The sequence below is a fragment of the Maribacter aquivivus genome (assembly GCF_900142175.1).
GTDB lineage: Bacteria > Bacteroidota > Bacteroidia > Flavobacteriales > Flavobacteriaceae > Maribacter > Maribacter aquivivus.
Genome location: NZ_FQZX01000002.1, coordinates 57,672 through 228,986, shown reverse-complemented (window position 1 = coordinate 228,986; position 171,315 = coordinate 57,672). Strand labels below are relative to the sequence as shown.

165 protein-coding genes are annotated in these 171,315 nt (G+C 33.7%); 89 read left to right on the top strand and 76 right to left on the bottom strand.

All coding sequences use genetic code 11. The features are described from left to right. Nucleotides 1-522: 522 nt before the first annotated feature. Nucleotides 523-1,152, top strand: a complete 630-nt coding sequence (locus tag BUC31_RS11345) for a GntR family transcriptional regulator (protein ID WP_073244275.1) — start codon at nucleotides 523-525, stop codon at nucleotides 1,150-1,152. 5 nt (nucleotides 1,153-1,157) lie between these two features. Here BUC31_RS11345 and BUC31_RS11340 read toward each other — a convergent pair whose 3' ends face one another. Further along, complete coding sequence (locus BUC31_RS11340) at nucleotides 1,158-1,757, bottom strand: hypothetical protein (protein ID WP_073244271.1); 600 nt, start codon at nucleotides 1,755-1,757, stop codon at nucleotides 1,158-1,160. Between the two features lie 2 nt (nucleotides 1,758-1,759). Beyond that, nucleotides 1,760-2,248, bottom strand: coding sequence for an RNA polymerase sigma factor (locus tag BUC31_RS11335; protein WP_073244269.1), 489 nt, complete (start codon nucleotides 2,246-2,248; stop codon nucleotides 1,760-1,762). Nucleotides 2,249-2,392: 144 nt separating this feature from the next. Between BUC31_RS11335 and BUC31_RS20315 the strand changes: the two genes are divergently transcribed. After that, entirely contained in the window at nucleotides 2,393-2,539 is a 147-nt protein-coding gene (locus BUC31_RS20315; RefSeq protein ID WP_170861954.1) for a hypothetical protein, read from the top strand. 1 nt (nucleotide 2,540) lies between these two features. Here the strand turns inward: BUC31_RS20315 and BUC31_RS11330 are convergent, their stop codons facing one another. The 3 genes from BUC31_RS11330 to BUC31_RS11320 are packed head-to-tail and all read right to left on the bottom strand — an operon-like array spanning nucleotide 2,541 to nucleotide 5,264. Continuing rightward, nucleotides 2,541-3,632, bottom strand: a complete 1,092-nt coding sequence (locus tag BUC31_RS11330) for an amidohydrolase family protein (protein WP_073244267.1) — start codon at nucleotides 3,630-3,632, stop codon at nucleotides 2,541-2,543. Between the two features lies 1 nt (nucleotide 3,633). Continuing rightward, nucleotides 3,634-4,260, bottom strand: a complete 627-nt coding sequence (locus tag BUC31_RS11325) for a nucleotidyltransferase family protein (protein ID WP_073244265.1) — start codon at nucleotides 4,258-4,260, stop codon at nucleotides 3,634-3,636. Continuing rightward, nucleotides 4,257-5,264, bottom strand: a complete 1,008-nt coding sequence (locus BUC31_RS11320; RefSeq protein WP_073244263.1) for an XdhC family protein — start codon at nucleotides 5,262-5,264, stop codon at nucleotides 4,257-4,259. Before BUC31_RS11320 ends, BUC31_RS11325 begins: the two co-directional genes overlap by 4 nt. 209 nt (nucleotides 5,265-5,473) lie before the next feature. On the opposite strand from BUC31_RS11320, the gene BUC31_RS11315 reads away from it, so the two are divergent. Further along, nucleotides 5,474-6,565, top strand: coding sequence for a vWA domain-containing protein (locus BUC31_RS11315; protein ID WP_073245903.1), 1,092 nt, complete (start codon nucleotides 5,474-5,476; stop codon nucleotides 6,563-6,565). A gap of 205 nt (nucleotides 6,566-6,770) precedes the next feature. Further along, nucleotides 6,771-7,601, top strand: coding sequence for an OmpA/MotB family protein (locus BUC31_RS11310; protein WP_073244261.1), 831 nt, complete (start codon nucleotides 6,771-6,773; stop codon nucleotides 7,599-7,601). A 72-nt stretch (nucleotides 7,602-7,673) separates the two neighbouring features. Here BUC31_RS11310 and BUC31_RS11305 read toward each other — a convergent pair whose 3' ends face one another. Genes BUC31_RS11305 through BUC31_RS11290 form a run of 4 tightly spaced genes read right to left on the bottom strand, consistent with a single transcriptional unit; the run spans nucleotide 7,674 to nucleotide 11,722 of the window. Next, a complete protein-coding gene (locus BUC31_RS11305; RefSeq protein WP_073244259.1) occupies nucleotides 7,674-9,137 on the bottom strand; it encodes a M14 family metallopeptidase in 1,464 nt (487 codons plus the stop codon). Nucleotides 9,138-9,162: 25 nt separating this feature from the next. Continuing rightward, the gene (locus BUC31_RS11300; protein WP_073244257.1) at nucleotides 9,163-9,828 is read right to left on the bottom strand and encodes an N-acetylmuramoyl-L-alanine amidase; all 666 of its coding nucleotides are present in this window, start codon (nucleotides 9,826-9,828) and stop codon (nucleotides 9,163-9,165) included. After that, a complete protein-coding gene (locus tag BUC31_RS11295; RefSeq protein WP_073244255.1) occupies nucleotides 9,825-10,247 on the bottom strand; it encodes a 3D domain-containing protein in 423 nt (140 codons plus the stop codon). The genes BUC31_RS11300 and BUC31_RS11295 overlap by 4 nt, the downstream gene beginning before the upstream one ends. A gap of 5 nt (nucleotides 10,248-10,252) precedes the next feature. Then, nucleotides 10,253-11,722 carry an FG-GAP-like repeat-containing protein gene (locus BUC31_RS11290; RefSeq protein ID WP_073244253.1) on the bottom strand — a complete coding sequence of 490 codons (1,470 nt, stop codon included), beginning with the start codon at nucleotides 11,720-11,722 and terminating at the stop codon, nucleotides 10,253-10,255. A gap of 149 nt (nucleotides 11,723-11,871) precedes the next feature. Here BUC31_RS11290 and BUC31_RS11285 point away from each other — a divergent pair, with 149 nt between their 5' ends. Continuing rightward, nucleotides 11,872-12,276: a DUF2452 domain-containing protein gene (locus BUC31_RS11285; RefSeq protein WP_073244251.1), complete on the top strand. Its 405-nt coding sequence runs from the start codon at nucleotides 11,872-11,874 to the stop codon at nucleotides 12,274-12,276. 73 nt (nucleotides 12,277-12,349) lie between these two features. Then, entirely contained in the window at nucleotides 12,350-13,684 is a 1,335-nt protein-coding gene (locus BUC31_RS11280) for a serine hydrolase domain-containing protein (protein WP_073244249.1), read from the top strand. A gap of 454 nt (nucleotides 13,685-14,138) precedes the next feature. On the opposite strand, the gene BUC31_RS11265 is transcribed toward BUC31_RS11280, so the two are convergent. Further along, a complete protein-coding gene (locus BUC31_RS11265) occupies nucleotides 14,139-14,981 on the bottom strand; it encodes a 1,4-dihydroxy-2-naphthoyl-CoA synthase (protein ID WP_073244243.1) in 843 nt (280 codons plus the stop codon). Between the two features lie 184 nt (nucleotides 14,982-15,165). On the opposite strand from BUC31_RS11265, the gene BUC31_RS11260 reads away from it, so the two are divergent. The 15 genes from BUC31_RS11260 (at nucleotide 15,166) to BUC31_RS11190 (ending at nucleotide 28,850) form a co-directional block, all read left to right on the top strand. After that, complete coding sequence (locus BUC31_RS11260; protein WP_073244241.1) at nucleotides 15,166-15,894, top strand: phosphatase PAP2 family protein; 729 nt, start codon at nucleotides 15,166-15,168, stop codon at nucleotides 15,892-15,894. Nucleotides 15,895-15,975: 81 nt separating this feature from the next. After that, nucleotides 15,976-16,965: a 2-hydroxyacid dehydrogenase gene (locus BUC31_RS11255; RefSeq protein WP_073244239.1), complete on the top strand. Its 990-nt coding sequence runs from the start codon at nucleotides 15,976-15,978 to the stop codon at nucleotides 16,963-16,965. Nucleotides 16,966-17,045: 80 nt separating this feature from the next. After that, nucleotides 17,046-17,618 carry a DUF2911 domain-containing protein gene (locus BUC31_RS11250; protein ID WP_073244237.1) on the top strand — a complete coding sequence of 191 codons (573 nt, stop codon included), beginning with the start codon at nucleotides 17,046-17,048 and terminating at the stop codon, nucleotides 17,616-17,618. 18 nt (nucleotides 17,619-17,636) lie between these two features. Beyond that, nucleotides 17,637-18,500 (top strand): AraC family transcriptional regulator, encoded by an 864-nt coding sequence (locus BUC31_RS11245; protein ID WP_073244235.1) that lies wholly within the window; start codon nucleotides 17,637-17,639, stop codon nucleotides 18,498-18,500. A gap of 106 nt (nucleotides 18,501-18,606) precedes the next feature. Next, a complete protein-coding gene (locus BUC31_RS20550) occupies nucleotides 18,607-20,061 on the top strand; it encodes a nuclear transport factor 2 family protein (RefSeq protein ID WP_244534042.1) in 1,455 nt (484 codons plus the stop codon). A 37-nt stretch (nucleotides 20,062-20,098) separates the two neighbouring features. Continuing rightward, entirely contained in the window at nucleotides 20,099-20,917 is an 819-nt protein-coding gene (locus BUC31_RS11235) for a hypothetical protein (protein ID WP_073244233.1), read from the top strand. Nucleotides 20,918-21,291: 374 nt separating this feature from the next. Further along, complete coding sequence (locus tag BUC31_RS11230; RefSeq protein WP_073244231.1) at nucleotides 21,292-21,918, top strand: O-methyltransferase; 627 nt, start codon at nucleotides 21,292-21,294, stop codon at nucleotides 21,916-21,918. 7 nt (nucleotides 21,919-21,925) lie between these two features. Further along, complete coding sequence (locus BUC31_RS11225; protein WP_073244229.1) at nucleotides 21,926-22,123, top strand: hypothetical protein; 198 nt, start codon at nucleotides 21,926-21,928, stop codon at nucleotides 22,121-22,123. A gap of 1 nt (nucleotide 22,124) precedes the next feature. Further along, complete coding sequence (locus BUC31_RS11220; protein WP_073244227.1) at nucleotides 22,125-22,751, top strand: ferric reductase-like transmembrane domain-containing protein; 627 nt, start codon at nucleotides 22,125-22,127, stop codon at nucleotides 22,749-22,751. Nucleotides 22,752-22,768: 17 nt separating this feature from the next. Next, entirely contained in the window at nucleotides 22,769-23,626 is an 858-nt protein-coding gene (locus BUC31_RS11215) for an SDR family oxidoreductase (RefSeq protein WP_073244225.1), read from the top strand. Nucleotides 23,627-23,738: 112 nt separating this feature from the next. After that, a complete protein-coding gene (locus BUC31_RS11210; RefSeq protein WP_073244222.1) occupies nucleotides 23,739-24,464 on the top strand; it encodes a siderophore-interacting protein in 726 nt (241 codons plus the stop codon). Between the two features lie 32 nt (nucleotides 24,465-24,496). Continuing rightward, nucleotides 24,497-25,429, top strand: coding sequence for a carbon-nitrogen hydrolase family protein (locus BUC31_RS11205; protein ID WP_073244220.1), 933 nt, complete (start codon nucleotides 24,497-24,499; stop codon nucleotides 25,427-25,429). Between the two features lie 21 nt (nucleotides 25,430-25,450). Beyond that, nucleotides 25,451-26,401, top strand: a complete 951-nt coding sequence (locus BUC31_RS11200; protein ID WP_073244218.1) for an NAD(P)-dependent alcohol dehydrogenase — start codon at nucleotides 25,451-25,453, stop codon at nucleotides 26,399-26,401. A 161-nt stretch (nucleotides 26,402-26,562) separates the two neighbouring features. Next, nucleotides 26,563-27,609, top strand: a complete 1,047-nt coding sequence (locus tag BUC31_RS11195; RefSeq protein WP_073244216.1) for a hypothetical protein — start codon at nucleotides 26,563-26,565, stop codon at nucleotides 27,607-27,609. Nucleotides 27,610-27,743: 134 nt separating this feature from the next. Continuing rightward, nucleotides 27,744-28,850, top strand: a complete 1,107-nt coding sequence (locus tag BUC31_RS11190) for a polysaccharide lyase family 7 protein (protein WP_073244214.1) — start codon at nucleotides 27,744-27,746, stop codon at nucleotides 28,848-28,850. A 42-nt stretch (nucleotides 28,851-28,892) separates the two neighbouring features. On the opposite strand, the gene BUC31_RS11185 is transcribed toward BUC31_RS11190, so the two are convergent. Then, complete coding sequence (locus tag BUC31_RS11185) at nucleotides 28,893-29,915, bottom strand: hypothetical protein (protein WP_139251958.1); 1,023 nt, start codon at nucleotides 29,913-29,915, stop codon at nucleotides 28,893-28,895. 210 nt (nucleotides 29,916-30,125) lie between these two features. Here BUC31_RS11185 and thiM point away from each other — a divergent pair, with 210 nt between their 5' ends. The 8 genes from thiM (at nucleotide 30,126) to BUC31_RS11145 (ending at nucleotide 38,585) form a co-directional block, all read left to right on the top strand. Beyond that, the gene (gene thiM / locus BUC31_RS11180) at nucleotides 30,126-30,917 is read left to right on the top strand and encodes a hydroxyethylthiazole kinase (RefSeq protein WP_073244210.1); all 792 of its coding nucleotides are present in this window, start codon (nucleotides 30,126-30,128) and stop codon (nucleotides 30,915-30,917) included. Further along, nucleotides 30,910-31,551 carry a thiamine phosphate synthase gene (gene thiE / locus BUC31_RS11175; protein WP_073244208.1) on the top strand — a complete coding sequence of 214 codons (642 nt, stop codon included), beginning with the start codon at nucleotides 30,910-30,912 and terminating at the stop codon, nucleotides 31,549-31,551. The genes thiM and thiE overlap by 8 nt, the downstream gene beginning before the upstream one ends. Then, nucleotides 31,530-32,183, top strand: a complete 654-nt coding sequence (gene tenA / locus BUC31_RS11170; protein WP_073244206.1) for a thiaminase II — start codon at nucleotides 31,530-31,532, stop codon at nucleotides 32,181-32,183. Before thiE ends, tenA begins: the two co-directional genes overlap by 22 nt. Further along, on the top strand, nucleotides 32,171-32,983 hold the full coding sequence (gene thiD, locus BUC31_RS11165) for a bifunctional hydroxymethylpyrimidine kinase/phosphomethylpyrimidine kinase (protein WP_073244204.1): 813 nt from the start codon (nucleotides 32,171-32,173) through the stop codon (nucleotides 32,981-32,983). Before tenA ends, thiD begins: the two co-directional genes overlap by 13 nt. 129 nt (nucleotides 32,984-33,112) lie before the next feature. Further along, complete coding sequence (locus tag BUC31_RS11160) at nucleotides 33,113-34,462, top strand: coiled-coil domain-containing protein (protein WP_073244202.1); 1,350 nt, start codon at nucleotides 33,113-33,115, stop codon at nucleotides 34,460-34,462. A 154-nt stretch (nucleotides 34,463-34,616) separates the two neighbouring features. Continuing rightward, nucleotides 34,617-35,360: a CPBP family intramembrane glutamic endopeptidase gene (locus BUC31_RS11155; protein WP_073244201.1), complete on the top strand. Its 744-nt coding sequence runs from the start codon at nucleotides 34,617-34,619 to the stop codon at nucleotides 35,358-35,360. Nucleotides 35,361-35,519: 159 nt separating this feature from the next. Beyond that, nucleotides 35,520-37,418: a leucine-rich repeat domain-containing protein gene (locus BUC31_RS11150; protein ID WP_073244199.1), complete on the top strand. Its 1,899-nt coding sequence runs from the start codon at nucleotides 35,520-35,522 to the stop codon at nucleotides 37,416-37,418. A 186-nt stretch (nucleotides 37,419-37,604) separates the two neighbouring features. Further along, complete coding sequence (locus BUC31_RS11145) at nucleotides 37,605-38,585, top strand: PLP-dependent cysteine synthase family protein (RefSeq protein ID WP_073244197.1); 981 nt, start codon at nucleotides 37,605-37,607, stop codon at nucleotides 38,583-38,585. Between the two features lie 17 nt (nucleotides 38,586-38,602). Here the strand turns inward: BUC31_RS11145 and BUC31_RS11140 are convergent, their stop codons facing one another. After that, the gene (locus BUC31_RS11140; RefSeq protein ID WP_073244195.1) at nucleotides 38,603-40,447 is read right to left on the bottom strand and encodes a PLP-dependent aminotransferase family protein; all 1,845 of its coding nucleotides are present in this window, start codon (nucleotides 40,445-40,447) and stop codon (nucleotides 38,603-38,605) included. A 353-nt stretch (nucleotides 40,448-40,800) separates the two neighbouring features. On the opposite strand from BUC31_RS11140, the gene BUC31_RS11135 reads away from it, so the two are divergent. From BUC31_RS11135 to BUC31_RS11120, 4 genes are all read left to right on the top strand, one after another. Continuing rightward, on the top strand, nucleotides 40,801-42,516 hold the full coding sequence (locus BUC31_RS11135) for a hypothetical protein (RefSeq protein WP_073244193.1): 1,716 nt from the start codon (nucleotides 40,801-40,803) through the stop codon (nucleotides 42,514-42,516). Between the two features lie 50 nt (nucleotides 42,517-42,566). Beyond that, a complete protein-coding gene (locus BUC31_RS11130) occupies nucleotides 42,567-43,163 on the top strand; it encodes an SHOCT domain-containing protein (RefSeq protein ID WP_139251957.1) in 597 nt (198 codons plus the stop codon). A gap of 241 nt (nucleotides 43,164-43,404) precedes the next feature. Then, nucleotides 43,405-44,592: a TlpA family protein disulfide reductase gene (locus tag BUC31_RS11125; RefSeq protein WP_073244189.1), complete on the top strand. Its 1,188-nt coding sequence runs from the start codon at nucleotides 43,405-43,407 to the stop codon at nucleotides 44,590-44,592. A 178-nt stretch (nucleotides 44,593-44,770) separates the two neighbouring features. After that, nucleotides 44,771-46,201: an ATP-binding protein gene (locus BUC31_RS11120; protein WP_073244187.1), complete on the top strand. Its 1,431-nt coding sequence runs from the start codon at nucleotides 44,771-44,773 to the stop codon at nucleotides 46,199-46,201. 235 nt (nucleotides 46,202-46,436) lie between these two features. On the opposite strand, the gene BUC31_RS11115 is transcribed toward BUC31_RS11120, so the two are convergent. The 6 genes from BUC31_RS11115 to BUC31_RS11090 form a co-directional block, all read right to left on the bottom strand. Continuing rightward, on the bottom strand, nucleotides 46,437-47,318 hold the full coding sequence (locus BUC31_RS11115) for an NAD(P)-dependent oxidoreductase (RefSeq protein ID WP_073244185.1): 882 nt from the start codon (nucleotides 47,316-47,318) through the stop codon (nucleotides 46,437-46,439). 78 nt (nucleotides 47,319-47,396) lie between these two features. Continuing rightward, a complete protein-coding gene (locus BUC31_RS11110; protein ID WP_073244183.1) occupies nucleotides 47,397-48,635 on the bottom strand; it encodes a glycosyltransferase in 1,239 nt (412 codons plus the stop codon). A gap of 266 nt (nucleotides 48,636-48,901) precedes the next feature. Further along, on the bottom strand, nucleotides 48,902-51,115 hold the full coding sequence (locus BUC31_RS11105; RefSeq protein ID WP_139251956.1) for a hypothetical protein: 2,214 nt from the start codon (nucleotides 51,113-51,115) through the stop codon (nucleotides 48,902-48,904). Nucleotides 51,116-51,279: 164 nt separating this feature from the next. Continuing rightward, the gene (locus tag BUC31_RS11100; RefSeq protein WP_073244179.1) at nucleotides 51,280-52,791 is read right to left on the bottom strand and encodes a DEAD/DEAH box helicase; all 1,512 of its coding nucleotides are present in this window, start codon (nucleotides 52,789-52,791) and stop codon (nucleotides 51,280-51,282) included. Between the two features lie 99 nt (nucleotides 52,792-52,890). After that, nucleotides 52,891-53,820, bottom strand: a complete 930-nt coding sequence (locus BUC31_RS11095) for a 2-hydroxyacid dehydrogenase (protein WP_073244177.1) — start codon at nucleotides 53,818-53,820, stop codon at nucleotides 52,891-52,893. 3 nt (nucleotides 53,821-53,823) lie between these two features. Beyond that, nucleotides 53,824-54,333, bottom strand: a complete 510-nt coding sequence (locus tag BUC31_RS11090) for a DUF6155 family protein (RefSeq protein ID WP_073244175.1) — start codon at nucleotides 54,331-54,333, stop codon at nucleotides 53,824-53,826. Between the two features lie 172 nt (nucleotides 54,334-54,505). On the opposite strand from BUC31_RS11090, the gene BUC31_RS11085 reads away from it, so the two are divergent. Both BUC31_RS11085 and BUC31_RS11080 read left to right on the top strand, forming a co-directional pair. Further along, the gene (locus BUC31_RS11085; RefSeq protein ID WP_027066973.1) at nucleotides 54,506-55,369 is read left to right on the top strand and encodes a sigma-70 family RNA polymerase sigma factor; all 864 of its coding nucleotides are present in this window, start codon (nucleotides 54,506-54,508) and stop codon (nucleotides 55,367-55,369) included. Between the two features lie 751 nt (nucleotides 55,370-56,120). Beyond that, the gene (locus BUC31_RS11080; protein WP_139251955.1) at nucleotides 56,121-57,413 is read left to right on the top strand and encodes a PI-PLC domain-containing protein; all 1,293 of its coding nucleotides are present in this window, start codon (nucleotides 56,121-56,123) and stop codon (nucleotides 57,411-57,413) included. On the opposite strand, the gene BUC31_RS11075 is transcribed toward BUC31_RS11080, so the two are convergent. The 6 genes from BUC31_RS11075 to BUC31_RS11050 all read right to left on the bottom strand — a co-directional run bounded on the left by BUC31_RS11075 (nucleotide 57,403) and on the right by BUC31_RS11050 (nucleotide 67,012). Then, complete coding sequence (locus BUC31_RS11075) at nucleotides 57,403-58,710, bottom strand: YaiO family outer membrane beta-barrel protein (RefSeq protein ID WP_073244171.1); 1,308 nt, start codon at nucleotides 58,708-58,710, stop codon at nucleotides 57,403-57,405. The genes BUC31_RS11080 and BUC31_RS11075 overlap by 11 nt on opposite strands. Then, nucleotides 58,710-61,091, bottom strand: coding sequence for a sulfatase-like hydrolase/transferase (locus tag BUC31_RS11070; RefSeq protein WP_073244169.1), 2,382 nt, complete (start codon nucleotides 61,089-61,091; stop codon nucleotides 58,710-58,712). The genes BUC31_RS11075 and BUC31_RS11070 overlap by 1 nt, the downstream gene beginning before the upstream one ends. Before the next feature lie 6 nt (nucleotides 61,092-61,097). Next, nucleotides 61,098-62,528, bottom strand: a complete 1,431-nt coding sequence (locus BUC31_RS11065) for a glycosyltransferase family 2 protein (RefSeq protein ID WP_073244167.1) — start codon at nucleotides 62,526-62,528, stop codon at nucleotides 61,098-61,100. After that, on the bottom strand, nucleotides 62,521-64,629 hold the full coding sequence (locus BUC31_RS11060; protein ID WP_170861953.1) for a HEAT repeat domain-containing protein: 2,109 nt from the start codon (nucleotides 64,627-64,629) through the stop codon (nucleotides 62,521-62,523). The genes BUC31_RS11065 and BUC31_RS11060 overlap by 8 nt, the downstream gene beginning before the upstream one ends. Before the next feature lie 255 nt (nucleotides 64,630-64,884). Further along, entirely contained in the window at nucleotides 64,885-65,250 is a 366-nt protein-coding gene (locus BUC31_RS11055) for a response regulator transcription factor (RefSeq protein WP_073244163.1), read from the bottom strand. 1 nt (nucleotide 65,251) lies between these two features. After that, nucleotides 65,252-67,012, bottom strand: a complete 1,761-nt coding sequence (locus tag BUC31_RS11050; RefSeq protein WP_073244161.1) for an ATP-binding protein — start codon at nucleotides 67,010-67,012, stop codon at nucleotides 65,252-65,254. A 141-nt stretch (nucleotides 67,013-67,153) separates the two neighbouring features. Between BUC31_RS11050 and BUC31_RS11045 the strand changes: the two genes are divergently transcribed. After that, nucleotides 67,154-68,443, top strand: coding sequence for a dipeptidase (locus BUC31_RS11045; protein WP_073244159.1), 1,290 nt, complete (start codon nucleotides 67,154-67,156; stop codon nucleotides 68,441-68,443). Here BUC31_RS11045 and BUC31_RS11040 read toward each other — a convergent pair. Then, nucleotides 68,440-68,844: an acyl-CoA thioesterase gene (locus tag BUC31_RS11040; protein WP_073244157.1), complete on the bottom strand. Its 405-nt coding sequence runs from the start codon at nucleotides 68,842-68,844 to the stop codon at nucleotides 68,440-68,442. The two genes, BUC31_RS11045 and BUC31_RS11040, sit on opposite strands and share 4 nt — an antisense overlap. 273 nt (nucleotides 68,845-69,117) lie before the next feature. Between BUC31_RS11040 and BUC31_RS11035 the strand changes: the two genes are divergently transcribed. Next, a complete protein-coding gene (locus BUC31_RS11035) occupies nucleotides 69,118-69,528 on the top strand; it encodes a glyoxalase (RefSeq protein WP_396627750.1) in 411 nt (136 codons plus the stop codon). Here the strand turns inward: BUC31_RS11035 and BUC31_RS11030 are convergent. Continuing rightward, nucleotides 69,517-70,197 carry a DUF2461 domain-containing protein gene (locus BUC31_RS11030; protein ID WP_073244153.1) on the bottom strand — a complete coding sequence of 227 codons (681 nt, stop codon included), beginning with the start codon at nucleotides 70,195-70,197 and terminating at the stop codon, nucleotides 69,517-69,519. The two genes, BUC31_RS11035 and BUC31_RS11030, sit on opposite strands and share 12 nt — an antisense overlap. A gap of 94 nt (nucleotides 70,198-70,291) precedes the next feature. On the opposite strand from BUC31_RS11030, the gene epsC reads away from it, so the two are divergent. Both epsC and cysM read left to right on the top strand, forming a co-directional pair. Next, on the top strand, nucleotides 70,292-71,083 hold the full coding sequence (gene epsC, locus BUC31_RS11025; protein ID WP_073244151.1) for a serine O-acetyltransferase EpsC: 792 nt from the start codon (nucleotides 70,292-70,294) through the stop codon (nucleotides 71,081-71,083). Then, nucleotides 71,076-71,963, top strand: coding sequence for a cysteine synthase CysM (gene cysM / locus BUC31_RS11020; RefSeq protein WP_073244149.1), 888 nt, complete (start codon nucleotides 71,076-71,078; stop codon nucleotides 71,961-71,963). Before epsC ends, cysM begins: the two co-directional genes overlap by 8 nt. Nucleotides 71,964-72,036: 73 nt before the next feature. On the opposite strand, the gene BUC31_RS11015 is transcribed toward cysM, so the two are convergent. From BUC31_RS11015 to truA, 3 genes are all read right to left on the bottom strand, one after another. Next, entirely contained in the window at nucleotides 72,037-72,573 is a 537-nt protein-coding gene (locus BUC31_RS11015) for a hypothetical protein (protein ID WP_139251954.1), read from the bottom strand. A gap of 193 nt (nucleotides 72,574-72,766) precedes the next feature. Beyond that, nucleotides 72,767-73,861, bottom strand: a complete 1,095-nt coding sequence (gene corA / locus BUC31_RS11010; protein ID WP_073244144.1) for a magnesium/cobalt transporter CorA — start codon at nucleotides 73,859-73,861, stop codon at nucleotides 72,767-72,769. Nucleotides 73,862-73,895: 34 nt separating this feature from the next. Continuing rightward, nucleotides 73,896-74,681, bottom strand: a complete 786-nt coding sequence (truA, locus tag BUC31_RS11005) for a tRNA pseudouridine(38-40) synthase TruA (RefSeq protein ID WP_073244142.1) — start codon at nucleotides 74,679-74,681, stop codon at nucleotides 73,896-73,898. Nucleotides 74,682-74,979: 298 nt separating this feature from the next. Here truA and BUC31_RS11000 point away from each other — a divergent pair, with 298 nt between their 5' ends. From BUC31_RS11000 to BUC31_RS10990, 3 genes are all read left to right on the top strand, one after another. Then, the gene (locus BUC31_RS11000) at nucleotides 74,980-75,465 is read left to right on the top strand and encodes a hypothetical protein (protein WP_073244140.1); all 486 of its coding nucleotides are present in this window, start codon (nucleotides 74,980-74,982) and stop codon (nucleotides 75,463-75,465) included. Nucleotides 75,466-75,694: 229 nt separating this feature from the next. Continuing rightward, the gene (locus tag BUC31_RS10995; protein ID WP_073244138.1) at nucleotides 75,695-76,393 is read left to right on the top strand and encodes a response regulator transcription factor; all 699 of its coding nucleotides are present in this window, start codon (nucleotides 75,695-75,697) and stop codon (nucleotides 76,391-76,393) included. Beyond that, nucleotides 76,390-77,886 carry a sensor histidine kinase gene (locus BUC31_RS10990; protein ID WP_073244136.1) on the top strand — a complete coding sequence of 499 codons (1,497 nt, stop codon included), beginning with the start codon at nucleotides 76,390-76,392 and terminating at the stop codon, nucleotides 77,884-77,886. Before BUC31_RS10995 ends, BUC31_RS10990 begins: the two co-directional genes overlap by 4 nt. A 99-nt stretch (nucleotides 77,887-77,985) precedes the next feature. On the opposite strand, the gene BUC31_RS10985 is transcribed toward BUC31_RS10990, so the two are convergent. The 3 genes from BUC31_RS10985 to BUC31_RS10975 form a co-directional block, all read right to left on the bottom strand. Beyond that, complete coding sequence (locus tag BUC31_RS10985; protein WP_073244134.1) at nucleotides 77,986-79,173, bottom strand: Calx-beta domain-containing protein; 1,188 nt, start codon at nucleotides 79,171-79,173, stop codon at nucleotides 77,986-77,988. Between the two features lie 199 nt (nucleotides 79,174-79,372). Then, nucleotides 79,373-80,842: a MoxR family ATPase gene (locus BUC31_RS10980; RefSeq protein ID WP_073244132.1), complete on the bottom strand. Its 1,470-nt coding sequence runs from the start codon at nucleotides 80,840-80,842 to the stop codon at nucleotides 79,373-79,375. Nucleotides 80,843-80,857: 15 nt separating this feature from the next. Then, entirely contained in the window at nucleotides 80,858-82,009 is a 1,152-nt protein-coding gene (locus tag BUC31_RS10975) for a vWA domain-containing protein (protein WP_073244130.1), read from the bottom strand. 287 nt (nucleotides 82,010-82,296) lie between these two features. Between BUC31_RS10975 and BUC31_RS10970 the strand changes: the two genes are divergently transcribed. The 3 genes from BUC31_RS10970 (at nucleotide 82,297) to BUC31_RS10960 (ending at nucleotide 85,050) form a co-directional block, all read left to right on the top strand. Then, the gene (locus BUC31_RS10970) at nucleotides 82,297-83,106 is read left to right on the top strand and encodes a DUF1853 family protein (protein WP_139251953.1); all 810 of its coding nucleotides are present in this window, start codon (nucleotides 82,297-82,299) and stop codon (nucleotides 83,104-83,106) included. 185 nt (nucleotides 83,107-83,291) lie between these two features. Then, the gene (locus tag BUC31_RS10965; protein WP_073244126.1) at nucleotides 83,292-84,299 is read left to right on the top strand and encodes a cell division protein ZipA C-terminal FtsZ-binding domain-containing protein; all 1,008 of its coding nucleotides are present in this window, start codon (nucleotides 83,292-83,294) and stop codon (nucleotides 84,297-84,299) included. A 151-nt stretch (nucleotides 84,300-84,450) separates the two neighbouring features. Further along, nucleotides 84,451-85,050: a hypothetical protein gene (locus tag BUC31_RS10960; RefSeq protein ID WP_211573863.1), complete on the top strand. Its 600-nt coding sequence runs from the start codon at nucleotides 84,451-84,453 to the stop codon at nucleotides 85,048-85,050. 270 nt (nucleotides 85,051-85,320) lie between these two features. On the opposite strand, the gene BUC31_RS10955 is transcribed toward BUC31_RS10960, so the two are convergent. Beyond that, nucleotides 85,321-86,916 carry a BspA family leucine-rich repeat surface protein gene (locus BUC31_RS10955; protein WP_073244124.1) on the bottom strand — a complete coding sequence of 532 codons (1,596 nt, stop codon included), beginning with the start codon at nucleotides 86,914-86,916 and terminating at the stop codon, nucleotides 85,321-85,323. 420 nt (nucleotides 86,917-87,336) lie between these two features. Here BUC31_RS10955 and BUC31_RS10950 point away from each other — a divergent pair, with 420 nt between their 5' ends. The 3 genes from BUC31_RS10950 to BUC31_RS10940 all read left to right on the top strand — a co-directional run bounded on the left by BUC31_RS10950 (nucleotide 87,337) and on the right by BUC31_RS10940 (nucleotide 90,400). Beyond that, nucleotides 87,337-88,236 carry an SMP-30/gluconolactonase/LRE family protein gene (locus BUC31_RS10950; protein WP_211573862.1) on the top strand — a complete coding sequence of 300 codons (900 nt, stop codon included), beginning with the start codon at nucleotides 87,337-87,339 and terminating at the stop codon, nucleotides 88,234-88,236. Between the two features lie 72 nt (nucleotides 88,237-88,308). After that, entirely contained in the window at nucleotides 88,309-89,613 is a 1,305-nt protein-coding gene (locus BUC31_RS19900) for a sugar phosphate isomerase/epimerase family protein (RefSeq protein ID WP_084135015.1), read from the top strand. 25 nt (nucleotides 89,614-89,638) lie between these two features. Next, a complete protein-coding gene (locus tag BUC31_RS10940; RefSeq protein WP_073244122.1) occupies nucleotides 89,639-90,400 on the top strand; it encodes a ThuA domain-containing protein in 762 nt (253 codons plus the stop codon). An 89-nt stretch (nucleotides 90,401-90,489) separates the two neighbouring features. Here BUC31_RS10940 and BUC31_RS10935 read toward each other — a convergent pair whose 3' ends face one another. Together BUC31_RS10935 and BUC31_RS10930 are read right to left on the bottom strand one after the other, a co-directional pair. Then, on the bottom strand, nucleotides 90,490-91,335 hold the full coding sequence (locus tag BUC31_RS10935) for a DUF4249 family protein (RefSeq protein ID WP_073244120.1): 846 nt from the start codon (nucleotides 91,333-91,335) through the stop codon (nucleotides 90,490-90,492). A gap of 3 nt (nucleotides 91,336-91,338) precedes the next feature. Beyond that, nucleotides 91,339-93,747, bottom strand: a complete 2,409-nt coding sequence (locus tag BUC31_RS10930; RefSeq protein ID WP_073244118.1) for a TonB-dependent receptor — start codon at nucleotides 93,745-93,747, stop codon at nucleotides 91,339-91,341. 225 nt (nucleotides 93,748-93,972) lie between these two features. On the opposite strand from BUC31_RS10930, the gene BUC31_RS10925 reads away from it, so the two are divergent. The 4 genes from BUC31_RS10925 (at nucleotide 93,973) to BUC31_RS10910 (ending at nucleotide 98,015) form a co-directional block, all read left to right on the top strand. Next, nucleotides 93,973-94,515, top strand: a complete 543-nt coding sequence (locus tag BUC31_RS10925; RefSeq protein WP_073244116.1) for an RNA polymerase sigma factor — start codon at nucleotides 93,973-93,975, stop codon at nucleotides 94,513-94,515. After that, nucleotides 94,515-95,054 carry a hypothetical protein gene (locus BUC31_RS10920; RefSeq protein WP_073244113.1) on the top strand — a complete coding sequence of 180 codons (540 nt, stop codon included), beginning with the start codon at nucleotides 94,515-94,517 and terminating at the stop codon, nucleotides 95,052-95,054. The genes BUC31_RS10925 and BUC31_RS10920 overlap by 1 nt, the downstream gene beginning before the upstream one ends. After that, entirely contained in the window at nucleotides 95,038-96,126 is a 1,089-nt protein-coding gene (locus BUC31_RS10915; RefSeq protein ID WP_073244111.1) for a hypothetical protein, read from the top strand. Before BUC31_RS10920 ends, BUC31_RS10915 begins: the two co-directional genes overlap by 17 nt. A gap of 80 nt (nucleotides 96,127-96,206) precedes the next feature. Next, nucleotides 96,207-98,015 (top strand): glycoside hydrolase family 2 protein, encoded by a 1,809-nt coding sequence (locus tag BUC31_RS10910; RefSeq protein ID WP_073244109.1) that lies wholly within the window; start codon nucleotides 96,207-96,209, stop codon nucleotides 98,013-98,015. 77 nt (nucleotides 98,016-98,092) lie between these two features. Here BUC31_RS10910 and BUC31_RS10905 read toward each other — a convergent pair whose 3' ends face one another. Continuing rightward, complete coding sequence (locus tag BUC31_RS10905; protein WP_073244107.1) at nucleotides 98,093-98,605, bottom strand: VOC family protein; 513 nt, start codon at nucleotides 98,603-98,605, stop codon at nucleotides 98,093-98,095. 115 nt (nucleotides 98,606-98,720) lie between these two features. Here BUC31_RS10905 and BUC31_RS10900 point away from each other — a divergent pair, with 115 nt between their 5' ends. From BUC31_RS10900 to BUC31_RS10880, 5 genes are all read left to right on the top strand, one after another. Further along, nucleotides 98,721-99,035, top strand: coding sequence for a winged helix-turn-helix transcriptional regulator (locus BUC31_RS10900; RefSeq protein WP_073244105.1), 315 nt, complete (start codon nucleotides 98,721-98,723; stop codon nucleotides 99,033-99,035). Nucleotides 99,036-99,168: 133 nt separating this feature from the next. Continuing rightward, entirely contained in the window at nucleotides 99,169-99,837 is a 669-nt protein-coding gene (locus BUC31_RS10895; RefSeq protein ID WP_139251952.1) for a hypothetical protein, read from the top strand. Next, nucleotides 99,837-100,028: a hypothetical protein gene (locus BUC31_RS10890; RefSeq protein ID WP_073244103.1), complete on the top strand. Its 192-nt coding sequence runs from the start codon at nucleotides 99,837-99,839 to the stop codon at nucleotides 100,026-100,028. Before BUC31_RS10895 ends, BUC31_RS10890 begins: the two co-directional genes overlap by 1 nt. Nucleotides 100,029-100,069: 41 nt before the next feature. Next, the gene (locus BUC31_RS10885) at nucleotides 100,070-100,480 is read left to right on the top strand and encodes a GNAT family N-acetyltransferase (RefSeq protein WP_073244101.1); all 411 of its coding nucleotides are present in this window, start codon (nucleotides 100,070-100,072) and stop codon (nucleotides 100,478-100,480) included. A 239-nt stretch (nucleotides 100,481-100,719) separates the two neighbouring features. Further along, nucleotides 100,720-101,331 (top strand): DJ-1/PfpI family protein, encoded by a 612-nt coding sequence (locus BUC31_RS10880; RefSeq protein WP_073245890.1) that lies wholly within the window; start codon nucleotides 100,720-100,722, stop codon nucleotides 101,329-101,331. 46 nt (nucleotides 101,332-101,377) lie between these two features. Here the strand turns inward: BUC31_RS10880 and hisIE are convergent, their stop codons facing one another. The 21 genes from hisIE to BUC31_RS10775 form a co-directional block, all read right to left on the bottom strand. Next, entirely contained in the window at nucleotides 101,378-101,986 is a 609-nt protein-coding gene (hisIE, locus tag BUC31_RS10875) for a bifunctional phosphoribosyl-AMP cyclohydrolase/phosphoribosyl-ATP diphosphatase HisIE (protein WP_073244099.1), read from the bottom strand. 164 nt (nucleotides 101,987-102,150) lie between these two features. Further along, nucleotides 102,151-102,906: an imidazole glycerol phosphate synthase subunit HisF gene (gene hisF / locus BUC31_RS10870; RefSeq protein ID WP_073244097.1), complete on the bottom strand. Its 756-nt coding sequence runs from the start codon at nucleotides 102,904-102,906 to the stop codon at nucleotides 102,151-102,153. Nucleotides 102,907-103,012: 106 nt separating this feature from the next. After that, complete coding sequence (locus BUC31_RS10865; protein WP_073244095.1) at nucleotides 103,013-103,528, bottom strand: DinB family protein; 516 nt, start codon at nucleotides 103,526-103,528, stop codon at nucleotides 103,013-103,015. After that, on the bottom strand, nucleotides 103,521-104,249 hold the full coding sequence (gene hisA, locus BUC31_RS10860) for a 1-(5-phosphoribosyl)-5-[(5-phosphoribosylamino)methylideneamino]imidazole-4-carboxamide isomerase (protein WP_073244093.1): 729 nt from the start codon (nucleotides 104,247-104,249) through the stop codon (nucleotides 103,521-103,523). Before hisA ends, BUC31_RS10865 begins: the two co-directional genes overlap by 8 nt. A gap of 3 nt (nucleotides 104,250-104,252) precedes the next feature. Continuing rightward, entirely contained in the window at nucleotides 104,253-104,675 is a 423-nt protein-coding gene (locus BUC31_RS10855; protein ID WP_073244091.1) for a GNAT family N-acetyltransferase, read from the bottom strand. Next, nucleotides 104,675-105,256 carry an imidazole glycerol phosphate synthase subunit HisH gene (gene hisH, locus BUC31_RS10850; protein ID WP_073244089.1) on the bottom strand — a complete coding sequence of 194 codons (582 nt, stop codon included), beginning with the start codon at nucleotides 105,254-105,256 and terminating at the stop codon, nucleotides 104,675-104,677. The genes BUC31_RS10855 and hisH overlap by 1 nt, the downstream gene beginning before the upstream one ends. 84 nt (nucleotides 105,257-105,340) lie before the next feature. Further along, complete coding sequence (gene hisB / locus BUC31_RS10845; protein ID WP_073244087.1) at nucleotides 105,341-106,477, bottom strand: bifunctional histidinol-phosphatase/imidazoleglycerol-phosphate dehydratase HisB; 1,137 nt, start codon at nucleotides 106,475-106,477, stop codon at nucleotides 105,341-105,343. Between the two features lie 25 nt (nucleotides 106,478-106,502). Then, on the bottom strand, nucleotides 106,503-107,468 hold the full coding sequence (locus BUC31_RS10840) for a DUF2167 domain-containing protein (protein WP_073244085.1): 966 nt from the start codon (nucleotides 107,466-107,468) through the stop codon (nucleotides 106,503-106,505). Between the two features lie 17 nt (nucleotides 107,469-107,485). Next, the gene (hisC, locus tag BUC31_RS10835; RefSeq protein ID WP_073244083.1) at nucleotides 107,486-108,526 is read right to left on the bottom strand and encodes a histidinol-phosphate transaminase; all 1,041 of its coding nucleotides are present in this window, start codon (nucleotides 108,524-108,526) and stop codon (nucleotides 107,486-107,488) included. 43 nt (nucleotides 108,527-108,569) lie between these two features. Further along, nucleotides 108,570-109,853, bottom strand: coding sequence for a histidinol dehydrogenase (hisD, locus tag BUC31_RS10830; protein ID WP_073244081.1), 1,284 nt, complete (start codon nucleotides 109,851-109,853; stop codon nucleotides 108,570-108,572). A gap of 96 nt (nucleotides 109,854-109,949) precedes the next feature. Continuing rightward, on the bottom strand, nucleotides 109,950-110,807 hold the full coding sequence (gene hisG / locus BUC31_RS10825) for an ATP phosphoribosyltransferase (protein WP_073244079.1): 858 nt from the start codon (nucleotides 110,805-110,807) through the stop codon (nucleotides 109,950-109,952). A gap of 234 nt (nucleotides 110,808-111,041) precedes the next feature. Beyond that, nucleotides 111,042-111,854 (bottom strand): prohibitin family protein, encoded by an 813-nt coding sequence (locus tag BUC31_RS10820; RefSeq protein WP_073244077.1) that lies wholly within the window; start codon nucleotides 111,852-111,854, stop codon nucleotides 111,042-111,044. 10 nt (nucleotides 111,855-111,864) lie between these two features. After that, nucleotides 111,865-113,892 (bottom strand): hypothetical protein, encoded by a 2,028-nt coding sequence (locus tag BUC31_RS10815; protein WP_073244075.1) that lies wholly within the window; start codon nucleotides 113,890-113,892, stop codon nucleotides 111,865-111,867. Between the two features lie 68 nt (nucleotides 113,893-113,960). Beyond that, entirely contained in the window at nucleotides 113,961-114,710 is a 750-nt protein-coding gene (gene fabG, locus BUC31_RS10810) for a 3-oxoacyl-[acyl-carrier-protein] reductase (protein WP_073244073.1), read from the bottom strand. A 106-nt stretch (nucleotides 114,711-114,816) separates the two neighbouring features. After that, nucleotides 114,817-115,689 (bottom strand): succinate--CoA ligase subunit alpha, encoded by an 873-nt coding sequence (sucD, locus tag BUC31_RS10805; RefSeq protein WP_073244071.1) that lies wholly within the window; start codon nucleotides 115,687-115,689, stop codon nucleotides 114,817-114,819. A 71-nt stretch (nucleotides 115,690-115,760) separates the two neighbouring features. Beyond that, nucleotides 115,761-116,696, bottom strand: a complete 936-nt coding sequence (locus BUC31_RS10800) for a UDP-3-O-(3-hydroxymyristoyl)glucosamine N-acyltransferase (protein ID WP_073244069.1) — start codon at nucleotides 116,694-116,696, stop codon at nucleotides 115,761-115,763. A gap of 28 nt (nucleotides 116,697-116,724) precedes the next feature. After that, complete coding sequence (efp, locus tag BUC31_RS10795; protein WP_073244067.1) at nucleotides 116,725-117,291, bottom strand: elongation factor P; 567 nt, start codon at nucleotides 117,289-117,291, stop codon at nucleotides 116,725-116,727. Between the two features lie 45 nt (nucleotides 117,292-117,336). Continuing rightward, nucleotides 117,337-118,122, bottom strand: coding sequence for an acyl-ACP--UDP-N-acetylglucosamine O-acyltransferase (gene lpxA, locus BUC31_RS10790; protein ID WP_073244065.1), 786 nt, complete (start codon nucleotides 118,120-118,122; stop codon nucleotides 117,337-117,339). A gap of 1 nt (nucleotide 118,123) precedes the next feature. After that, nucleotides 118,124-119,524 carry a bifunctional UDP-3-O-[3-hydroxymyristoyl] N-acetylglucosamine deacetylase/3-hydroxyacyl-ACP dehydratase gene (locus BUC31_RS10785; protein WP_073244063.1) on the bottom strand — a complete coding sequence of 467 codons (1,401 nt, stop codon included), beginning with the start codon at nucleotides 119,522-119,524 and terminating at the stop codon, nucleotides 118,124-118,126. 2 nt (nucleotides 119,525-119,526) lie between these two features. Continuing rightward, a complete protein-coding gene (gene lpxD, locus BUC31_RS10780; RefSeq protein WP_073244056.1) occupies nucleotides 119,527-120,543 on the bottom strand; it encodes a UDP-3-O-(3-hydroxymyristoyl)glucosamine N-acyltransferase in 1,017 nt (338 codons plus the stop codon). 23 nt (nucleotides 120,544-120,566) lie between these two features. Further along, nucleotides 120,567-121,796: an HD domain-containing protein gene (locus BUC31_RS10775; protein ID WP_073244055.1), complete on the bottom strand. Its 1,230-nt coding sequence runs from the start codon at nucleotides 121,794-121,796 to the stop codon at nucleotides 120,567-120,569. 87 nt (nucleotides 121,797-121,883) lie between these two features. Here BUC31_RS10775 and porX point away from each other — a divergent pair, with 87 nt between their 5' ends. The 6 genes from porX to BUC31_RS10750 all read left to right on the top strand — a co-directional run bounded on the left by porX (nucleotide 121,884) and on the right by BUC31_RS10750 (nucleotide 126,733). Further along, nucleotides 121,884-123,428, top strand: coding sequence for a T9SS response regulator signal transducer PorX (gene porX, locus BUC31_RS10770; protein WP_073244053.1), 1,545 nt, complete (start codon nucleotides 121,884-121,886; stop codon nucleotides 123,426-123,428). Between the two features lie 10 nt (nucleotides 123,429-123,438). Next, on the top strand, nucleotides 123,439-123,849 hold the full coding sequence (gene tsaE / locus BUC31_RS10765; protein WP_073244051.1) for a tRNA (adenosine(37)-N6)-threonylcarbamoyltransferase complex ATPase subunit type 1 TsaE: 411 nt from the start codon (nucleotides 123,439-123,441) through the stop codon (nucleotides 123,847-123,849). Between the two features lie 228 nt (nucleotides 123,850-124,077). Continuing rightward, nucleotides 124,078-124,209, top strand: coding sequence for a hypothetical protein (locus BUC31_RS20610; RefSeq protein WP_262987450.1), 132 nt, complete (start codon nucleotides 124,078-124,080; stop codon nucleotides 124,207-124,209). A 104-nt stretch (nucleotides 124,210-124,313) separates the two neighbouring features. Continuing rightward, nucleotides 124,314-124,976 carry a hypothetical protein gene (locus BUC31_RS10760; protein ID WP_084135058.1) on the top strand — a complete coding sequence of 221 codons (663 nt, stop codon included), beginning with the start codon at nucleotides 124,314-124,316 and terminating at the stop codon, nucleotides 124,974-124,976. 97 nt (nucleotides 124,977-125,073) lie between these two features. Continuing rightward, the gene (locus BUC31_RS10755; RefSeq protein WP_073244047.1) at nucleotides 125,074-126,273 is read left to right on the top strand and encodes an alanine dehydrogenase; all 1,200 of its coding nucleotides are present in this window, start codon (nucleotides 125,074-125,076) and stop codon (nucleotides 126,271-126,273) included. Between the two features lie 70 nt (nucleotides 126,274-126,343). After that, on the top strand, nucleotides 126,344-126,733 hold the full coding sequence (locus BUC31_RS10750) for a DUF4258 domain-containing protein (RefSeq protein ID WP_317614954.1): 390 nt from the start codon (nucleotides 126,344-126,346) through the stop codon (nucleotides 126,731-126,733). Nucleotides 126,734-126,739: 6 nt separating this feature from the next. Here the strand turns inward: BUC31_RS10750 and BUC31_RS10745 are convergent, their stop codons facing one another. Further along, nucleotides 126,740-127,906 (bottom strand): proline dehydrogenase family protein, encoded by a 1,167-nt coding sequence (locus tag BUC31_RS10745; protein ID WP_073244044.1) that lies wholly within the window; start codon nucleotides 127,904-127,906, stop codon nucleotides 126,740-126,742. 111 nt (nucleotides 127,907-128,017) lie between these two features. Between BUC31_RS10745 and aroB the strand changes: the two genes are divergently transcribed. Together aroB and BUC31_RS10735 are read left to right on the top strand one after the other, a co-directional pair. Continuing rightward, nucleotides 128,018-129,079 carry a 3-dehydroquinate synthase gene (aroB, locus tag BUC31_RS10740; RefSeq protein WP_073244042.1) on the top strand — a complete coding sequence of 354 codons (1,062 nt, stop codon included), beginning with the start codon at nucleotides 128,018-128,020 and terminating at the stop codon, nucleotides 129,077-129,079. Between the two features lie 108 nt (nucleotides 129,080-129,187). After that, entirely contained in the window at nucleotides 129,188-129,517 is a 330-nt protein-coding gene (locus BUC31_RS10735) for a hypothetical protein (RefSeq protein WP_073244040.1), read from the top strand. Here the strand turns inward: BUC31_RS10735 and BUC31_RS10730 are convergent. The 3 genes from BUC31_RS10730 to BUC31_RS10720 all read right to left on the bottom strand — a co-directional run bounded on the left by BUC31_RS10730 (nucleotide 129,514) and on the right by BUC31_RS10720 (nucleotide 131,829). After that, on the bottom strand, nucleotides 129,514-130,035 hold the full coding sequence (locus tag BUC31_RS10730; RefSeq protein ID WP_073244038.1) for a DinB family protein: 522 nt from the start codon (nucleotides 130,033-130,035) through the stop codon (nucleotides 129,514-129,516). The two genes, BUC31_RS10735 and BUC31_RS10730, sit on opposite strands and share 4 nt — an antisense overlap. Nucleotides 130,036-130,120: 85 nt before the next feature. Then, nucleotides 130,121-130,600, bottom strand: a complete 480-nt coding sequence (locus tag BUC31_RS10725) for an Lrp/AsnC family transcriptional regulator (RefSeq protein ID WP_027066901.1) — start codon at nucleotides 130,598-130,600, stop codon at nucleotides 130,121-130,123. Nucleotides 130,601-130,719: 119 nt separating this feature from the next. Further along, nucleotides 130,720-131,829, bottom strand: a complete 1,110-nt coding sequence (locus tag BUC31_RS10720) for a M14 family metallopeptidase (RefSeq protein ID WP_073244036.1) — start codon at nucleotides 131,827-131,829, stop codon at nucleotides 130,720-130,722. 250 nt (nucleotides 131,830-132,079) lie between these two features. Here BUC31_RS10720 and BUC31_RS10715 point away from each other — a divergent pair, with 250 nt between their 5' ends. Beyond that, nucleotides 132,080-132,445, top strand: coding sequence for a helix-turn-helix transcriptional regulator (locus BUC31_RS10715; RefSeq protein WP_073244034.1), 366 nt, complete (start codon nucleotides 132,080-132,082; stop codon nucleotides 132,443-132,445). Between the two features lie 72 nt (nucleotides 132,446-132,517). After that, the gene (locus BUC31_RS10710; RefSeq protein WP_073244032.1) at nucleotides 132,518-132,895 is read left to right on the top strand and encodes a hypothetical protein; all 378 of its coding nucleotides are present in this window, start codon (nucleotides 132,518-132,520) and stop codon (nucleotides 132,893-132,895) included. Nucleotides 132,896-133,130: 235 nt separating this feature from the next. On the opposite strand, the gene BUC31_RS10705 is transcribed toward BUC31_RS10710, so the two are convergent. The 5 genes from BUC31_RS10705 to BUC31_RS10685 form a co-directional block, all read right to left on the bottom strand. Then, nucleotides 133,131-134,087 (bottom strand): sterol desaturase family protein, encoded by a 957-nt coding sequence (locus BUC31_RS10705; protein WP_073244030.1) that lies wholly within the window; start codon nucleotides 134,085-134,087, stop codon nucleotides 133,131-133,133. Between the two features lie 108 nt (nucleotides 134,088-134,195). Beyond that, nucleotides 134,196-134,624, bottom strand: coding sequence for a large-conductance mechanosensitive channel protein MscL (mscL, locus tag BUC31_RS10700; RefSeq protein ID WP_073244028.1), 429 nt, complete (start codon nucleotides 134,622-134,624; stop codon nucleotides 134,196-134,198). An 8-nt stretch (nucleotides 134,625-134,632) separates the two neighbouring features. After that, nucleotides 134,633-137,269, bottom strand: a complete 2,637-nt coding sequence (locus tag BUC31_RS10695) for a DNA gyrase/topoisomerase IV subunit A (protein ID WP_244534061.1) — start codon at nucleotides 137,267-137,269, stop codon at nucleotides 134,633-134,635. 79 nt (nucleotides 137,270-137,348) lie between these two features. Further along, nucleotides 137,349-138,902, bottom strand: coding sequence for a hypothetical protein (locus BUC31_RS10690; RefSeq protein WP_073244024.1), 1,554 nt, complete (start codon nucleotides 138,900-138,902; stop codon nucleotides 137,349-137,351). A 62-nt stretch (nucleotides 138,903-138,964) separates the two neighbouring features. Next, nucleotides 138,965-140,830, bottom strand: a complete 1,866-nt coding sequence (locus BUC31_RS10685; RefSeq protein ID WP_073244022.1) for a DNA topoisomerase IV subunit B — start codon at nucleotides 140,828-140,830, stop codon at nucleotides 138,965-138,967. A 238-nt stretch (nucleotides 140,831-141,068) separates the two neighbouring features. Between BUC31_RS10685 and BUC31_RS10680 the strand changes: the two genes are divergently transcribed. Then, entirely contained in the window at nucleotides 141,069-141,974 is a 906-nt protein-coding gene (locus BUC31_RS10680) for a DnaJ C-terminal domain-containing protein (RefSeq protein WP_073244020.1), read from the top strand. 1 nt (nucleotide 141,975) lies between these two features. After that, the gene (locus BUC31_RS10675) at nucleotides 141,976-142,269 is read left to right on the top strand and encodes a chaperone modulator CbpM (RefSeq protein ID WP_073244018.1); all 294 of its coding nucleotides are present in this window, start codon (nucleotides 141,976-141,978) and stop codon (nucleotides 142,267-142,269) included. On the opposite strand, the gene ychF is transcribed toward BUC31_RS10675, so the two are convergent. Further along, nucleotides 142,266-143,360, bottom strand: a complete 1,095-nt coding sequence (ychF, locus tag BUC31_RS10670) for a redox-regulated ATPase YchF (RefSeq protein ID WP_073244016.1) — start codon at nucleotides 143,358-143,360, stop codon at nucleotides 142,266-142,268. The two genes, BUC31_RS10675 and ychF, sit on opposite strands and share 4 nt — an antisense overlap. 202 nt (nucleotides 143,361-143,562) lie before the next feature. On the opposite strand from ychF, the gene BUC31_RS10665 reads away from it, so the two are divergent. The 4 genes from BUC31_RS10665 to BUC31_RS10650 all read left to right on the top strand — a co-directional run bounded on the left by BUC31_RS10665 (nucleotide 143,563) and on the right by BUC31_RS10650 (nucleotide 149,174). Continuing rightward, nucleotides 143,563-144,141 carry an RNA polymerase sigma factor gene (locus tag BUC31_RS10665; RefSeq protein WP_073244014.1) on the top strand — a complete coding sequence of 193 codons (579 nt, stop codon included), beginning with the start codon at nucleotides 143,563-143,565 and terminating at the stop codon, nucleotides 144,139-144,141. A 57-nt stretch (nucleotides 144,142-144,198) separates the two neighbouring features. Further along, nucleotides 144,199-145,212 carry a FecR family protein gene (locus BUC31_RS10660; RefSeq protein WP_073244013.1) on the top strand — a complete coding sequence of 338 codons (1,014 nt, stop codon included), beginning with the start codon at nucleotides 144,199-144,201 and terminating at the stop codon, nucleotides 145,210-145,212. A gap of 429 nt (nucleotides 145,213-145,641) precedes the next feature. After that, the gene (locus tag BUC31_RS10655; RefSeq protein ID WP_211573872.1) at nucleotides 145,642-148,344 is read left to right on the top strand and encodes a TonB-dependent receptor; all 2,703 of its coding nucleotides are present in this window, start codon (nucleotides 145,642-145,644) and stop codon (nucleotides 148,342-148,344) included. A gap of 59 nt (nucleotides 148,345-148,403) precedes the next feature. Next, on the top strand, nucleotides 148,404-149,174 hold the full coding sequence (locus BUC31_RS10650; RefSeq protein ID WP_073244011.1) for a class I SAM-dependent DNA methyltransferase: 771 nt from the start codon (nucleotides 148,404-148,406) through the stop codon (nucleotides 149,172-149,174). On the opposite strand, the gene BUC31_RS10645 is transcribed toward BUC31_RS10650, so the two are convergent. Continuing rightward, a complete protein-coding gene (locus BUC31_RS10645) occupies nucleotides 149,158-149,508 on the bottom strand; it encodes a 4Fe-4S dicluster domain-containing protein (protein ID WP_073244009.1) in 351 nt (116 codons plus the stop codon). The two genes, BUC31_RS10650 and BUC31_RS10645, sit on opposite strands and share 17 nt — an antisense overlap. Nucleotides 149,509-149,597: 89 nt before the next feature. Between BUC31_RS10645 and BUC31_RS10640 the strand changes: the two genes are divergently transcribed. The 10 genes from BUC31_RS10640 to BUC31_RS10600 all read left to right on the top strand — a co-directional run bounded on the left by BUC31_RS10640 (nucleotide 149,598) and on the right by BUC31_RS10600 (nucleotide 157,922). After that, nucleotides 149,598-150,668 (top strand): acyl-CoA reductase, encoded by a 1,071-nt coding sequence (locus tag BUC31_RS10640; RefSeq protein ID WP_073244007.1) that lies wholly within the window; start codon nucleotides 149,598-149,600, stop codon nucleotides 150,666-150,668. Between the two features lie 64 nt (nucleotides 150,669-150,732). After that, the gene (gene serC / locus BUC31_RS10635; protein ID WP_073244005.1) at nucleotides 150,733-151,797 is read left to right on the top strand and encodes a 3-phosphoserine/phosphohydroxythreonine transaminase; all 1,065 of its coding nucleotides are present in this window, start codon (nucleotides 150,733-150,735) and stop codon (nucleotides 151,795-151,797) included. Between the two features lie 182 nt (nucleotides 151,798-151,979). Beyond that, on the top strand, nucleotides 151,980-152,930 hold the full coding sequence (locus BUC31_RS10630; RefSeq protein WP_073244004.1) for a D-2-hydroxyacid dehydrogenase: 951 nt from the start codon (nucleotides 151,980-151,982) through the stop codon (nucleotides 152,928-152,930). Between the two features lie 69 nt (nucleotides 152,931-152,999). Then, the gene (locus tag BUC31_RS10625; RefSeq protein ID WP_073244002.1) at nucleotides 153,000-153,632 is read left to right on the top strand and encodes a DUF937 domain-containing protein; all 633 of its coding nucleotides are present in this window, start codon (nucleotides 153,000-153,002) and stop codon (nucleotides 153,630-153,632) included. Nucleotides 153,633-153,699: 67 nt separating this feature from the next. Beyond that, a complete protein-coding gene (locus BUC31_RS10620; protein ID WP_073244001.1) occupies nucleotides 153,700-154,164 on the top strand; it encodes a DUF6146 family protein in 465 nt (154 codons plus the stop codon). A 30-nt stretch (nucleotides 154,165-154,194) separates the two neighbouring features. Next, on the top strand, nucleotides 154,195-154,509 hold the full coding sequence (locus tag BUC31_RS10615) for a DUF6787 family protein (protein WP_073243999.1): 315 nt from the start codon (nucleotides 154,195-154,197) through the stop codon (nucleotides 154,507-154,509). 58 nt (nucleotides 154,510-154,567) lie between these two features. Continuing rightward, nucleotides 154,568-154,873: a DUF2645 family protein gene (locus BUC31_RS20685; RefSeq protein WP_139251950.1), complete on the top strand. Its 306-nt coding sequence runs from the start codon at nucleotides 154,568-154,570 to the stop codon at nucleotides 154,871-154,873. A 65-nt stretch (nucleotides 154,874-154,938) separates the two neighbouring features. Then, nucleotides 154,939-156,762, top strand: coding sequence for a TonB-dependent receptor (locus tag BUC31_RS10605; RefSeq protein ID WP_244534041.1), 1,824 nt, complete (start codon nucleotides 154,939-154,941; stop codon nucleotides 156,760-156,762). 97 nt (nucleotides 156,763-156,859) lie between these two features. Then, nucleotides 156,860-157,333: a hypothetical protein gene (locus BUC31_RS20545; RefSeq protein WP_244534040.1), complete on the top strand. Its 474-nt coding sequence runs from the start codon at nucleotides 156,860-156,862 to the stop codon at nucleotides 157,331-157,333. 34 nt (nucleotides 157,334-157,367) lie between these two features. Further along, nucleotides 157,368-157,922 (top strand): type 1 periplasmic binding fold superfamily protein, encoded by a 555-nt coding sequence (locus tag BUC31_RS10600; protein WP_073245887.1) that lies wholly within the window; start codon nucleotides 157,368-157,370, stop codon nucleotides 157,920-157,922. Nucleotides 157,923-157,983: 61 nt separating this feature from the next. Here BUC31_RS10600 and BUC31_RS10595 read toward each other — a convergent pair whose 3' ends face one another. From BUC31_RS10595 to folE, 4 genes are all read right to left on the bottom strand, one after another. Further along, complete coding sequence (locus tag BUC31_RS10595; protein ID WP_073243995.1) at nucleotides 157,984-158,457, bottom strand: monoheme cytochrome C; 474 nt, start codon at nucleotides 158,455-158,457, stop codon at nucleotides 157,984-157,986. Continuing rightward, nucleotides 158,458-159,678, bottom strand: coding sequence for a sulfite oxidase (locus BUC31_RS10590; protein ID WP_073243993.1), 1,221 nt, complete (start codon nucleotides 159,676-159,678; stop codon nucleotides 158,458-158,460). A gap of 53 nt (nucleotides 159,679-159,731) precedes the next feature. After that, nucleotides 159,732-160,031, bottom strand: coding sequence for a hypothetical protein (locus tag BUC31_RS10585; protein WP_073243992.1), 300 nt, complete (start codon nucleotides 160,029-160,031; stop codon nucleotides 159,732-159,734). An 81-nt stretch (nucleotides 160,032-160,112) separates the two neighbouring features. Then, nucleotides 160,113-160,712, bottom strand: a complete 600-nt coding sequence (folE, locus tag BUC31_RS10580) for a GTP cyclohydrolase I FolE (RefSeq protein WP_073243990.1) — start codon at nucleotides 160,710-160,712, stop codon at nucleotides 160,113-160,115. 216 nt (nucleotides 160,713-160,928) lie between these two features. On the opposite strand from folE, the gene BUC31_RS10575 reads away from it, so the two are divergent. Genes BUC31_RS10575 through BUC31_RS10565 form a run of 3 tightly spaced genes read left to right on the top strand, consistent with a single transcriptional unit; the run spans nucleotide 160,929 to nucleotide 162,938 of the window. Continuing rightward, nucleotides 160,929-161,609 (top strand): ABC transporter ATP-binding protein, encoded by a 681-nt coding sequence (locus tag BUC31_RS10575; protein ID WP_073243988.1) that lies wholly within the window; start codon nucleotides 160,929-160,931, stop codon nucleotides 161,607-161,609. A 10-nt stretch (nucleotides 161,610-161,619) separates the two neighbouring features. Continuing rightward, on the top strand, nucleotides 161,620-162,177 hold the full coding sequence (locus BUC31_RS10570; protein ID WP_073243986.1) for a CPBP family intramembrane glutamic endopeptidase: 558 nt from the start codon (nucleotides 161,620-161,622) through the stop codon (nucleotides 162,175-162,177). Further along, nucleotides 162,174-162,938 (top strand): TIGR02757 family protein, encoded by a 765-nt coding sequence (locus tag BUC31_RS10565; protein WP_073243984.1) that lies wholly within the window; start codon nucleotides 162,174-162,176, stop codon nucleotides 162,936-162,938. The genes BUC31_RS10570 and BUC31_RS10565 overlap by 4 nt, the downstream gene beginning before the upstream one ends. On the opposite strand, the gene BUC31_RS10560 is transcribed toward BUC31_RS10565, so the two are convergent. From BUC31_RS10560 to BUC31_RS10550, 3 genes are all read right to left on the bottom strand, one after another. Beyond that, the gene (locus tag BUC31_RS10560) at nucleotides 162,935-164,680 is read right to left on the bottom strand and encodes a cytochrome-c peroxidase (RefSeq protein ID WP_170861952.1); all 1,746 of its coding nucleotides are present in this window, start codon (nucleotides 164,678-164,680) and stop codon (nucleotides 162,935-162,937) included. The genes BUC31_RS10565 and BUC31_RS10560 overlap by 4 nt on opposite strands. A 163-nt stretch (nucleotides 164,681-164,843) precedes the next feature. Then, nucleotides 164,844-166,466 (bottom strand): PhoX family protein, encoded by a 1,623-nt coding sequence (locus tag BUC31_RS10555; protein ID WP_073243980.1) that lies wholly within the window; start codon nucleotides 166,464-166,466, stop codon nucleotides 164,844-164,846. A gap of 190 nt (nucleotides 166,467-166,656) precedes the next feature. After that, the gene (locus BUC31_RS10550; RefSeq protein ID WP_073243978.1) at nucleotides 166,657-167,793 is read right to left on the bottom strand and encodes a Gfo/Idh/MocA family protein; all 1,137 of its coding nucleotides are present in this window, start codon (nucleotides 167,791-167,793) and stop codon (nucleotides 166,657-166,659) included. A gap of 221 nt (nucleotides 167,794-168,014) precedes the next feature. Here BUC31_RS10550 and BUC31_RS10545 point away from each other — a divergent pair, with 221 nt between their 5' ends. Next, nucleotides 168,015-169,499 carry a S10 family peptidase gene (locus BUC31_RS10545; protein ID WP_073243976.1) on the top strand — a complete coding sequence of 495 codons (1,485 nt, stop codon included), beginning with the start codon at nucleotides 168,015-168,017 and terminating at the stop codon, nucleotides 169,497-169,499. Nucleotides 169,500-169,513: 14 nt separating this feature from the next. Here the strand turns inward: BUC31_RS10545 and BUC31_RS10540 are convergent, their stop codons facing one another. After that, the gene (locus BUC31_RS10540; RefSeq protein ID WP_211573861.1) at nucleotides 169,514-169,969 is read right to left on the bottom strand and encodes a YfiM family lipoprotein; all 456 of its coding nucleotides are present in this window, start codon (nucleotides 169,967-169,969) and stop codon (nucleotides 169,514-169,516) included. A 112-nt stretch (nucleotides 169,970-170,081) separates the two neighbouring features. Between BUC31_RS10540 and BUC31_RS10535 the strand changes: the two genes are divergently transcribed. Together BUC31_RS10535 and BUC31_RS10530 are read left to right on the top strand one after the other, a co-directional pair. Next, a complete protein-coding gene (locus tag BUC31_RS10535; RefSeq protein WP_073243972.1) occupies nucleotides 170,082-170,540 on the top strand; it encodes a hypothetical protein in 459 nt (152 codons plus the stop codon). Nucleotides 170,541-170,552: 12 nt separating this feature from the next. Then, nucleotides 170,553-171,242: an SGNH/GDSL hydrolase family protein gene (locus BUC31_RS10530; protein WP_073243971.1), complete on the top strand. Its 690-nt coding sequence runs from the start codon at nucleotides 170,553-170,555 to the stop codon at nucleotides 171,240-171,242. Nucleotides 171,243-171,315 lie beyond the last annotated feature (73 nt).

Here is a 171,315-nt window from a genome sequence, read left to right as displayed (position 1 = left end):
TGCAATGGGCATCATCAAGAAATCACACCCATTAAAATAGTTACAACAAACATTCATCAATCACTCGGCTAATCACCGAACCTAAAAACAAACATCATGAGAACTTTTATTAGAAACACACCGACAGAAACAAGAAGAAATTCATTTTTTTCAAGTTTTAAGAACAGTAAGAGAGTGCAATGGGCTTCATCAAGAAATCACACTCATTAAAACAGTTACAACAAACATTCATCAATTAATAATTCATCAATCACTCGGCTCATCACCGAATCTAAAAACGAACATCATGAAAAATTTTCAAAAAGTTTTACCAATCACTTCAGTCAAGCTTAATTTATTGAATGCTATAAAAGACAAGCAGAGAAAAATTTTATCTATTGAAAGACATTTAGCATTTTAATAGTAAAGGAAGATATGAATTCATCACTCATATCTTTTTTAAGCTCATACCTTTTAAATAATGCAAACACTAAATTATCTGTAATACAGTTATAATCGTATACGATATATTATATTTGATGTATGCTGGTTAAAATAAATTTAAGAGATCAAGTGCGCGATTACCTGTTGTCAGAAATGATTACTGGTAATCTGAAAACTGGTAAAACCATAAACTTAGCCGCACTTGCACGTCATTTAAATGTTAGCGTAACTCCAATACGAGAGGCATTAACACAGTTGCAACAGGCACACATTATTAAGGCTATACCAAATAGAGGATTCATAATAGCAGAACTGGATGTTGAAGAGGCGGAAGACTTGTATGAACTAGTAGCGAACTTAGAAGTGATGGCTATTGAAAACACGGAGTTTAGTCAAGAAGATATCGTTAATTTGAAAAATCAACAAGAAGTATTTGAAAATGCATCTAACGCTATTGATAGAATTCAAGCTGATTTAGAATTTCATAGGTTATTGACCAAGGGTTATAAAAATGAATTGGCACTTAAAATTTTACATGATTTAAAGACACGTATCTTTTTTTATGAACGTGCCTTTACCAATGATGATTCTTTCTACAACAAATCTGATAATCAGCATGATTCTATTATTTCTGCAATTGCAGATGACAATGTACCTACAGCTTCCCTCCTATTAAAAATGAATTGGATGCTTATTTTAAATTACGTTCAAAAGAAACTTACTGAATGAAGAATTTACTCTAATTCTTGTATTAATTCTTGGGCAGATTGAGTTACTTTAAGGTATCCTTTATATGCCCATCTACAGAAAAAAACCAATACTATTAATGTTACAGTAAATACTACGTATTGCTCCGTTTTTAAGCTAGTTAAGAATACGTTTTTATTCGAAATAATTTTTGAAGTTACCGGTACTATAAATAATAGTCCAATAAATCCAACGGCTATACCAATTTGTTGTAACCTTAAAAGTCTATTCTTTGTCTTCAAGTAAAACTTTAAATTTTCTTTATAAGACCCGTTTAAAATATCTATATTTTTTATTCTTTTTAGAGTTGTTAGCACCATTGCAGGTAATACAATTAGAAATGAGAGGGTCAGCAATCCGCAAATCTGAAAGTACCATGTATCTAACTTGTCAAAGTTTAGCAGTACAAAGAATGCTACAGCAAAACAGACTACGGCACCTAAGGTTTCGTATTTGGTAATGGTTGAGAATTTATGCTGATATTTCTGCTTTGTCATATCTAATATTATTTGGTTCGTTAATTTTTTTTGATGATTTAGTTCATCGCTCATTTGTGTCCATGCAGACTGTAGTTCTTCTAATTCCATGATTAATGCTTTGTCATGTTAGTTTTTAATTTCTTCTTTATTCGAGATATTTTGGTACCTACATTGCTATCGTTCAACCCGGTAATTTGTGCTATCTCTTTGTAACTTTTACCCTCCAGTAAAAGAAAAATGAGTCCTTTTTCTAAGGTGTTTAGATGCTTTAAATGCTGATAAAGCAATCGTAATCGCTCTTCGTAGGCATCATTATTAGTATCTGATTGCTTAATAAAAACATCTGCAATTGGGATAGAATCTGGTCTTCTCTTTTTTTTCTTAATAAATGTGATTGCTGTATTCATGGCTACACGATACATCCAAGTTGTTATTTTTGAATCGTTACGAAACGAGTCAAAATACTTCCAAAGTTGGTAGACTATTTCTTGAAGCAAGTCTTCTTGATCTTCTTTATTGTCAGTGTAAATTGAAGTCACCTTATATAAAAGCCCCTGATGCTCTCGTATTAAATTAGTAAAGACTGCTTCTTTTTGCATGTATAAAAACCTATTTACTCATTAGTATACCTTTTATGTAGTTTGTCACATTTCAATGTAAATTATTTTTTAAATTAGAGTAAAATAATTCTAAGTCATGCAACATCAGTTAAGTATGTGCGTTTTATTAAAAAATATTCTGATATGCAGTATTTAAATCCGCAAATAGAGGCTTTGACAAAAAGAAAAAATACCCCAGCACTAGCTAAACAGCAAGTATCATGTGGTATTTTTCAAGATGTTAAAGATATTCCCGTTAAAGAAGAAGCTGAAGTGCTTAAAAAAGTATAATCTACTTTTCAAATAAGGATGTATCTAAACCTGGAATAAGGTTTAGCGCATTTTTATAGTATAATTTTCTCAACACATCGTCAGGTAGGTTCAACCCATACATTGACCAAAAGGCATGATATTTCTTGTAATACGGAAAATATTCATCGTTGCTTTCCAAAACCCTAAAATACGTAGGAAATTCTTCTGGTTTCCAACTATCTTTTCCAAATAATACTCTGTCTTGATACTTAATAAAAAAGGCTCTAGCATTTTGTGGTTGTCTACCAAGTTCTGCAATAACAGCAGATATACCCACATTCATATTTGGCATTTCATCTAATAGCTCTCCTAATTTTTCAAGGTTGTTGGCATGCCAACCCATATGAGCATTTATAAATATGGTATTCGGATGTTTTTTAAACACATTATGTTGCTCTTGAATAATTTGCTCAAAAGGAGCTGGATCTGTAGCAGTACGTTTTCTTCTTGGATGTGTTTTTAATTCTAGCCAACGTTCGTTATCTGAATCCATATCATCCCAGAAGGACTTTGGGTCAGCAGCATGAATTAATACCGGAACTCCCATTTCTGCACATTTAGCCCAAATAGGATCTAAGCGAGAATCGTCTATTGCCAAACGATTACCGTCAGCATCCTTATTCCGCAATCCTAAGCTTTTAAAAATCTTTAATCCTTTAGCACCATTCTTTATATCTTGCTTTAATTGGGCTGCAGCCTGTTTTCCCCATTCCATGTCTTTTGCTCCCTCAAAATCTACATTGGCAAAAACTACAAACCTGTTAGGGTAACTTTTATTAATATTATCAATTTTCTCTTTAAGGCTTTCTCCAGACCTTCCGCTCAAGTTCACCATTATGGCTTCGTTCATAGCATCCATATGAGAAATTAATCCGTTTAAGGCTTCAACTGACATATCTCGTTGATGGCTATGTACATCTATAAAGGGGAATTTTGCTTTGGTGATTTCACCACCGGGCACCACCAAAGTAGATGTGGGGTTATATTCTTCAAAACCCATTTCTTGGGCTAGTATTGGAATGGAAAGGAATGTAGTCAGAAGGACAAGAACTGTAAGTTTTAATTTAATCATGTTACGAATTAAGCGTGTTATTGGTTCGATTTAATAGATTCTGATATTCTAGGTTTGTGTCTACATCAGCAATTTGATCTGCCGCGTCTAATGGAATAATAGCATTGCTTTTATTGTTTAGAATTTCTTTAGCACCAAAATCTCCTTTCAATACAGACAACTCTTTAAACAGCAATTTAGGAAACAGTGCAGGTACACCTACCTTTTTATTATAATTTGTTGCTATGATTTTTGAAGGATGTTTTATAATCTCTTCAATTAATAAATTTAAGTATTCAAAACTCAATAAAGGCTGGTCTGCAAGGCAAATTAAGATTCCGTCTAAGGTTGGTCTTTGTTTAAGTAACACTTTAACTCCGTGTGCTATACTATCACCCAATCCGTTTTTCCAATTTGAATTAACGATGATATCTATATTTTTTTCTTTTAAACTACACTGAGTAGTAATAAATTCAACGTTTGAGCCTAAAACAACATGCAATGATTTTGCATTAGTATTTTGAACAGTTTTAATGGTTTCTAATAAGAAATTAGAACTTTTCCAAGGCATTAATTGCTTGATGCCTTCCATTCTTCTTGAAGCGCCAGCTGCCATAATAAGCACTGCTATATCTACATCTTTTTTCAATGAATAGGTTTCAATTTATCTTTCAACATTACAGGATGAGTTTTTCTAATAACGGTTAAAATTTCTGCAAGAATTGATATTGCTATTTCTTGCGGAGTTTCTGCTCCAATATTCAATCCTGCCGGTCCGTGAACACCTTCTATAAAATCTAAATCAATATCCATATCATACTCCAATAATTCAGACAGCAATTTCTCTCTGCGTTTTATTGGTCCTAATACTCCCAAATACGTAGGGCTACTGTTCTTAAGCATCATTAAATACTTTAAATCTTTAACGTAGCTATGTGTCATTAAAAGAATGGCTGTATTCTTATCTATTGTTTCAATAGGAAAATCTTCGGGTTCACAGTCAATCAAAGTATCAATACCCGGAAAATCTGAAATCGTTTTGTTCTCTTTAGGAGTAACGGCTACGTTAACTTCCCAGCCCATACTCAATCCAAAATGCGCTAATTGAACAGCATCATGCTCACCACCTATTAATAAAAGTCGTTGACAAGGTTGCATTGATTGTGTGAAATACAATGCTTTTGATTGTTCTTTGGTGTTTTTATTAAAAGTATAGGACTTAGAGTTAAGCTTTATGTAACTGCCATATCCATCTAAAACACCATACTCTTTTTGATATGATGTATGAAGTTCAAAAGATTGACGATTTTCAATGACTAAGTTAAAATCATTTATGAGCTCTTCGCTTAGTGAAAAAGATTCTAATAATATGTAAAGCAAACCTTCGCAACCTAATCTAAATCTACCATCATAGGTCATTAATTTTGCAGTTTGATTCTCAAATACAGATTGAGCCTGAAACAAAACTTCTTTTTCAACACAGCCACCACTAACCGCACCTATCATTATATTGTCTTCACGAATAAGCATACGAACACCAGGCTTTCGATACGAAGATCCATCTAAATGAACTACCGTTGCCAAAACACATTTTATGTTTGTAGATGAGGCAATAATATACTCTTTAATAATTTTCTTGAATTCGTGGGTCATTAATTACAGCTTTACTACTTCTAAGTTAGTAAAATTAAGGCTAATATTATGAAAGTGTATTTGACACAAACCTAAAGAGATATAGGTCTTTTGGGAACTTTTGACATGGAGTAGCTTCCGCTTTAACAATCTTTAACATTTATTTTTTCAATCGTCATAATTTAAATAAACTTTGTCCGTTCTGCTAGTTGAACCTATAATTAATGAATATGAAAAATTTTTTTAAGAGCTTCAGTGTGTTATTTATCTTAACACTACTTGTTTCTTGTGGTAATGCAGATGATGATGTAAGCTTGAACCTGAATACAGACGACGGATTAGGAAAAGGAACTGAAGTAGATGATTGTTTAGGACTCGAAGAAGGAGAACTAGTTTTATCTATACAAGAACAATATACAACCCTACCTGGTAAAGTATCTGTATTTTTTAGAGTATCTGATACAGGCGGTAACCCTGTACCTGGTTTAACAGCAAATCAATTTACTATCTACGAGCAAGGTAGAAACGATGATTGTTTTAATACCATTTCTACATCAGAGTCTTCAGCACGTATATCACCAAACTCACAAATTTTCTCAAATAACACCTTACTTGTATTGGATTTAAGTAATAGTGTATTGAGTAGTAGCTTAGAAGAATTAAAGCTTGCTTCTACGAGTTTTATAGAAGCAGTTATGCCGGCAACAGCCTCAGAATCCGTAAAAATGGCTATTTATTGGTTTGATGGTGAAGATGAGTTGCACTTATTAAATGAATTGACATCATCACGAGTTGAGCTTACAGCCGCAGTTGACGGAATTACAGATGATATCAGTAATGACCCTTCTACAGATTTGTACGGAGCAGTTATAAAGTCAACAGATATTGCATCTGATTTAGTTAAGGTATCTACTGCAGATGGCAAAATTGGTGCTGCATCAGTAGTTATATTTACAGATGGTACGGATCAAGCTTCTCGTTTTACAGAAGAAGCAGCGTTGAAAAAAGTAAATGAAGCAAATGCTAATATTTCATTCTTTAGTATTGGTTTGGGAGCAGAAATTGATACTGAAGTTTTAACCGCTGTAGGTAAAACCGCTAGTGTATTTGCTACCAATAAAGATGAATTAGAAAGAACTTTTAGAGACATCTCTGAAAAGGTTTCAGAGAGAGCTAATAGCTTTTATTTATTTGAATACTGTAGCCCAAAAAGAGATGGTAGTGGTGAAAACAACTTAGCTATCGAAATCAACACAGGTTCTAGACAAGGTGCAGTACAAACAAAGTTTAGTGCAAACGGATTTACAGGTGGTTGCGAATAGGTAATTATCTATCAAAATATAGAAAGAAGCATGAAAATGCTTCTTTTTTTTTGCTCTAAACTGAAATCAACAACCTGTTGATAATCATTTTGTTGAGCTATATATCATCAATCATATAAACATAGCTTCTGTATTTAAACATCCGTTTATCGATTTGTGCCGTATATAAGACCGATTAGACTAATATTAATTAAAAGAGAACAAAATGAAAAGATTATCCTTAGTTACTATAGTATCGGTAGCACTTTTAACTTCATGTGTATCTAAAAAGAAATTTGTTGCATTAGAAGATAACCTATCTCAAACACAGAGTACATTACAAAAGACTCAAATTGAGAAAGAAGAGCTACAAGCTCAAATGACTAAAATTGAAGCTCGTGTAGAAGAGTACAATTCAAAAATCAACTCATTGAAAGATATGAACGATAGCCAGTTCACTAGCGTTGATGATGTTGCTGTTATGAGTAACAATACCAAAGCTAAGATGAGAAATACATTGAAAAATGTTGATCCAGCAAAACTAGCAGCTGCACAAACATTACAAGATTCTATGAACTTGGCTGTCTCTTACAAATTGAAGCAATCAATTTCTGAAGAAGGTGAAGATATTGATGTTAGTATTGATAAAACTGTAGTGATGATCAATATCTCAGATGAGTTATTATTCAACACTGCAAGTTATAATGTAAGTAGCAAAGCAAACAAGATTTTACAAAAATTGGCAGACGTAATCAAGTCTGAACCAAGTATGGAAGTTATGGTTGAAGGTCATACTGACTCTAGAACAATTAACACGCCGATGGTTACTGATAACTGGGATTTAAGTGTAAAACGTGCGACTTCAATTGTACGTAAATTACAGAAAGAATATGATGTTGATCCTTCTCAATTAATCGCTTCTGGAAGAAGTAGCTACTTGCCTTTAGTAGAAAATGATTCTAAAGAACATATGGCAATGAACAGAAGAACAAAGATTATCATCTTACCTAACTTAGATAAATTCTTTGCACTTTTAGATGCAGAAGATTCTTTGTAAGATTTTCAGTTCTATATAAAATAAAAAGGGAAGCAAATGCTTCCCTTTTTTTATAGGCTTAATTTAAATCTTTTACCTAAAGATCATTCCGTTTGGAACTTGTATTTCAGATTCTTTTAGGTTTACCAAAAATCCGTTAATTACTGCGTATTCAATAACTCCTTGTTTTTCTAAGAAGAAGGTCGGGTTGATACCTGGCATTAAATTCAATTCTGGAACCATATATTTTGCCCCAATTAAATGAACAGGATATGGCGAATTAATATTTTTAGCAGGGAAACTTGATAAACGCAAATAACCATAACCTTGTTTCAATACATCATTAAAATTCAAGTTTTCAACATCACTAAAATTATTTAAAGTCTTTGGGTACACCTTTGCTTGTTTAATGGTATAACCAGTAGCATCAAATGTTTCATAACCATAATACGTAGAAAGATCACCTTGATCTAAAATTCTACTACTATACCAAAAAGAGTTGTGATCAGGGTAATCTACTTCAATCTGATTCATACCTATATCTATAGTATACGTTTTACCCATTAGTTCATAGTTGGCACCAACGATTTTTAAATCGAACAGCTTTCTATCGTTCTCCGGAATTTTCTCGTACTCTTCAATTCCTATAGTCTCATAAGATTTTTGAGCGATGGTATAAACCGCAGATAAGATAGAAGTATAATTCAGTTTTCTGATTTCTTGTTTCTCTACATCTTCTGCATATCCACCAGATTCAATTAAAATAGTGCTTGTTCCCCATTTTTGAATATTATCACCAAAAGCTCTTGGTTCAAAATCATCATTATATCTGCCAACTTGTCCTGGTGCATATTTCTGTAAAATATCATTCATAAAAACGATGATTTTCATCGCATTACCACGAGTTTCATTGATATCCTTTTCATAATTATAAGCCGGAGCCAAATATGAAATAGTAGCAGGTTTCTCTGTACGTTCAGCATTATAATATGTGCTTTGATCATGAAGATTGAATCCGAAATCGGCATCAAGACTATCACGTACTCTTTTTAAAGTTTGAGATTCTGGAGACTGTAAACGCAACGCATCCCTATTAATATCTACTCCTAATAAATTTCTACGTTGATAAAGCTCAGCCCCATCAGGATTCAGCATTGGTAAAAAGTGAACTGTTAGGTTAGCAAGAATAGCTTCTTTCTCTTTTTTGAAATCTTCACTATCAAAGAAATTTAGAATATCAAAAATAGCTTGTGTAGCAGTTGGTTCATCGCCATGCATTTGAGACCATAGAAAAACATCGGTTTCGCCGGTACCAATACTTATTAGGCTTAAATCTTTACCGCCAATAGATCTGCCTACGGTTGTTACCTTAAACTTTTTATTTGTAGAAAGCTTATCAATAAGGGGTTGTATGTCGATTCTTTTTATGCGTCGTTTGCCAATAGAACTTTCTTTGTAGTTCTCGTAAGTATCGTATAATTGAGTAGTAATATTCTCTGATTGCCCAATAACCGATAGCGAGCATAAGCTTACTATAGATAAAAATATGTTTTTCATGTACTGTTATTCTTTAGTTGTTTTTCTATTGTTTAATGGGTAGTTCTTTAAAATCTAAATTCTTTACTGCTTTTCTAACATTAGCCATAAATTCAGGTCCTGGGTCTGTTTTTACAGTTCTATAACCCTCATCTATTTCTAACCACAATGGGTGATTTTCAAAAAGAGTGTATTCGTAATGTCCAATTAAATAGTCAATATCATATTTATCTTTCAAATACTTCACCAACCAAATATTAGATTTTAATTGTGCTTTGGTTAAAGGAAGTTCTTCGGTACCACCAACATTCTCAACTCCAATAGCGCAATGGTTTAGCCCTATAACATGGCGCGCCATGGTCGTTTCTGGCAATAGCTGATATATGGTACCATCTCTATCGACCATAAATTGAGAAGATACATTTAAACCACTTACATTTTTAATATCTGGTCTCCAATTGGGTAATGTAACCGGGTCGAAGGCTTTAAATGATTTTTCGAATGTGGGAATGACCGTCCAATGTAAAACAATCATTTTAGGCTCAATTTTAGGGGAATCTTGCTCTAATCCGTATCTATTTTGAAGATATTCTAGAGTCAATATTTTTCGTTCTTCATTAAAAGTTATTGGATGGTCCACAATACTTTTTGTAGAAGTACATGATAATATTAGTAGACCCAAAACAAAATAAACTATACTCTTTTTCTTCATTCAATAAATTCTAAACTATCTTTTTCAACAGCGTATGAAATAGTGATTTTACGTCTCCCCCATTCTTTTGCTTTATTTACATCTTCGCCCATGTAAATATCTATTCTATTTCGCCAACGAGAATGCATTTTGTCTTTCACCAAATAAACACCTTCAAAGGTATCTATCTTAACCATGGTGTTATAGCTTAATCCTTTCTTTAATAAATCTCTAGAAACGGCAATCCATTTTTGACCTTGTTTTATAGAATCTCCCCACGCTGTAATTGCTGGGTGCTCATAAGAAGTTTGGTACGGAAGGGAATTGTATGCAGTTGCCGTAACGGTCATTGGTACCCAATCATACTTATCATTCAAAGGTTTATCTGTACAATTAACGGTTATAACAAGAGATAAAACAATGAATAATTTGTTCTTCATACCTACTAATGTAGTTTATTTTCTAAAATTAAAAGGTCGGTATAACTTTCCTTCCAGACTTTTTCAAAATATTCTGGTACAGGAGTAAAAGAGTAATTCAGCGCACTTAATACCAAATCATCGTCACCATCATTGTCTATATCGTCAACATCCATCAAAAACCATCGCCCCAAATTTATATCTGCAAAATGCTCTGAACTAAAAGAATAGTTTGTACTGTCTTCATTTTTTAAATACACAAAATTATAATCTGGGTGCTTCTCATAATCTGGAAAAGTTGATAACAATGCAAAGTCTACATCCCCGTCTTGATCAAAATCATTGGCAATAACTCTGGTAGCACCATTTAAAGGGAAGAAAAATGTTTCTGTAAATTTATTGTTACCATCATTTAAATGAATACGCATACCGTGGTAAGGTTTATGAAATATAGATTTATCTGCATTATCACCGTTAACTGTAATTATATCATCGTACCCATCTCCATTATAGTCAACCAGTTCAAACCAACTAGAACCATAAACGGGGCTAAATCGAATTACTTTTTCAACCTCAAAATTCAAATTATCTTTTTGGTATAATATATACATAGCTTCATCGCCTTGTGCTGCCATTACCACTAAATCTTGTTTTCCATCGCGATCCATATCCTTTGCAATTACCCGTATCGTTCCGGGTACATTTAATAAGGTTTTATTTTTATAGAAGCCATAAGAATCTTTTTCAAGTAAAGTCAGTTTACCCTTTAGGTTACCGAATTCACTAATAATAATTTCTTCGTTTCCATTTTTATTTAAATCAATATATAAGGTGTGTACAGGTCTATGCAATGAATCTTGTAGAACAGCGGTTGCACTACCGTTTTTAAGAACAGTTTTTCCTCTAGGTATTTCATTTGGGTCCATAATACCCATATTTGTCACAAAAATACTGTCACCAATAATTCGAGCATCCGTAATCGCTAAATCAAAATTGCCGATATCGCTATTGGTATTTGTTTTAAGGTCATAAGCACTTAATACTCCTCTCCTATTACCAGTAAGTATTTGATGATGTTGTGTGTCTATACTTAAGAAAGTATATAAGTTGCCCTTAACACTGTCTAATGCAACAGGTTTGGTGTTAAATTGAGATAGCTCAGCATTATCAATATTAATAGCATTGTTTACAACGCTATCCGGTGCCATACTAATAATATAATCGACCAACAATTCCCAATCTTCCTCATTTATGATGGGTCTATTCGGGTAAATTCCGGTTTTAATGATAGCAATTTGTTCATCGAAAGAGTACTTATAATACGGGTGATTTTCGGGAGTAATAATTCCCAATCTTGCTCCCATATCTGGCAGTACATTATCTCTCCATATATCTTTAGGCAAATCATTGATATTGGGAGCCACATGGCAGCTGGCGCAATAATTTTCATAAAGCACCACTTCTTTTGAACGTTTTTCTGTGTTACACGATACCATGATGCATAACAATATGAAGTAGAAGGCAGGTTTAAAAGCCATTAAAATTAGATTGTTTTGTTGAATTCGGAATTAAAGAATGGAAGATACCTATACCCCTATAATCTTGCAAGTGATAAATGAGGGCTTTTCTTTAAATTTGTACTGCTATGAAAAAAGATAAAAAACCAGATAATGTAGTTTTCAATGAAGATACCCAAGAGTATCACGGAAAACTATCCCCTTTTGCAACCGGAGTATCAGCACCAAAAATTACTCCGCCAGATGTAACTTCTTGGAAGAACACACATATTGTAAGTGCTAATAATCAGTTTAAGGCAGAATATGAAGCACTACAAGCTTCGTATAAGAAACTGATGGATAATTTTGAATACAACAATCTTGTATATAGTGCTAAGTTTAGTTTTGAACCCATTGTTGGTAAAGAATACCATTTATATAAGGCTAAAGATGAAAGCACATTTTTATCATTGATTTTACCTCAAGAATGTAATTTTAACCATGTTGGTAGTTTTAGGCTTACTTCCGATAAAACATGGGATAAGATAAAATAATTCGGGTAAAACAGGCAGTGTTTGTCAAAGTAGAATTCCAACACATTATAATTTCATATAGAATATATTAAGAATGAAGAAAACAAAGCTGCTTTTAGGTATTGTCTTAGTAGGTATTATTGCCGCGGCATATTTCAACTACCCCAAACTAAATCTAATATCTGGTTATGCTTCTAAAAACATGGCTTCTACAGTATTTATCGCTGATAGAGACCCTGTAGATATTACATTGAACGATAATGAGATGCCATTAATAAACTTGGCAGATTGTGAAGTATCGCAAGAAGGTACATCTGCTACAGCTAACGTTTACGGACTAATGCCAAGAACAGCAGTTTATAAAGAAGGACTTGGTGCTGTACTTACAAACAAAGAGTTTTCTAAACACAATTTCGACATTGTCCCCAATAGATTTCAAGTGCAAGATTCACTGCCTTTCCCATATGGAAACAACGGTGTTATTGATACGGTATTAGAAAATGTAGCTTATGATAAATTAGAAGTAGCATTTGAAAATGCTTTTCAGGATCCAGAACAAAAAACAAGATCTCTTTTAGTGGTTCATAAAAATCAAATTATTGGTGAACGTTATATACGCGGATTTTCGAAGGATACAAAAATTCTTGGGTGGTCAATGACCAAAAGTATCTTGGGTACGATTTATGGTATTTTGGAGTACCAAGATGAAATCGACATGGAATTTAAGCCATTTGCTAAGGAAATGAGCATGAAGAACCACAAGCCCGATATTACCCTAAATCACCTATTACGTATGCAAAGCGGATTGGAATGGGATGAGAACTATTTTAAAATATCTGATGTTACAAAGATGCTTTTCTTAGATTCTGATATGACTTTGGCACAACGATATAAAAAAGTAGTAGCCGAACCAACAGAAGTGTGGAACTATTCTTCTGGCACCACAAACTTACTTTCTGGTATTCTAAGAGAGCAGTTTGCTACACATCAAGAGTATTTAGATTTCCCCTATAGAGAATTGATCGATAAAATAGGAATGAACTCTATGCTCTTAGAGACCGATTTATCTGGCAACTTTATTTTGTCTTCTTACGGATGGGCAACTACCAGAGATTGGGCTAAATTTGGATTGCTATACTTGAATAAGGGAGATTGGAACGGTAAACGCATCTTTTCAGAATCATGGTCAGATTATGTAGCCAAACCTACAATCAATTCTAACGGAACCTACGGCGCCCATTTTTGGTTAAATGCCGAAGGTAAATATGAAGACATTCCCACAGACCTATATTCCGTAAACGGATTTCAAGGACAACGCATCTTTATTATACCATCAAAAGATCTTGTTGTTGTCAGAACTGGATTAAAAGAACAGACCGACGAACAATTCAACACACTATTAAAAGAAATAATAGCTTCTATTCGATAAAAAGGGCAAAACTTTAACCTTTTAAATGCAATACCACGTTTTTTGAGCAGTTCACAACAAAAATCTCTTGTATGGCAACAATAGTTTCAAAGAACTCTAAATGATATATACATTTACAGTGTTATTAAAAACGAATTAAAATTTTTTCATTTTCATATAGTGTTCTCGTAAAAGAGTCTGATCTTCACTGATCGGACTCTTTTTAGTTTAGGGTGTTTCCAGTTTCCAGTTTCCAGTTTCCAGTTTCCAGTTTCCAGTTTCCAGTTTCCAGTTTCCAGTTTCCAAAGACTAAAAAAGTTCATTTTTTCTAAAGAAAAAATGAACTTTTTTAAGGTCACCATCAACGGACAACCATCAACGGACAACCATCAACGGACAACCATCAACGGACAACCATCAACGGACAACCATCAACGGACAACCATCAACGGACAACCATCAACGAACAACGAACCTACGGTAGCCAATTATCTTTACCGAAGTTTGGTTTACGCTTTTCTAGAAATGCGTTTCTACCTTCTTTAGCTTCTTCGGTCATGTAGGCTAATCTTGTTGCTTCACCTGCAAATACTTGTTGTCCCACCATTCCGTCATCGGTAAGGTTCATAGAGAACTTTAGCATTTTTATTGATATAGGCGATTTTTCTAAAACCTCTTGTGCCCATTGAAAAGCAGTGTCTTCTAACTCATCATGAGGTACCACGGCATTTACCATACCCATATCTAAAGCATCTTGTGCAGAGTAGTTTCTACCTAAAAAGAATATCTCACGAGCTTTTTTCTGTCCCACCATTTTTGCTAAATAAGCAGATCCATACCCACCATCAAAGCTGGTTACATCAGCATCGGTTTGTTTAAAAATAGCATGTTCTTTACTAGCTAAGGTCATATCGCAAACTACGTGCAAACTATGTCCGCCACCAACGGCCCATCCCGGTACAACGCAAATAACCACTTTTGGCATAAAGCGAATCATCCGCTGAACTTCTAATATATTCAAACGATGCTGACCATCTTGACCAACATACCCTTTCTCTCCCCTAGCCTTTTGATCACCTCCAGAACAAAAAGACCAAATTCCGTCTTTAGTAGATGGTCCTTCCGCAGAAAGCAAAACCACTCCTATAGAAGTATCTTCTTGAGCATCATAAAAAGCTTTAATAAGTTCACTTGTCGTATGTGGTCTAAATGCATTTCGCACATTAGGTCGGTTAAAAGCTATACGGGCTACACCGTCACATTTTTTATAGGTAATATCATCAAATTCTATGGCAGTTTTCCAATTGGGTGATTTCATAATTTCTAACAATTCTATTATCGTATAAAGATAAGGGTTCGCACTATACTCGTCCAAATTAGATTACTACATGTAATTATTAAAAAAGGTTAGGTTAACTCAATCGAGTCAGTTATCAATTTATTTGAAACATTGAAATTGACCGATATCGGCTAAGTTTACGCCTAATTAAACAGAGCGTTTCATGAAACAGTCCCTTTTTACATTTATAAAATCGCTACGTGAATTTTTAGCGAATAAACTTAATCAGTACAATACAACACTGCCTTATGTAATTACCGTACTAATAGCTTTGATCTTGGTTGTAGGTGGTATTAATTTATTTGTAGAATTGACTGAGACATTAAAAACCGAAACACTAGCTACTTATGATACAGCTATTACTGATTATATAATTTCTTATCGTTCGCCCCAATTAACTTCTTATTTTAAATTTATGACCAATGTTGGCGATACATATGGCTATTTAATTGTGCTTACTGTTTTTCTTTTAGTGTCCCTTATTGTTTTTAAACGTTGGAAATATATAGTGCAGGCAACCTTAATTTTGGCATTGGCAACCATTTCTAACATGATGCTTAAAAGATTTATTGATCGTGCAAGACCAGGCATTGAACATTTGGTTTCTGTAGAAACCTTGAGTTACCCAAGCGGACATGCAATGAGTGCAATGGCATTTTATGGATTTTTAATTTTTCTAGTCACCAAGTTCAATATTCAAAAGATGATAAAATATGTATTGATTATTGTTTTGATAACCGTCATTTTAAGCATAGGTATAAGTAGAATATATTTAGGAGTACATTTTCCATCAGATATTGCAGGCGGATTCATTGCCGGATTCATTTGGGTAGTTTTCTGTGTGTTGGTTTTTGATTTGATAGAGTTGTTTAGAAAAGACCCACAAACTTAAATTACAAACCTGATAATTGTCATAAAATTTTAAGTTCCATTAAGTATTTTTATTGCGTAATAACTTACCAATAAAATTTTTATGAAAATAGCTGTTTTTAGTACGAAGTCTTATGACCAAGAATACTTTGAAAAGTACAATGATGCTCACCAAAATAATTTCTCTTTCTATGAAACTGCATTAAATTCAGACACTGCTAAACTTACTGCAGGTAGTGATGTAGTTTGTGTTTTTGTAAATGATGTTGTCAACAAGGCAACGATTGAGGTAATAGCGGCTAACGGAGTAAAATTAATAGCATTACGCTGCGCAGGTTATAATAATGTAGATTTAGAGGCAGCTAAAAGTAAAGGCATAAAAGTAGCTAGAGTACCGGCATATTCACCAGAGGCAGTGGCAGAACATGCATTAGCACTGATACTAACCTTAAATAGAAAAACACACAAAGCTTACAACAGAGTTAGAGAAGGTAATTTTTCATTAAAGAATCTAATCGGATTTAATCTGCATAAAAAAACAGTTGGTGTTATAGGAACAGGGCAAATAGGTGCTACATTTTGCAAAATAATTAAAGGTTTCGGCTGCAACATAATCGCTTATGACATTGCCGAGAATCAAGAGTTATTAGAATTGGGAGTAACATATGGTTCATTAGAAGAAGTATTTAAACAGTCAGACATCTTATCTCTTCATTGTCCGCTAAACAAACACACCAAACATATAGTCAATAAAACTTCTATAGCCGTTATGAAAGAAGGCGTTATGATTATTAATACAAGCCGTGGAGCGTTAATTAATACTGCAGATGCAATTGAAGGTCTAATAACGAAGAAAATAGGTTACTTAGGTATTGATGTGTATGAACAAGAAGAAAATCTATTCTTTGAAGATTTATCTGAGCACATCATTCAAGATGAGCAAATATTGAGATTGTTGAGTTTCCCGAATGTATTGATTACTTCTCACCAAGCTTATTTTACTAAAGAGGCAATGGATCAAATTACGATAACAACCTTAGAGAATATAAAGGCTTTTAAGGATAATACCGAGTTAATAAATGAGGTGAAGTAAATAGATATGCTAGGCTTAATCTTAAAATAGGCTGATAATCCTTAACTTTCCGAATGTATTGATTCATAAAGAATAGTAGTATGAGGAAATTTATTAAAGTATTTGCAGTTTTTAGTTTGTTAACCACCTTTGGTTTTGCACAAGAATTTAGAGGTTTAGATAAAAGTCCGCTAGACAGAGTGTATTTACCTGATCATTTTGCCCATGACATAAAATTTGCTCCTGAAAGAAACCTTCCTGAATTTCCTGTTTTAAAAATTGATTACAGTAGACCACAGAAAAACGGGCGACAAGTTTTTGGTGGTATGGTCAAATACAATGAAATATGGCGTCTAGGTGCAAATGAGGCTACAGAAATTAAGGTGTATAAGGACGTAAAAATAGATGGTAAACTTCTCAAAAAAGGCACGTATTCTATGTATGCCATACCTACTGAAGAGCACTGGACCATAATATTTAATACTGCTTTAGATCATTGGGGTCATTATAGTTACGATAAAAACAATGATGTTTTAAGAGTTGATGCTCATGTATTAAAAAACCAGCAGCCAGTTGAAGAATTTTCTATTCAATTTGATGATTTACAAGAAGGAGTTGGTGTTATGTATATAGCTTGGGATATGGATAGAGTAGAATTGCCTATTAGTTATTGAAGGTTTACAAAATTTAATTTGAAAGAAATTCCCAACATATCGTTTCAAGGTCCGGATAACACAAAAGATTTTGAGTGCTTAGTATTAACAGAGCTATTCGCAAGAATTCCTGAGATGGCAGACCATGACCCTACCCTATCTCATAGAATTCATTTTTTCGCATTATTAATCGTTACTAAAGGAATTGGAAAACATACCATAGATTTAAAAGAATATACCTTAAAGAATGGTTCAGTTCTTAAAATTGCAAAAGGGCAAATACATGCGTTTCAGAAAAATGCAGATTATGAAGGTTTCTTATTAATTTTTACAGAAGATTTCGTCTTAAATCATTTTTCAAAATCTTCCATAGCTATTATTTCCCATCTATATAATTACCATATTACCTCTCCTATTTCTAATAACGAATCTCTTAACGAAAACTTTTTAAAGGAACTAAGTTTAGAGCTCAGAAACACTAATACCTTTGCTCAAATAAATATTGTCGCAGCTTTAATAGATTTGTATTTATTACGATTAGAGCGTAATTCTCGCACCAATACAGAACGGAACAACTCAAAACACTATCCCGTATTCATTAGGTTTAAAAATTTAGTAGAAGAGCATTATATAAAAACTAGAAATGTAAAAGATTATGCAGAAATGCTTTCAATTACAACAAAGCACCTTAATGAGGTAGTGAAAGAATTCACGTTGAATACTGCCAAAACCTTTATTGATAATTATGTAGTATTAGAAATTAAGAGAGCTATTGTCAGTACACATAAAAGCTTTAAAGAAATTGCTTTTGATGCCGGTTTTGACGAACTCACTAATTTTACCAAGTTCTTTAAAAAGAACATGAATTTATCTCCTAAAGAGTTCAGAAACAAGCAATTCTAGAAATCTCACATTTACCATTCTTAGCATCATATTGATAATCAATACAGATTAATGTACCATTAGTTTTGTAGTGTTAAATAACACTAATTAAGAACAAATGAACATTATGAAATCTAAATTAATAGCATTAAGTCTTTTTACAATGGCAATAGCTAGTTGTAACACAGAAGACAAAAAAATAGAAACAGTTTTAGAAGTAACTAGTTTTAATCTAAAAACCACGGCAAGTGAATTAGAATTCAATACCCTTGATGCTGAAATAGAAGCAACTTTTACAAGTAAACAACCTGGTTATATTAGACGTCAAAGTGGTGTGGACGAACAAGGTAAGTACATTGTATTGGTATATTGGAAATCACTCGCAGATGCCAAAGCGTCTATGGATAAGTTTATGAATGACAAATCTGTGGCTGGTTATGCTAGTATGATTGAAGGGTCTACCATGAAAATGTCGCGTTTCACCATCAAAGATAAATTTAAGGCAACCAATAGCACGTTTACAGAGGTAATGACTTTCAACACAAAAGAGGGTACTGATATAAAAGCTTTCAATAAAGTAAATAAAAGTGTTGGTCCAAAGTTTACCGAAAAACAAAAAGGCTTTTTACAACGCATTACGGGATCCAATGATTCTGGTGAACAAGTAGCAGTCGTTTATTGGGATACAAAAGCAAATTCAGATGCTGTAATCAATGATTTTATGAATGCTCCCGTAGCCAAAGAGTTTATGGGAATGATGGATCAGTCTACTATAGATATGATGAGATTCCAATCTTTATCTTCTTTGAAAAACGTAACATTATCAAATAAGGATAAAGTGGTTGCTTTGTTAAACAGCTTTAATACAGGTGATCAAACTCCAATTTCTTACATAAATCCAAACAAATACATTCAACACAACTTAGGTGTTGCAGATGGTTTACAAGGTTTTGGAGAGTTAATGCAACATGCTCCAGAAGGAGGATTTAAAGCAAACGTTGTTCGTGCATTTCAAGATGGTGATTATGTTTTTGCTCAAACAGAATATGATTTCTTCGGACCAAAAGCTGCATTTGACATATTTCGTTTTGAAGACGGATTAATTGTTGAGCATTGGGATAATCTTTTAGAGGTTCAAAAACCAAACCCAAGTGGTCATACTCAGTTTGATGGTGCAACAGCGCTTACAGATTTAGACAAGACTGAAGCTAATAAAGCAGTAGTTAGAGGATTTATTGAAGATGTATTGTTAGATCATCAAATGGATAAAGTGGCTAATTACATCAATCCTAAAGAATATGTACAACATAATCCTTCGGTTGCAGACGGTTTAGAAGGTTTTGGAGCTGCAATGAAGTATTTCGCAGAAAACGGATTAGTAATGGAGTACGATAATCTTCATATGGTCTTAGGGCAAGGGAACTTTGTATTAAGTGTTAGTGAAGGAAAATTTGGAAAAGGAGACCATACGGCATATTATGATTTGTTCAGACTAGAAAACGGATTAATAGTTGAGCACTGGGATGTGATAGCTACTATTCCTGCAAAATCTGATTGGAAGAATACAAACGGTAAATTTTAATTAACACTTACTTTATAAAGTAATAATAAAATAAACGATGAAAAATTATAAATATAATACGCTGTTTTTTGCTTTAATAATAGCAGCTATTTCGTTAGTATCATGCAGTAATGATGACGACAATCTTGATATTACGGCAAATTCAGTAATTGAAACAGGAACCGGTGTTGCTATAAAAAACACATTTCAAGGAGGAGTCGGACCAGCTTTTACTGATGGTGCTGAAGTTCCAATTGAAGTATTTTTTCCGGATGCAGATCCAACGGCATTATCCGCAACTGCCACAATTGAAGATGCTGTAGAATTTCCATCCTATTTGCTAGGACTGTATGACGTTGATATTGATGAAAATAGTATTAATTTTCAAATGACTGCACAAACAGGAGATGCCACATATGGTGGTTTTTTTAGAACAATTGAAGCAGGATCTTTTGACCGATACTATTTAACTTTTGACGAACCTCACAACGTAAAAAGTTTTACTTCTAGCGATGCTGCTGTAAATCTTAGAATTGATTCTGATAATGTTTTAGTGGTTCAAATTGGTGAAGGATTCGTATTTCAGCCAGGAGCTTCTTTTTCAATTACTGTTAGTGAAAAAGAGCCCATAACTCCTCAAGTTTTAAATGGAGAGACGGTTCATGTTAGAAACACGTTTCAGGGAACAGAAATAACGGATGGTATTGAAGAAAAGATAGAAGACCTTTTTGGCGCTCCAGCAGGATCATTAGAAGCTTCTACTACCATTGTAGAAGGTGTAGAATTCCCATCTTATTTATTAGGGTTGTATGATATTGATATTGACGGTAATAGTATTGAATATACCTTAGTAGCACAAGCAGATGATGCTAACTAAGGTCCTCTTTTTAGAACTATTGAAGCAGGGTCTTTTGATCGTTATTATTTAACTTTTGATGTAGATCATAATGTAAAAAGCTTTACCTCAAGTGATGCCGCAGTAAATCTTAGAATTGATTCTGATAACGTTTTAGTTGTAGAAATTGGAGAAGGATTTGTGTTTCAACCAGGAGCATCGTTCACAATCAATCTAGAGTAATTAATATTTTGTAATAAAGATTAATTATGTATACCAAAAGACTCTTGAATCAAAAATTGTTTCGAGAGTTTTTTGAATTATACTGATTGGGAGCTATCCAGTTCCATTGATAATTAAATATCAAAAAATAATGTAGTTCTAAAAATAGAATTTAATTGATTTAATAAAAAAATATGATTGTCCTACATCAAGAAAACATAAAAGCAACTTTAATCGAACTTTATAATGATGCTAAAAACGATAAAACTAGAATTATAAAAGGTTTGGTCAAGAGTATAATTAGACCAATGCAGCCGGAAGATTTTAAACATGCCTATCTCTCTATAACAGAAGAACAAGGATTGTTTTTAGTAGAATTAATAAAGAAAAATAAGTTTAAGAATATTGTAGAATTTGGAACCTCATTTGGTATCTCTACTTTGTTTTTAGCGCAAGGTGCCTTAGAAACGAAAGGTAGAATTATTACAACCGAGTTAATTGCTTCAAAGGCTGAAAAGGCTATGGAGAATTTTAAGAAAGCGGAAGTATCCAATATCATCGATGTAAGAATTGGTGATGCCATGCAAACTTTGCAAAACCATAAAGCGCCAATAGATTTATTGTTTTTAGATGGTTGGAAAGATTTGTATCAACCCCTATTTAATATGCTAGAGTCAAACTTTCATACCAATACCATAATTTATGTTGATAATGCCAACATGACTGAATCTCGTGCATTTTTAAAGGAAGTTGGTAGAAATGATAAGTATACGCTAGAAAGTATATTTGATGGTAAAGTAGTATTAATAAGAATTAAATAATAAGTTTATGAGTCAAGTAGCAAATTGCCCAACTTGTGGTAGCAAATCGAAAATAAAAGAGGTTGACGGTCAAACGCTTTATACAGCTGTACAAGATGAAGAAGCCTTTAAAAAAATAGGTCAATTAAAGAAAGCTATGGAAAAGTTCAAAGCAAAATCTGAAGCTTTGGAAAAAGAATTGAATGAATTAAAAGCTTCATTATAATATGGCATTTTTAAAGAAAAATTATGGTTGGATGATTGTTGCTATTTTGGCAATTCTTCCATTATTCATTTTAAGCAATATGTTTAAAATTGATATGACTAATGGCTTCCATTTATCATTGGTAGATAACGGAGGTAAAGAAGGTTTGTCTACACTAGAAATGTTATACCATATTACAGGTGAATTTGCTATTCGATGGATGACTGCTGTACTTACCTGTACTCCATTTTTCATACTATTCGGTGTCACCAATCTATTTGTTAGGCAAGCAATGGGTATTGCTACTGCAGTATGGAGTTTATTACACTTTATAATATTTATTTGGGCAGAAGGCTTTTTAGAAACGTTTACCCAAGTAAATTACGTAGCAGGTTTTATAGCTGTTTTAATTTTAATTCCGTTGTTATTAACTTCTAATAGAAAATGGATGAAAAAGCTAAAAGCCACATGGAAAAAGCTTCAAAGTTGGGCATATGCCGCCATTGTACTTAGTCTTTTACATGTTGCCATATTAGAAAAAACCTGGATCATATATGCCGTAATTGTGGGGTTAGGTTTTATCATTAGAATACCCGTTATAAAAGATAAATTCATCAATAGAAGAAAAAACAAAGCTACTGTAGCTTAAGATAAATATAAAATCAAATGAAAATAGCAGTAACATCAGCCAGTGGAAAATTAGGTGCATCTATTGTAAAACACTTAATTAACTTAATAGGAAAAGAGAATGTAATAGGGATTGCCAGAACTGTAGAAAAGGCAACCTATTTAGGGGTAGAAATTAGAAAAGGAGATTATAATAGTCGTGAAGATTTTAATTCAGCTTTACAAGGCGTAGACGCCGTTCTTTTGGTTTCCGGAATGGACGAACCTCAAAAAAGAATCCAACAACATAGAAATGTCATAGAAGCTGCAAAACAAAATGGCGTTAAAAAATTAGTATATACGAGCATTGTTGGTGATGAAGATAAAAACGCTTTTAGCCCTATAGTACAAAGCAACAGACAAACAGAAAAAGACGTCCAAGCATCTGGACTGCAATGGGTTATTGGTAGAAACGGAATCTATATTGAGCCAGATTTGGAGTATTTGGATACTTATATTAAAGAAGGCAGAATAGAGAACTGTGCCGGACAAGGAAAATGTACCTACACTAGCAGAGAAGAGTTGGGATACGCCTACGCAAAATTATTAATTGAAGATAAGCACAATGGTCAAGTATACAACTTGGTTGGTGAACCTGTAACGCAAAGCGAGTTGGCAGAAAATATCAATAAGGTATATGGCACTAATCTTATCTACAATTCGGTAACGGTTGACAATTATGCTGCCGATAGAAAAGCTGCTTTAGGAGATTTCATGGGTACCGTTATTGCGGGTATATATGAAGGGATAAAAGCTGGAGCTAACGATGTGCCGTCCGACTATGAAAAAGCTACGGGCAGGGCTCCTAAATCTCTTTTTGAGATGATTTCTGAGTTTAAGAACAACAGTGAAGCTTAACCATTTTCAAGAATTAGATCATTTAATTTTGAGAGCAATTGACAAAATTATAGACGAAGCACCGAGAATATAATTTCTAGGTGCTTTGTTCATTAATTAAAAACGAAACAATATGGGGTTGATGGAAACCATTATTAAAAAGGTTCTTGAAAAAGGAATTATCCTTACAAAAACAAAAATATCAGATTCAGTCTATAAAATACGCATTCAGAGTGATGGCATTGCTGATTATGATTTTGTGCCTGGGCATTTTTTAAGGTTAGGCGTAGGAATCGATCAAGATGAGATTTCTTTAAAAGACAAAGTAAGAAGTTATAGCGTTTGGGATATTAATAAAGAAAATAGTACCATAGATATTGCCATTGCAACTCATAGTAACGGTATAGGGGCTAAATGGGTAGAAACTTGCAAACCCAATGACACGGTATATTTTAAGTGGAAAAAAGGGAAATTTCTTGTTGATGACTCCGCAGATAGTTATTTAATGATCGGCGATCTATCGGCACTTTCACATCTATATATTATTAATCGAAATCTATCGGATAATAAACAAATAGAGAGCATTATCTACAGTGAGAATATGGATGATTTTTTTCCAGATGTAAATGGTGCTAATCCGTTTGATTTTAATGTGATGAGTGAAAATCCATCCGTAGAGATCATCCAAAAATTGAATAGTATAATTCCCGAAATGAAAGGCGAGACAATCGTATACATTGCCGGTGATAGTAGGGTTTGTGTTACATTAACCAATTATTTCAGAAAAGAGTTGAATTGGAGTGCAAAACAAATTAAAACAAAACCATTCTGGAATCCCGATAAAAAGGGGTTGGAATAATTGTTAACTTACGGTGAATATTTGCCGTATACATGAAAGTAAAAGTCTGCCTAATTCAAGATAGTCCGGTTTTTTTTGACAAAGAAAAAACTATTCAAAAAATAGAAATCCTAGTAAAAACCCACGCAAGGCAAGGTTGTAAATTAATTGTATTCCCGGAATCCTTTATTCCTGGGTATCCAAGAGGGTTCTCTTTTGGTGCTGTGGTTGGTAGCAGAACAGAAGAAGGTAGAAAAATCTATACCGAATATCATAAAAATAGTATTGATTTAGAAGGTGAAGAACTCCAAAGATTAGTAAAACTTGCTAAGACGGAGAAAGTATATTTAGTTATTGGTATCACAGAAAAGCAATCTAATAATGGTAGTTTATTTTGTTCAATGCTTTACATCTCCCCTTCTGACGGCTTTTTGGGTGTTCACCGAAAAATAAAACCTACAGGAAGCGAACGCATAATCTGGAGCGAAGACGATGGTAAGTCCCTAGTTAGTTTCGATACTGAAATTGGTAAACTAGGCGGACTCATTTGCTGGGAAAATTATATGCCTTTGGCTAGAATGTCAATGTATCAAAAAGGTGTGGAAATCTATATTGCACCTACTGCGGACTCAAGAGAAGAATGGACATCTACCATGAAACATATTGCTTTAGAAGGCAGATGTTTTGTTTTAGGTTGTAATCAGTATTATACCAAATCTATGTATCCAGAGAAATATCAGCATTTAGTAGAAAATGAACCGGAAAATCTTTGTCGTGGCGGCAGTATTATTGTTTCTCCATTGGGTAAAGTTATTGCAGGACCATTATTTGATGAAGCTGGTGCATTGATAGCAGAAATAGATTTAGATGAAATAGTACATGCAAAGTTAGATTTTGATGTCAATGGTCATTATTCTCGTAACGATATTTTTGAGTTTAAAGCCAACAATCAGCCGGATATGCAGATTGAAAAGAAAACTTTATAATCACATTGATAACTACATAAAATGAAAGCTTTTACTAAAAGAACCTATGGAGGACCAGAAGTACTTCAACTAGAAGAAGTTGAGATGCCTACTGTAAAAGATCATAGTATTTTGGTGAAGGTTATGGCGAACTCCGCTAATCCTGCTGATTGGCATATTCTTCGTGGGAAACCTTTTTTTGCTCGCTTATCTTTCGGATTGTTCAAACCTAAGGAACCTATATTGGGGTCAGATTTTGCAGGTATAATCAAGGAGATAGGTAACGGTGTAAAAGACTTTAAAGTTGGGGATCACGTGTTTGGAGAAATGTTGGGCGGTGGTGCTTTTGCGGAATATGCTTGTGTACCAACAGAGGTATGTGCCAAAATACCTGAACATATAGATTTCCCTATTATGGCTAGTATTCCCGTTGCCGGACTAACAGCGTACCAAGCACTAATTACACATGGAAAAATAAAGGCTGGGGAATCGGTTTTAATCAATGGAGCTTCTGGTGGTGTAGGTCATTTTGCAGTGCAATTGGCAAAAGCATATGGAGCAAAAGTTACAGCAGTTTGTTCTTTAAGAAATACAGACTTTGTAAGATCGCTGGGAGCAGATAAAATCATTGCATACGATAAAACCAATATCCATCAGTACAAAGATAATTACGACCTGGTAATTGACACCCACGGTAACCTCACGCATTCAGATTACAAAAGAATGGGTAAAAGAGGTGTAATGGTCGGTTTTACTACTATGAAACATATGTTTTCTGTTTTAATGAGCAATGCAATTAGCAAATTTCCGTTGACTCAATTTACCGCACAAGCCAATTCAGACGACCTAAATATCTTGGCATCCTTAGTACAAGAAGGTAAAATTAAAATTCATTTAGAAAACACATATCCGTATACTAAAATTCCTGAAGCTATCACTTTTATTGAGCAAATGCGCACAAGAGGAAAAGTAGCTATGGTTTGGGAAATATAATAGAATTAAACTAAACCAAAAACGACTTCAACGCGCATAATGTACGACTTCCAAAAAAAGTAAATTAATTAGTTGTGTTCCATTTAAGTCAATTTCATTTTACAATAACTTATTTTATATATCGTTTAATGTGAGCTTACATTAAACCTAATACTATAATAATGAGTAAAATACTATTGTCCTGTTTATTTTTAATTGCCTTTAATATTCAAGCCCAAAAGTTACCCGAAGATGCTTTAGACAGTAATACCGTTTTCATTTTTCATCCTCAAGCCTCTATTGATAATAGCGAGGAAACCTTAGAACGGTTTAAAGAAAATATAATTGAGAAAGGATTTAATCTGGTTGGAAACTATTTACATACTAATAGTCAAATATCCTTAAAGGAAATTGAATTTGATATCCGAAATAAAGATGTAAAATATATTTTTCTGTTAACATATCATCATTTCAAAGGACCGGATTACGACTTATTCTATTTTGAAAATGATTCAAATAAAAACCCAGACATTTTAAATCCTAAAAAAGAGATTTTAAATTTAAAACCAGGATTCATTAATTCTTCATCGGATTATAGAGGTACGATTATAAAAAAATTAGAGAAAGAAGTAGTAAAATTAAAGTCTAATTATGAAGGTATAGATTCCAAAACTTATGATACTGAACTGGTGAATAAACTAAGTTTAACTCAAGAAGAGTCAAGCTATCTTCTTGAATTAAATAATATAAATACAATTATTGACGGAATCTCATTTAAAGAAGAGAATCATAGAATACCAGACGATTTAGAAACTAGTAAACTTGCCGTTGTAGGTGCAATCAAAGAGGAATACCATGCTCCTAAAATTTTGAATTTATATCTAAAATCCGCTATTAAAAAATATCCTTTTGAGTATACATATTTTAAGAACTACGATAGTTATAAAGCTGCTGGTGGAGATGAGAAATATGATTACAAACTCCAAATGACAAAAGGCAGTGCTTCTTTTATGAGTTCATCTAAATCTAAATTTACAGGAACAGAAACTTATAGAAAAAATATGGGTAATGACAATGTTAGCCCCTCGTTTAGTTCTGGAGGGTCTAATTATGAAAAGGATTTATTTACAATTGTTCTTAGAAAAAATAATACTAATGTTAGATTTATAGTTTCAGAAAAAGATTTTGTGGGTAGAGCTATTAAAAATTTCATTAGTCAATTGAAGTAATCTATTTCTTCACAGTTGTTTACATGGAGTGAATTCTAATAATATATCAACTTTAATAAATTATATTATAAATATTTAATATTCGCTAATTTATTTAAACTATTCATAACTTATACCCTTATATAATAAGAAAAATGAATAAAAATACAATCACATTAGTAGCTTCTCTTTTAGTGTTAGGTCTATCATTTAATAGCTGTAAGGACACTAATAAAAAAGTAGATTCAGCAACTGAGAACGGTTCTAGCGAAGAACAAATGGATAAAACAGTTTATGCCAGCGATGTCATTCCTTTTTTCGATGATTGGAAATTAATTCTGGGGGATGGATCTAATGCAGGGATTGCCAATAATTTCGAAAACAAAGATTTCTTCTATACTACAAATGACGGCAAAGATGATTGGGTAGTTTTTAAAGCTCCCAATGGTGGCGATACTCATGGCACTTCTAATAATACCAGAACAGAACTAGCGCAGATTAAAAAGTTTTATCCAGAAACGGCAGATGATAAATTAACCGCTACATTAAAAGTTATGAATGTTTCTTCTACTGGTGATGCAAGAGTAGCTGCAACACATGCTGTTGTAGTTGGTCAAATTCATAGTGCAGATGCCTTTGAGAACGAGCCACTTAAAATATTTTACAAAAAATTTCCGGGTCACACTAAAGGTTCTGTTTTTTGGCATTATGAAATTAATACCGCTGGTGATGATAATGCTGGTAGATGGGACTATTCTAATGCTGTTTGGGGAAATGACTTTTCTGTGGTTGGTGAAACAGCTGACACCTACCCAGCAGAGCCTGAAGATGGTATTGCTTTAGGTGAAGAATTTAGCTATGAAGTTGTTGTAAAAGACGGAATCATGAGCTTGAAGTTTATGAGTGACGGACATGAAACTAAAACATTTACTAAGAATCTGTTAGAATCAGAATACACTACAAAAGCTGATATTCCTGAGCAAACGAAGAAATTATTCTTTCCAATTGGTCAAGATGGTGTTGAGCGCAAAGAGGCATATACTGGTGAAGGTCTATTTTTTAAACTTGGTACTTACAACCAAACTAATGGTAAATCTCCTGACGTAAATATGAATTGGTGCTCTGGTGCGGAAACCCATGGCGGCGATATTCAAAAACAATATGAAGATGGCAACTATGCAGAAGTTTGGTTTAAAACTGCGAGTATATCGGTTAGTGATGCAGCCGTATCTAACGAAGGCTATTTCACGAAAAATGATTAATTCAGTCACAAAAACAGAAGCATTTTTTTACATGTTAACTATTTAAGGAGCTATAATTTCAAATTGTAGCTTCTCAATAGTACTTCTAAATTCTGTTCGGTTATTAGTTATAGTAAGTCCGCCAATTAGATAATATTCGTTGTTATAGGTAACTAATTGAGCATCTCTACAACTTTCGTAAAAAGGGGTGTTCATAGTACCAAAGGTATCCGTAATTGTATTATAGTAATGAAAATTCAACGTTGAAGGGTCTCTTGTAATATTTCCATTAGCATCACCTGTGGGGACTCCTCCTAATCCAAAAATGATATAATCACCAAATTGGCAAGCAACACCTTCGTCTAAATAGTTTTCGGTTTCTAATACATTTATGGTTTCAAAAACCGTGTAATCTTCATTGAATTTAGATATTTCCATATCCTCCCAATCATTCAAATGAGCTACATATCGCGTGTCGTTTATTATAAATGCATTTTCGGATATGGGATACCAGCCGGCATTATTATCAAAAGTTGAGTGTTCCATTAATTCATTAGTTAAAAGATCATACTTGTAGATGATTTCCGCTCGGTTTATTTGGTCTAAGACATAAACAGCATTTTCAGCTTCTACGTAATACCCTTGTATAGAATATATTAAATCTGATAAAGGAAATGATTTAATGACCTCCCAATCATTTAATTCAAAATCAAATACAAAAAGTCCTTTCCTAATTAATCGATACCATTTTCCATCACGTATAAAATTTAAACCGATATCAAAAGTTGTCTTTGGAGTATCTGTATCTGTGGTTAATAGACTCCAAGTTTTTGATCCAATATCAAAAGCATAGGTCTCATCTTCAGCTGTAGCATAAATTTTATCATCATATACAAAGCTCGTATTAAATTGAGATACAGGCATATCTGCAACAAACTCTGCATTTACAAAATCTAAGGTTTCTACAGGTGCAATCTCTTCAGGGATTGCTTCAACTGGAGGAGTTACAGTGGCATCATCACTAGATGAACACGCCATTGAGATTATCGCTAAAATGAAACAAACACTCTTTCCTATATTTTTCATACTAAATGCTATTCTAACTAGTCCGAATTTACGTGAACCATTCTGAAGAAGCTAACGGAATATCAATGGCTTTATTTTACTTGAATTTATTACACAACGTTAATAACTTATCACAATGGTAACATGATATTGTTTTCTGTTTTTTTGAAATTATCGAACTTAGTTGATTCAGTTTAAAATAAATCAACCAACATAAATTTAATTATTACAATGAGCAGTTTTGCCACCGTTTTAAACCAAATTAGAACCAAGAGCCCACTAGTACATAATATTACCAATTACGTGGTAATGAACAACACAGCAAATGCATTGTTAGCCGTTGGCGCATCACCCGTAATGGCGCATGCTATTGAAGAAGTTGAGGATATTGTAACCATTTCTTCCTCCCTTGTTATTAATATGGGAACGTTAAGCGAGAAATGGGTAGAAAGTATGCTCTTGGCTGCAGAGCAAGCAAAGAAAACCAATACACCATTTGTATTTGATCCAGTTGGCGTAGGTGCATCTACTTACAGAACAGAAGTTGCCCAAATGATTATGAAAGCTGCCACACCAAATGTAATTCGTGGTAATGCTTCTGAGATTATGGCATTGGCAAAATTGACCAATTCTACAAAAGGTGTAGATAGTACAATGGATACTCAAGATGCTATTGAAGGCGCTACACTTTTGGCTAAGAAATACAATAACACCGTTATTATTAGTGGTGAAACCGATTTCATCATAACCGGAGATACCGTTAGTAAAATAGAAAATGGCAACCCTATGATGGCGAAAATTACCGGTATGGGCTGTACGGCAACTGCTATGGTAGGTGCATGTTTAGGTGTGGAAGAAAATGCGCATTTGGCAGCTACAGCGGCAATGGCAATTATGGGCGTTGCGGGAGATATGGCGAATGAAAAAAGTGCTGGACCAGGGAGTTTCCAGATGAATTTTTATGATAGTTTATATCATATTACTCCCGATATGTTAGCATCAAAAGTAAAAACAAATGTCTAAAGTAGACTATGCTTTAATGTATGTGACGGATGATAGCATTAGAGATGACAACCACTTTTTTGCTATTCTCGAAGGGGCTTTAAAAGGCGGAGCAACCATCATTCAATTACGGGAGAAAACTTCTGATACCTTAGCGTTTTACAAACGTGCATTACGGTGTAAAGAATTATGTAGCAACTATGAAATTCCATTGCTAATTAATGACCGACTGGATATTGCTTTGGCTATAGATGCAGACGGAGTTCATATTGGTCAGTCCGATATGCCTTATGAAGTTGCACGTAGGTTATTAGGTAATAGTAAGATTATTGGATTATCGGTAAGTAATAAAGAACACGCCGAGCAGCCTAATGCTCAGGCAGCAGATTATATTGGCATCTCCCCTATTTTTTCTACGAATATAAAGACAACGGATTTAGCAAAACCCTTAGGTATTTTAGGATTAAAAGAAATACGACAGATATATAAAAAACCTATTGTCTGCATAGGAGGAATTCACAAAGACAATACACAAGAAATTATAGCTAATGGAGCGGACGGAATAGCAGTAGTTTCTGCCATTTCTAAGGCAGATAATCCTGAAGAAACATCAAGAGAACTTAAAAATATATTATGCAAGACTGGTACCAACTAGCAAGAGGAAAAACGGATCATATTCTGGAAGCCATCAAAGAACAACCCTTTATTACAGAGTTGATGAACGGTACGCTCCCATCCGATGTTTTTCAGTTTTATATCAATCAAGATGCGATGTACCTTGCGGAATATAAAAAAGTATTGGCAACTGTGGGTGTCAAATGCGAGCATGTAGATGATACCCAATTTTTTCTAGATTCCGCTACAGGGATTATCAATGTTGAGAACGCGCTGCATCAAATTTTTCTAAAAGATAATCAGTTAGCACACGAGCCCTCTCCTACTTGCGAACTGTATACAAGTTACTTGAGTCGTATCGTAACAAATCATTCTTTAGAAGAAGCATTGGCAGTTGTACTACCTTGTTTTACCATTTACAAAGAAATTGGAGATTACATACAGGCAAACCAGACCAATAAAGACGATAACACGTATCAAAGTTGGATAGATACTTATGGTGGCGAGGCGTTTGCTGCTTCGGTCAGCCAAGCTATTGCGATTACCAACACATATGCTGCAAATGCATCTGTTGATGTATTGCAAAAGATGGAAGTAGCGTTCGTAAAAGCATCAAAATTAGAGTGGATGTTTTGGGATAGCGCCTATAATAAAGAAGCATGGAAGATATAAAAACACCTTACAACAGTGTCTTGTCTATTGCCGGTAGCGATTCTGGTGGTTGTGCAGGTATACAAGCAGATATTAAAAGTATTAGTGCCTGTGGTGCCTACGCGGCCACGGTAATTACAGCAACTACGGCACAGAATACTTTAGGAGTCACAGATATACACGCCATACCTATTTCTCATATAGAAAAGCAATTAGATGCCGTGCTAAGTGATATTCAATTCGGAGCGGTTAAAATTGGAATGCTGCATTCTTGCGAAGTGATAAAAGTAGTACAAGAGAAACTGGCGGAATATAAATTAAAGAACATTGTTTTAGACCCAGTAATGGTCACTACATCCGGACATAAATTAATTACCGATGATGCCATTGCTTGTCTAAAGAATTTATTTCCAAAAGTAAGTTTGATCACTCCTAATATTCCTGAAGCAGAATTGTTAATTGGTCAGAAAATTACAAGTGATAACATGAAAGTCATGGTAAAGAAGATCGGAGAACAGTTTCAAAGTTCTGTATTGTTAAAAGGCGGACATATAAATGACCATACAATTATAATGACCGATGTTTTTTATGATGATAATACAGGAGAAGTAAGCATTATAACAAACCCAAGAGTACATACAGACAATACTCACGGTACGGGTTGTAGCCTTTCTTCAAGCATTGCCGCTTATTTAAGTTTAGGAGAACCTATGCTTAGTGCTATTACAAAAGGTTGCAACTATGTCAATAAGGCAATTGCGGCTGGCAAACATAAAACCTTAGGTCAAGGCAACGGACCTATTAATCATTTTGGGTTGTAGGAGTTATTAACTATTCAGTTAACAACTTAATACGAGGCTAGTTGAAAATACTTGCGTGTGTTTTAAGAATAATCGAACTTCGTTTTATCCCCGAAAATAATGTTGTACTAAACTTAAAAGAACAAAAATATGTTTGAAGGGAAAATTTCGAAAAAAATTGAATATTTAGAGGAAGAAAGAAAAAAACTTTGGGATAGACTTTCCGAACTGGAAAAACAAGTTTCTGAAAAACCATCAGATATTGAAAAAGAAGCTAAGCAAGCCTCTAAAAAAGCTGCTGAATATAGAAATAAAGCCGAAATTAGACTAGGTGAAGCAAACGATATACATTCAAGGTTAGTTAATATAGAAACTGAAATTGATACTAAATTAGGTGACATAATTTCAAATCATACAAAATCAATTGAAGTCAACAAGAAATTACTTGAAAACGGTACAAATTTAGCTAATCTCGTAACTAGAATAAGTGAAGTTTTGGAAGAACATCCTGAAATTGAAGAAGAAATTGACAAATTAGATGAATTAATATTAAAAATTGAGGAGAATTCTAGTAAAGCAAATACAACATATAAAGGAATTTTAACCAAAAAAAATGAGATAGATGAATTTCATAGAGAGATACTAGGTTATGAGGATGAAGACGAAGATGGCGAAATAATTAATGTTGAAGGTTTAAAAAAAGAACTTGAGACATCATACAATCAACTTACAGAAGTATCTGAAAATTTAGAAGTAAATCTTGAAGATTTAAAACTGAAAAGCGAAGGACAATACAACGATTTTATAAAGACAAATCAAGGTGATATAGACATCCTAAAATCAAATTCAAAAAAAGAGTATGATAAAATTAACAAACAAATCGAATCATTACTACCAAATGCTTTAACTGCAGGTTTAAGTTCTGCATTTGTTACTAAAAAAGGTGAAGAAGAAGAATTATATAAAGAATATAAAAAGAGTTTTAATAATGGAATTTTATTTATTTCCCTTTCAGCTTTATTACCAATTACAATAAGTATTGTTTATCTTTTATCAGGAGCAACTTTAACCGATACAATAGAAAGAGCTCCTAAAATAATGTTAGCATTTCTTCCGCTTTATATTCCTTTAGTTTGGGTTACTATTTCTGCTAATAAAAAGGTCAATTTATCAAAAAGATTGATAGAGGAGTATTCACATAAACAAGTGCTAAGTATGACAATAGAGGGACTCTCAAAACAAATAGAAAATATTGAAGATGCAGCCATGTCAGAAGAATTAAGAATAAAACTTCTAAATAGCTTCTTAAATGTAACAAGTGAAAACCCTGGAAAATTGATTTTAAATTATCAAAAATCTGATAACCCAATCTTAAACTATTTTGACCGAGATAAGAAAAAGGATAAAACCATTGTTGATACTATAAAAGATAGCACTAAGGATATTATTAAAACAGCAACTGATGAAATTGCAGATGGAATAGTTAATAAAGGTGTGTAAGTTTTTACAATTAGAATTATTTCCAACAACCACAAATAGCTAAAGTATATTTCATAATTTTTAAGACAAAACTTTTTTAAATAGTTAGTGCATACATTATTCTTTTTAATCAATAGAATTTAAATTTTATTTAGTAAAATAGTTTTGAGTAAACATGCAAAACGAATTAAAACCCTTCTGGAATAAGCACTTCAATTTCGATAGGAAATTCGGTCTGTTATTAATTCTTCTACTTTGTATACCACGTATAGTTTTGGTCTTGCATGGCAATCAAATTGGCAATATGCAATTTGTTGGTATAATGATGCTATTTATGGCAGTTGCACCATTTATATTTCTAAGTAAGCATGGTAGATATCAAATAGGTATCAAAAAACCTGCAAACTATAGCTGGCTAATTATAGCAATTTGTATTGGTTTAACTTTTAGTATGTTTCTTTACTTCTTAGGTGAATCACTTTATGGTAAATCCTATGAGAATTGGTATCAATATATTAGTAAATCTTATAATATATCTACAGATATAAACGAACAAACAAAACTAATAACCTTTGGTATTTCGGCATTTATAGGTATGACATTTAGCCCCATAGGTGAAGAACTATTTTTTAGAGGTATAGTTCATTCAAGTTTTGCTAATTCCTTAGGTAATAAAAAAGCATCTATAATTGATAGTTCAGCTTTCGCTATTGTTCATATTTCCCATTTTGGTATAGTATTCCATAATCAGCACTGGGAGTTTTTACTTGTACCATCTGCAATATGGGTTTTGTGTATGTTTTTGGTGAGTATTATGTTTTATATCTGCAGAGAACGTTGCGGTTCAATTTTAGGAGCAATACTATGCCATTCGGCATTTAATTTAGGAATGACTTATTGTATTTTTTATCTTCTTTAGTTAAGATACTATTTGCCAGTCTGAGCTTGCCTTAACATTGGGTAAGCAGTCGAGGACCCATGCGAGTTATAGTACCATTATATATCACAAAAATTAATAGGAAGGAGCAACAAATAAATTAAAATTCAGTTTATTATATAACTGAATAACCAAAATTACATGAAATCAAAAATTTTTAAAATAGCTGCATTATTCATTTTAATAACCTCTTGTAGCAAAGACTCACCAACTGAGGATAAAACCCCAGCACCTATAGTTAAAAGTCAAGATAAAGAAATTGTAAGTTTTAAATTTTTAAAAGAAGATAATTTAAATCTTATTGAAGATATAACTATTTCAATCGATCAAAATACTTTAAGTCTAAGTGGAGGTTTTCCATTTGCCACCGAATTAAACGGTCTAATTCCAACAATTGAAATTTCTCCAAACGCAACTATAGTTCCTGCTAGTAAAGCAGCAATAGACTTAGAATCTTCTGTAGAATTTACGGTTACTGCAGAAGATGGTACTAGTCAAGAATATCGACTTTCAATATCAGAAAATGAAAATGAAGAAGGCAATGTAGTGAATTTTAGTTTGTTGGCTACGGATAATAATGACGGTACCATTTTTGGACAAATTCATGAAGATATTGTTGGTACAATCAATGAAGAAGATAATACTATTACAATTGCCATTCCGGTCGGAACAGAAATCGACGAACTAGTACCAACTATAACAACTTCAGAATTTGCAACCATTTCACCCCAGAATAAAGTTGCTCATAATTTTAGTCAACCTATTACTTATACAGTTACTTCACAAGCTGGAAATATTAAAACATATGAAGTTTCTTTAACAACAGGTTTAAAACCTGATCGTCAACTTTTAATGGAAATTGATGCACTTAATCCTGATAATACATTAGGTTGGGATTTTAGTGTTATGAGCTTAAATGAATTACCTTTTGTTGAAACCTTCGGCAATCAATCAGTTAGGAGATTAGAATTTCAAGGTAGAAATATCACCAACTTTCCAGAAGGTATGAGCGGTTTTACAAGACTAAGTAATTTACATTTGTCATCTAATTCATTGGACGCTATACCTAATGAAATATATGAAATCTCAAGCCTTGATTATTTGGATTTAAGTAATAATAATATTACTATAGTTGACCCTGAAATCGCAAATTTGGAAAATTTAACCTATATTAATCTAGGTCAAAATGAAATTTCAACCTTACCAGATGAATTTACCACATTAACATCCTTAGATTATTTCCATTTAGAAAATAATATGCTTACTCAATTACCAGCTAATATAGGTGATATGAACAATATGGGTAACTTTTTCGTTCAAAACAATCAACTTACCTATTTACCTGAAAGCGTATCGCAATTGACAAAAATTTGGAGAATGGATGTTAGTGGTAACAACTTGTCTGAATTTCCAAATACAATACTTTACCTTACTAATTTACAATTTTTAAATCTAAGTGATAATAATATTGATAGTATACCTACAGAAATTGGTAATCTTACTCAACTAATACAATTATCTTTAAACACGAACAACATACAATTATTACCTATTGAACTAGGTAGCCTTACTCAATTGGAACTCTTAGTTATGAGTAATAATCAAATAACTGTTTTTCCTGAAGAACTTAATTTCCCTCTTTTGCAACAGTTACATTTCGCTGATAACCCAATTGCAATATTTCCTATTACAATCACTAATATGTTGAATTTGAATTATCTACGTATGTCAAATACAGAAATAACGATGATACCTGAAACAATCGATAATCTTACTAATCTTGAGAATTTGTTTCTAGAAGGTACTCCGTTGGAGAGAATCCCTAGCCAAATAGGCAATCTTGAGAATTTGTATAATTTAGATATTGGGAGAAATTCTATTTTAACTTCTTTACCAACTGAATTAGGAAATTTGATTAATCTTAACAGACTGGTTATAAGTAATACTGCAAATCTTAGGGTTATACCGGCAGAAGTTTGTGCCTTAGAGACTATGCACAATGTTATTCTAATAAAGGACTCAAGCGATACTTGTGAATAATTTATCGAAGTATCAATGGTAATGATAATTTTGACATTATGATAAATTAAAATACGCCAACTTTAATCTTATGGTAGTGTCTCATTAACATCCGAACGATATACTATATATAATTTTTGATGCATCTGCAACAATATTGCGAATACCAATCTAGTTTTATACTTTTGAGGGACTTTAAAAGCAGCTATGGAATACGCAGAAAATATACTTGGTACAATTGGTAATACTCCTCTTGTAAAAATGAACAAACTTACAGCAGAGTTACCTTGTTTAGTATTAGCTAAATACGAGACTTTTAACCCTGGTAATTCGGTTAAAGATCGTATGGCGTTAAAGATGATCGAGGATGCAGAAGCTGATGGAAGACTACAACCTGGCGGAACCATTATTGAAGGAACTTCAGGTAATACCGGTATGGGTCTGGCATTAGCAGCAATTATAAAAGGCTATAAATGTATTTTTGTTCTGGCAGATAAACAGTCAAAAGAAAAGTGCGATATTTTAAGAGCTGTAGGTGCTGAAGTTGTAGTTTGCCCAACAGCGGTAGAACCAGAAGACCCAAGATCTTATTACTCGGTATCTAAACGATTGGCGAAAGAAATTCCAAATAGCTGGTATGTAAATCAGTATGATAACCCAAGTAATGCAAAAGCACATTACGAAAGCACGGCACCAGAAATCTGGAAACAAACCGATGGTAAAATCACACATTTTGTTGTTGGTGTTGGTACTGGAGGTACAATTTCTGGGGTAGGCAAGTATTTAAAAGAACAAAATCCGGATATTAAAATTTGGGGAATTGATACCTATGGTAGTGTATTCAAAAAATACCACGAAACAGGCATTTTTGATGAAAAGGAAATCTACCCTTATGTAACCGAGGGTATCGGTGAAGATATTTTACCAAAAAATGTTGACTTCAGCATTATTGATGGTTTCACCAAAGTAACCGATAAAGACGGTGCTGTTTATACACAACGTTTAGCGAAAGAAGAAGGCATGTTTTTGGGTAATTCTGCAGGATCAGCCATAAAAGGAGTGTTGCAATTAAAAGAACATTTTACAAAAGACGATGTGGTCGTAGTATTGTTTCATGACCATGGTAGCCGATATATTGGTAAAATGTTCAATGATGATTGGATGCGTGAAAAAGGCTATATAGAATAGCCTTTTTCAAACAGTTTTTACATACTTTCTACAAACTTCAGAAATACTTTTTTGTGTAGCTCCACATCCATATTCGGAGAAAGAGATACACGGGCTATATAGTCTTTATCATCTTCTTTGGTGGTGCCTTGGGTAGAAGTTGCCGGTATTGTCCAGTAACAGCCATTTAACTGTCCGTAGCTAACACAGTATTTACTCTCATTAGGTATTTCGGTTATCATTAGGTTGATTAGCCTATGGTTCATTTCTCGTTTATACGTTTCTCTTTCTTCAGGGCTATCACCTTTGGTTGGCAAGTCTAATGAAAAAACAGATGGCGTAAATCCTTCTTTTGCCAATTCTTCAGATACAAAATTGATTTTAGCGGCAGGTAACGTCTGTTTTATAAAGTTTACAAAATCAAGCGTATTCACATATGCATCGTGAATTCTCTGTATCATTGATGGCATTTGCTTTGCTAAAATTTCATATTGTAAGTCAGTAGCTTCATTATCGCAAAGACTTAAATGCAAGGCAATTTTATCCATTAAAGGTTCCGCTATTTTATTAGCGATACAATATCCTGCAGTGCATTTACCGCCACTTGGAAATTTTGAGCCACTAGCAAATGAAATTGTTCTAACGTTTGATAATATATCTGCATCACCTAGAAAGTGAACATTTGGGCAGAACGTTTGATCTAATATAAAAACAGGATCTATAGCCTCACTCCCACTTGCAGTTTTTCGTTTAGCACTTAAAACAGCTCTTAATTTATGAACATCTGGTACTTCAACTCTTGGGTTTGTTGGTATTTCGGCAATGATAAAAGGTATGGCATCTTCTTTTGCTAGTTTAGCCAAAACGATATCAATACTTTGCACCATATCATTATCACCATCTACAGGTAAATCGACAATTTCAATAGCATTATTACAAGCAGCAACACGTCTTGCTTGGTCATTAGTACCACCGTAACAATTTGGGGGAACAACAATTTTAATTGCTTTCCCTTTATGGTTTTCAATAGCATGATGAACCAATCCCATCATAATGGCATATTGAATAGATAATCCGCTAGAAGCAACCAATGGCGTTGTATTTGCACCAGAAACATCTCTTATGGCATCTACTACCTTTGTCTTATTCTCGGCTACATTTGTTTTATGAATTTGAGTAGAAGGTTGATTAACTAAAGATTGTAGTGCATTAAGACAATTATCCGGAGTCATTGCAACAGTCTCTCTTCGTCTAACATGCTGAATATCTGAAATATAGGTGTTATTCTGTTCTTCGTTAACCAGTAAAACACTACCTAAATTGCCATATATATCTATATAAAAATCAACATTAGTAGTAAGGTCAGAAGCAGAAATTTCTTCTTGATGCGATACCAAAATAGTACTACCGTTGAACGCCACTATATCTGCAATATCATCAACTTTCTTTAATTCAAAAGTATAGCCGTAAATCTCACGTAATACATCGGCATCAAAAGAACTGGGTAATTCACTTGTGTAGGCAATAAGCGTATTTGTATTCTTTAATAAATTTGTTCTAAGGATGGATAAAATAGGAGTCGTTTTAGATAGAAAACTAATCACCTGGTCTGGTGCTATGTCGTTTAATTTCGCGATTGCCCATTCTAAAATACAAGACAATGGGTGACCAAGCCGGATATAATCATAAGCAGTTGGTAAATTACTTAGCGCAGTTGCATCAGAATTATTCTGCTTAGCTAAATTTTCAAACTGCTCTAAAAATTGAACTTTAGCCAATTCTTCATCGTAAATATCTAATCGATGCGTAGTTAGGTTCAACCAATCTTCTGGCATATTTTCTAATACATCTTTAATATAACTCTTCATGCTACTAACCTCCATAGTTCTTGTCTTTAGACCTTTCGAAATTACATAATAATTAAAACTATTTGAAGTATTTAGTGGATGTATTGATATGGTGTTTATGTACTTAATCATGAAATAACTTCATGTCAAATAATATGGTGAAGTATAAAAGTGTATTACAAATGGCAATTCTTTAAACTACGCTAAAATTGCTTGTGTATCCTATTACCTCTTTCGTTAATAACTTCCTACAAAAAAAGTAGTAAAAACTTGTAGTGATTATGAGAATCAACGAAATTCGTTTTAGAACTAAAAGTTTGCTTGTAGTTTTCCCTAGGCTATTTGTAACTCTATTAGTTCTAAAATAACCACCAAACAAGCGACATTTTATGGCTTTTAAATATGGAAAAGAAACTTTGGACATTAAAAATCCGTTCAAAGTTGAAGGAAAATTGGACCTTATTTACGGTACGTTAACATTTCTGCTAGGCATCATTTTAATTTTTCAAATTCGAACAAGTGCAAGCTCAGGGTTTAAAGTACTGGCTTGGGTAGAACTTGTATTATCAGTTTTATTTTTGACCGTTGGTTTAAGAGCTATAATTCTAGGCAGTATTAAACTATTTAGGTTTTTGGTAGGTAGAGAAATACCTTTAAATCTCTTTACTAAAGTTAAGGATCAGAAAATTACTGCGAAAATCAAGAAAAAAATAAAAGAAGTATTGATGAAAAGAGTCAATCCTACTTTTGAGGAAAAAGATGGATTTCTCTCTCGCTTATTAATTAGTATATATGAGCGTTTTATATTTCTGCCAAAAGGTTTTAGAATTCTTTTAGAAAGCGTTTCATCTCTATTCTTTAGTTTCGTAATTTTTCTAATTGTATATCTACTCTCTGTTTTTTCTATTTCATTAGGCTTAATAAGTGTAACAGAAAAAGATGAAATCATTACCATTTATGGAGTTATATTTCTTGTAAAACAAATTATAGTTTGGTTTTTTTATCGCCCCAACAAAAAGCGCATTTCTAGTTCAGACGCAAGTGTTTATAGTTATGGTAAAATAATTGTTAATGTGATACTTGCTATACTAGCACCTATTAGTCTTGAAATGTATGTTAGAAACGGTGGTATACTACCTAATTTAGATATAAATACATTTTTACCAATTGCCCTACTCTTTTTACTTTCAGGAGCCTTAGTGGCAATTACAGTTTTTTTATGTATTAAAAGACTTGATGTTTTAAATCCGGAAACCTCGGTAAGCGAGTATAAAGAGCATATTCAAGTTGCTGTTCATCCAAAAGATATTTTCCGTTGTTTTGAAATAGAAATGGCAAACAAGAGATATAAAGAAATGCCGAACAGAAAGTATGTAGATGAAAAACCATTTCTGTTTTTAGAAGGTAGTGAAAACAAAGGTGCATTCAAAGGTGATACTGTTCAAGAAACACAGCCAATATATGTGCCTGGCCAAGTATCGGGTATATCTAAAACGGTACGTTTCTATTTAGCAATAATAGGTAGGGCACTGGTGTTTTTAAGTTTTTTGTATTTATTCTTTATGGTCAAAGAGTTTTATTTAGATACATCGTTTAGTACTGTTTTCAACACTTTTTATTATCCAATTTTGGTGTCTTTCTTTGGATATTATTTGATAAGAATTGCCCATATTTTTTATTCTGAAATTCTATTCTCATCTACTCTAGTCCATTTTTTTTCAGATGGCACCTATACCGAATCTAAAGTATCTTCAGGTATGTCAGTATATGACAGTAATCGTAGTGAAAATACGGTTGTTAATACTAGCGCCACACCATGGATATTGACAAGTAAAATAATTACATCTACACTCGCAGATTCATCTACTAAAAACTTAGAGGGTGAACGACATATTTTAGAAATGTATAAGAATGATGAATTTCTGGATGATTTAGTCTCCGGATTTACTAATTACTTAAAAGACAGAAAACATATTGTCGGTTTTAGTACACAAGGAGATATTGAAAAATCTATGGACTTTCATAAATTGAATGAAATGACCAGAGGTACTATGAATACCGACAATAAAATAGCAGAGCAAAGCAGAGACAAATTAGAAGAATAATTCTTATTGTAATTCCACTAAAAGATTCTATTATTATTTAATCGTTTAAAATGATCATATCAAAAAAACACTGGTTTTCATATGTAATGAATGTAATATTAATTCTAATTATTGCAATACCCTGTATAGCCTATTTCATAAGTTCTCGTAATTCACCTAATACAAACCCCTATATTGATTATGGTGTTTTAATATTCGGGATATTTATATTGTACAAAAACCTGAGAGCTATTATTTTAAACCTAAGAGTTGAATGGTTATTCGACGATGAAGAATTGATAGTTAAATCTGGATTATTACCATGGCATAGGGTTAATTTTAGTATTGATATTTCTAAAATTTATGAAATGTATTACAAAAACAATTTCATGGGTACCATTTTAGGGTATGGAACATTACATGTTAGACAGACCGATGGTGTTACTTCCCAAACTTTCGGATTTTCAATGACAAATCATAAAAAAATCACGGTTGCTATAAATGAAGCAATGACTAATTATAAGAATGAAAATAAAGTAAGAGTTAGTGGTAACGTAAGCACAACTGAAAACATATCAAGCGAGCTAATGAGATTAGCCCATATGCATAGTGAGGGAATCATTACGAATGAAGAGTTTGCTGCGCTAAAAAGGAAGTTAATACATTAAATATACGTTTTAAATTATATTACTAAACAATTTTAATTATTGCTTTTATTAGACGAAAATTGGTAGCCACCCCTGGTTAAATACCTTTAAAATAGGATGTGTTTATCACCTAATTCGTGGTTCGCTATTTTACAATTCCTCTTAATACAATTGCATGCTATTTTTGAAAAAACGAACTTAGTTATGGTTGACTAAAAAAATAAAACTCAAATGATTTATCGTTGAAATTAATTTGATATAAATGAGCACTACCCCTTTAAAAATAATCACCAGTATTATCTTATTGGTTCTAAGCTTAACCGCTTGTAATTCACCTGCAGCTATATCGGGTACGTTAGCAGGATTAGAAAAAGAAAACACTAAAATATACTTAATTCAACCTGAAACCTTACAACAAGTAGCGGCATCTTATTTAGGTAAAGTAATAGACTCTGCCATTGTAAATGCTGATGGTAGTTTTGAGTTCCAAAACCTACCAACTACTAAAGAACCGGTTTTATTAGAATTAGCTGTGCAGCCTACCAATAAAGCAGGCAATTATCTAAATTCAGATAACCCTAACAAGGCTAACTATATGCCTATTGTTTGGCAATCTGGAGAATCATTTCTAATAACAGCGCGGTTTAATGAATTTCAAAAAACTTTTACGATAGAAAATCCTTCAGATTTGAATAGCGCTTTGTTAGCGGTAAGAGATATTAAAGCAAAAGCATACCAAACCTATCTTGCCGATAAGCATTGGAATGTTGAAGACGGCGATGAATTAATGGCAAAAGAACATGCCACTTTACAATACAAGTCAGCTTTAATGGAGTTTGCAGATAGCACTCCCTATCTACTGCCGGCATTGGTAGCGTTAAGATGGGTAAGTCCAGAAAACGATTATGAACGCGTGCCTGAATTTTTAGTGAATCAATGTGCGAAGTGGAAAGAAAAAGAAGCCGATCACCCGTGGGTAAAACAACTTTGCAAAAAAAGTGAGCCGACTAATTTACCTGTATTAATCGGCGATAAATTTCCAGACATTCAATTTCCTTTGTTGTCAAAAGATACCGTATATATCAAAGATGTATTAGGTAAAAAACTTACTATTATTGATTTATGGGCATCTTGGTGTGCCCCTTGCAGATTAGAGAACCGTAAGGTTCTAGTGCCGCTTTATAATGAATATCATGACCAAGGTTTACAAATTGTTGCATATGCCTTAGAAAGTGATGAAGCAGCCTGGAAAGCAGCTGCAACGCGAGATGGAGCAGATGGTTGGTTACAATCTTCAGATTTACAAGGTGACGATGCCCCTTTTTTAAAGAAAATACGTGTTCGTACCATTCCTGCAAACTTTATTTTGGATAGTAACGGAGTGGTCATTGCCAAAAATTTGCATGGCCAAGATTTAATGAATTTGGTGAAAGGTAGCTTTGAAAAGTAATTTAGAACTACATTATAATTACCCTTTTCGTTAATAACTTGGTCACAACTCTTTATGTAAGTACTTGCGTACAACTATTGAAATATAGAACTTAGCTTTTTCTCCCCGAAACATAATAATTAAAACTGTTATAAGGAATTGAAACTCCTTTTAGCCCTACGTTAGGCTCAATTAAAAGATGACAATAGACACTTTCGAAATATCTACAACACAGGCTACAAAGATTCTTCAAGTGCATGAAGGTCATTTTACGGATTTAAAAGCAAAGGCTATTAAACCTAGTAAACTAAGTCAAACAATATCTGCCATGGCTAATGCGGACGGAGGAGACATATATGTAGGGATTGGTGAAGTTGAGAAACCGGATAAATCAAAAGAAAGAAATTGGAATGGTTTTATAGACCCTGAAGACGCAAATGCGCACGTTCAACTTATTCAAGAGCTATTTCCTTTTGAGCAGTATATTTCAATTTCGTTTTTTAAAACATCAGACCTCAAAGGATTTGTTTTACATATTCAAATTAACAAGACCAAAGAAATTCTATATGCTTCTGATAAGCATCCTTATGTCCGAAGAGGAGCGCAAAACCTTCCAATAAAAGACCATGAGTCTCTTAAAAAACTTGAATTTGATAAAGGAATCGCTTCGTTCGAGACACAGGTGCTTAATATTCCAAAAGAGATAATCACGGAATCAGATGTAATTAAAAACTTCATTCAAGAAGTGATACCAACTACTACTCCAGAGGCTTGGTTAAAAAAACAATTGCTAATTCAATCTAACAAACCAACTGTAGCGGGGGTACTTCTTTTTGCAGAAGAACCACAAGCAGCTTTACCGAAGCAAAGTGGAATTAAGATTTACCGCTATAAAACAAGAGATAAAGAAGGTACTCGTCAGACTCTAGCTTTTAATCCGATTACAATTGAAGGTGATATCTACAATCAAATTTCTGAAGCTGTTTCCAAATCCGTTGAAATAGTTGAGGGAATCAAAATTCTTGGTGAGAAGGGCTTGGAAAAAATTAAATATCCAGTAGAAGCAATACATGAAATCTTAACCAATGCCGTTCTTCACAGGGATTACAGTAAAAAATCAGATACACAGGTAATAATTTTTGATAATCGAGTTGAAATTCATAGCCCAGGTAGATTACCTGGTCATATTACTCCCCAGAACATTTTGGATGAACAACTTGCTCGAAATGGAGCACTTGTTAGAATTATTAATAAGTTTCCAAATCCTCCAAATAAGGATGTCGGAGAAGGTTTAAATACTGCATTTAATGCAATGCGCAAACTTCGGCTGAAAGAACCTGAAGTATTAGAAACAGCCAATGGAGTCAAAGTTGTAATATATCACGAGCCACTGGCTTCACCTGAAGAAATGGTTTTACGTTATCTAGAAAGTCATAAAGAAATATCAAATTCAATTGCTCGAGATGTCTGCGGGGTTGATTCTGAAAATGTGATGAAGCAAATATTCGTAAAACTCGCTGAAGTAGGCTTATTAGAACGTACACCTGATAAAAAGGGACGTTCTTCGACTTGGAGAAAATCTGGTAAAAAATATGACAAAGAACCGGAACAATTAACTATTGAGTTTTAAAAAAAGACCACAAAACCTACAAGCAATAACAAAACAACACCAACCTACCCCCTATTCTCCTCCTCTATCCATTTATCTATAAACTTAGTACCAGTTAGGACTGTGGATTAAGGTTTAAACAAAAAAAGCTAACCTTCGTGAACAGACATAAACTAAAAGTTTCTTTGTCTGCACATAAAGCTTAGCTTTAATATTGTGTGCAAGATATCACACAATTAAAATATCAGTAAATCTATTATTTCTTCAACTTCACGAAATAATCAAAGATTTCAGGGACATTTGCACTTGCCATACCGTCATCAAAAGCAGCCTGTAGGCTAGCAGAAGTAGCAGAAGCAACCTTAGATTCTGTACCTAGGTCATCCATCATTTGTACAAAATAACCAAGATCCTTATTAGCATTAGCAATAGAAAAACCTAAATCACTTACATTATCAACTGCGTAGTTTTTACAAAACTTCATAAACGGCGAATTCGATGGTCCAGAAGACATAATATCGAAAAGTTGTTGTCCGTCTACACCAGCAAGTTTAGCCGCTGCAAAAGCTTGTGACATAGCTACAACAGTAGTCATCCCCATAAAGTTATTGATTAACTTCGTAGTGTGCCCTGCACCTAGAGGTCCTAAATGAAATACATGTTCCCCTTGTTGATCCAATATAGGTTTTACCTTCTCAAAGGTATCTTTATCGCCAGCAGCCATTATGTTTAGCAATCCGTCTTTTGCGTGAGCCGGTGTACGACCAAGCGGAGCATCGATCATACCAGCGCCCTTTGCAGCAAGGTCTTTACCAATTTTTTGTGTAGATGCAGGAATCGATGTTCCAAAGTCGATTAAAACGGAACCTTCCTTAATTCCAGCAAGAATACCATTTTCACCGTAAACGATTTTTTCAACAACAGCAGAAGTCGTTAAACAGAACATGATAATGTCGCTATTTTCTGCTAATTCTTTTGGAGAGGCAGCTTCTTTAGCATTACCGCGAGCGATAACAGTTGCTACTGCATCTTTGTTAAGGTCCATTACATTTAGTTGGAATCCTCTTTTTTGTAGGTTCTCAACCATGTTGGCGCCCATTAGGCCGAGTCCTATAAATCCGATAGTAGGGTTTTTCATATTTGTTTCATTATTTAGTGCAAAGATATAAATCTGCTAGTTAACATATTTTACTAGTTTAAAAAAGAAACTAAGCAACTATCCCCTATTCTTCTCCTCAATCCACTTACTCATGAATTTGGTAGCAGTCATAGTTTGATGTTGCAATAAAGCTCCCGTAAAGTTCTGTGTTCTGTGAGTTTTCATCCCTTTTTGAAGTTGGTATATTTTTTCTATAAGAATACTTTCTAAGCTGCTTTTAGCATATAAAGTATTAATCAAAGTTTTGCCTTGCTTTTGAGCATTTTGCCATTCAGGTTCCGTTGAGTACAAACGTACAGCGGCATTAGCAAATTTAGAAGGGTCATCTTCTATATAACCGTTCCATTCTAAAATACCGTGCATACCTTCCGCACCAATGGTTGTGGTAACACTAGGCGTACCATTTTGCATGGCAGAAAGTAGTTTCCCTTTTATTCCTGCACCAAAACGTAGCGGAGCTAAACACACTTTAGCGGAACTCATAACTTCATCAACATCTATTGCCCTGCCATGTACTAGAAATCCCGTTGCAGGGTTATTCATTTCTAAAATTTGCTGTGGCAAATACGCACCATAAATATGTAATTTGGCTTCTGGTAATTGAGTGTGAATTTGTGACCAAATAGTAGTTTTTAAATATTTAACCGCGTCTATGTTAGGCGCATGTTTTCCGCCACCTATGAATATAAAATCTTTTCTATCCTCAAAAGTTTTCAAAGTAGTTTCATTGGTAATTTCATCGACCATAAAAGGAAGTAACAACAATAGACTTTTATCTATTTTGATAACATCGGTCAATAATTCTAATTCGTAACTAGAGATAATTAAAGACAAGTCGCACCGATAAATACTGGCAATTTCTCGTTTGGTTTTATCATCTGCTAACCAAGCATCTGTAGTAAACGGAATTTCTTTTTTAAAACATAGTTCTCGCACATGACGAAGACTATGTAAATCTTCGGTATCTAAAATTCGTAACACATTTGGGCAGTTTTCAGCCACTCGCCATCCAAATTGTTCTTCGCTCAAAAACCGATCAAACAACACCACATCGGGATTCAATTCGGTAATAAAAACATCAAAAGAACTATCGTTCATTTTAATATCCTGCGAGTGGTATCCTAAAAGTTCAACATCTGCCGAAAAATCTGATTTAGAAGCTGCAGAAGCAACAGTTATCGAATATCCCTGCTTTTGAAATACGTCTAATAACTGCATCATACGAACACCTGCAGCCGTAGAAGCAGGTTCTGGCCAAACTAGAGCGATTACGAGGAGTTGTTTTGTGTTGGTCAAGGTTGATTAGTTATTGGTGTTCTGTATTGAGTTATAAATATTATGGACAAAGTACGGGAAATGGCAGTGAGTTGGCAAGTTTTCAGTTAGCAGTTCTCAGTATCAGTAGGCAGTTTCAGTGATCAGTTTCAGTAGGCAGTCTTAGTTTTCAGCTACACTGTCAGTCTGAGCGCAGTCGAAGACCCTTGCTAGTTAAAAGAATCATTTGGTGTTCCAAACAAACAGATAGCCGAGCTTTGCTCGCAATTGGAGCCAACAGCCAACAACTAATCATCCCCCGAAACCCCAATTTCATCAAGCACCACTACCCCATAATTCGTTTTATCAAAAATGAATTTTATGGAACTTATGGCATCTATATTAAACTCTGAGTTTATAGTGGTGAAGGTTTCTATAGGAAAATGGTAGGTCTGTAATTGTACTTCCCAATCTGCACCAATCATTTGTTTATCTAAAAATGCGAATTTGGTAAACCTAGTTTTTAATGGTTTCGTTATGCCTTTAATCTCACTTATTTTCAAAGTACTTATTTGTCCCGCGGCATCGGTAAGTTGAATACTGAAATCTAATTGTGGCACTTCCCGTTCTTCCTTATCTTTTTTAGCTTCCTTTTGGGCTTCTGTTAAATTGATATCTAGCCATTCATGATTTCCTGATCCTAGGGTGAATTGTAAACTTGAATTAGGGGAAAACGGAATGGAATCATCCGCAGAAAGCATCATTTCATATATTGCCTTATCCGAAGAACTAATCGTATTTTCATAATCCCATCCTAAGATAACAGCATTATTCTCTTGACTGCCTTTATCACGAGTTGGCAAGTATTGCTCTTTCCATAAAGCTAAGTTGCTAGTACTAATACGAGTATTATTTTTTGCTGTAGTAATATCTAAATCCTCCTCAAAATCGGCAATAGTATGAAAATTAGAGGACTCAAAAGAAGTTAAATAATGTTCTATAGGCAACCATTGTTTGGCTACAGAAACGTTCTTGAAAATAGATCGATTTTCATGGTTATCTTTCAAAGTAGCTTCGGCAAATGCACTAATAAAAACCTTGGCAGCTTCTTGCTGTTGTTCTTCTTTCAATAACGGATTTATGTTTAACAACCACTTTGCCGGTGCGCCAAAATCTGAATTACCCCAAGTAGAATTAAACTGACCGTGATTTGCATGGTGAATATACACGCCCGATTTAAATTGATTAATAGTATCTGTATACTGCAAACGGCGGTACGGTCTCATGCCCCAAAAACTAACTTCATCTGAATCGTAAGAACCTTGTATACTAAGGAAATTAATGTTGTTGAGTATGATCTTGCGATCATACCTATAATCTGTTGGCGCTAGTGCAATGACACTTTTAATATTAAAATTAAAATCGAATTTCTGTTTCGCCTGATCAGGAAAATGGGGTAACGGATTATAAGCAGCAGCGATAGAAACCGCCTCTCCACCACGAGAATGCCCAACGAGCATAATATTATCCATATCTACTTTATGTGCAAGCTCGTGATCATCTTCAGCATTCCAGTTTCTCCACTGCTCTAAATGTTTTAGAAGCAGCCAAGCACGAGCAGGCATTTCTTTACCCATAAAATCGCCGGACCAATGACCGTTTAAAAAATTCTCATCGACTGAAACAGTTATGATTCCCCTACTTGCCAAAAGCTCGCCCAGATAGCCATAACCATCATCAGAGTAATCAATCATGCTATGGTTGCCGTGAACAATAAGCGTTAATGGAAATGGACCATCGCCCTCGGGCATATATACCCTACCGTTTAAAGGAAAGTTCTCGGCACCAAAACCCCAGTAACGTTCACGCCATTTTTTCTTTTTGTCTTTCCAATCGGGAATTAGCCAGGTACCATCTACGGAATTGGTTGTATAGGTGACTCCTGTAGAGAACTCCGCTCGTTGCTCATCGGTTCCACTACCATAAGTAAATGCTTTAACAGTATAAGTACCAACAGCAGCAGGGTTTTCTAATGGTAATGATGAAGGTAAAAAGTTTTCATTTTCAGAGAAAGCCAAAGGTACTTCCTTATCATAAGGATCAGTGCCGTTATCAGCCAAAATGAATAGGATATAACCGCTAGCGATTAGCGTGATAATTAAAAATACGTTTGATGAGAAGGTCCTTTTTAATTGAAATCTATAAATAGCAATACATAATAATATACCCACTGTAGCAATACCGCTATAGAGTATTGTTGGCCAACCGAAACCGAAATATTTTAAAATGATAAAAACTACGATACCGCTTAGAATAGCAGTAATAGATTTCAGAGGAATACTTCTGATTCCTTTCCCTAAAAAATTAATTACTATATAAACTACTAAGTTGATGACCACCCCTATAAGAATAGCTATAAGCATCATTACAATGGGGTGCCAACCAGTTAAAAAGTGATAGCCGGCAATTGCATAAAAGACAAGGGTAAGAAGTAATATGAGGGAGAATAAGCGGTTTTTCATTAAAAGGATAAATTCTGGTGGTTCTAGCACTTGAATTTAAATAACTTAAGTGGATATAAATAACGTACGAAGTCTTTTTGACTATCCGCTAATAATGACCAACTTAGAATATAGAATTGATAATGAGACCTGGCATAATTCTGAATATCTAACTTCTAAGAAATTTACATTTTCGCCGCAAACATTTTAGAAATTTTAGAACGCAATTTTCGCTCATAATCTTCTTCTAGCCATTCTTTGTAATTCTTTGTATTGTTCATAATACAATACGAATATTGGCGTACACGATATTTGATTTCCTCTTTTAATTTTTTGGCTAGAATACGAGCATCAAAAACATCTTCAGAATTCTCTACACATATTTTGGCATGTTGCTGAATACTTCTTTCAAGAACCAATTTAGATTTTTCGCCGTTAGCAAAACTCTTTTTGTATTCTGCTTTTATATCGAAGTCAATGTCTGTAGACTTAGCAAATTCAGCACGAAGATCTGCCGGCATTTCGTAAACGAATTCCCGTTCAATCTCTTCGTCGTTCTTAATGTTCTCTAGATAGAAATCAGGAAAATGAAAGATTTCTTGCCAATCGATACCTGCATTCCATAATCCAAAACGGGCAACATTGTTCCCCATATCAATAACGTTGAATTCTTCTTTATGAGGTAGGTATCTAGATCCACGACCGATCATTTGAAAATAGAGCGTTAAAGAACGTGTAGCACGGTTCAATATAATAGTCTCTACACTAGGTTCATCAAAACCCGTAGTCAAAATACTTACCGATGTCAAAATAGCATCGGGCGTTTCTTTAAACCATTTTAGTATCTCTTTTCGCTCCGTAGCATTATTCTTATTATCTAAATGGCGAATGTTATAACCTGCCTTTTTAAAAGTCTCACAAACATACCTGGACGTATTAATACCATTATTGAAAATTAAGGTCTTTGTGCCTTTACCTATTTCATTATAGGCAGAAACAAGCTTGTTAAGCATGCTGTGGTTACCATATAATTCATCAGAAGATTTTACCGTATAATCACCGCTAATACCAAGTTTTAGGGTCTGTAGGCTAACATCATAATTATACATGTTTGCCTTTGCCAAGAACTTTTTCTGAATCAACGATTCTATAGACTCGCCCACGATCAACTTTTTATAGTTGTCTTTCATGGGTAGTTTAATATTAGAACTTAACGGAGTAGCGGTAACCCCAAGAATAACGGAGTTTTCAAAGAATTTAAAGAGCTTACGAAACGAGTTGTAATGCGCTTCATCAATAATAACGAGTCCGATATTATTAATCTCGATTTTCTCTTCTTGTAAACGATTGTTCAGCGTTTCTACCATGGCCACAAAACACATAAACTCATCTTGATCTTGCCACTCTTTTACTTCGCTATTTATGATTTTATTCTTAACACCGAAGCCGTTCAACATTCTAGACGTCTGCTGACTTAACTCTATACGATGTGTAAGTACAATTACCTTTTTATTAGTTCTTGCAATGTAGCGCTTGGCAATTTCAGAAAATACTACAGTTTTACCACCACCGGTAGGCAATTGGTATAACAAATTAGAATTATCGCCATTCTCATCTAAATATTTAAAAATGGAATGTAGATCCTCCTCTTGATAATCGTACAGGGTCTTCTCAGTAGTATCGTTATGTAGCTTCAAAAGGTTTGTAGGCGTTTATTTATGTTAATAATGCAAAAACCTTATAAAATTATGAGATTTTTATGGGTCTAGGAAATAAAAAACTTGAAAAAAACAATATTAGTAGCCCCTGTCAGAATCTACCAAATTTTGCAGTTTTTCTCCAGAGTTTAACCTTTTGTAATTTTCAACAATCTGCGGAATTACAGAATTGGTATCTGAAACACTGGCATAATGCGGAGTCATATGCACTTTTCTATGATTCCAAAAAGGGTGTGTTTTAGGTAATGGTTCTGTATGATATACATCTAAACAAGCCCCAGATAAATGGTCTGCATCTAATAACTCAATTAAATCTTTGTCCACTAAATGGCCGCCACGGGCAACATTAATAACATATGCATTTTTAGGAAGTCGAGACAATAGCTCTTTGTTTAGAATACCTTCGGTTGCGGGAGTTAATGGTAATAAACATACTAAAACATTGGTAGTTTTTAAGAACTCTTGTTGTTCATCAGCACCAGAAAAGGTCTTAACACCATTAATATTTTTCTTACTCCTACTCCACCCTTGTACCTTGAATCCGAATCTGGTAAGATCAGTAGCTGTAAGTGCTCCCAATTCACCAAGACCTAGGATCCCTACGGTAACATCTTTTATTCTTAAGTACTCCTTTGGTTCCCATACATTGGCAACCTGGTCTAATTTATAAACGTTTAAATTCTTTAGATGAGCGAGAATAACACTTAGTACATGCTCAGACATATCACCTGCTAAAAAAGGATCTACAATGCGTGTAATAGGAATGTTCTTAGGACGTGTTTCATCTTCAAAAATATAATCTACCCCAGCACCGGCAGAAGCAATACATTTTAAATTAGGGTAATTGGCAAGTGTACCTTTAGGATGCTTCCAGATGACCGCCATGGTTATTTCGTCTTTTGGGTGATCTTCTAAATAACTATACACCTTTAAAGAGCTATCTGCCTTTTGTAAGGCATTTTTCCAAAGTTCTATTTTATTATCCTGTCTAATAACTACTATCGCCATATGCTAATCTATAATGTCCAATGCCTTTGAGAATTCTTCTTCAAAAAGCCATTTCTGATTTTGTGTTTCGGTATATATTTTTAAAATTCGCTCTCTAAATTCAGGAAAGACACCCTGCACGGTAGTAAATTGAATAACCTCGTTAAATGAATTTAGCATGCTTCTATAAAAGGAATCGGGAACATTCTTCTCCATCGAAAAGGTTTGTGCAATTTCTAGATTATAGCACATAACATCAGCAATTAAATGTGGGTCAACCCCCAACTTAATAAAATGCTTTAAGAATTTTTGAGCAACAGAACGTCTTGCTTTAGGTCTTCTTCGCTTTAGCGGAAAATATTCGTTAGATATTTTAGCTTTTGCATCTTGCACCAATTTATCTTCTTTAGGGTTAAATGCAAAATCATAATAGGTTTTTACGGTCGGAAATTTCTCGTATAGCTCTACTATTTGTTCTTCCAAAGCCTTTTTTGGAAGCTTGGATAGGTATGTTTTTAAGGCCCGTTTACTCATAAAAATTCAGTGTCTATATTCAAAAATACGCTTTACAGAAAGAAAGTCCTAAAAGCTTAAATCTTTGTTAAAGCTAATAAATGCTGTAGAAGTATAGTGTAATTGATTAGGATATACGGATAAAAAGCGGTATGTTGTAAACTTGTACAACTTCTAAATTCCATACACACATATGAGGCAACTAAAGATTATCAAGCAGGTAACGAATCGTGAGTCGAAATCACTGGATAAATATTTGCAAGATATCAGTAAAATTGATTTGATTACAGCGAATGAAGAGGTAGAACTAGCGCAGAAGATTCGCGAAGGTAGTCAAGCAGCTTTGGAAAAATTAACCACTGCAAACTTAAGATTCGTAGTTTCAGTAGCAAAACAATATCAAAATCAAGGTCTTAAATTACCAGATTTAATTAATGAAGGAAATTTAGGCTTAGTTAAAGCAGCAAAAAGATTTGATGAAACTAGAGGATTTAAGTTTATATCCTATGCCGTATGGTGGATCAGACAATCTATATTACAAGCTTTAGCTGAACAATCTAGAGTAGTTCGTTTACCGTTGAACAAAATTGGTTCAATAAATAAAATAAAAAAGACATTTTCTTATTTAGAGCAGGCACACGAACGTCCGCCTTCTCCAGAAGAAATTGCAAAAGAATTAGAAATGACAGTTTCTGAAGTGAAGCAATCACTTAAGAATTCAGGTAGACACGTATCTATGGATGCACCTTTACGTGAAGGCGAAGATTCTAACCTATATGACGTTTTACGTTCAGGTGAATCTCCAAGACCAGATAATGTTTTATTACAACAGTCTTTGAATACTGAAATCAATAGAGCTTTAGATACATTATCGCCAAGAGAGGCAGATGTTGTTAAACTTTATTATGGTATCGGTGATCAACAATCAATGACTTTAGCAGAAATTGGACAGACATTCGATTTAACAAGAGAACGTGTAAGACAAATTCGCGAAAAGGCAATTCGTAAATTACGTCATGCCTCTAGAAGTAAATTGTTAAAGACATATTTAGGATAGACCTTAGTATTATTTTAAAAAAAGAAAGCGCCCGTTTATACGGGCGCTTTCTTTTTTCTTAATGTTTTGAAACACTATGAATAGGTTAATTTGTTGATATTAAAATTTACAAGGATACTATTAAGATCCTGAATAAAGTTTTGATAAGATGAAAAATCTTGATTTTGGTGTGCCATGGGATTATTTTTTTTGGTTTTGGTTTATTTGACTTTTACATATAGTCCAACTCAGCTAATTCGTTGATACTAAGAATCTCATTTAAATCTTGAAGAAACACAAGGTATTCTTCACCGTAGGTGTCGTAAAGCATATTGTAGGTTTAAAAGTTAATCTTAATTTGGACATTCATATCTTGAAGTAAATATATACTGATGATAAGGGTGTGACAACAAAATGTGGTGAACCAATTTAAATATGTTGTAAAACCCTTGAAAAGGTGTTGTAAAGCATATTAACTCGCTCAATACCATATTTTACAGGGTTTTACAAAGGTGTATTTCATCCTGTTTATTGGTATTTTAACGATAAGCCTATGAAAACGTGCTCTTTATAATTTCATCAATACCTTTTAGAAATTGAAATGAGCGTAAGAATCTTCATATCTAGTATAAGAAATAAGGATGTTCTTAGTCATAACAAGTTAATACCGAGAAAAAGAAGGTTTTAGTGCTACAATACCATTTAAGTAGTAACGTTTTATAATAGAGGTATAGAAATATATATCTTTAATAAAGGCTTTAATTAAATTATAATGAAGAGATTCCCCCTTATGCTATTTAACTTCAAAGTTATATATCTATTACTTTTCCTTTTTACATTGACTTCGACAAAAGCCGAGAATGTAAATACGATAGATTTCCCTATTAAAGATTTGAGCTCAATAGAACTAGTACTAAACAGTCATAGTTTTAATACACATGAGCGAAGTACATTTACGTACGACTCACAAACCGAATCAATAGAACGCGGATTAACTATTGTGCATCTACAAGCCGATAATAAAATTGAGTTCAAGACTTTTGACACTTATGGTAGTAAAGAAGATGTAAAAGAATTATTAGAAGTACTAACTCAGATGAAAGCGTCTAATGCAATTTTTGCAATATTGGCACATGATTCTGCAGCAGCACAATTATCAGAATTTGAAAAACAGTTATCTGATTTAGGTTTTCTACAATTAAGCGCATTAAAAGGAAGACAAGCATATACTATGCATAATATAAATGGTGTTATCGTTGAACAGGTAAATGATAATTCCGTCACAGAAACCTTAAGTATTACATCAAGCATTGGCAGTACAGCAATTTACTTTCCAAAAGAGGTGTATGAATTTGAATCAAATATAGATAGGTACATTGCCCATGCAGGTGGAGAGATTAACGGCGTAAAATCTACCAACTCTAAACACGCATTAGACGAAAATTATAAAAAGGGTTTCCGGAATTTTGAATTGGACATTATAGAAACATCTGACGGAAAATTGGTAGCCGCACATGATTGGAATATGTGGGCACGTTTTACAGATTTTACGGGAAGCTTACCTCCTACTCACGCCCAATTTATGGAACAGAAAATTTATGGTGATTATACTACCTTAGATATGGATGGAATAAATGCTTGGTTTAAGAATCACCCTGATGCAACCCTAATTACAGATAAGGTTAATGATCCAATTGCCTTCGCTGATGCATTTATAGATAAAGACCGTCTTATTATGGAACTCTTTAGTGTTATGGCAGTAGAAAAGGCTTCTGAGCACGGTATACATACAATGATTTCTCAAGAGCCATTAATGGCGATTAAAGGAGACAAAGTAAATTTTCTTAGAGTAAATAATGTTAGTCACGTAGCGGTATCAAGAAGAATAATCGCAAGCCAGAAAAAATTGATGATACAATTAAGAGACGCAGGTATTAAAGTATATGTCTTCAACGTAAACTTCGATACAGGTAAAGATGAGCAATATGTTTATGATAATGAGTTGGGATTGGTTTATGGAATGTATGCCGATAAGTGGATACCTGCTATGAAGTCTAGAAATTAAACTCATAGGTTAAACCTGCAGAGATAGAATAAAAATAACTGCCAGGATCAAAAGATTGTTCTTGACGCAAAACACCCACATTAGTTCTGTAAGCACTTAAATTATTCTTACTAGTGAATTGATATTCAAAACTTAATCGTTGCGATTCTATATACAGTAGTGTTTCTGCCAACAATTGATCGCCCGAAGTAAATTGTCTCAACTCCGGTGAAAAGCCATAACCTGCATTTAAGCCCATATAATTTTCAGCATCCTTTAAATATTTACGTACTAACAAGTTACCCGAGACCCTAGTGAGATTATTAGACTCAGGTGTTATATATGAGCGTAACGAGAAATAATAGTTGCCCTTATAATAGCCTATTGAGTTGGTAATGGATTTTATATCTCTAGTTGTAAAGTTTATAAATCTACCACCGCCAGAGAATTCTAAACCACTTTTATGGTTGTAGTAAATATCGCCACCAACCTTATGATTAGGATACAGATCTGATTCTGAATAACCGTAATTGACGTAAGCGTAGAAGCCTTTTGCAATTTTTGGGTACAGATCTAGGTCTAATTGAATACCGTTTTTACCTACTCTATTACTATTATTAATTCTTGGAATAATAGACCCAAAGGGAGTCTGTCTTTTATAAGCAATACTTGATGTGGTAATGGGATCAAAACGCTGGTCAAAAACAGTTACGGAACTATTTACCATTACAGAGTTCTTTAACTTCTCTTCTGTAACCGGTGTTTTTCTTTCCAATTCTTCATTCTTATCTTCAATATTCTTCGCTACTGTTGGTTTTTGTTTTTTTCCTGTTACTAGTTTCGTTTTCACAGCACTATCTACATTATACCAACCATCATCTGCATACTGCAAACCACTAACACCTTCAGTAGCTATAGCTTTAAGCCTTATTAGTTCTTTATCATTTTCTATCTGCACTAAACCTTTATTGGACAGTCCCAATGCTGTAGCATAGTTTTTTGCATACAGTTCGTTTTTAACCGCAGAAATCCAAACCTCTCTATTATTCTTAGTAGTTGATAATATAGCATTGAATTCAGCACGTGCTAAATCATAATCACCACGCCAGCTTAACGTACTCGCCCATAATATTGAAGTATCAATATCTGTAGCAGGCTTATTAATCATTAAATACAGCATATTATGTGCTGTATTGGTTTTGCCTTCATATGCCAATGCATATGCAGTATCGAAATTACCCGTAACATCTTGACCACTGACGCGAAATACGCTGGTTAATAGAATCAAAAGAATGATATGTAAATATATTTTTCTCATTATTTGATGGATGCAATAGTATTAGCAGGTTCTTCTTGTTTTGGTTTGTGAACTTCAATACCGGCATTTCTTGCAATTGTTCGTGCCCTAGAAATTTTATCTGCAATTTCATTGGCACTAGAACTATTTGCTTCAACCTTATCAATTAGCGCTAAACCTTCTTTTAATTTATCTGACCAATAGTAAACATCGAAAAGCGCAGCATAAGAATCTATATAATTGGGATTAATAGAAATACATTCTTGTAATATCTCCGCAGCCTTTTCATGGTTACCTTGCCATGAATTAACTCTTCCCATTAATATTTTAGTATCTATATGACTAGGAGCACCAGAAAGGTTATAACGGCATAGTAACAAGGCTTTGTCCCATTTTTTATTCCATGCTAAATCCCTCGCCTTAAAATATCCCTTGTCAGAATCTTTACCATCGTAAACACTGTTCAGCCATACCGTTTCACTATCCGTAAATTGTTCTTTTTGAATCGTGAATATTGCCAAGCTATCAGGAATTATCTTGTTCTCTGTAGTAACGTAATGATTGACAGATTTAAATCGTTCTAAAGTAGATTCAATAGCGCCACCGCCAAAAGCAGAACTGATATTCATATCTTCATCAAGCTCCATGATATCGCCATCGGTGTAGAGTTTTTCTCCACTGATATATTCTTTCAATTCATTCTTATTACGCATCAACGGAATATTCTTTGTGGACCTAAATGCAGTTTCCATATCAAGTGCACCACCCATCCACGCCACCTTTTTAGGCATTTTCAATTCGTAAGAATTGGATAGCAAAGCCAATATAGACGGAGTAACATCAAAATGTGAAGAAACAGAACTCATTTTACGAGTCGTTTTCAACATTGGGCTGTACATAATCATAGGCACGTGAAAACGGCTAATATTATTACGCTGTGGAATTGGTATAAGCCTGTGGTCGCCAGTAATTATAAAAATAGTATTCTCGTAATTTGGCTGCGTCTTGTATGATTGCATAAACCATTTTATAGCATCATCGGTATACAATAGTGTAGCAAAAACGTTATCATTTTTTTCAATGATTTTCTCTACTCTTGAGTCAAAATCACCATTTGCTAATATATTTTTTACTTTACCTTCAAATAAATCTTGATTAGGTGGAATAAAAGGCTCATGCGTACTAATAGTCATGTACACCTCTAAGCGTGGTTGATTTTCACTTCTTTCAAAACTTAGGCTTTTCTTGAACAATTCCATATCAGGATATCCCCAAGAAGAACCAGCGGCATCTTCAGCTTGTTTTTGATATTTACTTCCGAATCCTGATTTATCTAATACAAAATCAACATTCTCACTAGTTAGAAATCGATCTACCTTATCAAAAGAACTATTGGTGCCTTGATAAAATGACGTATGATACCCATTATTTTTAAGAACGCTGAACATGGTAAGTTTGTTTGGATATTCTTCAAGTTCCATGAATCCGCTTTTGCCAAAAGGCAATGAGCCTAATAATGATGGCAACACTCCAAAAGTTCTACCGGTATTACTCAGGAAATTTTCCCAGTATAATGATTTTGTGGTTAGAGAATCTAGATACGGAGTGAAACCGCCGTACTCGGCACCTTCCCCAACAAAATCCCTACCTAAACCTTCAACCATTATAAAGACGATATTGGGTTTCTCTTCTTTTAGCTGAAAATACTCACCCAACACATTTTCTACATTTGCGCTTTGCACCAAAGGATATTCTTCATTTGAGGTATACGAATTGTCTTCGGTACTTGTGTTGTATACATTAACAGCCAGGTATTGTACTTTATTCTGATTAATAGGTTTACCGTCTGTAAATAAAGAAGCCATAAAAAGACTGAACAAAACAATAGTAAACGGGTACATTTTGCTAATACGATGATAGACTTTAGAAGTGACTCTGTACAGTATTAAAAATAGACTTATTAATATAGATATACCTATTAACAGATAAATTGAAATCATGAATCCGCCAGAATTAGCTATCGTTATTTTCATATCTGAATAGCTATATCCTAAAATATCTGAGCCTAAAGGCACTAAAGTAGTACAGTAATATGCAGTTAGTAGTGCTTCGAATATGAGTACAAAACTCAATAAAACAAAGACAAGGTTAAAGCCGTATTTGGAGCGCAAGTTTTCCCAAAAATTGAAAGGAAATACCATCACAATACCCATTAATGCAGTAAAACCTATTTGATGAACAATAGCCTTTAAAAAGCTTACCGAAAAAATAGTATCGATAACCCCTTTGTAATACAGCATGCCGTATTGAAAAAGCGTCAACACGAACAAACATCCGAAAAAGGATATCATAAGCCGGGTATACTGCTTTAAGGAATATCTATCTATTTGACTTGTGTTCATTGCTTTTTATGATGCTTTTGCAAAACCTTTTCTAACTTGGGATCCCCAACCAGATTTTATTTTGAATAATTTTTTATAGTTACCCCTAACTGCAGCGTACACTACTATTGGGTGAAAAATGAAAGGCTCTAGAATTGCCAGACCCATTAATATTAAAATGTCTTTTGTTTTTCGGTATTGATTATATGAATACACATCCCAAAGAATGGCATAGAATGAAATCATAATAGAAAACAGAAATATCGCCAACGTAATCATGAAAAAGAATTCCCAATTAAGAATTCCTAAGTAGGCAAAAAGTAAAATGGTAAAAAAGCCAAAAAACTCTAATAACGGAGAAAGCCACTCATAGAAAAACCAATATGGATAACTTAATAAACCAAGTCTACCATATTTAGAATTGAACAACATGTCTTTATGCTTGAACAATGTTTCTAAGTTACCACGAGCCCAACGGTCTCTTTGGTTTACAAGAATATTAAGATCTTCAGGAACCTCGGTCCAGCACAATGGATCAGGAATATATTCTATCGTATACGGTTCTTTTCTATCATGCATATACCGACGCATCTTAAAGACAATTTCCATGTCTTCACCAACAGTGTCGGTATCATACCCACCCACCGCTAATGCAATTTCACGTTCAAAAAAACCAAAAGCACCAGAAATAATAAGAAGGCTATCAATTCTACCCCACGCCATTCTACCTAAAATGAAGGAACGGGTATACTCTAAAAGTTGAAATCTAGCCAACCAATTTGTAGGCAGTCTAATTTCTTCAAGCTGACCACCTTGTATAATACAAGAGTTGGCTACACGAATTACGCCGCCCACCGCAATCACTCTTTTCTTAGATCTTTGAAAAAATGATTTGACAACGTGTAATAAAGCATCTGGTTGTAAAAGACAGTCTACATCAATACAACCAACATATTTACTGGTAGATAAAGAAACACCGGCATTTAAAGCATCAGACTTACCACCGTTCATTTTATCTACAACGGTAAGCTTTTCAAAAGCCCTATTTTTTGATTTATAGATACCGCGAACTGGTTTAGATTTCCAGTCGGGATCCATTTCAACATCAATTTTCTCTAAGTCGTAAGAATCTATTAATTTTTGTAAAGTATCATCTTTACTACCATCGTTTACCACCATTACATCATAATTGACATATTGAAGTGATAATAACGAACGAATGTTTTCTACAATGGTTAACCCCTCATTATAAGCAGGAGCTATAATAGTGATTGTTGGCGCCAAAGGTGAAGCCATTATTTTGGTGATATCTGTAAAGCTGTTTTTATTTCTATAATGAAGAGAGTTCTTTGTAGAGAAATACGCCATTAATGAAAACAGTACAAACAGAATTAAGGTAAAAACAAAGAATACAAAATTGATGTATTCCAATACCACACCAAATAGTTCACTATCCATCCTTTTTTCTGTATAAGGAGTTAGACATGGAACATAACTGATCAAATAAGGTAGAACCATTTTCGTTTGAAACTGTTCCCTTATATTTTATAGAATTATTTGATTCTAACTCAAAAGCAACATCTAAAATAGAATCTTCGTCTGAAGTGCTACTAGGTTTATCATCAAGTTCTAATAACTGCGACTTTATAAATTCTAAAGCCTCGGTGGCCTTTTTTACAAGTTTTTTTGATTCAGATTGAATAACGCTTTCCAATAAATCAATTTCTTTCTCGTCACCTACCTTTTTTATTTCACCAATAAGCATAAGTTTAGTCTCATAATCGGCTAGATTATAAATGTCGGTAAATACACTTTCTGAAAGGTCATTATCATCTGAAAACAACTCATTAGGTCGTGGTGATTGATAAGAGAATTTCTGAATTAATTCATTCGCTCTTTCAATAACCACTTTAGAACTATTTTTTTCTATAATTTGATATAGTAATATGAGTTCGCGACAGTCACCCAGTTCAGAAATATTTTCTAACATTACCATTGCATCAAGCTCTTCTTGAGGCATAAAGTTTGCCGCGAATGAAACATTATCGTTTTCAAAAGAAATAAGAGGTTCAGCCGAATCGGTTACACTAACAACGACTTTTTTATTCCGCTCTTCGTTTTCTGAATTTAAAGTAGTCCAATCAAAATCATGAGTTAAATTCGTAGAAGCATTATCTAGAGGGTTAACAGCACTTTCTTCTTGTACTTCTCCCATTAATTCATTGTCTAATTCAAACAATGGTTTAAAATCGTCATCATCATAAGAAGTGGTTACTTCTTCAATAACATCTTCTTCTACCACAAATGGCAGAAAACTAAAAGTAAATTCTTCTTCTACATCTTGTTCTTGCTCATTGTCTACAACTACCCCAGTTTTTTCTAGTCTTTCCTCTAATGCTTCTTCCTCTTTAATATGAGGTAAAAAACTTAAATCGATATCTTCTAAAGAGCTGACCTTCTCTGTACCATTTTGTTGCAATTCTGCTTCAAATTCAGTGTGCTCTTCATTAACAAACTCTTCATTCATTACCTCTTCAGTTTCTTTAGATATTATTTCTTCTTCAAAGGAAGATGATATTTCGCTTGTTTCGTCAGTAAGTATAGGTTCAGAATCTATCTCAGTAGAAACATCTGCAATACCATTATGTAGTACTATATCTTCATGATTGTCAATTATTGCATGCTCTTCTTCTTGCATTGCATCATCCCATTTAACATCATAAAAATCTGGCTTAGAAATATTCTTTGTAGGTAAAACTCTTTCAGGATCAATTTTGTTGAGTGTACCTATTACTTTGCTTTTGATATTAAAATTACGTTCTGTTAATTGCAGATTTTCTAAGAAGGAGACTTCTGCCTTTGTACCCAATTCACCAATGGCATCTAAAATTGCTATTTTGATATCATGACTAGTCTTGGAATACACCAATTTTAAAGTGATTAAAGCATTCACAAAATAAAAATCTTTAATGCATTCAATAGCTTCTGCCTGTATATCCCGGTTCTTATGCTTTAAAAGCGTTATAATAGATTCTTCAGCACCGTTCTGACTATAATATTTGATCAAGCGTAAGGAGAACAACACCACGTGAGTATTGGTAGAAGTCAACCATAGTGCGAATTGAGGCGGATTATAATTAGGTTTATGTCTAAGTACATCTAACAACTTCAATTGTTGCCATTCAGCAATCTTAAACTTGGTATTATCTAGAAAATATTTAATACCCTCTTCTCGAAGATTTACTACCGCAATTTCTGCCTGTTTACGAATGGTACTTTGCCTATGGTTAATGAATTTTATAATTAAGCCATACGACTCATCAACCTCCATCGTGGTCAATTCTACTATTCCGCTAGAAACTACTTGCCATTTTCTGCTGCCTAATTTTTCATAAGCGTCATGATGTAGTCCCAAATCAGTATAAAGTTCTATTAAAACAGCTTGAGACTGCCCAGATAAATCTTTTCGTAAATCAAGCAAAACCTCTGTAAGAACATCTCTATCGAAATTATTCTTAATCAATTCTCTAATCTGAACTTTTAGATTTAAGTAATTCATTTTTTCCTCCTTAGTATTTGAATCTTCATAGAATAGAAATTCATTGATCATGGGGGAAAACTCGACCTTCTTATTTTTTGTTCGACTATTGGTAGATGTAATTCTATTTCTGATTATAAATACACCAATAAAATATATTACAGACAATACAAAAAACAGTATAGTCAGCCACCAGAGATATTCTAAATTGAATTCTGGTGCAGTTATTATCGATATTTTGATTTGATTAGGGGGAATCAACAAATTTTATCTTATTTACTTATTTATTTCTCGTGCTATTCTAACTAATAATTCTGTTGGACTTACTGGTTTCGTAATAAAATCATTTGCACCTAATTCAAAAGCGGTGAGAACGTTCTGTTCATTACCGGCCGATGATATAATAATTATAGGTGTATTTGATTTAAGTTCATTTCGCACATAATCTATAAGCTCAATACCAGAAAAATATGGCATCATAATATCGCTCACGATTATGTCGGGCATTGTATTTTCTAAATACTCTTTTACTTCTTTTCCGTTAACGGAATGATGTACTGTATAGCCTCCTTTTTTTAGCCTAAAGTTTAATAAAGAGGCTAAAAGTTGGTCGTCATCTGCTAATAGTACACTTTTTCCCATCTTACTTTTTATTCATTTTTTCTAGTTCATTGCTCAAATTCTCTTCTAATAATGGATAATCGGTCAAGAAAATTTTATACAACTCTTTTACTTTTTCAGGTTGATTTGTTTTACAACTATTCTCTAGCTCAACAATTAACTTTCGCATGCCGTCAGCTTTTATCATTGCAAAACCAGCTTTTAATTTATGTGCAGATAAAGCAATTTCCTTTAAATTCTCAGTCTTTAGATGAATTTTCACATTACCAATGAACTCAATTGCGTTCAACTTGAACAACTTTACTAATTCATTTAGCATATCAATTTCTCCGAAACAATCTTTCATCAGACTATCTAGATTTACAACCGTGGTTTCTTTTAATTCTATCATTGGTTTTTGAAGTATTGAGGCAAAATCTGCAGTATTTGTATTTAGTTTTTTATTCTTTACAATGGTGGCCATTAAATCATCTAGGGTATAGGGTTTCAATAGAAAATCATTAATTCCTATTTCTTTACATTCTTTACTGTCTTGCTCGGTAAAATCTGCACTAAAGGCAATAATTGGAACTGAATTTACTTTTTTGTTTTTATGTTTTCGTATCTCTTTAGACACTTCAAATCCGTTTTGATTTGGCATTTTTAAATCCATCAAAATAAGATCAATTTTTCTAGAAGACAGTAAGTACAAGCCTTTGTCTAAATCAACATCTACATGAACTTTACAGCCCCATTTTGTCAATTGCTCAACAATTAAATGTTGGTTCATTTCATTATCTTCAAATATCAATATCTCAGTACCTGCTAATAATCCGCTATTCTTCTTTTTTGTATCCTTCTTTAAAGATTTACGTGAAGCCGTAGTGGCGTTACCAATAGCATAAGGCATTCTAAACCGAACAGTTGTTCCGCTATCTATAGTGCTATCAATTTCTATTTCGCCGTTCAGCTTATCTATAATTTCTTTAGTTATGGTCAATCCAAGTCCTGTACCACCATATTTTTTAGAAGTATCATTTTCTGCTTGTGTATAACTGTTGAATATGGTCTTAATTTTTTCACTAGAGATGCCAATACCAGTATCGGCAACAGAAAATTCTATAAGACATTCATTATTAATTTGTTCTTTAGTAAAAACCTCTAATTTTATAAATCCTTGATGTACAAACTTTACTGAATTACCTAAAAGGTTAAGTAGTATTTGAGATAGCTTAGATGGATCCCCCTTAATAATTTTAGGTACGTTCTCGTCGATATCTATTAATAGCTCTATTTTGCGATCTAAAATCAATGTTTCACATAAGAACATAACATCTTTAAGTAAACTATGTAGATTAAAATCTACCGTTTCAAAATTGTTGTTACCAGAAGATAATTTAGAATATTCTAAAACTTCATTGATCAGTTTCAAAAGTGTATTTGATGCAAATTGTATGGCATCTACTTTTTTATGTTGACCACGAGTTAGCTTTTCTTCTTTTAAAAGATTTGCATACCCAATTATACTATTCAACGGAGTTCTAATTTCGTGACTAACATGAGTTATAAACTGCTTTTCTGAAATCTCTTGATTTTCTATTGCAGGAACCTCTGTTTTTTCAGAAACACTTTGATCCGATTTAGGTGTATAAATATGTCTTTCTAAACTAGATCGAAAAATATTAAAAGAGCTTTTTAACTCTTTAGCTTCATTAGCATTTAATTCTTCAAAAGAGAATTCGCTAACTGTTCTTTCTAGTTGAGATAATTGACCAAGTAAATCCTTAGTTTTTGAAATTGACATAAATAGGTATTCTTTAGTTTATGGGGGTTTTGTTAATATTTATCTAAAAATGCATCAATACAGTTGCGAGAACAATAAAATGTTCTCTAAGAGTGGTTATTTGTTGTGAATACACTTAAATTGTAGGTCTAAACTTACTACATGAAGCAGTTCATCTATTTATTATGTACTATAACCGTAATCTCTTGCGGAGAAAAAAAAGAGAAAATTGAAGAAACTACCTTAGAAAAAGCACATCGAATTCATGATGCTGTTATTACTATTGATACACATAATGACATCAATGTCAAAAACTTTGTAGACAGTGTAAATTACAGTCAGAGGTTAGATAACCAAGTTAATTTACCTAAGATGAAAGAAGGTGGTTTAGACGTCACTTGGCTCATCGTTTATACAGGACAAGATACGTTGACAGATGAAGGTTATGCCAAGGCAAAGGAGAACGCCATGTCAAAATTTGAAGCTATCCATAAATTGTGCGAAGATATTGCTCCTGAAGAAATAGAATTAGCGTTAACATCTGCGGATGTACAACGAATTGTTGGGGCTGGAAAAAAAGCTGCAATGATCGGTGTTGAAAACGCCTACCCGATCGGAACAGATTTAACGCAGTTTAAAACCTACCATGATTTAGGTGCCCGTTATATTTCATTGGCTCATAATGGCCATAGTCAATTTTCAGATTCTAATACCGGTGAAGCCGATGATTTTTGGTTGCATAACGGATTAAGCGATTTGGGCAAGGAAGCTGTAGTAGAAATGAATAAGTTAGGTATCATGATAGATGTTTCTCACCCTTCAAAAGAAGCTATGAAACAAATGATAGCATTATCAAAAGCACCAATAATAGCATCTCATTCATCTGCAAGAGCATTATGTGACCATAGTCGAAACTTAGATGATGAGCAGTTAATGATGATGAAAGAAAATGGCGGCGTAGTACAAACCGTTGCGTTTAGCTCATACTTAAATACTGAAAAACATGATGCTAGAGCTGCCTACATGAAATCTATTTATGAAAAAGTAGCTGATTCTTTAGATATAGCTTGGTATGAGCGATCTCAGTTCTCAAGCCTATCTGACGCTGATAAAGAAGCCTTTATGGAAAACTATCCAAAGGTTTTAAAAATAGGAAAAGAATTAGTTGCTAACAAGTCTTACGCTCCTGAAGCAGTAAATGTTTCAGATTTCGTAGACCATATAGATTATATAGTAAAGCTAATAGGCATTGACTACGTTGGTATCAGCTCTGACTTTGATGGTGGCGGTGGTATTGAGGGGTGGAACGATGCTTCTGAAACCTTCAATGTAACCCTAGAACTTGTAGAACGTGGCTATACTGAAGAAGATATTGCTAAATTATGGGGCGGTAACCTTATGAGAGTACTTGACCAAGTACAAGAAATTGCTAAAGAAATGGGTGAGAGTTAATGATCCTCACCCATTGCCGCTAGGCGATCTTTTACAAATTCTATTTTAGTTTTACCGTGTGCTGCAGGTTTTCCGTTTTCACCAAGGTTTACCATAATGATGTTATCTACAGTAACAATTGTTTCATGGTTCATTTTATTACGAACCTCGCAGTTAAGGGTTAATGAAGTTTTACCAAACTTAACCACTTCAATACCAATTTCAATAACATCGCCTTTAACGGCAGCGCTCATGAAATTAATTTCTGACATATATTTGGTAACCACTTTACCATTTTCTAACTGAATTATGGCGTAAAGTGCTGCTTCTTCATCTATCCAAGCTAATAATCGACCTCCAAACAACGTTCCGTTAGAATTCAAATCACCAGGTTTTACTAATTTTCTAGTATGAAATCTCATAGTTTCTTTTTTTGAAAATTTACTTTGCAAAGTTATGTCTAAAAATTCTCATCAACACAATTTTGCAGTTATAAGCAGAGCGATTTACCAATTGTAACAATTGCGTATTTAATACTTTACATATTAACAATTGTCTCTAGAGAGAATTATGAAAACCCTAATTTCTATCCATATATTTTGTCTTGAAAGACTTTGTTCATAACAGGTTAAAAACTTATTTAAACGGTTAAGCAGACATTTTATCTAATACGTACCTTTAAGTAAAATCAAAATTTGATGGACAGGACACAGAAACTACAATCAATAAGACCAACAATTGCCTCTGCCAAAATAATGCCCAACATGAGCGAAGACGAACGATTTCAGAATGAAACGTTACGCCCAATTCTTAAACTTCAAAATGATTTACTTCTCGCTTCTTTTCAGAATTATATCAAAAAAATGAAGAATAGTTTTTATGAGTTAAAGATTGAAAAACGTATAGATTACATCGCGAAATCAATTCAAAAAGATATTAAATTCAGAAACTCCCTTAAGGGAATGATCATAGGTCAATTTACAGTTGAAGAATATGATATTTATATCAAAAACTCTTCAGCACTAAATAAGAGAATGATGAATATGGTCGTAAAAAGAATTCAAGATCAAATTCAGTACTTTGATAAATACGAATTAGTCAAGTAAAGATTCGCCATTTAGATTAGTGGTTAGAATAGAACTCATTAAATCGAAATAAGGGCGTATTGCTATAAAACTTTCGTTAACCTTATCGGCAAAATCATCCGATAAGACTTCCTTATCCGTAAAGTTCTTCACGAAAATAAATTGCTTTTTGCGAATAAATTCAATGTTAGGGTCTTCCTTATCAAAACCTTTAGGGGCAGTTTTTAATTCATCGCCAACTATTGGTCCCCAAATAGACTTAAATTTTTTATTATCAATAATAGCTGTCAATTCGGTAGTGTCTAACTCCCACTCTTTTCTAATACGCAATAAATCTTCTTTTTCTGGGTTCCAGAATCCTACCGCAATAAAGCTATTACCAGGTTCTACCTGTAGGTAATACCCACCTCTACGATGTTTACCCGCCCTAGAGAAAGAGGCTGATAAATTACTTTTATAAGGAGTTTTATTTTTAGAAAAGCGAACATCTCTATAAATTCTAAATACTTTTAATTTTTCAATTTCATCATGTGTCTTTAGCTTTTCAAGTACAAGATTGAAAAAGCTTTTTACTTTAGTTTCCTCCGCTTTAAATTCCGCTTTATGTTCTGTAAACCAATCTCGATTATTATTTTTCTTTAGCTTATTTAAGAATTGAAAAGTGCTTTTTGTAATCTTCGTTTCTAACATTCGACTTAGCTGTTGTGATTTTAAGCTAAAGTTAACCATTAGATGAGAAGTACTTTTACTTATTTGGTTAATTTTGGTGAACTAATGAAAACCCATGGACCATCGATCTATAATCGAAAAGATTAATACCCACAAAAAACAACCGAATTTAAGATTTCGCTTAAAAAAGAATACGGAGAAATTCACCGACCTTCTTTTTTATATGTTGTTTGATATTGAAACACCAGTAGCAGAAAGTTTAGATAAACTTGAAAAACAATTTGATGAACTTGTAGATTTAGCATGTTGGGAAAGCGATAAACCATGTAAAAAGGTTTGGGAAAATTATGTAGAGAAACTTCCTTTAGTTCTTGAGAGCCTAAATCTTGATGCTGAAGCGACGGTTAACTGTGATCCAGCCTCATTATCTATAGAAGAAGTCTATATGGCCTACCCTGGTTTTTATGCCATTTCAGTATATAGATTAGCTCACGAGTTATACAAAACAGGTTTTCCTTTAGTACCAAGATTAATGACAGAATATGCACATAGGCAAACGGGTGTCGATATTAACCCTGGAGCACAAATAGGAAAGTCTTTTCATATTGACCATGGTACCGGAGTTGTAATAGGTGAAACCGCTATTATTAAGAATGATGTAAAAATATACCAAGGCGTTACCTTAGGCGGACTCTTTGTTGCTAAAAAATTACAGCAAACCAAGCGTCACCCAACCATAGATAATAACGTTACCATTTACGCAAATGCCACTATTTTAGGAGGCGAAACTATTATTGGCGCAAATAGTATAATTGGCGGAAACGCTTGGATTACATCATCTGTACCACCACATTCAACAGTTTTTCACACACCTGAAATTAAAATTAAAACATTACCGCATGTCTAATACTTTATTATCACTTATTGGCAATACACCGCTGGTAAAATCAAGGGTACTAAATACCAACCCAAATGTTTCTGTTTATTTTAAAATGGAAGGTCACAACCCAGGTGGTAGTGTAAAAGATCGTGCAGCATATAACATGATTAAAATGGGCTATGATAATGGCGATTTTACCGTTAATGACAAACTAATAGAAGCCACCAGTGGAAATACTGGTATTGCTTTAGCTATGATTGCTGGTGTTTACGGTCTTGATATTGAATTGGTAATGCCAGAGAATGCTACAAAAGAACGCGTACAGACCATGAGAGCGTATGGAGCCAAAGTAACTTTAACCCCTTCAAATGTAGGTATTGAAGGTGCACGAGATTATGCAGAAAGTAAGGTTACTAACGAAGGTTATATAATGATGAACCAATTTGGAAACGAAAATAACTGGAAAGCTCATTATAAAACTACAGGTCCTGAAATATGGAAAGATACCGATGGTGAAATTACCCACTTCGTTTCTTCAATGGGTACAACAGGTACTATAATGGGGACTTCTACCTATTTAAAAGAACAAAATAAAGACATACAAATAGTTGGCGTACAACCAAGCGACAATGCAAGTATACCAGGTATTAGAAAATGGCCTCAAGAATATTTGCCAAAAATATTTGATCCAAAGAAAGTAGACCGTATTATGGAAGTCAATGAATTGGAAGCTAAGACAATGGCTAGAAGACTGGCTAAAGAAGAAGGAATATTCTCAGGTATGAGCAGTGGCGGTGCGGCTACAGTAGCTTTACGTTTGGCTCAAGAAATAGATCATGGTGTTATTGTTTCAATAGTTTGTGACAGAGGTGATCGCTACTTATCATCAGATTTATTTGAACTATAATATTTTATAAAATAGTATATAAAAAAAAAGAGCCGTGTAAACGGCTCTTTTTTGTTCTAACATGATAGCAATATTATTTCTCTAACATTGCAGTATCAATAGGCTTACTATACTCTTGCACTAAGAACTCTAAATTTTCACCATGTTCATTGGTGAATATATAAGTGGTCTTGTTTTCAGCTGCCTCTTTCTTTTTTAAGCTTAAGTTTTCAACTATTTTCAAGTTTTCACCTTCGTTCATAGCAACAACCAATTCATCATTCTTAGAAACTAAAACAAAATCTTCTGGAGTTTTGGACTCATAACTAAAGACTATTTTTTCGTCAAAGGCATCGTCATCGTCATTATCTATTTGTACTGTTTTGATAATGGTAGAAACACTATCCACTACTCTATCTTGATTTACTTTCCCTTGATCTTTTTCCGCATTTTCTACAGTATTTAATCTCCTCGTAGTTATAACTACCGTATTCTTTACTAATTTTTTTCCGTCATCAATTGTGTACGATTTAGAAATTTTGGTATCTAATATTTCTTGATTGTTTTCTTGTGCCAACAAAGTACCAGTCGTTAAAAATAGTCCGGCAATTGACATATAAATAGTTTTCATTTTCATATATATTATTTTAAGTTAATAATAGACTTAAACACAGTATTGTATAATGTATCTAAATCACTTATATCTAATGTTTTAGATATAAGCAAGATATATGAAATGTACTATTAGCAATGACCCGTTACATTTAATCTTTAATGGAAATGCATTGTAGCGCTATATAAAGTAGAAAGTTTCTGAATAACTATTAAAGCCATTTTTTCTTTTTAAAATAAAACATCATTCCTATAAAAAGAATAATCATTACAGCCCAAACCACGTAGTATCCATATTTATAATGAAGCTCTGGCATATGGTCAAAATTCATACCGTAGACACCGGCAATAAACGTTAACGGAATAAAAATAGATGCCATTATGGTCAGAACCTTCATGACCTCGTTCATCTTATTACTCATATTACTCATGTACATCTCCATTAAGCTCATAGACATTTCACGATAAATCTGTAAACTTTCATTTATTTCAATGGTATGGTCCAATACATCGCGCAAGAATAACTTAGTGTCTTTGGTAATTAATTGATTTTCTGTGTCAATTAATCTACTGATCAATTCTTTGACAGGGAACACCCAACGCCTAATCTTTAAAACCTCTTTTTTTAACTGCTGTATATTTTTAGCAACTATCGGCTCAGGATTTTGATATACCTCTTCTTCTAAATTTTCAATTCTATTATTAAGGTTTTCTATGGCTAAGAAGTAATTATCAACGATAGCATCAAGTAAGGCGAAAAATAAGTAATCTGCTCCCCTAGTTCTTATACGACCAAGTTTACCGGTGATACGATCTCGTAAACCGTCAAAAACATCAGCTTTAACTTCTTGAAAAACCAGAACGGTATTTTCATGTAAGACAAGTGCTATATGTTCACCAATGATTTCATCTTCATTAGAAATGTATAGCATTCTAAAGATTCCAAAAATATAATCGTCGTATTCATCTATTTTAGGGCGCTGTTCAGTATTAACAATATCTTCAAGCACCAGTGGATTCAAGTTAAAATGCTTGCCTATTCTTTCAATAAATGGTTCATCTGTAATACCAACTACATTGATCCATGAAATTTTGTCGGCTCGCTCTTCTTTAAAAAACTGATCTAAGCTTTCAAATTCATTAGTTTCAAAGCCATCAGCATTATAGGTAGTACTATAGATTAAACTGTCACTTAGCTCCTTATCACCCATGTAACTTATGGTTCCTGGTGCTTTACCTAGCTTATTATGCTGGCGAGACTTTTTCTTTTTACGTTTAGGGAAGTTGAGCTTCTTATTTACAGCCATGAATAATTTTTTATAAATATATTAAAACTATAAACTACTTATTAAAGTCAAGTTTGTTTAAAATTAAGCCAGAACCAGGTGCTATGGAATTTAGTTTATGATCAGAACCAGTAACTAAAGAAGCCTTAATTTCTTCAATGCTAAGTTCGTGTTTACCAAGTTGCACTAGCGCCCCCATTATCATTCTAATTTGATATCTCATAAATCCCTTTCCTTTAATTTTTAAGATATAACTATGCTCTGGAAAAAAATTAGCTGTTAAAATATCATTAGCTACAATAGTACATCCTTCAATTTCACGAACGGCAATTGTAGTGGGTTTTAAAGATGCTGTATAAACACTGAAATCATGGGTGCCTACAAACAGAGAAGCAGCCTGTTTCATTAACTCCAAATCTAGCTCATCTATATAATTGGTTATAAAAGGTGCGCTAAACGGGTGATTCTTGCATCCGAAGGAAAAAAAGTAATTATATTCCTTCGTTTTACTATCCTTTATAATATTAAAATCTTGACCAATAGGTTCAATTGAAAGTAACCGAATATCTGAAGGTAGATTTTTATTAAAATCTTTTAAGAAAAGATCTAAGTCTAATAATGGTTCTTCAACAAAAAGTTCAAATGCACCATCTAATGAAGAAACCTTAGCGTCGGTTCTACCGGCACCCAATATTTTAAAGGGACTATCAGTGTATAGAAAGGTAAATGTTTTATTGAGCATACCTACAATAGTACGTAGCTTAGGTTGCACTTGCCAACCATTAAATCTAAAGCCCAAATACTGCAGACGTACCAAATAACAAAAACGCTGTTTCTTCATTATGTAAATGTAATTACATTATAATCATTACTAAACAACTCGTTTAAATTCTCTTCATTTACTTTTAATTACATTCTTTATTTTACGTGGTAAATACATTATACATTCCTACACTATTATTATAGGTAAATTATTGTTAATGTTCATAAAAAATAGTAATATTAAAGTATGGTTTACTTAAAATCAGGGTCTTGAACAACAAAGTTAACCGTTCATCGAATTGTTTTAAGTAATACAACAGCTTCCCCGTAATTGCATCGAAACTAAGGTTCTCCCGAACCAATGAAAACTAAATTTTATGAATTCTATTAAAGGATTATTTACTTGGAAACGAACATTAATTGTTTCTATTGTTGTACTGTTTTTATTGAATATCTTTAGTTTTTACGGGCTATACACCAATAAGTTTTATTTTTTCAAAGTCGAAAACTACATCTTTCCTATTTTATCAGTTATTCACTTAGTATTTTTATATGTACTGTGGTTTAAAATTAGTGAGAAGGAATTGAGTGACCCACCAATGCGAACCTTAGAATATGTTCTTTATGCTATATCATTAGTATATATTTATAAAATGGTAGAGACAATAATAGTATTGTCTAGCTATTCTGATTTTGAAAATCATCTTATACCGGGTACATTTTTACCTCTGGGATATTTAATGATAGCTTTATATGCTGTGTTATTATTAGTAACATTTTTAGCCGTTTTGTATAGAAAAGAAATGGTAGGTACTTACATATTTGACGACATGAACCAACATGTGGATCATTGGAATAATTAGGAATCCATAAAATATATAGACCTCGATAAGCAATTATCGAGGTTTTTTTTGTCTTATATTTTTTGACTACGCTATGATTACATGCCCATAAATGGAAATAATTATTTGAGGTTCATGTAATTATCAAAATATTATGCGACCTACTACGAAGCAAAATCACCTTGTAAGAACTGTTTTTCTTTAAATGTGATTCTTCTGTGATACTTTTTTTCTTTATTCGTAACTGATTATGAAACGTATACTTATTATTGAGGATGATCCTGAAATCATTAAGCTATTAGAACTACATCTCTCTGATGTTAGTTATGAAACCACTATGGCGATGGATGGCAACGAAGGGCTAAACTTAGCCATTGAGAACGATTACTCGTTAATTCTATTAGACCTTACCCTACCTGGCTTAGATGGAGTTGAAATTTGCAGAAGGCTACGTGCTACTAAAAATACGCCCGTAATTATGCTAACTGCAAAATCTGAAGAGATAGATCGTGTCTTAGGTTTAGAGATAGGTGCAGATGATTATATGACGAAGCCCTTTAGTATTAGAGAGCTTTTGGCAAGAATTAAAGCGGTGCTTCGAAGATCAAATAAAGTGGAAACGAAACAGCCAGACACCTCAATAATTTTGGCAGAAGGACTTTCTATTGATATTGATAAACGAAAAGTTGTATTAGGTGACTACAAAATAGAATTATCACCCAAAGAGTTTGAATTATTGGTGCTAATGGCCTCTAACCCTGGTAGAAACTATACCAGAACCGAATTACTAAATATTATATGGGGATATAATTTTGAAGGTTACGAACACACTGTAAATTCTCATATAAACAGGTTACGAGCCAAAATAGAATCTGATATGGCAAACCCCAATTACATTTTGACAACTTGGGGCGTTGGTTATAAATTTAATGAAGAGATAATGGCATGATAGATAACGGTAAAACCCTTACTCCAAAATTGGTTAAGAAATTATGGATAGCTTTCATATTTCTGATAGTATTAATGGGAGCCTCATATATTTTCATTACAGGTTACCTAACCCTGAATTATAACCAAGCTATTACACAGCGCATAAATGCGAATGTGGCAAACCATGTAATTCAAGAAAAATTTCAAAATGCCGCTCCGTTTTTAGAAGATGGTACCGTTAACAAAGCACTTTTCGGAGATCTTATGCACGATATGATGGCAGTAAATCGTGGTATCGAAGTTTATCTTCTAGACAAATCTGGTGACATTCTATATTCTGTAGTGCTCGAACACAATGATAATGAGCCGATGAAATCGGTTTCTCTAGATCCTATCAATAAGTTTATAGAAACCAAGGGTGAAGAATTCATTTTAGGTGATGACCCACTAAATCGTGAAGAACAAAACATATTTTCTGCTGCACCATTTTCTGTAGATGGTCATGAAGGCTATATTTATATTATAGTAGCAGGTAAAGAATTAGCACTAATAAGCGATAGCCTTTTCGGGACATATTTTACCAAACTAAGTATCGGTGCTATAGTACTGACCATGCTATTTTCTGCATTGATCGGAATTCTAAGTATTTGGTTCTTGACTAAAAATCTTAGATTAATTACCCAGACAGTACGCAAATTTCAAGAAGGTGATTTAGATATTAGAATAGAGAATCCTGAACAATCAGATATTGAGGTGGTTGCCTTGTCTTTTAATGAAATGGCAGATACCATTGTAGATAACATGGATAAAATGAAATCTGTAGATAATCTACGTAGAGAATTAATTGCAAATGTTTCTCACGATTTACGTACGCCATTAGCTGTTTTAAAAGGGTATATTGAAACACTACAGATTAAGAAAGACTCGCTTACAGAACTTCAAAAAGAAGAATATTTACAGATTACCCATAATAACATAGATAAGCTCTCAAGTCTAATTAACCAGCTATTTGAATATTCTAAATTAGAGGCAGAACAAGTAACCCCTATTAAAGAGCCATTTTCAATTACAGAACTATCTCATGATCTAATAGCTAAATTCAAGCTATTGGCTGAACAGAAACAAATACAGTTACAATTAGAGAACCCTGAAGAAAACTATATGGTTTATGCAGATATAGGTTTAGTAGAAAGAGCATTACAGAATTTAATTGAAAATGCTATCAAATACACTGAGCCTAATGGTAAGGTTACTTTAAGTCTTGTAAAAATGGGCAAACAGATTGAAATAAATATAACCGATACTGGCAACGGTATACCTGTAAATGATCAACCCTTTATTTTTGATCGCTACAAGCAAGTTGATGAACATACCAAGAAACAAGGACTTGGATTAGGTTTGGCTATCGTCAAAAAAATAATGGATTTACATGATACAACCATAGTAGTTTTAAGTAAACCCTATGAAGGAAGTTCTTTTATATTTAAACTGCCTGCTTATCAATTACAATAATTTTAATTTTGCTGTGAAAAAGAGAAAGCCCCATCCAAATTGGATAGGGCTTTTTTTATAAAGTAGATAGTTAAAATAAAACTATCTAAAATAACATTCTTAGTTAGAAGTGCTGGTTTGTGTAATTGTATACACACCATCTAATACTTCTAATTCAAAAACTGGTATTCTATCATTTGAAGGTGCATTGTTTGCTATAAAAGTATAAGGTCCATCATATGTACCACCATTTTCATCAAGGAAACTGAACGTTACCGTTTCTGAAGCTGTACCATCAAAGTCATAAGCAATCAATTCTATAGTATAAGTACCGTTTGCTAATGGAGAAAAATCTAATTTATTTATAAATAGCTCTTCAGAACCATTAGTACCGGTAAGCGTAGATTCTTCCACTTCACCTGCAGAATTGTAAACCCTTAAATCAAATAAATCATCTTGAGTTGTCCAAGTACTAGTAATTTGTAAACCTTCACTAATTTCAGTAGTTGAAATTGCAATAGACCCTACAGAGCCAATAATAATGTCATCATTTTCAACACTGTCAATAGAAACCGTAATTACATTATCACCTTCAGATGTTAATTGGTTGTCATCGGCATCAACAGAAACAAACTTAGATGTTTCACCTGCTTTTATGATAACTTCACCACCAGAATAAACGCTATATCTTCCGTTGTTACTTTCTCCGCTAAAGTAAACTACAATGTCTTCATTTAAAGCTTTACTAAGAACAATCTCTAATTGGTAGAACGAGTTTTCTTCTATAGTTATAGTTGAAGAATTAAAACCTATTATTGCTTCACCATCTGTAATATCTATTTGTAATATACTACCGTCTGCACTAGGTGTAATAGTATTAGATAATTCTGCTAAACTGATTACAATATTTTCTATACCGCTTTCAAACACACCATCAGATATAATAGTAAGTTCTGTTGTACCGGTAAGTTCACCAGCAGCAACAGTTATTGAACTTGAACTCACAGTATAATCAGATTCTAAAACTGCAGAACCTGCAAAGTTTAATTGAATAACAGCATCTTCTTCTTGTGCCGTTTCTATTGCAGCAGAAATAATAATAACTTGTGCTTCTGATTCTGTAGTCATCGATGCACTTGATGCAAGAGAAACTTGAGATAAATCAATTGCCGTTGGCACTTCTACTATTTTCTCTACTTCTACTTCTGTTTCCACAATTCTTTCTACTTCTACTTCTTCGGTTTTGGTACACGAAAATAGCAAAGCAGCAACTGATAAATACATCAGGGGTTTTCTAATATTCTTCATAATAATTAATGATTTTATATAATGTTTGAGTTAAAGGTATGTTAATACATTTATAAGCGAAAACGATAATAAAAAGTTCTTGTTAGTATTATCTTACAAAATATGTTTAACTACCTGAAAATCAAAATATAACAAATCGTTAATTTTTTCACATTTAGAGCAATAAAAAAGCCCTTTCAAGAATGAAAGGGCTTTTTTACTAAATATCTTTTAAGAAACTGCTATAGAGGTCTTTAAACTCAAACCCATCAGTGAAACGTTGTTTGTTCAATTTTTTGTGAGAAACCAATCCCCAAAGTAAGAGTTCTTTTAAGAAATAAACATCTTTAGCGTCATAATCTGGTTGATGATCTTTTAATAATTGATTCAAAGCTGGTATGCTATCTAAGGCACGTTTATACTCTTCATCAGTAAAATCGTCCATTAACTCAATTCCATCTCCTTGAAAGAACCAATGTAATAATTCGTCATAAACGGTTTCTTCATCTTTACGCTCCAGCTTATTTATTTTAGGAAAATATTCTGGGAATAAAGACTTTACAGCATCATCTATCAATATAGCAGCAACGCCGTCAGCTCCCTCCTGCTCTCCTTCATACACCAATTCTATTTTACCGGTAATTGCAGGAATAATACCCAAGAAATCACTCAAGCGCACCATCGTATGATCTCCGCCGTTTAACAATGATCTTAGCTCCGCTGTACTTAACAAGTTTTCAAACGCAGTAATACTGGTTCGGGCACTTACACCGCTTTTAGCATCTACATATTCACTTTCACGTGCTTCAAAAATAATTTGTTCAAGTAAGTCTTTCGCTAAGTCCGGTACATATACGGCATCTGTTTGTCGTGAATCTAGCTTAGCTTCTTGCTCGGTAATTTTTCTAGCTATTTCAATATCATCTGGGTAATGCGTCAATATTTGCGACCCAATTCTATCTTTCAGCGGAGTAACGATACTACCTCTATTAGTGTAATCTTCAGGGTTTGCAGTAAATACGAACTGAATATCTAACGGTAATCTCAGTTTGAAGCCGCGAATCTGTATATCTCCTTCTTCCAATATATTAAATAAGGATACTTGTATACGTGCCTGTAAATCTGGTAGTTCGTTGATAACAAAAATACAACGGTTGGCACGAGGTATCATTCCGAAATGTATTACCCTGTCATCTGCATATGATAATTTTAAATTCGCCGCTTTAATTGGATCGACATCACCAATTAAATCTGCAACAGTTACATCAGGAGTAGCTAATTTCTCAGCAAAACGTTCGTCTTTATGCATCCAAGTAACGGGAGTATCATCGCCTTTTTCTTTGATTAATTCCATCGCATATCTAGACATCGGTTTCATAGGGTCATCATTAATTTCAGAACCTTCTACAACAGGGATATACTCATCTAACAGATTCACCATTAAATGCGCCAAACGTGTTTTCGCCTGACCACGTAATCCTAATAAATTAATATTATGCCGAGATAGAATAGCACGTTCCAACTCTGGAATAACGGTGTCTTCATATCCCCAAACTCCAGGAAAAGCATCTTCGCCCTTTTTTATTTTTTCAATGAGATTATCTCGTAACTCGTCTTTTACACTCTTTGTTTTATATCCGGCAGCTTTTAACTCCCCTAGTGTATGTATTTTTTTATAATCTAATTTCATAAAATTTTCTTAGTCTTATTTCAATCTTTTTTTTCTATTAGCCTCGTAATCTTCAAAAATCATTTCTCCTAATCCTTTTAATCCGGTAAAGAATGCTTTTCCTTTATTCGCTTCAGTAAAATGACGAATAAACTGCATCAAATAAGGATCTTGCGCAATCATAAAAGTCGTTATAGGTATATGAAGTTTTCGTGCCTGTCTCGCCATATTATAGCATTTCTCCACAATAAAATCATCCAAACCAACACTGTTCTTGTAATATGTACCGTCTGGCATGCGAAGACAACTTGGCTTACCATCGGTAATCATAAAAATCTGCTTATTGGTATTCCGTTTTCTACGAAGCATATCCATCGCCAATTGCAATCCGGCAACGGTATTGGTGTGATATGGACCAACTTTTAAATACGGAAGGTCTTTAATAGGTATTGGCCAGGCATCATTACCAAAAACCAAAATATCTAAAGTATCCTTAGGATATCTGGTCGTAATTAATTCCGCCAGCGCCATCGCTACTTTTTTAGCCGGAGTAATACGATCCTCACCATACAAAATCATACTATGGCTAATGTCTATCATTAGAATAGTACTCATTTGCGCTTTGTGCTGCGTATCTTCAACAACAAGGTCATCTTCACTCAACTGAAAACTACCCATACCATGATTAATCTGAGCATTTTTAATACTCTCTGTCATAGATATGTTTTCTAGACCATCACCATAACGGTACTCTCGCAAGTCTCCCGTATGCTCATCTCCTTGTCCAGATTTACCGGTTTTATGATTACCAGCACCACTCCTTTTTAGTTTACCAAAAATTTGATCTAAAGCACGCTGACGAATAATACGTTCCATTTTTGCGGTAATAGAAATGTCTCCACCACCAGAACCTTCTTCCCCATCTTGGGCGTCGCCACCGCCATCTTTAAACTCTTCGCGTATGTAGCCCTTCGCCTTTAATTCTTCAATAAAGTCTTCAATAGTGTAATCTTCAGTAGTAAGTTCATACTCCTTGTCCAATTCGCGTAACCAATCAATAGCTTCGTCAAAATCTCCAGAAGTGTGTGTAATAAGCTCTTGGAAAATATCAAATAGCCTATCAAAAATCGATTGTTCGGGTGCTTCGTAAGTTTCAAAGCGGAATCCTTTTCTTTCATTCATAGCCATAGTATAAAATTAACACTTTTACGGTGGATGCCGTAGTATTTAAGAAATGTTAACGTTGTTGTTTAATGTTCGCTTTTCGCTAGACGCTAAGCGCATGACACAATTCGCTATATCCTATGCGTTTAGCGAATGGCGCATCGCGTTCTCAAGTTCGTCTTTGCGAGGAGCATTTTAGCGACGAAGCAATCTGTTTGCTTCTTGTTTCAAAGGTGCAGATTGCTTCGCTGTGCTCGCAATAACGTTTAATTAAAGTAACTTCGAGCAAAAGCAAAACTATCAACCAAGAATTGACATTGATTAAGCAGTATCAAAGTTTTTTAAATACTCCACCAATATGGACTAATGAACAGTTTGGAATAGAACAGTTTAATTTTCCAGTGGTAGATTTAGAAAGCTTCTCTCCCGCTCCAATACCTTATAATTTAAGATTAGGGCACCAGATGGAATTAATCTGTAAACAGTTGTTAGCGCATTCCTCACAGTTTGAGATTTTGGTGTATAATTTACCTATACGAGAGGGGAAACAAACCCTTGGTGAAATTGATTTTATACTGAAAGATGCTACTACCAAACAGGTTATACATGTAGAATTAACGTATAAATTCTATATCATAAACCCAGATATAACAGAGCCTATACACCAATTAATAGGACCCAATAAAAGTGATGCATTCTTTATGAAGATGGAGAAAATAAAAAACAAGCAATTTGCATTATTACATTCAGAAGCTGGTACAGCTGCATTATCCAGTTTAAATATTGATGCTTCTAACCTGCAACATAAAACTTGTTTTAAGGCGCAACTCTTTAAGCCTTATAAAACAGACAAATTATATTTAGAACCGTTAAACAAAAATTGTATTGTTGGCTATTGGTTACGGTTAAAAGAATTTACTACGGATGCTTTTACCACCTGCCAATTCTATATTCCAAATAAAAAGGAATGGGCATTAACCCCAGATTTAACCTTAGGTTGGATTTCATATACCGATATACTATTAGGTATTAAACTACAACTAACTAAACAAAGATCTCCATTAGTTTGGATGAAGAAAAATGATATGGAGTTCGAAAAGTTTTTTGTGGTTTGGTGGTAATGTTGAAAGGATGGTTTTAGATTATTTACAAATTATATTACTTTTAAAATGGAAATATGTGTGATTGTTTACATATTCGTACGTTGCCATTCATTTTAAGAAACCGCAGTACAATGAGAAACTATAGTATAGCGATATTGATAATTTTGACTTTAATAAGTTGTAAATCAAAAACAAATAAGAATATGAATTCTGATTATACTATATCAACCGCAAGTGAAAGTGACGAAAGAGCAAAAAAAGCATTGCCGGTTGAAGGGTCAGAGGATAAAAGTGATATTTTAAAACTAAACATTAATATTCCAGAGATTCTTAAAGAACCTGATTCGATTAGATTTTTTGGCAATGCAAAATATGATTGGATACTTACTATTGAAGCAAATTCCTCTGAAATGTTTCATAGAGACTCAGTTGAAAAATATATTAGTAATGATTGGCGCAAAAAGGTAATGTATCCTACGGTTTACTGTCTGCCTGAAAAAAGTAATAATTGGACTTATTTATTCGCTGGAGACAATGAAGCAAATACTTTTAAAAAGTTTGCATTAGCGTGGAAACTATATGACCCTATCGATGAACCCCCAACAGTCTATAACGAAAAGTCTCTTTCAAAATTTGATAAATTGGTGAAAAAGAGAATGAAAAAACTTAAAGCAAGCAAGTTAGATTATAACTTTCCAATTCAAGAGGCTTCTGCTATCTCCAATGGATTATCGAGTTTTGTGACACAAAATAATCAGTGGGCTATTATTGTACTTAAAGCTGATAAGGAATTTGAAGGTAAAGAAATTTGGGATGTTATGATGTCTGTTGGTTTAAGATGGGGTGATATGGATTTATTTCACTGGAATAATGACAACCGTGAAGTTGGAGATGACCAATTATTAAGTGTTTGGACAAGTACTCAGCCAGGATACTTTTTCCCTGAAGAAATTGCTGAAGGTAATGTTCAAACAGAGGATTTAATTTTTGGATTTTCAATACCGCGTTCTGTTGCACCAAAAGAGGTTTTCAATGTAATGTGCGAAGTGACAGATTATGCACAGAAAAGGCTTGGCGGACAAATTTTAGATGGTAATGGAAACAAACTTGATAAAAGTGCAGAATTAGAAAGAATTGATTTGATTCTGAAAAACTTAAATAAAGAATCGATTAAGAGTGGAATTGGGGATGCATTATACCTTTTCCAATAAAAAACGAAATGGCAACAATGTGTATATTGCATAAGGGTTTCAGAGTTTTTTTTGCAATTTCACCCACATCAATTTTGGGACGTAACTTGATAGATTTGAAGCCCGAAATCCCTTACGACACCATACACTTAACTTTGTAGCCAATTAAACCATGAAGACCCTAGTTCTATTTATAGTAGCCTCAGTAATATTTTCTTGTAAAACAAGTATCTCAAAAGAAAAGGTAAACAAAATAAAAGAGGAAGTTTACGGAATTGATAAAGAGCATGCCCATAAAAAGGCAATCGAACTAATTCCAGAAGATTTTTTTTGGAATAGTATAGATGAATTTGCTTCATTTGGCTCAGATGAAGGTGATTTAGCTTTAGCTGAATTCAGAGAATGGAAAAAGTTAAATCCAAATATCCCGACTTATGAATGTTTAAAGTGGACTATTGAAAGTTTGGGAGAACTAAGCATAGTAGATTTCAACGATGAAATTCTTGACAGAAAATTAATAAAGTCTCAAATATCTGATGAAAATTTTGATGACCATTACTACATATTTACAGTTGATATTTGTGCAATTGCAACTGGATTTGGACAATTAGTAGACGATGGTGAAATTGATAAGAAAAATAAACCTTTAATTCAACGTGCAATTGAACGTCAAAAAATATGGGCTGAGTTAAAACCTAATTGGGATTCGGAATTCAAAACTGAATATATCAGACGATTAAATGTTCTAAAAAGAGTATTAAAAGAAGCGTAAAAATAATAACTGGACACAACACAACCTATAAACAATGTAGGCTTCGGGTTTAAACGCTAAGGTCTACGTATATTTATAAGGTTGATAAATCTTATGGATTTAGCTTTGGACAAGAAAAATTAAACTAAACAATAAGCTTTAGCTTCGTGCGCTGACGGAAACGAAAAGTTTCCTTACTTACCGCACTACGCTTAGCCGAACTTTTAGATACAAGTATATTTTGCTCGAATTAGTAATAGTTTAATAAAAGAATTTAAAATATTTCTATATTTAAAATGGACTTTCATCTGGTCTGATATCGTATCGAAAAGTCAAGGGCATAGCTGTTCCAAATAGGGACTTTTCAATTAATGTTGTATTTTGAATATTCCAAGATTTTATATTTTCTTGATTGAAATTAGAAGCTTCTGAAAACATTCTCGCAATGTTACCAACATTAACCATATCCCAATCACTAAGGTCTTGATTAAATGCCTTAGCTTCAGAAAACATGAATTGCATATTTGTAACATTAGACACATCCCAATTACTAATATCTTGATTGAATTCATTTGTTTGAGAGAACATACCAGACATATTCTGAACACTGGCAACATTCCAAGTACTTAAATCTTGATTAAAAGATACCGCTTGACGAAACATCTCAAACATATTCTCAACATTAGATACATTCCAACCACTAATATCAAAATTAAATGGAGTGCCTTTAAACATTTCTGGCATGTAGCGAACACTAGAAACATCCCAATTACCTAAATCTTGGTTAAAGGAATTAGCTTTAAAAAAAGTGCCGTTCATTCCAATTACTTGAGAAACATTCCAACCACCAATATCTTGATTAAACTCATCAGTTTGAGCAAACATTACATTCATATTTTCAACATTGGAAACATCCCAATTACCGATATTTTGATTGAAAATTTCAGCACCCAAAAACATACTAGCCATGTTAGTCACATTAGATACGTTCCACCCCCCAATATCTTGATTAAATGTCGTATTAAATGAAAACATGCTATGCATATTATTTACATTAGACACATCCCAATTCGTAATATCATATTCAAAGGCGTTTGCACTACTGAACATTCCAGACATGTCTTTAACTTTAGTAATGTTCCAAGCACTAATATTTTGATTGAAAACATATGCTTGATTAAACAAATACGACATGTCTTGAACCTTAGAAACATCCCAGCCACTTATATCCTGATTAAAAATATAAGCTCGTGAAAATGTTTGATTCATGTTTACAACATTAGACACATCCCAATTACTAAGGTCTTGATTAAAAGCTTTCGCCTCTCCGAACATTTCAGACATATCTACCACTTTAGAAACATTCCAATTACTTATATCTTGATTGAAAGCCTCATTTTTAGAAAACATTTCAGACATGTCGGTAACATTAGAAACATCCCAATCGGCTATACTACCATTCAGTGTTTTGTCACCATAAAAAAGTCGATTCATGTCGGTTACATTACTCGTGTTAATCAAATCTAGTTCAACACCGCATTCTATTAATTCGATTAGCTTAAGTCTATCTATAGGACTCAAATTTTCTTTATAACCCGCATACAATGTTATATTATTAGTTATTGGCGCAGCAAAATCAAATACATTGGTTAAATCTTGATTAGTGTACCAAATATCAAAATCAAGGCATGCTTTAGTTGGGTCAGTTGGCTTAAGTATATAATTGCCTTCTTTTACATTTAATTGATCAATTGTATTACCGCCATTTGTGTCAAAAATTACCGTGTAAGTTGCAATGGGTTTTATTTGTGGTACATCTTCTTCTGATTTATTGCATGATAATATTAAAATAATCGATAGAAGTATTAATGCTATTTTATTTGACATATAATTCTGGTTTAATTACTATAAAAACGAATTTATAACAATTAAATTATACATAATTTGAGCTACACAAAACCTAAAATTTTAGACGTTGTAATAAAAGAAAAATAATAAAGGGTAAACCATAAAAATGCCAGTGACTAGCAAGGTGTAAAAAACAAAGTGCGTATGTACAAAATTTAAAAGGTCTGTTTTTATTTTTAAAGTCCGTCAAATTTAAAATTTGGCGTATAACAAAGCAAAATATTCATATTTAACTAAGTAATAAATCGAAACGAAAAGTTTCCTGCCCTACCCCACTTGCCATAACTAAAACCATATTCGCTACAAATTTGACAGCATCTGCTTCAAAATTGCCATAATCATAAATTAATGGATGATAAATTTACATCATACCAATAATTCAACCTTAAAACTATAGGTATGGTAACTAAACTAATCGCATTCATAATCGCCTTTACATTCGCTTTAATATGTAATGCGCAATCTGAGATAGAATTTCCTATTGAAGTGGGCATGAAACCTGAAAGTATTACAAAAGGGTTCCAAGACAATTATTATGTAACTCTTATGAACGCAAAAGAATCAGGTGATGGCGAATTGGTAGAGATATCCAAAAACGGTGTCAAGGTTTTTGCCAAGGGTTTTGATGAACCTAAAGGAATTGTTTACCTAAATGGGTATCTATATTTCTCTGATGTTACGAGAATTTGGCGCGTTGATAAAGAAGGGAAAGCCAGCATTTTTGTTGATAAAGCCGATTTCCACGAAACAGTACTCTACTTAAACGATGTTTCATTAGATAAGAACGGGAACGGAATGTATATAGCCGATATGGGCGCTACACAATACATGCGTGACACTAACAATAACTTATGGCCACTAGATAGCGAAGAAGCCAAGAAAGTTCCTGAGTTAGGGCGTATTTACCATGTAGATTTAGATGGACATATTTCTATAAAACAAGATACTTCACCCCTAATGTTAAACCCTAATGGCGTAGGTGTTGACAATGATGGTAATATTATGGTAGCATCTTTTTTTAATGGTAATTTCTTGGTTACTAAAAATGGTGTTCTTAGTCCGCTAAAAGGTCTTTTTAGAGGAGCTGACGCCGTAGAACAAGATAGTAAGGGCAATTATTATGTTAGTAGTTGGGTCACTGGAAAAGTTTGGAAAATTGACCCCAAAACAGAAGCGTCTACTGTACTTATTGAAGGGTTAGAATCTGCCGCAGATTTTTATTTGGAAGAAGAAAAGGACAGATTATTGGTGCCAGATATGATGGCAGGAAAAATATATTCGGTACCACTTAAAAATTAGTTAACAAGATCCTAGTTCAAATAGGTCTTCATGGCTATAGAACTTATATTTTACTAAAATAAATATCAAAGAATGGCTCACAATTTAAGCATACTAAGGTTTACCAATAAAATGATATTACTGCTCATTTTAATAGGAACAAGTACTGTTTTCGCACAAACGAATATTCCAAAACAAGCAGATAGGTTACAGCAGTATTTAGGGTTCTGGGTCAGTTCTATTGATCATACAACAGATAGTATCGGCAAAACACCCCTTATAAAAATGAACAATTATCCTAAAATAGATAATACCGCAATGTCAGTTGATGTATTTCATAAAGATGGCAAAACATACAATCATACCTTAACAGAACTTATTGGTTACGACGCAAAGACCGATTCAATTTTTGCATTGGGTAAAAGTGCACAAGGTGATATGTTCTTGGGTAAAGGAGGGTTTACCAGCGATACGGATTGGATAATGAGAGATCGCGACTTTACAGGTAAAGAAACTATGACGGTTACTTTTGATTTTAAAAATCAAACCGATGTTCATTTAAAGGGAGTAAACCCACAGAACAAAATTCTTTGGCAAACCCGCTATATTAAGAAAAATCCAAAGGATAAAAATATTGGTATTCAACTGGTGTCGGTACATAAACAAATGCAGCAAAACCCTAAAGAGACCTTGAAGTATCTTGATAGAATGGGTTATAGTTATATTGAAACCTTTGTCTATAAAGACCACTCTTTTTATGGATTGTCCCCATTAGATTTCAAAAAATTGGTAGAAGATAACAACCTGAAATTCACAGGATCAATGACCTTTTACGACCTCCCTTCTGATGATGGTCAAGCTTGGAAAGAAGCGATGCAATGGTGGCGAGAATGTATAGAAGACCATAAACAAGCAGGTGTAGAATACCTGACCATATCTAACAATCAAATTAAAGAAATCACTACCCTTTCTGAACTAAAAAGGTATGCTGAGTATTACAATGCCATTGGAAAACTTTGTAAGGAAAGAGGGATTAGATTTGCATACCACAATCACTCAGATGAGTTTAAGACTATAGAGAACAAGGTAGTTTATGACTACTTCTTAGAAAACACCGATCCGGAATACGTTAGTTTTCAAGCCGATTTGTATTGGATGCATTTTTCAAAAGTTGACCCAGTTGATTACTTCAAAAAGTATGAAAACCGTTTTATAAGCTGGCATGTAAAAGATTACAAAGAACTAGGGCAGAGTGGTAAAATGGACTTTGAACTATACTTTAAATACGCAAAAACCGCCGGTCTTAAATATACTGTAGCAGAAGTTGAAGCCTTTAATTACCCAGTATGGTATAGCATCAATTCTGCATGGAACTATTTATACTTTAATATACTATAACAATTCACCAGCAACACTTGACATTATGAAAATCAGAATTTTACTATTATCATGTTTTCTCATTTTAACTTTCAACACTATGGCTTTTGCCCAAGATCAATTTAAGGTGTTGTTATTCACCGTGCAGGATACTTGGCATTATGAGTGCATACCCAGTGCGGTAGATGCTTTCCATAAAATGGCAGCAGAACAACAGTTTAAATTCGATTGGACCCAAAACCCAGAAGACCTTGCCAAAAAATTACCATCTTACGATGTGGTTGTATTTTTAAATGCTAATACAGACAATTTAAACAATGAACAGCTTGATGTTTTAAAAGCGCACATACACAATGGTAAAGGCTTTGTGGGAGTCCATTCCACTTCTGATAGTGAGATTAGAAATATTTGGTTTGATAATCTTATAGGCGGAGTTTTTAAAGATCATCCTCAGTTTCAGGCAGCTATATTAACCAATCATGATTCAAATTTCCCTTCAAACTTGCACCTACCGGAAAAATGGTTATGGAGTGAGGAGTGGTACAATTTTAAATTATTAAAATCAGATGAAATCACAGTACTGCTTTCCGTAGACGAAAGCACTTATGATTACCAAAAAGGGTATGATGAAATTCCCCTTGAAGGTATGGGCAAAAATCACCCTATAGCTTGGTATCAAATATACGACGGGGGACGCTCATTCTATACAACACTTGGTCATAAACCAGAAGCTTTTCAAAATAAAAAGTATTTAGACCATCTATTCGGCGGAATCTATTGGGCGGCTAAAGGCAAAATGAAACAATAGTGGTATTAATAAATTGAAAGACTGCTTTAGAAATAAAAAAGCCAAGTCCTATTAGGGCTTGGCTTTTCTGCTACTACATTTAAAAATTTCTACTCTACTGTATAGATTACAGTATTTTTCTGAGTAACCCTAAAATAGCCATGTGCATAATTATCTGGGTTTGTGGTATTAATACAATTACCTTTTATTGCTACGGGCGTAGATTCAAAAATACCGACACCACCAAGTTGGTCAATTACAATATCAATATAATTGTAATAGGGTCTAGAAATACTGTGCATATTAATAGTTACCACATCACCTGGGGCTAATGGTTTTATTTCTCCTTCTTCATCATCATCTTCATTTATCTCGAACCACCAATCTACCTCGTTACCGTTTATAAATTCATCATCACCTGATTCTAGTATTGGTAAAAGATCTTGTGGTCTTTCATACTTAAAAAAGTAATTATCACCTTCCGCTTCAAAATCATTAAAAACAATATGCAATTCAATGGTTTCATCATCAAAACCATCTTCCGTATCTTGAAATACATCTATAATATCTGCCACCGGATTCATAGTGTCATTTGCAGTATATGTTTGTCCGTCATAAATAATTTCTAAGGTATAACTAGCGTTCAATTGCGGATTAAATGTATCAGTAGTATAAGTACCATCAGCTTGGTCTGTAAACAGATAAACTTCTCCATTAACATCATTGGTTACAGAAACCTGTGCCCCAACTACATCTGTACTTTGGGTATCAAAAAATGGTGTAGAAGTACGTAACGTTATGGTTTGCTCATTACCGGTAGTACCTTTTTCCCAATCTAGAGAAGCTTCTACCACCAAGCGTATGGTATCTGTCTGTACATCAACATCAATCACATCTGTACATGAAACTAGAGTACATAAAAACAAAAGTGCTATAAATTTTATTGAATTTTGCATGTCTTAAAATTTGAAGTTATAGGTTAATGAAGGCACAATACCGAAAATTGCAGTTCTAGTAGCTTCATTAGCTCCTGTTTCTATATTCTGACCAAATGAAATGGAAGCCGCATTTTTACGGTTATACGCATTGTAAATACCTAATACCCATTCTCCTTTTAGTTTCGCATTTGGTTTTTTATTCGGTTTATAATTGACTGATAGATCTAAACGATGATAAGCAGGTAAACGATCAGAGTTTCTATTGGCATAGCTTGCCACTGAAATACCTTCATACTCATATTGCCCATTAGGGTATGTAACCGGTCTACCTGTTTGAAAAACAAGGTTGGTTCCAAAACTCCATTTGTCATTTAATTGATAAGATCCAGAGATAGAAATATCATGAGTTCTATCATACGGAGTATTATACCAATTACCATCGTTAATACCTAGTCCGCCAGCAGTACCACCAGGAGTTCTTTGTTCAGATTTGGAAAGAGTGTAAGCAATCCATCCTGTAAATTTCCCTTCATTTTTACGGAATAATAGCTCTAATCCGTATGCTCTAGATTCCCCAGTTAAAATTTCGGTTTCAATTGTATTTTGTCCAATAAGGTCTGAACCATCTATATAATCAATTCTATTATCGGTATTCTTATAATACACTTCAGCTTCCATAGAATACGCCTTGTTTTTAAAGTTTCGAAAATACCCAAGTGCATATTGATTAGATAATTGCGGGTCTATATACTGTCCGCTTGGTGCCCATACATCTAAAGGTGTTGCAGAAGAAGTATTCGATAATAAATGAATGTACTGCGCCACTCTAGAGAAACCGGCTTTTAAAGAAGAGTTATCATCAATCGTATAGGCTAAAGAAGCTCTAGGTTCTATATTTCCGAAAGATTTAATGGCATCACCATTTTCGTAAACAGTCTCCCCTACTGCCATTCCACGCTCATAAATGCCTAAGTCTGAATTATAGACTACTGGTTGGTTATTTTCATATTCCGTCATTGGTTGACCACCCATTCTAGTAAACGCACTATAACGCAACCCGTATTGAGCCGTAAGTTTATCTGTCAATTTATGTTCAGCATTTACATAGACTCCGCTTTCGACAGCTTTTTTTTGATTTAGCAGTAACGGATTAACCGCCGAGGTTTCAGAAGTTGGTTTTATCTCACCTGGATCAAACTCATAATATATTCCGCTTGCACCAAAATCTAATTTAAATTTATCGCTGAAATAGTATTTTAGATCATATTTAAGGTTGTAATTGGTAATAGATGAAACCCAGTCGAACTCAGCAAAAGTAAGACCTAACTTATAATCGTACTTACTATAGATAACAGAAAGGTTTGAAAAAAGCTTGTCGTTAAAAATATGATTCCAACGAAGATTTCCGGTAGAGTTACCGTAAGAATTACTGAAAGTATCCCCTAGTTCAAAAGAATCTCTTCCAAAATAACCAGATAGAAAAAGTCTGTTATTCGAATTGATCTTATAATTGGTCTTTAGGTTTAAGTCGTAAAAACCAACACTATTATCTTCCCCAGCCGCTTTTAATAATAGATTGGCATATGAGCTTCTACCAGCAATTAAAAAGGATCCTTTTTCCTTAAATAACGGACCTTCAAGAGCTAAACGACTAGAAATTATACCTATACCTCCAGTAGCAGCAAACCGTTTACTATTACCGTCTTTCTGACGCACATCTAACACAGATGAAACACGACCCCCATAACGCGCAGGAATTCCGCCTTTATATAATTTCACATCTTTGATAGCATCAGCATTAAATACAGAGAAAAACCCGAACATGTGCGATGTATTGTAAATAATAGCCTCATCTAACAAAACCAGATTTTGATCGCCCGCTCCCCCACGTACATGAAATCCGCCGGTGCCTTCTCCGTTATTGGTGACACCTGGCAACATCTGTAACGACTTTAAAATATCTACTTCGCCAAGAACAACAGGCATCTGTTTTACGGTTTCAATATTCATTTTAAGAACACTCATTTCTGGTTTTCTTAACACCGCAATTTCAGACTCTTCTGCAACCACTTCAACTTCATCTAATTTGGTAGACACCTCAGAAATTTCGAAATCGAATTGTTGGTTTTTGTTAAGGTTCACCTCCTGCTTAATATCAGAATACCCCATATAGGTAATTAGCAAACTATATTCTCCTTTAGGTGCACTAATGGAATAAAATCCATATTCATTGGTAACAACACCTATAGATGTTCCTTCTAAAAATACAGATGCCCCAAAAAGCGTTTCTCCATTATCTATATCTGTAATTTTACCGCTAATGGTATAACTTTCTTGGGCAATTAAGAAAGTAGTAGTTAGAAATAAAGTTAGAGTGGTAATTAAGTTTAACCACCTTAATCGTACTTTCTCTTTTCTTCTTCTTGTCATATTATTTATTTGAATGATTGATGAATGCCACTAATTGACAACTTAATTTTTAAAAGGTTGCATGTATCTAAATATTTAGCAAAAAAGTAACATTGATATTCATTAATCACTGTACCTTCATAACGCTAATTTTTCTAAAAATTGTTGGTGATATGCAACCATCAACATTTTCAACTGTCTTTATATAGAAACCTAATTTAGAGTACAATCAACCTCTTTAATTAATTGGAAACCGAAATACGTTTTACACATAAGTCTCTTGTTGAAAACAGCAAGTCTGGCGACAGAAACTCGCAGTACCAACTGTACGAGCTTTATGTTGATGCTATGTACAATATTGGTATGCGGTTTTTAGGTTGTAAGGAAGATGCAGAAGATGTTGTACAAGATAGTTTCATTGATGCTTTTAAAAACCTTCATAAATTTAAATATGAAAGCACATTTGGGGCATGGTTAAAGCGAATTGTAATTAATAAATGTATCAATCACTTAAAAGTTAAACGGTTACCACTAAGTACCATAAATGATCATGAGTTTCACTTAACCGAAGAGGTAGCATATGAAAGGGTTGCTGCAGTAGATATTTTAAAGGTAAAAACAGGAATAGAAAAACTTCCCCAAGGTTACAGACAAATTATCAACTTATACCTACTTGAAGGGTTTGACCATAACGAAATAAGCGAAGTATTGGGCATAACAACATCAACTTCAAAATCTCAATACCACAGAGCAAAAAAGAAATTAGTAGAAATTATAAACACATTATAATGGATCAGTTTGAAAAAAATATAAGAGAAAATAAATCGGTCTTTGATGACCAAAAGGCAGACCGTGCCAAAATGTGGGCGCATATAGAAGCGGAATTAAACAGTAACCAACCAAAAGTTATTCCGCTTTGGAAATCTCCTATGTTTCGTATTGCTGCTAGCATAGTTTTAGTAATTGGTATTTTAGGTCTTATTGGTGTTTCTGCGTATAGTGGCGTAACTGCAGAAACAAATTATGTTTCCCAAGAATTGCAGGATATAGATATGCATTACCAAGGTTTGGTGTCATATCAAGTTCAATTGGTAAAAAGCAACCAGCAATTGTCAGAATCTGATAAAGAAGAATTTCTATCCTTTATGGTAGAACTAGATAAAGAATACCAACAGTTGAAAATTGAAATGCAGAACAACTTAGATAATGAGCTCGTACTTGAAGCGATAATAGGCAATTATAAAAAACGAATAGAACTTATAGAAAACCTATTACAACAGCTTAATGAATCTAAAATTAAAGACGAAGATTATGGATATACTTTGTAAAAAACTGTTCCTTTTCGCCCTTGCAATTTTTGTCGGCTTTACCGTTTTGGCGCAAGAAAAGGTGTCTAAAGAGACCACTAAAACCTACCCTTTCGATAATACAGGGGAATTACATTTAGAAAATAAATATGGTAATATTAATGTATATGGATGGGCAAAAGAAGAGGTTTCCATAACGGTTAGTATTACTGTTACCGACAAGAAAAAAGAAAATGCTAAAGACTTATTGGGGCGTATAAAACCAATAATAAGACAAAGTGAAAAATTCATTTCTGTGAATTATGAAATTGGCGAAAAGAGTACCGGATTCTTTTCTAATTTATTTGAAAAAGCCAATCCGTTTGATTTTGATCGTAGTAATGTTCAAATAGATTACAAAATCTATATCCCTAAAAAGGTAGAGTTGGAAATCGTCAATAAATTTGGTGACGTATTTATAGAAGATTGGGTAGGTATATTAAAAGCAGATGTACAACATGGCGATATGTGGATAAATGATAATTTGAACAAAGCAGATATTAGCATGAAATATGGCAAGTTAAGAGCTAAGAACATCAACTATGCCAACGTAGACTTAAATAATGGTGGCTTAGATATAGACCATGCTAATACTATGAGGTTAAATAGTAGTGGTAGTACAATAGATATACAACAAGTTGAATCTTTAGAATATTACGCTAATAAAGATGAAGCGGATATTAAAGATATAAGTACACTATATGGTAATCTTAAATTCAGTCAATTACGTATACGACACTTAAATAAAGACATTGATTTAAATTTGAAGATTTCAGATTTTTGGATAGACCATGTTGTTTCTCCAAATTCAAAGATTACCATTGAACAGGAATCTTCTGAAGTGAGTATAAATATTTTAAACTTTCCACATAGTTTCTCTGCTATATTAGAAGAAGGTTTGGTTCGTTTGCCAAAATCATTTCAGAATGTAGATTCAAAAATACAAGATAAAGGTAAGAAGCTACGAGAAATAAAAGCTACCTATGGTAAAGGCGGAAAAGGGCATATTATCATTTCAGGTAAAAAGGGAGTAGTTCTATTGAAAGAAATTTAAGAATAAGATTGACTTATAATTGCATCCATTTTTAAATAAAACGGTAAATTGAAAGCTTAAATTAAAACTAGGTTTACCACATGAAAGGAATAAGTAATTTAACGTTCATTCTCTTTATTTTTTTAAGCATAACAAGCACAGCACAAGATGCTAATTATGCAAATCTTCTTCAGAATATAGATTCCAGAGAAAAGACTTCATTAAATGGAAAATGGGATATGATTGTAGATCCCCTTGAAAATGGGTTTTACAACCATAGGTTACAGGAATATGATAAAGGATATTTTAGGAATGCAAAAATGCAATCTCCTTCTGACCTTATTGAGTATGATTTTGATACCAGTTTACAGTTAGATGTACCAGGTGATTGGAATACACAAATGGACAAGCTTTATTATTATGAAGGCACAGTTTGGTATAAAAAGGACTTTGACTATACGCCTACTTCCAACGAATTAACTTATCTATATTTTGAAGCGGTAAATTACGAGGCTATTGTTTATTTGAATGGAGAAAAAATTGGCAAACATGTTGGTGGCTATACTCCTTTTCAGTTTGATGTTACGGATAAACTTGTTGACGGAAATAACTTTGTTGTTGTAAAAGTTGATAATAAACGTAAAAAAGAAAATGTACCTACAGTAAACCAAGATTGGTGGAACTATGGTGGCATCACTAGATCTGTCCACTTAATAAGCGTACCTAAAACTCATATATCTGATTATTATGTTCAATTAGAAAAAGGAGAAACCGGTAAAATTAAAGGGTGGGTAGCTGTAGAAAATGCAACTAACGGAGACGAAGTAAGCATTAAGATACCTGAGCTTAAGAAAACTATAAAAACAAAATTAAATGATGGAAAAGCATCATTTCTAATCAATGCTAAACCTAGCTTATGGTCTCCAACTTCTCCAAAACTTTATGAGGTAGTTATAAAAACCAAAACAGATGAAGTTGTAGATAATATAGGCTTTAGAACGGTAACAACAGATGGCTCTAAAATACTTGTAAATGGAAAAGAAACTTTCCTAAAAGGTATTAGTATACATGAAGAAGCAGCATTTAAGACAGGTCGTGTAATTTCTGTTGAAGAGTGTAAAGTACTTTTAAATTGGGCAAAAGAACTAGGTTGTAATTTCTTGAGGTTAGCGCACTACCCACATAGCGAAGCTATGGTGAAAGAAGCTGAAAAGATGGGCTTTTTAATCTGGTCTGAAATACCGGTATATTGGACTATTCAATTCGAAAATGAAGACACATATGCAAATGCGGAAAATCAATTAACCGAAATGATTTCTCGCGATAAAAATAGAGCATCTGTAGTGTTATGGTCAATGGCGAATGAAACACCAGAGAGCGAACCACGTTTGTCTTTCATAAGTAATTTGGCAGAAAAGGCACGTAGCTTAGATAATTCTAGATTAATAACTGCAGCTTTGGACACCCAAGGTAAAGGAGATGATGGTAATTTAATAGAGGACCCATTAGGTAAAGTTGTTGATGTTATTGGTATTAATAATTATTGTGGATGGTATTATGGCGATGTAGATTCATGCAGCAGTATTAAATGGGCAAGTGCATATAATAAACCAATGATTATGAGTGAAATCGGTGGCGGAGCTTTATATGGTAAACATGGCGATAAGAATGAAAGATGGACAGAAGAATACCAAGACGCTCTTTTTAAATCTAACATTGAAATGATGGAAAATATAGAATTTATGGCAGGTCTTTCTCCTTGGATTTTGATGGACTTTCGTTCATCTAGACGACCATTACGTAGAATTCAAGATGATTTCAACAGAAAAGGACTTATTTCAGAGCAAGGGATGAAAAAGAAAGCTTTTTATACTTTACAGGAATATTACCTTGATATGGATAAGAAATAATATAGATCTTTAAAACTATACTATTAAAGCGATTGATTACAAATTAATAATCAATCGCTTTTTAATTTTTACACAAACTATTCTGTATAAGCACCAGAAGAATACGTTAATTCATAACTGTGAGTATAGACTTCAAAAACGATTCCGAAGGGATCTTCTACATAACACATTTTATAGGGTTTCTCGTTTGGGTAGTAAGAACGAATTGGCATACGTTGCTTACCACCATGTGATACAATTTTAGCAACCAATTCTTCAATATTAGGATCCTGGATACAAAAGTGAAATAATCCCGTATTAAACGGATTAAATTCTGGAGCTTCTTTTATGCCATGCGGAAAACAGAACAACTCTACACCAATACCATCGGAAGTAGACATGTGGGCAATTTCAAATTCTTCCCAGTCATCACCAAAAACATCGATACACATTTGCCCTATGGCAGTTTCTTTTTCCTTCTTAATTTTAGATGGTTTCATTATCACATACCATCCCATTACTTCAGCGTAGAATTCTACTGCTTTTTCTAGATTAGGAACTGTAATACCTATATGTGAAAATGATTTTGGATATTTATTATTCTTGTTCATAGTTCTAATTTTACTGTAAAATAAACATATATTTGCCTTATTAGCAATAACTTACCTAAAAGTACCATAGTTACCAAAAAGGGTTAATTGCTAATTATCAGTTATTTAATTCTATATGAGTTTAAAAAAATATTGCCCTTTAGACTATACAATGAATTTAATTGGCACCAAATGGAAACCAATAGTTCTCTTTCACCTTCTAGAAGGACCACTACGCTCAGGAATTCTTCAAAAGAAAGTGCCAGGTATTTCAAATAAAATGTTCACCCAAACCGTAAGAGAATTAGAAAAAGACGGATTGGTGATTAGAGAAGTGTTTCCCGTTGTACCACCAAAGGTAGAATATGCTTTAAGCGAACGTGGAAAATCTCTTAAAAGCATTCTGCTAAGTTTAGATTCTTGGGGTGCAAATGATGCTTCAAATTGCTAATTCATAAGTAATTAGAATAGTCCAACACAACAAATAACGAAATTTTGGGTTTTATTTAAAAAATATAGGTTTTTGGTGCAACTATTTGTTAGTTAGGTTGTCTATTAGGTAATCAATCAAAAATCGAACAGTAATGAAACCACTAAAATTAACTCTTCTCCTATTATCACTTGTATCCTGTTTGGATAGCTTCGGACAAGAAGAAACTAATGAATACCTAGAATTTAACGACCGTAATAATGTTGTACATGGTGTTTACGTAGGTATAAACATGGGTGTGGGAGAAATAGATGGCGAAAACGCATATATGGGCGGACTAAAAATAGCATACGTAGCCAATCAGCAATTTGAAGTCGGATTTGCCAGTAATTTTCTTTACTCCGAACAAGATATATACAATAATAGCTTATCTAGGTATGAAGATTTAATTGCCGTTTATGGTGGCTTGCATTTAGAGCCTATTTTATTTAGTAAAAATCGCGTCAATTTAAGTTTCCCTCTTTTATTAGGTGCTGGAGCCGTAGGTTATGTAGACAATAAATTTAGGCATGATGATGATTTTGAAGAAGAACTTACTGAAGATGATTTTGATGCCGTATTCGTTGCAGAACCTGGCGTTAACGCACTATTTAACATATCAAGATATCTACAAATAGAAGCTGGTGTAAAATATCGCTTCTCAAGTAAAATAGACCTACCTCCTACGCGTATTACACGTATTAACGGTTTTACCGCTGGCATAGGAATTAAAGTAGGCATATTTAATATGGGCAGAAACCGTTATAAGAAAAACGTACAATAATGAGAAAAAAGAAATCCAATAAAGTTTATTCTCAAGAAGTTATAGACACGCAACATGTCTTTACAGAGGATAATAAAGTTTTTATAAAGAAGAAAACTTCTGTTAGGTCCAACCCAAAAGAAGAATGGTCACCTATAAAATTTACATGGGTATCTGTTGCAAACGTTCAAGATTCTTTAGTACTTGAATAAACTATAAAAGCTACCTACATTTGGGGTCAACTATACTATTTATGACCACAAAAATAATTGAGATAACAGCCGATGAAACATTACCCATTAGACATCAGGTAATGTGGCCAACTAAACCTTTAGATTACGTAAAGTTAAATAATGACAATGAAGGTCTACATTTCGGACTCTTTATAGATAAAAAATTAATTTCGGTAATCTCTTTATTTATTAATGACGGAGAGGCTCAATTTAGAAAATTTGCTACATTGGAAAATTACCAAGGCAAAGGATATGGCAGTATACTTCTAAATGAAATTATGCAAATTGCCGATAAGCAATCTTTAAAAAGAATTTGGTGTAATGCCAGAAGAAACAAATCTGAATTTTATAGGAAGTTTGGTTTGGTAGCTACTAACACTATTTTTATAAAAGGTGATGTAGATTATGAAATCATGGAACGGATATTTTAATAGCTTATTTCTGAAAATTCCTTCCGGTTTATTATGGTATTGATAATAATACTAGTTATAAACAATACCAGCAAGTAATCTCATAGATTCATTTAATAATTATCTTATTCTAGAATGAAATTTTCTTTTAGGTAATTATTTAATTAACAGTTATGCAGATGTTTACTAAGCTTATAAAATCTATATTAGTTGTATTAATTCTCAGTTCAAGTGTAACTGCCCAAGAAAATTCCAGCCAAATGAGTTCAACTGAAAAAGAAGAAATTGCATTCTTGCTTTTCGACAATTATGAAACCCTTGATGTATTTGGACCTGCTGAAATATTTGGACGATTAACCGACTTATATACTTTAAAATTCTATTCATTAGAAGGTGGTATTGTGACCAATAGACATCAAGTCCCAATCATGACAGAAAAACTAGCAGATATCAATAAGAAGCCATTTGCCTTTTTGATTCCTGGTGGTTTAGGAACAAGAGTAGAAGTAAATAACGATAAGCTAATAACTTCTATTAAAGATATAAGCCTAACTAGCACATTTGTAATGACCGTATGTACAGGAAGTGCGCTCTTAGCAAAAACAGGACTTTTAGACAAAAGGCAGGCTACTTCAAACAAACGTGCGTTTGCATGGGTCATTACCAACGGACCAGAGGTACAATGGGATAAAGAAGCTCGTTGGAAGGTAGACGAAAATTATTATACTTCTTCAGGTGTAAGTGCAGGTATGGATATGGCTTTAGGATTTTTAGCCGACCGACACGGTTTAGATTTTGCTAGAAATGTAGCTTGGGAAATAGAATACAACTGGATAGAAGACAAGGACAATGATACGTTTACTGCAGAATGATAAACTGCATGAAAAGCAGTTAACGTATCATTTGAACTTATAACATCTACTTCTTTCTTTTCATTAATTCAGTTTCAATATCTTTAAGCGTAAAGCCTTTTGCCTGTAACAGCATTAAATAGTGAAACAGTAAATCGCCACTTTCATAAAGAAATAGCTCATCATTATCATCCATTGCTTCAATAACAGTTTCAACGGCTTCCTCCCCTACTTTTTGGGCAATTTTATTGATTCCTTTTTTAAATAATGAAGCTACATAAGATTTGCTATCATCAGCAGTAGTTCTTCTTTCTTTAATAGTATCTTCTAACTCAGAAAAGAACCCGAATTGTGAATTGTTTTCTTCTTTCCAACATGTATCTGTACCAGTATGGCATGTAGGACCTACAGGGTTAACAGTTATTAAAAGAGAATCATCGTCACAGTCATTTTTAATGGAAACTAAATTCAAAAAATTTCCACTTTCTTCACCTTTAGTCCATAAACGCTGCTTAGAACGACTAAAAAATGTAACCTTACCACTATCAGTAGTATTCTTTAAAGCTTCGGCATTCATATAGCCAAGCATCAATACATTCTTCGTACGTGCGTCTTGTATAATTGCAGGCACTAGTCCGTCACTCATTTTCTCCCAATTGGGTGTATTAAATTCCATATTCTCTTTATTCAATTTCAATTCTATTGATCATTTTCTTAAAAGGCAATATACTTATCGTGGTCCCAAACCTTCAACTGCGCTTAGGATAATACCTAGTTTAATAATTCTAATTTGGTCACTAAGCCTAGTCGAAGTCAAATTTCGTTTGTCAAAACTGTAAACTATATTCGAACAGGAATACCATTTTCTTTTAACTCAGTTTTCAATTCTTGAATACCAATTTCTTTAAAGTGAAAAACACTTGCCGCCAAAGCTGCATCTGCTTTACCCTCAACAAAGGTATCAGTAAAATGCTGTTTGTTACCAGCACCACCCGAGGCAATTATCGGAATATTTAACTCCGTAGACAATTTCGCCAATGCTTGATTTGCGAATCCGTCTTTAGTACCATCATTATCCATTGAGGTAAATAGAATTTCTCCTGCTCCGCGTTCTTCCACTTCTTTTGCCCACTCGAACAATTTACGTTCGGTAGGTACTTTTCCTCCAACCAAATGAACAATCCACTCTCCATCAATCTGTTTAGCGTCTATTGCAACAACAATACACTGCGATCCAAATTTGGCAACCAAATCATTAATCAACTGTGGGTTCTTCACAGCAGATGAATTAATGGAAACCTTATCTGCTCCGTTATGCAGCAAAACATCAACATCTTCAACAGATGAGATTCCGCCACCAACCGTAAAAGGAATATTTACTTTTTCCGCAACCCGGTATACTAAATCTGCTAATGTTTTTCTTTTCTGTTCTGTAGCTGATATATCTAAGAACACTAATTCATCGGCACCTTCGCGACTATAAATCTCAGCCAGCTCAACAGGATCCCCTGCATCACGTAAGTCAACAAAATTGACACCTTTTACAGTTCTACCATCTTTGATATCTAAACAAGGTATTATTCTCTTAGCAAGCATATTTTTTCTAGTATTAAGTACTACCTAAATAGTACTAAGTATTCAATAAATATCGCACATAATATCAAGCTGCACTTTTTACTTAATACTTTGTACTTGATAAATTTTACTCATTTTTAATATTCAGATCGACTCCATCATAAAACCCCAAGTCTTTTTCCTTTATGAGTTTTACATAAAAAGCAATCTGACCAGTATGATAAGAATAGTGTTCTACAGCATGCATAATTGCTCCAACTCCCGAAAAGGACATTCCTTGTACTGATCTTACTTTTATCAACTTATCTACTGTTGAATCAAAAATAACACGTTTAACGGAGTCTACCGTATCTTCTAATTTATGTAATAACTCCGCTTTCGTTAGTCCTGAGCCAACAGAAAACTCGGCATCTCTATTTCTATTATCATCGATTTCGCCTATGGAAGAAATCACATATTGTGTCATATTACCACACAGGTGTAAAATGAGATTCGCCATACTGTTCAAAGAAGGATTAGGCTTCTGCCAAATTTCTTCTTCCGATATTTCAGCAAAACTTTTTTTGATCATACGCGTACTTTCATCCATGCGATACATCGCATTTTCAACAATTTCTTCCACTAAGCGTTCTTCCTTATCCATTGCTTAAAATATAAGATTCTAGTTGTTTAAGACTAATTCTATTTTCATAAATAGCTTTGCCTATGATTGTACCTTCACAACCCATTTCGTCTAATTTAGGCAGCTCATCAAAAGTAGAAATACCTCCGGAAGCAATTAGCTTTAAATCATTGGTCTGCTCTAAAATACGTTTGTATAATTCAAACGACGGACCTTCTAACATACCGTCTTTACTGATATCTGTACAAATTACATATTGAATTCCTTTTTGTTGATACGATTGTATAAACGGAATTAATTCTTCCTTTGACTCTTCTAACCAACCAGAAACTGCTACTTTTTCATCCATAGCATCTGCGCCAAGAATAATTTTATCCGCACCATGCTTTTCAATCCATCCAATAAAAGTATCTGAATCTTTTACAGCGATACTACCACCTGTAATTTGTTTTGCTCCACTTTCAAAAGCAATACGTAAATCATCATCAGTTTTTAATCCGCCTCCAAAATCAATATTCAAATTCGTTTGTGAAGCAATTTGCTCCAGTACTTTATGATTTACAATATGCTTTGATTTTGCACCATCTAAATCCACCAAATGTAGATGCTTAATACCGTGTGCCTCAAATTCTTTGGCTACTTCTAAAGGGTTTTCATTATATATCTTCTTAGTATCGTAATCACCTTTTGAAAGACGAACACATTTACCATCAATGATATCTATAGCAGGAATAATTCTCATTCTTTAATCTAAAATTTGTTTATCAACAGACATCCACAATGGTGAATCTCCTATTTTATTAAATCCGAAACGCTCATATAACAAATGGGCATCCTTAGTTTTTAATGCTAATGTTTTTAGCTTTTTAATGGTAGCATCTTCTAATATCTCTTTCACCAAAATCTTACCATAACCTTGACCTTGAAATTTATCTAGAATAATCACATCCATGAAATATCCAAAGTAAATATAATCGGTAACTACCCTAGCAAAGCCAATTTGTTCATTTTTAAGTGTATATATTCCAAAACAGTAAGAGTTTTCAATCGTTATTTTTACTTCTTCTAATGTTCTATTATCACCCCAATATGAATTAGCAATAAACTGTTGAATTGCATCTACGTTCAAAAGGTTTTTATCAGTTGAAATAAAATAATTTTGCTCCATTACATTTTTAAAAAATTCTCTAGAATTCGCTGCCCAACATCACTACTCTTTTCAGGGTGAAATTGAGTACCATAGAAATTATCTTTTTGTAAAGCTGCACTATAATCAACTCCATAAGAACATTCTGCGATAGTTTCATCACACAATGGTGCATAAAAACTATGCACTAAATAAATATGCTCTTTTTCTTCAATACTATTAAATAATTCAGATTTAAGATTGGTAATCTGATTCCATCCGATCTGTGGAACCTTTACTGTGCTATCAAACTTTACAACATCAACATCAAAAATTCCTAGTCCAGTAGTATTACCTTCCTCAGACGAATGACACATTAACTGCATACCCAGGCAAATACCTAAAACAGGTTGCGTTAATGTCGGAATTAGTTTGTCTAAACCGCTATCACGAAGTTTGTGCATTGCGCTACTCGCCTCACCAACTCCTGGGAATATAACTTTATCAGCATGTTGTATTTCAGTTACAACATTACTTAAAATAGCCTCGTAGCCCAGGCGTTTTATGGCAAATTTGATGCTTTGTATATTTCCTGCTCCGTAATTTATAATTACAATTTTCATTAAAACTAGTATTAAGTAGTTAGTATGAAGTACAAAGTAAATATCATAAAGACTTAATACTTTGTACTCAATACTTTGTACTATTTAAAGAACTCCTTTCGTACTTGGCAACACCATTTTTTCAACGTCTCTTTTAACAGACATTTTTATGCTCTTTGCAAAAGCCTTAAAAATAGCTTCAATCTTATGATGTTCATTGGTGCCTTCTGCTTTTATGTTCAAATTTGCTTTGGCGCCATCAGTGAATGATTTAAAGAAATGATAAAACATTTCAGTTGGCATATCCCCTACCATTTCACGATTAAAGTCTGCATCCCATACTAGCCAATTTCTGCCTCCGAAATCAATGGCAGATTGCGCTAAACAATCATCCATTGGTAAACAGAAACCGTATCGTTCAATACCTAGTTTATTTCCTAAAGCCATATGAAATACCTCACCAAGAGCAATACCTGTATCCTCTATTGTATGGTGTTCATCAACTTCCAAATCACCATTAACCTTTATCATTAAATCCATTTGCCCATGACGCGCCAATTGGTCTAACATATGGTCAAAGAAAGCCAACCCAGTTTTAATATCACTCTTACCGGTACCATCTAAATTTAATTTGATGGCAATATCGGTTTCATTGGTTTTTCTATGAATTTCAGCAGTTCTGTCATTCAATTTTAAGAACTCATAAATCTTCTCCCAATCATTACTTTCAATCGCGATGTGACTATCTAATTCATCCCGTTTTACAGTAATCTCACCTGTACCCAAATTAGTCTCATCATTAATGAAAATACCTTTAGAACCTAAGTTCTTAGCCAATTCCATATCTGTTAATCGATCACCTATTACATAAGAATTTTCTAAATCATATTCATCAGAAAAATACTCGGTTAATAAGCCGGTACCAGGTTTTCTAGTTGCTGCATTCTCATGCGGAAAAGTTCGATCTAAGAACACTTTGTCAAAAACAACACCTTCATTAACAAAAGACTTTAATATGAAATTATGTACAGGCCAAAAGGTATCTTCTGGAAATACATCAGTACCCAACCCATCTTGATTAGTAATCATAACCAACTCATAATCTAGCTCTTTGGCAATTTTACCAAGGAAAGTGAAAGACTTAGGATAGAAAATCATTTTCTCAAAAGCATCTATCTGCTCATCTACCGTTTCTTTAATTATAGTTCCGTCACGGTCTATAAATAGTACTCTTTTTTTCATACTTTTTTACATATAATATTGTTCTCTAAGAAATATCAGAGTCGTCTTTACGTACTTCAATGGCAGTCTGTTCTTTAGACCCAAAAAAGAATTTCTTTGCTCCTGCAAATAATGCTACTCCGCCTATTGCTATGAACTTCCAAAATTTAAGTATTAAGGCAAAGAATCCAGCTTTAGCCAAAATTTTACCTGCTATTAAACCACCAATTCCATAAGCTGCTACATCATCAAAATCAGGGTTAAATTCAGAATACTTATACCCTGTATTAAATGATACACTACCTAAAATTGGATCTAAGTTATTCTCAACATCTTCTAAAGTATCTATGTCACCAATAACATTTAAATTCATATAGCCCTTACGACCTAAAACTCTAATATTATAATTTAAAGTACTGGTTTCTTCCTCTTCAAAAAGCAGCTCTTTAGCCCAGTATAATTTTTTATTTTCTGAATCATAATAAGGTTTTGTTGCCCAGCCTATTAAATCTACAGTTGGGTATCCCATACTAGTTCTTTGTGGATTTGCTTCTTTGACATCATCTTGCATTTCACTTAGCAAGTCATCATAATCCATGTCTTGTGCATCATCATCTTCAATATATCCATCTTCTGAATACGATATTTCAATGGCGTAAGTTGTCTCTACCGGAGATTCATCTTCTTTCAATAAAAGACCCATAACGGACTCATCTCTTGGGTTTCCCCAAATATCTGAAAGCACTCGTTGTGCTTGTTCACTATCTAAAAATTTATAGCCTTCTGGTACCATAATTTTCGCAACATCACCATTAAGCATAGACCTATCATAAATATAGGTAAAGGTGTTTTCTAGACTATCTGAATACAGTTTAAAACTTATAAGATCTTCCGTTTCTTCATCACTTAAATTGAGACTGTCAGCTATAAATTCTAGTCTTTCAATATCTTGAGCATGAGCTACACAAACTGTTATTAATAAGGCAATAAAATAAATGAACTTGCTTTTCATTGGTTTTGGTTTAAAGGTTATATCATTTTTAACGCCTCAGCAAGTGTTTTATTCTCTACAGCACTACCTACAGTAAAACGTAGGGTATTCTCACATAACGGTTGTGTGGTACGATTTCTAACAACAACCCCTTTAGCTAATAATTGATTATATCTAAGCGTAGCATCATCTACCTTTGCCAAAATAAAGTTTGCATTGGTAGGGTAAATTTTTTCAACAAATGAAACTGTTGTTAAAGCCTCCTCTAATTTTGCCCTTTCAGCTAAAATCTCATTAACCTCATTCTTAACTGAATTTATATCTAACACACGAGTAGTTGCTTTCTCTTGTGTTAATTGATTTACGTTATACGGCGGTTTAATTTTGTTTACTACAGCAATAATTTCTGCAGATGCAATGCAAATACCCAATCTAATACCTGCCATACCATACGCCTTTGATAATGTTTGAGTTATAATTAGATTCGGATAATCATTAAGCTTTGATGTCCAGCTTTCTTCGGATGAAAAATCTATATATGCTTCATCGATAACTACAAGTCCGTTAAAAGAATTTAAAAGTTCCTCAATACTATTTGTTGAAAAACTATTTCCTGTGGGATTGTTAGGAGAACAAATGAATAACAGTTTAGTATGTTCATCAATAGCCTTTTTAATTTCAGAAACATTAGGCTGAAAATCATCAGTTAATAAGACTTCTCTATTTTCTACTAGATTGATACCTGAAAGCACCTTGTACATTCCGTATGTTGGTGGCAGAGTAATGACATTATCTTGTTTAGGTTCACAGAAAGCTCTAAACAACAAATCTAAAACTTCATCGCTACCATTACCTAAAAGAATATTTTCTTCCTTTATTCCTTTTTGTTCTGCCAATATTGCTTTTAAGCCTCTTTGTTGAGGATCAGGATACCGATTGACTCCGTTTTCAAACGGATTCTCATTCGCATCTAAGAAAACCATGGTAGAACCATCGGAAACATATTCGTCACGTGCCGAAGAATAAGGACTCAAGCCCTTTACATTTTCTCGTATTATGTTATCTAAATTGAAACTCATTAGTTCAATATGGTGTTGGTCATTGAGCGTAGCCAAAATGACATTATTTTAAACTATTTAATCTTAAAGTAACTGCATTTTTATGAGCTTCTAACCCTTCTGCTTCTGCCATCAGTTCAATAGCACTACCAATTGTTTGAATACCCTCTTTTGTAATTTTCTGAAAAGTCATACTCTTCATAAAACTATCAAGGTTTACACCACTATACTGCTTAGCATATCCATTTGTTGGTAAGGTATGATTTGTGCCAGAGGCATAATCACCAGCACTCTCAGGAGTATAATTACCAATAAAAACAGAACCTGCATTCTGTGTATTGTCTATATAAAAATCTTCATTTTCTACACAAACGATGTAATGCTCTGGTCCGTATTCATTTATCAAATCAATAGCATCTTGATCATTATCAACGTAAATCAATTTACTATTTGCAATTGCATGCCTTGCGATTTCTTTACGTGGTAAATCTTCTAATTGTAGAGCTACTTCCTTCTCCACCGAATCAATCATTTCTTTAGACGTAGAAACCAAAATTACTTGACTATCAACACCATGTTCTGCCTGACTTAATAAATCTGATGCTACGAAAGCAGCATTTGCAGAATCATCAGCAACAACCAATAATTCTGACGGTCCTGCTGGCATATCAATTGCAACGCCATGTTTTGTTGCAATTTGTTTTGCTACGGTTACATATTGATTTCCTGGTCCAAAAACTTTATACACTTGCGGTATGGTTTCTGTACCAAAAGTCATCCCAGCGATTGCCTGAATTCCCCCTACTTTTACAATTTTTGTTACTCCGCATAAATCCGCCGTATACAAAATAGCAGGATTTAGTTTCCCTTCTTTATCAGGTGGAGAACAAAGTACAATTTCATTACAACCGGCAATAGCTGCAGGTACTGCTAACATTAAAATAGTAGAAAACAAAGGAGCCGTTCCCCCAGGAATATACAATCCCACTTTTTGGATTGGTCTTTTTTCTTGCCAGCAAGATACACCAGTAGTCGTTTCCACTTCAACACGACCCGTTTTCTGAGCGATATGAAATACTTCTATATTTGATTTCGCTAATTGAATAGCAGCTTTCAAATCTTCTGAAACCAATTCTTTGGCTTCCTTAATTTCATCTTCTGAAACTAAAAGATTATCCAAGTTAACCTTGTCAAATTGATTGGTATACTTTTTTAAGATAGTATCGCCACCAAGCTTAACTTCCTCAAAAATAGTATTGACCAATCCTTCAATATCGGCAACAGTTTGGGTGGGGCGCATAAGAACGTCTTTCCAATCTTGCCTTTTAGGATTATATATTTTGTTCATTTCTTTAACTAGCTATTAGCCTTAAGCTGTTTGCTCTAGGCAAAAAATAATCATTTACAATAGCTAATAGCGAAAGGCTAATAGCTAAAAGCTTAATTACAATACCATTTTCTCAATTGGGCAAACAAGAATGCCTTCTGCTCCGGCTTTCTTCAATTCATCAATTACTTCCCAGAATTTATCTTTATTGATTACAGTGTGTACCGAGCTCCAACCTTCATCTGCCAATGGCAATACTGTAGGACTTCTCATACCTGGTAAAAGTTTTAGAATTCCGTCTAATTTATCGTTTGGTGCATTAAGCAACACATACTTAGAACCTCTAGCTCTTAAAACAGACTGAATTCTAAACTGTAGCTTTTCAAGAAGTTCTTTTCTCTCTTCATTTATCTTTGGTGATACTGCCAAAACAGCTTCACTTTTCAACATTACTTCAACCTCTTTCAAGTTGTTTTTGAACAATGTACTCCCACTAGAAACGATATCACAAATAGCATCGGCGAGCCCAATATTAGGTGCAATTTCCACAGAACCACTAATAATATGTAAATCGGCTTTTACACCTTTTTCTTTCAAATAGTTTAATACTGTATTTGGGTAGGATGTTGCAATACGTTTGCCTTCAAAATCCTTTACCGAATTATACTTAACAGACTTTGGCACCGCTAAGGATACTTTACATTTTGAAAAGCCTAATTTCTCGGCAACTGAAATATCTTCTCCTTTTTCAATCAATACGTTTTCACCAATGATAGCAATATCTACCACTCCGTCTCTTAAATATTGAGGGATGTCTCCATTTCTTAAATAGAAAACTTCCATTGGAAAATTTCTTGAAGAAGCCTTTAACTGATCCTTACCATTATCTATGGAAATACCGCAGTCTTTTAAAATTTGAAGGGATTCCTCATTAAGTCTTCCCGATTTCTGAATAGCAATTCTAATTTTAGTCATTTTCTTAATTTAATGCTTGGCAACCAAAAGAGATTTAAATACAAAACCCGTTTGATTGCTCAAACGGGTTTTAAAATATGTTGTTCTACTACAATACATTCCTACCTCGCCTAAGCGTGAATATGGAAATGATGATGTGTAGTTCTGTTTTTCATGATACTGTAAAAGTAAAAGGTATTTTTCATTTCACAAAACAAAAGTTTAAAATGAAACAAAAATAATTAACAACGTGTTTTAGTTATTCCCTAAAATTAAAGGAAGACCATCGCTACCACCAACGATAACCACTTTTGAATTTGGTGATTCCGCTAATTTTAATGTAGCATCTATACCCTTATCTTTCAAAATTTGGTCATTCAATGAAGCACTCAAAATACGGTTAGCATCTGCTTTACCTTGCGCTTCAATAGTTACTTTTTCTGCCTCTTTCTTAGCAGTAACCAGTCTAAACTCATATTCTAAAGACTCTTGTTCCTGCTTTAATTTTCTTTCAATTGCATCTTTAATAGTTGGCGGTAACGTTACATCCCTAACCAATATTTCATTTAATTGAATGTACTGACCAGATACTATTTTTTGAGTCTCATCAAAAATTTCTTGTTGAATAGCATCTCTTTTGCTAGAATACAATTGTTCTGGTGTATAACGCCCAACTACTGAACGTGCAGCAGATCGTATGGTTGGCAATAATACACGTTGTATATATTCTGTACCCTTCTCTTGATGTAATTTCCCTAAATCATTACGAATAGGTTCAAACCAAGCAGAAGCTTCCAATTTAATATCCAAACCATTACTTGATAATACATTCATACTTTCAAGAACTTCTTGTTGTCTTACTTCATACACTGTCACCCTATTCCATGGTGCTACAAGATGAAATCCTTCGCCCATTGGAGGCTGATCAGTCACTACACCCCCGCCAAAAGTTTTGTACAAAACACCTGCTTGACCAGAGTCTATTGTAACTGTTGATTTTGAAATTGCAATAATTACTACAATAAAAATAAATATTGCGGGTAACGCAATCTTAGGTAACTTATCCATTAATGTCTATTTAAATTAATCCGTTATATTTTCTGATAAACCATTCTGCTGCAAAGGCAAAAACTATAATTGCCAAAAGCATTCTGAAATCAATCAAAGATACGATATTTTCAGTGCTTTTCTCGGTAGGCACATAAGCATCACTTTCTTTCAAATCCTGCAGTAACTGTTCTATTTGAGAAGGATAAAACTGTTTTCCACCAGAGTTTATAGCTAATTTTTCCATTTTCACATTATCACTTGATACAAACTGATTTTCCATATCAAATTCCGAAATAATAAAACTTCCCGATTCTGATTTAGATTCATTTTCTACCGAAACAATAAATTCATAAGAACCAGCCAATAAATTAGATAAGTCTGCTTCGAAATATCCATTCTTTAAAACCATTGGATTCGTTTGAACCTTGTTATATTCTGTGTTCGTTACTTTAATTTTCACTTTTGCGTTTGGGTCGAATAAAAACGCTTCATCGAAATACGTCGCCGTTATCACCGTATTGCTACTACCCTCGTATACCTTTTCATATTCAACATTTAGTCTAGATTTGTTCTTTGAGCTAGTTAGATACCGAATTAGATTACCAATAAACTCATCGAAATTGACAAATTCATTTGTATTTCTGAACGTCTGCACTCTCCATTTCCATAGGTTCTCTCCCATTAACAAAGCGCTTTTCTGAGTATTTTTCTCCATTACCGACAACAAAGGTTGCTGAATATTCAATCCTTTTATTTGAGTGCCCAATAAAGCTTCAAATGGGGAAGTAATAAGAATAGGACCAGCATCACTTATTAAAGGTGGAAAATCAGTTACATCAAATTTTGAAATATCATACTTTGTAAAAGCATTATTTAATAAACCGAACACTTCTTGCTGCGGATAACCATTCTCAATTTCAAAAGGGACATCGGCGTTATTCAAAAATGAGTAATCTGTTTGAGTACCGGTTATGATAAAGCTATTTGCATTTTTACTTTTGGCGTATTCAAAAGAATTCTTGAATCTAGCTGTAGGCTGATAAAATATAAACAAGTCAATATCCTCTAAAATAGTATTTGCTACATTAGAATTTAAAATTGAAACTTCTCGTTGCTCATTACTTTCAATAGCTTTTTTAAGAGCCCCCAAATCTGGGTGCAGAATATCTGAAATTAAAGCAATCTTAGTTTTCTCATCGATTACTTCGATACTTGTAGTTCTGCGGTTATTTTTTATATTTCGTTCTTCTGGCAACTGAGAAACTTCAACGACCAAATTTTTAATTCCCACTGAATTCGCCTCAACCTCAATAGAAATGGGTTTGTAATTATTCTGAGAATTTAATTTTACAATCTCCTTATGAATAACTTTTGAATTCATTTTAATAGATACAGTCGCCGACACAGCACTACTCCCTTGATATGAAACAAAGGTTTCAAACGGAAATCTATTCTTTAAAAAAGCGTATTTATTAGTTTGAATTGAACCGACCGAAATGTCTTTGTACTTAGTAGTGTCACCTAAAACTACCGTGTAGATACTATTATTTTCATCAGATTTAAAATAGCTATAATCTTGCCCAATAGTTTGATTTCCATCAGATAATAGAATAGTAACCGTCTGTTCACGTGCATATACATCTTCCAATGCCGATAGCGACTTATAGATATTCGTGTTTTTTTCTTGAAAAGAAAGACTATCAAAAATATGTAGGTCAGTCCCAAACCTATAATCGGCAACTTTAAATCTATCTGCTATATCTTCTGATGACTTAATTTCAGATAGTATTTCATTTAGTTCCGCTGCACTTTCTTCTATAGATGTAGAATTATCAGCCAATATTACCAAATTAGGCTTCTCTAAGGTGTATAATTTTTGTGAGAACTGCGGATTGATTAGTAAAAGCAACAACCCGAATATACCTGTAAAACGCAAAAAGGCTAAAAGCAAATTAATTTTACTTTTAGCCTTCTGCTTATATATGTATTGAAAAACAACGATACCCAATGCTACAATTGCAGCAAGAATAATATACAATACCGTTATGCTTTCCATGTATTAACTAAAGTTGTTCTTAAAAAGGAATCAAAAAAATAGCGTTCCTCCAGAGTTTGTTTTTTGATTTAGGTTAGCATACCACCATCAACATTCAATACTTGACCAGTAACGTAACCAGACAAATCTGATGCAAAGAAAAGACAAGCATTTGCTATATCTTCAGTAGAACCACCACGTTTTAGAGGAATACCATCTCTCCAACCTTGAACAGTTTTCTCATCTAATTTATCAGTCATTTCAGTTTCGATGAAACCTGGTGCGATAGCGTTACATCTTATGTTTCTAGAACCTAATTCAAGAGCCACAGATTTTGTAAAGCCGATCATACCAGCTTTGGAAGCCGCGTAATTTGTTTGACCAGCGTTACCTTTTACCCCAACAACACTACTCATATTGATGATAGAGCCACTACGTTGCTTCAATAAAGTTCTTTGAACTGCTTTCGTCATATTGAAAACAGATTTTAAATTGATATCGATAACGGCATCAAAATCAGCTTCTGACATACGCATAAGAAGGTTATCTTTTGTGATACCTGCATTATTGATTAAAACATCAATTCTTCCACTAAAATCTTCTAAAACCTTAGCTACTAATTCTTCCGCTTCTTTAAAACTAGCTGCATTACTTTTATAAGCCTTGGCATTAACACCTTTTGCTTTCAATTCTTTCTCTAATTCTAAAGCTGGAGCTTCACTAGAGCTATAAGTAAACGCAACATTTGCACCGTTATCGGCAAAAACCTTGGCAATACCCATACCAATTCCTCTACTTGCTCCTGTAATGATGACGTTTTTATCTTGTAATAATTTCATAAGTCCGTTATTTAAAACCGAAGTTTACCAAATATACCTTTTGTTTAATTTATAGGCTAAAAAAAATCCCGCTATAAACGGGATTTTATATGAAAAATATGAGTTCTTAACCCATTACTTCTTTTACTTTCAAACCAATTTCAGCAGGAGAATCTACAACGTGAATTCCACATTCTCTCATGATGCGTTTTTTAGCCTGTGCAGTATCATCACTACCGCCAACAATTGCGCCAGCATGCCCCATTGTTCTACCTGCAGGAGCAGTTTCACCAGCGATAAAACCAACAACTGGCTTTTTACTTCCACTAGCTTTATACCACTGAGCAGCATCTGCTTCTAATTGACCACCAATTTCACCGATCATAACCACACATTTTGTTGCTGGGTCATTGATCAAAAGCTCAACCGCTTCTTTAGTAGTTGTTCCAATAATTGGATCACCACCAATACCAATTGCAGTTGTAATACCTAAACCTTGACGTACTACTTGATCAGCCGCCTCATAGGTTAATGTACCTGACTTAGATACGATTCCAACATTACCTTCTTTGAAAACGAAACCTGGCATAATACCAACTTTAGCTTCACCCGGAGTAATAACACCAGGACAGTTAGGGCCGATTAAACGGCAATCTCTATTTTTAATGTAGTTGGCAACCTTAACCATATCGGCAACAGGAATACCTTCTGTAATTGTAATAATAACTTTAATACCTGCTTCTGCAGCTTCCATAATGGCATCTGCAGCAAAAGCTGGTGGAACAAATATGATAGTAGTATCTGCACCTACTTTCTCAACAGCTTCAGAAACCGTGTTGAAAACAGGTTTTCCTAAATGCTCTTGTCCTCCTTTACCGGGAGTAACACCACCTACGATATTAGTACCGTACTCAATCATCTGTCCGGCATGGAAAGTACCTTCACTACCAGTGAAACCTTGTACGATTATTTTTGAATCCTTATTTACTAATACGCTCATACTACTGTAGTTTTATTTTTTGATTAGAACAAAAATATAAGTTGTTAATGACTTTTCTAGCATTTACACCCTTATTTCTTATCCATTTTTTTAATTATTTCTGGAATCTTCTTGATATATGCCAATTGTTTCAACTTTTCACGTGATTCTTCGATAGGAGTCCCGAAATAACTCTTACCACCTTTCACTGATTTTGTAACTCCGGTTTGACCCATTATTACTGCTTTTGCACCAATTGTTATTCCGCTATTGGTTCCAACTTGTCCCCAAATGGTAACTTCATCTTCTATAATAACACAACCAGCAATACCAGTTTGAGAAGCAATTAAACACTTTTTACCAATTACTGTATCATGACCAACATGAACTTGATTATCTAGTTTGGTACCAAAACCAATGGTAGTATCACCAGTTACACCTTTATCAATTGTACAAAGTGCTCCAATATCTACATTATCTTTCAAAACAACTCTACCGCCAGATATTAGTTTATCAAAACCTTCAGGTCGTTTTTTATAATAAAATGCATCAGCACCTAAAACACTACCAGCATGTATGGTAACATTATTACCTACAATACAATTATCATAAATAGTAACGTTTGTGTGAATAAGGCAATTATCGCCTATCTCAACATTATTACCTATAAATGTATTGGGTTGAATAACGGTATCTTTTCCGATTTTCGCGGTAGCAGCAATTGTCTGACTACTTGGTACAAAGGGTTGAAAAAATGTTGTTAATTTATTAAAATCTCTAAAAGGATCATCTGAAATTAACAATGCTTTGCCTTCAGGGCAGTCTACCTTTTTATTAATTAAGATAACACTAGCATTAGACTGCAAAGCTTTATCATAATATTTAGGATGATCTACAAAAACAATATCTCCGTTTACTACTACATGAATTTCATTCATACCTAGAACCGGAAAATCATCATGCCCAACATATTCGCTAGATATAATTTCTGCAATCTGTTTTAATGAAAAAGTAGTGGGAAACTTCAAATGACAGTTTTAAATCTTTAGTATTATATTATTCCTTAACACGTTCCATATAAGAACCGTTAGAAGTATCAATTTTTACCTTATCACCTTCATTAATGAATAAAGGAACATTTACCTCTGCACCTGTCTCAACCGTTGCAGGCTTTGTAGCATTAGTAGCTGTATTCCCTTTAACACCAGGTTCAGTATATGTTATCTCTAAAACTACACTTGCAGGCATTTCTACAGATAAAGGCAAACTATCTTCCGTATTGAACATGATTTTCACTATTTCACCCTCTTTTAATAAACCAGGAGCGTCTAAAGAACTCTCTTGCAAGGTAATTTGGTTATAATCATCAGTATTCATGAAGTGATATGTTTCACCTTCAGGATACAAATATTGATACGAACGAGTTTCAACACGTACATCTTCAATTTTATGACCTGCAGAGAAAGTATTATCTAATACTTTACCAGAAGTAACACTTCTTAATTTTGTACGTACAAAGGCAGGACCTTTACCCGGTTTTACGTGTAAAAATTCAATAATCTTATAGATATCATTATTATATCTTATGCATAATCCTTTTCGTATATCTGATGTAGACGCCATTCGTAGTATTTATTAATGTTGTTAACTTTAAGTTTAATGTGCTATTTAATTATTGCTGAAATATCCTTTCATGATTCCACGTTGAGAATCACGAATAAATTGCAAAATCTCGTCGCGTTCTGGAGTTGCTTCCATTTCTGCTTCAATTATTTGCACAGCTTGCGTGTTGTTATAGTTCTTTTGATATAGAATTCTGTAAATATTCTGAATTTCTCTAATTTTATCAGATACAAATCCTCTTCTCCTTAATCCTACAGAATTGATCCCCACATAGGATAAAGGCTCTCTTGCTGCTTTTACATAAGGCGGAACATCTTTTCTCACCAAAGAACCTCCTGTTACAAAAGCATGTTGACCAACAGATACAAATTGATGTACAGCAACCAAACCAGCCAATATTACATTGTCGCCAATAGTAACATGACCCGCTAAAGTAGAGTTGTTTGAAAAAATACAATTATCGCCCACTAAGCAATCATGGGCAACATGGCAATATGCCATTATCAGACAATTTTTACCGATAACAGTTTTCATACGGTCAGAGGTGCCTTTGTGTATGGTGGCACATTCTCTAATAGTGGTATTATCACCGATTACAACGGTAGTCTCTTCACCATCGTATTTTAAATCTTGCGGAGAAGCAGATATTACTGCACCAGGAAAAATATTACAATTCTTACCAATACGAGCGCCTTCCATGATGGTCACATTAGATCCGATCCAAGTACCATCGCCAATAATAACGTTATTATGAATAGTTGTAAACGGTTCAACTACCACATTTTTTGCAATTTTAGCTCCCGGATGTATATAGGCTAAAGGTTGATTCATTCTATGTTCTTTTAACTATTTGCGCCATTAATTCAGCTTCACTTACTAATTTGTCATTTGCGTATGCATAAGCTTGCATGTGACAAATACCTCTTCTAATTGGTGTAATTAAACTACAGTGAAATATTAATGTATCGCCTGGCAATACTTGCCTTTTAAACTTCACCTTATCTATTTTCATAAATAAAGTCAAATAATTTTCTGGATCTGGTACAGTACTTAAAACTAAAATACCACCTGTTTGTGCCATCGCTTCTACTTGAAGTACACCTGGCATTACAGGAGCTCCTGGAAAGTGACCAACGAAGAAAGGCTCGTTCATAGTCACATTTTTCATACCCACAACATGCGTTTCTGATAGCTCGATAATACGATCTATTAATAAGAAAGGAGGTCTGTGAGGTAACATATCCATTATCTTATGGATATCCATTAAAGGAGGTAAACTTAAGTCGTACTTAGGTACTTTATTTCGTTTTTCTAATTTGATGATTTGTGAAAGTTTCTTCGCAAATTGATTGTTTACATAATGACCAGGCTTGTTAGCTATTATCTTACCTCGTATACGTGTACCGATTAGTGCCAAATCACCAATAACATCTAATAATTTATGTCTTGCCGCCTCGTTAGGTTGATGCAGTGTCAGATTATCTAAAATACCATTAGCTTTTACAGAAAGTTTCTTTTTATCAAAAGCCTTCTCTAATTTCGTCATCGTGGCCTGAGAAATTTCCTTATCCACATAAACAATAGCATTGTTTAGATCACCACCTTTAATTAGTCCATTTTCCAAAAGCATTTCTAACTCATGTAAAAAGCTAAAAGTACGTGCATTTGAAATTTCAGATTTAAAATCAGAAAGTTTTTCTAATGTAGCATTTTGGGTCCCTAGAACTTTAGTACCAAAATCTACCATCGTCATCAATTGATATTCATCTGATGGTATAATTGTTATTTCACTACCCGTCTCTTCATCCTTAAAAGAAATAACATCTTTAACAATGTATTCTTCGCGCTCAGCTTGTTGCTCAACAATACCGGCATTCTCTAAAATTTCTACAAAGAATTTAGAAGAACCATCCATAATTGGTGGCTCTGCAGCATTTAATTCAATTAGTACATTATCTATTTCAAGACCCACCAAAGCCGCCAAAACGTGCTCTGAGGTTTGAATTTTTACACCATTCTTTTCTAAATTGGTGCCTCTTTGTGTGTTTATAACTAGGTTAGCATCAGCTGGTATAATTGGTTCTCCTTCTAGATCTACCCTTTTAAATGCATAACCGTGGTTTTCATCTGCAGGTAAAAATTTAATGGTAACATTGCTTCCAGTATGTAAACCAACTCCCGTTAGGCTTACTTCTTTACTAATTGTTCTTTGTTTACTGTTTGTTGTACTCATCGTCAATCTTTCTTTTCTAAGGTGTCGATTCTACTTATTATTCTCGGTAAATTCTTAAAATGAACATATGATTTGTTGTAATCACCATAATTTAATGCAGGTGATCCTTGTAGCACTTCATTATTCTTTACATTTCTTCCTATACCCGATTGTGCTTGTATTTTTACACTGTCACCAATAATGATATGACCCACAATACCTACTTGCCCACCTATCATACAATGCTTGCCTATTTTTGTAGAACCCGCAATACCAGTTTGTGCAGCAATAACAGTATGCTCGCCAATTTCAACGTTATGTGCAATCTGTATTTGATTATCTAGCTTCACTCCTTTTCTTAAAATCGTAGAACCTAAAGTAGCCCTATCAATTGTAGTACCAGCACCTATATCAACATTATCTTCTAAAATAACATTTCCGGTCTGTGGAACTTTCACAAACTCACCATCTTCTTTTGGTGCGAATCCAAATCCGTCAGCACCTAGAACCGCTCCACTATTAACAACACAATTATTACCAATAATAGTTTCCGAGTATATTTTGGCTCCTGCAAATAATGTAACGTTATTACCAATTTTCACATTATCACCTATGTAAACGTTAGGGTATACTTTTACGTTGTCTCCTAAAGTTACATTATTTCCTAAATAAGCAAAAGCACCAATGTAAACATCGGCACCATAGGTTGCAGTATCCGATTTAAAAATCGGCTCTTCAATACCTACCTTATTGTTTTTGACTTGATTATAGTATTCTAATAACTTTGAAAACGATTTATAGGCATCTTCAACCTTTATTAAAGTGGTATATAGTTCTTGTTCTGGAACAAAACTCCTATTGACTATCGTTACCGATGCCTTTGTCTTGTAAATGAATGAAGTATATTTCGGATTAGCTAAAAAAGTAAGGGAGCCTTCTTCGCCTTCCTCGATTTTAGCAAGTTTATGTACGGCTATTTCTGGATTTCCATGCACTTCTCCTTCTAAGATACCTGCAATCTGACCTGCTGTAAATTTCATGAGCGTAAAAGTAAGAAAAATTGTTAAACCCCTTCTTTAGGATAACACATATAATATTTGGTTACCGTTTTTGAAAGCGCATTTAAATTAAGGTGATCAGATAATTTGGCAACGTCGGTTATCTTTCCATTTTTTCTTAAAATGTTGATAGTCTGATGTTGCCTGTCGTAGGCTTTATTTTTTAGCTCACCTCTGAAGACAAAATAAGACGTTTCTTCATCGGTAAGATTATAGTGTGTTTTCACCTTATTAAATTGAGATAAAAACTTACTCTCTGTCACTGGTTCTTTCTTAACCTTAATATGTAGTAGCTTTCTATCAATAATCATTTCACAAAGTGATGACAACACAAAATCATCTGAAAACTGCCATTCTTTTAGGGCTGCGAGAATATCAACATCATCTAGCTTTGCGAATTTTGCTAATATGTCGCTATTAAAATTATTAATATTTATATGGTTAGATAAGAAATACTTTAATGCATCACTACAATTTAAGGACTCCCCTTTTTCTATAAGAGAGCGTGCTCTTTTCAATATACTAATTAGCACACGCTCAGCTACTACAGCTGTTTTATGCAAATAAACTTGCCAATACATAAATCGGCGAGCCATTAAAAACTTTTCAACAGAGTAGATACCCTTTTCTTCAATAACCAAATTACCATCGACTACATTTAGCATGGTAATTAGTCTTTCGGCATTTGTATTACCCTCGGCAACGCCTGTATAAAAACTATCTCTTTTTAAATAGTCTAATCTATCCATGTCTAACTGACTTGACACCAACTGATTTAAGAATTTTTTTGAATGATTTCCCGTAAATATGGATATTGCTTCAGTTAAACTTCCGTTAAATCGCTGATTGAGTTCTTCCATAAATTGAAGCGAAATAAACTCATGGCTTACACCTTCAACAATACTATGTTCCATAGCATGGGAAAATGGACCATGCCCAATATCGTGCAAAAGAATAGCGATCAGCAGTCCGTCTTCTTCACCTTGCGTTATCTCAACCCCTTTAAAACGTAGCACTTGAATAGATTTCTGCATTAAATACATACAGCCTAATGCATGATGAAATCTAGTATGATGTGCTCCAGGATATACTAAATACGATAACCCCATTTGAGAAATTCTACGAAGCCTTTGAAAGTAAGGATCTGCAATAAGGTCAAAAACGAGCGTACTAGGTATTCTTATAAAACCGTAAATTGGGTCATTAAAGATTTTCAGTTTGTTTGATGTCTTCAATATTGTATTGTCTTTTCTAAAATTAACATTTCAAAGTTATACAAAAGCAATAGGATAGAAATTGATTATCAGTAAAATAATATTACAATGAATAAGATAAAAATACTGTGGGTAGATGATGAAATTGATTTGCTCAAACCCCATATCATTTTTTTAGAATCTAAAAACTATAGTGTTATCACGTGCCAAAGCGGACAAGAAGCATTAGAAGAATTAGCCGAGACCAGAGTAGATATTGTCTTTTTAGATGAGAATATGCCCGGTATATCTGGTTTAGAGACACTTTCAGAAATAAAAATAATTGATAATTCTTTACCAGTTGTAATGATAACAAAGAGTGAAGAAGAATCTATAATGGAAGATGCTATCGGTTCTAAAATTGCCGATTATCTTATAAAACCAGTAAATCCAAATCAGATTCTTCTTTCTTTAAAAAAGAATTTAGACCACTCAAGATTGGTTTCTGAGAAGACCACTAGTAACTATCAGCAAGAATTTAGAAAGATTGCAATGGACTTATCTATGGTAAATTCATATCAAGAATGGGCAGATTTATATAAAAAATTAATTTATTGGGAATTGCAGTTAGAAGAAATTGAAGACAGTGGAATGTTTGAAATTCTAGAATCTCAAAAAACGGAAGCAAATCAACAATTCGGAAAGTTTGTAGAACGTAATTATGAAGATTGGTTTACAGATACCGACGCCCCTGTAATGTCTCATACACTATTTAAGGAATGGATAGCACCAGAAATCAAAGATTCAAAAACATTATTAATCGTTGTAGATAACTTACGTTATGATCAGTGGTACGCCTTTGAAGATACTGTAAACTCATTCTATAAAAAGAAAAAGGAAGATTCCTTTTACAGCATATTACCAACTGCTACCCAATATGCACGTAACGCAATATTCTCTGGTCTAACTCCGCTAGATATGGAGAAGAAATTTCCAGAATGGTGGAAAAACGATACAGATGAAGGCGGTAAAAATTTATTTGAAGACAAGTTTTTAGGTGCACAGCTAAAAAGACTAGGCTTAGATTTAAAATGGGAATACCATAAAATTAGTAGCTTAAAACAAGGAAAACATCTAAGTCAGAATTTCAAATCTCAAAAAGATAATGACTTAACGGTAATCGTTTACAATTTCGTTGATATGCTTTCACATTCCAAAACTGAAATGGAAGTAATTAAAGAATTAGCTTCAAATGATAAATCCTATAGGTCTTTAACCACAAGCTGGTTTAAAAACTCACCTATGCTAGAGATTATTCAGCAAGCACAGTCATTGGGTATGAAATTAATAATAACCACTGATCATGGTACTATAAACGTAAAATCACCTTCTAAAGTTGTTGGCGATAGAGATACAAGTTCTAATCTTCGTTATAAAACAGGTAGAAGTCTAACATATGAAAAGAACGATGTATTAGCCGCCAAAGATCCAAAATCTATTTACTTGCCTAGTATAAATATGAGCAGTTCTTATATTTTTGCAAAAAATGACTTTTTCTTTGCTTACCCAAATAATTACAACCATTATGTCAGCTACTATAGAAATACCTACCAACATGGCGGCGTTTCGTTAGAAGAAATGATAATACCTTTTGTAGTTTTGGAACCTAAATAGATTTAGAAATATGGAATTCATTTATACTGAGAGTGAATTAGATGATATAGCTAAGAAGATTATAAAATCATCAAGCAGTAAGACTTTAGCATTTTATGCCCCTATGGGGGCAGGAAAAACGACATTAATCAAAGCACTTATAAAAGAGTTAGGTAGTAGTGATAATGTTAGTAGCCCTACGTTTGGTCTTGTTAATGAATATGCATTAGCATCTGGTGAATTACTTGGTTATCATTTTGATTTTTATCGTTTAGATAATGAGGAAGAAGCTATGGATATTGGGCTAGATGATTATTTAGCTTCCGGTGGATGGATATTTATGGAATGGCCAGAAAAAATACCAAGTTTATTACCTAACGACGTTCAGAATATAAAAATTGAAATTTTGGATGAAGAAACAAGAAAGCTAACACTCGCATAGTTTGTACTAATGACATTGAGGTGATAGTTTTTAATAGAAATTAAAATCACGCATCGTCAAGAGTGGTTTTATATTGCATTTATTCGATGAATAACCAACAATTCGACAAAACGCTTTATTAATCCGTTAAAAGACACAATTTTGACGATAAAGGGAATTTTATTTGTATATTTTTTCTTACGTTTGTAGGAGAACTAAATATTTAGTATAACCAAAAATCCCTTGAAAATGAAAAACAAAAAAACTTTCTTAGCTTCAATCGCTTTAGGCGTATTCCTTTTAGCAATGACTGCACCGATTATTGATATTGATAATCAAGATTTACAAATTGAAAAGAAAAAGATTACTAAGAGAATCTAATTTAAAATATTCAGTAAAAATTAAAGAGCAATTTTATTGCTCTTTTTTTTATATATAATATTTAACGTACTACATCGTTAGCATATAGTAATACTATAATGCAAATGATAAAGAAAACCAAAAAAAAGAAAGCTAAAAAGAAGATTTTCCTAGAGTCTCTTCTAGTTTTCTTTATAGCAATTTCTCCTTTTTTATATAAGGGCTATGAATATTTACCTTATAATTCTAATGGTGACTTAACTTTTTTTGGTTTCACATTAGGAAGTAATGGCTTTTCTGATGCCAAAACTTACGTATGGTTTTTAACAACCAAAATAGTACCTCTTTACTTAATGATTTTTTGGTTTTTAACCTCAAGAGATTGGTGGTATCACATTATCATTATACCAATTGCTATGTATGCTTTTCAACTATTCGAAGTACTCTATGATTCAGATGATGTAGTCGATACTGATAATATATGGTGGCTGATACCAATTTGCATGATAACCATTCCGTTTGTTTATTTTATTCGTGTTAAATTATATGACAAACATGTACATGGCATAGACTTAGAAGCTATTGATGCAGAACTTGAAGAATTAAAAGCCAAAGGTTTTGATAGTAAAGATAATTTTGATATAAAGAAAAAAAGTGAAGAAAATCAGCAAGATGATATTTCAACCATATCAGAAGATATAAATGAAAAATTATCAACAGGAAACTTAGAGAATATTTTCAAGAATGTTCAAAATCGTATTCAAGGTTGGTTACAGTTAAAATCTTAACTACTCAATGTCTTTAAAAAAGTTCAGAAAATTCATTTCTTTAAAAATTGTACATTTGAGTTTCGAGTCATTGATTTGAACAACTCATTATTAAGATATGAACCAACCCACTTCCCCTTTTAGTAAGCACCAATTAATTCCGCAAGAGGAAACCCTAGAGGTTTTGCGTCAAAAAGGAGAATTGTACATTGGTATTCCGAAAGAGAATCAATACCAAGAAAAAAGAATATGCCTTACTCCTGATGCCGTTAATGCAATTACTGCAAACGGACATCGTGTTTTAATAGAATCTGGCGCTGGCGAAGGCGCTCATTACTCTGACGCCGATTATGTTACTGCTGGTGGAGAAATCACTCGGGACACTAAGAAAGTTTTCGCTTGTCCGCTAATTCTAAAAGTAGAGCCCCCTACCCTAACAGAAATAGAATATATAAATCCGCAGACAACAATTATATCTGCACTTCAGATTAAAACACAGTATAAAGAATACTTTGAAGAACTAGCAAGAAAGCGAATTACCGCTATTGCATTTGAATATATTAGAGATGAGGAAGGCAAATACCCTGCAGTTCGTTCACTTAGTGAAATTGCTGGTATTTCATCTGTATTAATTGCTGCAGAATTAATGGCTGCCAACAATAATGGTAACGGCTTAATGTTTGGTAATATCAGCGGTGTACCACCTGTAGAAGTGGTGATTATAGGCGCAGGAACTGTTGGTGAGTTTGCAGCAAGATCAGCTATAGGTATTGGTGCAAACGTTAAGGTTTTTGATAATTCTATTACCAAGCTTAGAAACATACAGACCAACTTAAAACAAACGGTATATACGTCTACTATTCAACCAAAAAACTTATTAAAAGCCTTAAAACGTTGTGATGTTGCTATAGGAGCAACAAGAGGTAAAGATCGATCTCCCGTTGTGGTAACTAGCACTATGGTAGAGCACATGAAAAAAGGAGCTGTTATCATTGATGTAAGTATTGATACTGGAGGATGTTTTGAAACTAGCGAAATAACGAGCCACAATAAACCCACTAGAAAGAAATTTGATGTCATTCACTATGGCGTACCAAACATTCCATCAAGATACCCAAAAACAGCATCGGTTAGCATAAGCAACATCTTTACTCCTTATTTATTAAAAATTGGAGAAGATGGCGGTTTAGAAAATTCACTTCGTTTTGACAAAGGTTTACGTAACGGACTTTACATGTACCATGGTATATTGACCAATAAGTCTGTAGGCGAATGGTTCGATTTACAATACAGTGATATAAATTTCCTTATTTTTTAGAATACTAATGGCTTTCCTTTTCCTATCCACTTTAAAAGGCATAATTTTGCGCTCTTAAAAGTATGGAAGCATGAATATGGATTTTATTAAAAGGTTAGGTTTTTTCTTGGTTGGCTTATCTATTGGTATTGTGTTTCTGACCTTTTTTCTTAAAAAGAAATCTCAAGAAACCGGAGTATATTTCTGCTACCTACCTGACTGTAGAACATTGAAAGATATTAGATCTAAATCTATGTACTACAGCAATGAAGCAACACAAAAACTAAAAGAGTTTGAATTAGATTCTATAGGTGTTAAATACATTTTAACTGAAGGAGATGTAGATTTTAGTAAAAGTGATACAAAATCCGTTCCCTGCAAAACCTACATTGTAGAGTCTGAGTACAAGGAACGAGATTATATATTTACGGTAAAAAACTGTAAAGAAAAAGCTTCAATCGAAAAAGTAGAGCGACAATAAGTTTTATTATATTTTTCTGCGTTTTCTTTCTGCTTTCAACAATGAAAGCTCTCTACTTGTTTGTCCGGCTACCGATGTATTTTCATCAGCCCTTCTAATTAAGTAAGGCATCACATCACGTACTGGTCCAAATGGCAAGTATTTAGCAACATTATATCCATTTGCTGCCAAATTATAAGATATGTGATCACTCATACCATACAATTGTCCGAACCAAATATGGGTATTATTTTTTTCGACACCTCTTTCCGCCATTAACTCCATTAAACGGTAACAACTATCTTCATTATGAGTTCCAGAGAATATAGATAACGAATCTAGATTATCTATCATATACTCAATAGTAGCATTGAAGTTGTCATCGGTATCAGCTTTAGTCTTACAAATTGGCGAAATATACCCATTTTCTTTGGCGCGATCATTTTCTTTCTCCATATACGCACCACGCACCACTTTCATACCAACTAAGAATCCATCTCTCTTAGCTCGTTCTTGTAAGGATTTTAAATAAGGTAGGCGATCCCATCTGTAAGTCTGTAACGTATTAAATACAATCCTTTTCTTTTTGTTGTACTTACGCATCATGTCTTCAGCAAGGTTATCAGCAGCATCTTGCATCCAACTTTCTTCACCATCTATAAGTAATGAAACTTCTAGGTCATGTGCTTTTTTACAAACTTTATCAAACCTATTGACAACGCGTTGCCATTCTGCTTCTTCATCTTTAGTAAGTTCTTTTTTCTCGCTTATTTTTTGATATAGGGCAAACCGACCAAAACCTGTTGGCTTAAAAACAGCAAAAGGTATAGCATCCTTCTCTTTTACAAAGTCTAAAATGGTTAAGATAACTTCAGTAGCAGAATCAAAGGGGTCCTCTTCTTCTTTGCCTTCTACAGAATAATCTAAAACGGAACAGACTCCCTTTTCCCACATACGATCTACTACGGGCAAACAATCACGTTCATTTACACCACCACAGAAGTGATCAAAAACAGTAGCCCTAATTAATCCCTCAACAGGTAAATGAGCTTTAAACGCAAAATTGGTAATGACTGAACCCATTTTTACCAGAGGTTCATTTGAAATCATCTTAAAAAGAAAATAAGCTCTTTCTAATTCTGAATCTGATTTTAAGGCAAATGCCGTTGCAGTATTTTCAAAAATTTGGTCCATATTATATAATTTCTATAACGATCAAATATAATCACAGAATTTATAATCCTAAGACTAAAAATAACCTTTATTTTGCGGTACAATAGTCATTAAAACTAAGTCATATTTTCAATGGATTCTATAATTTCAGATTCTTACGCAGTACATTTCAACAAAAATGCATTTCAAGCATTGAACAATCACCTGTCAGAAAAAAAATATTCTACCATTTTTATTTTAGTAGATGAAAACACACACGAGCTTTGCCTGCCCAATTTTATGGCAGAAATTCATGGTGATTATCAGTTTGAAATTATTGAAATTGAATCAGGAGAAATAAATAAAAATATTGAAACATGTGTTGGTGTTTGGGAAGCTTTATCTGAATTAGGTGCTGATCGCAAAAGTATTTTGATAAATTTAGGTGGCGGCGTATTAACTGATATGGGCGGCTTTATAGCGTCTACATTTAAAAGAGGCATAGACTTTATTAATGTGCCTACTACCCTATTATCTATGGTAGACGCATCTGTTGGTGGCAAAACCGGTGTTGACTTAGGTTCTTTAAAAAATCAAATTGGGGTTATTAATCAGCCAGTAATGGTACTGGTAGTACCTGATTTTCTTGACACACTAGAAAATAGACAGGTTATAAGCGGATTTGCAGAAATGCTAAAACACGGTCTTATTCAAGACACGACCTATTGGGAAGCATTGAAAGGAGCTAAGGGTTTAGAGGATATGAAGAAGCACATTCTTACATCTATCCAAATTAAAAACAAGGTGGTGCTTCAAGACCCTACAGAACAAAACATACGTAAGATTTTAAATTACGGACACACCCTTGGTCATGCTATAGAATCTTATTTCTTAGAGAGCGATTCAAAAGTAACGTTATTACATGGAGAGGCAATTGCCATAGGTATGATTCTAGAAGGCTATCTCTCTAATAAACTGCTAGCATTATCAGATGAATCTTTAAACGATATAAAATCTACTTTTTTAAATAGATATGATAAAGTAGAGTTTTCAAATGAGGATATCGAAAACATTCTTAAACTAATGAAGTACGACAAGAAGAACTCTCACGGCAAAGTGAATTTTGTGTTGTTGAAATCTATTGGCATTCCTGTATATGACATTGAAATTCCTGTAGAATTATTTACAGAAGCATTCGCTTACTACAAAATTTAAAAAGTTCACATACTCAAAATGGCACTTTCACAACTCTAAAAATTGACTTGTGACAATTATTGCTAGTTTAGTTATAGATAATCCCAACCTTCTATAAATAAACAAGTTATGACAAGACGCCTTATTGATTACCGTAAATTAGACCACCAATTAGCAGCACTTTTAATAGAAACTTATCCTTATGGATATGGTGATGAAGACATCATCAGTTTTAAAAATATTAAAGGAGATTATGTTGAAGCAGTAGAATTAAAAACCACAGATACATTATACCTAGTTAAGATAAGTAAAAGCCTTTCTAATTTCATTGCTAATTTTGAAGAAAACATAGAAAAGGAATTAGAAACCAAAACACCGGAAGAGGTTATGCAATCTGAAGAAATGACGAAAGCACTTTACCTAAACTTCGAATTAGAATCTGAAGAAGAACTAGATTAATTAAAATAGCGTTCTTGTAAAATATTTTCATGATGCTTCTGGTGGCCACTTATAACTAAACCCAATGCAGCTACAGACCAAGGAATACCACTAGCGGTACCCATTCTTTTTTGATTCGCATTTAGCATAGTATCGAACAAACTAATTGAAGAATCACGAACATGAAGATATTCTTTTAATATATCCTCTTTAGTACGTTGGTTGGCATTACTTTCTGTAACGAATGTATTATGGTCAAATCCTGGCAATGAGGTTTTATCGTTTCTAGATATTCTAAAAGCACGATATTGAAATACACGTTCTGTATCAATTAAATGTACCAGAACTTCAGCTACAGTCCATTTACCTTCGCCATAACGATATAAAAACTGTTCATCGGTCAAACCTTGAACTAAATCTTCAAAACTTTTTCTGCCATTTAATAACGCAGATTTTAAATCTTCTTGTTCATCAAGAGTTTTCAAATAGGTACCGTAGAAAAATTGCAATTCGTCTTCTTGTAAATCTTTAACCGTCATTCTGAAAATTTAAAAATTGAAAATCAAAAAAGCCCAATCATAAAAAATAACCGGGCTTTTTTTAAGTTAGTTGAATAACCTAATATTATAATTCATTAAAAATAGTATGCATCAAACGTTTTTTATCATTAAAACTTTCTTCTAATGAAATCATCGTTTCTGTTCTACTAATGCCGTCGATATCATCTATTTTAAAGATAATATTTTTGGCATGCGTAGTATCCTTTGCTCTAATTTTACAGAAAATATTGAATTTACCTGTTGTAATATGTGCAATTGTAACGTTTGGTATTTGGTTTAAACGCTCAAGAACAAACTTAGTTTGGTGTGTCTTTTCAAGAAAAATACCTACATATGCTATAAAGGCATAACCAAGTTTCACATAATCTAGAGTAAGTGATGAACCTTTTATGATTCCCGCTTCTTCCATTTTCTTAACTCTTACATGTACCGTACCGGCAGATATAAGAAGTTTTTTTGCAATATCAGTAAAAGGAGTTCTAGTGTTGTCAATCAACATATCTAGAATTTGGTGGTCTATTTCGTCTAATTTGACTTTGCCCATAGTTGTAAAATTTTTGCCAAAAATAAAAAATAATCACATTAAATTCATTGAAACTTCATTTTTTTTAATGAAAACGTAAACAATATTACATTTTCAAAGAAATAAAACAATAAATATCACTAAAGTAGCTTCAATAAATCCTTTTCTTTGATCCATAAAATATCATTTTCATCATTGCAGTTCAATGTCTTATGTCCAAAAATCTCTGAGGGTTGCTTTTCAAAATGATATAATTCTGGTCTAAACGCAACTTTGCCATTATTTAACACCTCTTTATACTGTATTGGTATAAGCTCGCTTTTGGTAAGCTGATTATCAATATAATTATCATTTACAATTAAGATATCTACAAACTGTTTCCCATTCTCAGGAATAGACAAATATTGTTCTATCGTATAATTTGAAACAAGATTCTTTGATATTACCTGTATACCTTTTAATAAAGCCTCAAAAATAAACATCCTAGTTTTATCTCTATCGTAATCATCCGCATAATGACCTGCTTCGAACAATATTGTAGGGGTTTCTCTCATTTGAAAAGCATCGCCAACACAATTCTTATTAAAACCATCATCATACCTACCTACCTGACCAGGAATAACTTTTTGCAATTTATCATTCATTGCCGCTATAAGCTGCATACTTAATTTTCTAGATGGCGAAATATTTCTATCTTCATCATAAGCAGGTGCCAAAAAAGAAACGGTTGCAGGTTTACTCGTTTCACCTACATTAAATATAGTACGCTGATCATGTAGATTTAAACAGTAGTTAGGTTTAAATTTTTCATAAACTGTTTTTAGTACACGACTCTCTGGTTGAGATAAATCTTGTGCATCTCTATTAAGGTCAATTTTGTTAGCATTTATCCTGGTATAATCTCGAGCTCCATCAGGACTTAGTATTGGAATAATTTTTAAAGTACAAGATTTAGAAATTTCTAAAACTTCGGCAATATCTTGTTTTAAGTAACTCATTAAATCAACGACCGCTCTAGTAGTTGTAGATTCGTTACCATGCATTTGAGACCACATTAAAATTTTATTTGGACCACTACCAAACGTAATACCTTTTATAGATTCATTTCTTACGGATTTTCCAACTACATCAATTTTAAAAGTAGCCGGTAGTGTTTTTAAAAACTCATTTACATGGTCATTGTTAATATACCTGCCAGAAATAGTAGGTACCATTATTTTATTATAATCCAAATCTTTCATTCTACTCATGCTTTAATACCACACAAAAATACTACAGCCTGTGTTTACAATTGTAAACAAAACATGTTTCGATATGCTCATTATGATTTTAGTATAATTTACAATTTTAACTTTTAATTTAATAATATTATTAATTTGCTGTTATTCAGTAGTTTGAGTTAATTAATATAAATGTAAACTTCATATTATTTCTAATATTTATAAGTATAAAAATAACCTTTTTACATTCGAAATTAAAGAATACATTAACTTTGTAAACATGCTAGACACCACTTCTTTCCTATCAAGATTAAAGACAATTTTAGCGCACAAAGAGCTATCATCTGCTGCGTTTGCAGACTTAATTGATGTACAACGATCTAGCATTTCTCATTTACTAAACGGAAGAAATAAACCTAGTTTAGAATTTATTATTAAAGTTGACCAAGCTTTTGTAGAAGTTGATTTACAATGGTTACTGTATGGAGCCGGAACTTTTCCTAAAACTAAAATCAACCCTACTCCAGAATCTAAAGACAACAAAGAAGCTCTAGCAAAAGCTACCAACAAGAAGAACGAGAAAAGCTTAGAACGAATAATAATGTTCTATACTGACGGTACTTTTAAAACGTACTCTGAGTTTTAAAATCTACTTATATTCACAAACTATTATTGCCTTTTTCTAAACACTTCGCTCCTATTTTCTTTATTTTGCAGTATGAAGAAAAATTTGATTTTAACAGCTGCTCTAGGCTTAATTCTTTGCTCATGTTACCAACCTGAACGTGATTGTAAAAAGTATAAAACTGGGTCTTTTAAGTTTACTTATGAAGTTGGCGATACTATAAAAGAGGGGAAATTTACAAGGACCGAAGATTATAGTGTAGACTATTATGAAAATAACATAGACAGTGCCACGGTACGCTGGTTTAATGATTGCGAATTTGTTTTACAAGACATTCATAGCAAAACAGCGATTCAATATAAAATTATTAGCACAACTGACTCTTCATACACCTTTCAATACAAAAGCGCCGTAAGGGATCCAAATAAAAAACTAATTGTAAAAACAGGAACAGCTATAAAAATTAAATAATCACTTATTAAATCTCCTTTAATCCAAATGGCTATATCACTATACTAGCCATAACCTATTTTGAAATTGTTTTAGGTATTAACAATATTCTTTTCATCTCTATACAGCCAGCGTAATATTTGAGTCTTTTAAAGAAAAAAAAAGCTCCAATTAAGCAAATGCTTAATTGGAGCTTTTTTCGCAATCGCCTTTACCCTAGAATGTCACATAAATCTAATTAAGCTCTTTTAAGACCTTAATTAGGTCTATCAAAGGAAACACCAGGATTTGCTTGTTTTTGTTCTTCAGACAATCGCTGCTGTTGTTTTACTGTCATGGTACTGCCATCATGACTCCATCCTGGAGGACCAAATATGTACATCAATTTATGACTTAGTTTTTTTGATTTTTTAGTATCCGCCCAAATATCCTTAAACTCATGCGTAAGAATTACAATAGGGTTATTAGAGTTTGGAGCATGAATAACACCAAATTTCACATCAATATTTTCATCATACTCTTTCCAAGTACCAAAAATCTTATCAAAGAAATTTAGAAATCCGCCATGGTTCTTATCTAAATACTCCACATTCTGAGCGTGATGCACTTGATGCATTGTATGCGTATTAAATATTTTCTCAATGAATCCCATTTTTGGAACATATTGCGAGTGTAATTGAAACTGCCAGAAAGACTCTATTGCTAAACATACAACTACCATTTCTACAGGAAAACCAATAATAGGCATCCAAACATAGAAAAAAGGCTTATACAATAAGGTGAACCAGCCATTACGGATAGCAGTACCGAGATTAAAATTATCTGAAGAGTGATGCACTATATGTGCAGCCCACAAAATACGAATTTCATGATTTGCCCTGTGAAACCAATAATAAGTAAAATCATCCGCTAATTGACAAAGCAACCAAACATACCAAGCATAGCCGAACGACTTATAGCCCATAATATTTGTTCTTACACCATCAACCAAAGGGTTAAATAACTCGTAAGCGTATTCAAAAAGAACAACTAATAAAATTACTTTCAATAAAGGACCAATTATGGCAGATCCAATTCCCATAACACTACTGGCCGCAAAATCTTTCCAATCATAAAGATCATCATCTCCATGAGTTTTGCTGTAGGTCAATTCTAATAAAATAAAGGCAATAAAGGCTGGTGCGCCATACACCAGGGGGTTAGTGAAATCCATTAATTAAAATTTTTTGTAAAGGTAGTTATAAAAGCAATTATTCTTTGAATTTGTCTAATCTTAACTTTCTATCTCACGATAAGATAACTTAATAATTAAACAGTTTAATTACTTTTCATTTTTAAGTATGGCGTTTTGCTCTTTCAATAGCTGCTCCATACTAGATAACAAAGCTATGTTTTTAGGAGTTTCAACTTCTTTGTTTGATGGGTCTTCAGATTTTTCTTTAAACCTATTTATGAATTTCACCATTACAAAAATGGTAAAAGCTATTATTCCAAAATCTAAGAGCGACTCAATAAGCTCACCGTATCCTATTGCAACTTCTTCAACTGAATCTACCGCCTCTCTAAGGATCCATTTCTTATTTGATAAGTTAACATCGTCTGTCAATAAAGAAAGTGGAGGCATAATAACAGCAGAAACAATTGTACTTACAACCTTATTAAATGCTGTACCAATAATGATACCGACAGCCAAATCTATCATATTGCCTTTTATGGCAAAATTCTTAAACTCTTCGAAAATTTTTTTCATAATGCCGACTAATCAAATAATGTTGGCTCATCAGCAGATGCACCATCTTCACCTTTAGAACTCTCAGTTTCATCACCAGACGCTACAGATTCTTCATCTACAACTTCAATATTTTCAATTTCTTCTGGAACCTCTGGTTCATATGGCAATGGATCAAGAAGATTAATATTTTTAACCTTTTCCGTAATAAATTGATTACCTAAAGCTTTAATACCTTTAATCGATATAAAATCTTCAATATCAACAGATTCATTCTCTTTAGCTTCTTTACCTCTAGGCTTAGGAAACTCAATTTCAACCATTGGTTTCCAGTCTGTAGAAACAAGCTCTAAATATGATTTTGGATGCTCTGAAATAAATAATTCCTCTTTGTTTTCGCTTTCAATCAAAAACCTTTTAATATAAAAACGTTCTTTTTCACCTTCCCAATAAATAGCTGAGATAGGTTTCTCTGGTATCCATTTCTCTAATACAATCATATCGTCATCGAAATGAGAAGTTAGTACGGGTAAAAACGTTTTTGCTATACCTTTCTGATTAATAACCAATAGTAAATCATCACCCTTAAACTCCCCTAATAATTCTCCTCTCCCATCTACGTTCAATCTACGTACAACATCATCAAACCAAATCTTTCTAGGCTTCAGTGTAGACACACCTTTTTCTTTTAACTCTATGCGCTTAACAGAGTATTTCGTTACAATATTACCTTTTGAAGCTCTTCCTTTAATCAAGACATCAGAAAAGTCAATATCCCACTTTAATTTTTTCACACTACCTACCTGGCGTAGCAAAACTGTTATTACTTCAGCCTCTCCATTAGGGTTGGCAGAAAAATACAACACTTGAGAACCAGCTTTACCGGTAGTTAAATCATACTCTCTATCCCTAGTTATACTGGTAACATTAAAACGTTTAATGTATGTAGCACCACCTTTACCATCTTTATACACAAGATTATAGGTAGTACGCTTATCTTTTTTCTTAAAAACCGCTACATGGATAATACCTTTACCTACAAAAATTTTGGAATCCACTTTTGACACCATCATCTTACCAGAACTGGTTATCATAATGATATCATCTATATCACTACAATCGGTAACATATTCATCTTTCTTTAAAGAAGTACCCACAAAACCTTCTTCCCTATTTACATAGAGCTTAGTATTTCTGATAGCCACTTTAGTGGCCTCTATATCATCAAAAACGCGTATTTCGGTTAAACGACCTCTGTCTTTGCCGTAGGTTTCTTTAAGATTCTTGAAGTAGTTTATTGCAAATTCAATCAAATTAGCCAAATGATGCTTCACCTCTGCAATACGCTCTTGCAAGCTCTCTAGGTGCTGCTGAGCCTTATCTAAATCGAATTTTGAAATTCTCTTTATACGTATTTCGGTAAGTCTGGTAATATCTTCTTCAGTAACCGCTCGCTTTAGGTGTTTTGTAAAAGGTGCTAAACCTTTATCAATTGCAGCTATTACGCCTTCCCAGGTCTCCTCTTCCTCAATATCACGATAGATACGATTTTCAATAAAAATCCTCTCCAAAGAAGCAAAATGCCATTGCTCTTCAAGTTCTTTAAGTTGAATTTCGAGCTCTTGCTTCAATAATTCTACCGTAGAATCTGTAGACCTTCTGAGCATTTCTGTGACCCCAATAAACAAAGGCTTATTATCTTCAATAATACAGCCTAGTGGAGAAATAGAAGACTCGCACGCTGTAAAGGCATACAAGGCATCGATGGTTCTATCTGGGGAAATACCAGAGGGAAGATGTACTAAAATCTCAACATCTGCAGCAGTATTGTCCTCAATTTTCTTGATTTTAATCTTGCCTTTTTCATTAGCCTTTAAGATAGATTCTATTAAACTTCCAGTATTAGTACCGTAAGGTATTTCATTGATTACTAGTGTGTTCTTATCTAACTGAGATATCTTTGCTCGAACCCTAATTTTACCACCTCTGAGTCCGTCATTATAGTTTGTAACATCTATAATACCTGCCGTGGGAAAATCGGGATAGATTTTAAATCGCTGTCCCTTTAAATGCTTAATAGAAGCATCAATAAGCTCAATAAAGTTATGAGCCAATACTCTAGTGGATAAGCCCACAGCAATACCTTCTGCCCCTTGAGCTAATAGTAATGGAAATTTAACAGGTAGATTTACAGGCTCTTTTTTTCTACCATCATAAGACATTTGCCACTCGGTAATTTTAGGGCTAAATATAACTTCTAATGCGAATTTAGAAAGTCTAGCCTCTATATACCTAGAAGCAGCAGCTCTATCACCGGTAAGAATGTTACCCCAGTTACCTTGAGTATCTATTAATAGATCTTTCTGACCAATTTGAACCATGGCATCTGCAATACTTGCATCACCATGTGGATGATACTGCATAGTATGCCCAACTACATTAGCTACTTTGTTGTACCGACCATCATCAAGCTCTTTTAGAGAATGCATGATACGTCGTTGTACAGGTTTAAATCCGTCTTCAATAGCAGGTACTGCTCGTTCTAAGATTACGTAAGATGCGTAATCCAAGAACCAATCTTTATACATGCCAGACACTCTAGTCAGTGCCTCAGAAGAATCTGTATTATCGGTATTCTCTTTTTTTTCAAAACCTTCATCATCCATTTCGCTCATGAAACCAATTCTAATTTTAAGTATAACAACCTTTAATGATACAATTCAATTACCTTTTTGGTATTAATAGTTATAAATTTATTTTAAAGTTTAAGAAACTGGTGTTGAATGAGTCATTAAATCGATCGTTTATTTCCAAAACATATTCACCAGGCCCTAATGTTGACGTCAAAGAAAGTCCTTCACCTTCAGTATTATTTGTCTCCTTTGCTATTTCAAGACAATCAGGCAAAGACCTAAGAGTAACTTCTAAATTAATATTATAAGGGACATTGTAAAAAAGAATATCTACATTACTAGTTTCTGTTATTGTAAATTTAAAAAAATCAACATCATCTTCTGGATATATCGCCGAGTTAACTTCTGTATTGATTTCAATATCTTTAGCACTAGAGCATGAGTTGTTAATTTCATAAATATCACTTGTATCTAGTGAGACATTAAATGAATATAAATCAACATTAAATGAGTCATTAAAGCGGTCATTAATTTCTAAAACATAATCCCCAGCTTCTGCAGTATAGTACAACGTAAGACCTTCTCCAACATCGTTATTAACATCATTTAATAATTCTGTACAATCAGAAAATGACCTTAAAGTAACATCCAAATTAATATTTTCAGGAATATTAAATAACTCTATTTTTAAAACACCTTCTTCAGTTGTGGTAAATTTAAAATTATCAACATCATCCTCTGGATAGATGGCGGCTTTTATCTCTGTATCTAATGAAATTTCTTTTGCTGATGTACACGAGTTATTAATCTCATAAATGTCACTTGTTTCTAGAGTAACCATAAATGACAGCAAATCAGCATTAAACTCATCATTAAATCTATCATTTATTTCTAATACATAATCACCAGCGTCTGCTGTATAATACAGCGAAAGACCTTCGCCAATATTGTTATTAACTTCCTTAATCAACTCTATACAATCAGATGACGACCTTAATGTAGTTTCTAAATTAATGTTTTCAGGAATATTATATAAGTCAATTTTTATTACTCCAGACTCAACTGTCGTGAATTTAAAATAATCTACATCATCTTCAGGATAAATTGCCATATTTATCTCAGTATCAATCAAAACATCCACCGCATTATCACAAGAATTATTAATTTCATATATATCGTCTGTATTCAGACTAACTAAAAAAGAATAATCATTACTATTAGCCTCTCCAAAAAAGTCAGAAAATTTTAATACATAATCTCCAGCCTCAATTAAATATAAAGCACTATAACCTTCTCCAGTATTATTTGCGGTTTCACTAAATATCTCTTCACATTCACTATTTAATAAATCCGATGTTATCCTTAAATTTTCAGGAGTTGCACTGATATTAATTTCCAAAACACCTTCTTGTTCTACGGAAAATTTAAAATAATCAATTTCATCTTCTACCGCTATCTGGTTTAAAACTTCTACTCCTAAACTAATTGAATCTGCGCACTGAAAACAATTTGCAGAACAATCAATCTCATCTTCAACCTCTTCCTCAATAGTTTCTTCCGTGACTTCAGGATCAACTGTTACCAATGGTTCATCATCACCACCACAACCTACTATTAATAGTAATAAAAACATTCTAATTCCAATTTTCCCTAATTTGTTAAACATTATCATAGTTATGGTTATTTCAGTAAATTCATCTTAAATTACAGCAATCGTATTAATCTAGTTTATAATACTTTATCTTTTATTAAATCAACCTCTACTTTAAGATTTTCAATTATAAATTTTTGTCTATCGGGAGTGTTTTTTCCCATATAAAAACTCAACAGTTCTTCAATAGACATTGCCTTATCAAGCATTATAGGCTCCAGCCTAATATCCTCGCCAATGAAGTGTCTAAACTCATCTGGCGAAATCTCCCCTAGACCTTTAAATCGAGTTATTTCTGGTTTTCCAGTTAATTTATTTAACGCATGTTGGCGCTCTTCATCACTATAACAATAAATCGTTTCCTTTTTATTACGAACCCTAAACAAAGGAGTCTGTAGAATATAAAGGTGATTTTCTTTTATCAATTCTGGAAAGAACTGCAAAAAGAATGTAATCAATAATAAGCGAATATGCATACCATCAACATCGGCATCAGTCGCTATTATTATGTTATTGTAGCGTAAATCTTCAATAGACTCTTCTATATTCAGTGCAGCCTGCAATAGGTTGAATTCCTCATTCTCATAAACAATCTTTTTAGACATGCCATAAGAATTCAATGGCTTTCCTTTAAGACTGAATACCGCCTGTGTATTTACATCTCTTGATTTGGTAATAGAGCCAGATGCTGAATCACCCTCGGTAATAAATAGCGAACTTTCTAATCTTCGATCATGCTTGATATCACCTAAATGAACTCTACAATCTCTAAGTTTTTTATTATGAAGACTAGCTTTCTTAGCTCGATCGCGTGCCAACTTTCGAATACCCGAAAGCTCTTTACGCTCTTTCTCGGCCATCATAATTTTACGTTGAAGCTTATCTGCCGTATCTGTATTCTTATGAAGATAGTTATCTAAATATTTACCAATAAAATCATTGATATAGGTACGTACCGTCGGAAAATTACCCCCCATATCGGTAGACCCTAATTTGGTTTTGGTCTGACTTTCAAAAACCGGCTCCATCACTTTTATAGCAATTGCCGAAATAATAGATTTTCTAATATCAGAAGCGTCGTAAGTCTTACCATAAAAGTCACGTATGGTTTTCACAATCGCTTCTCTAAATGCAGCTTGATGCGTACCGCCATGTGTTGTGTGCTGACCGTTTACAAAAGAATGATATTCTTCACTATATTGAGTTTTACTATGCGTAATAGCTACTTCAATATCTTCTCCTTTTAAATGAATAACAGGATAAAGCATATCATCCATATTATTGTTATCCTCAAGTAAATCTTTTAATCCGTTTTCAGAATAAAATTTCTCGCCATTAAAAATTATGGTTAGACCTGGGTTTAGGTACACATAGTTTTTAAGCATGCGTTCTACATACTCATTTCTATATTTATAATTTTTAAAAATTAATTCATCTGGTACAAAAGTAACTTTGGTACCTTTTCTTTTACCCGTTTCTTCAGGCCCAACTTCATTCTCTAAATTACCAGAACTAAACTGAGCTGTTTTTAATTGGTTGTCTCTAGAAGATTGAACTTCAAAAAAACTGGACAATGCATTTACAGCTTTGGTACCAACACCATTTAATCCTACGGATTTTTTAAAAGCACGACTATCATACTTACCACCGGTGTTCATTTTAGAAACTACATCCACAACTTTACCTAATGGAATGCCACGACCGTAATCCCTAACCTTGACCACTTTATCTTTAATAGATATTTCAATGGTTTTACCGGCACCCATTACAAATTCATCAATACAGTTATCTATTACCTCTTTCAGGAGAATATAGATACCATCATCTGCAGACGAACCATCTCCCAATTTACCAATATACATCCCAGGTCGTAATCGGATATGTTCTTTCCAATCGAGCGAGCGTATATTATCTTCAGTATATTGAGTAGCGTCTTGGGACATTTAAAAAAGTTTAAGAAAGTTGCGTTAAAGATAGCACCACTCGGCAAAAGATAAAACCCCTATCTGTTAAAGTAATTAACAATAAATAGGACTTTTTTGTTGATAGCTATAGTAAGTAACATAATTTTTCAAGAAAAGAGCATAGTAAGAAATTAGCAAAAAGTTTATTTAAAGAATGATATACGTCATAGGAATAATTTATTCCTTTTTATACCTTTAATGTAGATTTTGAATACTTATGGAATTTATCGATTATTACAAAATTCTTGAAATAGACAAGAAGGCTACACAAGCTCAAATTAAAAAGGCATATCGAAAATTAGCGCGAAAACTTCATCCAGATTTAAATCCGAATGATAAAACTGCGCAAGAGAAATTTCAGCGTGTAAACGAGGCTAACGAAGTTTTAAGCGACCCTGAAAAAAGAAAGAAATACGACCAATACGGTAAAGATTGGCAACATGCCGATGCTTTTGAAGAAGCTAAGAAAAATCAACGTAGTTCATCCACCGGTAATAGAAGAAGTTATTCTAGCGCTGGCGGATCAAATGAAGATTTCTCTGATTTCTTTGAATCCATGTTTGGTGGAGCTGGCGGAGGTTTTAGTGGTGGCGGACGACAAAGGTCAACACAGTATAAGGGTCAAGATTTAAATGCAACACTAAAGTTGAATTTGCTTGACGTTCTTGAAGACCAAAAACAAACGCTTGACCTAGGTGCTAAAAAAATTAGAATTACCATACCTGCAGGCGTTGAAGATGGACAAACCATAAAAATTTCCGGCTATGGTGGCGAAGGTGCTAATGGCGGACCAAAAGGAGACCTCTACTTAACTTTTGAAATTAATAACAATACTAATTTTCAAAGAGTAAAGAACGATTTATACAAAAATGAATCTATCTCTTTATATGATGCCATTTTAGGTAGTTCAATTGAAGTAGAAACCTTAACAGGAAAAGTGAAGTTAAAGGTAAAACCCGAAACCCAAAATGACACTAAGGTGAAGCTGAAGGGAAAAGGTATGCCCGTTTATAAGAAAAAAGGTGTTCATGGAGATTTGTATATCACTTATAAGGTAACCATGCCTACCAAACTTTCAGAAAAAGAAAAAGAATTATTTAAACAACTTTCAGAATTACGATAATATGAATTCAGAAAATTACATACAAATAGAGGTGTATTGCGAACGAACACAAACTCCTATAGAATTTATAGATGATCTTTTAGAGTTCGAAATGATTGAGGTACAGCAAATTGAAAATAAAACATATGTTGAACCGCAATACCTTGTTGAGATAGAACGCATATATAGGCTACGAGAAGACCTTGGTATAAATATGGAAGGTATAGACACCTTAAACCATATGATAAAAAAAGTCAACCGATTAGAGCAAGAATTAAAACTACTTCGAGATCGGTTGACTATATATGAACATTAAACGTTAAAACGGAAATGCATTACATCTCCATCCTTAACGATGTACTCTTTACCTTCTACCCTCATTTTACCGGCTTCTTTTACTTTTGATTCGCTACCAAAAGCCACGTAGTCATCATAAGCAATAACTTCTGCCCTAATGAAACCTTTTTCAAAATCGGTATGTATAACACCAGCAGCTTGTGGTGCAGTTGCACCAACCGGAATTGTCCAAGCACGAACTTCTTTAACACCTGCAGTAAAATAAGTCTCTAAATCTAATAATTTGTAAGCTCCGCGAATAAGTTTAGCAGAACCAGGCTCTTCTAAGCCCAAATCTTCTAAAAACATTTGGCGCTCCTCGTAAGTCTCTAACTCCGTAATATCAGCTTCTGTACCGACCGCCAAGAAAATAACTTCCGCGTTTTCTGCAGCTACCATTTCTTTTACTTTTTCAACATAGGCATTACCAGATACAGCAGCATCTTCATCAACATTACAAACATACATAACTGGTTTATCTGTAATAAACTGAAGCGGCTTAACAAACTCTAATCTAGATTCATCATCAATTTTAATAGCTCTAACAGAGGTGCCTGATTCTAACCCGGTTTTTACAGCCAATAGAACAGCTTCTTCTTTTTGCGCATCTTTATTACCTGTTCTAGCTGCCCTTTTTACTTTTTCTAACTTCTTATCTACAGTCTCCAAATCTTTCAATTGAAGCTCCATATCTATCGTTTCTTTATCTCTAATAGGATCTACGCTACCATCAACATGTACTATGTTATCATTATCAAAACAACGCAATACATGTAATATCGCATCAGTTTCACGAATATTACCTAAAAACTGATTTCCTAATCCTTCACCTTTACTAGCTCCTTTTACCAAACCAGCAATATCAACGATCTCTACAGTAGCAGGCAATACCCTTTCTGGAACTACTAACTCTTCCAATTTTTCTAATCGTGCATCTGGCACGTTTACAACACCTATGTTAGGTTCAATTGTACAAAAAGGAAAATTTGCACTTTGCGCCTTAGCGTTAGACAAACAATTAAAAAGTGTTGATTTACCTACGTTTGGCAATCCTACAATACCTGCTTTCATAATTAAGAATATTTCAAGGGTGCAAAGATAGTTTTTAGTTACAGATTTTTCATTCAAATTTTCATCAATAACTATAATGTAAATTTCATACAATTTATTTAAATTAAAATCAAGTATTTTAGCCAGACAACAGTTAAAATATTATTTTTTAACACATTTTAAGAAATAATTCTTACTTTGGCCGTAGAACATGTAAGAATTTATGGAACTTCATTCAGATGAAACTATATGGTATTTTTTTAAAAAGGGCGAATCTCACGGTTTCAGCTTGCTTTTTAAAAAGTATTATCCGCAATTACATGTATATGGTTTAAAATTGAGTAATAATCAAGAAATTACAGAAGATTGTCTTCAAAACTTTTTTATTCAATTATTTGAAAGCAGAGAAAAACTAGGACACATAAATAGCTTAAAAGCCTATCTATTTGTTTGTTTTAAAAGAAGGCTAATAAAACAGTTACAAAAGAATCAGAATAATATTCCTATTTCAGAAGCACAGCTATTTAAAACCAATTTTACTTTTTCGTCTGAAGAAATATCGATCAAACAGGAAATTCAATTTCTTTGCACCACTACCCTAACAAGCCTTATCAATCAACTATCTCCAAGACAAAAAGAAGTTATCTACTTAAAATATTACAGCGGAATGAATAGTTCAGATATCGCCGAAGTAATGGATATGAATTATCAAAGTGTTTTGAATACACTACAAAAAGCCTTAACAAAATTAAGGATAGCATCTGAAAATCAGCAGATTAAATCTATTTTGAAAAAAAATTAAAAAAAGTAGGGTATATTTTTAAGAACTAAACCTCTTACTAATGGAACACCTTACTATATGAACAACAATAATAAATTCGACTTAGATTACTTCCTATCGGATGCATCATTTAAAAACTGGGCAAAAGGCTTAAATAAAAATGATATCGCTTATTGGAATAATTGGATACAGTACAATCCTGCACATATAGAAACGGTAGAGAATGCGAAGTCTATTATTATTGGCATCAACTTCGATCAACAACACCCAAGTAATGAAAAGGTTAACGAAGCCTTTGCATATGTTCTAACAAAAATAAAGTTAGAACCTACACCAAAAAAGATTCTTAAGAAAACACACACAGTAAACAGTTCACTGCTAACAGCTGCGGCTGCCGTGTTACTAGTTCTTATAAGTTGGACAAGTTATTCCTTTCTAAATAATGAAACTACAACCATACACAAAACTAATTTTGGCGAAATAATCGACTTAAAATTACCAGATGGCACATCAGTTGTGCTTAACGGAAATTCTGAAATATGGTATGAAAAAGACAATCCACGTCTTATTAATCTAAAAGGAGAAGCATACTTTAAAGTTAAATCAATACCAAGTACCAATGCAAAGTTTTGGGTAATTACAGAAGACCTGAAAGTTGAAGTATTGGGCACACAGTTTCATGTAAATACTAGAAAACAGAAAACAAATGTGGTGCTTGACGAAGGTTCTATACATTTAGAATTAAAGAATGGAGAAGTCACCAAAATGATACCTGGTGAAATGGTTTCCTTTTCAAATGAAAGCAAAAAACTGACTCATAAGAAAGTAGATGTTAAAACACCATATGCACTATGGCGTGGTGGCACCTATGCTTTTAATGAAATTTCTCTAAAAGAAGTAATGTTCAATTTAGAAGCAACTTATGGTCTTGAAGTTGAATATGAGAATGAAAAAATAAAGAATTTACCTCTTTCTGGTGGTATTCCAAATCAGAATTTACAAATATGTATAGCCGCAATAGAAAAGGCTACAGGTACAAGAATCATTAAAAAAGGAAAGATATTACGCGTGCAAGAAAACCCTATTTATTAACTAAACTATTTATTTATGAGAACGAACAAACTAATGAAATTGCTGCTTGCAGTAATGCTTTTTTCAAGCATCACCAGTCCAACGGCAGCTAATGAACTCAAAGAAAACGTTACCCTAAGCGATTTTCTTAATGAGATCAGTGAAAAACACGAAGTATTTTTTACTTACAACCCTACACTGGTATCAAGCACCAGTTTAAATCCTGAGGAATACAAATTCCCTGTATTAGACAAAATCATTAATAAATTAGAACGCAAAACAAGTTTTGATTTTGAATATCTTGGCAACAAGTATTATGTGGTTTATCATAAAAAGCCAGAAAGAGCTAAAATTCTTAAGATAAATTCTGTAAACAATGGAATTACTGCTTTGACTTTGAATGAAAAAATTCAAAACAGTATTACAGGTAAAGTAACAGATGATTCTGGAATGCCATTGGCAGGTGTAAATATTATTGAGAAAGGTACTACTAACGGTACTACTTCTGATTTTGATGGTAACTACACAATTAATGTAACCGATGATACAAAACTGGTATTTAGCTACATTGGTTTTGCTACTCAAGAAGTTTCTACAGCCGGAAAAAATACGATTAACGTACAACTTTCTGAAGGTATGCAACTCGATGAATTTATTGTTGTAGGTTCTCGTACTGCTCCTAGAAGTAATGCTGACACACCATTACCGGTAGATGTAATTGGAGCTAAAGATTTAAGCTCAACAGGTCAAGCTACCTTTGATAAAGCATTACAGTATAAAATACCATCTTTTAACACGGTACAAACACCTGTAAACGATGCAACATCTTTATTGGATCCTTATGAAATTAGAAACATGGGGCCATCAAGAACATTGATTTTGATTAATGGTAAGCGTAAAAACTTAAGTGCCTTATTATATACGCAAACATCTCCAGGTCGTGGTGAAACAGGTGCCGATATTTCTGCAATACCTACAGATGCGATTAAAAGAGTTGAAATTTTACGTGATGGTGCTTCTGCACAATATGGTTCTGATGCAATTGCAGGTGTAATGAACATTATACTTAAAGATTCTCCGAATGAAGGATCAGCAACATTAAGAACAGGAATCACTTCTGAAGGTGATGGCGAAATGTTTGGTGTTTCTTTAAACAACGGTACTGCTATTGGCGAAGATAAAGGCTTTGTAAATTATACTATTGATTTATCTAAAGTAAACCAAGCAAACAGACCAGGTACTGTTGATGCTGCTGGTGAAGCTGGTGATTTTGGCGCTGACATTGCAGATGTTCAAGAATTTCTTTCTAGAAGACCAGACGCAGGAAATATCAATGGATCTCCAGAAACTGCTGCTGCTAAATTCTCACTTAACTTAGGCTATGAATTAAGTGAAAACACATCAATGTACGGAAATGCTGCATATGTTTATAAGGCTGTAAATAGTTTTGCAAACTACAGAACTCCTTATTGGAGAACTGTTGAGGATTTTCCTTACTTAGCAGATTTTTTCCCTGGAGACAATCCAAACACTGCTGGTGGTTATGATGGTTATGTACCAACCTTTGAAGGAGAACTCAGCGATTATAATGCAACTATTGGTTTTAAATCAGTTATAAACGATTGGAATCTTGATGCAAGTTTTACAACTGGTGGAAATACTCAAACGTACAAAGTAAACAATACCCACAACAGAAATGTTGTTTATTCTCCATCAGTATTTATAGATGAAAATGGAAATGGCTCTGTAGATGATGGTGAAATTACTGAAGGTTCTGAGCTTTATAGAGAAAATAGTCAGCAATCATTTGATCCAGGAGGAACTAGATTTTCTCACAACGTTGGTAACATTGATATTTCAAGATTATTATCTGACAAAGTGAGTATTGGTGTTGGTGCTGAGTTTAGAACAGAAACTTTTGAAGTTATTGGAGGTGAATTAGCTTCTTATGATGGTGGTGGCGCAGATTCATTTGCAGGAGCATCTCCTCAAAATTCAGGTAAGTTTAACCGTTACAATATTGGTGGTTACTTAAGTTTAGATTATGATGTTACCGATGCTTTTTTATTAAGTGGTACTATTAGAACGGAGAACTATTCTGATTTTGGAAACGCATTCGTCTACAAGTTTAGCTCACGTTATAAATTTAGCGATGCTTTCACATTAAGAGGTTCTATTTCTTCAGGATTCAGAGCTCCTACCCTACACCAAATTTATACGCAAAAAGCTCAGTATAGTTTTGTACCGGGGCAAGGTATTCAAGTTGGTGGTTTAATAAACAATGTATCTACACAGGCAAAATTATTGGGTATACCTCAATTAGATGCTGAAACTTCTACAAACTACACTATAGGTTTTGGTGGTAAAATCGATAAGTTCAGCTATACTTTTGATTATTATAGCATTGCAGTAAAAGATAGAATTGTTCTAGGAAATGAAATTGGAGGTAGTGGAGACCCTACAAATCCTTTAGATGTTCTATTAGCAAATAACAACTTAAGTGATGTAAGTTTCTTTTCAAATGCAATAGACACTAAAACTTCTGGTATTGATGTTGTTCTTGCATATAAAGGTATAACTATTGGTGATGGCAGTTTAGATTTGAACTTGTCTGGTAATTATACAATCCAGAATGAACTTGATGGTCCTGTAAAAGATATTGACTTAGTTGCAAACTCAGGTCAATCTGTAGTAAACCAAACTCAAGAAGCTTTATTTTTTACTTCAAGACCTAAGACTAAATGGATTTTAGGAGCTAACTACGAAATAAATAAATTCGGTTTTTCTTTAAATAATACATTATTTGGAAAAACTAGCTTTTTTCAACAAGGTTTAAGTACTGATGCAAATGGTAATTTCAACCTTGGTACTGAATTTGACCCTAAAGTAGTTACTGATTTAGGAGTTAATTTTAGCGCTACAGATAAATTGACAATTGCACTTAACATCAACAACTTGTTAAATGTATTACCTGAATGGAATTTTGTTTCTCAAAATGCAGCAGGAGATGCTATTTTGGCAGATCCAGCACAGACGCAGAACCAATCTAACTTGATTACTTTCAACCAACGTTATTCTCAAATGACGTATGATGGGTATCACTTTAGTCAATTAGGAACTATGTTCAACCTATCGTTGAATTATAAATTTTAGTTTGATTTAGTTTTATTTGCAAAAAGCTACCTATTTTTAGGTAGCTTTTTTTTTGCATCATGAACAATTTATACGGAAAGAATCTCGCTTGGGTATACGATGAAATTTATCAAGGTTTTATAGATTATAAAGCTGAGTATGATTTCTACAAAACATTATGCAAAACACATAATGCCATCTCAATTTTAGAGATCGCATGTGGCTCAGGTAACTTATCTGAATCATTTACGAACGATTTTTTAAATTATACAGGTTTAGATTACAGTGAGGCTATGTTAGAAATTGCTAAAACAAAATTTAAAAAAGGAAACTTTATACAAGGTGATATGAGAAAGTTAAATTTCACCTATCAGTTTAGTACCATTCTCATTACAGGACGTTCAACAAGTTATTTAATTGAAGATATAGATATACAAAATACTTTTAATTCTATTCACAAAGCTTTAGAACCTAACGGAATTTTCATATTTGACTGTATAGATGCAGCGCATTTTATGCCGTACATTTTAAAGAATAAAAACATAATTCATTATTCTAACGTCAACAATAAAACTTTTGAAAGAGAATCTGTTTGGGAGAGATATGATTCGACCAAAAGTCATTTAGTCTCTTGGAAATCAAAATATTACGACACAAACAAAAATGATAAAATTCTAATAGGTGAAGATTCTGCTATATTTAGAACCTTCACAAATCAAGAAATTCAAACAAATTTATTGCTATCTAATTTCCAACTACTACATACAATAGACAGAAAAACATATGCTTTTAATACTAAAGTGTATGTCTGTAGAAAAATAACGAAGAATATACCTATTCAGGGTGCATAAAACGTTGCTTCGCTAAAAGTACTTCTTCAGTTTCTACATGGTCATCATCTGGCACACAACAATCAACAGGGCAAACTGCTGCACATTGCGGCTCTTCATGAAAGCCCACACATTCTGTACATTTATCTGGTGAAATATAATAAACTTCATCACTAATTGGCTCTTGAACTTCATCAGCATCAACTTCTTTACCATCAGGCAACACAACACCACCTTTTAAAGAGGTACCATCACTATAACGCCATTCATCTGCACCTTCATAAATTGCAGTGTTAGGACATTCAGGTTCACAAGCCCCACAATTTATACACTCGTCTGTTATTATTATTGCCATAATTTCTTCTACATTAAAATGCCCAAAAAAGAACGGGCATGCTTATTTTTGCACAAAGGTAATTCCTAGTGAATTAGTATACAAATATAATGACCCATAGCAACCTTAGTATAAAAGCTTTTGTTAAACTTGGAAATTTTCTAAGTACATTTTGTGAATTAATCACAGCAAACACTATTTCTGATCATTTAAATGACAAATGGATCGAGCGTTTTAAAACTGAAGCCGAAAGGGCTAAACATTATAATGGTTGGTTTTCAGAAGAAAATTGTGTGCATGCTTTTAAAGAATGGTCAAATGTACTAACCCAAAGTAATCTAGAAAATTGGTTAAATGCATATGATCTTAATTCTAATGAAGAAAAAACAGTGGCACTAATAATGGCTGGTAATATTCCCTTAGTAGGGTTTCATGACCTTCTATGTGTATTAGTTACAGGAAATAAAGCATTGGTAAAGCTATCTAGTAACGACCAGAAATTGATTCCTCTGCTTATTGATTATCTTATAGAAATTGAACCCTTCTTCAAAGACAGGGTAACGTTTACAAAGGAGAAATTAGAAAACTATGATGCCGTAATAGCAACTGGCAGCAATAATACTGCAAGGTATTTTGAATTTTATTTTGGTAAAAAACCAAATATTATCCGCAAAAACAGAAATTCGGTAGCGGTTTTAACAGGCAATGAGACTACTGAAGAATTAACTGCTCTTGGTGAAGATATTTTCAGGTATTTTGGATTAGGCTGCAGAAGTGTCTCTAAAATCTATATTCCGAAAGATTACAACATCGATACATTTTTCAAAGCTATGTTTCCATACAACGATATTATAAATCATAATAAATACGCTAACAATTATGATTACAATAAGGCTGTTTATTTGATGAGCGAATTCAAAATCTTAGATAATGGATTCTTGATTTTAAAAGAAGAAAAAAGCTTTGGATCCCCTATTGCATCTTTGTTTTATGAGTATTATGATGATATTCCTGCATTAAAAGAATATTTACAAACCGAAGAAGATAAAATTCAATGCATAGTCTCATCCGGCGTTATAGAAGGCGAAATATCATTTGGACAAACACAAAAACCTTCGTTAAACGATTATGCAGATGGTATAGATACGGTTGATTTCTTGTTAAGAACATCCTTGAATTAAATGGTCATCCTGACTGAAAATACTTAAAAAATCCTGACATTTGCATCCTTAAATTACAAACAAAATGAAAAAACATAATTTTAGCGCCGGTCCTTGTATTTTACCAAAAGAAGTATTGTTAAAAGCTTCTGAAGCGGTTATGGACTTTAACGGCTCAGGGCTTTCTCTTATAGAGATTTCGCACAGAAGTAAAGATTTTGTTGCCGTAATGGAAAACGCAAGATCATTGGCACTAGAACTACTTGACTTAAAAGATAAAGGTTATACTGCACTTTTTCTTCAAGGTGGCGCAAGCTTAGAGTTTTTAATGGTGGCATATAACTTATTAGAAACCAAAGCTGGTTATTTAAACACTGGCACATGGAGCGACAAGGCAATTAAAGAAGCTAAATTATTTGGAGAAGTCATTGAAGTTGGATCTTCTAAAGATGAAAATTTTAAATACATCCCCAAAGGTTATACTGTACCATCTGGATTAGATTACCTACATATTACTTCAAACAATACAATATTTGGGACGCAGTTCAAGAAATTTCCAAAAACTGATTGTCCTTTAATTTGCGACATGAGTTCTGACATTTTTTCTAGAACTATGGATTTTTCTCAGTTCGATTTAATTTATGCTGGAGCACAGAAAAACATGGGACCTGCAGGTACCACTTTAGTAATTGTTAAAGATGATATTTTAGGTAAAGTGTCTAGAAAAGTGCCTTCTATGCTTAATTATCAAACGCATATCGCAAAAGATAGTATGTTCAATACTCCATCAGTGTTTGCTGTTTATACTTCTATGCTAACGTTAGAGTGGCTAAAAAATCTTGGAGGTATTACTGCTATTGAAGAAGTAAATGAGAAAAAAGCAAGATTGTTATATTCTGAAATAGACTTAAACCCTGTGTTTGAAGGTTATGCGAATATAGAAGACCGTTCTTTAATGAATGCCACCTTTAATATTACAGATGAAGTTTTGAAAACAACATTTGACAACATGTTAAAAGAAGCTGGCATTAATGGTTTAAATGGTCACCGTTCTGTTGGTGGCTACAGAGCTAGCATGTACAATGCGCTTTCGTTGGAAAGTGTTGGTGTATTGGTAGACGTAATGAGCGAAATGGAGCGTAAAGGATAATCGACTGAAACGATTTACTTTATTAGTGAACATTCTGTTCCCCATTTAAATTTTAGGAAAATACTTTGGGGGTAAGCCCACGAGGATATACTAAGAGAACCAACGTAAAATTTCGAGGTCTGCCCGAACGGTACGGGCTAGTAAACCTCAGAACATTAAAATCTCGATATCGAGTAAAACATATGAAGATATTAGCAAATGATGGTATTTCTCAAAACGGCATTGACGCTTTAGAGAAATCAGGATTTGAAGTTTTAACGACAACTGTTGCACAAGAACAGCTAGCAAATTATATAAACGAACACAAAATCGATGCCTTATTAGTACGTAGTGCCACTAAGGTTAGAAAAGATTTAATTGACGCCTGCCCTACCCTAAAATTAATAGGAAGAGGTGGTGTTGGCATGGATAATATTGATGTTGATTATGCAAGATCTAAAGACATTCATATAATAAACACGCCTTCTGCATCATCAGAATCTGTGGCAGAATTAGTATTTGCACATCTTTTTGGTGGAGCGCGTTTTTTATTTGACGCTAACAGAAATATGCCTTTAGAGGGTGATAGTAACTTTAAGGGACTTAAAAAATCGTATTCAAAAGGTACAGAACTTAGAGGTAAAACTTTGGGTCTATTCGGCTTCGGTAATATTGGTCAAGCAACCGCAAAACTTGCTATAGGCGCAGGTATGAATGTTGTGTATTGTGACCCAGAAGTAGAACAGACCGATATTGAACTTTCTTTTTTCGATGGTCAGAAAGTGACTTTCAATTTAAAAAACACATCGAAAGAAGACTTACTTAAGCATGCAGATTATATATCGTTACATATACCAGGTCAAGATAGTTATGTACTAGGTAAAACAGAATTCTCTCAAATGAAAAAGGGAGTAGGTATCGTAAATGCAGCTAGAGGCGGAGTATTAGATGAAGTTGCTTTAATTGAAGCTTTGGAAAATGGATCTGTTGCCTTTGCTGGTTTAGATGTTTATGAATCTGAACCAACACCAGAAGTTAAAATATTGATGCATTCTAGTATATCACTAACGCCACATATTGGTGCAGCTACACTTGAAGCTCAAGAAAGAATTGGACTAGAATTGGCAGACCAAATCATTACCCTATTAAAATAGGAGCTAAAAAGGCAATATTCTGGACTCTTTTTCGTATTTTACAATGTAAACATTAAATTAACTATTACAATGGCAGGATTATTAGATTTATTAAATAGCCCAATGGGTCAACAATTAATTAGCGGAGTTGCAGGTCAAACAAATCAACCAGCAGATAAAACCGCAAGTGTACTAAGTATGGCTATGCCACTTATTCTTGGTGCAATGAAAAAAAACGTTTCTACTCCAGAAGGTGCTCAAGGTTTAATGAGTGCATTATCTAGTAACCATTCTGGTGGTATATTAGATAATTTAGGCGGTCTTTTTGGCGGCGGTGTTGATGATAGCGTTATGGCAGACGGTGCCGGTATTTTGGGTCATGTTTTTGGCGACAAACAACCACAGGTTGAAAATGCGTTGAGTCAAAAATCTGGTATTGATTCTGGATCAGTTGCACAAATTTTAAAAATAGCTGCTCCTATAGTTATGGGAATGATAGGAAAGCAAACTGCACAAAGTAACGTAAGTGACGGTACTGGCATGAATGCTCTTTTAGGTAGCATGTTAGGTGGACAACCACAAGAAAACCAAAGCTTAATTACTTCTTTGTTAGATGCAGATGGTGATGGCAGCATACTAGATGACGTTGCCGGCATGGTAATGGGCGGTAGTAAAAGTAGTGGTGGAATTGGAGGTCTTTTAGGAGGTCTTTTTGGTAAATAAGATTTTAAAATTCTATTTATATAACCCGCTTGCAACTGCAAGCGGGTTTTTTTGTATCTTATAATTCATGAAAACGAAATACACCTCTTTTATTATCATGCTGATTGTAAGCACCATCTCTTTACTTCTATTAAACTGCGGAGCATCAAAAGAATCATTAGCTATTTCGAATACCGAAGAACAGGCTTTTAAACAAGTACAAGGCGATACCATTACTATTTCTAGTGACAAGACAGAATACGAAATAATAATTATTGAGCCTGGTTTCAATACATGGCTAAGTTCAATTGCCAAACCAGAGGGTTATTATTCCCGAAATTTCCTTGAAAATAGAAATTACATCATGGTTGTAGAATGGAACAACAGGGTTATGCAGCCATCTCGGTTTGACCCCAATTTATATGAACTAAGCATAGATTACTCAAATCAAATAGATTATGGGTATGAAGTTAATTACAAACTTTATAATTACTTCATCTATTTTCAAAGAAAATATAATCAACGTTTGGGTCCTTTTGTACCCCGTATTTAAAAAGTATATTTGCGGCATTCAACACATGTCATGCAAAAATTAAAAGAGCGTTGGGGAGTTACCAGCAATTTTCAATTAACTATTATTTTTATTGTTTTTTCCATTACCGGATCATCTTCTGTCTTTGTTGCAAAACCTTTTTTAAATTTAATTGGGCTACAGCAAGCTAATTTTCCAGATGCATGGTGGGGTACAACAATGTATTGGATTTTACGAATTCTATTAATTTTTCCCTTTTACCAGATACTATTGGTAATATATGGCTGGTTATTTGGGCAATTCAAATTCTTTTGGGCTTTTGAAAAAAAGATGCTCAAAAGATTAGGACTCGGATTCTTATTTTAAAAACGTTTGTTAGGTTTTCTTTAACATTCAGTTCTACTTCTTTTAGTACTTTAGCGTTGTGAAGAATTCAGTATTTACATATTTCTCTGTATTTATTTTGTTTTGCCTTATGCTAATTAAGGTGACTTCTTTTCACGTGTATTCCCATGATGACAATTCTGTTGATACTATAGAGAATTGTAGTATTTGCGAAATGGCTATTCAGAGTCAAAATTCTGAATTTACATTTGTTGCCATTTTGTTATTAATTCTTTTACCTTTTATATTTTTTACTGATAAAAAAATTACGCCTTTAGTTTTAGAGGCTCCTTCATTTTATTTTAGGTATGCAACTTTCGGCAGACCTCCCCCCTTCCAAGACTAGTACACTATCCACAATTAATTCGATTCCTTTTTAGAATCGGTACATACTATCGAAAAACTTATATAATGAAAAATTATTTATATGTTTTCGTAATCTTTTGTAGCTCAATTATTTATGCTCAAGATTGCAATTCAATATTAATAGGTGAAATAGTTGATTTCCATGACAATAGTCCGTTAAGTGGCGCTACTATTAATTTAACTGGTAAAAACCTTTCTACGGTTTCTAAAGAAAATGGAAAATTCACTTTTAAAAATCTGTGTGACGGAGTTTTAGAATTGGAAATATCGCATCCGGAATGTACTACGAAGTTTATTACTGTAACCGTTAATGGAGATACCTTTTCAGAAATTAGACTTGAACATCATTTAGAGGAATTAACAGAAGTGAAAGTAATTGGTGATGTACCAAAGAATACTAATTCTGGCCAAGAAAACATTCTCTCTATAAAAGATGTAGAACGTAGTAGCGGAAACAGCTTAGGTGATGCCTTAAAGAAGATTCCAGGAGTATCTACCTTAAATACTGGGGGAAATATTGTAAAACCGGTAATACAGGGTTTAAATGGCAGTAGAATCTTAATACTGAACAACAATGTACGAATGCAAGACATGGAATGGGGAGAGGAACATGCACCAAATGTTGATGTAAATGCCAACCAGAACATTAGCGTTATCAAAGGTGCTGCAGCAATTGAATATGGTGGTGACGCCATTGGCGGAGTTATTGTTCTAGAACCCTTACCTGTTATAAGAACAGATTCTTTATTTGGTAAAACTCAGCTTAATCTTTTCTCAAACGGTCGTGGTGGTAATATTACATCGTCATTGACCAAATCATATAAATCAGGATTGTATATTAAGGCACAAGGTTCTTATAAAAGATTAGGAGATTTAGAAGCTCCAGATTACCTACTTTCTAATACAGGCATAAAAGAAAGTGGCCTATCACTAAATGTTGGTAAAAGAGATTTTGAACAAGGATGGGAAGGATATTATTCTTATTTCAACTCAGAAATTGGAATTTTAAGAGCTTCTCATATTGGTAATGTAGATGATTTAATTAACGCTATTAATAGTGATGTTCCAAGCGTAATAAATGATTTTACTTATGATATTACCAATCCTAACCAAGAAGTAACCCATCATTTAGCAAAACTAAATTACTATAGAAGGTTCGAAGGATTTGGAAAATGGACTACCCAATATGATTTTCAAAAAAACAGAAGGTTTGAATATGATATTCGTGTAGGTGATGATGCAGATAAAGCTTCATTAGATCTCCAGTTAACCACTCATTCTATTTTATCCAATATAAAGTTTGATGCAAAACAAGGTTTAGACATTAAGGCTGGCGCAATGGGCAGATTTCAAACCAACTTTGCTAACCCTGATACTGGTGTAAGAAGATTGATACCTGATTACGACAAATACGATTTTGGTCTTTTCGCTATTAGCAGCTATGAACTAAACAGTGATTGGACTTTAGATGCAGGTGCTCGTTATGACTTTAGCAGAATAGATTCAAAAAAGTTTTATAGAGTTTCCCGTTGGGAAGAGCGAGGTTATGATGTGGATTTTGCAGATATAATTATTGAAGACTTAGGTACACAATTACTTGTAAATCCTGTTTTTGACTACCATAATTTCTCTGGTACCGCAGGGTTTCATTATGAATTAAACGACAAAGATCATTTACGTTTTAATTATGCATACTCGCAAAGGGCTCCTAATCCTTCAGAATTATTTAGTGATGGACTACACCACTCTGCAGCACGTATAGAGTTGGGCGATTTAAGAATTAAGAGTGAGACGTCATCTAAACTCTCCCTATCCTTAGAAAGAAATACCAGTAAATGGGGTTATACCTTCTCCCCCTTTTCTAAATAGTATTAAAGACTTTATACTTGTTGAACCTACAGGTGTAGAATTCACTATTAGAGGTGCTTTCCCTGTATGGTCTTATCGCCAGACTGATGCCGTTCTATTGGGTCTTGATGCATCATTATACAACAATTGGTCTTCTAGAATTAGAACAGATCACAAATTTGCGTGGGTAAGAGGAACTGATACAGAAACAGATACGCCGCTGATTAATATACCTGCAGCCAACTTTACAAATAGCATTACATATACAAACCCTAAATGGAATAATTTTTTAGTTAGTCTAGAAAGTCAGTATGCATTCGAGCAAAAAAGATATCCTGATAACATTGAGGTTTTTTCTCCAGAACAGCAAGAAGATGTGATTTTGGATATCAATACATCACCAGATGCTTATCACCTTTTATCTCTAAATACCGAAGCATCTTTTACACTTAAAAACAAAAATGATTTAACTGTAGGTCTAAGTGCAAGCAACCTATTAAATACCAATTATCGCGATTACTTAAACCGCCAACGATATTTTGTAGACGATATGGGTAGAAATATAAGTCTACGCCTAATTTTTAACTATTAATAATAATTACTAACAAATGAAAGCAAGTACAACTATGAAAAGAAACAAAACCCTAAAAGCAGTTCTAGCCCTAAGTTTAATGGCTACAGTTATGACTTCATGTTCTAGCGATGACGATACGCCAGAAGTAGTAAATGAAGAAGAAATAATTACTACCATGACTGTTACTTTAACTAGTGCTGATGGTACTGCAACACTTCAATCTCAAGATTTAGATGGAGATGGACCAAATGCTCCTGTTATAACCGCAGACAATTTAACAGCAAATACAACTTATTCAGGAAGTATAGAATTGTTGAATGAAACTGAAACTCCTGCAGAAGATATTACTGAAGAAGTAGCTGAAGAATCTGATGAGCACCAGTTTTTCTTTGGACTTACTGGTTCTTTAGCTGAAGTGACTTATACTGATACTGATGAGGACGGTAACCCAATAGGTATTGAGTTTGAATTAACTACTGGCGATGCTGGTTCTGGCACTATTACTATTACGTTACGTCATGAGCCTAAAAAACCAAACGACGGCACTACCGCTGATGCTGGCGGAGAGACTGACATTGCTCAAACTTTTACCGTAGTAGTAGAATAAGCACAGTTTATTATAATATAAAAAGCCTTTGAATTAAAATTCAAAGGCTTTTTTATGCTTTCTATTCTTTTAACTGATACCACTCAACATCCGTTAAAGCAGCTCTCCTACCCACCTTTTTCGGCGGATAATTGGTTACCAGATAATTAATAATTACAGTTTCATTCTCACCTAACTCCCACAAATTTTGAGTTTCTTGCATCCATTTAATGGTAGATTTCCAGCGTTCCGCATTCATTCTATTCTGAATAACAAGTTTTGATGAGTGACAATTGGTACAATTCTGAATGGTCTCTATCATACCAGGCGCATCAATAAAACCAGTACGTAAGTGAATACCATTTTCAATTTTATCGAAATCAACTTCAACAGGCATATCCACAATTTCTGTATCTGGTTCGTTAGATAGATTTGAATCTTTAACAAAATATATCAACGCAGCAGCTACAATAGCTAGAATAACACTTACTAACCATATCTTTCTAAAAAGATCTTTAACATTGTGTTTTACTTTGTCATGATTTTGCTTTTTCATCTATGTGATTTTTACGGCTATTCTGTGACAAGCGTTATTTAAATACCCTTTTGGATTCCAACCTGGTAATAACATTGGCTGGCTAATACCATTGGCATCAGTTGCTTTTGCCCAAACCTCATAATATCCTTCTTGCTGAAAATAAATTTGTGCTGAGAAATGTTGCCAAGCTAAACGATTAGCAGGTTTTTCAATAGTACAGGTATTCCATGTGGCACCAAAATCTATAGAATATTCCATTTTAGAAACCTCCAACTCACCCGCCCAAGCGTGCCCTCTAATATTCAACTTCTTCCCTTTAGATAACGTTGCCCCAGACTTAGGGTATGTTACTAAAGATTTAACAGGCATAGATTCTATAATGCACATATCTTCATCTGTCACTTTCTCACCAGGCGCAACCGGTTTACAAGGCACTCTATAAGCAGTACCAGTCATTTTAGTACCATCATGAACTATATTTCTAATACTGATGCGTTGCAACCATTTTCCGGAAACCGAAGCAGGCCAACCACCAGCAATTACCCGTAATGGATATCCATGAGCTAAAGGAATATCCTCTCCGTTCATTTTAAAAGCTAATATGGTTTCGTCTTGCAAAGCCTTAGACATCGGCGCACCTCTAGATATTGGCTCTTTTGTAGGATCTCTACTCAAATGTATATCGGCTGCATGATATCCAAAATATACGGCATCATCTTTTATACCTACATCTTCTAAAACATCGCGTAATCTAATACCTGTCCAGCTAGCACAGTACACCGCACCAATTGTCCATTGATTACCCTTCGCAGGAGGATCAAATTCACTTCTACCGTTACCACCACATTCCAGTGTTAATTGATAGGTGTGATGTTTAAATTTAGATTTAAGTTCTGCAAGGGTATACGTTTTTTCTTGTTGGGCAGATTCGCCATCTATGGTAAGCGTCCATTTTTCTACATCGATTTTCTCAGGAATGAGTCCGTTATTTCGAATAAAAATAGATTTATTGGGTGTTATCCTATCATCTAGAAGATGAGCTTGAGCCTCAATATTCCAAGGTTTATCGTTTAAAACGACCATACCCTTGTCTTTATTGAATAATTTAAATGGGTCTGAATCTTGTAAGGCTACAGGAGTATAACCAGCTGGCATTACATTTTTATAAACTATATCTACACCTAATAAGGCAGCTAGACCACCTAAACTAGATTTTGCTACAAAACTTCTTCTCTTCAAAACTCATGTGATTTGAGCTAAAGTTAAGATATTTAATAAATTAAAAGTAAGATTTATACCTCTATTGTCTGCCCTTTTTTGGCTCCTTTGAAAACATAAGTATATAACCACATAAGTGTAAATGATGGTATAATATCAAACCCTGGTATTATCTCTTCTAAGAAAGTAAATACACCTGCAGCTTGCCCTACCTTACCTTTATACATTCTGGTCATTAGCCAGGCCGCCAACGGTGCCCAGACTATATCTGAAAATTCACCTACAAAAGGTATTACGAAAGACAGCATACCTATACCGTCAAAAAGCAACCCCATTAAAAGTTGCTTATATTTTTTTTCTTTTAAAATTGACATATTTAAAAATTAGTTATTCTAACTTAAGAATGCAACAAAGATGCCAAATTTTAAAAATAAATAAAAGATGATTAAGACCTTCTAAGAAAGTTTTGCGCTGATTAGTTTCAAAAACTCGTTTCTTGTCTCAATTTTTTCGAACTGTCCTCTAAATCCTGAAGTTGTAGTTACCGAGTTTTGTTTCTGTACACCACGCATCATCATACACATGTGAGACGCCTCAATTACAACAGCAACACCTTTGGGTTTTAATGTATTATTGATGCACTCTAAAATGTCGTGTGTTAGCCTTTCTTGCACCTGTAATCTTCTAGCAAAAACATCAACAACACGAGGTATTTTACTTAACCCAACAATTTGACCATTAGGTATATATGCAATATGTGCTTTGCCAAAAAATGGCAACATATGATGCTCGCATAAAGAATACAATTCAATATCCTTTATAATAACCATATCATCATATTCTTCTTTAAACATTGCCCCTTTTAAAATCTCTACTGGATCTTGTTTATACCCTTGAGTTAAAAATAGCATAGCTTTAGCGGCACGCTCTGGTGTTTTAACCAAACCTTCTCTTTCTACATCTTCACCAATTTCATCAATAATAGATGAATATCTGCTTTTAACTTCATCGGTAATTTCAAGATTGTACTCTTCTAAATTTCTATATGGGGACATAAATCATGTTTGTGTTTAACCTAATTAAACTTAAGTTGAACAAATTTAGTATATTCTTTTATCATCCAACATAAATATTTCATAAATAAATCTTCATTCATATAATGTTGCGTATTAATGGTAAACGCAACTAAAAGAGAAATACTATTTTTACCGTGCTCCTTTTTCATTAATTTTGAACTTCAGCATAACAATATCCTAAACACAAACTTTCTTATGATAAAAGCTTCTAACATTCATAAATATTACGGAGAATTAGAAGTTCTTAAAGGTGTTGATCTTCATATAAAAAGGGGAGAAATCGTTTCTATTGTTGGTGCTTCTGGCGCAGGAAAGACCACATTATTACAAATTTTAGGAACTTTAGATGTACAGTCTAATCGTAAGGATAGCACGTTACTTATCAATAACATTGAAACTACTAATCTGAATGATAAAGATTTAGCAAAATTTAGAAATGAACATATAGGATTCATCTTTCAGTTTCATCAATTGCTTCCTGAATTTACAGCCATTGAAAATGTATGCTTACCTGCATTCATAAAAAAAACACCGAAAGCTGAAGCAGAAATAAGAGCAAAAGAGCTTTTAGATTTTTTAGGCCTATCTCATCGCTATAATCATAAGCCATCAGAATTATCTGGCGGAGAACAACAACGAGTGGCCGTTGCTAGAGCCTTAATCAATAACCCATCAATTATCTTTGCTGATGAACCTAGTGGTAATTTAGATTCTGAAAGTGCCGATAATCTTCACAAATTGTTTTTTGAATTACGCGAAAAATTTGGACAGACATTTGTTATCGTAACCCATAACAGCGAACTGGCAGAAATGGCAGACAGAAAATTAACCATGGTAGATGGCAAAATTGTAGATAAAGAAATCATTTTAGCATAAGGAAAAACAGATGCTAGAGGAACTTTTATTATTTGCAAAGAAGCCGGTTTATGAACAGGATATTACAACTCCATTTTCAAACAAATTAAGAATATTTTTTAAGTTACTGATTATAGCTTTATGCACAAGCATTGTGTTATTAATAGTCGCAAGTTTAGTTGAAAATTCACTTCAACTAGACATGGGTAAACATGCAATGGATGATTTATTCGATAACTATTCAATTATTCTAATTTTCCTTTTAGCAGTAGTAATTGCACCATTTTTTGAAGAGCTATTATTTAGAGGTCCGCTTGTATTTTTTAAAAATTCTACCTCTTTTAAAATAGTCTTTTATGCATTTACTATCGCTTTCGGCTTTATGCACATTAGTAATTTTGAAATGAACACCCAGGTATTGCTGTTCTCTCCACTATTGGTTGCGCCACAAATAGGTGTTGGTTTTCTTTTAGGCTTTATACGTGTTAAATACGGACTAGTTTGGTCAATGGCACTACATGCTTGCTATAACATGGTACTCATAGTACCTGTTTTGATAATGCAAATTTTAGATATACCGATTGAATGACAAAAAGCGAATTAAAAGTATTTTTAGACGAGAAGGTTATTCAGTATAATAACCCTGAGTTTTTAGAAACAGACCCAATACAAATTCCGCATCTTTTCACAACAAAAGAAGACATTGAAATAAGTGCTTTTTTAACTGCTACGATAGCTTGGGGCAACAGAAAAAGCATCATCAATAATTCGCATAAACTCATGGAAAGAATGGGGCAAAGTCCGTACGATTTTGTTCTCAATCATACCAATGAAAACCTTGAAAATTTAGCTGGCTTCGTCCATAGAACTTTCAATGATATTGATCTTACTTATTTTATTCAGAGTCTTAAAAACATTTATACCAGCCATAATGGTTTAGAAGGTGCTTTTACAAAACATCAGGGCAAGGACAGTTTACAGCCAACAATTTCAGAATTCAAGAAAATATTTTTTGAATTACCGTATGAGCAACGTATAACAAAGCATGTTTCTGACCCGTTAAAAGGATCTGCCGCCAAAAGAATAAATATGTTTTTACGGTGGATGGTAAGAGACGCGTCTACTAATGTAGATTTCGGAATCTGGAAAGATATTAATCCTTCCAAATTATCTTGCCCATTAGATGTTCACTCTGGTAATGTAGCCAGAAAACTAGATTTATTAAAACGGAAACAAAACGATGCCAAAGCGCTTGCAGAATTAGATAAAAACCTAAGAAAACTGGACCCGTTAGATCCAGTTAAATATGATTTTGCTTTATTTGGATTAGGAGTCTTTGAAAAATTCTAATTGACCTTTTCAAATTGTTGGTCGGTCAATGTTTTCATAAAAGCGATAATTGCTTTCGATTCTACTGCCGTTAAGTTTAAAGAATCTGGAGGTAAGGTTTGATAAGGTACATCTAAGCCCATACCTAATCCACCACCAACATTATAAAACTCTACCACTTCCTCTAAAGTTGCATACACCCCATTATGCATATAAGGTCCCGTTAAATCTACATTACGCACAGTTGAAGTTTTAAAGAAATGCTTCTTCTCCTCCACTTCATATGGGTAATACTGACCCCAATCATCATCTAAAACAGGATTTTGAAAACTTGCGTTCTTTGGCACACCAAGATTCTCAAACTCGCTCTCCATATATTTTGGAGGTACCGTACCGTTGAAAGCCGGAGGAAAATGACATGTTGCACAAGCGGCTTTTCCCATAAAAAGATTAAAACCATGAACTTCTTCGTTGGTCAGGGATTCTTCTAATCCGTTTATATTTCGGTCAAATTTAGAATCGAAAGTGGAAAGACTTCTTATATAAGTAGCAATTGCATTTCTAGCATTCATATTGGTTATTTTACCATCGTAGAGCGAATCAAATTGAACTCTGTAAACTGGCTGTTCTTGTATTTTTTCTTCCAGTTGTTCTAAATCGATATGAAATTCGTTTTCATTATTGGTAACACCCACAATCTGATCTTCTAACCCGTCTGCCCTACCATCATAAAACAATGAACGCTGATAAACGGCATAAGTTAATGTGGGTGAATTACGTTGTAATTCTTTTCCATTTATACCTATTGCTTTTACATAACCATCTGTAAAAGCTTTCTCTTTAATATGGCAGGTAGCGCAACTAATTGTACCAGTACTAGACAATGCTTTGTCATTAAACAATTGCTGCCCTAATGCTATTCTTTCTTCTGTAATTTCTGGAGCTCTTTGCATTGAGAACATTTTCATATTAAAAAAATTCTTTTCAAATAAACTTGTTGCATTTGGGTTTAATGAACGAGAATTACTTAATTCAACATCCCAATCTTTTGCTGTTTTCAAAGCTAATTCTAGCTGATGATTGGTATGTTCTTTTATAAAAGAATAACGATCAAACTCATCAAAGTTGCCTTTTTTCAAAATAGCAATGGTAGCTGCTATTTCAGTACTCCAGTCTCCATATAATTCCTTATTGGTAAAAGCATCTTTATAAATATCTAAAACCTTTTGTATAGATTCATAATTATAAACCGCTTCATTTAAGGAGTTTGAAAGCATCGGCGAATCAAAACCTGTAATCCCTTTTGTTGCGATATTTACAATAGCATCTCTAATCATTTTTAGATGATGTCTATCTCGCTGCGCAATTAAAATATGATTCTTTTTTACAAAAGGTATTCTAACCTTTAAGTAGGTTAAAACGGAGTTCAATTCTTTATTAGAAAAACCTTCTTCAGCATATAGAAGTTCTTCTAAAGCTTGAAAACTCTTTGGGTCTTGAATTTTAATATCTTGATGGTCATCTATTTCTACTTTTAATAAGTTAGGTGCATTCATAGATACATAATTCTCATAATCATACGCTATGAGCATTGGCTCTACCCTTTTATACCATGCTCTACTTTTAAGAAAAAGCTCTTTATTTTTTGATACGGTGTTTAACGTATCTATCTGTTGCATGTAATGCGAAGTACTATCTAGGGTAATAAAATAATAATCACGTATAGCATCATTAAACATAGATTGCTCACTATTTGTAATCATTAATTTTGGTTTTGACTCCTCATGTTTACAGGATAGAAGAATCCCCAACAATAGTATCAAAATCCATTTATTATGAACTACTCTCATATTATTTATTGAAATTGTAATGAATAGAAAAGGCTCCCAATGAAGGGAACCTTTTTAAAAGAATTTATAAAGTAAATTATCTAGGCAAACCTGTCAATTTAAAAAGAACAGAACCTTCTAAAGATGCACTACCCTCACTAATAGCAGTTGGATCAACAAACTTAAGTCCGTCAGCCCTTACAGCAGTTTCAGGTGTAGTACTATAATTCCATCCATGTACTTGAGCACCACCAATAAAGGTTGGTTCAGATGCACCTATGATATCAGTAACATCAAATAACCCGGTAATTTCCCACATACTATCAGTATTTCCAATACCAACGCTAGATGCAAAAGTTTGGTTACACTCCATAACTTCAACAAAGCTACCTGTGTTTAAATCTAACTGCCATAATTTTGCGAATCCAGTAATATCCGCGTTTAAATCACTGTAACCATTTGGATCTTCTTGAATGTAAGCATAGTTCTCAGTGACCATTATATTATCAGGAGAATGTAAACCGTCACCTTTACCACCTTCAATATCGCCATCTACAACTACTGTAAGAACTGCATCGGCAGTTGGGTCAGTATCATTTAATTCTAACTTATACACACGACCAAAACCGGTACCTCTAAGGTTCAAATCTGGGTTATCACCACGAATTCTTCCTGTTGCATTAAAATATACTTCTCTTTGCGCATCGGCAGAACCTCTTCGCCAGTCAATATCTTCAATTCTTTGAAAACCAATTGCAGAAGCATCTACAGCTTCTTGATTTAACTCGTCTATAGTTCTTTCAGTAACTTCTACCCATTCTACGTCATAGGCAACATCTTGAGACATTCCCATTTCAAATAGCTGTCCGCCTTCACCAGGTAAAGACTCTACAGGATTCTTTCCTCTTAAAACATATAATTTACCACCGTAAAGATCACCTCTAGCAGCAACATACATTCCAAAATGAGCTTGTGGGTATACATTATCGCTATGGTCATCTCCCATGAAAATAACAGTTTGAGAAGCGTATGCATCTTTACCGATTGCTACGGCATTTTCAGTAGACCATTCGCCTAATGCAGGTAATCTTTCTACCTCTACCCTATCTTCTTTTGAACGAAAAGGATTCACTTTATAAACACCTTTTGCGTTACCGCCCCATTCGCCACCAGCAAGGTACAAAGGTCCGAAACCATGCTCTTCAACTGTTATAGCAGAACCAGAACACATAGCCGTAAATGCTGTAGCTGTTGAATTAACAATATAATCGCCCTGTAATGGTTGAAGTTCTGAGTTTAGCATTATTCTCGCAATAGAATAATCTGCTTCTAAATTATTAATCAACGCGTAGTTACCATCTTCAGTAGGAAAAAGTGCAGCACCATCCATATAAGAACCGTAAACAAAAGTAGAATCTGACTCTAATATATCGGCAGAAGACATAATCATATTAAGGTCGGCAGATCCTGCAAATGCACCTTTAAGTTCAAACAATTCATTGGGAGTTACAGAACTAGTTAATGGAATGGATTCTGCCAAAGTTAAATCTTGACCATCAGCACCATCTTCTCCGTCAGTACCATCAGCGCCATCGACACCATCAATGCCGTTTGTTCCATTTGTACCATCAGCACCATCTTCGCCCTCACAGCTCATTATTGCTAATCCGAGGCAAGAAAAGAACACAGCTTTTAATAGTAAATTTTTTGATTTTTTCATTATCAATATAGTTTTTAGGTTATGAATGCCAAAACTATATAGACAACCTTTTAGAAAGGTTCACTGAAAATTAGCAATTGATGAACAGAAGTTTATGCTTATGTTAAGATGTAAAATTAACTTGAATTTGAAGTGATCTAAACTTGAAATTCAAGTTAATTTAAATGTAATGCTACTGATTTAAAACATGTTAAGATACTATTCCTAAATCACCTAAAGACAGCGTTTGTTCTTTACCACCTTCTGCGATTGATTTATAAATAGCTTCAACGATAATGATATCTCTTTTTCCCATTTCACCAGGCGCGATGTTTTTGGTACCTAATAGCACATGCTTAGCAAAATCATCCATCTGTAAAGCTTGTTGTCTTTTAAATGGAAATTCTAAAGTATTACCGTTTGATGTTCGCCCACTTATTGGTCCGTAGCTATGAGCAGGATCCAACTCAAACCAACCATTACTGCAATGGCATTTTAATCGGTTACCATTTGCGTTGTGTGAAGTCATCATATGTGCAACTGCACCATTTGCAAATTTAAATTGTGCGGTAATAGTTTCATCAGTATCCTTAAAGTAATCTGGCCGTGTACTAAACTCTTGTGCAGAAACAGAGATAGGATTCTGTCCCGTACCATAAATACTAGTTTGTATTGCATATACACCCATATTCATTAAAGCACCACCACCAGACAATGCCTTATTCAAACGCCATTGATCAGGGTTACCACTAGAAACATATCCGGCATCCGAAGAAACAAAAAGCACATCTCCAAAAGTTTTCTCCTTTACATATTTCTTTACCTCATTGGTATAAGAATCGCTCTGCATTCTGTAACCAACACCTAGTTTTACGTTATTTTCTTTACAAGCATTTATAATAGCATCGCATTCTTTAACACTAACAGCCATTGGTTTTTCGCAAATAACATGTTTACCAGCTTTTGCAGCTCTAATACAAAAATCTACATGCATACTATTTGGTAATGCCACATAAACGATATCAATATTATCGTTCTTTGCTATAGCATCAAAATTATCATAATTATAAATATTCTTTTTAGACAGGTTGTATTTCTCTTTCCAAATGCCTTCTTTCTCTTTGGTCCCGGTAACAATACCAGCCAAATAACAATGTTCAGTTTCTAATAACGATGGTGCAAGTTGATGTTCACTATAACTTCCTAAGCCTACTAAAGCAATACCTAATTTTTTATTTATAGGCTTAGTAGTAAATGCTTTTGCTAGTGGCATGTTAGATAACAATGTTGTTCCTAATATTCCTTTTGCAGCTATACCGCTAAAAGAGCGTCTTGATAATTTCTTCATGTGTCTATTTTAATGCTTTAGAAAATTAAATAAAAATCATTAAATTTCATCAAACCTTTAATGAATTTTATATTTAGAATATACAGTACTATTAAGTGCCGTATTCTTTATAATAATCTTCATAAATGAAGAATTGACATTAACAGTTTAATCAATTCTTGTTGAAGTAAATATTGAGCTTTTATGCTTATTTTCGTTCAACAACAGAACCTTATCAAACCATGAAAAAACTTCTACAACTATCAATTTGTTTGGCAGCTACCATTACTGTTGCCCAGTCTAGAGAATTACCCATAGACACCGTAATTACCACACAACATACAGCTACCATTAACGGAGCAACTTTTTCCTACACCGCGCAAACAGGCACACAACCGGTATGGGATGAAAACGCAAAACCTATTGCCACTTTACATTACACCTATTACACTAGAAATAATATCAAAGATCGCGCTGCAAGACCATTATTAATATCTTTTAATGGCGGACCAGGTTCTGGATCTGTTTGGATGCATTTAGCATATACAGGACCAAAAATATTAAAGATTGATGACGAAGGATATCCGGTACAACCATATGGCGTAAGTTCAAATCCGCACTCAGTTTTAGACGTAGCCGATATTGTATATGTCAACCCTGTAAACACCGGATACAGCAGAACCATACCTGCAAGCGGAAAGGAAGTTGATAGGGAAAAGTTCTTCGGAATTAATGCCGATATAAAATACTTAGCAGAATGGCTGAACACCTTTGTTACTAGGAACAATAAATGGCGTTCACCAAAGTACATAATAGGTGAAAGTTATGGTGGAACCCGTGTCATGGGTCTTTCATTAGCGCTACAAGAACAACAATGGATGTACCTAAATGGTGTAATCATGGTTTCTCCAGCAGATTATAAAGTAGTCCGTAATTCCGGACCAGTAGCCGAAGCAATAAACCTACCCTATTATACAGCTGCTGCTTGGCATCATAAAATGTTACCGCCAGCATTGCAGAGTAAGGATTTACTAGAAATTTTACCAGAATCGGAAGCATATACCATTGATAAATTAATGCCGGCACTAGCAAAAGGCGGATTTTTAGACACTACTGAAAAAGAAGCTATTGCAGAAAAGATGGCTTATTACTCTGGATTAAACAAAAAAGATATTCTTGATCAAAACTTAGTAGTGCCTACCTCTTTCTTTTGGAAAAACCTTTTAAAAGATAAAAGTGGGTATACTGTAGGTCGCTTAGACTCACGATATCTAGGTATTGACAAACAATTAGCCGGCATGAAGCCAGATTACAATTCTGAATTAACATCTTGGTTACATAGTTTTACACCAGCAATTAATTACTATCTACAAGAGGAACTGAATTTTAAGACCGATGTAAAATATAATCTATTTGGCCCTGTACACCCTTGGAATAATGAAAATGACAATACTAGAGATAACTTAAGATTAGCAATGGCTCAGAACCCATATTTAAATGTTATGATCCAATCTGGATACTACGATGGTGCTACTACCTATTTTAATGCAAAATATACCATGTGGCAAGTAGATCCAAGCGGGCGCATGAAAGATAGGTTTAGCTTTAAAGGCTACCGATCAGGTCACATGATGTATTTAAGAAGAGAAGATTTAAAAACGGCAAATGATGATATTCGTGATTTTATTAAACGTACAGTTGCAACGGATAGAAGTGCGAAATATTAAAAAACTCTAGAAACTTATTTTTCTAAAACAGTACTAGACATTCCCAATACAAGCAATGAATTTATATCTATTGTTTCTGTTGGGAATTTCTTTTGAAATCTGAAATCGGCAGATTTAATAGCATCCCGATAAAGTTGTTCTCTTTTACGTTGTTTTTTCTTTTTGAAAATATCAATGGTAACTCCCACCGTAGCGCCACCCAACACCGTAGCCAATAAATCTTCATTGCTCCAACCTCCATATTGCTTCTGGTCAATACTTTCTTTTGCCAAACCAATTAACAAGCTACCACCAACAGCACCAATGAACGTCCAAGTTCTATCACCGTCTGAAATTTCGTTAGCTACTCCGGCGCCTACTAAACCATATAGATTTCCTCCTAAAAAATGAAGTACTTTATCTTGTTCTATTTGACCATATGCACTTTGTAGTGTTAAAGCAGCAATAATCATTATGAGTATATTTTTCATACCATGCAAAGATAAAATTCTATATCATGCATCAAGTATAAAAATCGTTACTATTAGTTGGTTAAATTCTCTGTAGCTATATTTTATATTATCTTACAATTTTAAAAATTATATGGAACTAAAGAATTTTATCAAGAGCCTTTCTATCATGCATTTGTTCTTACTTATTGGCTTAAGTATTTTTACTATTTGGGTGATTTTTCAAATCAATACCTTCAATACAGACAGCAATGCAGGTAGTGTGTTTTTATATGCCGTACCCATATTTGCTATGATTGGTTATTTTGGTAGTCAATGGATATTTAAAAAAATGACTTCTAAAATTCAGTTAAACACACGACTAGAAGACAAATTAAAAAAATATCAATCTGCCTTACATATAAAATATGCACTTATTGAAATGCCTGCCTTCATAGGTCTATTTGCCTATTATAATACAGGTAACGCGTTACCACTGGTAATCTCAATTTGTTTATTGGCATATTTAGCAGTGCAAAGACCAAATAAAGATCATATCATTAAAAATGTACCATTGACTGCTGAAGAACAAAGTCAAATTCAACAAGCGTAAACAACCAACAAAATGAAAAAAGTAAACTACTTAATTTTAACCTGTATGTTATCGTTCTTAGGTTTAACCACAATTAATGCACAAGACTGGGCAGATTTAAAACATTTTGAAAAAGCAAATGCCGAAGTACAAGCAGTATCAGATAATGAAGAACGGGTTGTATTTATGGGCAACTCAATTACTATAGGTTGGCTAAATAGTCGACCAGAGTTTTTTGCAGGTAAACCATATATTAATAGAGGTATTAGTGGGCAAACTACGCCACAGATGCTCATTCGTTTTAGACAAGATGTAATTAATCTAAATCCGAAAGTAGTGACTATACTTGCAGGCACAAATGATATAGCAGGTAATACAGGTCCGTCAACCTTAGAAATGATTATGGATAATATAAAAGGTATGACAGAACTTGCCCATGCCAACGGTATTAAAGTTATTTTATCTTCTACCCTACCTGCATATGATTACCCCTGGAAACCGGGTTTAGAACCATCAGGTAAAATCATTGATTTAAATAAAATGATAAAAGAATATGCAGATACTAATGGGCATATTTATTTAGATTATTTTTCTGCAATGGTAGATGAAAGAAATGGCCTACCAAAAAAATACGCCGAAGATGAAGTACACCCAACAGTTGCAGGTTATAAAGTAATGGAACCATTAGTAGAAACAGCCATTGCAGAAGCATTAAACAAATAAAATTTAACCTAAATATTGATTCAAAAAATCAGCTTTTAAAACTAGTTAAGATTTGATTATTTTTGAAGAAATT

Excerpts from the sequence above, each read along its gene's own strand:
- BUC31_RS11345 (WP_073244275.1), top strand. The coding sequence starts at position 523 with ATGCTGGTTAAAATAAATTTAAGAGATCAAGTGCGCGATTACCTGTTG.
- BUC31_RS11340 (WP_073244271.1), bottom strand. The coding sequence starts at position 1,757 with ATGGAATTAGAAGAACTACAGTCTGCATGGACACAAATGAGCGATGAA.
- BUC31_RS11335 (WP_073244269.1), bottom strand. The coding sequence starts at position 2,248 with ATGCAAAAAGAAGCAGTCTTTACTAATTTAATACGAGAGCATCAGGGG.
- BUC31_RS20315 (WP_170861954.1), top strand. The coding sequence starts at position 2,393 with ATGCAGTATTTAAATCCGCAAATAGAGGCTTTGACAAAAAGAAAAAAT.
- BUC31_RS11330 (WP_073244267.1), bottom strand. The coding sequence starts at position 3,632 with ATGATTAAATTAAAACTTACAGTTCTTGTCCTTCTGACTACATTCCTT.
- BUC31_RS11320 (WP_073244263.1), bottom strand. The coding sequence starts at position 5,264 with ATGACCCACGAATTCAAGAAAATTATTAAAGAGTATATTATTGCCTCA.
- BUC31_RS11315 (WP_073245903.1), top strand. The coding sequence starts at position 5,474 with ATGAAAAATTTTTTTAAGAGCTTCAGTGTGTTATTTATCTTAACACTA.
- BUC31_RS11310 (WP_073244261.1), top strand. The coding sequence starts at position 6,771 with ATGAAAAGATTATCCTTAGTTACTATAGTATCGGTAGCACTTTTAACT.
- BUC31_RS11305 (WP_073244259.1), bottom strand. The coding sequence starts at position 9,137 with ATGAAAAACATATTTTTATCTATAGTAAGCTTATGCTCGCTATCGGTT.
- BUC31_RS11300 (WP_073244257.1), bottom strand. The coding sequence starts at position 9,828 with ATGAAGAAAAAGAGTATAGTTTATTTTGTTTTGGGTCTACTAATATTA.
- BUC31_RS11295 (WP_073244255.1), bottom strand. The coding sequence starts at position 10,247 with ATGAAGAACAAATTATTCATTGTTTTATCTCTTGTTATAACCGTTAAT.
- BUC31_RS11290 (WP_073244253.1), bottom strand. The coding sequence starts at position 11,722 with ATGGTATCGTGTAACACAGAAAAACGTTCAAAAGAAGTGGTGCTTTAT.
- BUC31_RS11285 (WP_073244251.1), top strand. The coding sequence starts at position 11,872 with ATGAAAAAAGATAAAAAACCAGATAATGTAGTTTTCAATGAAGATACC.
- BUC31_RS11280 (WP_073244249.1), top strand. The coding sequence starts at position 12,350 with ATGAAGAAAACAAAGCTGCTTTTAGGTATTGTCTTAGTAGGTATTATT.
- BUC31_RS11265 (WP_073244243.1), bottom strand. The coding sequence starts at position 14,981 with ATGAAATCACCCAATTGGAAAACTGCCATAGAATTTGATGATATTACC.
- BUC31_RS11260 (WP_073244241.1), top strand. The coding sequence starts at position 15,166 with ATGAAACAGTCCCTTTTTACATTTATAAAATCGCTACGTGAATTTTTA.
- BUC31_RS11255 (WP_073244239.1), top strand. The coding sequence starts at position 15,976 with ATGAAAATAGCTGTTTTTAGTACGAAGTCTTATGACCAAGAATACTTT.
- BUC31_RS11250 (WP_073244237.1), top strand. The coding sequence starts at position 17,046 with ATGAGGAAATTTATTAAAGTATTTGCAGTTTTTAGTTTGTTAACCACC.
- BUC31_RS20550 (WP_244534042.1), top strand. The coding sequence starts at position 18,607 with ATGAAATCTAAATTAATAGCATTAAGTCTTTTTACAATGGCAATAGCT.
- BUC31_RS11235 (WP_073244233.1), top strand. The coding sequence starts at position 20,099 with ATGAAAAATTATAAATATAATACGCTGTTTTTTGCTTTAATAATAGCA.
- BUC31_RS11230 (WP_073244231.1), top strand. The coding sequence starts at position 21,292 with ATGATTGTCCTACATCAAGAAAACATAAAAGCAACTTTAATCGAACTT.
- BUC31_RS11225 (WP_073244229.1), top strand. The coding sequence starts at position 21,926 with ATGAGTCAAGTAGCAAATTGCCCAACTTGTGGTAGCAAATCGAAAATA.
- BUC31_RS11220 (WP_073244227.1), top strand. The coding sequence starts at position 22,125 with ATGGCATTTTTAAAGAAAAATTATGGTTGGATGATTGTTGCTATTTTG.
- BUC31_RS11215 (WP_073244225.1), top strand. The coding sequence starts at position 22,769 with ATGAAAATAGCAGTAACATCAGCCAGTGGAAAATTAGGTGCATCTATT.
- BUC31_RS11210 (WP_073244222.1), top strand. The coding sequence starts at position 23,739 with ATGGGGTTGATGGAAACCATTATTAAAAAGGTTCTTGAAAAAGGAATT.
- BUC31_RS11205 (WP_073244220.1), top strand. The coding sequence starts at position 24,497 with ATGAAAGTAAAAGTCTGCCTAATTCAAGATAGTCCGGTTTTTTTTGAC.
- BUC31_RS11200 (WP_073244218.1), top strand. The coding sequence starts at position 25,451 with ATGAAAGCTTTTACTAAAAGAACCTATGGAGGACCAGAAGTACTTCAA.
- BUC31_RS11195 (WP_073244216.1), top strand. The coding sequence starts at position 26,563 with ATGAGTAAAATACTATTGTCCTGTTTATTTTTAATTGCCTTTAATATT.
- BUC31_RS11190 (WP_073244214.1), top strand. The coding sequence starts at position 27,744 with ATGAATAAAAATACAATCACATTAGTAGCTTCTCTTTTAGTGTTAGGT.
- BUC31_RS11185 (WP_139251958.1), bottom strand. The coding sequence starts at position 29,915 with ATGAAAAATATAGGAAAGAGTGTTTGTTTCATTTTAGCGATAATCTCA.
- thiM (WP_073244210.1), top strand. The coding sequence starts at position 30,126 with ATGAGCAGTTTTGCCACCGTTTTAAACCAAATTAGAACCAAGAGCCCA.
- thiE (WP_073244208.1), top strand. The coding sequence starts at position 30,910 with ATGTCTAAAGTAGACTATGCTTTAATGTATGTGACGGATGATAGCATT.
- tenA (WP_073244206.1), top strand. The coding sequence starts at position 31,530 with ATGCAAGACTGGTACCAACTAGCAAGAGGAAAAACGGATCATATTCTG.
- thiD (WP_073244204.1), top strand. The coding sequence starts at position 32,171 with ATGGAAGATATAAAAACACCTTACAACAGTGTCTTGTCTATTGCCGGT.
- BUC31_RS11160 (WP_073244202.1), top strand. The coding sequence starts at position 33,113 with ATGTTTGAAGGGAAAATTTCGAAAAAAATTGAATATTTAGAGGAAGAA.
- BUC31_RS11155 (WP_073244201.1), top strand. The coding sequence starts at position 34,617 with ATGCAAAACGAATTAAAACCCTTCTGGAATAAGCACTTCAATTTCGAT.
- BUC31_RS11150 (WP_073244199.1), top strand. The coding sequence starts at position 35,520 with ATGAAATCAAAAATTTTTAAAATAGCTGCATTATTCATTTTAATAACC.
- BUC31_RS11145 (WP_073244197.1), top strand. The coding sequence starts at position 37,605 with ATGGAATACGCAGAAAATATACTTGGTACAATTGGTAATACTCCTCTT.
- BUC31_RS11140 (WP_073244195.1), bottom strand. The coding sequence starts at position 40,447 with ATGGAGGTTAGTAGCATGAAGAGTTATATTAAAGATGTATTAGAAAAT.
- BUC31_RS11135 (WP_073244193.1), top strand. The coding sequence starts at position 40,801 with ATGGCTTTTAAATATGGAAAAGAAACTTTGGACATTAAAAATCCGTTC.
- BUC31_RS11130 (WP_139251957.1), top strand. The coding sequence starts at position 42,567 with ATGATCATATCAAAAAAACACTGGTTTTCATATGTAATGAATGTAATA.
- BUC31_RS11125 (WP_073244189.1), top strand. The coding sequence starts at position 43,405 with ATGAGCACTACCCCTTTAAAAATAATCACCAGTATTATCTTATTGGTT.
- BUC31_RS11120 (WP_073244187.1), top strand. The coding sequence starts at position 44,771 with ATGACAATAGACACTTTCGAAATATCTACAACACAGGCTACAAAGATT.
- BUC31_RS11115 (WP_073244185.1), bottom strand. The coding sequence starts at position 47,318 with ATGAAAAACCCTACTATCGGATTTATAGGACTCGGCCTAATGGGCGCC.
- BUC31_RS11105 (WP_139251956.1), bottom strand. The coding sequence starts at position 51,115 with ATGAAAAACCGCTTATTCTCCCTCATATTACTTCTTACCCTTGTCTTT.
- BUC31_RS11095 (WP_073244177.1), bottom strand. The coding sequence starts at position 53,820 with ATGGCGATAGTAGTTATTAGACAGGATAATAAAATAGAACTTTGGAAA.
- BUC31_RS11090 (WP_073244175.1), bottom strand. The coding sequence starts at position 54,333 with ATGAGTAAACGGGCCTTAAAAACATACCTATCCAAGCTTCCAAAAAAG.
- BUC31_RS11085 (WP_027066973.1), top strand. The coding sequence starts at position 54,506 with ATGAGGCAACTAAAGATTATCAAGCAGGTAACGAATCGTGAGTCGAAA.
- BUC31_RS11080 (WP_139251955.1), top strand. The coding sequence starts at position 56,121 with ATGAAGAGATTCCCCCTTATGCTATTTAACTTCAAAGTTATATATCTA.
- BUC31_RS11075 (WP_073244171.1), bottom strand. The coding sequence starts at position 58,710 with ATGAGAAAAATATATTTACATATCATTCTTTTGATTCTATTAACCAGC.
- BUC31_RS11070 (WP_073244169.1), bottom strand. The coding sequence starts at position 61,091 with ATGAACACAAGTCAAATAGATAGATATTCCTTAAAGCAGTATACCCGG.
- BUC31_RS11065 (WP_073244167.1), bottom strand. The coding sequence starts at position 62,528 with ATGGATAGTGAACTATTTGGTGTGGTATTGGAATACATCAATTTTGTA.
- BUC31_RS11060 (WP_170861953.1), bottom strand. The coding sequence starts at position 64,629 with ATGAATTACTTAAATCTAAAAGTTCAGATTAGAGAATTGATTAAGAAT.
- BUC31_RS11055 (WP_073244163.1), bottom strand. The coding sequence starts at position 65,250 with ATGGGAAAAAGTGTACTATTAGCAGATGACGACCAACTTTTAGCCTCT.
- BUC31_RS11050 (WP_073244161.1), bottom strand. The coding sequence starts at position 67,012 with ATGTCAATTTCAAAAACTAAGGATTTACTTGGTCAATTATCTCAACTA.
- BUC31_RS11045 (WP_073244159.1), top strand. The coding sequence starts at position 67,154 with ATGAAGCAGTTCATCTATTTATTATGTACTATAACCGTAATCTCTTGC.
- BUC31_RS11040 (WP_073244157.1), bottom strand. The coding sequence starts at position 68,844 with ATGAGATTTCATACTAGAAAATTAGTAAAACCTGGTGATTTGAATTCT.
- BUC31_RS11030 (WP_073244153.1), bottom strand. The coding sequence starts at position 70,197 with ATGTTAGAAACGAAGATTACAAAAAGCACTTTTCAATTCTTAAATAAG.
- epsC (WP_073244151.1), top strand. The coding sequence starts at position 70,292 with ATGGACCATCGATCTATAATCGAAAAGATTAATACCCACAAAAAACAA.
- cysM (WP_073244149.1), top strand. The coding sequence starts at position 71,076 with ATGTCTAATACTTTATTATCACTTATTGGCAATACACCGCTGGTAAAA.
- BUC31_RS11015 (WP_139251954.1), bottom strand. The coding sequence starts at position 72,573 with ATGAAAACTATTTATATGTCAATTGCCGGACTATTTTTAACGACTGGT.
- corA (WP_073244144.1), bottom strand. The coding sequence starts at position 73,861 with ATGGCTGTAAATAAGAAGCTCAACTTCCCTAAACGTAAAAAGAAAAAG.
- truA (WP_073244142.1), bottom strand. The coding sequence starts at position 74,681 with ATGAAGAAACAGCGTTTTTGTTATTTGGTACGTCTGCAGTATTTGGGC.
- BUC31_RS11000 (WP_073244140.1), top strand. The coding sequence starts at position 74,980 with ATGAATTCTATTAAAGGATTATTTACTTGGAAACGAACATTAATTGTT.
- BUC31_RS10995 (WP_073244138.1), top strand. The coding sequence starts at position 75,695 with ATGAAACGTATACTTATTATTGAGGATGATCCTGAAATCATTAAGCTA.
- BUC31_RS10990 (WP_073244136.1), top strand. The coding sequence starts at position 76,390 with ATGATAGATAACGGTAAAACCCTTACTCCAAAATTGGTTAAGAAATTA.
- BUC31_RS10985 (WP_073244134.1), bottom strand. The coding sequence starts at position 79,173 with ATGAAGAATATTAGAAAACCCCTGATGTATTTATCAGTTGCTGCTTTG.
- BUC31_RS10980 (WP_073244132.1), bottom strand. The coding sequence starts at position 80,842 with ATGAAATTAGATTATAAAAAAATACATACACTAGGGGAGTTAAAAGCT.
- BUC31_RS10975 (WP_073244130.1), bottom strand. The coding sequence starts at position 82,009 with ATGGCTATGAATGAAAGAAAAGGATTCCGCTTTGAAACTTACGAAGCA.
- BUC31_RS10965 (WP_073244126.1), top strand. The coding sequence starts at position 83,292 with ATGAATTCTGATTATACTATATCAACCGCAAGTGAAAGTGACGAAAGA.
- BUC31_RS10960 (WP_211573863.1), top strand. The coding sequence starts at position 84,451 with ATGAAGACCCTAGTTCTATTTATAGTAGCCTCAGTAATATTTTCTTGT.
- BUC31_RS10955 (WP_073244124.1), bottom strand. The coding sequence starts at position 86,916 with ATGTCAAATAAAATAGCATTAATACTTCTATCGATTATTTTAATATTA.
- BUC31_RS10950 (WP_211573862.1), top strand. The coding sequence starts at position 87,337 with ATGGTAACTAAACTAATCGCATTCATAATCGCCTTTACATTCGCTTTA.
- BUC31_RS19900 (WP_084135015.1), top strand. The coding sequence starts at position 88,309 with ATGGCTCACAATTTAAGCATACTAAGGTTTACCAATAAAATGATATTA.
- BUC31_RS10940 (WP_073244122.1), top strand. The coding sequence starts at position 89,639 with ATGAAAATCAGAATTTTACTATTATCATGTTTTCTCATTTTAACTTTC.
- BUC31_RS10935 (WP_073244120.1), bottom strand. The coding sequence starts at position 91,335 with ATGCAAAATTCAATAAAATTTATAGCACTTTTGTTTTTATGTACTCTA.
- BUC31_RS10930 (WP_073244118.1), bottom strand. The coding sequence starts at position 93,747 with ATGACAAGAAGAAGAAAAGAGAAAGTACGATTAAGGTGGTTAAACTTA.
- BUC31_RS10920 (WP_073244113.1), top strand. The coding sequence starts at position 94,515 with ATGGATCAGTTTGAAAAAAATATAAGAGAAAATAAATCGGTCTTTGAT.
- BUC31_RS10915 (WP_073244111.1), top strand. The coding sequence starts at position 95,038 with ATGGATATACTTTGTAAAAAACTGTTCCTTTTCGCCCTTGCAATTTTT.
- BUC31_RS10910 (WP_073244109.1), top strand. The coding sequence starts at position 96,207 with ATGAAAGGAATAAGTAATTTAACGTTCATTCTCTTTATTTTTTTAAGC.
- BUC31_RS10905 (WP_073244107.1), bottom strand. The coding sequence starts at position 98,605 with ATGAACAAGAATAATAAATATCCAAAATCATTTTCACATATAGGTATT.
- BUC31_RS10900 (WP_073244105.1), top strand. The coding sequence starts at position 98,721 with ATGAGTTTAAAAAAATATTGCCCTTTAGACTATACAATGAATTTAATT.
- BUC31_RS10895 (WP_139251952.1), top strand. The coding sequence starts at position 99,169 with ATGAAACCACTAAAATTAACTCTTCTCCTATTATCACTTGTATCCTGT.
- BUC31_RS10890 (WP_073244103.1), top strand. The coding sequence starts at position 99,837 with ATGAGAAAAAAGAAATCCAATAAAGTTTATTCTCAAGAAGTTATAGAC.
- BUC31_RS10885 (WP_073244101.1), top strand. The coding sequence starts at position 100,070 with ATGACCACAAAAATAATTGAGATAACAGCCGATGAAACATTACCCATT.
- BUC31_RS10880 (WP_073245890.1), top strand. The coding sequence starts at position 100,720 with ATGAGTTCAACTGAAAAAGAAGAAATTGCATTCTTGCTTTTCGACAAT.
- hisIE (WP_073244099.1), bottom strand. The coding sequence starts at position 101,986 with ATGGAATTTAATACACCCAATTGGGAGAAAATGAGTGACGGACTAGTG.
- hisF (WP_073244097.1), bottom strand. The coding sequence starts at position 102,906 with ATGCTTGCTAAGAGAATAATACCTTGTTTAGATATCAAAGATGGTAGA.
- BUC31_RS10865 (WP_073244095.1), bottom strand. The coding sequence starts at position 103,528 with ATGGATAAGGAAGAACGCTTAGTGGAAGAAATTGTTGAAAATGCGATG.
- hisA (WP_073244093.1), bottom strand. The coding sequence starts at position 104,249 with ATGAGAATTATTCCTGCTATAGATATCATTGATGGTAAATGTGTTCGT.
- BUC31_RS10855 (WP_073244091.1), bottom strand. The coding sequence starts at position 104,675 with ATGGAGCAAAATTATTTTATTTCAACTGATAAAAACCTTTTGAACGTA.
- hisH (WP_073244089.1), bottom strand. The coding sequence starts at position 105,256 with ATGAAAATTGTAATTATAAATTACGGAGCAGGAAATATACAAAGCATC.
- hisB (WP_073244087.1), bottom strand. The coding sequence starts at position 106,477 with ATGAAAAAAAGAGTACTATTTATAGACCGTGACGGAACTATAATTAAA.
- BUC31_RS10840 (WP_073244085.1), bottom strand. The coding sequence starts at position 107,468 with ATGAAAAGCAAGTTCATTTATTTTATTGCCTTATTAATAACAGTTTGT.
- hisC (WP_073244083.1), bottom strand. The coding sequence starts at position 108,526 with ATGAGTTTCAATTTAGATAACATAATACGAGAAAATGTAAAGGGCTTG.
- hisD (WP_073244081.1), bottom strand. The coding sequence starts at position 109,853 with ATGAACAAAATATATAATCCTAAAAGGCAAGATTGGAAAGACGTTCTT.
- hisG (WP_073244079.1), bottom strand. The coding sequence starts at position 110,807 with ATGACTAAAATTAGAATTGCTATTCAGAAATCGGGAAGACTTAATGAG.
- BUC31_RS10820 (WP_073244077.1), bottom strand. The coding sequence starts at position 111,854 with ATGGATAAGTTACCTAAGATTGCGTTACCCGCAATATTTATTTTTATT.
- BUC31_RS10815 (WP_073244075.1), bottom strand. The coding sequence starts at position 113,892 with ATGGAAAGCATAACGGTATTGTATATTATTCTTGCTGCAATTGTAGCA.
- fabG (WP_073244073.1), bottom strand. The coding sequence starts at position 114,710 with ATGAAATTATTACAAGATAAAAACGTCATCATTACAGGAGCAAGTAGA.
- sucD (WP_073244071.1), bottom strand. The coding sequence starts at position 115,689 with ATGAGCGTATTAGTAAATAAGGATTCAAAAATAATCGTACAAGGTTTC.
- efp (WP_073244067.1), bottom strand. The coding sequence starts at position 117,291 with ATGGCGTCTACATCAGATATACGAAAAGGATTATGCATAAGATATAAT.
- lpxA (WP_073244065.1), bottom strand. The coding sequence starts at position 118,122 with ATGAATCAACCTTTAGCCTATATACATCCGGGAGCTAAAATTGCAAAA.
- BUC31_RS10785 (WP_073244063.1), bottom strand. The coding sequence starts at position 119,524 with ATGAGTACAACAAACAGTAAACAAAGAACAATTAGTAAAGAAGTAAGC.
- lpxD (WP_073244056.1), bottom strand. The coding sequence starts at position 120,543 with ATGAAATTTACAGCAGGTCAGATTGCAGGTATCTTAGAAGGAGAAGTG.
- porX (WP_073244053.1), top strand. The coding sequence starts at position 121,884 with ATGAATAAGATAAAAATACTGTGGGTAGATGATGAAATTGATTTGCTC.
- tsaE (WP_073244051.1), top strand. The coding sequence starts at position 123,439 with ATGGAATTCATTTATACTGAGAGTGAATTAGATGATATAGCTAAGAAG.
- BUC31_RS20610 (WP_262987450.1), top strand. The coding sequence starts at position 124,078 with ATGAAAAACAAAAAAACTTTCTTAGCTTCAATCGCTTTAGGCGTATTC.
- BUC31_RS10760 (WP_084135058.1), top strand. The coding sequence starts at position 124,314 with ATGATAAAGAAAACCAAAAAAAAGAAAGCTAAAAAGAAGATTTTCCTA.
- BUC31_RS10755 (WP_073244047.1), top strand. The coding sequence starts at position 125,074 with ATGAACCAACCCACTTCCCCTTTTAGTAAGCACCAATTAATTCCGCAA.
- BUC31_RS10750 (WP_317614954.1), top strand. The coding sequence starts at position 126,344 with ATGAATATGGATTTTATTAAAAGGTTAGGTTTTTTCTTGGTTGGCTTA.
- BUC31_RS10745 (WP_073244044.1), bottom strand. The coding sequence starts at position 127,906 with ATGGACCAAATTTTTGAAAATACTGCAACGGCATTTGCCTTAAAATCA.
- aroB (WP_073244042.1), top strand. The coding sequence starts at position 128,018 with ATGGATTCTATAATTTCAGATTCTTACGCAGTACATTTCAACAAAAAT.
- BUC31_RS10735 (WP_073244040.1), top strand. The coding sequence starts at position 129,188 with ATGACAAGACGCCTTATTGATTACCGTAAATTAGACCACCAATTAGCA.
- BUC31_RS10730 (WP_073244038.1), bottom strand. The coding sequence starts at position 130,035 with ATGACGGTTAAAGATTTACAAGAAGACGAATTGCAATTTTTCTACGGT.
- BUC31_RS10725 (WP_027066901.1), bottom strand. The coding sequence starts at position 130,600 with ATGGGCAAAGTCAAATTAGACGAAATAGACCACCAAATTCTAGATATG.
- BUC31_RS10720 (WP_073244036.1), bottom strand. The coding sequence starts at position 131,829 with ATGAGTAGAATGAAAGATTTGGATTATAATAAAATAATGGTACCTACT.
- BUC31_RS10715 (WP_073244034.1), top strand. The coding sequence starts at position 132,080 with ATGCTAGACACCACTTCTTTCCTATCAAGATTAAAGACAATTTTAGCG.
- BUC31_RS10710 (WP_073244032.1), top strand. The coding sequence starts at position 132,518 with ATGAAGAAAAATTTGATTTTAACAGCTGCTCTAGGCTTAATTCTTTGC.
- BUC31_RS10705 (WP_073244030.1), bottom strand. The coding sequence starts at position 134,087 with ATGGATTTCACTAACCCCCTGGTGTATGGCGCACCAGCCTTTATTGCC.
- mscL (WP_073244028.1), bottom strand. The coding sequence starts at position 134,624 with ATGAAAAAAATTTTCGAAGAGTTTAAGAATTTTGCCATAAAAGGCAAT.
- BUC31_RS10695 (WP_244534061.1), bottom strand. The coding sequence starts at position 137,269 with ATGGATGATGAAGGTTTTGAAAAAAAAGAGAATACCGATAATACAGAT.
- BUC31_RS10690 (WP_073244024.1), bottom strand. The coding sequence starts at position 138,902 with ATGTTTAACAAATTAGGGAAAATTGGAATTAGAATGTTTTTATTACTA.
- BUC31_RS10685 (WP_073244022.1), bottom strand. The coding sequence starts at position 140,830 with ATGTCCCAAGACGCTACTCAATATACTGAAGATAATATACGCTCGCTC.
- BUC31_RS10680 (WP_073244020.1), top strand. The coding sequence starts at position 141,069 with ATGGAATTTATCGATTATTACAAAATTCTTGAAATAGACAAGAAGGCT.
- BUC31_RS10675 (WP_073244018.1), top strand. The coding sequence starts at position 141,976 with ATGAATTCAGAAAATTACATACAAATAGAGGTGTATTGCGAACGAACA.
- ychF (WP_073244016.1), bottom strand. The coding sequence starts at position 143,360 with ATGAAAGCAGGTATTGTAGGATTGCCAAACGTAGGTAAATCAACACTT.
- BUC31_RS10665 (WP_073244014.1), top strand. The coding sequence starts at position 143,563 with ATGGAACTTCATTCAGATGAAACTATATGGTATTTTTTTAAAAAGGGC.
- BUC31_RS10660 (WP_073244013.1), top strand. The coding sequence starts at position 144,199 with ATGAACAACAATAATAAATTCGACTTAGATTACTTCCTATCGGATGCA.
- BUC31_RS10655 (WP_211573872.1), top strand. The coding sequence starts at position 145,642 with ATGCCATTGGCAGGTGTAAATATTATTGAGAAAGGTACTACTAACGGT.
- BUC31_RS10650 (WP_073244011.1), top strand. The coding sequence starts at position 148,404 with ATGAACAATTTATACGGAAAGAATCTCGCTTGGGTATACGATGAAATT.
- BUC31_RS10645 (WP_073244009.1), bottom strand. The coding sequence starts at position 149,508 with ATGGCAATAATAATAACAGACGAGTGTATAAATTGTGGGGCTTGTGAA.
- BUC31_RS10640 (WP_073244007.1), top strand. The coding sequence starts at position 149,598 with ATGACCCATAGCAACCTTAGTATAAAAGCTTTTGTTAAACTTGGAAAT.
- serC (WP_073244005.1), top strand. The coding sequence starts at position 150,733 with ATGAAAAAACATAATTTTAGCGCCGGTCCTTGTATTTTACCAAAAGAA.
- BUC31_RS10630 (WP_073244004.1), top strand. The coding sequence starts at position 151,980 with ATGAAGATATTAGCAAATGATGGTATTTCTCAAAACGGCATTGACGCT.
- BUC31_RS10625 (WP_073244002.1), top strand. The coding sequence starts at position 153,000 with ATGGCAGGATTATTAGATTTATTAAATAGCCCAATGGGTCAACAATTA.
- BUC31_RS10620 (WP_073244001.1), top strand. The coding sequence starts at position 153,700 with ATGAAAACGAAATACACCTCTTTTATTATCATGCTGATTGTAAGCACC.
- BUC31_RS10615 (WP_073243999.1), top strand. The coding sequence starts at position 154,195 with ATGCAAAAATTAAAAGAGCGTTGGGGAGTTACCAGCAATTTTCAATTA.
- BUC31_RS10605 (WP_244534041.1), top strand. The coding sequence starts at position 154,939 with ATGAAAAATTATTTATATGTTTTCGTAATCTTTTGTAGCTCAATTATT.
- BUC31_RS10600 (WP_073245887.1), top strand. The coding sequence starts at position 157,368 with ATGAAAAGAAACAAAACCCTAAAAGCAGTTCTAGCCCTAAGTTTAATG.
- BUC31_RS10595 (WP_073243995.1), bottom strand. The coding sequence starts at position 158,457 with ATGAAAAAGCAAAATCATGACAAAGTAAAACACAATGTTAAAGATCTT.
- BUC31_RS10585 (WP_073243992.1), bottom strand. The coding sequence starts at position 160,031 with ATGTCAATTTTAAAAGAAAAAAAATATAAGCAACTTTTAATGGGGTTG.
- folE (WP_073243990.1), bottom strand. The coding sequence starts at position 160,712 with ATGTCCCCATATAGAAATTTAGAAGAGTACAATCTTGAAATTACCGAT.
- BUC31_RS10575 (WP_073243988.1), top strand. The coding sequence starts at position 160,929 with ATGATAAAAGCTTCTAACATTCATAAATATTACGGAGAATTAGAAGTT.
- BUC31_RS10570 (WP_073243986.1), top strand. The coding sequence starts at position 161,620 with ATGCTAGAGGAACTTTTATTATTTGCAAAGAAGCCGGTTTATGAACAG.
- BUC31_RS10565 (WP_073243984.1), top strand. The coding sequence starts at position 162,174 with ATGACAAAAAGCGAATTAAAAGTATTTTTAGACGAGAAGGTTATTCAG.
- BUC31_RS10560 (WP_170861952.1), bottom strand. The coding sequence starts at position 164,680 with ATGATTACAAATAGTGAGCAATCTATGTTTAATGATGCTATACGTGAT.
- BUC31_RS10555 (WP_073243980.1), bottom strand. The coding sequence starts at position 166,466 with ATGAAAAAATCAAAAAATTTACTATTAAAAGCTGTGTTCTTTTCTTGC.
- BUC31_RS10550 (WP_073243978.1), bottom strand. The coding sequence starts at position 167,793 with ATGAAGAAATTATCAAGACGCTCTTTTAGCGGTATAGCTGCAAAAGGA.
- BUC31_RS10545 (WP_073243976.1), top strand. The coding sequence starts at position 168,015 with ATGAAAAAACTTCTACAACTATCAATTTGTTTGGCAGCTACCATTACT.
- BUC31_RS10540 (WP_211573861.1), bottom strand. The coding sequence starts at position 169,969 with ATGAAAAATATACTCATAATGATTATTGCTGCTTTAACACTACAAAGT.
- BUC31_RS10535 (WP_073243972.1), top strand. The coding sequence starts at position 170,082 with ATGGAACTAAAGAATTTTATCAAGAGCCTTTCTATCATGCATTTGTTC.
- BUC31_RS10530 (WP_073243971.1), top strand. The coding sequence starts at position 170,553 with ATGAAAAAAGTAAACTACTTAATTTTAACCTGTATGTTATCGTTCTTA.